General features: G+C 56.9%; 215 protein-coding genes, 1 tRNA gene and 1 pseudogene (1 of these 217 running past the window's edge). 106 read left to right on the plus strand and 111 right to left on the minus strand.

The window, feature by feature from the left end; translation table 11 throughout:
- The first annotated feature begins 20 nt into the window (after positions 1 to 20).
- Positions 21 to 1412, plus strand: coding sequence for an FAD-binding oxidoreductase (locus QT230_RS05195; protein WP_308320524.1), 1392 nt, complete (start codon positions 21 to 23; stop codon positions 1410 to 1412).
- 32 nt (positions 1413 to 1444) lie between these two features.
- Positions 1445 to 2554 carry a histidinol-phosphate transaminase gene (locus QT230_RS05200; RefSeq protein ID WP_308320525.1) on the plus strand — a complete coding sequence of 370 codons (1110 nt, stop codon included), beginning with the start codon at positions 1445 to 1447 and terminating at the stop codon, positions 2552 to 2554.
- A gap of 206 nt (positions 2555 to 2760) precedes the next feature.
- Here QT230_RS05200 and QT230_RS05205 read toward each other — a convergent pair whose 3' ends face one another.
- The 9 genes from QT230_RS05205 to QT230_RS05245 all read right to left on the minus strand — a co-directional run bounded on the left by QT230_RS05205 (position 2761) and on the right by QT230_RS05245 (position 11147).
- Positions 2761 to 3714: a branched-chain amino acid transaminase gene (locus QT230_RS05205; protein ID WP_308320526.1), complete on the minus strand. Its 954-nt coding sequence runs from the start codon at positions 3712 to 3714 to the stop codon at positions 2761 to 2763.
- Positions 3711 to 4817, minus strand: a complete 1107-nt coding sequence (locus tag QT230_RS05210; RefSeq protein ID WP_308320527.1) for a class II histone deacetylase — start codon at positions 4815 to 4817, stop codon at positions 3711 to 3713. The genes QT230_RS05205 and QT230_RS05210 overlap by 4 nt, the downstream gene beginning before the upstream one ends.
- Positions 4814 to 5845, minus strand: a complete 1032-nt coding sequence (locus tag QT230_RS05215; protein WP_308320528.1) for a histone deacetylase family protein — start codon at positions 5843 to 5845, stop codon at positions 4814 to 4816. Before QT230_RS05215 ends, QT230_RS05210 begins: the two co-directional genes overlap by 4 nt.
- Positions 5846 to 5865: 20 nt before the next feature.
- Positions 5866 to 7140: a TRAP transporter large permease gene (locus tag QT230_RS05220; RefSeq protein WP_064235852.1), complete on the minus strand. Its 1275-nt coding sequence runs from the start codon at positions 7138 to 7140 to the stop codon at positions 5866 to 5868.
- Entirely contained in the window at positions 7137 to 7682 is a 546-nt protein-coding gene (locus QT230_RS05225) for a TRAP transporter small permease (RefSeq protein ID WP_308320529.1), read from the minus strand. The genes QT230_RS05220 and QT230_RS05225 overlap by 4 nt, the downstream gene beginning before the upstream one ends.
- A gap of 100 nt (positions 7683 to 7782) precedes the next feature.
- A complete protein-coding gene (dctP, locus tag QT230_RS05230) occupies positions 7783 to 8856 on the minus strand; it encodes a TRAP transporter substrate-binding protein DctP (RefSeq protein WP_308320530.1) in 1074 nt (357 codons plus the stop codon).
- A gap of 74 nt (positions 8857 to 8930) precedes the next feature.
- Positions 8931 to 9872 (minus strand): ornithine cyclodeaminase family protein, encoded by a 942-nt coding sequence (locus QT230_RS05235; protein ID WP_308320531.1) that lies wholly within the window; start codon positions 9870 to 9872, stop codon positions 8931 to 8933.
- Between the two features lies 1 nt (position 9873).
- Positions 9874 to 10230, minus strand: a complete 357-nt coding sequence (locus QT230_RS05240; protein WP_308320532.1) for a RidA family protein — start codon at positions 10228 to 10230, stop codon at positions 9874 to 9876.
- Between the two features lie 149 nt (positions 10231 to 10379).
- Entirely contained in the window at positions 10380 to 11147 is a 768-nt protein-coding gene (locus QT230_RS05245) for an AraC family transcriptional regulator (RefSeq protein WP_308320533.1), read from the minus strand.
- A 188-nt stretch (positions 11148 to 11335) separates the two neighbouring features.
- Between QT230_RS05245 and QT230_RS05250 the strand changes: the two genes are divergently transcribed.
- Complete coding sequence (locus QT230_RS05250) at positions 11336 to 12685, plus strand: glycosyltransferase (protein WP_308320534.1); 1350 nt, start codon at positions 11336 to 11338, stop codon at positions 12683 to 12685.
- Between the two features lie 119 nt (positions 12686 to 12804).
- Here the strand turns inward: QT230_RS05250 and QT230_RS05255 are convergent.
- Positions 12805 to 12891 (minus strand) — tRNA-Leu (locus QT230_RS05255).
- 114 nt (positions 12892 to 13005) lie between these two features.
- Here QT230_RS05255 and queA point away from each other — a divergent pair.
- From queA to secF, 5 genes are all read left to right on the plus strand, one after another.
- Positions 13006 to 14037 (plus strand): tRNA preQ1(34) S-adenosylmethionine ribosyltransferase-isomerase QueA, encoded by a 1032-nt coding sequence (queA, locus tag QT230_RS05260; protein ID WP_308320535.1) that lies wholly within the window; start codon positions 13006 to 13008, stop codon positions 14035 to 14037.
- Between the two features lie 56 nt (positions 14038 to 14093).
- On the plus strand, positions 14094 to 15233 hold the full coding sequence (tgt, locus tag QT230_RS05265; RefSeq protein ID WP_308320536.1) for a tRNA guanosine(34) transglycosylase Tgt: 1140 nt from the start codon (positions 14094 to 14096) through the stop codon (positions 15231 to 15233).
- Positions 15234 to 15335: 102 nt separating this feature from the next.
- Positions 15336 to 15662: a preprotein translocase subunit YajC gene (yajC, locus tag QT230_RS05270; protein ID WP_007111584.1), complete on the plus strand. Its 327-nt coding sequence runs from the start codon at positions 15336 to 15338 to the stop codon at positions 15660 to 15662.
- Between the two features lie 131 nt (positions 15663 to 15793).
- Complete coding sequence (secD, locus tag QT230_RS05275) at positions 15794 to 17647, plus strand: protein translocase subunit SecD (RefSeq protein ID WP_308320537.1); 1854 nt, start codon at positions 15794 to 15796, stop codon at positions 17645 to 17647.
- A gap of 79 nt (positions 17648 to 17726) precedes the next feature.
- Positions 17727 to 18653 (plus strand): protein translocase subunit SecF, encoded by a 927-nt coding sequence (gene secF / locus QT230_RS05280; RefSeq protein WP_308320538.1) that lies wholly within the window; start codon positions 17727 to 17729, stop codon positions 18651 to 18653.
- Positions 18654 to 18774: 121 nt separating this feature from the next.
- Here the strand turns inward: secF and QT230_RS05285 are convergent, their stop codons facing one another.
- On the minus strand, positions 18775 to 19569 hold the full coding sequence (locus tag QT230_RS05285; protein WP_308320539.1) for an inositol monophosphatase family protein: 795 nt from the start codon (positions 19567 to 19569) through the stop codon (positions 18775 to 18777).
- A 209-nt stretch (positions 19570 to 19778) separates the two neighbouring features.
- Here QT230_RS05285 and trmJ point away from each other — a divergent pair, with 209 nt between their 5' ends.
- From trmJ to QT230_RS05365, 16 genes are all read left to right on the plus strand, one after another.
- On the plus strand, positions 19779 to 20531 hold the full coding sequence (gene trmJ, locus QT230_RS05290; RefSeq protein WP_308320540.1) for a tRNA (cytosine(32)/uridine(32)-2'-O)-methyltransferase TrmJ: 753 nt from the start codon (positions 19779 to 19781) through the stop codon (positions 20529 to 20531).
- Between the two features lie 158 nt (positions 20532 to 20689).
- Positions 20690 to 21553: a serine O-acetyltransferase gene (gene cysE, locus QT230_RS05295; RefSeq protein WP_308320541.1), complete on the plus strand. Its 864-nt coding sequence runs from the start codon at positions 20690 to 20692 to the stop codon at positions 21551 to 21553.
- 78 nt (positions 21554 to 21631) lie between these two features.
- Positions 21632 to 22099: a Fe-S cluster assembly transcription factor gene (locus tag QT230_RS05300; protein ID WP_308320542.1), complete on the plus strand. Its 468-nt coding sequence runs from the start codon at positions 21632 to 21634 to the stop codon at positions 22097 to 22099.
- 37 nt (positions 22100 to 22136) lie between these two features.
- Complete coding sequence (locus tag QT230_RS05305; RefSeq protein WP_308320543.1) at positions 22137 to 23321, plus strand: aminotransferase class V-fold PLP-dependent enzyme; 1185 nt, start codon at positions 22137 to 22139, stop codon at positions 23319 to 23321.
- 12 nt (positions 23322 to 23333) lie between these two features.
- Positions 23334 to 23660 (plus strand): iron-sulfur cluster assembly accessory protein, encoded by a 327-nt coding sequence (locus QT230_RS05310; protein ID WP_308320544.1) that lies wholly within the window; start codon positions 23334 to 23336, stop codon positions 23658 to 23660.
- A gap of 190 nt (positions 23661 to 23850) precedes the next feature.
- Entirely contained in the window at positions 23851 to 24276 is a 426-nt protein-coding gene (ndk, locus tag QT230_RS05315; protein WP_308320776.1) for a nucleoside-diphosphate kinase, read from the plus strand.
- Positions 24277 to 24365: 89 nt separating this feature from the next.
- Entirely contained in the window at positions 24366 to 25565 is a 1200-nt protein-coding gene (gene rlmN / locus QT230_RS05320) for a 23S rRNA (adenine(2503)-C(2))-methyltransferase RlmN (protein ID WP_308320545.1), read from the plus strand.
- Positions 25566 to 25682: 117 nt separating this feature from the next.
- Complete coding sequence (gene pilW, locus QT230_RS05325; protein WP_308320546.1) at positions 25683 to 26417, plus strand: type IV pilus biogenesis/stability protein PilW; 735 nt, start codon at positions 25683 to 25685, stop codon at positions 26415 to 26417.
- 47 nt (positions 26418 to 26464) lie between these two features.
- Positions 26465 to 27484, plus strand: a complete 1020-nt coding sequence (locus QT230_RS05330) for a RodZ domain-containing protein (protein WP_308320547.1) — start codon at positions 26465 to 26467, stop codon at positions 27482 to 27484.
- An 8-nt stretch (positions 27485 to 27492) separates the two neighbouring features.
- Positions 27493 to 28608, plus strand: a complete 1116-nt coding sequence (gene ispG / locus QT230_RS05335) for a flavodoxin-dependent (E)-4-hydroxy-3-methylbut-2-enyl-diphosphate synthase (protein WP_308320548.1) — start codon at positions 27493 to 27495, stop codon at positions 28606 to 28608.
- A 64-nt stretch (positions 28609 to 28672) separates the two neighbouring features.
- Positions 28673 to 29971, plus strand: a complete 1299-nt coding sequence (gene hisS / locus QT230_RS05340; RefSeq protein WP_308320549.1) for a histidine--tRNA ligase — start codon at positions 28673 to 28675, stop codon at positions 29969 to 29971.
- A 111-nt stretch (positions 29972 to 30082) separates the two neighbouring features.
- The gene (locus tag QT230_RS05345) at positions 30083 to 30742 is read left to right on the plus strand and encodes a tetratricopeptide repeat protein (protein WP_308320550.1); all 660 of its coding nucleotides are present in this window, start codon (positions 30083 to 30085) and stop codon (positions 30740 to 30742) included.
- A complete protein-coding gene (gene bamB, locus QT230_RS05350) occupies positions 30739 to 31902 on the plus strand; it encodes an outer membrane protein assembly factor BamB (RefSeq protein WP_308320551.1) in 1164 nt (387 codons plus the stop codon). The genes QT230_RS05345 and bamB overlap by 4 nt, the downstream gene beginning before the upstream one ends.
- Positions 31899 to 33302, plus strand: a complete 1404-nt coding sequence (gene der, locus QT230_RS05355) for a ribosome biogenesis GTPase Der (RefSeq protein WP_308320552.1) — start codon at positions 31899 to 31901, stop codon at positions 33300 to 33302. Before bamB ends, der begins: the two co-directional genes overlap by 4 nt.
- A gap of 168 nt (positions 33303 to 33470) precedes the next feature.
- Positions 33471 to 34274, plus strand: coding sequence for a M48 family metallopeptidase (locus QT230_RS05360; protein WP_308320553.1), 804 nt, complete (start codon positions 33471 to 33473; stop codon positions 34272 to 34274).
- 19 nt (positions 34275 to 34293) lie between these two features.
- Entirely contained in the window at positions 34294 to 34554 is a 261-nt protein-coding gene (locus tag QT230_RS05365; protein ID WP_308320554.1) for a hypothetical protein, read from the plus strand.
- A gap of 93 nt (positions 34555 to 34647) precedes the next feature.
- Here the strand turns inward: QT230_RS05365 and aroE are convergent, their stop codons facing one another.
- The 5 genes from aroE to QT230_RS05390 form a co-directional block, all read right to left on the minus strand.
- The gene (gene aroE / locus QT230_RS05370; RefSeq protein WP_308320555.1) at positions 34648 to 35469 is read right to left on the minus strand and encodes a shikimate dehydrogenase; all 822 of its coding nucleotides are present in this window, start codon (positions 35467 to 35469) and stop codon (positions 34648 to 34650) included.
- Entirely contained in the window at positions 35466 to 36419 is a 954-nt protein-coding gene (gene hemF / locus QT230_RS05375; protein ID WP_308320556.1) for an oxygen-dependent coproporphyrinogen oxidase, read from the minus strand. Before hemF ends, aroE begins: the two co-directional genes overlap by 4 nt.
- Positions 36420 to 36496: 77 nt before the next feature.
- Positions 36497 to 37054: an L-threonylcarbamoyladenylate synthase gene (locus tag QT230_RS05380; RefSeq protein WP_308320557.1), complete on the minus strand. Its 558-nt coding sequence runs from the start codon at positions 37052 to 37054 to the stop codon at positions 36497 to 36499.
- Positions 37055 to 37092: 38 nt separating this feature from the next.
- A complete protein-coding gene (gene dprA, locus QT230_RS05385) occupies positions 37093 to 38229 on the minus strand; it encodes a DNA-processing protein DprA (protein ID WP_308320558.1) in 1137 nt (378 codons plus the stop codon).
- 40 nt (positions 38230 to 38269) lie between these two features.
- Positions 38270 to 39115, minus strand: coding sequence for a peptidoglycan-binding protein (locus tag QT230_RS05390; RefSeq protein WP_308320559.1), 846 nt, complete (start codon positions 39113 to 39115; stop codon positions 38270 to 38272).
- Between the two features lie 192 nt (positions 39116 to 39307).
- Here QT230_RS05390 and def point away from each other — a divergent pair, with 192 nt between their 5' ends.
- From def to QT230_RS05425, 7 genes are all read left to right on the plus strand, one after another.
- Positions 39308 to 39820 (plus strand): peptide deformylase, encoded by a 513-nt coding sequence (def, locus tag QT230_RS05395; protein WP_308320560.1) that lies wholly within the window; start codon positions 39308 to 39310, stop codon positions 39818 to 39820.
- 48 nt (positions 39821 to 39868) lie between these two features.
- Positions 39869 to 40861 (plus strand): methionyl-tRNA formyltransferase, encoded by a 993-nt coding sequence (fmt, locus tag QT230_RS05400; RefSeq protein WP_308320561.1) that lies wholly within the window; start codon positions 39869 to 39871, stop codon positions 40859 to 40861.
- Positions 40858 to 42195 (plus strand): 16S rRNA (cytosine(967)-C(5))-methyltransferase RsmB, encoded by a 1338-nt coding sequence (gene rsmB / locus QT230_RS05405; protein ID WP_308320562.1) that lies wholly within the window; start codon positions 40858 to 40860, stop codon positions 42193 to 42195. The genes fmt and rsmB overlap by 4 nt, the downstream gene beginning before the upstream one ends.
- Before the next feature lie 48 nt (positions 42196 to 42243).
- A complete protein-coding gene (locus tag QT230_RS05410; RefSeq protein WP_008959783.1) occupies positions 42244 to 42450 on the plus strand; it encodes a dodecin in 207 nt (68 codons plus the stop codon).
- Positions 42451 to 42625: 175 nt separating this feature from the next.
- Positions 42626 to 43999, plus strand: coding sequence for a Trk system potassium transporter TrkA (gene trkA, locus QT230_RS05415; RefSeq protein WP_308320563.1), 1374 nt, complete (start codon positions 42626 to 42628; stop codon positions 43997 to 43999).
- 52 nt (positions 44000 to 44051) lie between these two features.
- Positions 44052 to 45500, plus strand: coding sequence for a TrkH family potassium uptake protein (locus QT230_RS05420; protein ID WP_308320564.1), 1449 nt, complete (start codon positions 44052 to 44054; stop codon positions 45498 to 45500).
- 131 nt (positions 45501 to 45631) lie between these two features.
- Positions 45632 to 46903: a TraB/GumN family protein gene (locus QT230_RS05425; RefSeq protein ID WP_308320565.1), complete on the plus strand. Its 1272-nt coding sequence runs from the start codon at positions 45632 to 45634 to the stop codon at positions 46901 to 46903.
- On the opposite strand, the gene QT230_RS05430 is transcribed toward QT230_RS05425, so the two are convergent.
- Positions 46841 to 47641 carry a tRNA-uridine aminocarboxypropyltransferase gene (locus tag QT230_RS05430; RefSeq protein ID WP_308320566.1) on the minus strand — a complete coding sequence of 267 codons (801 nt, stop codon included), beginning with the start codon at positions 47639 to 47641 and terminating at the stop codon, positions 46841 to 46843. The genes QT230_RS05425 and QT230_RS05430 overlap by 63 nt on opposite strands.
- A gap of 167 nt (positions 47642 to 47808) precedes the next feature.
- Here QT230_RS05430 and bioB point away from each other — a divergent pair, with 167 nt between their 5' ends.
- Genes bioB through bioA form a run of 6 tightly spaced genes read left to right on the plus strand, consistent with a single transcriptional unit; the run spans position 47809 to position 53493 of the window.
- Positions 47809 to 48885 (plus strand): biotin synthase BioB, encoded by a 1077-nt coding sequence (gene bioB, locus QT230_RS05435; RefSeq protein WP_308320567.1) that lies wholly within the window; start codon positions 47809 to 47811, stop codon positions 48883 to 48885.
- Positions 48872 to 50035 (plus strand): 8-amino-7-oxononanoate synthase, encoded by a 1164-nt coding sequence (gene bioF / locus QT230_RS05440; RefSeq protein WP_308320777.1) that lies wholly within the window; start codon positions 48872 to 48874, stop codon positions 50033 to 50035. Before bioB ends, bioF begins: the two co-directional genes overlap by 14 nt.
- Positions 50017 to 50745: an alpha/beta fold hydrolase gene (locus QT230_RS05445; protein WP_308320568.1), complete on the plus strand. Its 729-nt coding sequence runs from the start codon at positions 50017 to 50019 to the stop codon at positions 50743 to 50745. The genes bioF and QT230_RS05445 overlap by 19 nt, the downstream gene beginning before the upstream one ends.
- A complete protein-coding gene (bioC, locus tag QT230_RS05450; RefSeq protein ID WP_308320569.1) occupies positions 50742 to 51524 on the plus strand; it encodes a malonyl-ACP O-methyltransferase BioC in 783 nt (260 codons plus the stop codon). The genes QT230_RS05445 and bioC overlap by 4 nt, the downstream gene beginning before the upstream one ends.
- Positions 51521 to 52210, plus strand: coding sequence for a dethiobiotin synthase (gene bioD, locus QT230_RS05455; protein ID WP_308320570.1), 690 nt, complete (start codon positions 51521 to 51523; stop codon positions 52208 to 52210). Before bioC ends, bioD begins: the two co-directional genes overlap by 4 nt.
- Positions 52207 to 53493: an adenosylmethionine--8-amino-7-oxononanoate transaminase gene (gene bioA / locus QT230_RS05460; RefSeq protein WP_308320571.1), complete on the plus strand. Its 1287-nt coding sequence runs from the start codon at positions 52207 to 52209 to the stop codon at positions 53491 to 53493. Before bioD ends, bioA begins: the two co-directional genes overlap by 4 nt.
- Before the next feature lie 5 nt (positions 53494 to 53498).
- On the opposite strand, the gene QT230_RS05465 is transcribed toward bioA, so the two are convergent.
- The 5 genes from QT230_RS05465 to QT230_RS05485 form a co-directional block, all read right to left on the minus strand.
- Complete coding sequence (locus QT230_RS05465; RefSeq protein WP_308320572.1) at positions 53499 to 54212, minus strand: NAD-dependent deacylase; 714 nt, start codon at positions 54210 to 54212, stop codon at positions 53499 to 53501.
- Between the two features lie 43 nt (positions 54213 to 54255).
- Entirely contained in the window at positions 54256 to 56007 is a 1752-nt protein-coding gene (gene aceK / locus QT230_RS05470) for a bifunctional isocitrate dehydrogenase kinase/phosphatase (protein WP_308320573.1), read from the minus strand.
- A gap of 183 nt (positions 56008 to 56190) precedes the next feature.
- The gene (gene eat, locus QT230_RS05475; protein WP_308320778.1) at positions 56191 to 57627 is read right to left on the minus strand and encodes an ethanolamine permease; all 1437 of its coding nucleotides are present in this window, start codon (positions 57625 to 57627) and stop codon (positions 56191 to 56193) included.
- A gap of 165 nt (positions 57628 to 57792) precedes the next feature.
- Positions 57793 to 58629: an ethanolamine ammonia-lyase subunit EutC gene (gene eutC / locus QT230_RS05480; RefSeq protein WP_308320574.1), complete on the minus strand. Its 837-nt coding sequence runs from the start codon at positions 58627 to 58629 to the stop codon at positions 57793 to 57795.
- A complete protein-coding gene (locus QT230_RS05485) occupies positions 58622 to 60034 on the minus strand; it encodes an ethanolamine ammonia-lyase subunit EutB (RefSeq protein ID WP_308320575.1) in 1413 nt (470 codons plus the stop codon). The genes eutC and QT230_RS05485 overlap by 8 nt, the downstream gene beginning before the upstream one ends.
- A 212-nt stretch (positions 60035 to 60246) precedes the next feature.
- Here QT230_RS05485 and QT230_RS05490 point away from each other — a divergent pair, with 212 nt between their 5' ends.
- On the plus strand, positions 60247 to 61203 hold the full coding sequence (locus tag QT230_RS05490) for a helix-turn-helix domain-containing protein (RefSeq protein ID WP_308320576.1): 957 nt from the start codon (positions 60247 to 60249) through the stop codon (positions 61201 to 61203).
- 41 nt (positions 61204 to 61244) lie between these two features.
- On the opposite strand, the gene mdoH is transcribed toward QT230_RS05490, so the two are convergent.
- Entirely contained in the window at positions 61245 to 63731 is a 2487-nt protein-coding gene (gene mdoH, locus QT230_RS05495) for a glucans biosynthesis glucosyltransferase MdoH (RefSeq protein WP_308320577.1), read from the minus strand.
- Positions 63732 to 63735: 4 nt separating this feature from the next.
- Positions 63736 to 65319 (minus strand): glucan biosynthesis protein G, encoded by a 1584-nt coding sequence (locus tag QT230_RS05500; protein ID WP_308320578.1) that lies wholly within the window; start codon positions 65317 to 65319, stop codon positions 63736 to 63738.
- 566 nt (positions 65320 to 65885) lie between these two features.
- Between QT230_RS05500 and QT230_RS05505 the strand changes: the two genes are divergently transcribed.
- Both QT230_RS05505 and zigA read left to right on the plus strand, forming a co-directional pair.
- A complete protein-coding gene (locus QT230_RS05505) occupies positions 65886 to 66521 on the plus strand; it encodes a methyltransferase domain-containing protein (protein WP_308320579.1) in 636 nt (211 codons plus the stop codon).
- Between the two features lie 242 nt (positions 66522 to 66763).
- Positions 66764 to 67990, plus strand: a complete 1227-nt coding sequence (gene zigA / locus QT230_RS05510; RefSeq protein ID WP_308320580.1) for a zinc metallochaperone GTPase ZigA — start codon at positions 66764 to 66766, stop codon at positions 67988 to 67990.
- A 3-nt stretch (positions 67991 to 67993) separates the two neighbouring features.
- On the opposite strand, the gene QT230_RS05515 is transcribed toward zigA, so the two are convergent.
- From QT230_RS05515 to QT230_RS05535, 5 genes are all read right to left on the minus strand, one after another.
- Positions 67994 to 70003 carry a RecQ family ATP-dependent DNA helicase gene (locus QT230_RS05515; protein ID WP_308320581.1) on the minus strand — a complete coding sequence of 670 codons (2010 nt, stop codon included), beginning with the start codon at positions 70001 to 70003 and terminating at the stop codon, positions 67994 to 67996.
- 28 nt (positions 70004 to 70031) lie between these two features.
- The gene (locus QT230_RS05520) at positions 70032 to 70250 is read right to left on the minus strand and encodes a DUF1653 domain-containing protein (protein WP_308320582.1); all 219 of its coding nucleotides are present in this window, start codon (positions 70248 to 70250) and stop codon (positions 70032 to 70034) included.
- Positions 70247 to 71137 (minus strand): tRNA cyclic N6-threonylcarbamoyladenosine(37) synthase TcdA, encoded by an 891-nt coding sequence (gene tcdA, locus QT230_RS05525; protein ID WP_308320583.1) that lies wholly within the window; start codon positions 71135 to 71137, stop codon positions 70247 to 70249. Before tcdA ends, QT230_RS05520 begins: the two co-directional genes overlap by 4 nt.
- Positions 71138 to 71148: 11 nt before the next feature.
- Positions 71149 to 71922 carry a pseudouridine synthase gene (locus QT230_RS05530; protein ID WP_308320584.1) on the minus strand — a complete coding sequence of 258 codons (774 nt, stop codon included), beginning with the start codon at positions 71920 to 71922 and terminating at the stop codon, positions 71149 to 71151.
- A gap of 99 nt (positions 71923 to 72021) precedes the next feature.
- Positions 72022 to 72984 carry a LysR family transcriptional regulator gene (locus tag QT230_RS05535; protein WP_308320585.1) on the minus strand — a complete coding sequence of 321 codons (963 nt, stop codon included), beginning with the start codon at positions 72982 to 72984 and terminating at the stop codon, positions 72022 to 72024.
- Positions 72985 to 73178: 194 nt separating this feature from the next.
- Between QT230_RS05535 and QT230_RS05540 the strand changes: the two genes are divergently transcribed.
- The 13 genes and pseudogenes from QT230_RS05540 (at position 73179) to QT230_RS05600 (ending at position 88402) form a co-directional block, all read left to right on the plus strand.
- The gene (locus QT230_RS05540; protein WP_308320586.1) at positions 73179 to 74696 is read left to right on the plus strand and encodes an ABC transporter substrate-binding protein; all 1518 of its coding nucleotides are present in this window, start codon (positions 73179 to 73181) and stop codon (positions 74694 to 74696) included.
- Positions 74697 to 74768: 72 nt separating this feature from the next.
- Positions 74769 to 75686 carry an ABC transporter permease gene (locus QT230_RS05545; RefSeq protein ID WP_308320587.1) on the plus strand — a complete coding sequence of 306 codons (918 nt, stop codon included), beginning with the start codon at positions 74769 to 74771 and terminating at the stop codon, positions 75684 to 75686.
- 11 nt (positions 75687 to 75697) lie between these two features.
- Complete coding sequence (locus QT230_RS05550; protein ID WP_308320588.1) at positions 75698 to 76609, plus strand: ABC transporter permease; 912 nt, start codon at positions 75698 to 75700, stop codon at positions 76607 to 76609.
- Positions 76602 to 77651, plus strand: a complete 1050-nt coding sequence (locus QT230_RS05555; protein WP_308320589.1) for an ABC transporter ATP-binding protein — start codon at positions 76602 to 76604, stop codon at positions 77649 to 77651. The genes QT230_RS05550 and QT230_RS05555 overlap by 8 nt, the downstream gene beginning before the upstream one ends.
- Complete coding sequence (locus tag QT230_RS05560; protein WP_308320590.1) at positions 77648 to 78652, plus strand: oligopeptide/dipeptide ABC transporter ATP-binding protein; 1005 nt, start codon at positions 77648 to 77650, stop codon at positions 78650 to 78652. Before QT230_RS05555 ends, QT230_RS05560 begins: the two co-directional genes overlap by 4 nt.
- A 38-nt stretch (positions 78653 to 78690) precedes the next feature.
- Positions 78691 to 80112, plus strand: a complete 1422-nt coding sequence (locus QT230_RS05565; protein WP_308320591.1) for a M20 family metallopeptidase — start codon at positions 78691 to 78693, stop codon at positions 80110 to 80112.
- Entirely contained in the window at positions 80097 to 81242 is a 1146-nt protein-coding gene (locus QT230_RS05570; protein ID WP_308320592.1) for a M20 family metallopeptidase, read from the plus strand. Before QT230_RS05565 ends, QT230_RS05570 begins: the two co-directional genes overlap by 16 nt.
- Before the next feature lie 36 nt (positions 81243 to 81278).
- A pseudogene (locus tag QT230_RS05575) lies at positions 81279 to 81362 on the plus strand (superoxide dismutase); the annotation flags it as partial.
- Positions 81363 to 81551: 189 nt separating this feature from the next.
- Positions 81552 to 83021 (plus strand): carbon starvation protein A, encoded by a 1470-nt coding sequence (locus tag QT230_RS05580; protein WP_308320593.1) that lies wholly within the window; start codon positions 81552 to 81554, stop codon positions 83019 to 83021.
- 204 nt (positions 83022 to 83225) lie between these two features.
- Entirely contained in the window at positions 83226 to 84065 is an 840-nt protein-coding gene (locus QT230_RS05585; RefSeq protein WP_308320594.1) for an ABC transporter ATP-binding protein, read from the plus strand.
- Entirely contained in the window at positions 84066 to 84983 is a 918-nt protein-coding gene (locus QT230_RS05590) for a dipeptide/oligopeptide/nickel ABC transporter ATP-binding protein (protein WP_308320595.1), read from the plus strand.
- 127 nt (positions 84984 to 85110) lie between these two features.
- Positions 85111 to 86625, plus strand: a complete 1515-nt coding sequence (locus tag QT230_RS05595; protein WP_308320596.1) for an ABC transporter substrate-binding protein — start codon at positions 85111 to 85113, stop codon at positions 86623 to 86625.
- Positions 86626 to 86638: 13 nt separating this feature from the next.
- Positions 86639 to 88402, plus strand: coding sequence for an ABC transporter permease subunit (locus QT230_RS05600; protein WP_308320597.1), 1764 nt, complete (start codon positions 86639 to 86641; stop codon positions 88400 to 88402).
- A 91-nt stretch (positions 88403 to 88493) separates the two neighbouring features.
- Here the strand turns inward: QT230_RS05600 and QT230_RS05605 are convergent, their stop codons facing one another.
- From QT230_RS05605 to lptF, 6 genes are all read right to left on the minus strand, one after another.
- On the minus strand, positions 88494 to 90665 hold the full coding sequence (locus tag QT230_RS05605; protein WP_308320598.1) for an esterase-like activity of phytase family protein: 2172 nt from the start codon (positions 90663 to 90665) through the stop codon (positions 88494 to 88496).
- A 282-nt stretch (positions 90666 to 90947) separates the two neighbouring features.
- Positions 90948 to 91430: a bacterioferritin gene (gene bfr, locus QT230_RS05610; RefSeq protein WP_009288515.1), complete on the minus strand. Its 483-nt coding sequence runs from the start codon at positions 91428 to 91430 to the stop codon at positions 90948 to 90950.
- A gap of 191 nt (positions 91431 to 91621) precedes the next feature.
- Complete coding sequence (locus tag QT230_RS05615; RefSeq protein WP_308320599.1) at positions 91622 to 91828, minus strand: (2Fe-2S)-binding protein; 207 nt, start codon at positions 91826 to 91828, stop codon at positions 91622 to 91624.
- A gap of 169 nt (positions 91829 to 91997) precedes the next feature.
- Positions 91998 to 92474 (minus strand): RDD family protein, encoded by a 477-nt coding sequence (locus QT230_RS05620; RefSeq protein ID WP_308320600.1) that lies wholly within the window; start codon positions 92472 to 92474, stop codon positions 91998 to 92000.
- Positions 92475 to 92557: 83 nt separating this feature from the next.
- Entirely contained in the window at positions 92558 to 93637 is a 1080-nt protein-coding gene (gene lptG / locus QT230_RS05625; protein WP_308320601.1) for an LPS export ABC transporter permease LptG, read from the minus strand.
- Positions 93637 to 94716, minus strand: a complete 1080-nt coding sequence (gene lptF / locus QT230_RS05630; RefSeq protein WP_308320602.1) for an LPS export ABC transporter permease LptF — start codon at positions 94714 to 94716, stop codon at positions 93637 to 93639. Before lptF ends, lptG begins: the two co-directional genes overlap by 1 nt.
- Positions 94717 to 94862: 146 nt before the next feature.
- Here lptF and QT230_RS05635 point away from each other — a divergent pair, with 146 nt between their 5' ends.
- The 4 genes from QT230_RS05635 (at position 94863) to QT230_RS05650 (ending at position 99702) form a co-directional block, all read left to right on the plus strand.
- Entirely contained in the window at positions 94863 to 96383 is a 1521-nt protein-coding gene (locus QT230_RS05635; protein WP_308320603.1) for a leucyl aminopeptidase, read from the plus strand.
- Positions 96384 to 96549: 166 nt separating this feature from the next.
- Complete coding sequence (locus tag QT230_RS05640; RefSeq protein WP_308320604.1) at positions 96550 to 97647, plus strand: branched-chain amino acid aminotransferase; 1098 nt, start codon at positions 96550 to 96552, stop codon at positions 97645 to 97647.
- An 88-nt stretch (positions 97648 to 97735) separates the two neighbouring features.
- Complete coding sequence (locus tag QT230_RS05645; protein ID WP_308320605.1) at positions 97736 to 98167, plus strand: DNA polymerase III subunit chi; 432 nt, start codon at positions 97736 to 97738, stop codon at positions 98165 to 98167.
- Positions 98168 to 98250: 83 nt separating this feature from the next.
- Complete coding sequence (locus tag QT230_RS05650; protein ID WP_308320606.1) at positions 98251 to 99702, plus strand: Fic family protein; 1452 nt, start codon at positions 98251 to 98253, stop codon at positions 99700 to 99702.
- A 311-nt stretch (positions 99703 to 100013) separates the two neighbouring features.
- Here QT230_RS05650 and QT230_RS05655 read toward each other — a convergent pair whose 3' ends face one another.
- Complete coding sequence (locus QT230_RS05655) at positions 100014 to 100481, minus strand: Spy/CpxP family protein refolding chaperone (RefSeq protein WP_308320607.1); 468 nt, start codon at positions 100479 to 100481, stop codon at positions 100014 to 100016.
- A gap of 173 nt (positions 100482 to 100654) precedes the next feature.
- Between QT230_RS05655 and QT230_RS05660 the strand changes: the two genes are divergently transcribed.
- The 5 genes from QT230_RS05660 to QT230_RS20850 all read left to right on the plus strand — a co-directional run bounded on the left by QT230_RS05660 (position 100655) and on the right by QT230_RS20850 (position 107978).
- The gene (locus QT230_RS05660; protein ID WP_308320608.1) at positions 100655 to 101842 is read left to right on the plus strand and encodes an MFS transporter; all 1188 of its coding nucleotides are present in this window, start codon (positions 100655 to 100657) and stop codon (positions 101840 to 101842) included.
- Between the two features lie 110 nt (positions 101843 to 101952).
- Positions 101953 to 104847, plus strand: a complete 2895-nt coding sequence (locus tag QT230_RS05665; protein WP_308320609.1) for a valine--tRNA ligase — start codon at positions 101953 to 101955, stop codon at positions 104845 to 104847.
- A gap of 81 nt (positions 104848 to 104928) precedes the next feature.
- A complete protein-coding gene (locus QT230_RS05670; protein ID WP_308320610.1) occupies positions 104929 to 106680 on the plus strand; it encodes a chloride channel protein in 1752 nt (583 codons plus the stop codon).
- Entirely contained in the window at positions 106670 to 107773 is a 1104-nt protein-coding gene (locus QT230_RS05675) for an extracellular solute-binding protein (protein ID WP_308320611.1), read from the plus strand. Before QT230_RS05670 ends, QT230_RS05675 begins: the two co-directional genes overlap by 11 nt.
- 121 nt (positions 107774 to 107894) lie before the next feature.
- The gene (locus tag QT230_RS20850; RefSeq protein WP_374694444.1) at positions 107895 to 107978 is read left to right on the plus strand and encodes a type II toxin-antitoxin system RelB/DinJ family antitoxin; all 84 of its coding nucleotides are present in this window, start codon (positions 107895 to 107897) and stop codon (positions 107976 to 107978) included.
- Positions 107979 to 108244: 266 nt separating this feature from the next.
- On the opposite strand, the gene QT230_RS05680 is transcribed toward QT230_RS20850, so the two are convergent.
- The gene (locus tag QT230_RS05680) at positions 108245 to 108778 is read right to left on the minus strand and encodes a GNAT family N-acetyltransferase (protein ID WP_308320612.1); all 534 of its coding nucleotides are present in this window, start codon (positions 108776 to 108778) and stop codon (positions 108245 to 108247) included.
- Between the two features lie 41 nt (positions 108779 to 108819).
- The gene (locus tag QT230_RS05685; RefSeq protein ID WP_308320613.1) at positions 108820 to 109419 is read right to left on the minus strand and encodes a pyridoxamine 5'-phosphate oxidase family protein; all 600 of its coding nucleotides are present in this window, start codon (positions 109417 to 109419) and stop codon (positions 108820 to 108822) included.
- Between the two features lie 334 nt (positions 109420 to 109753).
- On the opposite strand from QT230_RS05685, the gene QT230_RS05690 reads away from it, so the two are divergent.
- The 7 genes from QT230_RS05690 to QT230_RS05720 are packed head-to-tail and all read left to right on the plus strand — an operon-like array spanning position 109754 to position 117876.
- On the plus strand, positions 109754 to 110797 hold the full coding sequence (locus QT230_RS05690) for an aminoglycoside phosphotransferase family protein (RefSeq protein WP_308320614.1): 1044 nt from the start codon (positions 109754 to 109756) through the stop codon (positions 110795 to 110797).
- A 30-nt stretch (positions 110798 to 110827) separates the two neighbouring features.
- Positions 110828 to 112048, plus strand: coding sequence for an ABC transporter substrate-binding protein (locus tag QT230_RS05695; protein ID WP_308320615.1), 1221 nt, complete (start codon positions 110828 to 110830; stop codon positions 112046 to 112048).
- 3 nt (positions 112049 to 112051) lie between these two features.
- Positions 112052 to 113734, plus strand: coding sequence for an ABC transporter permease subunit (locus tag QT230_RS05700; protein WP_308320616.1), 1683 nt, complete (start codon positions 112052 to 112054; stop codon positions 113732 to 113734).
- Complete coding sequence (locus tag QT230_RS05705) at positions 113731 to 114363, plus strand: ATP-binding cassette domain-containing protein (RefSeq protein ID WP_308320617.1); 633 nt, start codon at positions 113731 to 113733, stop codon at positions 114361 to 114363. Before QT230_RS05700 ends, QT230_RS05705 begins: the two co-directional genes overlap by 4 nt.
- On the plus strand, positions 114350 to 115072 hold the full coding sequence (locus tag QT230_RS05710) for a TIGR04283 family arsenosugar biosynthesis glycosyltransferase (protein ID WP_308320618.1): 723 nt from the start codon (positions 114350 to 114352) through the stop codon (positions 115070 to 115072). The genes QT230_RS05705 and QT230_RS05710 overlap by 14 nt, the downstream gene beginning before the upstream one ends.
- Complete coding sequence (locus QT230_RS05715) at positions 115062 to 115676, plus strand: TIGR04282 family arsenosugar biosynthesis glycosyltransferase (protein WP_308320619.1); 615 nt, start codon at positions 115062 to 115064, stop codon at positions 115674 to 115676. Before QT230_RS05710 ends, QT230_RS05715 begins: the two co-directional genes overlap by 11 nt.
- Before the next feature lie 58 nt (positions 115677 to 115734).
- Positions 115735 to 117876, plus strand: coding sequence for an FAD-dependent oxidoreductase (locus tag QT230_RS05720; RefSeq protein WP_308320620.1), 2142 nt, complete (start codon positions 115735 to 115737; stop codon positions 117874 to 117876).
- Between the two features lie 21 nt (positions 117877 to 117897).
- Here QT230_RS05720 and QT230_RS05725 read toward each other — a convergent pair whose 3' ends face one another.
- Positions 117898 to 118356, minus strand: coding sequence for a transcriptional regulator (locus QT230_RS05725; protein ID WP_308320621.1), 459 nt, complete (start codon positions 118354 to 118356; stop codon positions 117898 to 117900).
- Positions 118357 to 118455: 99 nt separating this feature from the next.
- On the opposite strand from QT230_RS05725, the gene QT230_RS05730 reads away from it, so the two are divergent.
- A complete protein-coding gene (locus QT230_RS05730; RefSeq protein ID WP_308320622.1) occupies positions 118456 to 119853 on the plus strand; it encodes a GGDEF domain-containing protein in 1398 nt (465 codons plus the stop codon).
- Between the two features lie 26 nt (positions 119854 to 119879).
- On the plus strand, positions 119880 to 121019 hold the full coding sequence (locus QT230_RS05735) for an FAD-dependent oxidoreductase (protein ID WP_308320623.1): 1140 nt from the start codon (positions 119880 to 119882) through the stop codon (positions 121017 to 121019).
- Positions 121020 to 121028: 9 nt separating this feature from the next.
- Here the strand turns inward: QT230_RS05735 and QT230_RS05740 are convergent, their stop codons facing one another.
- Both QT230_RS05740 and gloA read right to left on the minus strand, forming a co-directional pair.
- On the minus strand, positions 121029 to 121490 hold the full coding sequence (locus QT230_RS05740) for an META domain-containing protein (RefSeq protein WP_308320624.1): 462 nt from the start codon (positions 121488 to 121490) through the stop codon (positions 121029 to 121031).
- A 119-nt stretch (positions 121491 to 121609) separates the two neighbouring features.
- Positions 121610 to 122050, minus strand: a complete 441-nt coding sequence (gloA, locus tag QT230_RS05745; RefSeq protein ID WP_308320625.1) for a lactoylglutathione lyase — start codon at positions 122048 to 122050, stop codon at positions 121610 to 121612.
- Positions 122051 to 122179: 129 nt separating this feature from the next.
- On the opposite strand from gloA, the gene QT230_RS05750 reads away from it, so the two are divergent.
- Positions 122180 to 123250 carry a metal-dependent hydrolase gene (locus QT230_RS05750; RefSeq protein ID WP_308320626.1) on the plus strand — a complete coding sequence of 357 codons (1071 nt, stop codon included), beginning with the start codon at positions 122180 to 122182 and terminating at the stop codon, positions 123248 to 123250.
- Positions 123251 to 123262: 12 nt separating this feature from the next.
- On the opposite strand, the gene QT230_RS05755 is transcribed toward QT230_RS05750, so the two are convergent.
- The 7 genes from QT230_RS05755 to rho form a co-directional block, all read right to left on the minus strand.
- The gene (locus QT230_RS05755) at positions 123263 to 123994 is read right to left on the minus strand and encodes an MliC family protein (RefSeq protein ID WP_308320627.1); all 732 of its coding nucleotides are present in this window, start codon (positions 123992 to 123994) and stop codon (positions 123263 to 123265) included.
- Between the two features lie 63 nt (positions 123995 to 124057).
- Entirely contained in the window at positions 124058 to 124570 is a 513-nt protein-coding gene (locus tag QT230_RS05760; protein ID WP_308320628.1) for a DUF3087 family protein, read from the minus strand.
- Positions 124571 to 124649: 79 nt separating this feature from the next.
- A complete protein-coding gene (locus QT230_RS05765) occupies positions 124650 to 125774 on the minus strand; it encodes a 3-deoxy-7-phosphoheptulonate synthase (protein ID WP_308320629.1) in 1125 nt (374 codons plus the stop codon).
- Between the two features lie 523 nt (positions 125775 to 126297).
- Positions 126298 to 126426 carry a hypothetical protein gene (locus tag QT230_RS05770; RefSeq protein WP_308320630.1) on the minus strand — a complete coding sequence of 43 codons (129 nt, stop codon included), beginning with the start codon at positions 126424 to 126426 and terminating at the stop codon, positions 126298 to 126300.
- Between the two features lie 60 nt (positions 126427 to 126486).
- Entirely contained in the window at positions 126487 to 127227 is a 741-nt protein-coding gene (locus QT230_RS05775) for an FAD-binding oxidoreductase (protein WP_308320631.1), read from the minus strand.
- A 43-nt stretch (positions 127228 to 127270) separates the two neighbouring features.
- The gene (gene ubiD, locus QT230_RS05780) at positions 127271 to 128767 is read right to left on the minus strand and encodes a 4-hydroxy-3-polyprenylbenzoate decarboxylase (protein WP_308320632.1); all 1497 of its coding nucleotides are present in this window, start codon (positions 128765 to 128767) and stop codon (positions 127271 to 127273) included.
- Positions 128768 to 128798: 31 nt separating this feature from the next.
- Positions 128799 to 130058, minus strand: coding sequence for a transcription termination factor Rho (gene rho / locus QT230_RS05785; RefSeq protein WP_007111700.1), 1260 nt, complete (start codon positions 130056 to 130058; stop codon positions 128799 to 128801).
- 530 nt (positions 130059 to 130588) lie between these two features.
- Between rho and ppx the strand changes: the two genes are divergently transcribed.
- Positions 130589 to 132142 (plus strand): exopolyphosphatase, encoded by a 1554-nt coding sequence (gene ppx / locus QT230_RS05790; protein ID WP_308320633.1) that lies wholly within the window; start codon positions 130589 to 130591, stop codon positions 132140 to 132142.
- On the opposite strand, the gene tilS is transcribed toward ppx, so the two are convergent.
- The 18 genes from tilS to rpsB all read right to left on the minus strand — a co-directional run bounded on the left by tilS (position 132117) and on the right by rpsB (position 153002).
- A complete protein-coding gene (gene tilS / locus QT230_RS05795; protein WP_308320634.1) occupies positions 132117 to 133415 on the minus strand; it encodes a tRNA lysidine(34) synthetase TilS in 1299 nt (432 codons plus the stop codon). The two genes, ppx and tilS, sit on opposite strands and share 26 nt — an antisense overlap.
- Positions 133396 to 134352 (minus strand): acetyl-CoA carboxylase carboxyltransferase subunit alpha, encoded by a 957-nt coding sequence (locus QT230_RS05800; RefSeq protein ID WP_308320635.1) that lies wholly within the window; start codon positions 134350 to 134352, stop codon positions 133396 to 133398. Before QT230_RS05800 ends, tilS begins: the two co-directional genes overlap by 20 nt.
- Before the next feature lie 120 nt (positions 134353 to 134472).
- Positions 134473 to 137985, minus strand: a complete 3513-nt coding sequence (gene dnaE, locus QT230_RS05805; RefSeq protein WP_308320636.1) for a DNA polymerase III subunit alpha — start codon at positions 137983 to 137985, stop codon at positions 134473 to 134475.
- Between the two features lie 28 nt (positions 137986 to 138013).
- Positions 138014 to 138661 carry a ribonuclease HII gene (gene rnhB / locus QT230_RS05810; protein WP_308320637.1) on the minus strand — a complete coding sequence of 216 codons (648 nt, stop codon included), beginning with the start codon at positions 138659 to 138661 and terminating at the stop codon, positions 138014 to 138016.
- The gene (gene lpxB / locus QT230_RS05815; RefSeq protein ID WP_308320779.1) at positions 138651 to 139823 is read right to left on the minus strand and encodes a lipid-A-disaccharide synthase; all 1173 of its coding nucleotides are present in this window, start codon (positions 139821 to 139823) and stop codon (positions 138651 to 138653) included. The genes rnhB and lpxB overlap by 11 nt, the downstream gene beginning before the upstream one ends.
- Before the next feature lie 31 nt (positions 139824 to 139854).
- Positions 139855 to 140622 (minus strand): acyl-ACP--UDP-N-acetylglucosamine O-acyltransferase, encoded by a 768-nt coding sequence (gene lpxA, locus QT230_RS05820; RefSeq protein ID WP_308320638.1) that lies wholly within the window; start codon positions 140620 to 140622, stop codon positions 139855 to 139857.
- Positions 140619 to 141062: a 3-hydroxyacyl-ACP dehydratase FabZ gene (fabZ, locus tag QT230_RS05825; protein WP_308320639.1), complete on the minus strand. Its 444-nt coding sequence runs from the start codon at positions 141060 to 141062 to the stop codon at positions 140619 to 140621. Before fabZ ends, lpxA begins: the two co-directional genes overlap by 4 nt.
- Before the next feature lie 181 nt (positions 141063 to 141243).
- Entirely contained in the window at positions 141244 to 142278 is a 1035-nt protein-coding gene (gene lpxD, locus QT230_RS05830) for a UDP-3-O-(3-hydroxymyristoyl)glucosamine N-acyltransferase (protein ID WP_308320640.1), read from the minus strand.
- A gap of 55 nt (positions 142279 to 142333) precedes the next feature.
- Positions 142334 to 142831, minus strand: coding sequence for an OmpH family outer membrane protein (locus QT230_RS05835; protein ID WP_308320641.1), 498 nt, complete (start codon positions 142829 to 142831; stop codon positions 142334 to 142336).
- Between the two features lie 74 nt (positions 142832 to 142905).
- Positions 142906 to 145257, minus strand: a complete 2352-nt coding sequence (gene bamA, locus QT230_RS05840) for an outer membrane protein assembly factor BamA (RefSeq protein ID WP_374694442.1) — start codon at positions 145255 to 145257, stop codon at positions 142906 to 142908.
- Positions 145258 to 145357: 100 nt separating this feature from the next.
- A complete protein-coding gene (gene rseP / locus QT230_RS05845; RefSeq protein WP_308320642.1) occupies positions 145358 to 146716 on the minus strand; it encodes an RIP metalloprotease RseP in 1359 nt (452 codons plus the stop codon).
- A gap of 47 nt (positions 146717 to 146763) precedes the next feature.
- Positions 146764 to 147972, minus strand: coding sequence for a 1-deoxy-D-xylulose-5-phosphate reductoisomerase (gene ispC, locus QT230_RS05850; protein WP_308320643.1), 1209 nt, complete (start codon positions 147970 to 147972; stop codon positions 146764 to 146766).
- Positions 147969 to 148787, minus strand: a complete 819-nt coding sequence (locus QT230_RS05855; protein ID WP_308320644.1) for a phosphatidate cytidylyltransferase — start codon at positions 148785 to 148787, stop codon at positions 147969 to 147971. Before QT230_RS05855 ends, ispC begins: the two co-directional genes overlap by 4 nt.
- On the minus strand, positions 148780 to 149568 hold the full coding sequence (uppS, locus tag QT230_RS05860) for a polyprenyl diphosphate synthase (protein ID WP_308320645.1): 789 nt from the start codon (positions 149566 to 149568) through the stop codon (positions 148780 to 148782). The genes QT230_RS05855 and uppS overlap by 8 nt, the downstream gene beginning before the upstream one ends.
- A gap of 92 nt (positions 149569 to 149660) precedes the next feature.
- Positions 149661 to 150218, minus strand: coding sequence for a ribosome recycling factor (frr, locus tag QT230_RS05865; protein ID WP_308320646.1), 558 nt, complete (start codon positions 150216 to 150218; stop codon positions 149661 to 149663).
- 4 nt (positions 150219 to 150222) lie between these two features.
- The gene (gene pyrH / locus QT230_RS05870; protein WP_308320647.1) at positions 150223 to 151002 is read right to left on the minus strand and encodes a UMP kinase; all 780 of its coding nucleotides are present in this window, start codon (positions 151000 to 151002) and stop codon (positions 150223 to 150225) included.
- Between the two features lie 146 nt (positions 151003 to 151148).
- Positions 151149 to 152018: a translation elongation factor Ts gene (gene tsf, locus QT230_RS05875; protein WP_308320648.1), complete on the minus strand. Its 870-nt coding sequence runs from the start codon at positions 152016 to 152018 to the stop codon at positions 151149 to 151151.
- A 234-nt stretch (positions 152019 to 152252) separates the two neighbouring features.
- Positions 152253 to 153002, minus strand: a complete 750-nt coding sequence (gene rpsB / locus QT230_RS05880; protein WP_308320649.1) for a 30S ribosomal protein S2 — start codon at positions 153000 to 153002, stop codon at positions 152253 to 152255.
- 335 nt (positions 153003 to 153337) lie between these two features.
- Here rpsB and map point away from each other — a divergent pair, with 335 nt between their 5' ends.
- The 3 genes from map to QT230_RS05895 are packed head-to-tail and all read left to right on the plus strand — an operon-like array spanning position 153338 to position 157297.
- Positions 153338 to 154129 carry a type I methionyl aminopeptidase gene (gene map, locus QT230_RS05885; protein ID WP_308320650.1) on the plus strand — a complete coding sequence of 264 codons (792 nt, stop codon included), beginning with the start codon at positions 153338 to 153340 and terminating at the stop codon, positions 154127 to 154129.
- A complete protein-coding gene (locus QT230_RS05890; RefSeq protein ID WP_308320651.1) occupies positions 154129 to 156804 on the plus strand; it encodes a [protein-PII] uridylyltransferase in 2676 nt (891 codons plus the stop codon). The genes map and QT230_RS05890 overlap by 1 nt, the downstream gene beginning before the upstream one ends.
- Before the next feature lie 25 nt (positions 156805 to 156829).
- Positions 156830 to 157297 carry a prepilin peptidase gene (locus QT230_RS05895; protein ID WP_308320652.1) on the plus strand — a complete coding sequence of 156 codons (468 nt, stop codon included), beginning with the start codon at positions 156830 to 156832 and terminating at the stop codon, positions 157295 to 157297.
- An 89-nt stretch (positions 157298 to 157386) separates the two neighbouring features.
- Here QT230_RS05895 and QT230_RS05900 read toward each other — a convergent pair whose 3' ends face one another.
- The 8 genes from QT230_RS05900 to cpaB are packed head-to-tail and all read right to left on the minus strand — an operon-like array spanning position 157387 to position 164921.
- Positions 157387 to 157704 (minus strand): DUF3613 domain-containing protein, encoded by a 318-nt coding sequence (locus tag QT230_RS05900; protein ID WP_308320653.1) that lies wholly within the window; start codon positions 157702 to 157704, stop codon positions 157387 to 157389.
- 41 nt (positions 157705 to 157745) lie between these two features.
- Positions 157746 to 158411 carry a tetratricopeptide repeat protein gene (locus tag QT230_RS05905; RefSeq protein ID WP_308320654.1) on the minus strand — a complete coding sequence of 222 codons (666 nt, stop codon included), beginning with the start codon at positions 158409 to 158411 and terminating at the stop codon, positions 157746 to 157748.
- A complete protein-coding gene (locus QT230_RS05910) occupies positions 158411 to 159298 on the minus strand; it encodes a type II secretion system F family protein (RefSeq protein WP_308320655.1) in 888 nt (295 codons plus the stop codon). The genes QT230_RS05905 and QT230_RS05910 overlap by 1 nt, the downstream gene beginning before the upstream one ends.
- Positions 159299 to 159300: 2 nt before the next feature.
- Entirely contained in the window at positions 159301 to 160185 is an 885-nt protein-coding gene (locus tag QT230_RS05915) for a type II secretion system F family protein (RefSeq protein ID WP_308320656.1), read from the minus strand.
- Entirely contained in the window at positions 160182 to 161429 is a 1248-nt protein-coding gene (locus QT230_RS05920; RefSeq protein ID WP_308320657.1) for a CpaF family protein, read from the minus strand. Before QT230_RS05920 ends, QT230_RS05915 begins: the two co-directional genes overlap by 4 nt.
- Positions 161430 to 161439: 10 nt before the next feature.
- Positions 161440 to 162609, minus strand: a complete 1170-nt coding sequence (locus QT230_RS05925) for a hypothetical protein (protein ID WP_308320658.1) — start codon at positions 162607 to 162609, stop codon at positions 161440 to 161442.
- 8 nt (positions 162610 to 162617) lie between these two features.
- Positions 162618 to 163841 (minus strand): type II and III secretion system protein family protein, encoded by a 1224-nt coding sequence (locus tag QT230_RS05930; RefSeq protein ID WP_308320659.1) that lies wholly within the window; start codon positions 163839 to 163841, stop codon positions 162618 to 162620.
- A gap of 54 nt (positions 163842 to 163895) precedes the next feature.
- Positions 163896 to 164921, minus strand: a complete 1026-nt coding sequence (gene cpaB / locus QT230_RS05935; protein ID WP_308320660.1) for a Flp pilus assembly protein CpaB — start codon at positions 164919 to 164921, stop codon at positions 163896 to 163898.
- Between the two features lie 560 nt (positions 164922 to 165481).
- On the opposite strand from cpaB, the gene QT230_RS05940 reads away from it, so the two are divergent.
- The 10 genes from QT230_RS05940 to QT230_RS05985 all read left to right on the plus strand — a co-directional run bounded on the left by QT230_RS05940 (position 165482) and on the right by QT230_RS05985 (position 174502).
- Positions 165482 to 165688: a Flp family type IVb pilin gene (locus QT230_RS05940; protein WP_308320661.1), complete on the plus strand. Its 207-nt coding sequence runs from the start codon at positions 165482 to 165484 to the stop codon at positions 165686 to 165688.
- A gap of 50 nt (positions 165689 to 165738) precedes the next feature.
- On the plus strand, positions 165739 to 166188 hold the full coding sequence (locus tag QT230_RS05945; protein WP_308320662.1) for a TadE/TadG family type IV pilus assembly protein: 450 nt from the start codon (positions 165739 to 165741) through the stop codon (positions 166186 to 166188).
- Positions 166189 to 166257: 69 nt separating this feature from the next.
- Positions 166258 to 168528: a pilus assembly protein TadG-related protein gene (locus tag QT230_RS05950; protein WP_308320663.1), complete on the plus strand. Its 2271-nt coding sequence runs from the start codon at positions 166258 to 166260 to the stop codon at positions 168526 to 168528.
- Entirely contained in the window at positions 168518 to 169033 is a 516-nt protein-coding gene (locus QT230_RS05955; RefSeq protein WP_308320664.1) for a pilus assembly protein, read from the plus strand. Before QT230_RS05950 ends, QT230_RS05955 begins: the two co-directional genes overlap by 11 nt.
- 106 nt (positions 169034 to 169139) lie before the next feature.
- The gene (locus QT230_RS05960) at positions 169140 to 170159 is read left to right on the plus strand and encodes a peptidoglycan-binding domain-containing protein (protein ID WP_308320665.1); all 1020 of its coding nucleotides are present in this window, start codon (positions 169140 to 169142) and stop codon (positions 170157 to 170159) included.
- A 117-nt stretch (positions 170160 to 170276) separates the two neighbouring features.
- On the plus strand, positions 170277 to 171473 hold the full coding sequence (gene dapC, locus QT230_RS05965; protein ID WP_308320666.1) for a succinyldiaminopimelate transaminase: 1197 nt from the start codon (positions 170277 to 170279) through the stop codon (positions 171471 to 171473).
- A gap of 30 nt (positions 171474 to 171503) precedes the next feature.
- Positions 171504 to 171848 carry a Spx/MgsR family RNA polymerase-binding regulatory protein gene (locus QT230_RS05970; protein ID WP_308320667.1) on the plus strand — a complete coding sequence of 115 codons (345 nt, stop codon included), beginning with the start codon at positions 171504 to 171506 and terminating at the stop codon, positions 171846 to 171848.
- 83 nt (positions 171849 to 171931) lie between these two features.
- On the plus strand, positions 171932 to 172957 hold the full coding sequence (gene dapD / locus QT230_RS05975; protein ID WP_308320668.1) for a 2,3,4,5-tetrahydropyridine-2,6-dicarboxylate N-succinyltransferase: 1026 nt from the start codon (positions 171932 to 171934) through the stop codon (positions 172955 to 172957).
- Entirely contained in the window at positions 172944 to 174116 is a 1173-nt protein-coding gene (gene dapE, locus QT230_RS05980; protein ID WP_308320669.1) for a succinyl-diaminopimelate desuccinylase, read from the plus strand. Before dapD ends, dapE begins: the two co-directional genes overlap by 14 nt.
- Positions 174113 to 174502 carry a hypothetical protein gene (locus QT230_RS05985; RefSeq protein WP_308320670.1) on the plus strand — a complete coding sequence of 130 codons (390 nt, stop codon included), beginning with the start codon at positions 174113 to 174115 and terminating at the stop codon, positions 174500 to 174502. The genes dapE and QT230_RS05985 overlap by 4 nt, the downstream gene beginning before the upstream one ends.
- A 109-nt stretch (positions 174503 to 174611) precedes the next feature.
- Here the strand turns inward: QT230_RS05985 and QT230_RS05990 are convergent, their stop codons facing one another.
- Positions 174612 to 175157, minus strand: a complete 546-nt coding sequence (locus QT230_RS05990) for a cold shock domain-containing protein (RefSeq protein ID WP_308320671.1) — start codon at positions 175155 to 175157, stop codon at positions 174612 to 174614.
- A gap of 112 nt (positions 175158 to 175269) precedes the next feature.
- Between QT230_RS05990 and QT230_RS05995 the strand changes: the two genes are divergently transcribed.
- Entirely contained in the window at positions 175270 to 175518 is a 249-nt protein-coding gene (locus tag QT230_RS05995) for a SlyX family protein (protein ID WP_308320672.1), read from the plus strand.
- A gap of 111 nt (positions 175519 to 175629) precedes the next feature.
- Here QT230_RS05995 and ald read toward each other — a convergent pair whose 3' ends face one another.
- The 7 genes from ald to radC form a co-directional block, all read right to left on the minus strand.
- A complete protein-coding gene (gene ald, locus QT230_RS06000; protein ID WP_308320673.1) occupies positions 175630 to 176748 on the minus strand; it encodes an alanine dehydrogenase in 1119 nt (372 codons plus the stop codon).
- A gap of 174 nt (positions 176749 to 176922) precedes the next feature.
- Positions 176923 to 177357, minus strand: a complete 435-nt coding sequence (locus tag QT230_RS06005; protein WP_308320674.1) for a thioesterase family protein — start codon at positions 177355 to 177357, stop codon at positions 176923 to 176925.
- 34 nt (positions 177358 to 177391) lie between these two features.
- On the minus strand, positions 177392 to 178582 hold the full coding sequence (locus tag QT230_RS06010) for a class I SAM-dependent rRNA methyltransferase (RefSeq protein WP_308320675.1): 1191 nt from the start codon (positions 178580 to 178582) through the stop codon (positions 177392 to 177394).
- Positions 178583 to 178645: 63 nt separating this feature from the next.
- Positions 178646 to 179488: a bifunctional DNA-formamidopyrimidine glycosylase/DNA-(apurinic or apyrimidinic site) lyase gene (mutM, locus tag QT230_RS06015; protein WP_308320676.1), complete on the minus strand. Its 843-nt coding sequence runs from the start codon at positions 179486 to 179488 to the stop codon at positions 178646 to 178648.
- Between the two features lie 167 nt (positions 179489 to 179655).
- Positions 179656 to 179811: a 50S ribosomal protein L33 gene (gene rpmG / locus QT230_RS06020; RefSeq protein ID WP_007111734.1), complete on the minus strand. Its 156-nt coding sequence runs from the start codon at positions 179809 to 179811 to the stop codon at positions 179656 to 179658.
- A 53-nt stretch (positions 179812 to 179864) separates the two neighbouring features.
- The gene (gene rpmB / locus QT230_RS06025; RefSeq protein WP_008959893.1) at positions 179865 to 180101 is read right to left on the minus strand and encodes a 50S ribosomal protein L28; all 237 of its coding nucleotides are present in this window, start codon (positions 180099 to 180101) and stop codon (positions 179865 to 179867) included.
- A gap of 257 nt (positions 180102 to 180358) precedes the next feature.
- Positions 180359 to 181033, minus strand: a complete 675-nt coding sequence (radC, locus tag QT230_RS06030; RefSeq protein WP_308320677.1) for a DNA repair protein RadC — start codon at positions 181031 to 181033, stop codon at positions 180359 to 180361.
- Between the two features lie 140 nt (positions 181034 to 181173).
- Here radC and coaBC point away from each other — a divergent pair, with 140 nt between their 5' ends.
- The 5 genes from coaBC (at position 181174) to slmA (ending at position 185994) form a co-directional block, all read left to right on the plus strand.
- Entirely contained in the window at positions 181174 to 182484 is a 1311-nt protein-coding gene (coaBC, locus tag QT230_RS06035; protein WP_308320678.1) for a bifunctional phosphopantothenoylcysteine decarboxylase/phosphopantothenate--cysteine ligase CoaBC, read from the plus strand.
- Positions 182481 to 182939 carry a dUTP diphosphatase gene (dut, locus tag QT230_RS06040; protein ID WP_308320679.1) on the plus strand — a complete coding sequence of 153 codons (459 nt, stop codon included), beginning with the start codon at positions 182481 to 182483 and terminating at the stop codon, positions 182937 to 182939. The genes coaBC and dut overlap by 4 nt, the downstream gene beginning before the upstream one ends.
- A gap of 35 nt (positions 182940 to 182974) precedes the next feature.
- The gene (locus tag QT230_RS06045) at positions 182975 to 184369 is read left to right on the plus strand and encodes a phosphomannomutase/phosphoglucomutase (RefSeq protein ID WP_308320680.1); all 1395 of its coding nucleotides are present in this window, start codon (positions 182975 to 182977) and stop codon (positions 184367 to 184369) included.
- A 97-nt stretch (positions 184370 to 184466) separates the two neighbouring features.
- Positions 184467 to 185366 (plus strand): acetylglutamate kinase, encoded by a 900-nt coding sequence (gene argB / locus QT230_RS06050; RefSeq protein WP_308320681.1) that lies wholly within the window; start codon positions 184467 to 184469, stop codon positions 185364 to 185366.
- A gap of 19 nt (positions 185367 to 185385) precedes the next feature.
- A complete protein-coding gene (slmA, locus tag QT230_RS06055) occupies positions 185386 to 185994 on the plus strand; it encodes a nucleoid occlusion factor SlmA (RefSeq protein ID WP_308320682.1) in 609 nt (202 codons plus the stop codon).
- Positions 185995 to 186096: 102 nt separating this feature from the next.
- On the opposite strand, the gene rpoH is transcribed toward slmA, so the two are convergent.
- The 4 genes from rpoH to ftsY form a co-directional block, all read right to left on the minus strand.
- Positions 186097 to 186963, minus strand: a complete 867-nt coding sequence (gene rpoH, locus QT230_RS06060) for an RNA polymerase sigma factor RpoH (protein ID WP_308320683.1) — start codon at positions 186961 to 186963, stop codon at positions 186097 to 186099.
- Between the two features lie 228 nt (positions 186964 to 187191).
- Positions 187192 to 188235, minus strand: a complete 1044-nt coding sequence (ftsX, locus tag QT230_RS06065) for a permease-like cell division protein FtsX (RefSeq protein WP_308320684.1) — start codon at positions 188233 to 188235, stop codon at positions 187192 to 187194.
- Complete coding sequence (gene ftsE, locus QT230_RS06070) at positions 188232 to 188900, minus strand: cell division ATP-binding protein FtsE (protein WP_308320685.1); 669 nt, start codon at positions 188898 to 188900, stop codon at positions 188232 to 188234. The genes ftsX and ftsE overlap by 4 nt, the downstream gene beginning before the upstream one ends.
- Positions 188897 to 190192: a signal recognition particle-docking protein FtsY gene (ftsY, locus tag QT230_RS06075; RefSeq protein ID WP_308320686.1), complete on the minus strand. Its 1296-nt coding sequence runs from the start codon at positions 190190 to 190192 to the stop codon at positions 188897 to 188899. Before ftsY ends, ftsE begins: the two co-directional genes overlap by 4 nt.
- A 90-nt stretch (positions 190193 to 190282) precedes the next feature.
- Here ftsY and rsmD point away from each other — a divergent pair, with 90 nt between their 5' ends.
- Complete coding sequence (rsmD, locus tag QT230_RS06080; RefSeq protein ID WP_308320687.1) at positions 190283 to 190918, plus strand: 16S rRNA (guanine(966)-N(2))-methyltransferase RsmD; 636 nt, start codon at positions 190283 to 190285, stop codon at positions 190916 to 190918.
- Between the two features lie 131 nt (positions 190919 to 191049).
- The gene (zapB, locus tag QT230_RS06085) at positions 191050 to 191244 is read left to right on the plus strand and encodes a cell division protein ZapB (protein WP_022520215.1); all 195 of its coding nucleotides are present in this window, start codon (positions 191050 to 191052) and stop codon (positions 191242 to 191244) included.
- 19 nt (positions 191245 to 191263) lie between these two features.
- Here the strand turns inward: zapB and QT230_RS06090 are convergent, their stop codons facing one another.
- The 7 genes from QT230_RS06090 to prfB form a co-directional block, all read right to left on the minus strand.
- A complete protein-coding gene (locus tag QT230_RS06090) occupies positions 191264 to 191707 on the minus strand; it encodes a GNAT family N-acetyltransferase (protein WP_308320688.1) in 444 nt (147 codons plus the stop codon).
- Positions 191697 to 192569 (minus strand): hypothetical protein, encoded by an 873-nt coding sequence (locus QT230_RS06095; protein ID WP_308320689.1) that lies wholly within the window; start codon positions 192567 to 192569, stop codon positions 191697 to 191699. Before QT230_RS06095 ends, QT230_RS06090 begins: the two co-directional genes overlap by 11 nt.
- Complete coding sequence (locus QT230_RS06100) at positions 192566 to 192874, minus strand: BolA/IbaG family iron-sulfur metabolism protein (protein WP_308320690.1); 309 nt, start codon at positions 192872 to 192874, stop codon at positions 192566 to 192568. Before QT230_RS06100 ends, QT230_RS06095 begins: the two co-directional genes overlap by 4 nt.
- 41 nt (positions 192875 to 192915) lie before the next feature.
- Positions 192916 to 194319 carry an MFS transporter gene (locus tag QT230_RS06105; protein ID WP_308320692.1) on the minus strand — a complete coding sequence of 468 codons (1404 nt, stop codon included), beginning with the start codon at positions 194317 to 194319 and terminating at the stop codon, positions 192916 to 192918.
- Between the two features lie 205 nt (positions 194320 to 194524).
- Complete coding sequence (locus QT230_RS06110; protein ID WP_308320693.1) at positions 194525 to 194911, minus strand: hypothetical protein; 387 nt, start codon at positions 194909 to 194911, stop codon at positions 194525 to 194527.
- An 84-nt stretch (positions 194912 to 194995) separates the two neighbouring features.
- The gene (lysS, locus tag QT230_RS06115) at positions 194996 to 196507 is read right to left on the minus strand and encodes a lysine--tRNA ligase (protein WP_308320694.1); all 1512 of its coding nucleotides are present in this window, start codon (positions 196505 to 196507) and stop codon (positions 194996 to 194998) included.
- Positions 196508 to 196541: 34 nt separating this feature from the next.
- Positions 196542 to 197640, minus strand: a protein-coding gene (gene prfB, locus QT230_RS06120) for a peptide chain release factor 2 (protein WP_374694407.1) whose coding sequence is annotated in 2 segments (ribosomal slippage) — positions 196542 to 197564 and positions 197566 to 197640 — 1098 coding nt in all. Because the reading frame shifts where the segments join, the coding sequence is not laid out codon by codon here.
- Between the two features lie 227 nt (positions 197641 to 197867).
- Here prfB and QT230_RS06125 point away from each other — a divergent pair.
- The 4 genes from QT230_RS06125 to QT230_RS06140 all read left to right on the plus strand — a co-directional run bounded on the left by QT230_RS06125 (position 197868) and on the right by QT230_RS06140 (position 202974).
- Entirely contained in the window at positions 197868 to 199448 is a 1581-nt protein-coding gene (locus QT230_RS06125) for a peptide ABC transporter substrate-binding protein (RefSeq protein ID WP_308320695.1), read from the plus strand.
- Positions 199449 to 199526: 78 nt separating this feature from the next.
- On the plus strand, positions 199527 to 200456 hold the full coding sequence (gene oppB / locus QT230_RS06130) for an oligopeptide ABC transporter permease OppB (protein ID WP_308320696.1): 930 nt from the start codon (positions 199527 to 199529) through the stop codon (positions 200454 to 200456).
- The gene (locus tag QT230_RS06135) at positions 200449 to 201327 is read left to right on the plus strand and encodes an ABC transporter permease subunit (RefSeq protein WP_308320697.1); all 879 of its coding nucleotides are present in this window, start codon (positions 200449 to 200451) and stop codon (positions 201325 to 201327) included. Before oppB ends, QT230_RS06135 begins: the two co-directional genes overlap by 8 nt.
- 33 nt (positions 201328 to 201360) lie before the next feature.
- Positions 201361 to 202974, plus strand: coding sequence for an ABC transporter ATP-binding protein (locus QT230_RS06140; RefSeq protein ID WP_308320698.1), 1614 nt, complete (start codon positions 201361 to 201363; stop codon positions 202972 to 202974).
- Between the two features lie 112 nt (positions 202975 to 203086).
- On the opposite strand, the gene QT230_RS06145 is transcribed toward QT230_RS06140, so the two are convergent.
- Positions 203087 to 204436, minus strand: coding sequence for an outer membrane protein transport protein (locus tag QT230_RS06145; protein WP_308320699.1), 1350 nt, complete (start codon positions 204434 to 204436; stop codon positions 203087 to 203089).
- A gap of 265 nt (positions 204437 to 204701) precedes the next feature.
- Between QT230_RS06145 and QT230_RS06150 the strand changes: the two genes are divergently transcribed.
- The 4 genes from QT230_RS06150 (at position 204702) to QT230_RS06165 (ending at position 208741) form a co-directional block, all read left to right on the plus strand.
- A complete protein-coding gene (locus QT230_RS06150) occupies positions 204702 to 205130 on the plus strand; it encodes a MerR family transcriptional regulator (protein WP_308320700.1) in 429 nt (142 codons plus the stop codon).
- Positions 205127 to 207643, plus strand: a complete 2517-nt coding sequence (locus QT230_RS06155) for a heavy metal translocating P-type ATPase (RefSeq protein ID WP_308320701.1) — start codon at positions 205127 to 205129, stop codon at positions 207641 to 207643. The genes QT230_RS06150 and QT230_RS06155 overlap by 4 nt, the downstream gene beginning before the upstream one ends.
- Positions 207644 to 207863: 220 nt before the next feature.
- Positions 207864 to 208223 carry an XRE family transcriptional regulator gene (locus tag QT230_RS06160; RefSeq protein WP_308320702.1) on the plus strand — a complete coding sequence of 120 codons (360 nt, stop codon included), beginning with the start codon at positions 207864 to 207866 and terminating at the stop codon, positions 208221 to 208223.
- On the plus strand, positions 208220 to 208741 hold the full coding sequence (locus QT230_RS06165) for an RES domain-containing protein (RefSeq protein ID WP_308320703.1): 522 nt from the start codon (positions 208220 to 208222) through the stop codon (positions 208739 to 208741). The genes QT230_RS06160 and QT230_RS06165 overlap by 4 nt, the downstream gene beginning before the upstream one ends.
- A 13-nt stretch (positions 208742 to 208754) precedes the next feature.
- Here QT230_RS06165 and QT230_RS06170 read toward each other — a convergent pair whose 3' ends face one another.
- From QT230_RS06170 to ffh, 11 genes are all read right to left on the minus strand, one after another.
- On the minus strand, positions 208755 to 209384 hold the full coding sequence (locus QT230_RS06170; protein WP_308320704.1) for a YitT family protein: 630 nt from the start codon (positions 209382 to 209384) through the stop codon (positions 208755 to 208757).
- A 30-nt stretch (positions 209385 to 209414) separates the two neighbouring features.
- Positions 209415 to 211241, minus strand: coding sequence for a DHHA1 domain-containing protein (locus QT230_RS06175; RefSeq protein WP_308320705.1), 1827 nt, complete (start codon positions 211239 to 211241; stop codon positions 209415 to 209417).
- A 21-nt stretch (positions 211242 to 211262) separates the two neighbouring features.
- A complete protein-coding gene (gene thrC / locus QT230_RS06180; RefSeq protein ID WP_308320706.1) occupies positions 211263 to 212651 on the minus strand; it encodes a threonine synthase in 1389 nt (462 codons plus the stop codon).
- Positions 212652 to 212657: 6 nt separating this feature from the next.
- Complete coding sequence (locus QT230_RS06185) at positions 212658 to 213974, minus strand: homoserine dehydrogenase (protein ID WP_308320707.1); 1317 nt, start codon at positions 213972 to 213974, stop codon at positions 212658 to 212660.
- Between the two features lie 98 nt (positions 213975 to 214072).
- Positions 214073 to 214876, minus strand: a complete 804-nt coding sequence (locus tag QT230_RS06190; protein ID WP_308320708.1) for a DsbC family protein — start codon at positions 214874 to 214876, stop codon at positions 214073 to 214075.
- Complete coding sequence (gene xerD / locus QT230_RS06195; protein ID WP_308320709.1) at positions 214851 to 215732, minus strand: site-specific tyrosine recombinase XerD; 882 nt, start codon at positions 215730 to 215732, stop codon at positions 214851 to 214853. Before xerD ends, QT230_RS06190 begins: the two co-directional genes overlap by 26 nt.
- Before the next feature lie 146 nt (positions 215733 to 215878).
- Positions 215879 to 216235 (minus strand): 50S ribosomal protein L19, encoded by a 357-nt coding sequence (rplS, locus tag QT230_RS06200; protein WP_035564967.1) that lies wholly within the window; start codon positions 216233 to 216235, stop codon positions 215879 to 215881.
- A gap of 207 nt (positions 216236 to 216442) precedes the next feature.
- Positions 216443 to 217204: a tRNA (guanosine(37)-N1)-methyltransferase TrmD gene (trmD, locus tag QT230_RS06205; RefSeq protein ID WP_308320783.1), complete on the minus strand. Its 762-nt coding sequence runs from the start codon at positions 217202 to 217204 to the stop codon at positions 216443 to 216445.
- 146 nt (positions 217205 to 217350) lie between these two features.
- A complete protein-coding gene (gene rimM / locus QT230_RS06210; RefSeq protein ID WP_308320710.1) occupies positions 217351 to 217896 on the minus strand; it encodes a ribosome maturation factor RimM in 546 nt (181 codons plus the stop codon).
- 83 nt (positions 217897 to 217979) lie between these two features.
- Complete coding sequence (gene rpsP, locus QT230_RS06215; protein ID WP_007111767.1) at positions 217980 to 218228, minus strand: 30S ribosomal protein S16; 249 nt, start codon at positions 218226 to 218228, stop codon at positions 217980 to 217982.
- Between the two features lie 306 nt (positions 218229 to 218534).
- Positions 218535 to 219962 carry a signal recognition particle protein gene (gene ffh / locus QT230_RS06220; protein WP_308320711.1) on the minus strand — a complete coding sequence of 476 codons (1428 nt, stop codon included), beginning with the start codon at positions 219960 to 219962 and terminating at the stop codon, positions 218535 to 218537.
- 370 nt (positions 219963 to 220332) lie between these two features.
- Here ffh and QT230_RS06225 point away from each other — a divergent pair, with 370 nt between their 5' ends.
- Positions 220333 to 221130 (plus strand): cytochrome c biogenesis protein CcsA, encoded by a 798-nt coding sequence (locus QT230_RS06225; protein ID WP_308320712.1) that lies wholly within the window; start codon positions 220333 to 220335, stop codon positions 221128 to 221130.
- Positions 221131 to 221264: 134 nt separating this feature from the next.
- A complete protein-coding gene (locus tag QT230_RS06230; protein WP_009288263.1) occupies positions 221265 to 222539 on the plus strand; it encodes an HlyC/CorC family transporter in 1275 nt (424 codons plus the stop codon).
- 16 nt (positions 222540 to 222555) lie between these two features.
- Here QT230_RS06230 and QT230_RS06235 read toward each other — a convergent pair whose 3' ends face one another.
- Together QT230_RS06235 and QT230_RS06240 are read right to left on the minus strand one after the other, a co-directional pair.
- Positions 222556 to 223164: a 1-acyl-sn-glycerol-3-phosphate acyltransferase gene (locus QT230_RS06235; protein WP_308320784.1), complete on the minus strand. Its 609-nt coding sequence runs from the start codon at positions 223162 to 223164 to the stop codon at positions 222556 to 222558.
- A gap of 53 nt (positions 223165 to 223217) precedes the next feature.
- The gene (locus QT230_RS06240) at positions 223218 to 223832 is read right to left on the minus strand and encodes a WHG domain-containing protein (protein ID WP_308320713.1); all 615 of its coding nucleotides are present in this window, start codon (positions 223830 to 223832) and stop codon (positions 223218 to 223220) included.
- A 193-nt stretch (positions 223833 to 224025) separates the two neighbouring features.
- Here QT230_RS06240 and QT230_RS06245 point away from each other — a divergent pair, with 193 nt between their 5' ends.
- Together QT230_RS06245 and QT230_RS06250 are read left to right on the plus strand one after the other, a co-directional pair.
- Positions 224026 to 224712, plus strand: a complete 687-nt coding sequence (locus QT230_RS06245; protein ID WP_308320714.1) for an SOS response-associated peptidase — start codon at positions 224026 to 224028, stop codon at positions 224710 to 224712.
- A gap of 77 nt (positions 224713 to 224789) precedes the next feature.
- The gene (locus tag QT230_RS06250) at positions 224790 to 227570 is read left to right on the plus strand and encodes an insulinase family protein (protein ID WP_374694445.1); all 2781 of its coding nucleotides are present in this window, start codon (positions 224790 to 224792) and stop codon (positions 227568 to 227570) included.
- Between the two features lie 28 nt (positions 227571 to 227598).
- On the opposite strand, the gene sbcB is transcribed toward QT230_RS06250, so the two are convergent.
- The 4 genes from sbcB to minC all read right to left on the minus strand — a co-directional run.
- Positions 227599 to 229092 (minus strand): exodeoxyribonuclease I, encoded by a 1494-nt coding sequence (sbcB, locus tag QT230_RS06255; RefSeq protein ID WP_308320716.1) that lies wholly within the window; start codon positions 229090 to 229092, stop codon positions 227599 to 227601.
- A gap of 124 nt (positions 229093 to 229216) precedes the next feature.
- On the minus strand, positions 229217 to 229468 hold the full coding sequence (gene minE, locus QT230_RS06260) for a cell division topological specificity factor MinE (protein WP_308320717.1): 252 nt from the start codon (positions 229466 to 229468) through the stop codon (positions 229217 to 229219).
- A complete protein-coding gene (gene minD / locus QT230_RS06265) occupies positions 229465 to 230283 on the minus strand; it encodes a septum site-determining protein MinD (RefSeq protein ID WP_308320718.1) in 819 nt (272 codons plus the stop codon). Before minD ends, minE begins: the two co-directional genes overlap by 4 nt.
- A 157-nt stretch (positions 230284 to 230440) precedes the next feature.
- Positions 230441 to 230686, minus strand: partial view of a septum site-determining protein MinC gene (minC, locus tag QT230_RS06270; protein WP_308320719.1) — the 3' end only. It continues 501 nt past the right edge of the window; the window shows 246 of its 747 coding nt (coding positions 502-747); its start codon lies off the right edge, out of view; the stop codon is at positions 230441 to 230443.

Genomic DNA, 230686 nt, shown 5'->3' on the forward strand with positions numbered 1-230686 from the left:
AGATACGTTAAGGAACATACATGCAAATAACCCTGGAGGCGCTACGCGCCATTGTCGGCCCTGCCCACGTATTAACGGGCGACGATGTCAGTAGCCGTAGCGTTGATTGGATGACCGGCGCGCCCTGCCAGGCTGGCGCCATTGTGCGCCCGGCGGATACCGAGCAGGTCGCCGCAGTAATGAAGGCCTGTCACGACGCTCAACAACCCGTGGTCACCCACGGCGGCTTAACCGGCTTGGTGCACGGCGCGGAAGCAAGCCCTGCGGAGTTAGTGATCTCCCTGGAGCGCATGAGCGCCATTGAAGAGATTGATCAGGTCGGCGGTACGCTTACCGTGCAAGCGGGGACACCGCTGCAACGGGTTCAAGAGGCGGCTAAAGAGGTGGGTCTACAGTTCCCGTTGGATCTGGGCGCCCGGGGCAGTTGCACCATTGGCGGCAATATCGCCACCAACGCCGGGGGCGTTCGGGTCATACGCTACGGCATGATGCGCCAGCAAGTCTTGGGATTAGAAGCCGTCATGGCCGATGGCCGCGTGGTCAGCTCCATGAACCGTATGCTGAAAAACAACGCCGGTTTCGATTTAAAGCAGCTGTTTATCGGCAGCGAAGGCACCCTGGGCATTGTGACCAGGGCGGTGCTGCGCCTTCAGCCCCCCACGCCCAGCGAGCAAACGGCGATGGTGGCCTGTCCTTCATTCGAGGCCCTGACCGGGCTGCTTAGCCATATGGGCAAAGCACTCGGCGGCAGCCTGGGAGCTTTTGAGGTGATGTGGCAAAACCACTACCGCCTACTGACCGCTACTCTGGGCCGCCATACGCCACCGATTGCCACCGAACACCCATTCTATGTGATCATTGAGTCGCTGGGCAGCGACGCCGAACGCAATGCCACCCAGTTCAGCGAAGCATTGGAAAGCGCGTTAGAGAAAGAGCTGATTGTCGATGCAGTGATTGCCCAATCCAGCACTCAGCGCGACGGGCTATGGGCGATTCGAGAAGATATTGAGGGCTTGGTCAAAGGTTTGGCGCCAGTGCTCACCTTCGATGTCAGCCTGCCGATTGCCGATATGCAGCGCTATACCGATGCCTTGGAAGCGCAGCTAACCCAGCGCTGGAGGGAGGCGCGCCTGGTAGTGTTTGGCCATCTGGGCGATGGCAACCTGCATATTTCTGTTTGCGCAGGGAGTGCCGAGCCTGAAATACGGCGTGAAGTGGAGGCGATGGTTTACCAGCCGCTGGCGGCACTGGGCGGTTCGGTCTCCGCCGAGCATGGAATCGGTTTAGAAAAGCGCCCCTGGCTAGGCACCTGCCGCTCCAGCGCCGAGATCGAGCTAATGCATACGCTCAAGCAGGCACTCGATCCGCTTAATCTGCTCAACCCCGGTAAAGTACTTCAAGAAACGTTTTAAGTTAAACATTCACTGTATCGTTAGGAATCACCATGCCCCGCTACCCCAATCACTTACTGAGTGAAGGCCCTGTTAATCCGTTCCCAGGCATCAAGGTGTTGGAGCGCCGCATTGGCAAGGAGATCCCCCACCGGCTGGGCTCTAATGAAGGCCTGGACATGCCCCACCGCGCCCTGCGCGAGCACTTTGGCGATGCGCTGGCCGAACACGTTTACTGCTACGGCGATGCAGAAGCGCTCGGTGTTCGCCAACGCTTGAGTGCGCAGCAAGGTATTCCGCTGGAAACGCTGCTGGTGGATGCCGGTGCCGATAGCTTAATCGCCCTGGCGCTGCGCACCACCTGCGAACCTGGCGAGACCGTGGTAAGCACCGCAGGCACCTACCCTACCCTGGGCTATTTTGCCAAAGGCCAGGGCTGCCGCTTGGTGGAGCCCAGCTATTTTGAAGCGCCCGGCGTGCTGGCGCCTGATATGGAAGCCTTAGCAGCGGCGGCCCATCAGGAAAACGCCCGCTTGGTGTATCTGGCCAACCCGGACAACCCCAGCGGCCATTTACATAGCGATAGCGCCACCCTCAAGCTGCGTGAAGCGCTGCCCGATACCTGCTGGCTGTTGTTAGACGAGGCGTACGGAGACTTCCGCGACGACGCCAACAGCGAGTTCGCCGCTAAAGCCATACCGGGAGTGATTCGCCTGCGCACGCTCTCTAAAGCCCACGGCTTGGCGGGGCTGCGCATTGGCTACGCGATTGCCGACCCAGACGTACTGGCGATGATGATGAAGGTGCGGATTCACTACGCGGTATCGTCACTGACCCTGGCCGCCGCCGAAGTGGTGCTCGACCACCCTGACGAAGTGCACCAGCACGTCGCCGATGTAAAAGCCCGCCGTGAGCAATTGGCAGCGCACTTTCGCGCACTGGGTGCCGATGTGTTGCCCAGCGCCACCAACTTTATCGGCATTCGCCTACCCAGCGCCGACCTCGCTGCCGAGGTGCATCAGCAACTGCTCGCCAAAGGCGTGTTAGTCGCTCGACTCGCACACCCTGAGCTGGCCAATGTGATTCGTATTACCGCTGTGCAAGCCGCGTTGGAACCGGGGAGACTGGATGCTCTGGAACAGGCGATTAAAGAACACGCCTGATTAAATGAGTAAATCTGCTCAGTAGGTGCGTGGGCAGGTTGGAGCGAGGGTCTTTTTCCATGGCCGGAAAATGTTCCCGACAATTCCGGCATTTCCGCCATCCATGGCGGTCAGATGACAAAAGTAGCGCCCCGGGATGGGTTCACAGCGCCCTCGCGGAAACCTGCCCTCGCACCGGGGCATGCTGATTGCCCGCCACAATAGTCTTAAGGCGTTAACCAATGCCGAAAATCATCCAACTCACCCCGCACTGCCTGGCGATATAAGCCCTGCAGTTGAGCCGTCACGCTATCTGGGCTGATCGGCTCTTTGACAGGCGGCGCACCCGCACGGGTGCCGATATGGCGACCATCTAACTCCCTCAGCGGCAGTATCTCAGCGGCGGTGCCGGTTAAGAACGCCTCGTCGGCGGTGTAGAGCTCGTCGCGGGTCATCCGCCGCTCGCGAACCTCAATACCCAACACCTTTTGCGCCAGTTGAATCACGCTATCCCGGGTAATGCCTTGAAGGCATGAGGTCACTTCCGGGGTATGTAGCACACCATCGCGCAGCAAAAAGACATTCGCCGCCGAAGCCTCAGCCACATAGCCCTCTGGGTCGAGCATGATGGTTTCATCAAACCCGGCTTTGAGCGCCGTATTTAGCGCCAGTATCGAGTTCACGTAGTGGCCGTTAGTCTTTGCCCGACATAGGCTAATATTGACATGGTGGCGTGCCCAGGATGACGTTAGCGCACGCAGGCCATGGGTCGCGGCCTGGGGCGAAATATAAGGCCCTAAATCCCAAGCGGCCACCATGACATGGGTGGTTAATCCTTTAGCACGCAGCCCCATACCTTCCGCGCCGAAAAACACCGTGGGCTTTAGGTAGGCGCTGCTCAGGTTGTTTTTCGCCAGGCACTGGCGCTGGGCCTCTATCAGTTCCGCTTCGCTAAACGGCAGCGGCATATCCAGCGAATGGGCGCTCTCCGCCAACCGGCGGGTGTGCTCGGCAGCACGAAAAAGATGCGTGCCGCTGGGGCCTGCGTAGGCGCGTACGCCCTCGAAACAGCCCATGCCGTAGTGCAATGTATGGGACAACACATGCACCTTGGCGTCGCGCCACGCGCGCCACTCACCATCCTGCCAAATCCAGCCATCGCGATCATAAAGCGGTGTCATTGTTTGCGTTGCTCCCACTGTAGGCACCAGTCATCGATTAAGGCTTGCTGGTGCGGTTGCAGGGCCTGATAGCCCCAGGCGGCAATTTCATCGTTTTGCGGGTCGGTCACGCTAATCGCACTACCCGCCAGAGTTTGGATCACCGCGTGACCGCAGAGCGGCGCGTAGCCTTCCGAATAACCACCTTCGTGGATAAACACCAGCTTGCCACTACAGCAGCGCTCGGCCAGCGCTTTAAGCTGGGCAGTCATGGTGGCGAACGCCTGGCTATTGAGCAACATTTTGCCTAATGGATCTTTGGCACAGGCATCGTAACCACAGGCCACGACGATGAGTTCGGGGTTGAAGGTCTCCAGCGCGGGCAGCACCAGTTGTTCCATGGCGTAGGCATAGGCGCCCAGGCCACAGCCCGGCGGCAGCGGTAGATTAAGGTTGGCGCCCTTGCCTGCACCCTCGCCCGGCTCGTCAAAACCGCCGGTTTCCAGCGGATAGTTGGCCGCCTGATGAATCGAAATAGTCAACACATCCGGCTCGCCATAAAACGCCGCCTGCTGACCGTTGCCGTGATGAACGTCCCAATCGAGTATCGCCACGCGGTTCACCTGCCCCAAGGCGCGAGCGCGCATCACCGCGACGGGAATATTGCCCATCAGACAAAACCCACGGCCCTGGTCGGCTTCCGCATGGTGGCCTGGGGGGCGGCATAGAGCGTAGGCGTTGCTCACCTTTCCAAGCGCCACGGATTCAACGGCCGCGATGGCTAGCCCGGCGGATTGTGTGGCTGCCGCCCAACTGCCGGGCATGTAAGGCGCGCAGTCGCCGCCGTTGCCACCACGCGCGTTATCCCCCGTCTGCAGTTCATCCAGGTAACGCGGGGTGTGGAAACGCAGCAGGTCATCCAGCGTCGCTGCAGGTGGTTTAACCACACTCAGCTCATCAATCAGCCCGCTGACTTCGAGGATATTCTTCAGTCGCCGTTTGCTTTCAGGGCTTTCAGACGCTGCCTGGGGCTGTAAAAACTCACCGGGCGCGGAGAACACCCCAATCGCGCCCAGATCATGCCAGAAGCAGCGTTCGTGCCAATAAAAGCCGGTTATGCTCATGCCGTAAAGCCCTGCATAAAGGCGGTTAAGTTGGCACTTAGGTGCTCAGTGGGGTAGCCGCCTTCCTGAACAATCACCATCGGTAACGCAAGTGCCGCCAGGCGTTTGCCCACCTCAATAAACGCTTCGGTTTCCACCGTTAGTCCCGCTAGCGGGTCATCTTTATGGGCATCTAACCCCAGTGCCACCACCACGGCATCCGGCTCGTAGCGCTGGAGGTGGTCAATCAAAATCGCCAGGGCATCGAGATACACTTCCCCGTCGCTGCCTACCGGCAGGGGCAGATTGACATTAGTGCCCACGGCCTCCTCGCAGCCCTCTTCATCAGCACCGCCCCAAAAGAAGGGGTAGAAGTCACTAGGATCAGCGTGCAGTGAGCCCGTCCAGACATCGCTGCGTTTATAGAAAATATCCTGAGTGCCGTTGCCGTGGTGTAAGTCCACATCGATGATCGCCACTTTGGCGAAGCGCTCGCGCAGCACCGTGGCCGCCAGCGCCGAGTTATTCAGCAGGCAAAAGCCCCCGGCGCGCTCAGGCCCGGCATGGTGTCCCGGCGGGCGGCACAGTGCGTAGGCCGCTGGCGCGCCATTTAGCACCTCTTCGGCCGCTGCTTCGGCGCTGGCAGCAGAAGCCAGTGCACCTTGGAAGCTGGTGACGCTTAGCGGGCAGGCCATATCGTGCAAATGCCAACCCGCCTGGCCAATCGGGTGGCGCGGGTAGTGGTGACCGCCGCCGCAGGGGTGGATATTGGGAGCAACCACCTCCGCCGCATTGGGCAGTGCTTGCCAGCGGGCGTAAATGGTGTCCAGAAACGTCAGATAACGCGGCGTATGAATCTGCTCCAAACGCTTACGCAGCGTTGGCGAATCCGCCTCTTTGGGTGCTGTAAGGGTCAGCCCTGCGCTCGCCAAGCCTTGGGTAAGTAGCTCGGCACGCAGCGGGCCTTCCGGAGAGGGCGCAGGTTGGCCGCGCAGCAGAAAGGTCGGCGGCGCGTGGTATGCCTGATCTGGGTGGTAAAAGCATTTCATGATTGAGTATTGGCAGCCCGTTACAGTAGAGAAGGAATCCAGGTGGAGAGCGCTGGGAAGGCAGCCAGCAGCACAATCACCACCAAAAACGAGACGTAAAACGGCAGCGAGGCAATAATTGCCCGTTCATAGGGCACCTCGGCTATTCGCGCGGCGGTCATCAGCGTCATCCCCACCGGCGGGGTCACATTGGAGATATTCAGCACCACAATCATCAAGATAGCGAAGTGCAACGGGTCGAAACCCAACTGAATCATCGCGGGCACCAGCACCGGGGCAATCACCACCAGCGCGGGCAGCACATCCATCACCGTGCCAATCACTAAGAGTAGCAGGCAGACCAGCATCAACTGCACAAAAGCTGCGTCGCTAACGGTGGTGATCATGCTGGCTGCATCCCTGGCTATGCCTGAGCGGGTAACGAACCAGCCCAATACCGCAGACGTCGCCAGTAGAAAAAACACCACGCCGGAAAAACGCACCGTGGTGACAAGGGCATCCCAGATTTTGCGCCAGGTTAGGTTGCGGTAGAACACTACTCCAATCACGATGGCGTAAACCGCCGCAAAGCCCGAGGCTTCGGTAATCGTCGTCAGCCCCGAGAGTATCCCGCCAAGGATAATCAGCGGCACCACCATCGCGGGCAACGCAACTAAAAAGGCCAGGATCGCCGCTTTAAAGGGCGTCGGCGCTTCCTTGGGGTAATTGCGTTTCCAGGCCAAAAAGAAACTAACACCCAGTAGCGCCAGCGCCATCAACAAACCGGGGATAATACCGCCCGCGAACAAGTCAATCACCGAGATATCGCGCAGCAGCGTGGCGTAGACCACCATCACCACGCTAGGCGGAATAATCGGCCCAATAATTGATGAGCAGGCGGTCACCGCGGCGGCATACTCGGCATCGTAGCCCTGCTTTTTCATCTCGGGGATCATGATTTTGCCGATCGCAACGGTATCAGTGACTGCCGCGCCGGTCAGTCCGGCAAAAAACACCGAGACCGAGATATTCACATGGGAGAGCGAGCCGCGCACCCGGCCAAACAGCGCATTGTTGAACGCAATCAGCTTATGGGTCAGCCCACCCTGGTTCATGAGCTCGGCGGTGAAAATAAAGTAGGGAACGGCGATCAGCAGAAAACCCGACACGCCGGAGAACATACGGTCTGCAATGATGCCCAGCATGCGCTCGCCGCCTAGGGCGAAGCCACCGGCCAGTCCCGACATCGCCATCACCACCGCTACCGGCGCGCCAATAAACAGCAACAGCACGAATACCACAATGGCAGGTGTCATAAGCGGTGCTCCCCATCGGCGGTATCTATGAGCTCGTCAATCACATCGCGCTCATCCAGAAAGTGTTCTAGTAGCGCAAAGCCATGTACCAGGTGGAGCAGCATAATCACTCCGCTGATAGGCACGACGATGGCGGTGACCTTGCTGGGTATACGGATTTGATCAGAGACCATATAGACCTGGGTAGCGCTGGAGAAATAGCCCCAGCCGTACCAGGTCAGCATCAGCGCAAACAGGCCGATCACCGCCAAACACACCCCCGCCGCCACCTGCACGAAAACTCTTGGCAAGCTGCGCACCAGCAGCGTCATGGCAACATGCTCGCCGTAGCGCAGTGAAATGGTCATGGAGAGAAAGCCGATCCAGGGCAAAAACAGCCGCGCCAGCGAATACGTCCAGCTTAGCGTACTGCCGGTCATCAGCTTGTAGAGAAAGGCCGTAAACGAGATGCCAAGCATCGTCAGAATGCAGCCCACACATACCACAATGGCCACCTGATTGACGCTATCGCTCAAGCGGCGCAAAGGAGTTAAAACACCCATGGCTGTTCCTCACGCTGAGGCATGTGTACAGCCCCAGCGTTTATCTATCGCTTACCGTTATTGGCCTGTTTTTTTGGTACCAGCTTTATTGACTCCGAACTTATTGACCATAAATGCGGTAGTCGTCTTCGGCTAGCTGCTGGCCAACGCGCTCGACTTCGTCAAGTAGCCCCTGTACACGGGCTTCGTCCATGCCAAAGTCATCGACGATCCATGACTGCCAGGCGGGGCGGGCAATTTCCGCCATACGTTCACGCTCGGCGTCGGGCATCAAATAGCACTCTTCAAAGCGTTCGCAGGACTCCACCCAACTGGCCGTTGCTAAGGCGCCTGACATACCGTGGCTCAGTTGGATCGCTTCCCGCGCGGAGCTTACCAGCGCCTGCTGGTGCTCTTCAGGTAGCGACTGATACCACGATTCGCTAACTACCCAAGGGGCGCTGTTATACACATGCCCGGTAAGGGTGGTGTAGTCGGTGACCGCATCAAAGTTGAAGGTGGTATTGAGTACCGGCGCGTTAAACTGGCCATCGGCAAGACCGGTTTCCAGCGCGGTGATTAGCTCGCCCCAGGGCAGCGGTGTGGCGGAAGCACCTAGCGAACGCATAATCGCCACGTGGGCTGGGTTCTCTTCGGTGCGAATATTGAGTCCTTCCAAGTCTTCGACGGTTTTGATGAGTCGTACGTTATTGGTGAAAGCGACAAAGCCACCGCCATCGTCGAAGGTACCCAAATAGCGCATATCGGCGTCGTCTACGGTGCCGGACATAAAGTCGGCGAACCATTCGCTATCGAAGAAGCTCCACGCCTGACGCCAGTTGGTAAACAGGAACGGCGCCGTGACTACTTGGTAGTCTTGGTAAAACGACGACATCGCCCCGGCCGACATAATCGTCGACTGCAATGTACGCCCGCCCTGCACTTCAGAGCCGTTCTCCACTTCAGAGCCTAGCTGGCCACCGCCGAAGATCGTGACCTCAAGGTCACCGTCGGTGCGCGCTTCTACCAGGTTTTTGAAGTGCACCAGCGCCGGATAGATTTCGTTATTGCTCATATCTTCCGGCAGTTGAGTGGCGATCACCATCTCATAGGATTGTGCCTGGGCATTGGCACTTGCTATGGCCAGCGGCAGTGCTGCCAGCGCGGCGATAAGTAGTGATTTATTAGCGTTCATAACATACCTCGTTTTGGTTATTGGTCGGTCTTCGTTATGACTGGCGGTGCTACTCGGTAGCGATGTCGGTCTTGTTATTGTTTTGCGGGCAGTGATTCCCATACTTCTATCGCGGCGGCTAAATCTTCAAGCGACGCGCCTACCGATTTGAATAGCGTGATGTCCTCCGTTTTTGAACGCCCCGGCTTAGCGCCGGCTAACACCTCGGCAAGCTCCGCCTGGATCTGGTCAAACTGAAACTCACCTTCATCGATGGCTTGCAAAATGTCGCCCGCTTCGCCTTTGGCCCCGGCGTAGGTGTCCACAAACACCTCCGCGCGGCGCAGGCACAACGCATCGGTTTCGCGCATTTGCGGGCGAAACGCACCGATCAAATCCAAGTGCGTGCCTGGGGTGAGCCACTCGCCCTTGACCAGCGGCTGGGTCGAGAGCGTTACACAGCTGATGATGTCGGCCTCGGCGACTGCATCAGCGAGCTCTTCCACCGCCTGGGTTTCAAAGCGCTCGGCGTACTCGTCGGCAATTGCCGCCGCTTTGCTGGGATTACGTCCCCACACCAGTACCCGCTTGATGGGACGTACGCTGGCGTGGGCTTCAATCACCATGGGCGCCAGCTTGCCCGTACCCACCACCAGCAGCGTCTCTGCGTTTTTATTCGCCAAGGCTTGGGCGGCAAGCGCAGAGGCTGCCGCCGTACGACGCCGGGTTAACTCGCTGCCATCGATACAGGCTAGCGGCTGACCGTGCTCGCCTTCGCTGAGCAAGTAGAGCCCGGAGATCGCCGGAATCCCGTGGTCGGCGTTTTGCGGAAACACGTTGACCATTTTGACGCCGATATAACCCGCCGCTTCCCAGGCAGGCATCAGCAGCATGGTGGCCTCTCCATCCGGCCGGTGCATGGCGTGATGATGGCGCGGCGGAGACTCCACGCCATTCACGAACGTGTTATGTAGCCGTTTGATTAAGCCGTCCCACGCCAAGCAGCGCGAGACTTCTTCGCCAGAAACAACCCGCATATCAGGCCTCCGGCAGCGCGGCGATGACCATGATTTCCACTTTCCACTCGGGCTTGGCGAGCTGGGCTTCAAGCGCTGCACGCACGGGCGGGCGACCAGGCACCACCCAGGCATCCCAAGCGGCGTTCATTTGGTCAAACTCCGCCATGCTGGTGACCCAGATTTGCGCTGACAGCAGGTACTCTTTGGTTGTTCCTGCTTGGGCCAGCAGTTGATCAATGCGCGCCAGCACTTGTTCAGTTTGGCCACGCATATCCGCCGTGGCATCTGCAGGTACTTGGCCAGCCAGGTAAACGGTACCGTTGTGAATCGCCAATTGGCTCATCCGCGCATTGCTGTCTTGATAGGTAACGCCCATGGTGTTTCTCCTTGAAAGAAGCGCTTATGACATAAAGGCTTCTTCAGAGACTAGAGCGCTTATCGGCAAATTACTTGCCCGACACTGCGGCAAGTTTGCCCGTAAGTCATGCAGGCCGCTTTCAGAAGGAAACTAACGGCCAAAGGAGGCTAGCGGTCTGAGGAGGGAGAAATTTCGAAGTAACGCCGATAGGCACGGGAGAAACTGCCTTGGTCGCGAAAGCCGACCAGCATGGCAATATGCCCCAGACTGAGGGTGCTATGACGGACTAACGTACGCGCGTGCTCCAAGCGCCTGCGCTGCACATACGCCAGCGGCGTCACGCCGGTTAGCTCGCGAAAGCAGCTATGAAAGTGCCCGGGGCTCAAGGCACACAGAGACGCTAGCTGTTCTACGCGGATCTCATCGGCCAAGTGCTGGTCCAGCCAGACATCCAAACGCGCAAGGTCGAGACGGCCACTGATGAAGTGCTGACCCAACTGCCCAGCCACCGCTGGAGTGGCATCCTGCAGATACATGGTCAACGCGCGGAGCAACAGGATGGCTATTTCATTCTGCAATGCGGGGCACTGCTCAAGCTGATTGGCCAGGGCGTGGGTAAGCTGGTTTAACGCCGGCGGCACGCTGAAAAAGCGCGGTTTATCGAACAGGCGCTCAATGTCGCTGCCCTTCTCAAGCAAAGCTAACTGGGCCACGGGAATATCCAGCACTAACGTACGGTTGCTGCCATCGCCCTGGTACTCGTGATGGCGCGAGGAGGGAATCAGACAGCCACGGCGGGCGGTCACCCTTTCCCCCTGCCCTTCCATGGAGAGCTCTGTGACGCCGCAGGTGGCCAAAATCAGCTGGTGAAAATCGTGGGTATGGGCCACCTGCTCTTTGGCTAAGTTGCGGCTATGCAGCTCAAAAGGGGCCATGGTGAAATACCGTCTTTCGTCAAATGCGAGTCGTTCACTATAAAACGGCTAGGCGATCAAAAGCGAGGGGGTAGCCAACTGTGCGTTAACGCTCTGCCGGAGTGGCGCAATGCGGATGAAAAGCTGTCATCTACCAGTCATGGACTCGGGTTAGGGTGGCAATAAGCTGCCATAAGAGTTTAGACAACATGCCACAGCGTCGACGCCCCCCTCTCAACTCTCCGCTCAATGACCAGGAAGTCGCGGCGCTCACCCATTTAGCCAACGGCAATGCTCTCCACCTACAGCGCGAAGCTGACCGCGAGGCGCGGCTGGCATCTGCGTTGACGTTGTTTCACTCAACGGCTGAGACGCAGCCGGGAAGCATGAACATACTGATGATTTCGGATGTTTACTTTCCCCGCGTCAACGGCGTTTCCACCTCCATTGCCAGCTTTCGCGGCGCCCTTGAACGCCTGGGTCACTCGGTCACGCTGATCTGTCCCGACTACCCGTTGGGCCAAGTGGACGAGCCGGGAGTGCTGCGCATCCGCTCACACCGGGTACCCGGCGATCCGGAAGACCGCATGATGCGCTACCGCGATCTGCTCGCTCTGACACCGCAGTTGGCAGACAAGGCGTTTGATCTCATTCATGTCCACACGCCCTTTACCGCCCACTATGCTGGTGTTGCTCTGGGTCGTCGGCTCGGGCTTCCAGTCGTCGCGACCTACCACACGCTTTTTGAGGAGTATGTTCATCACTATATTCGCTGGCTTCCGCGACACTGGCTACGCCTGGCCGCACGGCGGCTGTCGGTACACCAGTGCCAACAGCTCAGCGCCTTAATAGCTCCCTCTCAAGCGATGCAGCAAGCGCTTAATCGCTACGGCGTGACCACGCCTACCACGGTAATTGCTACCGGCCTGGCGCTGGAGTCGTTCTGCCACACACAGGGAGCCCAGCATGAAAGCGACTTTCGGGCTCACTACGGGCTGTCCCAGGAAGCACGGCTGCTGCTCTATGTAGGCCGCGCCGCCTTTGAGAAGAACATCGACTTTCTGATCGATATGCTGCCCAAGGTATTAGCCGAACACCCTACCACCCGGCTGATTATCACCGGCGAAGGCCCGGCCCATGACTCGCTTGTTCGGCGTACTCAGGAGCTTGGCGTGACAGAGTCGGTGCTATTTCTCGGTTATCTCGACCGCAACGGCCCACTACAAGCCGCCTACCGCGCCGCCGACGTTTTCGTCTTTGCGTCACGCACGGAAACCCAGGGACTGGTACTGCTGGAAGCAATGGCACTCGGCACGCCGGTGGTCTCCACCGCCACGATGGGCACGCTGGATGTATTAAAAGAACGAGAAGGCTGCCTAATCGCCGAGGAGAATCATGACGACTTCGCCACTAAGATTAACCGCCTGCTAAGTGATGAAGCTCTGCGCCAGCAGCTCGCCGAGCGCGCCCAAAGCTATGCTGCGAGTTGGCACGAAGACGCCAAGAGAGAAGAGCTGGTTGCTCTTTATCGAAAAGTTGGCTGCGGAGTGTTTGGTTAGTGTTAGAAAGTGACCGCCGGAATCGCTGCTGACACTTTGTGGACACATTCAGACATTCCGGAAAGAAAAACTCAAACCGCAGGCACAAAAAAAGGCGCCTAAGCGCCTGATTTTAAATATGGTGCCGGTAGCCAGACTCGAACTGGCACACCCGTAAAGGCGGCGGATTTTGAATCCGCTGCGTCTACCAATTCCGCCATACCGGCAATGCGTGCGTAGTATACGTAAATTTCGAGGTAGGTCAATCACATTGACTGACTTTATCCATCCAAAGCGCTATCCTATGCCGCCTGTTTGAACAACGTTAAGAGCCATTACCCATGCAGCGCGCGGATTTTCATTACGAACTACCCGACGAGTTAATTGCTCGCTACCCTTCTGAGCAGCGTAGCGACTGCCGTTTGCTGTGCGTGGATGGCCAGAGCGGTGCGCTTGAGCATCGCCGTTTTCCTGATTTGCTTGAGCTTTTGGAGCCAGGCGACCTGCTGGTGTTTAACGACACCCGGGTGATTCCGGCGCGCCTGCATGGCCACAAAGCCAGCGGAGGCAAGGTGGAGATGCTGCTTGAGCGCCCGCTGGATGCCCACCGTGGCTTGGCGCATATTCGTTCGAGCAAATCGCCGAAGCCCGGCACCGAGCTGATTTTCGAAGGTGACATTCACGCCATTGTGGAAGGTCGCCGGGATGCGCTGTTCGAGCTGCACTTTCTGGGCGATACGCCAATGATCGCGCTACTGGAAAAGCACGGCCATATGCCGCTGCCGCCGTATATTACCCGCGAAGACGAGTTGAGCGACCGTGAGCGCTACCAAACCGTATATGCGCGTCGGGATGGTGCCGTGGCAGCGCCTACCGCCGGGCTGCATTTTGATCAGCCGCTGCTGGATGCGCTGGCCGATAAAGGCATTAATCGCGCCTTTGTGACCCTGCATGTGGGCGCAGGCACCTTTCAGCCGGTGCGCGTCGACAACATCCTTGAACACCATATGCACAGCGAGTGGATTGAAGTGACCGAAGAGACCTGCCAGCAGGTGCGCGATACGCTGGCCGCGGGCAAGCGCGTAGTGGCGGTGGGCACCACCAGCGTGCGCTGTCTGGAAAGCGCCTGCATGAAGAGCAGCGATGGGCAGATTGCAGCCTATAGCGGCGATACCGATATCTTCATCTACCCCGGTTATCAGTGGCGCTGTGTGGATGCTTTAATTACCAACTTCCATCTACCTGAATCGACGCTATTGATGCTGGTCTCCTCCTTTGTGGGCTATGACACCATCATGCACGCTTACCAGCGGGCGGTGGCCGAGCGCTATGCGTTCTTCAGCTATGGCGATGCCATGCTGCTGACCCGCTAGCCCTCTGCCTTCTACAACAGTTGCGCCAGACGAACGAGTTTAACGAGTTACTTTATATGCGAAACGAATGCTTTATGCGCTTTGAGCGCTTGGCCGACGATGGCCGCGCCCGCCGTGGCCGCCTTCACTTCCCCCGCGGCACGGTGGAAACGCCTGCGTTTATGCCAGTGGGCACCTACGGCACGGTGAAAGGCATGACGCCGGATTCCGTCAAAGAGATTGGCGCTGAAATCATCCTGGGAAACACCTTTCATTTGTGGCTGCGCCCCGGCACAGAGGTCATCGAAGCCCACGGCGACCTGCACGACTTTGCCCAGTGGGATAAACCGATACTCACCGACTCCGGCGGCTTTCAGGTCTTTTCTCTGGGTGAGACGCGCAAGATCACTGAGCAGGGCGTGCACTTCCGCTCGCCGGTGGATGGCAGCAAAGTGTTTATGGGCCCGGAAGAGTCCATGGCAGTGCAGCGCTCGCTGGGCTCCGACGTGGTGATGATCTTTGACGAGTGCACCCCCTACCCGGCCACCTTTGACGAAGCAGAGAAATCCATGGAGCTGTCGCTGCGCTGGGCCAAACGCTCCCGCAATGCCCACGGCGACTCACCTTCCGCGCTGTTCGGCATTATTCAGGGCGGCATGCACCCGGAGCTGCGCGAGCGCTCGCTCAAAGGGCTGTTGGAAATCGGCTTTGATGGTCTCGCGATTGGTGGGCTTTCGGTGGGCGAGCCTAAAGAAGAGATGATCAAGGTGCTCGATTACCTGCCCACCTGGATGCCGGATGACAAGCCGCGCTACTTAATGGGCGTTGGAAAACCCGAAGACTTGGTGGAAGGCGTGCGCCGCGGGGTGGATATGTTTGATTGCGTGATGCCTACCCGGAACGCCCGTAACGGCCATCTGTTCACCTCAGAAGGCACGGTTAAAATTCGCAACGCCAAGCACCGGTTTGATACCGGCCCGCTCGAAGAGGGCTGTGATTGCCATACCTGTCAGCACTTCTCGCGGGGCTATCTACACCATTTAGACCGCTGCAATGAAATGCTTGGCTCAATGCTTAACACCATCCACAACTTACGCTACTACCAGCGTGTAATGGCTGATTTGCGCGCGGCAATTGAAGCGGGTACATTGACCGCCTTTGTGGAAGGCTTTTATGCACGGCGCGGCTTGCCGGTGCCGCCGCTAAGCCAACCCTAGCGAATTAATCGCCACGTGCCCTGGCGCGTGGTTTAAACTGTTTGACCACGCTTATTCTAAGCCTTACTAAAACTAAGCTTTTTAACTCAGGAGTTCTCTGCAATGCTGGATTTCTTCATCTCACCAGCCCATGCCCAAGAAGCCGCCGCTGGCGGTGGTATTGCGCAAATCGTCATGCTGGTCGGCTTCGTGCTGATTTTCTACTTCCTGTTATGGCGCCCCCAGGCCAAACGCGCCAAGCAGCACAAGCAGTTGGTGACCAACTTGGACAAAGGCGATGAAATCGTCATTGGCGGCGGTTTGGTGGGCCGTATCACTAAGGTGAGCGACGAATTCCTGACCATCGAAATCTCCGAAGGCACCGAAGTTAACGTGCAGAAGAACGCCGTTGCCGCCGTACTGCCTAAAGGCACCATCAAGTCCATCTAAACTTTGTAACTCCCCTGCCGACCAGTGCCAGCCACCCCGGCAGGGGTGACATGGTATAAATGATGGTGAACTTTGCTGTGTACGGCGTGTCCGTGCACAGCATTCCGTTTGTAATTGAAGGCAGGGCTTGCATGCTCAACCGTTACCCCCTGTGGAAGTATCTACTGATACTGGTCGTCCTGGTGGTTGGCCTTATCTACTCGCTTCCCAATCTATTCCCCGCAGATCCCGCTATCCAAATTAGCAGCGCCCAAGGCGACTCGCTGGATGAGCGTCAGATAGACCGTGTTGAAACCGCACTCAGCGAAAACGGTATCGCGATCAAAGCGCTCGAAGAAGAGAACGGACAGTGGCTCATTCGCTTGCGCCACGACGATGATCAACTCCCCGCACGCGACATTGCCGCTGACCTGTTGGACGGTGAAGCAACGGTAGCGCTGAACCTCGCCGAAGCCACCCCCGAATGGCTACAGGCGTTCTCCGCCTCGCCCATGACACTGGGCCTTGATTTACGCGGCGGTGTGCACTTCATGCTCGAAGTGGATATGGACGCCGCGCTTACCCAGCGTATGGAGGTTAACGCCAGCGCCATGCGTGAGCTGCTACGCAGTGAGCGGATCCGCTACCGCAATACCGATGTCGAAGAACGCTCGCTGTCGATTGATTTTGCCAGCACTGAAGACCGCGATACAGCGCGGCGCCTGATCAGCCGTGACTTCCCTGACTTTGAATACAGCAGCGAGGGCGATGGTCGCTCCTCCACGCTGGTGATGACGCTTAGCGATCAATCGGTCAACGAAATTCAGGACTACGCGATCAACCAGAACCTGACCACCCTGCGCAATCGTGTCAACGAACTGGGTGTGGCTGAGCCCATGGTGCAGCGCCAAGGCCCCAACCAGATCGTCGTAGAGCTGCCGGGCATCCAGGATACCGTCGCAGCTAAACGCATTGTCGGTGCGACAGCGAATCTGGAATTCCGCCTGGAAGCACGTAATGACACTCCGGACAACGAAACGGAAACCCTGACATTTCGTAATGAGCCATCGCGCTCTGCTGAGCTAATGCGCGATGTGATTATTACCGGTGACAGCGTTTCCAGTGCCAGCAACAGCTTTGACGAAAATGGTCGCCCGCAGGTCAATATCGATCTGGATGGCACCGGCGGCACGCTGATGAACCGTGCCACGCGCACCAATATCGGCCGCAATATGGCGGTGCTGTTTATTGAGCATAAAAGCGAAGACACGGTGGTCACCGACCCGGAAACGGGCGAAGAGACCATTGAGCGCGAGCCCTACGTTGAGCGCGGCCTGATTAGCCTGGCGACGATTCAAAGCGCGCTAGGCAACAGTTTCCGAATCACTGGCCTGGACTCACCCACGGAAGCCGCTGAACTGGCGCTGCTGCTGCGTTCGGGCTCCCTTGCGGCACCCATCTACTTCGTGCAAGAACGCACCATTGGGCCAAGCCTGGGTGCTGAAAACATTGAGCGTGGTTTGCTATCAGTCCAGATCGGCCTACTGCTGGTCGTGCTGTTTATGCTGGTGCGCTACAAGGTATTTGGGGTGTTCGCCAACATTGCACTGGCGCTGAACTTAACGCTGCTGGTCGCCGTAATGTCGATGCTGGGTGCAACGCTGACGCTACCCGGAATTGCCGGTATCGTGCTGACGCTGGGCATGGCGGTGGATGCCAACGTGCTGATTTTCGAGCGAATACGCGAAGAGCTACGCAACGGCATGTCGGTTCAGCAGGCGATTCAGGCGGGCTATGAACGCGCCTTCACCTCCATCGTCGACGCCAACATCACTACGCTGCTGGTCGCCGTTATCCTGTTCTCGATTGGTACCGGCCCCGTCAAAGGGTTTGCCGTTACGCTCTCTATCGGCATTTTGACGTCACTGTTCACCGCGCTAATGGTGACTCGCGCCATGGTCAACTTGGCCTATGGCAGCAAACCCGTCAAAAAGCTATGGATTTGAAGAACATGGATTTGAAGAGCATGGATTTGAAGAGCATGGATCTAAACCACGTGCTTAGCCCAGAACTTAAGAGGTGGTAATGAAACCCCTATCACACCTGCAAATCGACTTTATGGGGCGGCGCAAACTTGCCTATATCGTCTCCGCTGCGATGCTAATAGTGTCGATTGCTGCCATCATATTTCAACAGCTTAACTTCGGGCTGGATTTTACTGGCGGCACACTGATTGAGGTACGCTACGGCGCAGCGCCCTCTCTGGATGCTATTCGTGTTCTGCTTGAAGACAGCGGCTTCCAAGATGTCTCCGTGCAAACCTTTGGGGCATCCACTGAAGTATTGATTCGTCTTCAGCAGGCGTTTGACGCCGATGTGGGTGGCGAGGTCGTAAACCTACTGCGTTCCAGTGGCGCTAGCGTGGACCTTGTGCGCTCTGAATTTGTTGGCTCCCAGGTAGGTGACCAACTACGCGACCAAAGCGGACTTGGCCTGCTGGTGGCCCTGGGCGTGGTGATGCTTTACGTCGCCTTCCGCTTTCAGTACAAGTTTGCGATTGGAGCGTTGCTTGCTTTGATGCACGATGTAATCATCGTGGTGGGTATTTTTGCGCTGTTTCAGCTCGACTTCGACCTCACCGTGCTGGCGGCTATCCTGGCGGTAATCGGCTACTCGCTGAACGATACCATCGTGGTTTACGATCGCGTCCGCGAAGCCATCCGCACTTCGCGGATCGACGACATGCCGCAGATCTTCAACGAAGCAATTAACGCCACGCTATCGCGCACGCTGGCAACGTCGGGCACTACCGTACTGGTACTGCTCGCGCTGCTGCTGCTTGGCGGGGATATGATCGAGAACTTCGCCATTGCGCTACTGGTTGGCATTGTGGTGGGTACGTTCTCGTCTATCTATATTGCCGCGGCGCTGTTGCTACCGCTGAAACTGTCGCGTGAAGACTTGATCCCCACCAAGAAAGAGCTCGACGAAGAAGAGGAAGAGCTGCCTTAACGGCGCCTCTGCTTAACAAACTTCTTCTGCCCACAAAAAAGCCCCTGCTGGTTTCCCAGCAGGGGCATTTTTTATTCGCCGCCGTAGAGAGCTGACATGTAGGCGACTTAATTGGCGCCGTTCAGAAGTGTGGCGTTAGCTGCTTGGTCAACGCTTTATAAAGACGCGGCCCAGCAGCCATTAATTGGCCTTCTACTTTCACTGCAGGCTGGCCATCTGGCGTTCCCATCAATGCACCTGCCTCTTTCAGGAACAGTGTTCCCACCTGCATATCTTGCTCTTCAAGACCCAGCACGAACGCACTGTCGACGCGGCCACAGGCCAGTTCACATAGATCCAGCAGCCCACAACCAGTGGCCAGCAAGGTTTCTACCTGGGGGGCAAGTTGCTGGGAGACGGTCAAATAAGCGGGTAGATGACGCGTGCGCAGCCACGCTTCCGGTAGACTCATGGCCAAACGCGTACCGCTGATAGCCGTCGGTTTGCTAACGCGCATGCGCTTGTCGTTGTGCTGAGCGCCACGGCCGCGGCTAGCGATATATTCGTCGTCGGCGAACGGACAGACAATCACCGCGTGCTCGGGACGACCTTTGATAAGACACACCACTGAGAGTGCAAAGCCCTTACCGGCCACGGCTAAATTGGAATAGCCGTGCATCGGTTCAATCTTCCAAACGATATCCACGCCTTCCCCTTCTCCCGAGCGATGAGGGGTAAAGCGACCGGTAACGCCGTGCTGGGGATAACCGCGTTCCAACTGTTGAACAATCGTCGCTTCGGCCTTGCGCGCCGTCTCATCGAGCAGGCGGTCAAGGTTAAATTCATCGTGGGCGTTTTCAATACGTTCGCGTACACGCAGGAAGTGCTCAACAGCGCTGCGCGCTGCGCGCAACGTAAATTGGACCATCGGATTCATGGTTGGGCCTTGTCACAGTGATGTTAAAGAACGTGAAGCTAATGATAGGTTGGCGCAATATCCGCCTTTGGCGCGCAATTCTAGCAGACCGCTCTCGGGCATGCCATCGACTCATGCTAGACTGCGCATTTTACGCCTATTTACCGAGCACTATTTCAGAGCACTATTTCAAAGTACTATTTCAAAGTACTATTTCACCGGGCCCTATCATGCTTGAACGCATTCGCATTGTTTTAATCGGCACCAGCCATCCTGGCAACATCGGCGGCGTGGCACGCGCCATGCACAATATGGGCTTAGCTGATTTGGCCCTTGTCGCTCCCCGCTGCGAGGCGATTACCCAGGACAGCATTTCCCGTGCCTCCGGCGCAGACCACCTGCTTCATCAAGCCAATGTCCACGCTACATTGGAAGACGCAGTGGCGGACTGCACCCTGGCGGTGGGTGCCAGTGCGCGCTCGCGCACCCTGCCTTGGCCGATGCTCTCGCCCAGGGAGTTGGCCGACCGCCTGCCCGCCGAGTGCCAGACTGCCGAGTCCCGCGTGGCGCTGGTATTCGGGCGCGAAGACAGCGGCCTGACCAACGCCGAGCTGCAGCGCTGCCACGCCCATGTGCATATACCCACCAATGCCGACTTTAGCTCGCTCAATTTGGCTGCGGCGGTGCAAGTACTCGCCTACGAGTGTCGCATGGCCTGGTTAAGCCAAGCTGACGCACCCGCAGTCGAAACTAATGCTGACGATGATCTGGCCACCCATGCTGAGCTTGAGCGCTATTTTGAACACTTGGAGCGCACGCTGATTGGCATCGATTTTCACGACCCGGATCAGCCGCGGCAACTAATGGCGAGACTGCGCCGCCTCTACCTGCGCGCCCGCCCGGAGCGTATGGAAATGAATATTCTGCGCGGAATTCTGTCGGCCACCGAGAAGGCGGCGAACACCAAGCCACCCAAGCCGTAAGCAATGAGAGCAGCAGCGTTAAACTTGAAGTTGACGCTGCACGCCCCAACTTCGCTATTCTTAACGTGATTCCACTATTGATACTTTAAGAATCAGTGATATTTCAGTCCTGATATTTCAATAGCCAGACGCCGCCCTTTAACGCCAAGGAACACCTCATGTTTCAACGTCTACGTGAAGACATCAACAGCGTATTTGACCGCGACCCGGCCGCACGTAATTTCCTTGAGGTGCTGACCAACTACCCCGGCCTGCACGCCCTACTGCTGCATCGCTGCGGCCACTGGCTGTGGAAAAAAAACCTCAAATGGCTGGCGCGGACGCTATCGACGTTTTCACGCTGGCTGACCGGGATAGAAATTCATCCAGGTGCCACCATTGGGCGTCGGTTTTTTATCGATCACGGCATGGGCGTGGTGATTGGCGAAACGGCGCTGGTCGGCAATAACGTGACGCTCTACCAAGGAGTCACCCTGGGCGGCACCAGCTGGAGCAAAGGCAAGCGCCACCCGACCCTGGGCGATGGCGTTATTGTTGGTGCGGGCGCTAAAATTTTAGGGCCCTTTACGGTCGGTGCCGGAGCCAAAATCGGCTCCAACGCGGTGGTAACAAAAGAAGTACCACCGAGAGCTACCGTTGTCGGCATTCCCGGCAAAATTGTTAAACGCGCCGACCCCGATGTGGAAGAAGCGCTGGACGTCGATCCGGCCCGCCGTGAAGCTATCTGCCAGAAATTTGGCTTTGATGCCTATGGCGTCAGCCAGGATATGCCCGACCCAGTAGCCCGCTCAATGCAGGCGATGCTCGATCATATGCACGCAGTGGATGAGCGCATCGAGCGCATGTGCTCGACCCTGCGCAAGCTGGATGACAACTACCGTGATGGCCAGCTTCCGGCGCTGCGTGATGAAGATTTTGCCGATATTCTGGACGAAAACGATATCGGTTGCTCCGGTGTTGGCAAGCACTCGGTAGAGGCGTTGGCCAGTGAGCAAGAAACGCCGCCACCGCGTAATGGTTGACCAAAGCACTCAGGTTTTCCCATAATGGCGCTACATTTGCCGTCAGTACGCTGAGCGTTCAGCGTCGAGGGGCTTGCCATGCGCTTGACCACTAAAGGCCGTTACGCCGTTACCGCCATGCTCGATCTAGCCTTGCATGCCCACAACGGCCCAACCAGCCTGAGCGATATCTCCCAGCGCCAGGAGATATCGCTCTCCTATTTAGAGCAACTTTTCGCTCGCCTGCGTCGTGCAGGCTTGGTCGATAGCGTGCGTGGCCCCGGCGGCGGGTATCTGCTCTCACAGCCACCGGATGAAATAAGCGTTTCCAAGGTGATCGACGCGGTGAATGAAAGCGTCGATGCCACGCGCTGCCAGGGTCTTTCCGATTGTCAGCAGGGCGACATCTGCCTAACACACCATTTATGGTGCGAGCTTTCCGTACAGATTCGCCACTTTTTTGACGATATGACGTTAGCACAACTGATGCTGCGTCCTGATGTCATACGTATTGCATCGCGACAGAAACAGCGCGCCGAGGCGGGTATTCTCGCTTCTTCACAATGATGAATTAAACCTGATTGATAACTGCCGGAACGTGACAATGACCACACCCACGCTGCCCATCTACTTGGATTACGCTGCTACCAACCCAGTGGATGCCCGTGTGGTTGAGGTTATGCAGCGCTACCTGACAGTTGATCAGTTGTTCGCCAATCCGGCTTCGCGCAGCCATATGCTGGGCTGGCAGGCAGAGCAAGTCATTGAGCAAGCCCGTCGCCAAGTGGCCGACGCGATTGGTGCCGACCCGAGAGAGATTGTCTGGACCAGCGGCGCGACAGAGGCTGATAACCTAGCGCTGATTGGCTTTATGCGCGCCAACCGCGAGCGCGGTTTGCACTTAGTCACCTCGACCATTGAGCACAAAGCGGTGGTAGATACCGCCCTTGCGCTGGAAAAAGAGGGCTTTGAGGTCACTTGGCTCAAGCCTGACCGGGATGGCTGCATTCAACCTGAGCAGCTACGCGCGGTAATGCGCGACGATACTGCGCTTGTTTCGCTTATGGCGGTTAACAACGAGCTGGGCAGCATCAACGATATCGCGGCTCTGGCGGAAATTGTCCATGAGTTTGGCGCGGCCTTCCATACCGATGCTGCCCAGGCGGTGGGGCGTATTCCGTTAGACGTCGTAGCCCAGCAGATTGATCTGATGTCGCTATCCGGCCATAAAACCTACGGTCCCAAAGGCGTAGGGGCGCTGTATGTGAAGCGCCATCCGGATATACGCGTTGAGGCACTGATCCACGGGGGCGGCCACGAACGGGGCATGCGTTCGGGCACCTTACCAACGCATCAAATTGCCGGCATGGGCGAAGCCTTCACAATAGTGCACCAGCAGCATGCCGACGATATCGCCCATATTACCCATCTACAGCAGCGCTTTTTGCGCGGACTTGAAGGTGTCGAGGGCGTTTTTGCCAACACGCCGCTAGACAACGCTGTACCTAACATTCTCAACCTGGCGTTTGAGGGCGTCGACGGCGAATCGCTGCTAATGGCACTGCGCGATGTGGCGGTGTCCACCGGCTCGGCGTGCAACTCGGCCAGCGTCGACCCGTCTTACGTGCTGCTGGGTATCGGCACGCCACGCTCGCTGGCTCTTTCGTCGCTGCGCTTTAGCTTCGGGCGCTTTACCACTAGCGCCGAGATTGATCATGCGCTAACGCTCATACGCCATGCGGTGAGCGGTTTACGTACACCGCCACGCAAAGCGGCTGACACTTTTTAAGGAGGACGCCTCATGGCAACACTTAATATTACCCCGGCTGCCGCACAACAGATTCGCCACGTACTTGACGAGCGCGGTCAAGGACTTGGCTTACGCGTTTCAGTTAAGCCCAGCGGCTGTTCTGGCTACAGCTACGTGCTCGATTTTGCCGATACCGTTAGCGAAGAAGAGGTGCATTTTGAGGCACACGGGGCCAGCGTTTATGTCGCCCCCGATGCGGTCGAAATGCTCAACGGCAGCGAAGTGGATTACGTTAGCGAAGGGTTAAACCGCTTTTTCCGCTTCAACAATCCTAACGTTAAAGATGAGTGCGGCTGTGGCGAAAGCTTTACCGTCTAACCTTTACCCGTCAGCTTCCATCACCGGTATTCATCCCCCGGCTTAAGCGCTATAATCGCGCCCCTAGATATCCAACATCAGGCAGCCGGGGTAGCTCAAACACTACCCTAAGCCGAATTATTCTCTGGGCCGCCATGGCTTTCTGTGGCGGCAATTTTTGCTTAACCTTTTTATGAAGGAATTCATCAACATGGCTACCGAACGCACTCTTTCTATTATCAAGCCCGATGCAGTTGCTAAAAATGCTATCGGCGAGATCATCGCTCGCTTTGAAAATGCTGGCTTAAACGTCGTTGCTGCCAAAATGGTTCATCTCTCTGAAGAGAAAGCTGGCGGCTTCTACGCAGAACACAAAGAGCGCCCGTTCTTTAAAGATCTGGTCGGTTTCATGACCTCTGGCCCGGTCGTTGTTCAAGTGCTGGAAGGTGAAGGCGCGATTGCTAAAAACCGTGATCTAATGGGTGCAACAAACCCAAAAGAAGCGGCCCCCGGCACCATTCGCGCCGATTTTGCGGAAACAATCGACGCTAACGCTGTCCATGGTTCTGATTCTCCGGAAAGCGCTGAGCGCGAAATTAGCTACTTCTTTGGCAACGACGAAATCTGCCCGCGCTAAGCTGTTACGTTAGCGCTGCCGTCTCAACATCAGTTGCCGGCCATTTTGCGGGGGCTCTGCCCCCGCCCCTTTCTATAACGCTGATCGCCATGACCACCAATGTAGCCCAACATACGCCTGTCCCACGCACTGGCGCCGCTAGCTCAGACACTACCAGCACGCCTGCCACAAAAGCGTTGCCTGAGCGTCAAAATTTGCTTGGCATGTCCCGCGAGCAGATGGAAGCTTTCTTCTTGTCGATCGGCGAGAAAAAGTTTCGCGCTGCGCAGCTAATGAAGTGGATTCACCAGGAAGGCAGCGATGATTTTGCTGCCATGACGAATCTCTCCAAAGCGCTGCGGGAAAAACTGGCACGGCTGGCCGAAATTCGTGGCCCGGCGGTGGTTTACGAGGGCACTTCCAGCGACGGCACACGTAAGTGGGTGCTTGAGGTGGAAGACGGCAGTTATGTAGAAACGGTGTTGATTCCAGCCGAGAACGGTAAGCGCCGCACACTGTGCGTCTCATCCCAGGTCGGCTGCTCGCTGGACTGTAGTTTTTGTTCCACCGGCAAGCAGGGTTTTCAGCGTAACTTGACCGCCGCCGAAATTATCGGCCAGGTCTGGGTTGCGCAGCGCAGCGTTGGCCCGCGGCGAGATACGGCGAACCGCCCGGTGACCAACGTGGTGATGATGGGCATGGGCGAACCACTGCTCAACTTCGATAACGTGGTGCCCGCCATGAAGCTGATGCTCGACGACAATGGCTACGGCCTGTCCAAGCGCCGGGTAACGCTGTCGACCTCTGGCGTGGTGCCGATGATCGACAAGCTCGGCGACGAAATGGACGTTAGTCTGGCGATTTCGCTGCATGCGTCGACGGACGAATTGCGCAATGAGCTGGTGCCCATCAACCGCAAATATAATATTCGCGCGCTGCTGGACGCCTGCCATCGCTACCTTGCCAAGTGCCCGGATAATCGTCAGGTCACCATTGAGTACACGCTGATCAAAGACGTCAACGATCAGCAGGAGCACGCCGAGCAGCTTGCCGCACTACTTAAAGAACTGCCGTGTAAGATCAACCTGATTCCGTTTAACCCGTTCCCCAACTCGGGGTACGAAAAGCCCTCGCGTAACCAAGTGATGCGCTTCCAGCAGTGGCTATACGACTTGGGCTACAATGCGACGGTGAGAACTACCCGCGGCGAAGATATTGATGCCGCCTGCGGTCAGCTCGTGGGTCGAGTAAAGGATCGCACCAAACGCAGCGCGCGTTACATCCAGTCGGTGCAGCTTGATGCGGACTAGGTGATGGCTAGAAAACCGTGCTTATCTTGACTTCCGCTTAGCACGGCGCTTTGATGGTCACGGCTTTTATTTGCATTGCCGAATTAGCCGTTGGACGTTTTCAACTAGAGGATTTACATGATCGCTCACCGCAGGCGCCAACACCCCTCACGGGTGCCCGTGCTAACCGTGCTTATCGGTAGCCTGTGGCTAGCCGGCTGTGCCTCGTCCAACTCTCTCTCACCGCAGAGCAACCCCGCGGCGGCAGACGCCTATACCCAGCTTGGCGTCGCCTATCTGGAGCGCGACAATCTACCCCGTGCACTCAACGCGTTGGACCGGGCGCTGGAAATAGCCCCGCGCTATGCAGAGGCCCTGCAAGCTCTGGCGCTGGTTTACCAACGCCAAGGCGAAAGTGCGCTTGCCAACGACTATTTTCAACAGGCAGTGGACGCCGAACCTGACTACACTCGTGCCCGCAATAACTATGCGGCGTTCTTATACAGTCAGGGCCAGTTCAACGCCGCCTGTGAGCAGTTAGAAACCGCATCAGAAGATGCCCAGTACGCCAACCGTGCCCAGCTATTTACTAATTTAGGGCAGTGTTACCTGGCGCTGGAAGAATTTGATAAATCGCGCGCTCGCTTGGAGCGTGCGCAAAGTATCGATCCGCGTAATCCACGCGGTTATTTAATGTTAGCCGAACTCGAATATTCGCAGGGCAATTACCCTCAGGCCTGGGCACCGCTGCAAACGTATTTGCAACTCGCCGAGCCCAACCAAGCGGCATTGGAAATGGCGGTCGATATCGCCCAAGCGCGCGGCGAGCATAGTGACGCCGCCGACTACCAGCGCCTGCTTGGCAATGACTGATTGATTAACGCCCTGATCACCGCTTATTTAATGAAGGATGCTCAGCCATGAGCGATACACAGTCACAAGAAAACGTCATTGGTAGCCCTAACACCACCGCTACGCCTGGTGAACTTCTATCTCATCAGCGCGAACAGCTTGGCGTTCCACTCACCGATGCCGCTCGGGCGTTAAATTTGCGCCCCGCAGTAGTGGCAGGGCTTGAGCAGGATAACTATCAAGAAATCCCTGTTGCCGCTTATCGGCGCGGCTACCTGCGCGCTTACGCAAAATATCTCGGCATGGATGACCGTTTAGTGCTTGAAGCGTATCAAGCTCACAACGGCACCACGGATACCGAACGCAAAGTCTCCATGGTTTCCACTGCAAAGCCGCCTTCACGCGTGGGCGACTGGCTGTTTAAGCTGGTGACCCTACTGGTGATTGTTGGACTGATTGCGGTGACCGTGATGTGGTGGCAAAGCCGCGGCGGCAATGAGCCGCCGAGCGTTGGCACGACCTCGACCGAGGACACCTCCAGAGAACAAGCCGAGCCTGCAGACGAGAACGATGAAGCAAGCTCTAGCTTCACCAGCGGGGACGAAAGCGCGGCGCTGCCAAGCAATGCCACCAACGTCATGCCTTCGGCTACAGAGGCACCGGCATCAGGCAGTGAAGAAAATGCAAACGCCGTTGCTGGTCTCGACGAACCCGCGCCGGAAAGTGATACCAATACCGATGAAAACGCTGAGCTGAGCAGTACTGAACGAGCCAGTGAAGAACAGGCCAGTGAAGATCAAAGCAGCGCGGACGGCGAGCAAACGGCCACAGCTGAGACCACCAATGCCAATATCCTTGAGCTAACCTTTAACGAGCAGTCATGGACTGAAATTTTCGATGCCAACAATCAGCGCGTCTTCGTTGGCCTGCAAACGCCAGGCACCTCGACAAGCGTCGAAGGCGAGCCGCCCTTTCGTTTAACCGTGGGCAATGCCACCGGCGTTGAGCTGCGCTATCAAGGTGAGGAAGTTGACCTTCTCGCCCGTGCAGGCGCCAACAATGTTGCCCGATTTACCCTGGGAGAGTGATCCGTCCTATGCACGCCCCTTCTCCGATAAAACGCCGCCATTCCCGCCAGATTCAGGTCGGAAACGTCGCGGTGGGCGGTGATGCGCCCATTGCCGTTCAAAGCATGACCAACACCAACACCCTGGACGTTGCTGCCACCGTGGCACAAATTCAGCAGTTGGAAAAAGCTGGTGCGGATATCGTACGCGTCTCGGTGCCCGATATGGACGCCGCAGAAGCCTTTGGCCAAATCAAAAAGCAGGCCAATGTACCGCTCGTTGCTGATATCCATTTCGATTATAAAATTGCCCTGCGCGTCGCCGAACTTGGCGTCGACTGCCTGCGTATCAATCCTGGCAACATCGGCCGTGAAGACCGCGTGCATGCCGTTGTCAGCGCAGCCAGGGACAACGGCATTCCAATTCGCATCGGCGTCAACGCTGGCTCGTTGGAAAAAGACCTGCAGAAAAAGTATGGCGAGCCCACGCCAGCGGCGCTGGTGGAATCCGCCATGCGCCACATCGACTACCTTGATCGTCTCGACTTCCCCGACTTTAAAGTCAGCGTAAAAGCCTCAGATGTGTTTATGGCCGTGGCCGCCTACCGTGACTTGGCGGCGCGTATTGAACAGCCGCTGCACTTAGGCATTACCGAAGCCGGTGGGCTGCGCTCGGGCACGGTCAAATCCTCGATTGGCTTGGGCATGCTGCTGATGGATGGCATTGGCGACACGATACGCGTGTCGCTGGCGGCAGACCCGGTGGAAGAGATTAAAGTCGGCTTTGATATGCTCAGAAGCCTCAAGCTACGCTCTAAAGGCATTAACTTTATTGCCTGCCCCAGTTGCTCGCGCCAGAACTTCGACGTTATTAGCACTATGAATCAGCTCGAAGAGCGGTTGGAAGACGTTATGACGCCGCTCAACGTCTCGGTGATTGGCTGCGTAGTCAACGGCCCCGGCGAAGCCAAAGAGACCGATATTGGCCTCACTGGCGGCAGCCCCGCCAACCTGGTGTATATCGATGGCAAGCCGGCCAGCAAGCTGCGCAACGACCATCTGGTAGACGATCTGGAGAAGCTGATTCGCGACAAAGTACGTGAAAAACAGCAGCAGCAAGACGCTATGATTGCCCGCAGCGTATAAAAACCTCTGGGGCTGGCTGCCAGCCTGGGTGAGCAACGCCTGATGGCAGAATAAGGAGTTTTCTTTGAGCAAGTCCGCCGTTAAAAAGATTCAAGCCATTCGTGGTATGAACGACCTACTGCCCACCGACAGTCCGCGCTGGCAATTTTTTGAAGCCAAAGTACGCCAGCTTATGCTGCGCTACGGTTTTAACGAAATTCGCACGCCTATTGTCGAGCAAACGGCGCTGTTTGCCCGCTCGATCGGTGAAGTCACCGATATCGTCGAAAAAGAGATGTACACTTTTGACGATCGCAATAGCGAGAGCCTGACGCTGCGCCCAGAAGGCACCGCCAGCTGTGTGCGCGCCGCCATGGAGCACGGCCTGCTGTATAACCAAACGCAGCGGCTGTGGTACCAGGGCCCGATGTTCCGCTACGAGCGTCCGCAAAAAGGCCGCTACCGCCAGTTCCACCAGATTGGCGTTGAGACCTTCGGTTTTGATGGTCCGGATATCGACGCCGAGGTGATCCTGCTCTCGGCTCGCCTATGGCAAGAGCTAGGGTTGATGGAGCACGTCACCCTTGAGCTTAATTCGCTGGGTTCCTCTGAGGCGCGCGCGGCCTACCGAGATACGTTGGTAGCCTACTTTGAGCAGCATCGTGAGGTGCTTGATGAAGACTCCAAGCGCCGATTAACCAGCAACCCGCTGCGTATTCTTGATTCCAAGAACCCCGCCATGGCTGAGATGCTCGACGCTGCGCCGCAACTGATGGATCACCTGGACGCCGAGTCACGCCAACACTTCGAGCAACTTACCCAGATGCTTGAAGCAGTAGGCATTAGCTACGTGATCAACCCGCGTTTAGTACGCGGGCTCGACTACTACTGCCGAACGGTGTTCGAGTGGACCACCAACGCGCTAGGCAGCCAGGGCACCGTTTGCGCAGGCGGTCGCTACGACGGCTTGGTCGAACAGCTGGGCGGCAAACCGACTCCAGCAGTGGGCTTTGCCATGGGTATCGAGCGGCTAATTCTTCTGCTCGAGACCCTTAAGCTGTTTCCTGAAGACATCGGTGGCTGCGATGTTTTTGTGCTACCGATGGACGACGACGCCACCACGGCGGCCATTACTCTAGCTGAACAGCTGCGTAGCGAACTGCCTGAACTGCGTTTACAACTACACTGCGGCGGCGGCAGTTTCAAAAGCCGGATGAAAAAAGCTGATAAAAGTGACGCCTCAATGGCGGTCCTGCTCGGCGAAGACGAAATTGCGGCGCAGTCGGCGACCCTCAAGTTTCTGCGCGATGACCGCGAACAGCAGCGTGTGCCGTTAGCCACGTTAGCGAGCACGCTGCGCGAGCTTTTAGCGACTACCACATAAGCCCCACAGGCTAACCCGATGGTTTGTGTATACGGCCTTAGATAACGTACATACGAACTTAGCGAAATACGAATTTAGAGAAATACGAACTTAGAAAACAGGAGCCCGCCCGTGGTGGAGCTGAGAAGCGAAGAAGAGCAGCTAGACGCCGTCAAGCGCTGGTGGAAAGAGAACGGGATGTCATTGATTGCAGGCGCAGTGCTTGCCGCGGCGGGCGTCTTTGGATGGAATGCCTGGCAGAACTATCAACAGGGCCAGTCAGAAGCCGCCTCCATGCGCTACCAGCAGATTGTCAATATGACCTCTGCCAACGAGCTGGGCGAAGAGGAATTGGCCAGCGCACGTGAAATGGTCAGCGAACTGAACGACGAACATGGCGACACGCTGTACGCGGAACTTGCCCTGCTGCTTGATGCCCGTTTAGCCGTTCAGCAAGGCGATTTGGAAGGCGCGAGAACCGCGCTAGAAAAAGTCGCCAGCGAATCTTCACGCCGCTATGTGCAGAGTCTTGCATGGCTGCGCTTGGCACGAGTGGAACTCGCTGACGGCAACCCGACACAGGCCCTTGCGCTATTAGACGAGCCAATTAGCGACGCATTAGCCGCCCAGCGGGCCAACGTACGTGGCGATGCGTTTGCTGCCCAAGGTGACACTGAGGCAGCCCGCGACGCATGGGAAACCGCTATGGAAGTATCGCAAACCCAAGACCAGCCGCTTTACGGCGTGCAGTTCAAGCTTGACGATCTCGGCGCTGAGGAGGCGACACAATGATGAATTTTTCAAAACCGCTATTGCGGGCAAGCTTAGGCGCGTTAACGCTGGCACTGCTGGTGGGTTGTGCCAGCAAAGGCGAACCGGCTTATACCCCTAAGGAGCTGCGCAGCTTCGATGAGACCTCTTCGTTGGATACTCAGTGGCGGCGCACCATTGGTGAAGGCTTAGGCCATCAGCGCTACCCGATTGCCCCTGCCCGTGAAGGCGATAGCGTATTTGCTGCGGACGTAGAAGGCTTGGTTATGGCGATGAATGCCGATAGCGGCGACGTCGAGTGGAAAATCAACCTTGATACGCCTATCTCCAGCGCATTAACGGCGATTGCCGGTCAGGTTTATCTGGCCACCGGTAATGGCGAAGTGATTGCTCTGGATCAGCGCGATGGCAGCGAAAGCTGGCGCTCTCGAGTCTCCAGCGAAGTGCTGGCCGCGCCGCAGGCAAACCAGCAACTGCTGGTCGTACAAAGCGTTGATGGGCAAGTCACTGCTCTTGATCGCGCAAGCGGTGAAGAGCGCTGGGTGTATACCAGTTCGCAGCCGTCGTTAACGCTGCGCGGCTCCGGTACACCGATGGTGATCGATCCGGTCAGCTTTGTCGGCCTGGCTAACGGCCGCTTGGCCACTCTGGATAACCGCAACGGCCAACCGCTATGGGATATGCAGATTGCCACGCCCCGCGGGCGCAGCGAAGTAGAGCGCCTGGTCGACCTTTCGGGCCAGCCCATTATTAGCCCTGACGGCCGCCTGTTTGTGACCAGTTATAATGGTCGTGTAGTAGCGCTGGAAGCCACCCAAGGCGATTTGCTCTGGGAAGCCGATATCTCCAGCCGCCACACCCCGATTCTGGTCGGTGATCTGCTGTTTGTGGTTACCGATAACAGCGAAGTCGTCGCGTTAGATGCCAACAGCGGCCGAGAGGTATGGCGCAATGACGATCTTGAAGATCGTTGGTTGACCGCTCCCGCCTTTGCCGATGGACGCTTGGTCTTCGGCGATTTTGAAGGTTATCTTCACCTGATCGACGCTCGCGACGGCGACATTGTAGGCCGCACTCGCGTACACAGTTCAGGCATCAGCGTACGCCCGGTCACTGAAGGCAGCACCATTCATGTCCAGGCCAACAATGGTCGCCTGGAAACCCTGGAAGTAACTCCATGACACCCGTCATTGCTTTAGTCGGTCGCCCCAATGTAGGCAAATCGACGCTGTTTAACCGCCTAACGCGCTCGCGTGATGCACTGGTGGCCGACTTTCCTGGCCTCACTCGCGACCGCAAGTATGGCAATGGCATGCTGGGCGATAAAGTCTATACGGTGATCGACACCGGCGGTATCAGCGGTGATGAAGAGGGTATCGACGCAGCGATGGCCGAGCAGTCGCTAGCGGCCATCGATGAAGCCGATATTGTGCTATTTATGGTCGATGCCCGCGCCGGCCTGATTGCCGCCGACCAGGCGATTGCTAACCACCTGCGCGTTAACCAGAAGAAAACCTGGCTGGTAGTGAATAAAACCGACGGCATGGAAGAGCACTCGGCGATGGGCGACTTTTGGTCACTGGGCCTTGGCGACCCCTGGCCGATTGCCGCTGCCCACGGGCGCAATGTTTCTACCCTGATAGACGTAGTACTTGAGCCGTTTCCCGAGCGCGATGCCAGCATCCCCGCGGATACCGGCAGCAAAGGCGTGCGCATTGGCGTGATTGGCCGCCCCAATGTGGGCAAATCGACCCTGGTCAATCGCCTGCTCGGCGAAGATCGTGTGGTTGTGTTTGATGAGGCCGGCACCACCCGCGATGCCATTGAGATCCCCTTCGAGCGTCGCGGCAAGCCCTATGTGCTGATTGATACCGCGGGTATTCGGCGGCGCAAGAATGTCAGTGAAATCGCCGAGAAGTTCTCTATCATCAAAACCCTGGATGCGATCAAAGAGTCCCATGTAGTGATCATGGTGCTGGATGGTTCCAGCGGTCTGGTGGAGCAGGACTTGCACCTGCTCGACTACGTATTAACCACCGGGCGTGCGCTGGTGCTGGCGGTGAATAAGTGGGACGGCTTAGAGAGCGAAGCCAAAGACAAAATGCGCACCGAGATTAAGCGCCGTTTAGGCTTTGCCGATTATGCCGAGCTGCACTTTATCTCTGCCCTGCACGGCACCGCGGTAGGTGATCTTTACCCCTCAATTGATCGCGCCTTTGACGCCGCTAACGCGCACTGGTCGACCAACCGGCTAACCACCCTGCTTCAGGACGCGGTCAGCCAAAACCCGCCGCCAATGGTACACGGGCGGCGCATTAAACTGCGCATGGCCCACCAGGGCGGCAGCAACCCGCCGATTATCGTCGTCCACGGCAATCAAACCGAATCGCTGCCGGAAGCCTACCGTCGCTACCTGACCAACACCTTCCGCAAGGTGCTCAAGGTACGTGGCACGCCGATACGCTTTGAGTTCCGCTCAGGTAGCAACCCGTTCGACAGCATGGCAGGCGCCAGCGACAAAGAGAAAGCCAAGAAGCGTGAGCTTAACCGAACCAAAGAGGCGCGTAAAAGCCGTCGTTAAGCATCCGTTTTAACCCGCTAATATCGCTTACCTATTGGCGACTCGAACGGCTGCTCAGTTCAGCCCCCATACTTAGCCTCAAGGTAGGTTATGATGGGGGATTGATTTACTGCTACCAGCGGTTATCTTGTGTGCAGGAAAACCATTCGTCTATAAGGAAACCGTCTCATGCGCTGGCTTCGCCCTCTCGCTGTTACCGCGCTATGCGCGTCTATCGCCGCTTGTTCTACCTCGCCAACCGGGCGCTCCCAACTGCTGCTGATGTCTGACAGCGAATTGAATGAGATGGGCCGTCAGGCGTTCACTCAGTACCAGCAGGAACTGCCCACGGCGGGTCAGGCCAGTCATCGCTATGTGCAGTGTATTGCCGATGCCATCGTGGCAGTTCTCCCCGCCGCGCAGCAGCAGTTAGACTGGCAAATACGCGTATTTGAATCGGAGCAGCCCAACGCCTTCGCCCTACCCGGCGGCTATATGGGCGTGAATACCGGCATGCTGGATATTGCCACTAGCCAAGACCAGCTGGCCTCCGTTGTAGGTCACGAAATTGGTCACGTGCTAGCCAACCATGCTAACGAGCGCGCCTCGACCAAGAGCGCTACGTCGCTAGGCTTGTCGGTTATATCCAGCACCTCGGGTATGCAGTCCGCCGGTGGTCAGCAGCTTATGGGCGTACTGGGTATGGGCGCTCAGTACGGCATCGTGCTGCCGTTCTCGCGGGCCCACGAAAGTGAAGCTGATGTGATCGGCTTGAATTTAATGGCACAAGCGGGCTTCGACCCACGTGAAAGCGTTACCCTGTGGGAAAATATGCAGGCTGCCTCAGGCGGCGGCGCGCCCCCCGAGTGGATGTCCACTCACCCCGGCCAAGGCCAGCGCATTCAAGGTTTGCAAGGCAATATGGATCAAGCCCTGGCTATCTATGAACAAGCTCGTAGCAATGGTCGTACACCCAACTGCCCGCGCCCGTAACGGCAGCCTTGAGGTTTAAATGATTAAGCTGGGATTACTACTGCTGGTACTGCCGCTATTTGTGCTGATGGGCGTCTATTTCTGGGAACTCAACGATGTGCGCGCCTGCCAGTTGGATGGCGGCCATTGGGACTATATCGAGAGCGTCTGTCGCGACACGCCGCAGCCCTTTGTCTCCTGGCTCCAGCGCTCGCCGCTGTTAGTTAATGGCGGCATGCTGCTTTCGGTGGTAGGGCTGGTGATGTGCACGGTGGGGCTGTACGTTAAGCGCGCTAAGTGAAGCGTATTTAACGGTGTAACTAAAAAGCGGGGGCGGATAACATTATCCGCCCCCGCTTTTTTTGTATTATCACTGACGCCGTTATTGGCGCATTTATAAATTGTTAAGCGACTTCCGCAGCATTTCACGCACGGGAGCCGTCTCTGGACGCACATTGCGCCACAGAAAAAACGATTCAGCAGCCTGTTCGACCAGCATGCCCAAGCCGTCCAGCAGCTTCGCACCACGTGGGCCTGCCCATTGCAAAAATACCGTCGGCTCCGCCCCGTACATCATGTCGTAAGCCCAGGCGTTAACAGCAAAGATTTCATCAGGTAGCGGCGGCAGCTCGCCCGTAAGGCTGGCGCTAGTGCCGTTAATCACGACATCAAAAACGCCAACAGCAGTTTCAAAACCACCGCCATGGATAGGCCCCAGATCGGCAAAATCGCTGGCCAGCTGTTCGGCTTTTGCAGCGGTACGGTTCACCACGACGACCTCGCTGGGTTGCTCGGCGAGCAGTGGCTCTAGAATACCGCGTACGGCGCCGCCGGCCCCGACCACCAAAACACGCTTTCCCGCTAACGCCACGCGGTGGTAGGCCAAATCGCGCACTAGGCCAACGCCGTCGGTGGTATCGCCGTAGGTACGACCATTGCCACCGAGTATCAGCGTATTGACCGCTCCTGCCCGGCGGGCGCGGTGGCTCAACGTATCGCACAGTGCGAAGGCATCGCCTTTGAACGGCACAGTGACATTGGCGCCACGCCCGCCCGCATCGATAAAGGCGCGCCAAGCCCCCGCAAAGCCATCCAGCGGCGCTTCTTCAGCGGTGTACGCAATTGTTTGCGCCGTTTGATGGGCAAACTCAGCGTGGATTTGCGGGGATTTAGAGTGCTTAACGGGATTGCCAAATACGCAGTAGCGATCGGTCATGATGGCTCTCCGCTAGCGTTTAACATCGTCTCATCAGCGGCCACGCCGAGCCAGTCCCGAGGGTGTAAAAAATCCTGCAAACGCGCTTCAGCACTACCCGGCTCTGGCTCAAAGGCGTACTCCCAGCGCGCTAATGGCGGCATCGACATCAAAATGGATTCGGTGCGCCCGCCGCTCTGTAGGCCGAACAACGTGCCGCGGTCCCAGACAAGATTAAACTCCACGTAGCGACCTCGGCGATAGAGCTGAAACTCACGTTCGCGCTCACCCCATGCTTCGTTTTTACGCCGCTCGACAATGGGCAAATAAGCCGCTAAGAAGCTGTCGCCCACCGCGCGCTGCATGGCAAAACAGTCGGCGAACTCACCTTCATTTAAATCGTCGAAAAACAGTCCGCCGACCCCGCGGGTTTCATCGCGGTGCTTGAGGTAGAAGTACTCGTCGCACCAGGCTTTGTAGCGGTCGTAAACGCCGTCGCCAAAAGGATCGCAGGCGGCTTTCGCCACTTGGTGCCAGTGCACCACATCTTCCATCACGGGATAAAACGGCGTTAAGTCAAAACCGCCGCCAAACCACCACACCGGCGGCTCGCCGACTTTCTCGGCAATAAAGAAGCGCACATTGCCATGACTAGTCGGCACATGAGGGTTCTCCGGGTGCAGCACCCAGGAGACGCCTACTGCGTGAAAGCTACGCCCCGTCAGCTCAGGACGCGCGGCAGTGGCCGAAGGCGGCAGTTGGGTGCCATAGACATGGGAGAAGTTGACGCCGCCTTTTTCAAATACGCCGCCCTGGGTCATTACCCGCGAGCGTCCGCCGCCACCCTCTTCACGCTCCCAGCTATCTTCTTGGAACTGCGCAGCGCCGTCGGCTTCCGCCAAACCAGCGCAGAGTCGTTCCTGTAGATCAAGAAGGTAGCGTTTAACGTCATCAAGGTGCTCGTGGGCCACGGTAACTCCTGAGGGGTTGGTGAGTCGTAATGGGTTAGTAGTAAATGGTAAATGGTAAATAGTGAGTTGAACGACTGCTAAGGGCGCATGACTTTACCGGTAACCAAATCCCTGATGGTACTGGGATTGGCGTTGCCACCTAGCGCGCCTTCCACGACATAGGTGACTTCATCGCCAAAGATGTCAGTGATCTCAGCGGCGCTCATGGCGGGCGGCTCGCCAGCACGGTTGGCAGAGGTGGATACCAGCGGGCCACCGAACGCCTCACACAGCGCTTTCATTAGCGGGTGGTCAGTAACTCGTAGCGCTACTCTCTCATGGGCACCGCGCACCAGCCCATGGCTGCGACCATTATCGGGCACTAACCAGGTGTTCGGGCCCGGCCAGCTTGCGGCCAGGGGCGCGTGCAGTGCTAACGGAAGTTGATTCAGCCAGGGTTGAAACTGCTCGATACTCGCGGCAACGAGGATGACGCCCTTCGCCGGATCGCGCTGTTTCATGCGCATCAGGAGCGCTAACGCTTCATCGTTTTCCGGGTCGCAGCTGAGTCCCCAAACCGCTTCAGTGGGGCAGGCAATGACGCCCCCTCCACGCAGTGCGCTAATCGCCGGCGCTAGATCGGTAGACAAACTCATGGCCTCTCCTCGAATATGCCTTTAATAGCCGCATCCTATCATGAGCGCGGCAGCCGCACCCAGCCGCCCGCCTGTTGGCTTACCCAACCGTCCAATTCAAGCATAAGCAGGCGTTGCTGGCAGTCGCTAACTGATGTGCCAATAGACGCTACCAACGTGTCGATAGGCGTTGGCGTTGCCGATAGAGAGGTTAATAACGGATCGGGTATGCTTTCCGGCAATGGCGCTTCTTGAGTCGGTTTTCCTGCCGTCTCCACTAAAGGGAGTTGAATAGCGGCGTCGGGCGGTATAAACGCCTCCGCCCAGTGGCCAAGATCAGCAATGATATCGTCGACGCTGCAAGCCAGATGAGTACTCCCCTGCCGTAATAGTGCCAGACAGCCGCGGGCCTGGACGTTATGCAGCGACCCCGGTAGCACAAACAGCTCACGATTTTGCTCCAAGGTGAGCCGTGCACTGACCAGCGAGCCGCTCTTTTCGGTCGCTTCGACCACCAGGGTGCCGAGAGACAGACCGGTAACGATTCGGTTGCGGCGCGGGAAAAACGCCGCGCGCGCCAGGGTACCCGGCGGATGCTCTGACAGCAGCAGACCACCGGGCAAACGACCAAGCTGCTCGTGAAGATCCCGGTTTGAGGCGGGATAGATCACATCCACACCGCAGCCAAGCACGGCAACCGTGCTTCCTCCGGCATTCAGCGCCGCACGCTGGGCCACACCGTCAACCCCTAACGCCATGCCGCTGACCACACACCAGCCGCGGCGGACAAGATCTCGGGCAAACGTTTGGGCGTTGTGGGTACCCTCACCGGTAGGACGACGAGTGCCCACCATGGCCAGTTTAGGACCTTCAAGCGCACCCAGATCCCCCTGGGCCCAGAGCACTGCAGGCGGGTCAGGCAGTTCATTTAACAGCTCAGGCCATGCGGGGTGATCACGATGCAGGACATGTCGTCCGGGGCCGCCTTGTTGCCACTCCAGGGTCTCATTAACGACATTTTGTAGCGGGCTACGGGTGGGGTGTTCAAGCCATAAGCGCAGCTCGCTAGCCGCTCGGCTGGGCAGTGCAGCCAACCAGCCCTCCGGCCACTGTGGCTCGTGGGCTGCCAACTTCGCTATACGCAGCGCGCCCATCCCAGGCAACGCATTGACCACCAACCACTCCTGGGCATCCATACTCCCTCCTTAATAAGCGCATTGTTTGTTTTGCCAGCCGCTAGTTAGCCAGTGACTCAACTTGATCCCCCACTTCCAGCACGCGCGATGCCTGCATCACCAAGGCGTAGCTGACACGATCATAAGGCCTAAATATCATAACGCTACCCGCTTCACTGCTGGGTAACTGAACCAGCTCCTGGGTGCGCGGGTCATTGATCAGCCCGCCCTGCTGATTGACTCGCAGCACATGGCCCGCCTGCAGGCCATCCAGCGTGCCGAGATCAAGGGTTACGATCTGAAAGCGGCCGATAAAACGCACCCCGCCTGGGACGGCAATAATATGCCCCTCAACCGGATTTAGCGGCGCGCGAGGCACAAGTTCTCTGCTCAGCTCGCGCTCCTCCAGCGGCAGGACGATGTCGTTAACCCGCACTTCCTGATGGGAGCTGACGACTTCAAGCTGCGCAATATCGTTCTTACTGCTGACATGGCGGGCAATACCTACATTAATCAGCTCCAAGCCAAGTGGCGTGCCATCCATGGCTAGGTAGGATTCCAACTGACGATAGATGCCCATCTGTCCATGGTGCGGTACATCGCCACGCACGTAGACCTTATCTCCCGCGCCACTAATCAAGCGGCGATCATCCCCCGCCACTACATATCCCAGTTCCTGTAGCGCCTCGGCATCATCCACAACGCGATGCTGGCGCAAAAACGCCTGTGCTTCCTCCAGGGCAATTGGCTCAATCGCTTCACGATGGGGCAAGGTACGCACTTGCGGCGAGAGTTTAATCACCTGCTGATCACGCTCCCATGCGGCAGCTTCGCTACTCACCAGCATCACTGCACTCAGCAGCAAACTACCTAACCACCCCCGGCAGGCGTGTTGTTTTGCTGCCATTCTGCGCTCCCCTAAAAGATGAATACTACGATTATTATGTTGATAATAAGACGCTATGCGCCTTGGCTGCTTATGCCCAGAAACATTGACAGCGTGATATAGTGACCCATCATAAAGTACCTAGGTTAAGCGACTCTCGTCACTGCCTAGCTTGACTTAATTCAGACTCAGCATAACGGTGATTGTAACGTCATGGCCAAACTTCCTATTCTTGAATTCCCCGATGAGCGCCTGCGCACCAAGGCCGCCGCGGTGGAAACCGTTGACGATGAGGTGCGCAAACTCGTCGACGATATGCTGGAGACCATGTATGACGCCCGGGGTATCGGTCTAGCCGCGACCCAGATCGATGTCCACCGTCGAGTCGTCGTGATGGACGTCAGCGACGACAACTCCCAGCCGCTGGTGCTTATCAACCCACGCTATACCCCGCTTGGCGACGAAAAAGAACCGCTTTCCGAAGGCTGCCTGTCGATTCCCGAGTACTACGCCGAAGTGCCGCGCTATCTTAAAGTGCAGCTCAACGCGCTGGATCGCAATGGCGACGCCTACGAGCTAGAGGCGGAAGGTCTGCTGGCGCACTGTATTCAGCACGAGTACGACCACCTGGAAGGCGTCCTGTTTGTTGACTACCTATCGCCGCTTAAGCGTAACCGCATCCAAAAGAAGATGCAGAAGCGCCATAAGCAGATCCAGGACGCGTAACCCGCTTTTCCTACTTACATTTCAGATAAGCCAGGTAGCCCTCTCCCTATGTCACGATTGCGCGTTGTTTTTGCCGGCACGCCTGAATTCGCCGCTTCGAGTCTTGCAACGCTGCTGGAAAGCCAGCATGAAGTGGTCGCGGTGTATACCCAACCCGATCGCCCCGCTGGTCGCGGCCGTAAGTTAACGCCCAGCCCAGTCAAACAGTTGGCCCTGGAGCATCGCCTGCCGGTCTATCAGCCCCAGACGTTAAAAGAGCCAACGGCCCAAGCTGAACTGGCCGCGCTCAATGCGGATATTATGGTCGTTGTCGCCTATGGGCTGCTGCTGCCCCAGGCCGTGCTAGACACCCCGCGCCTAGGCTGCGTTAACGTACACGCTTCGCTGCTGCCCCGCTGGCGTGGCGCTGCCCCCATTCAGCGGGCGATCGAAGCCGGCGATAGCGTATCAGGTGTCACCATCATGCAGATGGACGCTGGCTTGGATACCGGCGCGATGCTCTCGGAAGTGCGTACACCTATTACGGATCGCACCACCGGCGGAGACCTACATGATTGTCTCGCCATCCAGGGCGCTGATGCGCTGGTCACGACACTCGATGCCCTAGCCACCGGTGCCGCTCATGCCACGCCTCAGCCTGACGAGGGCGTCACCTATGCCGCCAAACTGAGCAAAGCGGAAGCCGAGCTCGATTTTGGCCAGCCAGCGCATCAGTTAGCCAGTAAAATTCGTGCGTTTAACCCCTGGCCGGTCGCCTGGTGTGCGCTAGGCGATGACCGCCTGCGCCTGCTAATGGCCAGCGTAGAGGAAGGCGAGCATCCGCCCAGCGCCCCCGGTACGCTACTTGAGCACGGCGAAGATCATCTGCGTATTGCCTGCGGCACCGACGGGCGCGAAGTATTGTGCATCACCAGCGCCCAGTTGCCCGGCGGTAAAGCGATGGCCGTGCGTGACTTACTTAATGCGCGCCACGCGCGCCTGACGACAGGCATTCGCCTTGGCCAGCCAGCGGCTCAGGCCAACCAAGGAGACACACCATGAGCCAAAAGCGTTCCCCTCAAGGTGGCGGCAGCGGCCAGGAAGTGCGCGCTGCTGCGGCCCGCGCGCTGGCCCCGGTGCTTAGCGACCAAGGCTCACTGGCGGGGCTGGATGAGCACAGCGTGGTGGCTCGCGACCGCGGACTACTCAAAGAGCTCTGCTTCGGCACCTGCCGCCGTTTGCCGCGCCTGGAAGCCCTTGCAGGCGTGCTGCTCAAGCAGCCGTTTAAAAAACGCGACAGCGATGTTCAAGCGCTGCTGCTGCTGGGTATTTACCAGCTGCTGTATATGCGCATTCCGGCCCACGCGGCGGTAGGCGAAACCGCTGGCGCTGCACGCTTACTAAAGAAGGAGTGGGCCACCCGCGTTTTAAATGGCTGCCTGCGTCGCCTGCAGCGCGAATCTGAGGCGCTCCAGGCCCAGGTAGACCGGGATGAAAGTGTGGCGCTTGAGCATCCGCCCTGGCTACTCAACGCGTTACGTCAGGCGTGGCCAGAGCAGTGGCGCGATATCATTGAAGCCAACAATCAAGCAGGCCCGATGACGTTAAGGGTGAATCAACGCTACAACGACCGCGAGGTCTATTTGGGCATGCTCAACGAGCAGGGTCTGAACGGCCATTTATGCCCCCATGCCCCAGACGCCATAACGCTGGAAACACCCTGCGACGTGACCGCACTGCCCGGCTTTGAAGAGGGCCACGTGAGCGTTCAGGATGAAGCCGCCCAGCTTTCAGCGGCGCTACTTGGTCCCGCGCTAGCGCCTCGACCGGGTGCTCGTGTGCTGGATGCCTGCTGCGCTCCCGGCGGAAAAACAGCCCATTTGCTAGAGCAGTTTGATATTGCCCTAACGGCTATCGATAGCGATAACCAGCGTTTGGCGCGGGTGGAAGACACGCTCAGCCGTTTAGGCGTCGAGGCGGTACTCGAACACGCCGATGCCACCGAGCGCGACTGGTGGAGCGGCACGCCGTTTGATGCCATTCTGCTCGACGCCCCTTGCTCGGGTACCGGTGTCATCCGCCGCCACCCCGATATCAAAAAGCTGCGCCGCAAGGACGATATCCGTCCGCTGGCCAAGCTTCAGCGCCAGCTATTGGATAACCTCTGGCCGATGCTACGCGAAGGCGGCACCCTGCTGTACGCTACCTGCTCGGTGCTGCCCGAAGAGAACAGTGAACAGATTGAGGCGTTCCTCGCCCGTACGCCTGATGCTCACATCACCACACCTAACGACGTTGCCTGGGGCATTGTCAGTGGTGCGGGCCGACAACTGTTTCCGGCCCAGAGCAGTCATGATGGCTTTTTTTATGCCAGACTAGAGAAGCGCACTGCCTGAGCATTCGTTGATAACGGGCAGTGAATTTCTGACAAGGAAGGAGATATTATGAGTCATCACACCTATAAGCACGTGGAACTGACCGGCTCTTCCGAGAAGGGCATTGAGGAAGCGGTGCAGAATGCGTTAGCCAAGGCATCAGAAACGATTAAGCACATGCGTTGGCTGGAAGTGGTCGATACGCGCGGCCACATTGAAGATGGCCAGGTGGCCCACTGGCAGGTAACGGTTAAAGTGGGCTTTACGCTAGAGTAATCCTCACCTGCTTTTCGGCGGCGGCTGGTTTACACTGGCCGCCGTCTTTATTGCAGCGCATGATAGACGTACCTGAACGACCATTTACGTCTTCAACGTCAGGACTGAGTCCTAAGACCGTCTCCTGGTCTTAACGATATTGCGCTGGCGCTTTTAATGGAACCGATGCTCAGTAATGAAAATCATCATTCTCGGCGCCGGCCAGGTCGGCGGCACACTGGCAGAACACCTCGCCCGCGAGGAGAACGACATCACCGTCGTTGATACTGACGCCAAAAAACTACGCGACCTGCACACTAAAATCGATATCCGCACCGTCACCGGGGCGGGCTCCTACCCGATTGTACTACGCCAGGCAGGCTGCGAAGACGCCGATATGTTGATCGCCGTCACCAATAGCGACGAGATCAACATGATCGCCTGCCAGGTCGCTCACACGCTGTTTCGCACCCCAACCAAAATTGCCCGCGTGCGCGCCACGGCGTACTTAACCCGCAAGGGGCTGTTCGCCCACGAAGCGATTCCCATCGATGTACTGATCAGCCCCGAGCAGGTGGTCACCGACCATGTGCGCCGCTTGATCGAGCACCCCGGCGCCCTGCAGGTACTGGAGTTTGCCGGTGGTTTGGTTCAACTGGTGGCGGTGAAAGCCTTCTACGGCGGCCCGCTAGTGGGCCAGGACTTGGCCTTTCTGCGTCGTCATATGCCCAACGTGGATACCCGTGTGGCGGCGATTTACCGCCGCAGCCGACCGATCATTCCCCGCGGCGATACGGTGATCGAAGCCGACGACGAAGTATTCTTCCTCGCCGCACGACGGGATATTCGCGCGGTGATGAGCGAGCTACGCCGGGTCGAACGGGACTTCCGTCGCGTGGTGATTGCCGGGGGCGGCAATATCGGCGAACGCCTGGCGGAACATTTGGAGCATAGTCACCAGGTCAAAATCATCGAGCACAGCCTGGAGCGCTGCACCACGCTCTCCGAGCGGCTGGACCGCACCGTGGTGCTCCACGGCAGCGCCACCAGCAAGCGTTTGCTGGAAGAAGAGAACATCGAAGAGTGCGATATCTTCTGCGCGCTGACCAACGACGACGAAGTCAATATCATGTCGTCGCTGCTAGCCAAGCGCTTAGGCGCCAAGAAGGTGCTCACGCTGATTAACAACGCCGCCTATGTGGATTTGGTACAGGGTGGCGAGATCGATATTGCCATCTCACCCCAGCAAGCCACCATCGGTAGCCTGCTCACCCACGTACGCCGGGGCGATATCGTCAACGTCCACTCGCTGCGCCGGGGCGCCGCCGAGGCCATTGAAGCCATTGCCCACGGCGACAAACAGTCGTCTAAAGTAGTCGGCCGCACGATTCGCGAGATCGACCTGCCCGACGGCACGACGATTGGCGCGATTGTGCGCGGCAAAGAGGTCATCATCGCCCATGGCGATGTGATGGTAGAGAGCGGCGACCACGTGATTCTATTTGTGATCGACAAGCGCCGCATCCGCGATGTGGAGCGCCTGTTCCAAGTCGGTTTAACGTTCTTTTGATAACCCTAGAATCCCTGCCACTGGCGGCTAATAACAGGAGCATGCGACAACCATGAGTCTGCGGGTTATTTTGCGCATTTTGGGGCTGCTACTGATGCTGTTCAGCCTGACCATGCTCCCTCCCACGCTGATTTCACTGTGGTTTCGCGATGGCGTGTGGAGTGCCTTTATTAGCGGCATTGCGATTTCTGTCTCCACAGGGCTGCTGCTTTACCTGCCCAATCGGCGCTCGCAAAAAGAGCTGCGCATCCGCGATGGCTTTATTATTGCCGCGATGTTCTGGACGGTGCTGGCGCTGTTCGGCTCGCTGCCGCTGATGCTATTTGGCGAAGGCTCGCTGGGCATCACCGACGCGGTATTTGAGTCGTTTTCCGGTTTGACCACTACCGGTGCCACCGTGATTACCGGTATCGATTTTTTACCCGCATCGATTCTCTACTACCGCCAGCAGCTCCAGTGGTTGGGCGGCATGGGTATCGTCGTTCTGGCCGTTGCCATTTTGCCGACCCTGGGGGTGGGGGGTATGGCGCTTTACCGCACCGAGATCCCGGGGCCGCTTAAAGACTCCAAGCTCACCCCACGGATTACCGAGACTGCCAAGGCGCTCTGGTACATCTACGCTACCCTCACTCTCGCTTGCATGGTGGCCTACATGCTAGCCGGGATGGACTGGTTCGACGCCTTGAGTCATAGCTTCTCGACCGTTGCCTTAGGCGGGTTTTCTACTTACGACGCCAGCATCGGCTACTTTGATAGCGCGACGATTGAAATGATATGTGTCGGCTTTATGTTGATTTCGGCGTTCAGTTTTAGCCTGCATTTCATCGCCTGGCGTGAAAAAAGCGTGATGCACTATTTTCACGACCCAGAAGCAAGCTTTCTAATGCTCTTTCTGCTCGCACTGGCTGTGGTCACCGTGCTTTCGCTATGGCTCACCGATACCTATGACACCGTACGCGGTCTCCGTCACGGGGTTTTCCAGGTCGTTTCTGTTGCTACGACCGCGGGCTTTAGCGTTGCTGACTTCTCCATGTGGCCCGGTGCTCTGCCCTTTCTGTTGTTTGTGGCGGCCTTCGTGGGTGGCTGCTCCGGCTCTACCGGCGGAGGCATGAAAGTGATCCGGATTATTTTGATCATCAAACAGGGCATGCGCGAAATTATGCGCCTGATCCACCCCAATGCGGTGATTGCGGTCAAAGTGGGCAAGGTCAGCGTTCCCGATAGCATTGCCCAAGCGGTCTGGGGGTTCTTTTCGGTGTACGTTCTGCTGTTCTTTTTAATGCTGGTGGGGGTGATGGCGACCGGAGTTGATCAGGTAACCGCCTGGTCGACGGTAGGGTCAGCGCTCAACAACCTCGGCCCTGCGCTGGGTGAGTCCCACACTCACTATGGCGACATGCCCAGCCTGGCGAAATGGATACTGGTCATGGCCATGCTGCTAGGACGCTTGGAAATTTTTACGGTACTGGTGCTATTTACCCCCGCCTTCTGGCGGCGCTAAGCCCTTAACAACCGTCCTTAACAACGCCCTTAACAACGCCCTTAACAACAGTACTGAACATTAGCCATTCACATCGGTCATCCGCATTAGATATACACATCAGTCCCACTTATTGATTTTGAGAGCTGTTAATGAACCACGATGATACGTCTCACCAAGAAACGTCGCTTGAAGACACAGGACTACAGTCGGCCAAGTCAGCCGCGCTGCCTGCGACGAGCGGACCGCTAAAAACGATCACCGTTGGTGAAACACGCTACACGCTACTGGGCACGGCGCATGTGTCGGCGGAAAGCGCCGACGATGTGCGCAAGCTGATCGATAGCGGGACATTCGATGCCGTGGCAATCGAACTCTGCGATGCCCGCCACCACAGCATGTCCAACCCGGATGCCATGGGTGAGCAGGACCTATTTCAAGTATTTAGGGAAGGCAAAGCGGGCATGGTCGCGGCGAGCTTAGCCCTGGGCGCTTTTCAGCAGCGGATTGCCGACCAATCCGGCATTCAGCCGGGGGCCGAAATGCGCGCCGCCGTTGAAGAAGCCAGCCGCCGCAAGCTACCGTTACTGCTGGTTGATCGCGATGTAGGGTTAACCCTGAAACGCATCTACAGCAATGTGCCCTGGTGGCAACGCTTCTCGCTGTTTTCAGGCCTGCTAGGCAGCGTGCTCTCCCGCCAGGATGTCTCCAAAGAGGATATCGAAAAGCTCAAAGAGGGCGATATGCTGGAGGCCACCTTCAGTGAGTTTGCCGCTGAGTCGGAAGCGCTGTATACACCGCTGATTCGCGAGCGCGACCGCTATATGGCCCTGCGTTTGGCCGAAGACGCTCCGCCAGGGCGCTATCAACACGTGCTCGTCGTGCTTGGCGCAGGCCACCTCAAGGGCACCGGCGAACACCTTGAAGCGCCACTGCCCGCCGAGCCAAAAGTAGAGCGTGAGTCGCTGGAGTCCACCCCGCCGCCGTCCAAGGTTTGGAAAGCGCTGCCGTGGCTGATTACCGCCTTGGTGCTTACCGGCTTTGCGATTGGTTTTTCGCGCAACACCGACCTGGGCTGGCAACTGGTACTTGAGTGGTTCTTGATTAACGGTATCCTCTCCGGTGGCGCGACGATTATCGCCCTGGCGCACCCGGTGACCGTGATTGCCACCTTCTTTGCTGCGCCGCTGACCTCGCTGAACCCCACTATCGGTGCCGGCTTCGTAGCCGCCGGGGTTGAGCTGTTTATGCGCAAACCCAAAGTGCGCGATTTTTCATCGCTGCGCCACGATGTCACCCAACTGAAAGGTTGGTGGAAAAACCGCGTATCGCGCACCCTGCTGGTGTTTATTCTCGCTACGCTAGGTTCCGCGGTTGGCACCTGGGTGGCCGGGTTCAGAATCGCTGGCGCGCTGTTTGGCTAGGCGCTGCATGGCGGCTGTCGGCGGGTCGATTTTGTGATGCAATCGGCTCGCCGCGTAGCTATCGTTAAACACCTCAAAGTAGTCATCCAGCACGTCCGCTGCCGCCGTATCCCCACCCTGACGCAACAGCTCGATCGCCACTTCCGCCGTACATAAATGCGCTTTTGATGCCGGTTTGCGCAGCCGGTAGCGGGTCTCTCGCTCGCTCTTCAGTGGCAGTACCGGAAGACCGTCCAGGTAAGCGCTTTTACGAAACATGCGCCGCGCCTGACGCCAGGTGCCATCCAGAATAATAAACACGGGAATGCGCGCCTGCGCTTTCGCTGCATGCACCGCGTCAATACCCACCACACGATCCGCGTAGTCGGGTTGATCATCGGGGAAAATCACAAAGGGCGCGTAGCGAGGGTCTTTTAGCAGCGCGGCTAACTGGGCATCCGGCGCTACGCGGTACCAGGTAAATACCTGCGTCGTGGTGATCACATCGCGAATCAAACGCCCGGTATTGGTCGGCTTATAGTGCTCGATGGGGTGTGTTAACAGCCATACTTGGGCATGGCTCTCCGCCTTAACCTGATACGGACACAAGCAGTTCAGCACGGGTAGCTGACAGTGATCACAGCGGGTAACAAAACTACCCCGCGCTTTAAACTCCCGCCGCGGCGGACGCGTATGTTCACTGGTTGGGCTATCAACATTCACAGAGCTCTCGCCAGCAGAGCTATCAAAAGCAGCCATCCGTGCTCCGTAGTGTGGAAAAGGGCGCAGAGTATAAAGGAGCACGCCATCTTTTGCCGAATGTTTCCATCACACCGCCGTAAACCTAAAAACCTTCCAACGTTGACACCCAAAGCGCAACGCCGCTAAAGTCTCGTCAACTATTAAAGGTAAAAAGGTTTACACCCATGATCGTGCCCCACGAGCAAAACCAGAAACAGCGCCACGACTGGACGCTGGACGAGATCAACGCGCTGTTTGCACTACCGTTTAATGACCTGCTGTTTCAAGCCCAGCAAGTGCACCGCGCCCACTTCGATGCTAACGCGGTTCAGGTCTCTACCCTTCTCTCGATTAAAACCGGCGCCTGCCCAGAGGACTGCAAATACTGCCCCCAATCCGGCCACTACAATACCCAGCTGGAAAAAGAGAAGCTGCTGGAAATTGAAAAAGTCGTCGAACAAGCCAAGGCAGCCAAAGAAGCCGGCGCCAGCCGTTTTTGTATGGGCGCAGCCTGGCGCAGCCCCCGCGACAAAGACTTACTGCTGGTCGAAGAGATGGTTCGCCAAGTAAAAGCCGTGGGTTTGGAAACCTGCATGACCCTGGGTATGGTCGACGGCGAGCAGGCCAGCCGACTGGCCACCGCCGGGCTCGATTACTACAACCATAACCTGGATACCTCGCCGGAGTACTATGGCGAAATCATCACCACACGCACCTACAGCGACCGGCTGGAAACCCTCTCCAACGTGCGCGATGCGGGCATGAAAGTGTGTTCCGGGGGCATTCTCGGCATGGGTGAAGACGCCAAAGATCGTAGCGCCTTGCTGCAACAGCTGGCCAAACTCTCTCCGCACCCGGAATCCGTACCCATCAATATGCTGGTCAAAGTACCCGGTACGCCGCTGGAAAATGTCGAAGACTTAGACCCCATCGAGTTTATCCGCGCTATTGCCGTCGCCCGCATTATGATGCCCCAGAGCCATGTGCGGCTCTCCGCTGGCCGCGAGCAGATGAGCGAATCGACCCAGGCGCTAGCGTTTTTAGCGGGCGCCAACTCGATCTTCTACGGGGATAAGCTGCTGACCACCGGCAATCCGCAGGTGGACCGTGACCGTGCTCTGTTTGCCAAGTTAGGCCTGCATCCGGAAAAGCTTGAAACCTGCGAGAGCGAAGATGTTCAAGCGACACGGCTCGCCCAACAAGCCCAGCAGCAAGCGCATGCCGAACGCGTTGCCGAGCTGGCGGTGGATGCCAGTGTCTAAAGCGTGGCAACAGCGCTTAGCCGCTACCCGCTTAAGCCGCCAGCAGTCAAATCGCTGGCGAACCCGGCGCGTCATGGCAGTTGATGCGCTCGACTTTGCTGGTAACGACTATCTGGGCTTGGCTCAAGACCCAAGGGTGTGTGAGGCGCAGGCAGAGGGCGCGCACCTTTACGGCGCTGGCGCCGGTGCTTCGCATCTGGTTAGCGGACACCTGGAGGTTCACGACGCCCTGGAAGACGCCTTGGCACGCTGGACAGGCCGAGAACGTGCGCTGCTGTTTTCGACCGGCTATATGGCCAACCTTGGTGTACTGCAAGCGTTGGCTGATCGTCATACGGCTGTCTTCCAAGACCGTCTTAATCACGCGTCCTTACTGGACGGCGCTGCTTTAAGCGAGGCCCGCTCCCGGCGCTTTCATCACCGCGACACAAGCGATCTGGAAAACCTACTGGGTCGCAGTGAGTGCGCGCATAAACTCGTGGTCAGCGACGGTGTGTTTAGTATGGATGGTGATGTGGCCGACATCGCCAGCTTAGTCTCCGTCAGCCAACGCCATGACGCCTGGCTAATGATCGACGACGCCCATGGCGTGGGCGTGCTGGGTGAAAATGGCAGCGGCTGCGTGGGGAACGCCTGGGACAGCGCCGAGGTGCCGATTTTGGTCGGCACTTTAGGCAAAGCATTGGGAACCGCGGGGGCCTTTGTGGCCGGAGATGCCGCGTTAATCGATCACTTAATCCAGTTTTCGCGCAGCTATATCTACACCACCGCCCAGCCCCCAGCGATTGCCGCGGCCACCCTCAAAGCGCTGGAGATCGTTCAGGGTGAACCTGAATACCGTGCCCAGCTCAACGCCAACATCGCTTACTTCCGCCGCGAGGCGCTGAACCTAGGGCTTCCACTAAGCACCTCTGCCACGCCGATTCAGCCGCTGATCTTAGGAGATGAAGCGCGCACTCTTCAATGGGCAGCCCGGTTACAACAACAAGGCGTATACGTGGGGGCAATTCGCCCGCCAACGGTGCCCAAGGGGGAGGCCCGGCTGCGCATCACCCTAAGCGCTCGCCACCAGCGCGACAATATTGACCAACTGTTAGCGGCGCTCAACCACTGTCAGCATCAAGAGGCTTTATGCAGCCCCTGCGTTTAATACTGCTCCCCGGCTGGGGAATCGACCGGCGTATCTGGCAGCCACTGCAGGCGCATTGGCCTGCCCACCTGACGGCCCAAGCAGTCGATTGGCCTGGCTACGACGATACTCCCCCGCTGGCAGCGAATGCCACGCTGACAGAGTTGGCGGAGGTGATGTCCGAGTCCTTAGCCAGCGATGCAGTATGGGTCGGCTGGTCGCTAGGCGGGTTACTGGCAGCGGCACTCCTTGAGGAGTTGCCCCCACCACGCGGGCTAATTCTACTCGGTGCCGGTAACACCTTCTGCGCTACAGATGGCGTCACTTCTGGCGAACTAAATGCCTTTCGACGTGCCTTTCAGCGCGACCCCACCGCGACCTGGCAACACTTTTTGCGCTGGCAGGCGCAAGGCGAGCCCAGCTCCCGGCAGGCATACCGACAGTTAGGCGATTTACTGGGGGATACGCTACCCGCCGACATCACCACACTCGCTACCGGCCTGGACTGGCTGGCGTCGATTGATAATCGCCAGCGTCTAGCGGCGGCCCCTTGCCCGGTGGTACGGCTCACCGGCGAACACGATCCATTAATCGGCCCCGCCCAGCGCCGTGCCAGTGAACTTTTAACCGATGTTGGCCACTGCCCGATGCTCTCCCAGCCCCAGGCTCTCGCCGCCGCGATTACCCATCATGCCACCCAGATGGCTAGCGCCAACATGGCGGTTTTATGAACGTTCTAACGATGAGCAACGATGCTGACTGGCAGGCACGGGTTGCCCACGCCTTCTCCCGGGCCGCCCCGCGCTACGATGCGCTCGCCAGCGCACAGCGCCAAATAGGTCAACGGCTTTGGGATTCGCTACCTGACCACGCCTATAACATACTCGATATTGGCTGCGGCACCGGTTACTGGACACACCAGTTGGCTGAACGTTACCCCTGCGCTCAGGTCACCGGGTTAGATTTAGCCCCCGGCATGCTGGCACAAGCACGCCAGCGCTATGGTGACGCTATCCACTGGCAACAAGGCGACGCGGCGGCGCTGCCGTTTGGTAGGCATGCTTTTGATCTGGTGTTTTCCAACTTGGCGGTGCAGTGGTGCCGCGATATCGACTCAGTGATATCGGAACTTTGCCGCGTGCTTCGCCTTGGTGGTCAGGCGCATATCACGACGCTGCTACCCGGCACTCTGGAAGAAATCGCCTTTGCCTGGCAGCGCCCCGAAGCGCTGCTGCAAACGCCCAATCACGCAAGAGTGGAACAGGCGATGGCTAAAAGCGGCTTAACCATCAGCCAACAAACGGCCACCGTCGAGCGCTTTTACTACCCCGACCTGCAAGCCGTGATGGCTTCCATTAAAGGCGTCGGTGCCCAGCTTCCCCGGTCGAATAGCCGCCTTACCCGAGCGGATATTGCCGCTGCCAAAGCGCGCTTTGAGCAACTGCGCCAGCCGGAGGGCCTGCCGGTGAGCTACCACTGTTTAACGCTGCAATTGGAAAAACCGCTATGAACGTCTGGTTTGTAACCGGCACCGATACCGATGCGGGTAAAACATTAGTGACAAGCGGCTTATTGCGCGCCGCCCATCAACAGCAACTGAGCACGCTGGGCTTAAAACCCATTGCTTCAGGCAGCCAGGCAACGCCTAACGGGCTGCGCAATAGCGATGCCCTCGCCCTTCAGCAGCAGAGTGTGCCGCCGGTCGACTACACCACGGCTAACCCCATCGCCTTTGAGCCCGCGATTGCGCCCCATTTAGCCGCGTTAGAAGCCGGCCAGCCGCTGGAAGTCGGCGCTATCGCCGGTATTCTGCGCAAAACGCTTAGCCAAACACCCAGAGACTTCACCTTGATTGAAGGCGCCGGTGGCTGGCGCGTGCCGTTAAACGACCAGGAGGATTTTTCCGACTTGGCGATGGCCCTTGAGCTACCGGTGATTCTGGTCGTCGGCTTAAAGCTGGGCTGCTTAAATCATGCCCGCTTAACGGCGGAAGCCATCCGTGCCGACGGCCTGGCACTCGCCGGTTGGGCGGGCAGCGTGGTGGATCCCGATTTTGCGGCCGACACTGCTCGTTTTGAGGCCAACATCGCGCATCTAAATACTAAACTGGCCGCCCCCTGTTTAGGTATTATCCCCCATCTCGATACCCCCAGTGCCGCTACTGCTGCCCCCTATCTCTCCCTGGAGCCGTTATGACGACGCCGGTTTGTCATCGCCATGTTTGGCACCCCTATGCCCACCTAAAAACCCAGACGCCCGCGCCCAAGGTGGTGGGCGGTGACGGCGCTCACTTTGTGCTTGAGAGTGGCGAACGCCTGCTGGACGCCACCTGCTCCTGGTGGTGCATGATCCACGGCTACGGCCACCCGCGCCTGGTGGCGGCCATTCGCGAACAGGCAGGCCAGCTTTGCCATGTGATGCTTGGTGGCTTAACCCACGACCCCGCCGACCAGTTGGCCCGCGAGCTGGTGCGCATTACCCCCGCCGGGCTGAATCACGTGTTCTATTCGGATAGCGGTTCGGTAGGTATGGAAGTGGCGATGAAAATGGCGCTGCAGTATCAGGTGCTCTCCGGCAATCCCGGTAAGCGCAAGATGCTCTCGTTGATGAAGGCGTACCATGGCGACACCACCGGCTGCATGGCGGTATGTGACCCGGAAGAGGGCATGCATAGCCTGTTTGCCAGCCTGCTTCCCCAGCACCACTTCGCACCAGCGCCTACGGCTCCTTTTGATGCCAGCGACGAACAGGTAGAACATGACCTTAGCGCTCTGCGTGAGGTGTTCGAGCGCCACCATTGCGAGATCGCCGCGCTGTTGATGGAGCCGCTTTTACAAGCCGCAGGCGGTCTAAATATGACCTCACCCGCCTATGTTGCTGGCGCCAGGGCGATATGCGATGAGTTTAATGTGCTGCTGATCTTTGACGAAGTGGCCACCGGCTTTGGCCGCACCGGCAAGCTGTTTGCCGCTGACCATGCAGGCGTCACGCCGGATATTATGGTGCTCTCAAAAGGTTTGACCGGTGGCTATTTGGGCCACGCCGCGACGCTTGCCACGGATCGCGTTCATAACACCTTTATCGGCGACACTCCCCAGCATGCGTTTATGCACGGGCCGACGTTTATGGGCAACCCGCTGGCTTGTCGGGTGGCGCTGGAAAGCCTGCGGGTGTTCGAGGAAGAGGATTATCTTGGCAAAATTGCGACGCTTAACCAATTACTGCGCCGCGAACTGCTGGAAGACCGCGCGCTCAACGCGCATACAGCCGTTGCCGATGTGCGGGTGCTGGGCGCCACCGCAGTAATTGAAGCCCACTCCGCCGATGTACTAAAAGGCGTAGGCGACTTTGCCCGCGAGCGGGGCGTTTGGCTGCGCCCCATTGGCCGTTGGCTGTATACCATGCCCGCCTACATTACCTCTGAAGCGGAGCTGGTGAAGATTACCGACGTCATGAAAGCGTGGTTCCTGGATCAGTAAAAAAATCAGGAAAGCAGTAAATTACCCTGCTGCTTCCAGCGATTTACCAACGCTGGCACGCCCTCACCGGCGGTGGTGTTGATCGCCAGCACACCCGGTGGGATTAACGCATCCGCTTCCGGGTCGACCAATACGCAGGGTGTATCGTAGTCGATATAAGAGAGCAACGACGCAGCGGGCATCACCGCTAATGAGGTACCGACGACCAGCAAAAAGTCAGCTTGGCTAACGATGTCGCAGGCCTCGGCAAATAGCGGTACCGACTCGCCAAACCAAACCACATCGGGACGCAGCTGGCTGCCCTTATCACACACGTTGCCTATCTCTATGCCACCTTTAGGCAACGGGTAGCGCATACGCTCATCAATAGAGGAGCGGGCTTTTAAAATCTCGCCATGTAAGTGCAGCACCTGGCGGGAGCCTGCTCGTTCGTGCAGATCATCAATATTTTGGGTAATGATACTGACGGTAAAGCCGTCCTGCTCTAGAGCGGCCAGCGCTTTGTGGGCGGCATTGGGTTTGGCTTTGCGAATCTGTTCGCGGCGCTGATTGTAAAAATCCAACACCTGCTGCGGGTTACACTGCCACGCCTCTGGGGTAGCTACATCCTCGACCGGATGGTTCTCCCACAGGCCGTCGCTGGCGCGAAAGGTTTTGATCCCGCTCTCGGCGCTAATCCCCGAGCCGGTAAACACTACCAAATGCGGGCTTGCTGCCATGACTACCTCGCCGTTTATGTGTCACTGCATCTTCAATAGCTGACTAATATACTAGCTGGCCGATACTGCCCGCAAAACGCTGCTTGTTGCGGTAAGGGTAAACGTCAATGACGCGCCCATCGACGATCGCCTGCTGCAGTTCCAGCCAGTAATCGGGGTCGAAGAGCTCGGGGTGCTGCACCATGAACATATCGCGCAGCGTTTTATTGGCGAACATAAAGGGGCCAAACTCCTCGGGGAAAATATCGTTGGGGCCGATGGACAAACTGGATACATCGACGCCCTGCCCTTTAGGCAAGTGCCGAAACCGGCACTCGGTGATGTAACACACCTCATCATAATCGTAGAAAATCACCCGGCCGTGGCGGGTAACGCCGAAATTTTTCAACAGCATATCGCCAGGAAAGATATTCGCCGCGGCCATCTGCTTAATGGCGTTGCCATAATCCTTGAGCACCATCTCCTTCTCTGCGTCGCCGCACTGCTCCAGGTAGATATTCAGCGGTGTCATCATACGTTCGGTATAGCAGTGCTTGATGATGACTTTGTCGTCTCTGAGCACCACCGTGGAGGGCGCCACTTCCAGCAGGTGCTCCAAACACTCGGGGGCAAAGTGATCCTGGCGAACAATAAAGTTTGAAAACTCCTGGGTGTCCGCCATGCGACCTACCCGGTCGTGGCGCTTTACCAGCCGATACTTTTCGCGCACCACAGCATGGGTAACGTCTTTGGCCGGGTCGAATTTATCTTTAATGATCTTAAACACGGTGCGAAAGCTGGGCAGTACAAACACCGCCATGACCATGCCGCGCACGCCGGGGGCGATAATAAACTGATCTTCGCGCTTGGCGACCTGACGGTTCAAGGCGCGGAAAAACTCGGTTTTACCGTGTTTGAAAAAGCCGATGGCAGCGTAGAGTTCACCTTCCGGCTTGTGCGGCATTAACTGCTGTAGGTAATCGACAAACTCCCTGGGTACCGCCACCTCAACCTGAAAGTAGGCGCGGGTAAAGGAGAAGATAATCGACACCTCGTCGGTTTCGATCAGCACTGTATCCAGATGCAGGCTGGGATCGCCGCCCTGCTGTTCACCAAAGCCTTCACCATGAAGCACCGGCAGTACCAGCGGCATCTGCTCGCCGCCACCGCGGATACGCCCCACCAGATAGGCGCCTTTATTGCGATAGAAGACGCTATTCAACAGCTCGATTTCGGCGTCATCGGCTTCCAACATCGCCGCGGGTAAGTGCTGCTGTAAGAAACTGGCCCCGAGATGGGTGTCCTGATCTATATCCGCAAAGCGATTTTCCAATGGCGCATCGAGAAGCGCCCACTTGAGCGCGGCCTGCCAATCACCGTTGACTTTATGCCGACGGCACAGCTCAATCCCCGAGCGGTGGGCGGCATCCTCCCGGGAGCTATACACAAACATCCAGTCGTTGCGGATATGGCGGTGGTGGAAGATGGTGCAGAACAGCGAGTTAAAAAAGGTTTCTGCCAACTCAAAGTCGAGCCGGTGGCTGATCAGTTCGACGTAGTGGCTGCGCGCTTCCCGCCAGCACTCACAGTGTGAAACCACTTCCGGGTCAAATGTGCGCTTCAAGCGCCCCAGGGTGACGTCGATTTTTTCCTTATACAGATTGATCCGCTCCGCCGACGCCAGTTGGGCATCGCGCCACGCCGCATCACGAAAGCGTCGGCTGGCGTCACAGGTGATCTCTTTAAAACGTGCGCGGTACTCATCGAAACCGTGCAAAATCGTTGTCGCTAGGCGATACCCCGGTGAGTGTTTCACTGGCCAAACTCCTGATTATTTCTACCAGCTTCGCGTAACGGCAAACTACATGCGAGACGACCTTGGTGGGTAACCTCACAGTGCCACAAAAAATCACCTGCCCAAAATGATATAAACAGAAAAGCCCCTGACGTTTTACCTTACCGCCAGGGGCTTACCACAGTAGCCTAATCGTTGGCTTGCTTACAGCTTGGCAGCAGCCACCGGTGCCGGTTCGTCTTCGTCTAGCTCCTCAGGTGATGCGGATACCAACGCAAACTCCTCCTCGGCGGTTTTCGCGACCAGATGATTTTTACTGTAGAGGAAGTAGTAGGCCGCCCCGGCAATAAATAGCACGATGGTGTAGTTGAACGCGCGGGGGTCGAAGGCGTATACGCCCGTGAGCGCTACCAGCGAGAGCACTAATGCAATGCCTGAGGTCACGACGCCGCCCGGCGTTTTATACGGCCGCGGCAGGTCGGGCTGTTTTACCCGCAGCATAATGTGGCTTAGCGCCATCAGCGCATAGGAGATGGTCGCGCCGACCACGGCCATGCCCAGCATGAGATCACCTTCACCGCTAAGTGACACCAAGAAACCAAAAACACCGGGGACAATCAGCGCCAGATAGGGCACTTTGCGCTCACTGGTCAGCGATAGCGCTTTAGGTATATAGCCCGCACGGGACAGTGCGAATACCAGGCGGCTATAGCCGTAGATAATCGAGAAAAATGAAGCGATCAGCCCGGCCAGGCCCAATACGTTAACCAGGGTGGCAAGCATCGGGTTGCCCGCTGCATTCAGCGCATCGACCAGCGGCACGCCGCTTTGGCCGATCATCTCGGCGCCCGCTGCCCCGGCGAGCAGCACCACGACTAACAAGGCGGTGAACAGCAGAAACAGCATCGCGCCGATAATGCCTTTGGGCATATCCCGGGCGGGATCCTTGGCTTCTTCCGCCGCCAGCGGCACGCCTTCCACCGCCAGGAACAGCCACATGCCGAACGGTAGCGCCGCCCAAATACCATACCAACCAAACGGCATAAAGGTGCTCGCACCTGCCGCATCGGTGGGCGCAATATCAAACAGGTTGGCGGCGTCAAAATTGCCAATCAGTGCCACGGCGGTAGCAATAATGGCGAACACCGCCAAGCCACTAATCACCATCATGACTTTTAGCGCTTCACCTACCCCCGCCAGGTGAATACCGATAAACACGGCGTAAAACAGCAGATACACCAGCGGGCCGTTAATGCCCAGTAATGACTCCACCGCAGCACCGATAAAAATCACGATCGCGGCGGGCGCCAGGGCATACTCGATCAATACCGCAAGCCCGGTGAGGTAACCACCGGCCGGCCCCATGGTCTGGCGGGCAAAGCTGTAGCCGCCGCCCGCCGCGGGTATCGCGGCGGACATTTCCGCAAGCGATAGCACCAACGCCAAGTACATCAATGCCATCAAGCAGGCGGCAATCGCAAAGCCACCCCAGCCCGCTTCGGCAATACCGAAGTTCCAGCCGGCGAAGTCACCGGAAATCACATAGGAAACCCCTAGCCCCGCCAGCAGCATCCAGCCTGCAGTGCCTTTACGCAGTTGGCGCTTGGCCAGATATGCTTCATCAACAGATGGTTGTGTCATCATTTTGCCCTCATGGTGTGGAACGAAAGTGTCGTCAGCGGCGTGCTGTGCTATTGGCTGATTACTGCGTTCCATTTTGTTATTGGAGAATCGTTACGTCGTTGTTTTGATACGGCTGTTTTGATACGTCTGTTGTTATACGGCTGTTTCCGTGCGCTAAGGTCGTCAATCAGCGACCAGAAAGTTGCGTATTGAACCGGTTGCGGGGTCACCCTCCAGCACATCGTCTTCACTACGGTCTTTCAACTTGACGCCCGACAGCTTGAGCTGACGGGCCTCTTTTAAGAGCAGAAAGAAGCGCCGGGCGGCCTCCTCGATCTGCAAACCTGCCGGACGCACATTGGAAATACAGTTGCGCCGGTCATCTTTTAGCCCCGGTTCCGGCGCCCAGGTCATATACAGCCCCAGGCTATCCGGCGAGCTTAGCCCTGGCCGTTCGCCGATCATCACCAGCACGGCGTCAGCGTTCAGCAGGGCACCAATCTCATCGCCAATCGCCACTCTCCCCTGCTCAACAATGGTCAGCGGTGCTAGCTGCCAATCCGCAGCATCGCTGGCCAGCATCTGATACAGCGTGCTAAGAAACGGCGCGCTGTTCTGCTGCACAGCCAGCGCAGAGAGCCCATCGACAATCACCACCGCCAGGTCATAGCGCTGCTGTGATGCGGCGGCTTGTTGAAGACATTCACGGGTTTCATCGTTGAGGCGCCGGCCATAGTCAGGCCGCTGCAGATACATGGCGCGGTCTTGGGCATGGCTATGCAAGCGTATGGGCGCCGCTGATAAATCCAGCGCTGCGGTTAACTCACTGGCAAGCGCGTCGACATCCAGCGGGGTGTGAACAGCGTCTTGAGCCTGGGCGTGGGCCAGTTGAAACGCCAGTAGCTTGCTGGTCGGCAGGCTGACACCCGCGCGCCCCAAGCCAATCCGTGCATCGGTAAAGGCGTTCAGTCGCTCCCAGGGGTTTTCGACGACAATGGGCGATGTTGGCTTATCAACCATGACGAGGCTCCTGAGGTAGATGGCGCAGGCTGTTGGCAAAAGCCGCGGGCAGTTGGTCGTTGAGCCGGTGGGTGCTGACATCCTGGAAAATCTGCATCTCTTCAAGCCAGCGTTCAAACTCTGGCGCCGCTTTTAGCCCTAGCACGCGCCGCGCGTAGAGCGCATCGTGAAAGGAAGTGGTCTGGTAATTGAGCATAATGTCGTCAGAACCGGGGATGCCCATGATGAAGTTGCAGCCCGCCACGCCGAGTAGCGTCAGCAGGTTATCCATATCGTTCTGGTCGGCCTCGGCGTGGTTGGTATAGCAAACGTCGCAGCCCATGGGTACGCCCAGCAACTTGCCGCAGAAGTGGTCTTCAAGCCCTGCGCGAGTGATCTCTTTACCGTCGAACAGATACTCGGGGCCGATGAAGCCCACCACGGTATTTACCAGCAGCGGATTAAACTTGCGCGCCACCGCGTAGGCGCGGGCTTCGCAGGTTTGCTGGTCGAGCCCATGGTGGGCATCAGCGGAGAGTGAGCTGCCCTGGCCGGTTTCGAAATACATCACGTTGCGCCCCACCGTGCCGCGGTTAAGCGACTGGGCCGCCGCTTCGGCTTCCGCCAGGGTGCTCAAATCAAAACCAAAGCTGCGGTTGGTAGCTTCGGTACCGCCGATCGACTGGAACACCAGATCGACCGGCGCGCCCTGTTCGATCGCTTCCAGCGTGTTCGTTACGTGGGTAAGCACGCAGGACTGGGTGGGGATTTGATACTTCTGGATCACCTCGTCCATCAGGCGCATCAGCTTGACGCTCTGAGCGACGTTATCAGTAGCCGGATTGATGCCGATCACCGCGTCGCCGCTGCCGTAGAGCAGCCCGTCGAGAATACTGGCGGCAATGCCGGTGACATCATCGGTGGGGTGATTGGGCTGGAGCCGTGTCGAGAGCCGCCCCGGCAGGCCGATGGTGTTACGAAACGCCGTGGTGACCCGGCATTTCTTGGCCACCAGAATCAGGTCTTGATTGCGCATCAGCTTACTGACGGCGGCAGCCATTTCAGGGGTAATGCCCGCGCGTACTTGTGTTAGCACCTCACTGGTGGCGTGGTCGGAGAGCAGCCAGTTGCGAAAGTCGCCCACAGTCAGGTGGCTTATCAGCGCGAAGGCATCGGCGTTGTGGTCATCGATAATCAGCCGGGTGATCTCGTCGTCTTCATAGGGGATCAAGGCTTCGTTCAAGAAGGTGGTCAGCGGCAGCTCCGCCAACACCATTTGGGCCACCACCCGCTCTTCGGCACTCTCCGCCATCACCCCGGCCAAGCGGTCGCCCGAACGCGGCGGCGTAGCTTTGGCCATCAGCTCGGCCAAGCTTGCGAAGCGGTAGCTACGGCTGCCCACCGCAGTGTGATAGGTCTGCGCCATGGAGTTTTCCTTTTTATAGGATGGCTGCTTTTTAATCGCGCTGACGGCGCGTTGAGGTATAAAACTTGCTTGTTGCTACCATAGCGTTATCAATAGATAGCGAGTATCGAGTTTTGGCAAACCCGGTACTATTTTATAAATTCAAACAAATACAGACAGTTAAGGCGTCAACCAAGCAATATTGAGCGCATTTGACGCTCCTGGGAGCCCCCATGACCACGCTCGAAAGCGCATTTGCACCAAAAAGATGCACTCAAGAAGCATTTGATGCCGATGAGCACGCGCAAAACCTGACGCGCTGGCAGCAGGAGTACGACCAGCTCAGCCCCGGCAGCTTTTATGGTCGGCTGGATGAAGTGGCATTAGAAACCATGCAGGTGTTCAAAGAGCATACCGGGCAAGCGCTACGTCAGGACTGCCGGGTGTGGCCTAACTCACTGTGGATCGGGCTTCCAACTACTCGCCAGGGGGCGCGTATCAATGGTCAAGCGCTCAGCACGGGCGAGGTAATGTGCCGCCCCGGCGGGCGGGATTTTGAACTGGTCACCCCAGAGGATTTCGACATCTACGGGTTGGTGATTCAACTACCAGCATTAGCAGAGGCCGCCCAACGGCAGGGTGTGAGCTTGGATAGACGCTGGCAGGAGAGGCCGCGTCGGCCTGCGGCTAAGGAAACGCTGAATGCCGTGTCGTTTCTTATCGAACGTTTACTCACCAGCCAAACCCTGACGATCGCCAGCCATATCCATCAAGACATACTGCTGATGGCGCTACTGGAACTGCTGCAAACCGAGCAGCCTGGCGCTGAGCTACCGCCCAGTTACGCCCATCGCAAGGCAGTGGTTGACCGCGTTAAGCGCTATGTTGACGAACACCTGGATGGCCCGGTGACCATGGAGGAGCTTTGCCAGTTGACCCATGTGAGCCGCCGCACCCTGCAGTATAGCTTTACGACTATTTTAGGCATCAGCCCACTGCAGTTTTTACGCCTAACGCGGCTGAATCGCGTGCGTCGGGCGCTGAGGGTAGCGTCATCGGAGCAGTCGGTAACCGACATAGCCACCTATTGGGGTTTCTGGCATCTTGGCCAGTTCGCCCACGACTATAAGCAGCAGTTTGGGGAGTCTCCTTCACAGACGCTGCATGCAAAAGCGTTTTGGACTAAATGAACCAACGCCAGCCGCAGGCTTTATTAAACGCGACAGCAAGCTTAACTAAACGTGGGCAAATGTTTAGATTCGCGCCCCGGCAGACCATAGTCAAACCAACTGTGGTGCGCCTTGCTATCGTCCCAAATGTGATAGTGCAGTTGCGACATCATCACCGGGTCATCTAGAAAATCTAACCGCTCTAATCGACTCATTCCCGCAGGCCCCATTGATACGGCGTGAGAAACCCGCTCGGCTCGACGTCGGCGTAATGGCTCGACATCGGTATGCCGCGATGTCCCTAAGGCTGTCGCCAACGCATTCGGCACGGGGTCTACCACCACTTGGGCAAAAGACGGCGCCGCCATTCCTGTGTTCATGCGATTAAGCAAACTGACCATGCGCCGCAGTACTCGTGGCGGTTGCGTTTCTTCGGGAATCCGGAACAGCCGCTTTTGAAAGCAGAATTTTCCTAACGAAACACGGCTCGAAAGTGCCGACACCGGAATGGATAACATTAAAGAAACCACAATGGGCGAGAGCCACCAAAGAAATGTGGGCTCCATAACGTAAACCCCCGCTGCCCACACAGCTCCTATGAGCGTTTGGCTCCAGTGAGCGCGAAGGGCATCACCCCAGGTCGTATCGCTATTTTCCCGCGATGGTGAACGCCATTGAACCGCCCACCCCATCAATGACGTCAGTACAAAGCGGGTGTGAAACAGCATCCTTACCGGCGCTAATAGCATCGAGAATAGCGACTCGAGAACCATGCTCGTTAACACCTTGAGTGGCCCACCAAACTCGCGGCTACCCTGTATCCACACCAGCAATACGCTGAGCAGTTTAGGCAAGAACAGCAGCAGCGCCGTCACACCGAACAGCCCCACCGCTAGCATTGGATTCCATTGTGGCCAAACAGGGAACATCATCCCCGGTTCAGGAAAGTAGTTGGGCGTGGTAAAGGTATGCACAGCTAAAAGTGCGGTAGAAAGGATCAAGAAAAGACACCACAACGGTGCTGAAAGATAAGACATCAAACCGGTCAAAAACACGGCACGGTGTACGGGATGAATGCCTTGCGAGAAAAACAGCCGGAAGTTCATCAAATTGCCGTGGCACCAGCGCCTGTCGCGATTGAGCTCATCGAGCAGGTTAGGCGGCATTTCTTCAAAACTGCCTTCCAGTTTGTAAGCAATCCACACTCCCCAACCGGCGCGCCGCATCAGCGCCGCCTCGACAAAGTCATGGGATAAAATCTCGCCCGACATGGAGCCTTTACCAGGGAGCGGCGCTAGTATGCAGTGCTGCATAAACGGAGCTAGGCGAATGATCGCGTTGTGGCCCCAGTAATGCGACTCGCCTAACTGCCAAAAATGCAGCCCAGCGGTAAATAACGGACCGTACACCCGCGTCGCAAACTGCTGCATGCGAGCGTACAGATTGAGGCGTCCGGAAGCCCGTGGCGCCGTTTGAATAATGCCAACCTTGGAATGCACCTCCATCATTTGCACCAGCCGGGTAAGGCATTTGCCGCTCATAACACTATCGGCATCCAATACCAGCATATAACGATAGAGCGCCCCCCAACGTCGGCAAAAATCGTCAAGGTTACCGCTCTTGCGTTTGACCCGACGCTGGCGACGGCGATAGAAGACCTGCCCGAAGGCCTCCAGGTCACGGCACAACACCAACCAGGCATAGGTTTCTTGAATGGCAATATCGGGATCAGACGTGTCGCTCAGGATGAAAATGTCAAAGTGCCGATCATTACCCGTGCTGCGCAAAGACTCCAGGGTGGCGCGCACCCCGGCAAATACCCTTGCAACGTCCTCGTTACAGATGGGCACCAGCAACGCTGTGCGTGCCTCATCATCAATCGGCTGGTCGCCCACCTCGCTATCAATGGCGTAGCGGTCATGGCGGCGTAATAGCTGGAAAAACCCCATCAAGGCCGTCCAAAACCCGGCGGATACCCAGGCGAATAGCAGCACAAACAAGGCCAGGATAGTGATCTCAAGCCACTGCAGGCCTTGCCCGGGGAGCACGGTACGCATCTGATTGGCGGCGATGATACTTTGACCGAAAATCAGCACCAGTAAAACCCAACGACGCCTGGAGGCGACCCACTTCCAAGACGCGGAGGGCGACTCTCTTTTACGGCGACCAACATCACCGTTAACCCAGCGCTTGAAACGACGTCCAATATTGACGAAAGGATTGGTCGACCACCGCTGAGGAGCTAACGGCGTTCGTTGCATCGCGGGTGCTGTGCGCAGTCGCGTAATGCCAGCGGCGTCCGTTGACAGCACCTTCGGCGGCGCTAACGGCGGCTCTGCATAGGCAAGCGCCAAACGCCGCCCCACCGACAGTGCCGCCGGATCGTCACTCTGATCATCACTATTCCCACCCAACGCAGCGTGCAGGGAAGCTATTTCGTGTTTATCAAGATCACCGACCAGTAACGTGTAGCGCTCCTTACGATCCTGGGTCTCCAACGCCAACCGCTCTAAATAAAGGTCCGTTGGCGTTGCCTTCGAGCAAGACATGATTTCAGCCATTGGCGGGCAGCCTGTAGTACCAATTTTCGGATACTTGCTCGCCATCAAGCATCAGCTTGGCCCTGATATCCAAAGGCTGGCTGCCATTATTGCGCTTCACGTTGACAAACACACGCCACCCGTTAGTGGCTGGATTATGCACAACGCGGCTAGCGGCTAATTCGCCATTATCACCCACGCTTGCCTCAACGCTCATATTGGCATCGCTGCCGATACCGGCAAGCGAGGGGCCGACAAAATCAAGGACGAAAGCGAGGGTGCCGTCGGGCTCACGCACAAGGTCATCGCGAATCACTTCTCCCCGAGAGCGACGAGTCTCTTCAACCCAGGCAAGCTGAGGATCCAGATGACGGCTTTCATTGGCGGTGAACGTAATACGGTAATCGAATGCCAGCGGTGTTCCTGGCTGAGGGGGTTCATCAGCTAGCCACATCGATACGATGTTATCGTTGGTCTCGTTGTCTGTCGGAATCTGAATCAACTCAACGCTCCCCGCCCCCCATTCGTTGAGTGGCTCAATCCAAGCGCTTGGGCGTAGATCATAACGCGCGTCAATATCCTGATAATCGCGAAAATTGTGACCACGCTGCATCAGGCCATAACCGCGTAGCTGAGGCGTTGCATGTTGATTCATCATCAACCTCGCCGGATTGGCCAGCGGGCGCCACAGCCAGCCATTCTGCGCATCATCGATTAATAGGCCATTCGAGTCATGGATTGCGGGAATATAGTGTTGTGTCGATGAAGGCTGCTCCGGGCCGTAAAGGTACATGCTGGTTAGCGGTGCTATTCCCAGCTTCTCGACTGCCCGGCGTAGATATAGCCGCGACTGAACGTCGACTAAAGTGCCTTCCCCGGGGCGTAACACGAAGCGGTAGGCGCCGGTAACGCTAGGCGAGTCAAGCAGGGCGAAAATCGTTAAGTACTGGCTTTCTGGGTTCGGTTCGACGATCCACATTTCTGTAAAACGCGGGAACTCTTCACCCGAAGGCAATCCCGTATCAACGGCCAAACCACGCCCTGAAAGACCATAAACCTGCCCTCTGCCAACAGCGCGAAAAAAGCTTGCCCCGAGAAATACCATCACCTCATTAGGATCATCACCATTGAGAGCGTAATTGATCTTGACGCCGGCGATACCCAGTCCGTCGCTATGCTTAACGTCGTCGGAGATATCTAAATCACCGTATGTATAGTCGTCTGGATTGTAAGCAAAGCCATGAACCTCGCCCTCCTCATCAATACTGTTAAGTTGGATGGCACTGTCATAATGCATCCCTTCATGGATCAAGCTCAGTGTGAAAGGGACGTCATTACCACTCCATACATCGCGATCTCGCTTAAACTGTATTTGCGCATACTCCGCATAGCTGAGTTCGCGCAGTTCATTGGGCAACGACGTTTCTGGGGCATGGTAGCCCTGCTGAGCTAGCTCCTCTGCTCTTTGAGCAACATCATCGAAGCCAAAAGCAGAAGCTTCATGAGGGAGGCCTCCAACCAGCAGCCCACCTAGAACGGCTAGTAAAAAAAAACCTTTGCGGCGTGACAGTTTACTTCGCGGGGTCGATCCACTCATTTAGCGTAATGCTCCTGTACAATCCTTTGACTAGATTCAAATTCGCTTATTTGCCGAGTCGACATACCATAGCGTCCTTTCGATCAGCTAAATGCGTTTTACTGCTATTGCTCGCCATCGCTAAGACTCACACCATGCGCGCATGTAAAGATGAGATTACATTTTAGGTATAGCATGAGTCTAGGCTACTTGGCACTTTGACGGGTTGGACTTCTAAAAAGAGTGGGGCAAAAAATTAGAATCGTCTAAACACGCTTAACCGCGTGAAAAGCACTATAAAAAGGAGGTTGTCTATTATAGACAGTAATGTGGTGGGTGCGCTCACGCAAATCCTAGATGCGGCACATCTACATCTGCCTAGGCTAAATGAGCCAGCGCTGCGAAAACATTTCAGCAGTTAAAGGAAGATCAAAAAAGTACCAAAAATCACATAAGAAAAATAAAGTTAGCAAATAAAGCAGCCAAACAGAACAGACGGCCTATTGGTTGAACCACAGCGTTCATGCTATAGGTAACCGACACCCGATAAACGGCGGCAACCGTCTACGTCAAAGGGGAGCGGCGCTATGTTCAACACCACCGCTTGGAACCGACTGCGCTATACCGCTTACGCACCGTTTTATGATGCGATAGCCGCCCGTGCATTTCGAAAACCACGGCGCATTGCACTTGGTCAAGTAGACTGGGAACCAGGGATGCGTGTTCTGCTGGTGGGAGCTGGAACGGGGTTAGACCTGCCTTTTCTACCCCACGATATTGAAGTACACGCTACTGACATCGCTCCCGCCATGATAAAGCGTACGGCGAAACGGGCGGAAGCACTGCGCCGTGACGTGGAGTGCCGTGTTATGGATGCCGAGGCGCTCAACTACCCCGACGAGCACTTTGACGTCGTCATCATGCATCTGATAATCGCAGTTATGCCTAACCCGCAGCAAGGACTTGCTGAAGCATACCGCGTGCTAAAAACCGGCGGACAACTATGCGTTATGGACAAATTCCAGCCCGATAGCCAGCCAGCAGGGATGGGTAGACGTCTCCTCAATAGTCTGACATCAACACTTGCAACTGATATTACTCGCCAAGCGCGGCCACTGCTCACGGAGGCAGGATTCTTCATCCACTACGACGAGCCGGTACTTATGGACGGGTTATTTCGCGCCCTACTCGCAGCCAAGCCTGCACCCTCTAGTCACCAATGATGCGACCTTTTAGCACTATTGATTTGCTAGCGATGGCCATATAGGTTGGCTACTCTATTTAGCCTGTACCGTTCTTCCATACGAAGAGGCGCCAAATGCCAACAGCCTCTGTTAAGCACTGAACGCCTTAGCCCTCCGCTTCCAGCACTGGAAAACAACTGTTTCTCTAAACACCTCTTTATTGTTATATTATCACATAACATAAAGCCGTTTATAAAAACCCGCTTAGAGGTGACCTAGCAATGACCGTGTTTTCTCCACTCCCCGTGACTGTGCTCTCGGGTTTTCTTGGTGCCGGTAAAACCACCGTGCTGAACCATATTCTTGCCAACCGTGAAGGTCGTCGGGTGGCGGTGATCGTTAACGATATGAGCGAGGTGAACATTGATGGCGCGCTGGTGCGCGGCGGCCCTGGCGAGTCGACGCTGGATGGCGATGTGGCCTTGAATCGCTCCGAAGAACGCTTGGTGGAGATGAGCAACGGCTGCATCTGCTGCACCCTACGTGAAGACTTGTTAGAAGAAGTCAGCCAGTTGGCACGAGAAGGCAAGTTTGATTATTTAGTAATCGAATCCACCGGAGTTTCCGAACCACTCCCTGTGGCGGAAACCTTTACCTTTGAAGATGAAAGCGGCCAGAGCCTTTCCCAAGTAGCGCGGCTGGATACGCTGGTCACCGTCGTCGATGGCGCCAACTTTCTTGAGCAGTACCGCGAAGCGCAAAGCCTAGCAGAAGCCGGTGAAAGCCTAGGAGAAGACGACGAGCGCAACGTCGCCGATTTGTTGGTCGATCAAATCGAGTTTTGCGATGTGCTGCTGATCAGCAAGACCGACCTGATTAGCGACAAGGAGCTGGACGCTTTAAAAGCCATTTTACGTTCACTTAACCCTGACGCGGAGCTGGTACCGATCACCCAAGGCGGCGTGCCACTGGATAAAGTACTGGATACCGGCAAGTTCAATTTCGAGCGCGCCCAGCTAGCACCCGGCTGGCTAAAAGAGATGCGCGGCGAGCATGTGCCAGAGACCGAAGAGTACGGGATTGGCAGTTTCGCTTACCACGCTCGCCGTCCTTTCCATCCGCAGAAATTCCACGACCTGCTGAGTCAGAAGTGGTTTGGTAAAGGCCTGTTGCGCTCAAAAGGTTTCTTCTGGCTCGCCACGCGTCCGCGCTACGCAGGCCAATGGAGTCAGGCGGGCGGCATCGCCCATCATGGCCCGGCCGGGGTGTTCTGGAAAGCGATTCCCGAAGAGCGCTGGCCCCAAGATCCCGAAACTCGCCAGTTCATTATGGAGAAGTGGCAGGAGCCGTTTGGCGATATGCGCCAGGAACTGGTATTTATCGGCCAGAACCTGGATCAAGCCAAAATGCGTGAAGCGCTAGATGCCTGCCTACTGAGCGAAGCCGAGCTACTGGAAGGAATGGAGACGTGGAAGCAATTGCCCGACCCGTTTCCGGCATGGGAATGACACTTAAGAGACGATATTGCACAGATGCCTTTCAGCCCATTGCTTCACTTCAGGGTAGGCGCGCTGCTCAAAGACCGCGAAGCCGTTAAGGCTTCGCGCCTTGAGCGGCGTAAACACCGGCATGGTTAAACCGCACAGAAAGTGCGCCAGCCGCTGTGCACTGGGCGGCTGGCCGAACTGTTCGCCATGGCGCTCGATCAGCGGCATGGCGTAGCGCTGAAAGTCGTTATCCGAAAGCGCTGGCTGTGGCGGCGCATCGGGCAGGCGCACGGGGTGGTCATAACACACCGAGCAGTGGCCACAGCGGCCCTGCTCGGTGTCGGATCGCGAATCAAAAGTGCTATCGCCAAAGTGCTCCGCCAATCGCCGCGTTAGGCAACTCTCCGATTCAAACAGCGCCAGCATCGATTGAAGCCGCTCAATTTCGATACGTTCGCGATTGAGGCAGTCGTCATACAGCTGGCTCGCCAGAGTATCAATGGCAAAGTTGGGCTGACACACCTCGTAAACGTCGGTCATCCGCTTGCCTTCCAGGGTCAGCCAGCCTTTGTCCTGAAAATACTCCAGGGCAGTGATCACCCGGGCGCGAGAGGCATCAATCTGCTGCGCCAGCCCCGCCTGGTGTAGGCGGTCAAAATCCACCGTTCCCCATATGCGGGCGATGGGAATGTTGTCGATGATTAGTCGCACGAAAGCCGCCCGCTCGCCTTCAAAACGGCTCACCAGCTCGCTCGGCTCAATATGGTAGCGCAGCCGATACTCGGCTAGAAACGCAAAGCGCGGGGCGATAATGCCGTGCATCTCCAGCCGCACCAGCAGCGTTTTCAGCGGCAACGTGCGGATATTAGTATCCCGGGAAAGCGTATTGAGCAGCACCTCCCACTGGCGATCCGGGGCTTGGCCTGCCGCAGCGATCTCTTCCAGCAGGCGATAGATACTTGCGTATTCTGGGGTATCGCCATAAACAAAGTTTTCCAGCACCCGCAGACCATCGCGACCGGCCATGGTCAGGCAGGTGGAAGGCTGACCGTCGCGACCCGCCCGGCCAATCTCCTGGCTGTAGTTCTCGATGGATTTGGGCAGGTCATAGTGGACTACGTTGCGAATATCGCCTTTATCGATGCCCATCCCAAAGGCAATGGTGGCCACAATGCAGGGCGACTCACCGCTCATAAACTGGCGCTGAATCTCATCCCGCCGCTGTGAATCCAGCCCCGCGTGATAGGCCTGGGCGGCAATGCCCTGGGCCGCCAGCGCTTTTGCTACCTGCTCGGCGGTTTGTTGTAGGGTAACGTAAATAATCGTCGGCGCTTCACTACCCGGCTGCATCTGTGGCTTCAACCACTCAATCAACTGCTGCTGGCGATCTTCCATGGCGGGCGACACCAGCAGCTCAAGATTGGGGCGGTAAAAGCCGGTGGTGATAACGTTCTCGGGCGCGATAGCAAACTTCTCGCCCATATCGGCGATCACTGTCGGCGTTGCCGTGGCGGTAAGTAGCAGCACCTGGGGAATAGAAAACTCGCGCTGGTAGTCCGGTAGCTTCAAATAGTCGGGCCGGAAGTTATGCCCCCACTCGGACAGGCAATGAGCTTCATCGACCACCAACAGCGATATCTGCACCTGACGTAGAAAGTGGCGAAAACGCTCGTTCTTCAGCCGTTCCACCGAGATCATCAGAATCTTCAGCTCGCCGCTTTTGGCGCGCGCCATGACATCGCGGGTCGTTTCGCGGTCTTGGGTGGAATCAATGCTGGCGGCGGCCACGCCGTGGCGGGTTAGAAAAGAGAGCTGATCCTGCATCAGCGCCAGCAGCGGCGACACCACCAGGGTTAAGTGCGGCAAATGCAGCGCAGGAAGCTGGTAGCAAAGCGACTTGCCCGCGCCGGTGGCAAAAATCGCTGCTGTGGAGTGGCCTTCCAACACCCTGGTCACCACCTCCCCCTGGCCGCCGCGAAAGTCGTCAAAACCAAAGACGGTTTTCAGCGTCTGGTGCGGTGACATGGGGGTCATGTGAGCTCCTTTTTAACAAATTTCAGGCTTAAAACGCCTTCTCCAGCGAAAATCGCGGCTGGGTGTGGCCGTCTTTGGTCACGCTTTCAGTGAACATCTCAAGCGGGCGCACCCAGAGGCCGTAGTCGCCGTAGAGGGCGCGGTAAACCACCAGTGGCTCTTCGCTTTCGCTGTGTTGGGCGGTGCCCATCACTTCGTACAAATTACCTTTGTAGTGGCGGTAGATACCGGGAACGGGAATGCTCATTCATTTTCCTCTTGAGTGGCGTTTGCGGCGGCTGGCTGGTTGGCTCTCTTGGCGAGGCGTTCCAACACTTTTGAGGCGGCCACGAAGCCAAAGGTGCCGGTCAAGAAGGTCGCTGCGCCAAAGCCGGAAGCGCAGTCCAATCTCGTGGCGTCCCCGCTGCCGGGCTTTTGTAGACACACTTCACCGTCGGCGCCGGGATAGATCAACTGCTCGTCGGAGTAAACGCACTCTACCGAGAAGCGCCGTTTGGGGTTGCGGGAAAAGCCGTAATCCCGGCGCAGCCGCGAGCGTACCTTGGATAACAGCGGGTCGTGCTCAGTGCGCGTCAAATCAGCGACTTGAATACGCGTGGGATCAGTCTGCCCACCCGCCGCACCGGTCACGGTAATGGGGATTTTGCGCCGCTTGCACCAGGCAATCAGCGCGGCCTTGGCAATCACGCTATCGATGGCATCCACCACGTGGTCGGCGTCATCGGGAATCCGCTCGGCCAGATTGGTAGGTGTGACAAAGGCAGTATCGGCGAAGATCTCGATTTCGGGGGCAATCAAGCGGCAGCGCTCGGCCAGCACTTCAACTTTGGGCTGGCCAATGGTGCCATCCAGCGCGTGGAGCTGGCGGTTGACGTTGGAAACACAGACGTCGTCCAGATCGATCAGCGTCAGCTTGCCAATACCCGAGCGCGCCAGTGCCTCTACTGTCCAACTGCCTACACCGCCAACGCCAACCACTACCACGTGAGCGTGACGAAACGCCTCGGCAGCGCGCTGACCATAAAGGCGACGAATTCCGCCAAAGCGGAAGTCATAGTCTGTAGAAGCTGAGCCACTTGAAGCGGAGTCTGCGGCGACAGTAGCTAACTCGTTCGATGACACAATAGAGGACATTGCAGACTCACTCATAGCACTTGAAGGGCTGAAGGCTTGGTGTGGGGTGGCGTGCGCAGACTATCCAGCGGCAAGTGCCCCGCCCAGCCAAGGTGATTAAACAGCGCGATCATGGTGTCATCCAGGGCGCAGCTTAATTGTACCCGCTTGTCGAACAGCGGATGGTCAAAGGCCAAATAGGTGGCCGCCAGCAGTAACCGTGGCGCCCCCAGCTGTTCGGCAAAAAAGCGGTTGTGGACACTCTTACCGTGCTTGGCATCGCCAATAATCGGATAGCCCCGCCGTGACAGATGGCGACGAATCTGGTGGCGTCGACCGGTCAACGGCCGCGCTTCGACCAGCGAATAACGCGCCACCGGGTAGCGGTCGACCTGCACCGGTAGCTCGACGCTATCCAGACGGCGAATATCGGTCATCGCGGGCATGGCAGGCATCTCCGCCTTGGGTCGCGTGCCATCCTCTTCCCGCAGCGGGTAGTCCAAACGTTCACTCTCCGGCGCTTTACCGCGCACCACCGCCAGGTAGCGCTTCTCCACCTGACGCTCGCTAAAGGCGTCGCTGAGTAAGCCTGCTACTGCTGAAGAGAGGGCAAACACCATAACGCCGGACGTGGGCCGATCCAGCCGGTGAACAGGATAGACCCGCTTGCCAATCTGGTCGCGTAGGCGCTGGAGCAGGAACTCGGTTTCGCCACGCGCCAACGCAGAGCGGTGCACCAATAGCCCTGACGGCTTGTGCACTGCAACTAAATGCTCATCCTGATAAAGGATATTGAGTGGCGTCATAGTGCTCCCAGGTAAAAGCTGGCGACAAAACAGGTCACTATTGTCGCGGCTGGGCAGCCAGATGTCATCCGCACAATACGCTATTCTCCCCAGCGTTCGCTAAGAAGGTGTGCGATCAGCAGTTGACATTGCCGGAGTAGGAGAAAGCGGCAATTGCCCAGTAGGAATATGCTCCTTGATAAACGCCAAGAACGCCTGAGTCGCTCGCGGTAGGGTGCGTTTAGCCAGGGTTTGGACTTCGATAAAACGCGAGTCCATGCCCTGGTCGCGGATAGGAATAGCGACCACACGCTGCTGCTGAATGCGGTAACGGACGGAAATCTCACCGGCAAGCGCCACTCCTCCCCCCAGCATGGCGAAATTGATCAGCGATTCGGTGTAATCGCTGCTAAAAATAGATTCAAATGCCAGGTTTTGGCGGCTACAGCAAATATCAAACAGCTGACGCAGCGTTGTCTCTGGTGAAGGTAACGCCAACGGGTAACGCTGTAACTGCGCTAGTGAAATAGACTGCTTAGTGGCTAACTCATGGTGAGTAGCGACCAGCGCCATGATCGGTGCGGGCTGCCTAAGCGCGACATTGATATCGGCTTCTGGCTTGAGGCTGAAGGTGATGCCTATATCTGCTTCCCCCTCTCGCACATGGCGCGTCGCTTCCGCAGGCGGCCCCACCGTCAAATGGAAATGAATACCGCTATAGCGCTCGCGAAAGGCCGCGATTGCTGCAGGTAAGAAGTCCACCGCGAAGCCTTCAGAACTGGCGAGACGCACCTTTCCCCGCTGTAAACCTCGCAATGCCAGCATTTCACTGCCAACCCGGTCGGCTTCAAGCTGCATATGCCGAGCATGCACCGCCAGCAGCTCGCCCGCGGCACTGGGCACCATGCCTCTCGCGCGCCGCTCAAACAGCAGCGTATCTAATTCGCTCTCCAGCCGTGCAATTTGTCGACTGATCGCCGACGGCGCCACATTAAGCTTCCCCGAGGCTTCGCTGATGGAGCCACAGCGCACCACTTCTAAAAAATAGCGTAGCGCCGTTTCTTGCAGCACCCGTGGGTTCATCGTATCCCCCTTCGCCGTAAGGATTGCCAAAACGGCAATGATAAATTCTAAACATTGCACTGGTGGCATACCTAATCAATAGCTTAGTTTTAATTCAAGGCGGCTCATTGAACAGCACTCTCATTTAACAATAAAAGCCCCGCTGGTACGCCAAACGCTCATAACCTTTCTCTATTAAAAAAACGAGGTATGGCATGCAATCATCTAGAACTCTCTACTGCGCTACGTCCCTTGCTTTACTCAGCATTGCGACACCCGCATTAGCCGGTAAGGCCAACGACACGCTGGTCTATGCGTCTGACAGCGAACCCGAGAACGTTAGTCCCTACCATAACAATCTGCGTGAAGGCGTTATTCTCGCCCATCTGGCCTGGGACACGCTGATCTATCGCAACCCTGAAACCAACGAGTATGAACCCCGTCTGGCGACAGAGTGGGAGTGGGTCGATAACTCGACCTTGGATCTGGTACTTCGTGAAGGCGTCACCTTTCACAACGGCGAAGCATTCAGCGCCGACGACGTCGTTTTCACCTTCAACTATGCGGTATCACCTGAGTCACGGGTGGTAACACGCCAGAATGTGGACTGGATAGAGAGCGTTGAGAAGCTTGATGAGTACCAGGTTCGCATTCATCTGAAGGAGCCTTTCCCCGCCGCCCTTGAGTATCTTTCTGGCCCGATGCCGATTTATCCCGATGAGTATTTTCAGGAGGTGGGTATCGAGGGCTTTAGCCGTGAGCCAGTGGGCACTGGCCCTTATCGGATTACCAATGTCCGCCCTGGTGATGGCGTAAGCTTAACGCGCTTTGATGACTATTTTACCGATAGCCCGATTGGCCGACCGGAGATCGCCAATATTGAGTTCAAGGCGATTGCCGATGCGGACTCTCGTATGGCGCAATTGATGTCGGGACAAGTGGATTGGATTTGGCGTGTACCGTCGGATCAAGCGGAGTCGTTAGGCAGTATGCCCCAGCTTAGCGTGCTCGGCGGTGAAACCATGCGCGTAGGCTATATCGGCCTGGACTCGGCAACCCGAGAAGATTCGCCGTTACATGATATTCGCGTACGCCAAGCTATTAACCATGCCATGAACCGGGAAGGCCTCGCGAACGACCTGGTACGTGGCGGCAGTCAACCGCTCTATGCGCCCTGCTTTCCCACTCAGTTCGGCTGTGAAACACAAAACGTCATTGAGTATGAGTATGACCCCGAAAAAGCACGCGAACTGCTCGCTGAAGCAGGTTACGCCGATGGCTTTGATATCGACCTTCATGCCTACCGTGAACGGGATTACGCCGAAGCCATGATTGGCGATCTACGTGCAGTAGGTATCAATGCCAACCTGCGCTTTATGACCTCCCCCGCGTTGCTGGAGCTTCAGCGCAACGGACAAACCGATATGTCGTTCAAAGCCTGGGGCTCTTTCTCTATAAACGATGTCTCGGCCTTCGTCAGCGTCTACTTCACAGGCGGTATTGACGATCTCTGGCAGGATACCCAGGTGCAGGAGTGGCTACAGACCGCCGATACCTCGGTTGATCCTGATGTGCGCTTAGAGCACTACCAAAAAGCGTTCGCCCGCATCTCCGAGCAAGCGTATTGGGCGCCGCTATTCTCCTACTCCACCTATTACGCCCACACCGCTGATCTTGAGTTCACCGCTTACCCCGACGAACTACCGCGCTTTTACGAGGCAAGCTGGAAGTAACGGCGTGACGTTTGAACTATCGGCAGCCGTGGCACTTCCCACGGCTAGCCTTCCATAGCGAGGGGATGCTTTATGTGGGCATTTGTTTTCAAGCGCACGCTAATAGCGCTTAGCGTCGCTCTGACTATTTCGGTTCTCTGCTTTAGTCTGCTGCAGCTCTCGGGTGACTTGGCGCTCTCCATTGGCGGCCCCGAGGCCACCGCCGAACAGGTAGAACAAATCCGCGTTGATTACGGCCTGGACCGCCCAGTGGTTGAGCAATTTTTCAACTGGCTATGGGGAGCGATGCAGCTCGACTTCGGACGCTCTTATTACTATCAAAGTGACGTGATGGATATGGTTATCGAGCGCCTGCCCGTGACCATGACCCTGGGCGTGATGGCGCTCGCTATCGCGCTGGGCGTCTCCATTCCCCTAGGTGTGGTGGCTGCCCTCAGGCGGGGCAGTTGGATAGACCGTATGGCCATGGCGATTGCGGTGACCGGTCAGGCAATGCCCAACTTCTGGTTTGGCTTAACGCTGATCATCGTGTTTGCCGTCAAACTGCAGTGGTTTCCTGCTGCAGGCAGCGATAGCTGGCAAGGCTTTGTACTGCCCGCTGTTGCGCTGGGCTATTACGCCACCCCCGCAATGATGCGCCTGACCCGCAGCGGCATGCTGGAAGTGCTGGAAGCAGATTACATCCGCACAGCGCGGGCCAAAGGGCTGCGCACGGGGACGGTTATCTTCAAACATGCATTACGCAATGCGGTTATTCCGGTAGTCGCGCTGGCTGCCGTAGAGCTGGGATTCATGCTCGGCGGCTCGGTAGTCATCGAAACCGTGTTTTCGCTACGTGGGCTAGGGCAGCTGGCGTGGAACGCTATTTCCCGCAACGACTACCCGGTCGTTCAGGCCATCGTACTGATAATTGCGCTGTTTTATATCGTGCTGACGCTGCTTGCCGACATTCTCAACGCAGTCCTCGACCCACGCCTGCGCGCACGCTAACGGAGAACACCATGGCACACACCCTTTCCCCACCGGCTGCCGCTGTGCAAAACGAATTACCCGCGACACTGCCAGCGCGCCTACTGCAAAACACGCTTAATAACCGCAGCCTAACCATCGGATTATTGATTATTGTTTCATTAGGTGTGGTGGCGCTTCTGGCACCGTGGCTTGCGCCCCATGATCCCTATCTCCAGAACACCGCCAACCGTATGGTGCCGCCTATTTGGCACGAAACCGGTAGCTGGACGCATCCTTTAGGCACCGACCGGCTCGGCCGTGACTACCTGAGCCGGCTTATCTTTGGTGCGCGTATTTCGCTATTCATAGGGCTGGTAGTGGCGCTGATTTCCGGGTTGATTGGCACCACCCTCGGGGTCTTGGCGGGCTACTTTGGCGGTCGCGTTGATGCGGTGGTGAGTTACCTGCTGACCACGCGCCTGGCTATGCCGGTGGTGTTAGTGGCCCTGGCCATGGCTTCGTTGATTGGCGGGTCAATGCTCACCGTCACTCTATTGTTAGGGCTACTACTCTGGGATCGCTTCGCCGTCGTTGCCCGCTCAGCCACTCAACAGTTGCGCGATGCCGAGTATGTGCAAGCCGCCCAGGCACTGGGCTGCCCCCTGCACTACATTCTGCTGCGCGAAGTGCTTCCTAACATTGCAGGCGCGTTGATTGTCGTCGCCACCCTTGAGGTTGCCAACGCCATTTTGCTCGAAGCAACGCTGTCATTTCTAGGCATGGGTGTGCAGCCACCCTCGCCCTCCTGGGGGCTGATGATCGCCGAAGGCAAAGCCTATATGTTCTTTCAGCCCTGGGTGATCACGATCCCCGGCGCCGCACTATTTATTCTGGTGCTGGCGATTAATTTGCTGGGTGATGGACTGCGCGATCTCAGCGCACCGGGAGGTCGCAATGAGTAATCTATCGACCGCTGAGCGTTCAGCGGCGCCAACCTCGCCTCTGCTGACGGTTAAACAGCTACGCGTCGACTTGCCCGTGGCCAAGGGCACCCTTCACGCGGTGCGGGGTATCGACTTTCACGTTGAACGTGGAGAAATGCTCTGTCTTGTCGGTGAGTCAGGCTGTGGTAAATCCATGACCTCACTGGCACTAATGGGCCTGCTGCCGGGCAAAGCGCAGATAAACGCCGATTGCCTCAACTTTGACGGTGTCAATCTGCTAACGGTGTCTGAGCGCGAGCGGAGCAATTTACGCGGCGCACGCATGGCGATGATTTTTCAGGAACCCATGACCGCACTCAACCCCGCCTATACCCTGGGCAATCAGCTCTGCGAAGCCCTGCTTCGTCATCAGCGGGTGTCACGTAAAGCAGCTCATGACCGCGCCCTCTACTTGCTTGAACGAGTCGGCATTAGCGCTGCAGAAGAGCGCATGCGGCAATATCCTCACCAGCTTTCGGGCGGGCTGCGCCAGCGGGTGATGATCGCCATGGCACTAATGTGTGAGCCCGACTTGATCATCGCCGATGAACCCACAACGGCATTGGATGTGACGATTCAGGCACAAATTCTGCACCTGCTGCGCGACTTACAGCAGGAGTTTGGCACGGCGATCATTTTCATCACCCACGACTTGGGTGTCGTTGCGCGTATCGCCGACCGGGTCGCCGTGATGTATGCCGGCGAAGTGATTGAAACCGCCTCTGCCCAAGCGCTCTTTAACGCCCCCAGCCACCCCTATACCCAGGGGTTACTGCGCTGCATACCAACCCCCGGCAAAACGCTGCCGGGCAGCCGTTTGCAAGCCATCCCAGGGGTGGTACCCAGCCTGATAGATAAGGTCGAGGGCTGCGCCTTCTGTAACCGCTGCGACCAAGCGGATGAGCGTTGTTACTCCACACCACCGTTGCAAACCGTCGCAGAGGGACACCTATCGCGCTGCCACTTTGCCCATCAGCTCGCAAATCCTGCGAATCTAAACGCTCAGGAGGTAACGCTATGAGCAGTGCCGCAAATCCTCGTGACCCGCTTGCTCTGGAACTCTGCTCGCTCTCCAAAACATTCAAACTGGGCGGCGGCATGCTGCATAAAAGCCAAACCTTAAAAGCCGTCAACGATGTCTCGCTGCGCGTTCCCCGCGGCCAGGTCATGGGGCTGGTGGGCGAATCGGGCTGCGGTAAAAGTACCTTAGCAAAAATGCTGCTGGGGCTGACGAAACCAAGCAGTGGCGACGTGTTGATCAACGGCAAAGCGATTGTTAACGCTAACCAAAAAGCGCTGGCCCGCCATATTCAGCCGATCTTCCAAGACCCTTACTCGTCGCTTAACCCCCGCCAGCGGATTGCCCAAATCGTCGGCTTACCACTGCGCATCCATGCCATTGGCACTCCCAAGGAGCAGGCCTTAAAGGTCGAGGAGATGCTCGACATGGTCGGACTGCCCAAACGCGCCGCCCAGCAATACCCTGGACAAATGTCCGGTGGGCAGCGCCAGCGGGTGGCGATTGCCCGGGCGCTGATTATGCGCCCAGACTTGGTGATTTGTGATGAGCCCACCTCAGCGCTGGATGTATCGGTTCAGGCCCAGATCCTCAACCTTCTGCTCGATCTGAAAGATGAATTTGGCCTTACCTACCTGTTTATTAGTCACGATCTCGCCGTGGTGGAACATCTCGCGGATCGGCTCGCGGTGATGTATCTGGGGCGAATTGTGGAAGAGGGCACCCGCGAGCAAATATTTAACGCCCCACGCCACCCTTATACCCAAGCGCTGCTAGCTTCCGCGCTTACCCCAGAACCTGGCTTGGGCGTGCCCGATATCGGCCTTGGGGCGGGACAGCCCGACCCTACGCAGCCCCCTTCCGGCTGTGCTTTTCACCCTCGATGCCCAGTCGCAAAGCCGCAATGTTCACAGCAGTCACCAGCGCTTAGCGCTATTGCTCAGGGTGCTACTCAGGCTACTCATCAGAGCAGCCAGGCCCGTGTCGCCTGCCACTTTGCCTAAGCACGCTTAATCAATGCCTAACATTTAAAGGAACGCTTATGTCGCGCCAACACGCCTTAGACAATGCCAAAGTCTATTTTGAGAGTGGCGAGTTTTATACTCAGCTTGCCCCGCGCATCGCCATCCGCAGTGAAAGCCAGGAATCCAATAGGCTGGAGGAACTGCACCGTTACCTGACTGAACAGATTATTCCAGACATTGAGCAGCTCGGTTTTAGCTGGGAAATCGTCGATAACCCCGTGGCAGGTTTTGGGCCCTTTCTAATCGCGGAAAGAATTGAGCCACAGGCCGCCTTCAGCGTATTAACCTACGGCCATGGCGATGTGATACGCGGCTACGATGATCAGTGGGCAGACGGGCTGTCGCCCTGGCAGATCACCCAGCGAGGGGATCGTTGGTATGGGCGCGGCACCGCTGATAACAAAGGCCAACACACCATCAATTTAGCCGCGCTGAGCTGTGTGCTGAAAGCCAGCAACGGGCGCCTGGGCTATAACGTCAAGCTGGTGCTGGAGATGGGCGAGGAAACCGGCTCACCGGGGCTAAAAGAGGTTTGCCACCGCTATCGCGAGCGTTTGGCTGCGGATGTGTTTATTGGCTCTGACGGGCCCCGCCTGGACGCCGAATCGCCAACGCTATTTTTAGGCTCACGAGGCTCGTTCAACTTTGATCTCAAATTGCAGGCCCGAGAAGGTGCCCACCACTCGGGCAACTGGGGTGGGGTATTAAAAAACCCGGCCGTGCGGTTAACCAATGCGATCGCTACGTTGGTAGACGCCGACGGTGTGATTCAAATTCAAGGGTTACGGCCAGAGCCTATTCCTGACGCCGTGCGCAGTGCCCTTGCCTCACTCAAAGTAGGCGTCGGCGACAATGCACCAACGATTGATACGGACTGGGGTGAGCCAGGGTTATCCCCCGCTGAGCGGCTGTTTGGCTGGAACACCCTAGAAGTGCTCGCCATGAAGGCAGGGAACCCTGATGCCCCCGCCAATGCGATTCCGCCCCACGCCTACGCCCACTGCCAGTTGCGTTATGTAGTGGGGAGCGACCAGGATAACTTTCTAGCCCATTTACGCCACCACCTGGATCAACATGGCTTTAGCGATATCGAAGTCAGCGCGGCACGTATGTCGCAGATGGCTGCTACACGCCTTGATCCAGAAGACCCGTGGGTGAGCTGGGCATTATCCTCAATGCAGCTATCGACAAATAAAATTCCCACGCTACTGCCTAACTTAGGTGGCTCGTTGCCCAACGATGTATTTGCCGAGACGCTTGGCTTGCCCACACTATGGGTTCCCCACTCTTACCCCTCCTGTTCGCAACACGCCCCCGATGAACACCTGTTAGGTAGTATTGCCTCAGAAGCGCTTATATTGATGGCGGGGCTATTCTGGGATTTGAGTGCTCAGGGTGCAGTGATTCATAAGGAGCGAGCGTCATGCAAGAGCCACTAATACAACAAGCGTGTGATTGGCTAGGGGGACAGCAGCAGACGATGATTGACTGCTTGGAGGCCCTGGTGAATATCGATTCCAACAGCTCCGACAAAGCCGGCAATGATGCGGTCGCCGACCTGATCACCCAGTGGCTCGAACAGGATGGCATCACGGTGATACGCCACCAGCGCCCTGACTCAGGCGATATTTTAGAGGCACAGCTGGGGGGAAACGGCCAAGGTCATGCGCTAATAATGGGCCATCGGGATACGGTTTTTCCTACCGGTACAGTGGCGAGTCGCGGCTATAGCCAAAAAGACAACATCGGCTTTGGCCCTGGCGTTGCCGATATGAAAAGCGGCCTGGTAATGAACTGCTTTGTGCTACGCGCGTTAAGCCGACTACCCAGCTGCCCACTCCCCGTTCGCGCCCTGTTTACTGCCGATGAGGAGATAGGCTCACCGGATGGACGGGCGTTTATTGAAGCCGCCGCTCAAGGGGCATGTGCTGTCTTGAACGTCGAGCCAGGGCGAGTCAGTGGTAATGTGGTAACAGGGCGAAAAGGCGGCGCCGGTTTTTTGATCGAAGTCACCGGCAAAGCCGCCCACTCTGGCGTTAGCCACGCCGATGGCGCCAGCGCCATCGAAGCACTCGCCCACACAATCATCAAACTGCATGCCTTGACCGATTACGAGGCAGGTATCACCACCAACGTAGGCACCATCACCGGTGGAGTATCCCGCAACACCGTCGCGCCGTCGGCTTCCGCGCAGTTGGATATTCGTTTTGTTACCACGGCCCAGCGTGACCAGCTTTATCAAGCCATTGAGACGATTATCGCTGAACCCGAAATGACCGGCACCGCTGCAACCATCGAACAAACCTCAGAGTTTTATCCCCTCGAAGCGCGTATGAGCAGCACGCTGTTTGAGCTTTATCAGGCCCAGGCTCAGGCCATTGGATTTGCTGTTGACGGCGAATTCACCGGCGGCTGTTCTGATGCGGGCTGGACGGCCAGCTTGGGCATTCCCACCCTGTGTGGCCTTGGCCCGGTCGGCGCAAAAATGCACACTGATGAAGAGTACTGTTTACTCGACACACTGGTGCCGCGCACTCAGGCACTAGCGGCTACGTTATTGAATTTGTAGGGCATATCCCCTGCTTCGGCACGCTAGATTGGGTTTCACGAAGGCGGTGACACCTACTCAGATGAGCCACACCTGGGCGGTGGTGGTACTCGCATGGCCTGTGGTGTCGTGGAGTCCTAATAATCAGTGTTCACTTCGAGCAGATCAAACGGGCAGCCTCTGGGCTGCCCGTTTTGTTGCTTACCGCCCACTAAAGTCTAACTGTGATTTTATAGCACTTATCTGTAAATTCAGTCCTGCTAAAGAAGTGCCTGCTTGTGTGCTAATTGGCATGCTCGCCCATCCCCTCTACTGCTCTAGGTACCTTAGATGATCACCTTTATTGTATCGATCCTGCTGCTAATAGCGGGCTACTTTACCTATGGGAAGTTCGTTGAGCGCGTGTTTGTGACTAACCGAAAACGCCAAACGCCCGCCTTCAGCATGCGCGACAACATCGACTACGTGCCGATGAACACCACGCGCAACTCGCTTATTCAACTATTGAACATTGCCGGCGTGGGCCCCATTTTTGGCCCGATACTCGGTGCGCTGTATGGCCCGGTCGCCTTTGTGTGGATTGTGATTGGCTGCATCTTTGCCGGTGCTGTACACGACTACCTGACCGGTATGATCTCGATCCGTAACCACGGCGCTCATTTGCCGCAACTAGCGGGCAAGTTTCTCGGCAAAGCGATGAAGCATGTGGTCAATGGCTTCGCGATTCTGCTGCTTCTGCTGGTAGGTACGGTCTTTGTGACCTCCCCCGCGGCGCTGCTGGCCAATATGACATCGCTGTCACTCACGATGATCATTGTCGCCATCTTTATTTACTACCTGATCGCCACGCTGCTGCCGATTGATAAGGTGATCGGCCGTATCTACCCCTATTTCGGCGCCCTGCTGCTGTTCAGCGCTGCCGGTATCGGCATTGGTTTGGTTGTCACGGGCGCGCCGATCCCCGAACTCTCTTTCCAGAATATGCACCCTGACGCCGCGCCGATTTTCCCGCTACTGTTTTTAACCATCTCCTGCGGTGCACTTTCCGGCTTCCATGCCACCCAAACACCGATTATTTCGCGCACCACGCAAAACGAAACCAATGGCCGCAAAATCTTCTACGGCATGATGATCACCGAAGGCATCATCGCGATGATCTGGGCAGCCGCCGCCATGAGCCTGTTCTACGGCGACCAGTCACTCTCTGATGTACTGGCCGCCGGTGGCCCTGCCGCAGTGGTAAGCGAAGTGTCTACCACCATGCTGGGCGCGATCGGCGGCACCCTGGCGGTACTCGGCGTTATCGTGCTGCCGATAACCTCGGGCGATACCGCTTTTCGTAGCGCGCGGATGATCATTGCCGACTACATCAAGATCGATCAGAAACCGATGGTTAAGCGCATTATGGTCGCCCTACCGCTGTTTGTGGTCTCCTACGCCTTAACCCATATGGACTTCACACTGCTGTGGCGCTACTTCTCCTGGGCCAACCAAACCACCGCCGTCATCGCGCTGTGGGTAGGCACCATGTATCTGGTGCTGTCGCGTAAGCCTCACTGGATCACCTCGATCCCAGCCACCTTTATGACCATGGCAACGTTTACCTACTTAGCCTACGCGCCGATCGGTTTTGGTCTGCCGCTGCAGTTAAGCTACGTGGTCGCCGCACTCGGCACACTGATTTGCATCGCGCTGTTTATGAAGCGGGTCCGCCGCTTAAGCCGTGCCACCTTTGCGGTAGATGAGCCAGCCGACAATTTCGGCACGAACGAGACTTACGCTGCCACCGCCGCAAAATAACCCGACACAAACAGGCGGCAGTGTCGCCTGGTTGCAAAAAAGCGCTGATTGCTCAGCGCTTTTTTTATACCTGCTTATCACGCCTCAACCTGTCGGCTTCCCCGCAACTGAACACCTTATTGATATCTGTATTGCTGCCGAACAATTAAACGTTATATCATAACCATTGCTTATAACTTACCGGCTCCGCAAGAGATGTTGTCAATGTGCAGTGAACCTGTCTTATCCGTGCGTGGCCTGGGCATTCAAATTGGCCGACAGCAGATCGTCGATGGGCTCTCGTTTGATGTTATGCCCGGTGAGCGAGTCTGCCTGTTAGGTGCATCAGGATCGGGTAAATCGTTCACTGCAAAAGCAGTGCTGGGGCTTTTACCACCCAATGCCCAGGTATCAGGTAGCATCCGCATTCAAGGCCGGGAAACCATGGCGATACCAGCCACACAGCGGCCGAAAGACACACGGGTATCGATGGTGTTTCAGGATTCGCTCTCCGCGCTGAACCCGCTGGTCTCTATCGGCTCCCAGCTGCGCGAGCCATTTATCCGCCATCACGGCCTATCGCGCAACGCTGCCACCCAGGCGGCTGTGGCGCTGTTGGCGTCAATGGATCTTCCTGACCCCCAGCGGTTAATCAAGCGCACTCCAGCGGAGCTTTCCGGTGGACAGCGCCAGCGCGTCTGCATTGCCCTGGCCATGGCGTGTAAAACCGCATTAATGGTAGCCGACGAACCTACCACCGCACTGGATGTGGTCACTCAAGCCCAAGTGCTGAGCGCATTACGCGAGCATACCGGCCACTCGGGCACCGCGATGCTGTTTATTACCCACGATCTCCACGCCGCCTCACAGCTCTGCCAGCGAGCAGTAATTATTGAGCGGGGCGTGGTAATTGAAAGCGGCGATTTAGACACCTTGATTACCGACCCGCAGCACCCCTTTACCCAGGAACTGGTCGCTGCCGCGCATAACGTTCAGCCGTCAGCGCTAAACCATCAGGCATCCGCCAATTTTTTTACATCAAACGATCTTTTAAAGAGCGCCTAGATGCCAAGCCCGTTGCCAACTTATTCACCCACAATTTCACCCACAATGAGTGCGTCAGCACTCAACGAGCGCTCCGCTTTTGATAGCAGTGAAGCGTTTCTCTGCGCACACGGACTCAACAAAAGCGTATCGCTCCCCCGGGAGGTGTTTTGGCGCGCAGGCGAGCGCAAACGGATTATGCACGACATCGACCTGAGCCTTTATCCAGGCGAGCGGGTGGGGCTCGTGGGCGTCTCCGGTTCGGGCAAAACCACCCTGCTGCGCTCCCTGCTGGCGATTGAAGCGCCCGATAGCGGGTCGATTACCTGTCAGCATAAGCTCGTGCGCCCCGGCTCCACTGCCCAACTACGCTGGTACCGTCGGGCGGTTCAATACATTCCCCAAGACCCTGCCTCGTCGCTCGATCCACGCATGAGCGTGCGCGCTTTGGTCAGTGAGCCGCTGATTCGACTAGACGTCGATTGCGACCCTGGCGAACGCGCGCGCGAAGCCCTGGAGCAAGTCGGCCTGGATGCCCCGTTTCTGGATCGCCAGCCCCATGAGCTTTCTGGCGGCCAGGCACAGCGGGTCGCCATTGCCCGCGCCATCGCCACCCGCCCACGCTTTTTGTTGGCCGATGAGCCACTTAGCGGCCTGGATCTACCGGTTCGCGCCCAGGTCATCAAGGTGCTGAACAACCTCTGCGGTGAGAGTGGCACCGGGCTACTGATGGTGTCCCACGATTTATCGGTGGTTGCCCACCTATGCCAGCGCACGCTGGTGATGGATGACGGTAACATCGTCGAAGACCGCCCAACCGCGGCGCTATGGCGCACCCCCCGCCACTCGGCAACCTGGGCGTTAATCAACGCCGTCACACAACTGCCCAGATGTGCACTCCCAAACTGCAATGCCGCGGAGGTTGAAGCGCTGGTGTAAATCCTCCACGCCGTTTTGATTAAACCCGTTTGCTTTATGCAGTGCTTAACTTTCAGCACACCGCAAGGCTGTGCCGTTGTTCATTTTCCCAGGTATTACTAACCGCTTATTATTAGGAGTCGTTACGATGTTTCGCCACTCGCTTCGCCTGTCTCTGCCCGTTGCCCTTGCCGCGCCCTTACTCCTTGGCGGTTGTTTTGATGAACAGCGCGACACCGCCTCCACCGAATCAGGTGAGCGTATTAGCGTGGCAATGCTGCAGCCACCGCGCTCTGGCTTAACGCCGCTTTCCGACGATGCCTTTAAGCTATCCCGCTGGAGCACGGCGGAAACGCTGATTCGCCTGGATGCCAGCAGCGACCCCCAGCCGTTTCTGGCCACCGAGTGGGAGCAACTGGATCCGAAAACCTGGCGGTTTGTGATTCGCGATGGCGTTGAGTTTCATGATGGCACGCCGCTAACCGCCAGCGATGTGGTGAACTCGCTGACCGCCGCCACCCAGGCCGCACCCAAACCGCGTATTTTAGACGGCGTAAACATGACCATCGAAGCCGATGGCGATAACGCGGTGATCGTGCGCACGGAAAAAGATGACCCGCTAATCCCCAACCGCCTTTCAAGCCCGCAGTTGGCGATTCTAGCGGCCAGCGCCTACGGCGAAGATGGCCGGGTTAACCCCATCGAAGCAGGCACCGGCCCCTTCGTGTTAAAAGAGATCAACGGCACCACCAGCGCCCGGCTAGACCGCTTTGATGACTACTGGGGCGAGCCTGCCGCGGTGGCTGGCATTGACGCCGACTATGTGCCCGACGGCACGGCCCGGGCGGCATCCTTAAGAACCGGCACGGCCGATGTGGTGGAAGCCATTCCGGTCTCCCAGGTAGCGCTGCTCGACCCTGACTTGGTCTTTGAGGTGCCCATGCCGCGCACCAATACGCTTTACCTGAACACTGAATCAGGCCCTATGAGCGACCCCGGCCTGCGCGCCGCCGCCCGTGAAGCGGTAAACCGCCCGGCTATCGTCAATACCGTGTACGAAGGCCGCGCCGATATCGCCGAAGGGCTACTCGGCCCCGCACTGGCGTGGGCAAGCGACTATCGCGCTCCGATTGAGGATCGCACCGCGCCCACCGACCCAAACGGCACCGAGATTACGCTGGCAACCTTTACCGATCGCGCCGAGCTGCCCGAAGTCGCCGTCCTACTTGAACAACAGCTGACCCAGGCAGGCTTTAGCGTTAACCAGGAAGTGCGTGAGTACGCCCATATCGAAGCGGACGCCTTGGCCGGTGAGTTTGATGCTTTTATTCTCTCCCGAGCCACCGTGCTCGACTCCGGCGATCCGGTCGCCTATATGTTCAGTGACTTTGCCTGCGCAGGCTCCTTCAATATCGCCCAGCTGTGCGACCCGGCGGTGGATGAAGCGCTGGCCACCGCGGCGGTACTGCCCACCGGCGACGAACGGCGCCAGGCAATCATCGATGCGGAAGCCGCTATTTTGCGCACCGATGCCGCCATACCCATGCTCCACGAGCGTGTCATTCAGGGTGAATCAGCCCGCGTTACCAACGCCGAGCGTGATCCCCGCGAGCGTATGCTGATCACTGAGAAGACGTCCATTGACGCCGACAGTGACTCCTAGGGGTGAGCCGCGCATGACAACCGCAGCACCGCTGCGCCTATGGCGCAGCTTGCGCATCGAACCCTTTATTCCGCTGCTGTCACGGCTGATAACGTTAGCCAGCGTAGTGGTGCTGGTCGGACTACTGCCGTGGTTATCCGGCCGGGATCCAGCGCTGAGCATTTTGCGGGCTCGCTCTGCCGAGCAGGAAGCGACACCTGAGGCGCTAGCCGCTATTCGCGCCCAGCTGGGCTTGGATCTTGGCCCCTTCGAGAAGCTGCAAAGCTGGCTGATGGGGCTGCTGCATGGCGATGCGGGCAACTCCTGGATTTCCGGCGCGCCGGTGCTGCCGGGTATGTTAAAAAGCGCCCAGGTATCTCTCACGCTCATGGGGTTCGGCATGCTGGTGGCAGTGGTCACCGCTACGCTGATATGTGTACCTGTGGTACGTCGGGGCTTGAATGGTCAGGTTAGCCGCTCATCTGGAGCGATTGGCGCCGCACTAACGGCGCTTCCCGAGTTTCTGCTCGCCTCAATCCTGCTGGTGGTATTTGCCGCCTGGCTAAACTGGTTGCCGCCATACGGTTGGCGAGGTTTCAGCTACGTGGTGCTACCCGCCTTTGCGCTAGGCCTTCCTGCGGGCGGCCTGCTGGGGCGCCTGTTTAGCGACGGTCTTTCGGCCACCTTCACCGAGCGCTGGGTCGCCACCTGGAACGTAGCGGGTTTCTCCCGCAGCCGGATTACTCTGGCAGCCCTGCGCCGCACGCTGCCCAGCCTAATGCCCCAAGTCGGCATGGTAATGGTCGCCCTGACCGGCGGGGCCATTGCCGTCGAGCAGGTGTTTTCGATCCCCGGCCTTGGCCGAGCGACCCTTGGCGCGGCATCGGCCCAGGATATGCCCGCCCTGCAAACCGGCATTCTGATCCTGCTGATTATCGCTATTGTATTGGGCAGCTTGGCTAACATTGGCCGCGCACTGCTGTTAGGCCGGGCGTTTCGACTCGGGGCGCTGCCGGTAGCACAACACGAGCAAAGCGTTCAGCGCTGGACGTGGGTGGTGCCCGCCATCGCAGTTGTGCTGCTGGTACTGCTGGTTGCGGCAGGGATTGGCCGCGACCCGTTTAGCTCAGCCTTTATGCGTTTACAGCCGCCAAGCCTGGCGTTGCCGCTGGGCGCCGACGGCACCGGCCGCGATATTCTGGCCCGGGTGGCCCATGGGGCGCTATCCACCATGGGCATGGCAACAGTGGTGGTGTTCTTTTCGCTGGCATTAGGACTGCTGATTGGCCTGGCTCCCAGGCTGGCCACCGGCCCGATTGAAATCACCAAGGCCACACCGCCTGCCATTGCGGGGCTTATTGTGGCGGGTCTGATGGGCCCAAGCGCCAGCGGGGCGATTATTGCGGTGACTGCCGTGGCCTGGGCGCCGCTGGCGGCCCACACCGCCGCCCTGGTCGCGGAAACAAAAGCCCAGCCCCACGTGCGTATCACACCGATCCTGGGGGTAGGCCACTTCCGCTTAATGAGCCGCTATATTCTGCCCGCCGTGCTTGGGCCGGTGTTTCGTCACGCCATGCTGCGCTTACCGGGGATTGCGCTAGCCTTGGCCGCGCTTGGTTTTCTGGGCCTGGGACCGCGCCCGCCTTCACCAGAGTGGGGGCTGATACTCGCCGAAGGAATGCCCTACATCGAGCGCGCCCCCTGGGCGGTGCTGATTCCTGCGCTAGCGCTGATTTTGCTGTCGGTATTGGCGGTGTCGCTTTCCAGTATTGTCGGCTCGCGCCGACCAACTCGTTAGGCGAGCAAAGCACCCGCCCAACGCTGTTTCCCCACCGACCATGCAAACGGGCAGCCACTGGGCTGCCCGTTGTACCTGAACCGCTACGCAGCTACTCCAGCGGTATTGACCAGAAGTAGGTCTCGCCACTGCTGTCGTCAACACCATCGTTATCGCTGACCAACCAGGCATGGCCCTGCTCATTGATCGCCATCCCTTCAATCTTGTCCACCACAAAGCCGTTGTAGCTGGCGAGATCCGGTATCAGATCGCGCACGATGTGCTTCTCGACCACCGGCAGCTCACCGCCCAGTGGCACTGGCGTCAGGCCGTCCAGCGCGACGCGGGTCACTTGCTTGACCTGGACATCTCTACCGATACGATTGTCCCGCTCAATCAAATACAGGTCGCCTTGGTGCGCGGTAATCTCTGAAAGGCCTACCCAGCCGCTATCAACTCGATCCAACGGGTAGTGCACAGCGCCCCACTCGCCGCTATCGATATCGTAGCGCAGCAACTTGGCCATGCCTTCGGGGTCATCCTTCCAGGGGCGCTGCACTGCCAGCCAGAGCTGATTATCGAGCCGAGTAACGCCCTCCAAACCCCACTTCAGTGCCTGCTGGGCAAGTACCTCGGGTAGCGCAATACCCTGGTCAATCTCGCCGTCAGCGCCAACATGATAGAGAGTATTGGCAAGCCCTTTGTCATTTCCTTCGGAAGCGACCCAGAAACCACCCTCTCCATCGGTGGTGATGCCTTCCATATCCAGCCCTAGAGCAGGCTCACCATCACGGGTTACATCCAACGCCGCGGTAATTCGCGCGGGTGACGTGGAAGGGTTGATGGTAAAAATGCGCGGCTGGGCGCTGTAAAAGCTGTCGTTGACTGCATAGAGCACGCCATCTGCGGCGACCATGCCAGAGAGAGCGCCCCAGCCGATCAGCTCGTCGCTGCCCGTCGAGGTGAGCGTGGGGTAGACAGCAGGCGAATCCTGGTGCTGGTAGATCATGACATGGGAGCGCGGGCCGCCCTCTTCGCCCAGATCGGTCTCATTGGCGGTAGCCAGCAAGCCGCGGCTGGGAATTGCCACCGCGCTTTCCGGTGAAAGCCCCGAGGGGAGTAGTTGGCTGAGCTGCGGTTCAGCAGGGTTGCTGACATCGTAAACACCCACCAGCGAACTTCGCTCGGCGAGCAGGAATACGTAGGGCGTGCCGTCAAAAACAGCAAACTCCATCCCCTCTGGTTCACTGCCCTTGGCATCCGAACGCTTATCGGGGTAGTGGCCCACCTCAATCACCGCATGCTCGAAATCCGCCCCGGACTCATACACTAAGCGGCCGCTTTTATGGAAGATACTCCAGCCCCGGGAGCCGCCATCCATATCGCCCTCATTGGCAATGGCAAAGTGATCGCTGTCAATCCACTGCAGCGCATCCGGCTCGCGCAAGCGCTGAGTCTGCTGCTCATTAAAGATCAGCGCACCATCATCACTGGCATCAATCCCGTCCAGATCCACCGCCCCGGCGCTGAAGTGCGACACCACTTTGCCACTGTAGTCGATTACCGCCAGGTAGTTATTCTCTTGCAAGGTGACTGCAACCTCACCTAAGGCATTGATATCGACAAACTCCGGCTCGGGATCCTCGGGAGCGATCTCGGCAAGCCCCGCCACGTCGGCGTAAAGCAGGCTGTTGCAGTTAACTTCCCCTGCATCGTTGATCTCCACCAGGGCAACAGAGCCGCCAGGCATCTGCGGCACTCGACCGTCGCCAGCATCCTCATCGCGCTCGTTCTCAATGGCGACGGCGACGAAACGTCCCTCTGGCGCTGCTGCGGCAGCCACACTGTCGGGCTGACCGTTCAAGGGACAGGAGGCCAGTATTTCACCGCTATCGATATCGATGGTGAGCAGTTGCCCGGAAGGCTCGCGGTAAGAGACCGAGGTATTCACCCCGGCATAGACGATGTTGTCGAGCACGGTTACCGCCGTGGGCTCGCCGCCGACATCAATACTGCCCAGCGGCTGCGGATTAGCGGGGTCGCTAATATCAATTCGCCCGATCACGCCCAGCGGGCTGTCTGAGTAAACCAGCGTCATACCGTCGCCTGAGGCAGCGATAATTTCCGCCGAGGTTTCACGGCTACGATCTTCGCCCACCGCCATGTTACTGGGGATAGCGAAGCTAGCGATGCGGTTGAAGTGCTTATCCGCCGCGCTGACCGAATGTGAAGCGGCCAGCGTAATAGCGAGCACCAACAGTGGGGGTGTACGTGTGAATATCATAATGAAGTTTGATTCCTTGCCTAAGCCGAAGAAACATCTGGTTAAGTCATTAAACGTGCAGCATCAACTGGCCTATCAAACAGCATGACCGTGTCAGGCTTATGACATTCGAACGCAGGTCGGACGCAGGTTTTCAGGAAGTGGTGGTAGAGCGGGGAAGCCGAAAGCGTTTTGAGGATTGGGATACCTTAGAATGAACAAAGCCAGTCAGTGGGTGCTGACTGGCTGCTTTCTAGCTAGCTTGGGTTGCTAGCTTTTGTTAAGCGTGCAACAGCAAGTGACTTACTCGTCGCCCGCCATCTGCATTTGGCGCTGCATGTAATTCTGGATGCCCACCTTGTCGATCAAACCCAGCTCGGTTTCGATATGGTCGATGTGATCTTCTTCGTCGGCGAGCAAATCACGCAGCATATCGCGGGTAACGTAGTCTTTAACGCTCTCGCAGTAGGTGATCGCTTCAATGTAGTCGTTGCGGCCATCGTGCTCGATTTTCAGATCGCTTTCGAGCATCTCTTTGACGTTTTCACCGATGTGCAGCTTACCCAGGTCTTGCAGATTGGGGATACCTTCCAGGAACAGAATGCGCTCGATGATCTTGTCAGCGTGCTGCATCTCTTCGATAGACTCATCGTATTCCCATTTGGCGAGGGCTTTCAGGCCCCAATCTTTGTACATTTTGGCGTGCAAAAAGTACTGATTGATCGCAACCAATTCGTTGCCGAGCGCCTTATTGAGATGCTCAATAACTTTCGTATCACCTTTCATAACGTCACCTTTTCTACTGTAATGCTGATGTTTAATCTAGTTTAGACAATACGATCAAGCAGTTACGTTTGGAGAAGGGTATAGACGCAAATAGCTATACCCCCAGCGTTTCTAGGAGTATAGACAAGACAACGAAAAGTTCAAGCAAATCAGTTATTTGCTAAAGATAACCCTAACAATAGTGATTCGCGTCACACGGCGTAAGCGAGTCCCATATCTGCTTCCTGGCGCGCTTCCTGAACGGCATCGCGGGTAATCGTTTTAGCGTAGCACGCGCACTTACCACACTGCGTTGCGCAGCCGGTCGCTTCGCGTACTTCTCGCCAGCTGCGCGCACCGTCGTTAACGTGCTGGCGAATTTGATGGTCGGTTACTCCCTTGCACACGCAAACGTACATGGCGACACCTCATAGAAATCATGAGATGAATGTAAATGATTCGCATACATCTTATCAAGTAGAAATTACTGCTTTTTGCTAGCCATTCGTCTTAGTAAATATAGAGAGCGCGATAAGATATTGGCGAAGCGATACTTTTTCCAAAAAAATTGCCGAGTGCACGGAAAAATTATTTCTTCGGCAGAACCACTGTCTGTGTGTTGGAAGCAATATCCGGCCAGCTACGTCGCTGTTTATCGAACAGCACCCATAAGTAGCCCAACCCCAATGCCAGCAGCGAGAGCCACGCCACCACGCAGCGAATCAGGCACTGCTTCAAGTTCAGCGAAGTGCCATCTGCCGCTTGCACCCGCAGTCGCCACGCCTGCATGCCCAAGGTCATACCCCCACGCGACCAGGAAAAAACAAAAAACAGCGTGACAAAAAACACCAGCATGAGGCGCAGGCTCCAGATGTCACCAGCCGTTGTGCCAATTTCTTCGGGCTGCTGACCCAGCACATAGCGAAAAAACAGCATATGGACGACCGTCACGGCGATCCAAATCGCGGTCACCAAAAAACCGTCATACAGCATGGCGCCCAAACGGCGGCCAAGGCCCGCTGGCCATACGCTGTCCAACTGAGTAAAGCGTCGTGTTTGCCTCATTCTTTCTCAGCTCCTGGCTGTTTATGAGCGGTTTTTAGGCGATAAGAAGCAGTGATGTCGTTGTGGCATTAACCGTTGCGGCATTAACCGTTGCGACGCAGAAAGTAGATCCCGACCCCGGCGCACGCCAGTGTCGGCACCAGCACCGCCCAGATGGGCGAGAAGCCAAAAATCGTCGAGGCGGGGGCTAGTAGGTCCTGAACGTACTTAAAGCTTAGCCCGGTTACCACGCCGTAAAACACCCGAGTACCAGCAGCCACCGTACGCAGCGGGCCAAACACAAAGGAGGCGGCAATCAGCACCAGCGAGCCCATGGTCAGCGGCATCAGCATCTTCTGCCAAAAATACAGCAGCGCCTGATCATTCTGCAGGCCCTGATCTCCGAGAAACTGGGCATAGGCCCAAAGCTCGCTGGGTGCCTGGCTCTCAATATCGCGCAGCAGCCGCTCTAACTGAGAGGGGGTAAAAGAGGTCTCCCAGCCCATGCTTGCCGTCTGGTCAGACTCGGTGTGGTCGTTAAAAATACGCGTGGTCGACACATTTTCCAAACGCCAGGCATCGCCCTCCCAGCGAGCCCGCTGGGCGTAGGTGGCTTCGACTAGCTGGCGGTCATCAAAGCGATAGCGGGTTAAATCGAGCACCACATCATCGGCACGAATCGCCCCGAAGCGGTAGACGCTGTCGCCCTCAATCTGCCAGCCGCTGCGGCTGGTTAGCATGGCGCCTTCACCCTGGAGTTTTTCCAGCCGCCACGCCTCGGCATACTGCTCAGTGCGCGGGCTGACATACTCGGCAACCAGCAGCACCACAACGACCACCACCAGCACCGGCTTCATTACGCCCCACACAATCCGCGCCAGGGAGCAGCCAGCGGCGCGCATAACGGTGAGCTCGTTGCTGGAGGCCATGCTGCCTAAACCAATCAGCGCGCCGATTAATACCGCCACCGGGGCGTATTGGTAGAAGCGCCAGGGCGTGCGCATTAACAGGTAAAGCAGCACATCAAGGGCAGTATAGCCAGCTTGCACATCGCCTAAATCATCTATATAGGCAATGGTAATATCCAAGCCCAATAGCACGAATTGGACGACGACAATCGCCGCCAGCACGTTGCGGGCAATATAACGGTCGAGACGATCAGCTACCGTTAACAACTTCAGCATTATCGCATCCCCTTGCGTTGCGAGCGCCACAGCATTAGCAGGCCCAACCCCAAGAACAGCCCGTGTACCGGCCATACGCCCAGCGTGGTGGGCCAGGTACCGCTGCCAATGGCATCGACCACCGCCAGCAGCATGCTGAGGTAGGCGACGTATAAAAATACCGCGGGGAGCAATTTGCCAAAACGCCCCTGACGGGGATTTACCCGGGAGAGCGGCTGCGCCATCAAGGCCAGCACGAACACCATTAATGGCAGACCCGCACGCCACTGAAACTGCGCTTGCGCACGTGAGCTAGGGTTATTCCAGAGCGCGGGCGTAGTCGCATATTCGAGTGAATCCAGCTCTTGCCGGTCGCGACTCAAGCCTAAACGCAGCGTGTAGCGCTCGAATGTGAGCCGCTCAGCGCTTTGCTCGCCAGGGGTTACGCCGTACCGCTCGCCATCATTCAGCACCAAAAAACGGCTGCCTGTTTCGAGCCGGGTTTCCTGATATCCCGAGGCTGCGCGGGTCACGAAGTCGTGGGTTCCTTCGTCGTCCTGCTGGTTCTGCTCGTGCACCAGGACATCCTGCATTTCCGTGCCGTCGCTGGAAAAGCTGCCAATGTAAGCAGTACGCCCACCGCCAAACTCTTGAAAGCGCCCGGGGGCGAGTACGGAAACATCCAGGCGGCTACGCTGCTCTTCCAATGCGGTTTCGGTTTGCAGAGCACCATAGGGCGTCAGCCACAGACTGCACACCCCCACCAGCACCGCCACCACGCTAGCGGGCAGCAGCGTGACTTTTAGCAACCGTGTGGGGCTCATCCCGCAGGCAACCATGACGGTGATTTCGCTGTTCATATACAGCTGCCCATAGGCAAGCATGATGCCTAGAAAAAACGACAACGGTAAAATCAGCTCCATAAAGCCAGGCAGATGAAACATCATCAGGCTGCCTAACATGGTGACGGGAATATCGCCTTCCGCTGCGTCCGAAAAATAGCGAATAAAGCGGCTCCCCATGATCACCAGCAGCAGAATGCCAGCAACCGCCGACATGGTGAGCAATACTTCGCGAGTTAAATACCGAAATAAAATCAACGCGCTCTCCGGCTAGTCTTGCAGGATGCCATGCATTACGCCCATGGCTTGGGTACACTAATCAAACTATTCACAGTCCCTTTTCAAAATCAAAAGCAACGGGGCATTATCCCGAATCCCTCGATGCTTGTCTTGTTGGAGACGTCATGGAATTTTCCGTTCAGACTGCTAACCCAGCTAAAACCGAAACGGCCTGCTTGTTGGTGCCAGTTTTTAAAGCTGGCGACCTTCTGCCCACCGTTGCCAAACTGGACGACGCCAGCGAGCGACTGATCGGCCAACTGCTGGAGCGTGGCGACTTTGACGCGGCGCTGGGTAACGTGCAGATGGTCCCCTTTGCACCTGGCCTGGGTGCCGAGCGCATCTTACTCGTTGGCCTGGGCGAGCGCGAAAAATGTCAGGAAGCCGCCTTTATCAAAGCGCTAGACGCCGCCATGACCGCCCTTGTGAAGCTGCCGGTTGATGAGGCCAGCAGTGTGCTTAGCGATGTGCCCCTGGCTGATCGCGACCCGGCCTGGAAAGCGCGCAAGGTGATGGAAGCCGCAGAGCGGGCCATTTATCGCTTTGATCAGTTCAAGTCGACTCCTGCACCGGCTCCCAGCCTTGCCAAGCTGACGTTAATCGTTAGCGATGCCGACGCCGTTTCGCAAGTGAAGCAGGGTGCATTAGTGGGCAACGCCATTGGCCAGGGCATCAACTACACCCGTACCCTGGGTAACCTGCCCGGTAACGTATGCACGCCCAGCTACCTGGCCGAACAGGCTCAGCAGTTGGGCCGTGACTCACAAGGCGCGCTCGAGGTCGATATTCTTGATGAAGAAGCGCTGGAAGCCCTGGGTGCAGGCTCGCTGCTCTCTGTAGGTCGTGGCAGCAAAGAGCCGACACGCCTGATCGTGATGAAGTACCAGGGTGCTGAAAATGCCGACGAAGCCCCCCATGTATTGGTAGGCAAAGGCATCACCTTTGATACCGGCGGCATTTCGCTAAAGCCCGGCGAAGGCATGGACGAAATGAAATTCGATATGTGCGGCGCTGCCAGCGTGTTCGGCACCGTGAAAGCCGTGCTGGCGATCAAACCCAAGCTCAATCTGGTGTTTATTGTTGCCGCTGCGGAAAACATGCCCGACGGCCATGCCACCAAGCCCGGCGATATCATCAAAACCCTTAAAGGGTTGACCGTCGAAGTGCTTAATACCGACGCGGAAGGCCGTTTAGTGCTGTGCGATGCGCTGACTTACGCCGAGCGCTTTACCCCGGCAAGCGTGGTCGACATTGCCACCCTCACTGGCGCGGTCATTATTGGCCTGGGCCACCACGCCACCGGCCTGCTCTCCAACGACGACGACCTAGCGCTGGATCTGCTGGATGCGGGCGAAGCCGCTTGGGATCGCGCTTGGCACCTGCCGCTATGGGACGAGTACCAGGAGCAGTTGGAGTCCAACTTTGCTGATCTGGCTAATATTGGCGGTCGCCCGGCGGGCACCATTACCGCCGCATGCTTCCTGTCGCGTTTTGCCGATCACTTCCCCTGGGCGCATCTGGATATTGCCGGTACTGCTTGGCACTCCGGCAAGCAGAAAGGCGCCACCGGCCGCCCGGTCGGGCTATTAACCCAGTACTTACTCGACCGTGAAGCCGACGCCCAAGTAGAAAATAGCGACGTCTAGCAACACAATCAAGCAATCAACGGTTGCCTTTATTTGATGCAACCGTTACACCTAAACACATTAGCGTGTGCCTTATTTCAAGGCACATGTTACGTCCACTTTAACGCTTATATTACGACGCCTATATTTGCCCTTCAGGGCTTGGATCAAGTAGAGAGAACATGCCGTGCCCACTAACTTTGAGATTTTGCCATCCAACCAGCCGATAGCCGATGAGATCCGTGACAACATTCTCAAAAACCCCGGCTTTGGCAAACACTTTACCGATCACATGGCCCATGTGCGCTGGACCGTTGACGCCGACTGGCACGGCCATCAGGTGCGCCCCTACGGCCCGCTAACTCTCGACCCGGCTGCTTCTGTACTGCATTACGGCCAGGAGATTTTTGAGGGCATCAAAGCTTATCGCCACGCCGACGGCTCAATCTGGACGTTCCGCCCCGAGAAAAACGCCGAGCGTTTTCGCCGTAGCGCCCGACGCCTGGCGCTGCCGGAGCTTTCCGATGATGATTTCATCGGCTCTCTGAAAGCGCTATTGGCTCAGGACCATAGCTGGGTGCCAACGCCCGCCAGCGCTTCTGACGAGTGCAGCCTCTATCTGCGCCCGTTTATGATCGCTTCAGAAGCCTTCTTAGGCGTTCGCCCCGCCCACGAGGTCGACTACTACGTGATCGCCTCCCCCGCCGCGGCGTATTTTAAAGGTGGTATCGCGCCGGTTTCCATCTGGCTCTCTTCGAACTTTAAGCGTGCAGCTCCCGGCGGCACTGGCTTTGCCAAGTGTGGCGGCAACTACGCTGCCTCATTAGCGGCACAGAAAGAGGCCGAAGCCCACCAGTGTGGCCAAGTAGCATTTCTCGACGCTGCCGAAAACAAGTGGGTCGAAGAGCTGGGCGGTATGAACCTGTTCTTCGTCTTCAAAGACGGCCGTTTGGTGACACCACGCCTGACCGACACCATTTTGGAAGGCGTAACACGCAACTCTGTACTGACCCTAGCCAAAGATGAAGGCTTAACGCCGGAAGAGCGTCCGATTAGCATTGATGAGTGGCGGGAAGGCGCGGCCTCTGGTGAGATCACTGAGATATTTGCCTGCGGTACCGCCGCGGTCATCACCCCGGTGGGCGAGCTGGTCACCGAGAACGAGCGTATCAAGCTAGCTGCCGGTGGCAATAATGAGATTGCCATGCGCATTCGCACCAAGCTGCTCGACCTGCAGTACGGCCGCAGTGAAGATAAATACGGCTGGCTCACCCAGCTGGTTTAAGCCGGTTTAACACCAGCGCTTAAGACCTCATCGCCGCCGCAGCTTTTGCGGCGGTGCTGTTTCTGGAACCGACTTACCTGGAACCGCCATGGCGCGCATTGATTTCTATATTTTGCCCGACACTACGCTAGAGGCGCGTTTGCAGTTTGCCTGCAAACTCGCCGAAACCATCTGGCGTAAAGGCTACCGCCTGCACCTGCACTGCGAGGATAAAGCCCTCGCCGAACAAGCGGATGACACGCTGTGGAATTTCCGCCCGGACGCCTACCTGCCCCACGCCTTGGAAGATAGCGAAATGGCCACCAGCGTGCCGATCACGCTAGGCTGGCAGCAGTTGCCAGTACCCACCGAAGAGACCGCGCTGCTTAACCTGCACCCCGATATTCCCGAAGGTGTAGAGCTCTACGCCCGGATCGCCGAGATCATTAACCAGCACCAACAAGTGCTGGTCGCCAAACGCGCCTGCTGGCAACGTTATAAAGAGCTCGGTCATGAAGTTGTGCCGCATAAGCTGGGGTAGGCACAATGCATCCAGCGCGGAGAGGCTTGACCAGACGCTGAAATTGATGCCTTTCTCCATCGCGAGCTGAAGCGAAGTAAGCCATGACGATAATTGAACTTCTTGAGATGGTCGCACGCGGCGAAGACAGCCGCCATCAGTTCAAACGCGATGCCACCAACGCGGATAGCCTTGCCGCTGAGATGGCCGCCTTTGCCAACAGTGGCGGCGGGTGGCTGCTTCTGGGCGTGAATGATGACGGCTCGATTGCGGGACTGGATGGCGCGGCTGTTCGGCGGTTGAACCAGTTGCTGGGCAACGCCGCTTCTCAGCATGTGCGCCCACCAGTGCATCCATTGACCGAGAATGTACAGACAGAACAGGGCATTGTAATAGTAATGGAAGTGCCCGATGGATTGGCCAAACCTTATCTCGATAATCAAGGTCGCATTTGGGTCAAGCAGAGTTCAGACAAGCGACACGTGACCTCCCGCGAAGAGTTGCAGCGCATGTTCCAGCGCTCCGGGCTGGTTTACGCTGATGTAGTACCGGTAGCGGATACCTCGGTGGAGGATATCGATGACAAGGCGTTTACTGCCTATTTCAATCGTCGCTATGGCGAGAGCAGCGAGTTCTCTGGCCTGACCCAAGAGCAGTTACTGCAGAACTTGGGCCTAGCCGATGGGCAGGAGTTGAATCTGACGGGGCTGATGCTTTTTGGTCGCAATCCTCAGCGCTGGCGTCCGGCCTTTGAAGTGAAGGCAGTGGCCTTCCCCGGCACCGCGCTGCACGATACTCGCTACCTGGATAGCGAAGATATCAAGGGCACCTTACTGGAGCAGTTCCGTGGCGCTTTTGCCTTTATCAAGCGCAATTTGCACCATGTGCAGCACGGGCGTAGTTTCAACACCCTGGGCGAGTTGGAGATTCCCGAAACGGCGCTGGAAGAGTTGCTGGTCAATGCCTTGATTCACCGAGATTACTTCACCAGCGCTTCCGTCCGCTTGATGGTCTTTGCCGATCGTGTGGAGATTGTCAGCCCTGGCCACCTGCCAGATAGCCTGAGCGCTGAGGACATTCGCCGGGGACAAACCATTCGCCGCAACCCCACGCTCACGGAGCATGCGTCCCATATCCTGCCCTACCGCGGTATGGGCAGTGGCATTCCACGAGCGCTTGAGGCATGGCCTCAGATTGACTTGCTTAATGACCCTTCAGGCAATCAATTCAGTGCAATCGCTTGGCGGCCAGAGGCGGAGTGGACGGACGATACCCCACCAGTCACCGGGGAAGTCACCGGGGAAGTCACCGGGGAAGTGACCGGGGAAGTGACACGACTTCTCTCGGTCTTGCAAGGCGAAATGAAGCGCTCAGATATACAGGCAGCGCTTGGGTTGAAGCATGAAGACCACTTTCGTGAATCCTATCTGCGTCCGGCCTTAGAGATCGGCGCTATTGAAATGACAATTCCCGACAAGCCACGCAGCAGCCGTCAGAAGTACCGTCTGACAGCAGCCGGGCAGAAATGGGTAGCCAATCAAGGAAGACAACATTGATATGGGCAAACCAACCTTAAAAGAGGGAAGACTGGTTAAGGCCAATGCCCTGAGCATTGATTGATTCGATCCGTCAAGGTGCCAGCGAAGGCGAGCCAACCGTGACTCCCCTCGGCAGCGTGAGTTCTGCGCTGAGCGTGCCGTCTGGAGCGGTGGCCGCTAACCAACTTCAGCAACGCATCCAGTCAATCCTGTTCAAGCATACCAACATCTCGACGAAGCCCGAGAAGATCATCAGCCACAAACACGTGACCCCGCACTTGGCGGGATCATCAACAAAAGCAGGCAATCGCTGTTAGTACGTCTTCGCCTTAGCCTCCCTGTTGCTGCTGTTGCATTTGCTGTTGCATCTGTTGCATTTGCTGTTGCATTTGCTCCTGCTGCTGAGCCACGGCCTCATCCAGTTGATCGCGCTGTTCCTGAGTGAAAACGCCTTCAATCTGAGACTGTATGATAATGCTATCAGCGGTCATCTCGGCCGTTAGGTCACCAAGACGCTCTGCGTCCGCCCGAATAGCAGCTTCGTCGTAATCAGGCTTAACGTGCTCACTGAGCTGCTGTTGCAACTGCTGGGCTTCCTGCTCATTGGCACCGATGTCATCTTGCATCTGGGTCAAAAGGTTGCTGAGTTCCTCCTTCTGCCCGTCATCCAGATCCACCATTTCGTCGAGTTGGTTAACCTGATCATCTACACTGGGAGCACCCATTTGCTGAGCCATAGCGGGCACACTGAACACTAGGGCGGCAACTGCCGGAACGAAAAGTTTAGCTACCTGCATTAAAGACTCCAATTGCGTACAAAATAAATTTTCTCCCCGGCAAAATCCTGGCGGGTCTTGCGGTACTCTCGGACTCCGACAATGCTGTTTTCAAAAAATTCGTCGTAACGACAAATTGTTGATTACCATAAGTGGGGCCTTGCCGGTCCATTTGCACTTATGGAGACGTCAACGTGTTCACGCGCTACCCGCTTGTTACGATCGTCATAGCCCAACTATTCGGCACCTCACTATGGTTTAGCGTAAATGGCGTTGGCTTGGCGCTGCAGGATGCGGTAGGCCTTAGCGAAAGCGATTTAGGGCTGCTCACCATCGCCGTTCAGGCCGGGTTTATTACTGGCACGCTGGCGATTGCCACCACCGGCCTTGCGGATCGCATTCGCGCCAGTCACCTATTTGCAGTGTCCGCCGTTCTCGGCGCGCTGATTAACGCCGCTTTTATCGGCGTGGCCGAGAGCGTAACGCTCGCTGCTATGGCGCGCTTTGCGACCGGGCTCTGTCTGGCGGGTATCTATCCGCTGGGTATGAAACTGGTGGTGAGCTGGACACCCAGCCATGCAGGCGCCGCGCTGGGCTGGCTGGTGGGCATGTTGACGCTGGGCATTGCCTCGCCGCACCTGCTACGCGGTTTAACGTTGAACCTTCCCTGGCAGTGGCCATTGCTGCTGGCATCGCTGTTGGCGCTGGTTGCGGCGCTGATGATTTATAGACTGGGCGTTGGCCCGCACTTACCGGCCACCGCCAAAAGCGGGCGCCCCTGGGCAGGGGTAGTGGCGTTCAAACAGCCGCGCTTTCGGGCCGCCGCCCTGGGCTACTTCGGTCACTGCTGGGAGCTTTACGCCCTATGGGCGCTGGTGCCGTTTCTGGTCGCCAGGGAGCTGGAGCGCTTGGGCACTTCCAATACTGCGCAACCGTGGCTCAGCTTTGCGGTGATTGCGCTGGGCTTACCGGGCTGCGTACTCGCCGGCAGGTGGAGTCGCCATATTGGCAGCGACCGGGTGGCTTGCGTTGCCTTGGCAACCTCTGGCGCGCTCTGTTTGGTTTATCCCCTTTTGGGCAGCGCCTCGCCCTGGCTGCTGCTGGCGCTTCTGGGCTTATGGGGCGTTAGCGTGATTGCTGATTCCGCGCAGTTTTCGGCGCTGGCCAGCGCCACGGCTCCCGCTGATCGTCTAGGCGCGGCGCTGGCGATGATGAACGCGATTGGCTTTGGGTTAACCATTCCCTCCATCGCGCTGGTCACCGCACTGTGGTCGAGCCAATCGCTGGCGGTGATTTGGTGGCTGCTACCAGGGCCCATTCTCGGGCTAATCGCCATGCGCGGATTTTCTGCACATCCCGTAACGGTCGTTAATCGGGGGTGAGTAGCACCTGACGCCCCCCACCCTCTCGCGTTATACTCGCGTCCATTAGCTGTGCACTTATTCATTTACGCACTTATGCACATTTCTCGCCAGCCGTGAGCCAACTCTCCATGGAAAAGACCTACCAACCCGAACAGATCGAAACCCGCTGGTACGAGCGCTGGGAAGCCGACAACCGTTTTGCCCCCTCCGGCCAGGGCGCGCCTTTTTCGATCATGATTCCACCGCCCAATGTGACCGGCAGCCTGCACATGGGCCATGCGTTCCAGGACACCATTATGGATACCCTGACGCGCTGGAAGCGGATGCAGGGGAATAACACCTTGTGGCAGGTAGGCACCGACCACGCCGGTATCGCCACGCAAATGCTGGTGGAGCGTAAAATCGCCGCTGAAGAGGGCAAAACCCGCCACGATCTCGGCCGTGATGCGTTTATCGATAAGGTCTGGGAGTGGAAGCAGGAATCCGGCGGCCATATTACCCGCCAGCTACGCCGTATGGGCGCCAGCGTCGACTGGAGCCGCGAACGCTTCACTATGGACGATGGCTTCTATAAAGCCGTGCAGGAAGTGTTTGTGCGCCTGCACGAAGAGAAGCTGATCTACCGTGGCAAGCGCTTGGTCAACTGGGATCCTACCCTGCACACCGCCATTTCCGACCTGGAAGTGGAGAACAAAGAGCAGCAGGGCAGCTTCTGGCACTTCCGCTACCCGCTGGCCGATGGCGTTAAAACCGCCGACGGCAAGAATTACCTTGTCGTGGCCACCACCCGCCCGGAAACCCTGCTGGGTGATACCGGCGTGGCGGTGAATCCAGATGATGAGCGCTACACCTCCCTGGTCGGTAAATTTATCGAGCTGCCGTTGGTTGGTCGCCGTATTCCGGTGGTCGCCGACGAACACGCCGATATGGAGAAAGGCTCGGGCTGCGTCAAGATCACCCCTGCGCATGACTTCAACGACTACGAAGTCGGCAAGCGCCAGAATCATCTGCTGATCAATGTATTCTCCAAGGACGCGACCATCCTTGAACAAGCCGAGATCTTCGATCTAAAAGGTCAGCCCCAACCAGACGAAGACGCCAGCCTACCCGCCAAGTACGCAGGGCTTGACCGCTTTGAAGCGCGCAAGCTGATCGTCGCCGATATGGATGCCCTGGGCCTGCTGGAGCAGGTCGAAGCCGTTAACAACACCCTGCCGCTGGGGGATCGTTCCGGTGATGTCATTGAGCCCTTGCTCACCGACCAGTGGTTTGTGGCCGTGGAATCGCTCGCCAAGCCCGCCATTGAAGCGGTGGAAAATGGCGACATTCAGTTCGTCCCCAAAAACTACGAAAACATGTACTTTGCCTGGATGCGCGACCTGCAGGATTGGTGTATCTCCCGCCAGCTGTGGTGGGGCCACCGCATTCCAGCGTGGTACGACGCCGAAGGCAATGTCTACGTTGCCCGTACGGAAGAAGAAGCCCGCGAGAAGTATGAGCTGGGTGTCGATGTTGAGCTGACTCAAGACGAAGACGTCCTCGACACATGGTTCAGCTCGGGCCTGTGGACGTTTGGCACTCTTGGCTGGCCCGAAGAAACGCCGGAACTTGAGACTTTCCACCCTTCCAGCGTGCTGGTGACCGGCTTTGACATCATTTTCTTCTGGGTCGCCCGGATGATCATGATGACCCTGAAGTTCACCAAGCAGGTACCGTTCAAAACGGTTTATGTGCACGGCTTGGTGCGCGACGGTCAGGGTCAGAAAATGTCCAAATCCAAGGGCAACGTGCTGGATCCCATCGACCTGATTGACGGCATCACGCTGGATGAGCTGCTCGAAAAGCGCACCGGCAATATGATGCAGCCAAAACAGGCCAAGGCGATTGCCAAAGCCACCAAAGACGAATTTAAAGACGGCATTGAAGCCCACGGCACCGATGCACTGCGCTTTACCTTCCTCTCCCAAGCCACCACCGGGCGCGATATCAAATTTGATATGAATCGGCTGGATGGCTACCGCAACTTCTGCAACAAGCTGTGGAACGCCTCACGCTACGTGCTGATGAACGCAGAAGGCGAAGACTGTGGTACCGACGGCAGCGAGGTAGAACTGTCACTGGCCGACCGCTGGATTATTTCCCAACTGCAAAAAACCGAGGCCCAGGTCACCAAGGCACTGGACGAGTATCGCTTCGACCACGCTTCCCAGGCGCTGTACGAATTCGTCTGGAATGAGTACTGCGACTGGTACCTGGAACTTTCCAAGCCTGTATTGTGGGAGGATGACGTACAGGGAAGTACTAATGCCGCGGGAGACAGGACGTCGGGAGCGGCGGAGCTTGCGAAACGCAAACGAGGCACCCGCCGCACGCTGGTACGCGTACTCGAAGCCATTCTGCGCCTTGCTCACCCGATGATGCCCTATATCACCGAAGAGATCTGGCAGCGCGTATCGCCGCTGGCAGGAGTGTATATGGGTGACGATGCGTCGATCATGCTGCAAGCCTGGCCTGAAGTCGACGAGAGCAAAATCGATGATCAGGCCAGTCTGGACATCGAGTGGCTGAAAGGCGTCATCATCGCCGTGCGTAACATCCGCGCCGAGATGAACATCGCCCCCGGCAAACCGCTGGACGTGCTACTCACCAAAGGCAAGCCCGAAGACGCCGAGCGGCTGGAGAGCAACCGCCGCTTCCTTTCCAAACTCGCCAAGCTGGAAAGCGTGACCTGGCTTGAAAACCCGGATGATGCCCCGCTCTCGGCAACACAGTTGGTAGGCGATATGGAAGTGCTGGTGCCGATGGCAGATCTGATCGACAAAGGCGCCGAAATCGCTCGCCTCAGCAAAGAGATCGAGAAGCAGGACAAGCTGATCGGCGGCATCGAGAAGAAACTTGGCAACGACGGCTTTATCGCCAAAGCCCCTGTCGCCGTGGTAGATAAAGAGCGCGGCAAGTTGGCCGAATTCCAGGCCGCCAAAAAACTGTTGGAAGAGCAACGGGCTAAAATCTCAGCGCTGTAAGCCACGCGGCGCCAGGCAGCTCTGACTGCATGGCGCTCGTGCTACCTTGCCCGGCGACCCGATAGCGCCTATAACTGGGACATGGACTCGCCCAGCACAAACATCGTTTCGGCCCGACACCCCCTGGCGGTGTTGCGTTTTCTTGGCCTGGTACTATTGGGCAGTGTCGTCGGGGGCGTGGCGGCGCTGGTCGCCGTTGGTTTCGTCAATGCGGTGGTATGGCTCAACGACCTATTGTTGATCTCCCCCCGCGGCCAGATGATGGCGGCCAACACCACGCTGGTGATCCTGGCCACACTGCTGGTACCAACCCTTGGGGGGCTGCTCGTTGGCCAACTGCACCGTGGCCTTCCCGGGGGCCGCCCCCATACCCCTGCCGACGCCATCGCGGCTGTCCAGACCCGCCGGGGTCGCCTGCCTGCCAAGGCGGGCGCGCTCTCGGGGTTAAGCAGCCTGGTGTCGTTGGGTGCCGGCGCCTCGGTGGGTCAGTACGGCCCGCTGGTACATCTCGGCGCGACGCTCGGCTCGCTGATCACTCGCTTGCTGCACCTGGGACGCTCAGAAGACAATATTACCATCGCTTGCGGGGTGGCTGCTGCCATTGCGGCAGCCTTCAATGCGCCACTGGCAGGCATTGTCTTCGCCCACGAAGTCGTGCTGCGCCACTATGCCCTACGCGCCTTCGCGCCAGTGGCGGCCGCCGCCATCGTCGGCTATGTGTTGGCCACCCAGTTGCTGGATCAAGGGGCGCTGTTCCATATCACTGAGCCTGGCGTGCCCCAACCCTGGGAGTTCGCCCTTTTCCTGGTCTTGGGTGGCCTGGGCGCCTTGGTGGCGGGTGCCTATATGCATGCCATTCTTGCCATGGGGCAGCTAGCTAAGCGGCTACCGCTGCCCGCCAGTCTGCATCCCGCGTTAGCCGGGGCCTTGCTCGGCCTCACCGCCCTGTGGGTACCCGATATTCTGGGCATGGGCCAGGAAACTCTGCGCTTCGCCACCTTGCCCGGTGCCTACGGCGGCGGCGAGCTGCTGATGGTACTGCTACTCAAACTGGCCGCGACGGCTTTGTGCCTGGGGCTGGGCTTCGCCGGTGGTGTCTTCAGCCCAGCGTTGGTGATCGGCACTCTTTTCGGCGCATTGATGGGTACCCTGGTCGCCGAGCTGGGCGGCGGCCAGGAGACGTTCATCTTCTATGCCGTGTGCGGCATGGTCGCGGTCACTGCGCCGGTACTCGGCGCGCCTCTCACCACCCTGCTGATCGTCTTCGAACTTACCGGCAGCTATGCCTTGACCACCGCCGCCCTGGCCAGCGTCACGCTTGCCAATCCGCTGGCCGCCCAGCTGTTCGGCCGCTCGCTGTTCGATATTCAATTGGCCCGCCGTGGCCTGGACCTCTCCGCTGGCCGCAGTCGCGCCGTACTCCAGGAGACGCGTTTGACTGATTTAATAAGCCACGATGCCGTCACCCTGGCCCCCGCGACCCCACTGGACGCGGCTATCTGGTGCCTGAGCACAGCGGGCCATGGCGAAGCTTACCTGGTGGACGACCGAGGGCGTTACCAAGGCTGCGTGACATTGGCGAGCCTGGAGACCCTCCGCGCAGGCAGCGAGGCGACAACCCTGGCCGACTGTCCAGAGACGCCTCGCCCCGTGCTGGACCCTCACTCATCACTTTGGGAGGCAATACATCAGTTAGAGAAGGTCACCGGCGAGGCCATTGCCGTCGTGGATAACGAACGGCGCTTCTTGGGAGTGGCCTATGAGTCGAGCATTGCTCGAGCCTTCTTGCATCACAGCGACGCCCTGCGACGGGAGGAACACGGTGCTGGCTAGACGATTGATCCCGGGACTTCTGGCCGGGCTGCTCGCCCTGGCACCCCCCATCAGCGCGGAAGTGCCCGACGCCGCTGACTCGCTGACGGTACTGAGCTGGGGCGGTGCCTACGAGCAAGCCCAGCGCCGCGCCCTTTTCACCCCTTTCACCGACGCCCACGACGTATCGGTGGCGGTTGACAGCTATAACGGCGGCCTGAAGGAACTGCGCCAGGCCGTGGCGGAGAACGACGTCCCCTGGGACGTCATCGATATGACCCGCAGCGAGGCCATGGCGGCCTGCGAGGAGGGGCTATTGGAGCCGCTGCCCCCCGAACTGGCCGCCCCCGCGCCGGACGGCACTACGGCATCCCAGGATTTCTTTTCTGGCGCCCTGGGGCGCTGTTTTATCAGCCATTCTATCTTTGCCACCGTCGTGGCCTATCGCCGTGATGCCTTTCCCGGGGAGCGTCCTACGCGTATCGCCGACCTCTTCGATCAACAGCGTTTCCCCGGCCCACGAGCCTTACAGCGCACCCCGGCCGCTAATCTGGAGTGGGCGCTGCTCTCCTACCAGGTGCCCCGGGAAGAGCTCTACCGTCTGCTCAGCACACGCCGCGGCCTGAACCTGGCCTTCTCCCGGCTGCAAAGCATCGACAATATCCACTGGTGGGAGTCAGGCGACACCCCAGTGCGCCTGCTCGAGGAGGGCGAGGTGGTCATGGCGTCCGGCTATAACGGTCGCTTCTTCGCGGCCATGGTGGAGCGCGACCTGCCCATCGAGATCCTCTGGGACGGCCAGCTCCAGGAACACGAAACCTGGGTGATACCCCGCGGCGCCCCGAACCCTGAGGCGGCCCGAACGTTTATCCGTTTCGCCACCACCAGCGAGCGCCAAGTGGCGCTGGCCCGGCATATTCCCTATGGCCCAGCGCGACGTTCTGCTTCGATGCAGGTCACTACCCACCGCGACACGGGCCTGGACATGCGCCTGCATATTCCCACCCACCCCATCAACGCCCAGGGGGCAGTGACCAAGGACGAGGCCTGGTATGCGCGTACCCAGGAGCGCGTCGAGGCCCTGTTTCATAAGGCCCTGACGGCACAGGAATGAAGCAGCTTTTCAACGACGACAAGGGGCTGTTGGCGTCTACCTATTCTCTATCGGACCATCAGGCTATGTGTTGCTATGTTACACATAGCAACACAAAAGGAGTTTGAAAATGAAAAGCGAAATGCTCAGTACACGCATTGATCATGATACAGAAGTTGCCTTCACTACTATCTGCGATAAGGTTGGTCTTAGTCATCAACCATGACGGCATACCTTTCGAGCTGAAAGCTCGACAGCCCAATGACCGCCATTGAAGAGCTCATCCAGGGTAAAGGGCACAAAGCCGCTTCGGTTGACATTATGGTGGGTGAATCAACCGAAGCCAACGTAAGCAATGTATAGCCTTGAATATTCAACGCAGCTCAAGAAAGACTTCAAAAAAGTCACCAAAATACCCATTGCTGACACTCTGGAAATCGGTGGAAGCGCCTGATAAAAAGTAACGCGTCGGATGTATCCGTAACAAAGAGCTTAAAGTGTATTTTCTGGCTTTGCAGCAGCGACCAACCGTTTGACCATTGGTTGCACCATAAGCGCGGAGCCAGCTCTCAGTGCTTCAATCGGCCCCGTGGGGGTATACCCATATGACGTATACACACTTACTGCAGCTTCATTGATTGTGGTTACCGCAAGTTCTATACGTTCACACCCTTTATTTAAAGCCCAGGTACTAATTTCACATAGAAGGGACTTGGCTATACCTCTTCCTCGTAGTGACGGGCAAACCCACATTTGGTAGATATGGGCGATTTTCGTATCAGGTTCATGCATGACGCCCCAGGCTAACCCAACCGCTCGGCCATCCAACTCAGCAATTAACGGCAGAGCAGAAAGACCTCTTAACTTCAGATCCAAGCGCGCTTGCCACTCAGCGTCTGAGAGCAATACTTCCTGCTCGTAAGTTGAGCCAAAAGAGTCAGGAGAATCCTCAAGAGAGCTCAACCGAACTGACTTATAAAACGACCAATCCTGCGGGGGTACTTCTCGGATATTAACGTCACTCATGCTCGTGTTTTTCCTGCATGATGATGAGGGGCACAGAGGCACTAAAGATCCTGCGCGAAACGCGCAACCATCTCTTCCTGTGACTCTGGAGAGCCGCTGCTACTTGTCTGCTCTTGAATCATCTGCCCCATCGTCGGCAATATGGATCGCCCGCGTCGGCTCTCATCGGCCCAAAGTTTGGAGCGCATAAAGGCTTTAGCGCAGTGAAGGTAAGCCTCCTCAACTGCCACCTCAATAACCACCTTTGGCGCTCGTTTCTCCGATGCAAAAAGCTGCAACTTCTCCGCATCTACTGAGACGTGTGCAGCACCGTTTACTCGCAGCGTCTCATCGACCCCAGGAATTAAAAACAGCAACCCAATCCGACCACTTTCAACGATATTCTTTAGCGAATCCAATCGGTTATTACCTGGGGAATCTGGAATCATCAGCGTAAGGTCATTAACCACCTTGACGAAGCCTGGCTCTCCACCACGTGGCGATGCATCAAAGCCTGATGCGTTTCCTGTGGCGATAACAACAAAGGGAGAAAGCTCGATAAATCGCTTACAGTGTCGGTCAAGACGCGACAACTGTTTCTTCAGCGCTCGCTCCTTTGGCTCAGGATATAGCTGATACAACTCTTCGATGGTGCGAATCATGATCTTCCTCGATACAAAAACTGCCGTCTCAATAATAATGAAACAGGCACCAGCTATTGCTAGCGCATTAATGACGATGACTGTTAACGATAAGCAGTCTCGAAAATGTCCGCTCTAACTAAACAAAATTTTCTTAACCACAACGCTAGCAGAAAATACTCCGAAGGTAATTAGCTTATTCGTTACACCTCATGCCAATTATGCAACGTTAGTGGACGATATTTCCGCGGCCTTACACCGCGCTCTAATCACATTTTCTTACCAAAGGTGTAAGGTTGGTACAACAACAGCCACTAAGTGGCATCGCTGATTCAGCAACGACACGGACGGCTCTATGCCAATACCAACTGAAGCGCGCTTGCAGGCGCTGGCAAGCGAATTAAAGCGGGCCGGGATTACCTACCAAACGCTTACGCCGATGGCGGATACCGGGCTGGCCCACGATCACGTCTGGGTTCATCGTAGCGATGGCGATGACTGGGTGGCGCGGTTGCCGAAGCAGAGCCAGATGAATTTGCCGCCGGAAGAGAACCTGGCCTATCAGACCGCCTGCTACCAGCGCTCTAGCCCTGGTGGGCACACGCCGAAACTTTATGACACCCTGCCACCCAGCGAGGCATTGCCCCGGGGCGCGCTGCTGGTCGAGGCTATCCGTGGCCGTTTGGCGCAACTACCCGACGACCTGCCCGCTATCGCAGATGCCTTGGCCAGCCTGCATCGCCAACCGCGACCTGGTGTTGCAGATCGCGCCCCGCTGCTTGCCCCTGAAAACCCGTGGCAAGCGATGGTGGATGAAGTGCGCCAGCAAGCTAACTGGCTAGGCGATGCGCAGCTTTCGCATAAAGTGACTCAGCGGATTAAGCAGGAGCTGGATTTACTTCCACCTCGCTTAAGCGATGCAACGCCTACCCTGATTAGCTTTGACACCCACCCTGGCAACTTTTTAATCCGCGACGATGGCCGCGCAGTGTTGGTAGATTTGGAGAAGTGCCGCTACGGCCTGCCGGGGATCGACCTCGCCCACACCAGCCTCTACACCTCGACCACCTGGGACGTAAACAGCCAGGCGGTGCTCTCGCTGAATGAGGTGATTCACTTTTATCGCCGCTGGCAAGCGGCCATGAGTGAATCACCCGACACCGACACCTTGGTCGCCTGCCGCCGCGCTACCTGGCTATGGTCATTGACCTGGTGTGCTAAATGGCGCGCCCAGCACTTAAACGCCAAAGATGCTCAGCAGCGGGGGGAAGACTGGTCGGCAGAACTCACCGACCCCGCCGTAATTGACCATGTACGCGACCGCGTTGAACACTACCTCTCGCTGCCGATTATTGATCATGTTCATAGCGAGCTTCAGTGCTTGCAAGCCTCGCTATAACGTTTGTGCTTCCTACAAAAGAGATATGTGATGCCCATTAACCACCGCCCTTTACGCCTCACTATTATCGCTACAGCAATGATGACCGCTGCCCTTCCTGCCATGGCCAACCCTGATCCGGACAACTGGCAGAGCGTCGTGGCACAAGCCGAAGGCCAAACCGTGTACTGGAATGCCTGGGGTGGCGAAGCCCGCACCAACGCCTACATCGACTGGGTGGCGCAACAGGTCGATGAGCGTTATGGCATCGAACTGGTGCACGTCAAACTCGGCGACACCTCGGAAGCCGTGTCACGCGTGCTGGCGGAAAAGCAGGCGGGCAACGACGATGCCGGCAGCGTGGATATGATCTGGATTAACGGCGAGAACTTTGCCGCCATGAAAGAAAACGACCTGCTGTTTGGTCCCTGGGCAGAGTCACTGCCCAACTACCCGCTCAGCGATCCGGACAACACCCCTGCCGTGCGCTACGACTGGACGATCCCGGTCGACGGGCTCGAGTCGCCCTGGAGCAGTTCCCAAGTGGTGTTTTACTACGATACGGCGCTGGTAGAGGAGCCCCCCAACAACATGCCGGAACTGCTGGAGTGGGCGGCGCAGAACCCCGGCGAATTTACTTACCCGCAGGTGCCCAACTTCCTGGGCAATGCGTTTATTACCCAGGCGCTATTGGAGTTGAGCGATAACACCGAGGTGTTCTACGCGCCGATGCAGGAAGAAGAGTTTGACGCAGCCACCGCGCCGCTTTGGGCGTACCTGGATGAACTGCACCCCCATCTATGGCGCTCTGGCCGGGCTTTCCCCTCTAACAGTGCCGATCTGCGCAGCTTGATGGGCGACAGCGAAATCAGCATTGCGCTGTCGTTCAGCACCACGGAGGCGTCCGGCGCTATCGCCAACTATGAGCTTCCCGATACGGTGCGCAGCTATGTCCACGACAGCGGCATGATCGGCAATATGAGCTTTATGGCGATTCCCTATAACGCCGAACACAAGGCGGGTGCCATGGTGGTGGCCAACTACCTGATGTCCCCCGAGGCTCAGGCGGAAAAACAGGACCCCGAGGTATGGGGCAGCAACACCGTGCTTTCTATGGAGCAGCTCTCTGCAGACGAGCGCGCCCTGTTCGACGATATTGATCTAGGCATCGCCACACTGCCGCCCAACGAGCTTGGGGAGGTGCTCGGCCAGCCCCACCCAAGTTGGGTCGATGCCCTGGCCGAAGCGTGGCAAAACCGCTACGTGAACTAGTCCATGCCGCTTCGCCTGGCCCCATGGATATTGATCAGCGTGCTGGTGGTGCCATTAGCGGCGGGGCTGCTGATGGTTATCCTCCCGGCGTTTGGCTACTTGCCGGTACTCGGCGGCGAGACGTTTCATTTTGACGCCTGGCAGGCGCTTTGGCAGCGCCCTGGGTTATACCGCTCCGTATTGTTGAGCTACGCAAGCGGACTGATCACCACCCTGGTGGCACTCTCCATCGTGGCACTGTTTCTGGCGGCCAGCCGAGGCACCTGGCTGGATCGCGGCATTCGGCGGCTGGTCTCGCCGCTGCTGGCAATACCCCATGCGGCAGTCGCCTTTGGCCTGGCCTTTCTGATCGCCCCTTCCGGGCTGTTCGTGCGCTGGATCTCCCCTGGGTTAACCGACTGGGAGCGCCCACCAGACGTCCTCATCGTCAACGACCCGTTGGGGCTTTCCCTAATGGCCGGGTTGGTGCTCAAAGAAGTGCCTTTTCTACTCTTGATGTGCTTGGCGGCGCTACCCCAGTTGGACCCGGAAAAGCGCGTCACCCTGGCGCGCTCGCTCGGCTACTCGGCGAACATCGCCTGGCTGAAAAGCGTCTTTCCGGTGCTGTATCCGTTGATTCGGCTGCCGGTCTATGCGGTGATTGCCTACGCCACCTCGGTGGTCGATATGGCCATGATTCTCGGCCCGACGTTGCCGCCCACGCTGAGCGTGTCGATTCTTGGCTGGTTCAACGACCCTGACCTGGATCACCGTTATATGGCCTCCGCCGGTGCGGTATTGCAGCTCGGCGTCACGCTTGCGGCACTCTTGACCTGGTGGCTTGGCGAGCAGTGCGTCAAGCGGGTCAGCCAAGGCTGGTTGGTCAATGGTGCACGCAACACGGGGACGATGGTGATTGCCGTTGGCGGCCGACTATTGCTGGCCACCACGACGCTGCTGGCCATCAGCGCGATTGGTGGGTTGATCATCTTTTCAGTCGCCGGTTTCTGGCGCTTTCCTGATGCCTTGCCCGGCACCTTCACCTTGGATCACTGGCAACGCATTTTGCCAAGTGTCACCACCCCGCTGCTGAATACGCTCAGCGTGGGGCTAGTCGCCACGCTGATGGCCGCGGTGATGGTGGTGGCAACCCTTGAGAATGCGGTACGCCATCATTTGCCAGTTAGCCGCTCCCAGTGGCTGCTGTATCTGCCGCTGATTGTTCCCCAGGTCGCCTTTCTGTTTGGCCTGGTGGTCGCCGCAGAAAGCATTAACGTTCGCCCCCAGATGGCGCTGGTGATTGCCGCCCACCTGCTGTTCGTGGCGCCTTATTTATACCTGTCTCTCTCGGAAGCCTATCGACGCCTGGACCCGCGCTGGGTGCAGGTTGCCCATTCGTTGGGTGCCTCACCCTGGCGGGCCTTCTGGCGGTTGCGCCTGCCGTTGCTGCTGGCACCCCTGCTTACCGCCTGCGCGGTCAGTTTGGCGGTGAGTATCGGCCAGTATTTACCCACGCTGTTGCTCGGCGGTGGGCGCGTCCCCACCATCACCACCGAAGCGGTGGCCATGGCATCGGGGGGCAATCGACGTCTCATCGCCGTCCTTGCACTGCTCCAGGCACTGCTTCCCTTTATCGGCTTTAGTCTGGCGCTATTGATACCGCGCCTGGCCTGGGCCAAACGTCGCCAGATGCGAGGTGTTGCATGACACTGAACCCAACGCTGCTCATCCAGCAGGTACAGATCACGCTGCATGGCGAAACGCTGCTGGCTATCGATCGAGCCATTGCGCCCGGGGAAGTGCTCACCGTCATGGGCCCTTCCGGGTCGGGTAAATCAACCCTGCTGGCCTACCTGGCGGGGTTTATGTCGCCCGCCTTCAAGGCCCAAGGGCAGCTCTACCTTGATAAACAGCGCCTGGACACCCTGCCTGCTGAAAAACGCGGTCTGGGGCTGTTATTTCAGGACCCACTGCTGTTTCCCCACTTGAGCGTGGGCGGCAATTTGCGCTTTGGCCTCCCCCAGCGCACGGCCAACAAACAGGCGCAGCTTGCCCAGGCGCTAGACCAAGTCGGGCTTTCCGGCTATGAGGACCGCGACCCGGCCACGCTTTCCGGCGGCCAGCAGGCGCGCGTGGCGTTGATGCGCCTGCTGCTCTCCCAGCCGCGCGCGGTGCTGCTCGACGAGCCGTTTTCCAAACTGGATACGGCACTACGCCAGGAAATGCGCTCGCTGGTATTCCGCCAGCTACGCGACGCGGGCCTCCCCGCGCTGCTGGTCACCCATGACCACGCGGATGCCAAGGCAGCGGGAGGGCCGGTGATTGAACTCGGTTGAAAGCTTTGTTGAAAACTCGGCTGAAAAGACGCCTCACCTCAGCATCGTGATACCGGTGCTCAACGAGGCAGCTGCCCTGGCGCACCATTTAACGGCACTGCCATCGTTGGGCAGCCAAGGCATCGAAATCATTGTGGTCGATGGCGGCAGCAGCGACGACAGCGTTCGCATCGCCACACCGCTGGCTGACCGCGTACTCAGTGGCCCTTCCGGGCGAGCACGGCAAATGAACCTGGGCGCGCAGCACGCCAGCGCCCCCGCGTTGCTATTCCTGCATGCCGATACCTACCTACCAGAGAATGCCGTTGAGCAGATAACCCAGGCGCTTGACCACCACGCCTGGGGGCACTTTGCTATCAAGCTCTCAGGCCGTAGCCGCTGGCTGCCTGTGGTGAGTTGGATGATGAACCGGCGTTCGCGGCTCACTGGCATCGCCACCGGCGACCAGGGCATCTTTGTGCGCGCCAGCGCCTTCAGAGCAGTCGGTGGTTTCCCCGAACAGCCGTTGATGGAAGATATCGAGCTTTGCAAACGGCTCAAACGGGTATCGCGCCCCGCCTGCCTGACGGCGAAAGTGATAAGCTCGGGCAGGCGCTGGGATCAATGCGGCGCTTGGCAAACCATTCGCCTGATGTGGCGACTGCGCTATCGCTACTGGCGCGGCGTTAGCGCCACCCAACTGGCCAAGGAGTATCGCGATGCCCGCTGACACGCCCCACCTGCACCTGCTGGCCAAAGCGCCGCTGACGGGGCAGGCGAAAACGCGCCTGACGCCGTTACTGGGGGCAGAGGGTGCCGCCAACGCCCACGCGGAGCTGGTACGCCACTGCGTGGCCAATGCCTGCCATGCGCTGCCTGCGGGCCACATCACGCTCTGGTCAGCACTCGATCACACTCACCCATTGTTTGGCGAGCTGCACGAGCAGTTTGGTGTGATGCTCGCCCCCCAGCCTGAAGGCAATTTGGGAGACCGCATTCGTCACGCGCTGAACAGCGCTTGCGGCCCCGCCATGGTGATGGGCAGCGACTGCCCGAGCATCACCAGCGACCTAATCACGACCTGCGCGCAGCAGCTCACTACCCATGACGTAGTCATGCTTCCTGCCGAGGACGGCGGCTATGGGCTGATTGGCACCCACCGCGACTATCCGGGGCTGTTTGAGCTGATTCCCTGGGGAAGCGACAGGGTGCTTAGCGCGACCCGGCAACGTATTGAAACACTCGGCCTTCACGCCAGTTACCCCGCCACCGTATGGGACGTTGACCGACCGCAAGATTGGCAACGCTGGCAAACCATCAAGTCCTCGGTGTAAGGAAACACGCTGCACGCCCACTGATCCCTACCCTGACATGTTTTCGCTGGAGATGACCGTGACCCGACAACGTTTACTGATGGCAGCGCTACTCATCCTGGCCATCGGCGCTTTTTTCCTAAGCGGCGCCCACCAGTGGTTTACCCTTGACACCCTCAAAGCCTACCAGAGCGACTTTCAGACGGCGTTCAATCAATCCCCCTGGCAGGTAGCGGGTCTCTTTTTCGCCGTGTATGTGGTGATGACCGCGCTATCGCTCCCCGGGGCGACGCTGCTAACGCTGTTGGGTGGCACGCTTTTCGGGCTGGGCTGGGGGTTATTGATCATCTCCTTTGCCAGCACAATGGGCGCCACGCTAGCCTTTTTACTCTCGCGCTTTCTCTTTCGTAGCCCAATTGAAAAGCGTTTCCCGCGCCAGTTTGCCTCCGTCAATCGCGGTGTCGAACGCGACGGTGCCCTCTATCTGTTCACCCTGCGGTTAGTCCCGGCGTTTCCCTTCTTCATGATCAACCTGGTGATGGGCCTGACGCGGATTAAAACCACCACCTTCTATTGGGTGAGCCAAGTCGCCATGCTTCCCGGTACCGCCATTTACGTCAATGCCGGCGGGCAACTGGGCGAGCTTGAAAGCCTCGGCGGAATCATTTCACCGACGCTGCTGGCGTCATTTGCGCTACTGGCGATTTTCCCCTGGATCGCCCGGCGCATTGTGCTGCTGGTACAGAAGCGCAAGGCCTACAAAGGCTTTACCCGGCCAGCGCGCTTTGACTACGACATTGTCGTCATTGGCGGCGGCTCCGCCGGGCTGGTGACCAGCTATATCGCCAGCGCCGTCAACGCCAAGGTGGCATTGGTCGAAAAGCACAAGATGGGCGGCGACTGCCTGAATACCGGCTGCGTACCGTCCAAGGCATTGATACGCGCCGCCCGCGCCGCGCATGAGATTCGCACCGCACCACGCTTCGGCGTAACGGCAAGCGAACCAGCGATCGACTTCGCCAAGGTCATGGGACATGTACATCAGGCGATTCGCGATATCGAGCCCCATGACAGCGTCGAGCGCTATACCCAACTTGGCGTTGAGGTGTATCAGGACCACGCCACCCTGACCTCACCCTGGGAGGTTCAGGTAGGCGAAAAAACCCTTACCGCCCGCCATATCGTACTGGCCACCGGCGCCCGCCCCAAGGTGCCGTCGCTGCCGGGTATTGAGCACGCGCCCGTGCTCACCTCTGAAAACCTGTGGTCACTGACAGAATTACCCAAGCGGCTGGTGGTACTCGGCGGCGGTGCGATTGGCTGTGAGCTTAGCCAGAGCTTTGCCCGTCTGGGCAGCCAGGTCACGCTGGTGGAAGGCATGCCTCAATTGCTGGGGCGGGAGGATCAGGAGGTCGGCGAGGCCGTCGAAAACACCCTGGCAAGCGAGGGTGTCACGGTGATGACCGACAGCAAAGCACTGGAAGTTATCAGCGACGCGTCAGGCTATCAGTTGGCCGTGGAGCATCAGGGGGAGCGCTCGGTAATGGCCTTCGACTATCTACTGGTGAGTGTCGGCCGCCAAGCCAATATCGAAGGGCTAGGCCTTGAAGCGCTAGGGGTATCCACAACCCCCACCGGCATGCTGGAGCTTAACGAGCGACTGCAAACCCGACTGCCCAATATCTGGGCCTGCGGTGACCTCGCCGGGCCCTACCAGTTGACCCACGCGGCTGCTCACCAGGCCTGGCATGCGGCGGTTAACGCGCTGTTCGGCGAGCTGAAAAGCTTTGCCGTCGATTATCGGTACATGCCCGCGGTCACCTACGTCCAGCCGGAAGTCGCCCGGGTCGGCCTGAACGAGAAGGAAGCCAGGGAGAAACATATCGCCTTCGAGGTAACCCGCTACGCCATGGCAGACAGTGACCGCGCCATTGCCGAAAGCGCCACCGAGGGGTTTATCAAGGTGCTCACCGTGCCGGGCAGGGACAAGATTCTCGGGGCGACCATCGTGGCGGAGAATGCTGGCGAATGGCTGGGTGAATTCACCATCGCCATGAAACACGGCCTGGGCCTCAACAAACTACTCGGCACCATTCACCCTTACCCCACGCTCGGGGAAGCCGCCAAGGCTACCGCTGGCGTATGGAAGAACGCCCACAAACCCGAACGGGTACTGGCGTTACTCAAGCGCTACTTCAACTGGCGGCGCGGCGAGTCATAGCGGCCACTCCCAGGGTGGCATCTATTTATTTGGGCTATCTGTCGTTGAATAGGCTTTCACAAACGTCTCCATCACCTCTAGAGCGACCTTACGTTGCTCGGTAGGCAAGCGGCGATATAGCGCTAATAAGCGTCGCTCTTCGTTGCTGGAAGAAATATCCCAAACGGCCGACGGCTCCTTGATGGACGGCTGTGCAACGCCACCAAAGCGTAATTGGTGAGGATCAATTGACAGCCAGTGTGCCAATACCTGAAGTTTTTCCTGGCTGGGAATGGAATCGCCGCGCAGCCAGCGTCTGACCGCCTGATACGTAATCGGCTTTCCCCAGTAGCGCAGATTGAATTCACGCTCCAGAACAGAGGAGCGTACATCGTACCCGGCTGTTTTCATGGCGTTTTTTAATCGCTCGGCGAACATCTGTTTTTCATTCATGCCGCCAATGTGAAGCGATTGTTCAATAATAGTTGAATAACGGTTCACCTTTTGATTGAATCATTAATTCAATTTCGATTTTTCGCTTAGCAGTTCCGGGCGAGTGGCTATGCTAAACGCTGAAGCGCGGCGCTTGAGGAGTCATTCATGATGAGTGGCACACTATCTCCATCGGGGCAAAATCTCGACAACCTGTGCCAAAAGCTGGCGCTACTATGTGGCTCGGCAACGCCTCTGGAGCTTTTTGAATTGCTGGCTAAAACGCTCCACGCGCTTACCCAGGGTCAACCAGTGGCAATATATCGCCGCTTAAGCACAGACGATCTCCGGTTGGCATACTGTTACCCGCTGGAAAGTACGCTGGCCTCCCATCACGATCTGCTCACCATTCGCTGTTACGACGACCTCGCTGCTTCAGACCTGCAACTTTATGAGCTAAAGGGCGAACATGAGGTGTGGGGGTATATTGGTCATCCACTTGCGGTTCACGCTGGGCCTGGCGAGTGGATCCAGCTACTCGTCGACATTGCATCCCAGCGTTTACGCCTGTTAAAAGCAGAGCGCATGGCCGCTCGCCAATCAGGTTTAAAGTCTCGCCGCAGACTGCTCTCCCGGGATATTAAACGACTCACCTCCATCGACGATATTTTGCAGCATCATGGCGCCAGCTGGTGCGATATTTTTCAGGCCGAAGGCATAGCGCTGGCTTATCAGGGCGATCTCCACTGCTTTGGCGAATGCCCCTCCAAGCTCCGGCTACTGCATCAATTACAGCAGTTGAACCAGCAGAACGCCCATGACGAAATTGCCGAGCTGGTTGGCAGTTGCCAAGGCGGCTTGGCTGCCCCTCTTAGTGTCGCGAATGCCTCTCTAGGCTGGTTGATACTGTTTCGCCAGCAGCCGCTTCTCCCTGTGCTAGTGGCTGATACAAAGTTTAAAGACGCCTTAAGCTATTGGATGCCTCTGGAAGCTTCCATGATCATAGAGCTGGCTGACGATATAGCAGTGGCCATAACAGCCCAGGAGGTCGTTCACCTCAATCGTCAGTTAACCAAGACAAATCAACGCCTTGAGGGTCTAGCCCATACCGATCCCCTAACAAAATGCTGGAACCGCTACTATACCGAGCTGGTGATCGAGGATTTGATCGATTCGTCCGTCAGTTTCGCCATGTTGATGTTTGATATTGACGATTTTAAAAATATTAACGACACCTATGGCCATGCAATCGGGGATGATATCTTGTGTAATATAGCGCAGTTAGTGCAGGAGACGCTGAGAGCTAATGACCACCTTGGTCGCTGGGGAGGCGAAGAGTTCGTCATCATATCCAAGGAGCTTGACCAAGACGCCAGCTTGAAGCTGGCTAACCGGCTCTGCCGCAGCGTGGAGCAACACACCTTTCCCATCGCCGGCCATTTAACGGTTAGTATCGGACTGACCCTATTACAGCCCGGCGACCAGCCTCGCCAGCTATTTGAACGGGCGGATCAAGGCATGTATCTGGCCAAAATGGCGGGTAAAAACCAAGTCTTTGTCTGCTAAACACTCAGTGTCTCTTTCTAAAGGCGATGCCCATGCAGCAATTATTACTGATTGGTGCGGGCCATGCCCACGCCTTGGTACTCGAAGCCTTTGCCCAACAGCCTGCTTCAGACATTTCAATTACCGTGGTGAGCGATAGCCCCTTAGCAGCTTACTCTGGCAGCATACCCGCTTGGCTAGCGGGAGAGTGTGCGCTGCGCGATACACAGATCGACGTGGCGGCGTTAAGCCAACGGGCCAACGCCCGATTAATACTTTCCCCAGCAAGTAGCATCAATACCCAGGCGCGTTACGTAGCGCTGGCGAACGGACTGCGCGTTAATTTTGACGTGGCCTCCTTCAATATCGGCTCGACCCTGACGCCTCCCAAACAGCTTGGAGAGAGCCTCCCCAAGCTACTCGCCATGCGCCCATTAAGCAGTTTGCACCAACGTTGGCAGGCGCTGCAGCACGACGTTAGCCACTTACCCAGCGATGGCGCCCAACGGGTCGTGGGCGTTGGCGGGGGCGCTGCGGGCTGTGAAACCCTGATGAGCGTGCTGGCTCAACTGCGCCAACAGCACCCGGATATTAACTGGCAGGGGCATCTGCTCAGCGCCGCGAAGGAACTGCTGCCGGATGCCGGGCGCTTACCACGCTGGCTTACAAAGCGTGCGCTATCAAAAGCAGGTATTACCGTTCACTGTGAGCAACGCGGCGAAACACTGGTCGAAGACGGTATAACAACCCAGGACGGTAAACGCATCGATGCAAATATCGTGCTGTGGGCAACGGGGGCTGTCGGCCACTCTTGGCTGGCGGGCACTGCGCTGCCGCTGGATCAGCACGGTTTTATCCGCGTAGACAACACGTTGGAGGTCACCGGTCAGCCGAATATTTTCGCCGCTGGCGACTGTGCTGCATTTACCCCTGCGCTACCCAACGCAGGTGTATATGCAGTGCGTATGGGCCCCCACTTAGCGGACAACCTACGTCGAGCCTGCCATGGTGAGCCCCTAGCCCCCTGGCAGCCACCAAAGCGCGTATTGGCACTGATCGGCACCGGTGGCGGCCGCGCCATTGCCAGTCGCGGCGCCATGGGCTTTTCCGGCAGGTGGGTGTGGCAATGGAAAAGGCGGATTGATGCGCGCTTTATCGCCCGCTTCAATCCGCCTTTTGAGGGATGACTGGCTAATTTAGTTCGACTCGCGCCAGCCGCCTAAGACCCGACTATCCGGGCCGAAAAATACCAGCCGGTCGTGATCGATCAGATAACGATAAGCGGTCTCCAGCATATCGGTCACCTTCTCTGCATCGCCCATTTGTGGACACGCCATGCGGGTAGTGGCCAGCTCGCTGAACTCGATACGTTGGTTGTCGCCCAGGGTGACTTGCCCGGTAAAGCGGTTACAGCCGTCGTGGCCGCTAACCTTGCCGTCCTTGGAAATCTGGAAAGAAGGCGTTTGCGGCATGGAGAGCCGCTCGTCGGTACCCACCAGCAGCAGGTTCCAACTCTGATCGACAATAGCCCCCGAGAGAGAAGAGCCGCTTGATCCGTCTTGCGGTGTCGATTCTGGTCCAGGCGCACTGCTACAGGCGCTTAACAGCATCGCAGCCGAGGCTAACAGTGGCAGTAAACGCCAACCTTTCATGGTCATGATGATCTTTTCCTTGTTTAACGATTACCCGCTGGTTCTTAAAAAAAGTTTTGAAAACAGTTGTTAACAACGAGCCCTTAACAACAAGCCATTAACAATGGGCTTTTCACAACGTTCTCTTACCAGCTACCCGTATTTTCCATTGAGGCCCAGGGCTCCTGCGGCTCCAGCGCATCACCCTTCTGGAGCAGCTCAACAGAGATGCCATCCGGCGATTTAACAAACGCCATGTGGCCATCCCGAGGCGGACGATTAATCGTCACACCGTTGTCTTGAAGGTGCTGGCAGAGCGCGTAAATGTCGTCCACGCGGTAGGCCAAATGGCCGAAATTACGCCCGCCGGAGTACTCTTCAGGATCCCAGTTGTAGGTCAGTTCTAATTCCGGTGCGGGGAGGCGCTCTGAGCGCGACTCGTCTTCCGGCGCGGTCAGGAACACCAGCGTAAAGCGTCCTTTCTCGTTCTCTTTACGGCGCACTTCTTTAAGACCCAGCAGATCGCAGTAAAAATGCAGCGAAGCATCTAAGTCACTGACACGCACCATGGTATGTAGATATTGCATATCGACTCCTGAAAGAAAAACATCCTAGTCATACTTTACAAAAACGTGACAGCGGAAATAAATCGCTGCAACGCTGTATAATTAAATAATACCCTTTATCTTAGCTGGGTTTACCCGTCGGAGAAACCTGTGGATTCAGTCACTCAAGCCGCGCTTGGCGCAGCCATTGGCGGTGCCGTATTGGGCAAGCGCTTAGGGCGCAAGGCCATCCTAATCGGCGCCGTACTGGGCACCTTGCCCGATCTTGATGTAGCGTTGGACTATGGCGATGCTGTAGCTAATGTCACCGAGCATCGAGGCTTTAGCCATTCGCTTTTTGTGCTCACCGGGTTAGCTACCCTATTGGCACTGTTGTGCACGCGATTTGCTCCTGTAAAAGATATCAGCCTGCCCCGCTGGTGGAGCTTCTTTACGCTAATACTGATCACCCATCCACTGCTCGACGCGCTCACCACGTACGGCACGCAGCTGCTTTGGCCGCTTGACCTGCCCCCAGCGGCATGGCCGATTATTTTTATAATCGACCCGCTCTACACCCTTCCATTACTGATTGCGCTTGGGATTGCACTGGTATCACAGCGAGTAATGAAGGCGTGCGCTTGGGGATTAGCGATCACTTGTGTTTACCTTGTGATGGCCGCTGGGGCTAAGTTAACGGTGGAGCAACGCCTTGCCCCGGCGCTGGCGGAGCATGGACTGGAGGAAGCTCCCCTACTGATACAACCAACGCCGTTTAACATTGTGCTATGGCGTGCCACGGTGATTGACGGTGACCGCTATTATGAAAGCCTGATCAGTGTGTTTGACGACGACCGTCAGCCGCGTCTTGAGCCGCTGGTTCGTAACACTGAACTAGAGGAGTCCGCCTTGGCCAGCCAACATGGAGAGCGTTTAACGTGGTTTGCGGGTTCTTTTTTACGCTATGAGACGCGGGTTCTGGATGGAAAAGAAACGCTGGTCGCCACCGATATTCGACTCGGCTTCCCGGGTTTTCATCCGTTTAGCTTTACCCTAGCAACGTTAGAGGACGAACGTTGGGTACCGCTTGCGGTAAGCGAACAGCTCGAGAATACCCGTGGCATTCAGATAGAAACGCTATCGCGTCTCGCCGCTCGTGCCGCAGGTAACACCTCGATCCTGTGCGCCAGCGATTTCGAGGCGCATGAGTGGCGGGCCGAGCGTGTTGTCTATCGTTGCTGAGCTACCCCTTTATTAGGGTGCAATACCTTGACCACAGCCGCTATATTGCTCCCCGCCATAAGTCAGCGTAACCCGGGCGGGGAAGGGTTTGCCGCTCATATTGTCAAAACAGGCACCAGCTTCAATACGCACGCGGAAAAAGGGCTCAACGTCGGCATTTTCAATTACCACCCGACCGGCTTCGTTATCCATCACGCTGACCATATAGGGCAGCTTAATGCTTTCTTCCCCATAGTTCGTTTCCATTGTCAGCGTTGGCGTATCGTGCGCTAATGCCACCGACCACCCCGGCTCATTGCCCTGACCAAAGAACATGACACCAGGCCGTTCAACGCGTGTTAGCGCTGTGCGCTGCTCAGCCTGAGAGCACTGTAACTGGCCGCGAGGTGTCTCGACCAGGGCCTGGTCACCACGGTTCCAAAAGCTAATCTCGCCGTCTTGATAGCGGGCGCCACTGGCGACTACCGCTTGGGGTAGTCGCCACGCGCCGTGCAACGACCAAAGGCGCAGATCATTGGTATTAGTAGCGGTCACTAAATTCTGTCGTGCAGGCTCACACTGCCAAGCGGTAAATTGTGAGGCCGAACCGGGAAATAGTGCCGAGGGCAGAAAAGGGGCTCGGTTATCCAAGGTGGCTTGGTTGGCTGCCGCGGTTTCTGGCGAAGGCGTTGTCGCACAGCCAGTCAACACCACCGCAAGTCCCATGGCAGCCATCGCCGATACTCGTTTTTTTAGACTATTCATCGCGTCGCGCTCCCTGTATTGCTAACTGTATATATAACTACCAGTATTTTAAGATACGTGTATCTAACTACGCTTAAAAGCTTGCAGGTCTTGAGTATCGAAACTCTCTACCTGAGGGGGTAACCCCTGCTCCTCGCGTTTGATTTTTACCTGCATTTTTTCCGCTAGCCGTTCTGAGTCGTCATCAGTCGTGCGGCCATTCAGCTCAGCCAACTGCGCCATCCCCTGATGATAGAAAGTGAGCAGATCCAGTGCCACACGATTATTCTCTTCCACCGCTTTACGCAGCGTGGTGAGGTAGCCACTGACTTGGGAAAGGTGATGCTTGAGCTGCCAGACATAGCGCATTTCGGCCATCCAGGGGCGCTCACGCAGAACGGCAAATAGCGCGCTGGTGGCCAGCAGCCCGAGTAGCACGCCTAGGGCGTTGAGCCACAGGCTGCTACCAAAGGTGGAGGTTAGAAGCATCGAGAATAGGAGGCCAAAAATAATCAGCTGTCCCGCCATGGCGAAGCTGATCATGCGGGCTTTGCGGCGGTAGGTCTCGGGGTCGTGATGTTCTAAGGTAAATACCATGGCCAGCCTCATCGTTTCTTCAAAAGCCTTATGATACGGGGCTGACCAGGGCAAACAAGTAATAGCGTTAGTCAGTCACTTAAGCCAAGCGCTCTGCCGCTGTTTTGAGCAGATGTTCGGTGGTTTCCCAACCTATGCAGGCATCGGTGACCGAGACGCCGTAGCGCATGGCACCAGGCTTGAGGGGCTGTTTGCCTTCGAACAGGTGGCTCTCCAGCATTAGCGCTACCAGACTGGCCTCACCCGCCTGACGCTGCGCCAATACATCCAGCATCACCTCACTCTGGCGGCGATGATCTTTGCGGGCATTGGCGTGGCTGCAGTCCACCATCAGGCGTGGGTTTTGCCCGGCAGTACGCAGCGCGGCGGTAGCTGCCCTTACATGATTTGCCTGGTAGTTAGGCTCACCGTGGCCCCCGCGCAAAACCACGTGGGTGTGAGCGTTGCCTGCGGTTTGCTGGACGATAGGATGGCCGTGCGCATCCACTGCGAAACGCTGGTGGGGATGAGCGGCCGCGCTCATGGCATCAATGGCGACTTGAACATCGCCGCTGGTGGCATTCTTGAACCCCACCGCAGCCCTCAAATCGCTGGCCAGCTCACGGTGCAGTTGCGATTCGGTGGTGCGCGCGCCAATCGCTACCCAACTCAACAAATCATCCAGGTAAGGCGCCAGCATCGGCTGTAAAAGCTCAGTGGCCACGGGCAGGCCGCGGGAGGCGACCGCGTGCATCAATTCACGTGAGAGCGCCAAACCGCGGGGCATATCACCGCAGCCATCCAAGTCGGGATCATAGGCCAATCCTTTCCAACCCACGGTGGTGCGCGGTTTTTCAACATAGACGCGCATGACGGGCAAAATATGCTCACTCACTTCTTCACTTAGCGCCGCCAAACGGTCGGCGTACTCAAGCGCTGCATCGGGGTCGTGTACGGAACAGGGTCCAACCACGACCAGCAAGCGGTCATCGTGGCCACTTAAAATTTGCTGTACGGCGTGACGCTGGCGGGCAATTTGCGCGCTCAATGGGTCGCTTAGCGCAACACGCTGACGAAGTTCAGCGGGCGTAGGCAGTTTCTGTGAGATAGAAACGGCTGCCGTTGTATGTGGCAATTTGGCGTGAGCAGTGTTTTCAGTAGGACTCTTTGCAACAGGGCTATTTGCAACAGAGCTATTTGCAACAGGGCTGATAGGCGCATTCATGATTAACTCTCCGTAAGCGTGTGACATCGTTTAACTAGGTGACCACCCAATTGCACACGGTCGGAGGTGGCAGCTAGCACCGACCGCGCGTCGCTAAATCGCCAGCTATAGCCGTAACCCATAAAGCCGGTAGCGAAAACGTTAGTCAGTGCGCGATAGATCATGATGCTGCTCCTTAATGAAATAACGATGAACAATAAACCCGTCTTGAAATAGCGAGCCCAAAAACACCAGAAGCCCCGGTGGGGTTACCGACCGGGGCTTCTGTGCTTGCGGCAGGCAACCGAGTGGTGTGCCTGGTGGCGCGACGTTAGGCGTCGGCCAAGGGCACACCGGGGCTAAACCAATACCAATAAGATGCCACGCGCGCACTGCTAAACCCTGCCATGGCTGGCAGCGTTGTTGCAGTTTGAAAGCACGCTACTGTTTGCATCATTATTTCCGGTTTGTGGACAGAGTGATATCTGGCCGCCGCAATGGCGTTGGGGTTAATCCTGCCTGTAAGCATTGCAAATGGCAACACTCAACCGCTAAAAGCTTGAACCCAGCCGATAGTGGCGGGCAGCGCTGCCATGCTGACCAAAACAACCACGCCTAAAAAAATGGCGACAAAGCCAGAATCGTCTTTAAAGTTTTCGTTGTGATGGGCCATGTTAGCCTCCTTTTTTTATCAACGCTATATCAGAGGGAGTGTCAAAAACCTGAGGCCATGTTAAGTAGATCGCGGTGCGTAGGCAAACACATCCGAAAACACCCGCTCCAGCTTAGTGCCTTTTGTGTCCAGCGCGTCCAGGCAGGCGTAGACCATGTTGGGCGAACCAGAGATATACACGTCGTGGGTATCTGGCGTGATATCTGCACTTTCTAACACATGATCAATACGCCCCAGGTGGTGGATAATTCGCTCGCCTGCGGCCAATGGCTCTTCTAACGGTGATTCGGTCACCGCATGAAAGGAGATATTGGCGTGGATTTGCGCCCAGTGGCTGGCCAGTTGCTCTAAATAGAGATCGCGGTGTTCGCGGGCCGCCCACCAGAGCGAAATTTCTCGCTCCGGCTGTTCGTGCAGCACGGCTTCAACAATGGCTTTCATCTGCGAAAATCCTGTCCCCGCAGCAATCAGCAGTAGTGGCCTGTCGCTCTCGCTATCGAGCACGCAATCACCGCCAGGCAGGCGCAGCGTGAGCTGGTTGGCGACTTGCAGCAGTTCACGCAGCCGCGCAGAGTTGTCTCGCTCCGGCCAGTGCTGAATATGCAGTTCAATGACGCCATCGCCACGATCGGCACTGGCGATTGAAAACGGCACCCAGGTGGTGTCGTCCAGCTTAAGCTCCAAATACTGCCCCGGCGCATGCTGCATGGCTTCGGCTCGCCCAGCTAGTGTTACACCAAACACATCGGGGTTTAAGTTCTCAACCTCGGTGACTTGGCAAGTCAACGTCCTTGCACTCATGAAAGCCTCTTTTTGCAAATTCGGTCAGCGGTGCTCTCTATATTCAACCGCCGTGGCGCGGGGGAGGCAATTCTAGGCCAATGCCCAGTGCTTCCCAGCGTTCATCCACGCGCGCCTTAACGGCATCGTCCATCACTATCGGGGTGCCCCATTCACGATCAGTTTCTCCCGGCCACTTATTGGTAGCATCAAGCCCCATCTTCGAGCCAAGGCCAGAGACCGGCGAGGCGAAATCGAGATAGTCGATCGGTGTGTTCTCGACCATCACGGTGTCCCGGGCAGGATCCATACGGGTGGTGATCGCCCAGATCACATCCTCCCAGTTGCGCGCGTCCACGTCGTCATCCAGCACAATCACAAACTTGGTGTACATAAACTGGCGCAGGAAGCTCCAAACCCCCATCATCACGCGCTTGGCGTGGCCGGGGTACTGCTTCTTCATGGTGACCACTGCCATGCGATAAGAGCAGCCCTCGGGCGGTAGGTAGAAGTCGACGATTTCGGGAAACTGTTTACATAGAATGGGCACAAATACTTCGTTCAACGCCACGCCCAAAATTGCCGGCTCATCCGGCGGACGCCCGGTATAGGTCGAGTGGTAAATCGCATCGCGGCGCATGGTCATCCGCGTGACGGTAAACACTGGGAAGTGGTCAACCTCGTTGTAGTAACCGGTGTGGTCACCAAAGGGGCCTTCCGCGGCCATATCATCCGGGTAGATAAAGCCCTCGAGGATAATCTCGCTAGACGCAGGCACATCAAGATCGGCGTGGCCGCACTTCACCAACTCGGTACGCGAACCGCGCAGCAAGCCCGCAAAGGCATACTCAGAGAGCGAATCCGGCACTGGCGTCACGGCACCCAAAATCGTCGCTGGGTCGGCGCCAAGCGCCACGGCGACCGGGAAAGGCTCGCCAGGATGGGCTTTTTGGAATTCCAGAAAATCCAGCGCGCCGCCGCGGTGGGAGAGCCAGCGCATAATCAGGCGGTTTTTACCAATCTTCTGCTGCCGGTAAATACCTAGATTCTGGCGCTTCTTGTGCGGCCCTTTGGTAATCACCAGCGGCCAAGTGACCAGCGGCGCCGCATCGCCAGGCCAGCAGTGCTGAATGGGCAGCAGGCCAAGATCGACCTCGTCGTCTTCGTATACCACCTCTTGCACCGGCGCATGCTTGACGTTTTTGGGCCCCATGCTGAGTACTTGCTTGAAGATCGGCAGCTTGTCCCAGGCGTCTTTCAAACCTTTAGGCGGATCAGGCTCTTTGAGAAACGCCAACAGCTTGCCCACTTCGCGCAGCGCTTCTACCGAGTCTTGGCCCATGCCTAATGCCACCCGTTTGGGTGTGCCAAACAGATTGCCCAGCAGCGGCATATCGTGGCCTTTGACATTTTCAAACAGCAACGCCGGGCCACCGGCACGCAGGGTACGGTCGCAAATCTCGGTGATTTCCAGGTAAGGATCGACTTCGACGTGGATACGCTTGAGTTCACCCTGCGCTTCAAGCGCAGCGATGAACTCGCGCAAGTCTTTATACTTCAAGGCACGCTCCCTGGCTGGCGAGTGCGCCGCTCTAGCGGCGCTTCATCGCTTCAAAGAACTCAAGATTGGTCTTGGTATCTTTCAGACGGTCAATCAGGAATTCAGTGGCGGCGGTGTCTTCCATCGGATTAAGCAGCTTACGCAGAATCCACATGCGCTGCATTTCATCCTCAGAGGCCAGCAGGTCTTCACGGCGGGTGCCGCTACGACGAATATTGATTGCCGGGAATACGCGACGCTCAGCCAGCTTGCGGTCCAGGTGGGCTTCCATATTACCGGTACCCTTGAACTCTTCGAAGATGACTTCGTCCATCTTGGAGCCGGTATCCACCAGCGCCGTAGCGATAATTGTCAGGCTGCCACCCTCTTCGATATTACGCGCCGCACCAAAAAAGCGTTTCGGCTTCTCAAGGGCATGGGCATCGACACCACCGGTCAGTACTTTGCCGGAGCTGGGTACCACGGTGTTGTAGGCACGCGCCAGGCGGGTGATCGAGTCGAGCAGGATGACCACGTCTTTCTTGTGCTCAACCAAGCGCTTGGCTTTCTCGATGACCATCTCGGCCACTTGCACGTGACGCGCAGGCGGTTCATCAAAGGTCGACGCCACCACTTCGCCACGCACGGTGCGCGACATTTCGGTCACTTCCTCAGGGCGCTCATCGATCAGCAATACGATCAGGTGGCACTCTGGGTTATTGCGCGTGATGGAGGTCGCGATGTTCTGCAACATCAGCGTTTTACCCGCCTTGGGCGGCGATACCAGCAGACCACGTTGGCCTTTACCAATCGGCGCGGTTAGATCGATGATCCGCGCGGTCAGGTCTTCCGTGGAGCCATTACCGATCTCCATACGCATACGATCGTCTGGGAACAGCGGCGTTAAGTTCTCAAATAGGATCTTGTGCTTGGCATTTTCCGGACGGTCAAAGTTGATTTGACTGACCTTCAGCAGGGCGAAGTAGCGCTCACCCTCCTTCGGCGGACGGATTTTACCGGAAATGGAGTCCCCCTTGCGCAGATTGAAACGGCGGATCTGCGAAGGCGATATGTAGATATCGTCGGGACCGGCGAGATAGGAGCTGTCAGCGCTACGCAGGAAGCCGAAGCCATCCTGAAGAATTTCCAGCACACCGTCGCCATAAATATCCTCGCCACTTTTGGCGTGTTTCTTGAGGATGGCGAAAATGATGTCCTGCTTGCGCGAACGGGCCAAGTTATCAATACCCATTTCACGGGCGATATCGAGGAGCTCGGGAACGGTTTTTTGCTTGAGTTCAGTGAGATTCATCGGTGTGTTAGAAAGTTGCTCATGGAAGCTGGGCGCCAGGCGCCGGGAGTATGACAGGAGGCGTGAAAGTGACGCCGTGTGATGCGTTCAGACCCCGGTAGTGGCACGCGCTCGAAATGAAAGGAACTGGGTTGATCTTAACTAACAACATTAGTGCGTGTCGTCATTAAGGTTCAACTCGAGGGTGCTGACAGTTGTTAAATCTGGTTGACACAGAAAAGTGGCTAAACCAGTGGGCTATCTGACGACTTGGAAATCTGGCTGACGCTAATAGGATAATAGTAAGTAACGTCTGGGGTGACCAAGGTGCCGTACTTGAACAACACATGCAAGATGATTTATCTAAACGATAAGAGATATAAACGTCAGTCATCTCAACAGCGAAGCGCTTGTGGACACACTAACTAACCAGGTCAGATCAGGCCAGTTGTTCGATGGTAGTCAAGCGCCGCGATAAACGCAAGCCTTTGGCAATTGACAATGGATAAAGGTCACCGCAACCTTGGCACAGATAACACCAAGGAATGCTCATGCCCAAGGATATTTCGCTCCCCATTGACGCCTCTCGCATTGAGGCAGACAGCGGTGCACCGCAGCGCTTAGCCGCTATTGACCTGGGCTCCAACAGCTTTCACCTACTGGTGGCCAACTACCAGCATGAACGCCTTCAAGTGGTGGCCCGCTTGGGTGAAAAGGTGCAGCTAGCCGCAGGTTTAGACGATGACGGCCGGCTCAGCGAAGAGGCGATGCAGCGCGCGCTGGACTGCCTGGGCCGCTTTGCGCCGTTTTTAAGCGACATTACCGATGCTAATTTGCGCATCGTCGGCACTAACGCCTTACGCGATGCACATAATAGCCAGGCATTTATCGAGCGCGCCGAGGCTCAGCTAGGGCACGCCATCGAAATTATTGCCGGCCGAGAAGAGGCCCGACTGATTTATTTAGGTGCCGCCCATGCGCTGGCGGAAAATGGCCGCCGATTAATCGTCGATATTGGCGGCGGTTCGACCGAATTTATTATCGGCGAAGCCTTCGAGCCCAAAGCACTGGAAAGCCTGCGTATGGGCTGCGTGACCTTTTCTCGACGCTTCTTCCCCGACGGCGAATTAAACGAAAAGCGCATGCGCCGTGCAGAGCTAGCCGCCCTTTCGGAGCTCGCCAATATTCAGCGCCCTTATCAACGTCTGGGTTGGGATGATCCGGTGGGATCAAGCGGCACGATCAAAGCCGCCGCCAGCGTGCTGTTTGCTTACGGCGATACGACTACGGAAGGTGTTATTACCCGTAGTGGCTTAAAGAAGCTGCGCGAACGCCTATTGAAGTGCAAACAGTTGGACAAAGTAGCGTTGGACGGCCTTAAAGCCGACCGCGCTAAAGTCTTCCCGGCGGGTATTGCCATTCTTGGGGCGATTTTTGAAGCCTTTGATCTATCCCAGATGCGCTATGCAGATGGCGCCCTGCGCGAAGGCGTGCTCTACGACATGGCCGGGCGCAATACGGCGGAAGACTCGCGCTCCAAGAGCCTGGAGTCGCTAAAGCGCACCTACGATGTAGATACGCGCCAAGGACTTAACGTTGCCGACACCGCAGAGCGCCTGTTTGATCAGGTGCACCAGGCATGGTCGCTAAGCTCTGAACAAGGCCGCTACATGCAGTGGGCATGCCACGTGCACGAAATCGGCCTGGCAATCTCTCACAGCCAGTTCCATCGCCACGGCGCTTACCTGCTGGAGCACTCTGACCTGGCCGGTTTTTCACGCCCTGAACAGCGCCAACTGGCGTTTTTAGTGCGTGCCCACCGGCGCAAATTTCCGCTTAAGGAGTGGCAGGCGTTGCCCGTGGCGCAGCAGTCGGTCACCCAAAAGCTCGCCCGGCTGCTACGTTTAGCCGTGCTGCTCAACCATTCGCGCCCTGAAACTGCCCCACCGCTACCGGAGATCAGCGCTGACAGCAATAGCCTGACAATTACCCTGCCTGCCAGCGATGAACCCACGCTACTCAGCACCGATTTGGAGCAGGAGCAGGCGTTTATGGAAGCTGCGGGGTTTAAGCTGGTGGTTAAACAGGCGAAGTCAGACGGGTAAACAGGGCCCCCTCTGCTTGATATAGCAACTGAGCAGGGGGACGGATCACCCCAATACACGCATCAGCCTGCATAATGACCACCAGCCGCTCGCGTTCCCAGGGCGGCACCTTAGCCTCTTGTAACAGCCGCTTGAGATCACGCCGCCCTCGATTGGGCAGTTGAATAACCTCTCCACCCTGTCGCCAGGTGGCTCTCAGCGGTTGAGGTAGCGTTTGTGATGACGCTATCTTCCAGCCGAGTGGGCCTAGGGGGGTATCTAGCGGCGCATGACCATTCCAATCCACCTGCCAAGGCGGGAGTGGTTCGAGGGGCGTCATCAGGTAGAGCCGCTGACGCCATACGCGCGCCTGAGCACCCGGCCACTCAATGCATACGGCTGCATCTGGTTTGGCTTTCAGTTGATCCAACAGGCTCTCTAAACGCTTTTGCGGCGGCGTTGACAGGCTCTGCTGTTGGCAAAGCGTGCGCACCAGCAGCCGTTGGCGGGGACGAGAACGCGAGCTCAGAGCGGCGGCATCAATGCTACTGGTGCCACTTAGTAACGTTTGGAGCTCTTGCTCCGCGTATTCTACCAGCAGACGATCGGCTTCTCCGGCATGGCGTGCGCTTTGTGCCAAAGCCCCCGCCGCATCGGGCCAGCGTGTTTCGATTGCTGGCAGCACTGCGTGGCGCAAACGGTTGCGATCGAGGCTGAGGTCGGTGTTGGTAGGGTCTTCGCACCATGTCAGGTCGAGCGACTGCGCCGCGGCTTCAAGCGAGGCCCGAGGCGTCGTTAACCAGGGGCGCACCAGGGTGACGCCTTCGGCATCGCGGCGATAAGGCATGCTCGCCAAACCACGCGCACCGCTGCCGCGTAGGGCCGCGAGCAGAAAGGTTTCCGCCTGATCATCCTGGTGCTGGGCTAGCCAAAGCGTGTCGCCGGCGGGAATGGCGGCAAAAAAGGCCGCGTAGCGGGCGTTACGGGCCGCGCCTTCCACGCCTTCACCTTGGGCATCCACCGCCACGCTCTTCACCGATAGCGGAACGTTCAATCGCTCGCAGAGGGTTTTACACTGCTCTTCGAATGTGGCTGCTGCTGCCTGAAGGCCATGGTTGATATGAATGGCGCGCAGGGGGCGGCCTGCTGGTTGGCAAACCACCGCAGCTAAGGTAAGCAGCAGGCTGGAGTCGAGTCCACCGGAGAGCGCCACCCAAATAGAGCGCCCCGGCGGGGTTTCCGCCAAGGCGTCGTTGAGTAACCTTTCAAGCGTGTTAAGCGGCTGAGGCGCCATAGCTCATTAAACGCTTGTAGCGGCGCTCTAGCAGTGCGTCGGTGTCCAACGCCTGCAGACGTTCCAGGCTAGCGGTCAGCGCCTCTTTAACCCGTTCGGAGGTGGTCAGCGGATGGCGGTGGGATCCACCCAGCGGCTCTTTAATTAGCGTATCCACAAACCCAAGCGTTTTTAGGCGCTCGGCGGTAATCCCCATGGCCTGGGCGGCGTCGGAGGCTTTGGCGGCACTCTTCCACAGAATAGAGGCACAGCCTTCCGGCGAGATGACCGAATAGGTGGAGTACTGCAGCATTTGCAGCTCATCGCAGACGCCAATGGCCAGCGCGCCGCCGGAGCCGCCCTCGCCCACCACCGTCGAGATAATCGGCGTTTTTAGCCGCGACATAACGGCCAGGTTGTAGGCGATCGCTTCTGACTGACCGCGCTCTTCGGCATCGATACCTGGGTAGGCGCCTGGGGTATCGATAAAGGTCAGAATCGGCATTTTAAAGCGCTCGGCCATTTCCATCAGGCGGCACGCTTTGCGGTAGCCTTCTGGGCGCGGCATGCCGAAGTTGCGGCGCACTTTCTCTTTTACATCGCGGCCTTTTTGATGACCAATGACCATCACCGGCGCATCGTTCAAGCGTGCGATGCCACCGACTAGCGCGGCATCATCGGCGAAGTTGCGATCACCGTGCAGTTCGTCGAAGTCGGTGAAGATGTGTTCGAGATAGTCCAGCGTATAAGGGCGCTGAGGGTGCCGAGAAAGCTGCGAAACCTGCCAGGGAGTCAAATCCTTGAAGATTGATGCCGTCAGCTTACGGCTCTTCTCTTCCAGCCGAGCAATCTCGTCAGAAAGGTTGACTTGGCTATCGGAACTGACTAAGCGCAGCTCCTCAATTTTTGCCTGAAGTTCGGCAATCGGCTGTTCAAAATCGAGATAATTAGGATTCATCGGCGCTGCCTATAGAAAGAAGCCTGATCAAAATATACATTGATAAGAATTAAAGAGAATAAAGCGCATTATCGCACCCTGACCCAGCCACGCAAGTTGAGTGCCCGCCCCATCAGTCTTTTAACGATAACGAAGTTGCACACCTGCCTGTCCCTGAACATCCCGCAACGCTAGCAGTAGATCGTCGCTAGGCGCGACCTTCCACTCATCATCGAGCTCTAGCCAGGCGACCGCTGCTGGGTGGCGGTACTGCAGGCGTACTGGCAACCCCTCTTGATCGCGATACGGCGTCAGGCTATCGCGCAGGGTTTCAATTAAACGGCCATTGATCAGCCCTGCATCCAGCGCCAGCTCCACCGCTTGGCCATAGCGAATACGCGCCGTCACCATTGGCGTGACGTCTTTGCCGCGCAGGCGCAGGCCGCCGGAGAATTCATCGCTGGAGACTTCGCCCTCGACGATCAACACCTGATCGGCCTCAATCTGACCACGCAACTGCTCAAATAGCTCCCCAAATAGCGAGGCTTCAATACGCCCAGTGCGGTCATCCAGGGTAATAAACGCCATGGTATCGCCACGCTTGGACTTCATGGTGCGCACGCCGACCACTAGCCCGGCCACCCGTTGGGGGTCGCGGGAGGGTTTTAAGTCGCTGATCCGCGTCGATACAAAACGCTTTAATTCCCGCTCGTACTCGTCGATCGGGTGGCCCGTGAGATAAAGCCCCAGAGTATCTTTCTCCCCTGAGAGCCGTTCGCGGTCGGTCCACTCGCGGGCGTTGATATATTCGGCGTAAACGTTACTGTCGCCGTCGCCTTCCTCGTCAGCGGCGAACGCATCCCCAAACATGTCCAGCATTCCCAGGTTCTGATTGGTATGGTTCTGAGCGGCGGCTTTAAGCGCGTCTTCCATTGCCGCGAACAGCACTGCACGGTTGGGGCCTAGAGTATCCAGCGCGCCAGAGCGAATCAGCGCTTCCAGGGTGCGCTTATTCATCCGTTTGGGATCAATGCGGCGACAGAAATCGAAGATATCCTTGAACGGGCCGTCTGTCTCACGGGCTTCGACAATGGCGCCAATCGGGCCTTCGCCCACGCCACGAATCGCGCCTAACCCATACACCACCCGCGCATCGCTATCGACGGTAAACTTGTAGCCACCCACGTTGACGTTCGGCGGGGTCACGGTGAGTCGGAGGTTGCGGCACTCCTCAATCAGCGGTACCACTTTATCCAGGTTATCCATTTCCGTGGACATAACGGCGGCCATAAAGGGCCCTGGATAGTGAGCTTTCAACCATGCGGTTTGGTAAGACACCAGCGCGTAGGCGGCCGAGTGCGACTTGTTAAAGCCGTAGCCGGCGAATTTTTCCACCAGGTCGAAGATGTTACCGGCCAGGTCTTTATCAATCCCGTTAGCGGCGCAACCCTCCATAAAGCCATCGCGCTGCTTGGCCATCTCTTCGGGCTTTTTCTTACCCATGGCGCGGCGCAGCATATCGGCCTGGCCGAGGCTGTAACCTGCCATCACCTGAGCGATCTGCATGACCTGCTCTTGGTAGAGAATAATGCCGTAGGTGGGCGCCAGCACCGGTTTCAACAGCTCATGCTGGTAATCCGGGTGGGGATAAGAGACTTCGGCCCGGCCGTGCTTACGGTTAATAAAGTCGTCGACCATGCCCGACTGCAAGGGGCCGGGGCGGAACAGCGCTACCAGGGCGATCATGTCGTCCAGGGAGTCGGGCAGCAGGCGCTTGATCAGCTCCTTCATGCCGCGGGATTCAAGCTGGAAGACCGCGGTGGTTTCAGCGCGCTTGAGCATCTCAAAGGTGGGCGCGTCATCCAGCGGGATACTCTCGATATTGAGCGGCCCCTGACCATTTACATCGCGTACCTTATCGACCATCTCCAGCGCCCAGTCGATAATCGTCAGCGTACGCAGGCCCAGGAAGTCAAACTTAACCAGCCCGGCCTCTTCAATGTCGTTTTTATCAAACTGAACGACCAAGCCGGAGCCGTCTTCATCGCAGAGCAGCGGCGAAAAATCGGTCAGCTTGGTGGGAGCGATAACCACCCCACCGGCGTGTTTACCAGTACCGCGAGTGGTGCCCTCTAGTTTGAGCGCCATCTCCCATATCTCTTCGGCTTCGTCGTCGTTGCCGATAAATTCTTTAAGCGCGGGCTCCTGCTCAATCGCTTTGGCCAGGGTCATGCCCACTTCAAAGGGAATCAGCTTGGAGAGCTTGTCGCCCAACGAATAGGGACGCCCCTGGGCGCGGGCCACGTCACGCACCACAGCCTTGGCCGCCATAGTGCCAAAGGTGACAATCTGCGAGACCGCATTCCGGCCATAACGCTCGGCCACGTACTCAATCACCTTGTCGCGCTTCTCCATGCAGAAGTCGACGTCAAAGTCGGGCATCGAGACACGTTCAGGGTTAAGAAAGCGCTCGAACAGCAGGTCGTAACCGATCGGATCCAGATCGGTGATCTTTTGCGCGTAGGCCACCAGCGAACCGGCACCGGAGCCACGCCCTGGGCCTACCGGCACGCTGTTGTCCTTGGCCCACTGGATAAAGTCCATCACGATCAGGAAGTAGCCAGGGAAGCCCATCTGGATAATAACGTTGAGCTCGAACTCCAGCCGGTCGCGGTAGCGCTGGTCGATTGCCTGGTACTCTTCACTGTCACGGGGGTAGCGCTCGGTGGGAAACAGAAAATCCAACCGCTCGGTTAACCCGTCGTGGGAGACCTTGCGGAAGAACTCGTCCTGGGTCATGCCTTCGGGGATGCCAAACTCGGGCAGGAAAATCTCGCCCAGGCGTACGTCAACGCTGCAGCGCTCGGCGATCATGACGCTGTTTTCCAGCGCTTCGGGAATATCCGAGAACAGCGCCGCCATCTCGTCGGGGCTTTTTAGGTACTGCTCTTCGGTGTAGCGGCGTTCGCGGCGCGGGTCATCCAGCGCTTTGCCTTCGCCGATGGCCACGCGGGTTTCATGCGCCCAAAAATCATCGCGCTCCAAAAAACGCACGTCGTTGGTCGCCACCACCGGCGTGCCGGTCTCAATGGCCAGCTTCACGCTGGCGTGAACGCAGGCCTCTTCCAGCGGGCGGCCAGTGCGAACCAGCTCCAGGTAAAAGCGTTCGGGAAACGCCGCCTGCCACTCTTGCAGCAGCACCCGGGCATCCTGTTCGTGATCAGATAGCAGGTGGCGGCCAATCTCACCCTCCCGGGCACCGGAGAGCGCAATCAAGCCCTCACTCTGTTCCAGCACCCACTGCTTATCGAGAATCGCGCGCCCCTGGCGCTGGCCGTGCGTCCAGCCCTTGGAGATCAGCTCGGTGAGGTTGCGGTAGCCAACGTCGTTCATCGCCAGCAGCGTTAGCCGATAAGGGTGCGACTCGTCGTGGGGATTGTGCAGCCATAAATCGCTGCCAATAATCGGTTTCAGGCCCGCCCCCTGGGCGGCTTTATAGAACTTCACCAAGCCGAACAGGTTGGCTTCATCGGTCAAAGCCAGCGCTGGCATCGCTCGTTCCGCCGTGGTACTCACCAGCGATTTAAGCTTCACCAAGCCATCGACCAGGGAGTATTCACTGTGCAAACGCAGATGAACAAACGGTACCGTCATAACACTCTCGCTAAATAAATAAACAGGCTTAAAGCAGCGCTAGCTGACGCTGAACAGGCGCAAAACTGCGGCGGTGATCTGGCAAGGGCCCATGAGCGGCAAGCGCGGCGAGATGCTCTTTGGTGGGATACCCCTTATGGCGCGCAAAGCCATACTCAGGATAGCGCATATCCAGCGTTACCATTTGGGCATCGCGAGCGACTTTAGCCAAAATCGACGCCGCGGCAATGGCGCAGTGGCGTGAGTCGCCCTTCACCACCGCCTGGCCTGGCAGCCGATGGCCGGGTAACTTGTTGCCATCGACGAGTAGATATTCCGCTGCGGGTGTCAGCCCATCAATCGCCCGACGCATGGCTAAATGGGTGGCGTGGTAGATATTCAGCGCATCCACCTCGGCCGCGCTGGCTTCTGCCACGGCAAAGGCTAACGCCCGTTCACGGATCTGACTATCCAGCGTTTCTCGCTTGCGTGCAGTGAGTTTTTTAGAATCAGTAAGGCCTTCAATGGGCTGAGCGGGGTCAAGAATCACCGCGGCGGCCACCACGCTGCCGATCAACGGCCCGCGACCCACTTCATCCACCCCGGCCAGTCGCTCACCGCTATAGGCAATCTCAAGGGTTGGAAAATCCTTGTGGTCAATCAACCAGTGCTCAATGGCCATGTCGTTATTTTCCATCAGCAGCCTCCAACGGCTGGCCCGCTGCCAGCAGACTAATCGCTTCGGCGGCACGGCGGCTGGCGTTGCGCTGGAGCGTAGCATGCATCTCGGCAAAGCGCGTTTCCAAGGCATGGCGGCTATTTTCGTCCGCCAGCATAGCGCTGAGCTGGTCGGCAATCGCCTCTGCTGAGGCGGCCTCCTGAATCAGCTCAGGCACCAGCGTCTCCTGGGCAATCAAATTGGGCAGCGATACCCACTGGGTTTTGACCATTCGCTTGGCCAGCCAGTGGGTGGCCGGGGCCATTTTGTAAGCCACCAGCATGCTACGGTGACACAGCATGGCTTCCAGCGCAGCGGTACCAGAGGCCAGCAGTACGACATCACTCGCGACCATCGCTTCGCGGGCCTGGCCATCGAGCAGCGTCGTGCACTCGGCCAGCTGCGGGTAGTTGGCCAGCAGCACACTAATTTCACGGCGGCGATCAGCGGTAGCCGCGGGAATAACCACCTGAAGCGCCGGGTGACGCTGGCAGAGCTGGGCGACCGCAGCAAGAAAGGTGTCGCCCAAAAAACGAATTTCGTTGGCCCGGGAGCCGGGCAGCAGCGCCAACACCTGGCAATCAGGCGCCAGCTCCAACGCCTGCCGGGTGGCAACACGGTCATTTTCCAGCGCCATTTCGTCGGCCAGGGGATGGCCCACAAAGGCGACGGGCACTCGATGTTCACGATAGAAGGCGGCTTCAAACGGCAGCAGTGTCAACATACCGTCGACCGACTTGGCGATGCCTTTTACCCGCCCCTGACGCCATGCCCACACAGAAGGACTCACGTAATGAGCAGTGGCAATACCCGCTTCGCGAAGCTGGCGTTCCAGGCCTAAATTGAAGTCCGGCGCATCGATACCCAGCATAATATCAGGCTGCCAGGCCAGCGCTTCGGCTTTAAGGGTGCGCCGTACACGGATCAGTTCGGGGAGGTGCTTGAGCACTTCAACCAACCCCATCACCGCGAGGGTCTCTAATGGAAAGCGGCTTTCCATGCCTTCTGCCTGCATACGCGGCCCGCCGATACCACGAAACTCGACGTTGGGATGGCGTACTTTGAGTTCACGCATCAGCCCGGCACCAAGAATATCGCCGGAGAGCTCCCCGGCGACCAGATAGACGCGTTGCAGGGTCATCATTGCAAGATCACAGCCGGATTAGCATGGGTTAGCGGGTAATGCCGCGGGTCGAACGCTCAATAGAGGCGGCAAAGTGCTCGATTTCGGGCAGATCAAAACGGCTACGCATTTCGACCAGCGCCTGCTCAGTGGTTAGCCCTTGGCGGTAGACCATTTTATAGGCGGCGGTTAAGGCGTTAATCGCGTCGCGGCTAAAGCCACGGCGCTTTAAGCCCACCAAATTAAGGCCCCGCGCTTCGGCAGGGTTACCATTAATCATGATATAGGCAGGGGTGTCTTTGGTAATAATCGAGCCACCGCCGGCCATGGCGTGGTCGCCAAAATGGCAGAACTGATGCACCGCCGCCAGGCCCCCGAGGATGGCGTGATCGCCAACGGTAACGTGACCCGCCAGAGTGACCTGATTGGCCAGAATGCAGTCGTTACCAATCACACAGTCATGGCCGACATGCACATAAGCCATAAACAGGTTGCGCGAACCAATGGTGGTTTCACTGCGATCCTGAACGGTGCCACGGTGAATCGTGGCGCCCTCGCGGATGACGTTATCATCGCCCATGACTAACCGCGTGGGCTCGCCTGCGTACTTTTTATCCTGGCAGTCTTCGCCTACCGAGGCGAACTGAAAGATCCGCGTGCGCTCACCCAGTGTGGTGGGGCCTTTGACCACCACATGGGGGCCGATAACCGAATCCGCGCCGATCATAACGTCGGGGCCAATGATGCTAAAAGGGCCTACCTCAACGTTTTCGGCAAGCCGCGCCGTCGAGTCGACCAGGGCAGTAGGATGTATCAAGCCACCTTCCTCTCGGCACAAATGATTTCCGCTTCGCAGGCTAACTCGCCGTCAACCGAAGCGCGACAGGCAAATTTCCAGATACCCCGTTTGCCTTTAATAACGTCGGCCTCCAAGGTAAGTTTGTCACCCGGCATCACTGGGCGCTTAAAGCGCACTTTATCGCTACCAACCAAGTAGTAAACATAGCCGTCAGCGGGTAATTTATTGACTGTTTTGAAACCGAGAATACCACATACTTGGGCCAGAGCCTCAACCACAAGCACGCCGGGCATAATCGGGTGATGCGGAAAATGGCCGTTAAAAAATGGCTCATTGATGCTGACGTTTTTGTAGCCAACGATAGATTCGCCGATGGTTAATTGCGTTACTCGATCCACCAGCAAAAACGGGTAACGGTGGGGCAAGTATTCGCGAATTTCATTGATATCCATAACCATCGTAACGACCTCTATAAATGACAAAAACCTGATTAACTCTTAAAGACCGGATTAACTCTTAAAGAGAGTCAGGCAAATACCAGCACGTTTGCTGGTCAAAAGGTTGTGGATTATAAAGCGTTGCTGTTTAACCTCAATCCAACAGCGGGTAAATCATTCAACTATAACCACAACTTGCCCACTAATCTCGCTGCTTCTTTTCCAATCGCGCCAAACGCTTAGCGATATCGTCTAGCTGTTTAAATCGCACCGCATTTTTGCGCCACTGGATATTGGCCATGGCACCAGTACCGGAAGAGTAGACCCCAGGCTCATGGATTGAGTTGGTGACAAGGCTCATTCCCGTCACCTGAACGCCATCGCAGATCGTCAGGTGGCCCGATAAACCCACCCCGCCCCCTAGCATACAGTGCTTGCCTACCTTGGTGGAGCCAGCAATCCCCACGCAGCCTGCTAACGCGCTATGATCGCCAATGATGACGTTATGGGCAATTTGTACCTGACTATCAATTTTGACGTCATTGCCAATCACCGTATCACCCAGCGCACCACGATCGATGCTCGAACAGCTGCCCACTTCCACGTCATCACCCAATACAACGCCACCCAACTGGGCGATCTTATGCCAGCCAGCACCGTCGTGGGCAAAACCAAAGCCGTCACCGCCAATCACGCAACCGCTTTGCAAGATCGCGCGTTTGCCGATCACTACGCCATGACACAGGGTCACGTTGGCATGCAAACGCGTTGCTTCACCGATAGTGCTATCAGCCCCCACCACGCTGCCAGCACCAATCACGACGCGGTCACCTAACACTACGCCCGCTTCAATGACGGCGTGAGCTTGAATGGACACATCGGCGCCTAGCTGAACGCTGTCCGCCACTATTGCAGTGGGATGGATGCCAATAACGTCGCGGGCGGGCAACGGGTCGAACAGCTGCGATAGCTTGGCATAGCCTAGATAAGGGTTGTCAATTTCCAGACGCGCTACGGGGCAGTGTTTGCCATGCTCAGGATGTAGCAATACCGCCGCTGCCTGAGTCGTCGCCAAATCTTTCAAATAGGCGCGGTTGGCCAAGAAAGCCACTTGATCCGGCTGCGCTTCTTTTAGCGTCGCCAGACCACGAATTGGCTGCTGGCCATCGCCGTTAAAGGCGATGCCCAAATGGCGCGCAATATCTGCAAGAGTGAGGTGATGAGAAGCTTGCGTCATGGGAACCCAGGGAAGCGCCGGGGCGGAAACGCCGCGCCCAGCGTCATTAAATTGTTTAGAGTGAATCGAATATCTGGGTGACTTCGTCAGTCACGTTGGGCAGATCTACCCCTGAGTGCAGTACGCCCTGGGGCTCAACCAGCACATCAATCCCGTGACGCTCCAGCACCTGCGCGACGGCTCGCTCCAGCTTGGGCTCTGCGCCCTCTAAAAACTGCTGTTCGGAGTTCTGCTGCGCTTGCACAACTTCTCGACGAAGCTGCTCAAAACGACTGCCTTTCTGCTGTAATTCGCTAATCAGCGACTCACGCTGAGACTGGGCCATGGTTTCGCCTTCATTCTGTAGGCGCTGCTGTAACTGCTGTAGCTCATTACCCAGGCTCTCCGCTTCGCGCTGCTGATTACCGATTTGCCCTTCTAAGCTGCTCAGTGACGTTTGCGCAGACTGGGTATTCATCAACGCTGCTCGCCAATCCAGCACCGCCACTTCCGCGGCATGAGCAGGCAAGGCCATCGCGCCCAACAGGCAGACTACCGCTGTTAGCTTACGCATCGTGTTAACTCCTTAGGTCACGCTAGCGCGCGCCACCATGGCACGCGATCTAGCAAAATCAGAACGATTGGCCGTTAGAACGTTTGGCCTAGCGAGAACTGGAAGAACTGAGTATCGTCACCGCTTTCATCGTTAAGTGGTTCGGCGACGCTAAAGGTCAGTGGGCCGACCGGCGTTAACCAGGATAGACCGATACCGGCGCTGTAGCGCAAATCACCTAAATCAACCCCAGAGTTACACCGTTGCCGACCAGCATCTTCCTCAAGCACATCGTAGCAGGAGCTCAGGAAAGTATTACCGCCATCCACGAACAGCGATGTTTGCAACGCACGCTGGTCTTCAATAAACGGTAGCGGGAAGATGACTTCGGCGCTGCCTTCGATCGATACGTTACCACCTAAAGTTCGATCGCGGCCGCTTTCCGTTGCTGGCGTCGTGCGCTGACCAAGCGTATTAGAGGTGTAGCCTCGAACCGAGCCCAGGCCGCCCGCGTAGAAGTTCTCATAGAACGGGAACGGATCATCGCCACCCAGCGTATCGGCATAGCCAACGTTGCCGGTAAATTTAAGCGCGAAGGACTCATCAGCGTTGAGCGGGAAAAGCTGCTGCGCACGCGCACGCAGTTTGTAATATTCCGCATCACTGCCCGGCACCCCAGTTTCTACTGACAGGCGCTGATAGCTACCGTCCGTCGGCATAATGCCCCGGTTAAGATTGTTGCGTGTCCAACTGGCAGTCAACTTCAGACTTTGCGCATTGTCGCCCTCGTCCTGTACATAGCGACGAATTTCCGAGGCCGTATCGAAGTAGGTTTTCACCGTTAGGTCTTCAACGCTGGCACCAAAGTTGAGCCGCGATAATTCGCTGACGGGGTAGCCAAAGTTGATACCAGCGCCATAAGCATCCGTTGAGAACGTCGAAATATCCGAATCGGCGTAGTCGGTTTCACGGTAAAACACATTGTAGCCGCGCGAAATACCATCCAGCGTCCAGTAGGGGTCGGTAAACCCAAAGTTGACACTGGTAAAGGTGTCACTGCGCTGTGCGCCTACATTGACTCGGTTACCCGTGCCCAGGAAGTTATTCTGCGACAAACCAACGCCGTAAATTACCCCGGCACTTTGGGAGAAACCCACGCTGGCAGAGACTGAGCCGGAGGGCTGCTCTTCAACACTGTAGGTGACATCCAACAGATCGGGCTCACCCGGAACAGGCTGGGTATCAACTTCCACTTGGCTAAAGAAACCCAGCCGCTCGAGGCGCTGACGCGACTGCGTGATGGCTTCGGTGGAAGCAGGCGCGCCTTCCAACTGCGTCATTTCACGGCGCAGCACTTCATCCTGGGTCGTGGTATTGCCGAAGAACTCGATACGGCGCACATAGGCTCTTTCGCCCGGCTCAACGGCAATCACCAGATCCACCGTCTCACCATCATTTGACATTTCAGGTACGCCCCGAACATCAGCAAAGGCAAAGCCTTCGGCACCTAAACGCTGGCGCAGTGCTTCGGTTGACGTATTAACATCGCTGCGAGAAAAGATTTCACCCTCTTCGACGGTAAGCAGTTGGCGAGCTTCGTTTTCGCTGATCTGTAGATCACCCGCGAAGCGAATGTCGCCAACGCGATATTGGGCGCCTTCATCAACGTTGAGGGTAATAAAGATTTCGGACTTTTCCGGGCCGATCGACACTTGGGTCGAGGTAACGTCAAAGTTGACATAGCCGCGATCCAAGTAGAAAGAGCGCAGTCGTTCAATATCGCCAGACAGCGCTTCGCGGGAATACTCATCGCTCGAGAACCAGCCGAAGATACGCCCTGGCCGGTCATTAAGTTCAAATACTTCGCGCAGGGTTTCGTCATCGAAAGCATTGTTGCCAACGATATTGATTTGACGAATTTTAGCGACTTCACCTTCGTTGATATTGATATTGACCTGAACACGGCCCTCATCAACCTCTTCAACTTCGGTATCAATACTGGCACTGTAGCGGCCTTGAGACTGATAAACGCCTTCCAACTCGCGCTGAATCTCTTCCAGGGTGGAGAGCTCCAACACCTGGCCTTCCGAGAGTCCCGATTCACGCAAACCGTTGCGCAGATCCTCTTCGGAGATCTGGTCGTTGCCGGTTATATCTAACCGCGCAATGGTTGGCCGTTCAACGACCTGAATAACCAGCACATCGCCTTCGCGGGCTAATGAAACATCGTCAAACAGCCCCGTTGCAAATAGGTCGCGTGCCGCAGCGGCTAGCTGAGCTTCGCTGACGCGCTCATTGGCACTTACCGGAAATGCATTGAAGACCGAGGCGGCGGATACCCGCTGCAGTCCTTCCACTCGAATGTCTGAAACATCAAAGGATTGTGCTTGGGCGCCGCTGGCGCCTGCCAGCAAAAGTGCCGCCATTCCAAGGGTCTTGATTTTCATGCAGTCAATTCGCTCGCGTTGGTCTGCCGATCATTCCAGAAAGGCACCATATACATTTGTGCAGGCAGATGACAAGGCATCCTGCGCGCTACACGCGTCATTACCACAGGCGCATCAGATCAAAATAGAGGGCCATCAACATTAGGGTGCCGACCATGGCAAGCCCAATGCGTAATCCTACGGCTTGGGTTTTTTCAGATACTGGTCGTCCACGCACGACCTCCATAAAATAATAAAGCAAGTGACCTCCATCGAGCACGGGGATAGGTAATAAGTTAAGCACCCCAAGGCTGATAGAAAGATACGCTAGAAAGCCGACAAACGCTTCCATCCCTGCACGTGCCGAATCACCAGACACCTGTGCGATGGTAATCGGTCCCGATAAATTAGAAGGCGAAATAAGCCCAACCAGCATCTTCCGAATAGCGTCAACGGTCAGTAACGTCATTTCACCAGTGCGTGATAGCGACTGGCCTACCGCCTCGATAGGGCCATAGCGAATTTCACGCTGAAACTCTGCGGGCCACTCAACCTGCTGAGCACCAGCACCGATATAGCCAATCTCTACCCCTGTGTCCAGGCTGTTACGCCCCGGAGTGAGAGCAACGGTTGACTGTTCGCCGTCTCGCTCGTAAGTGAGTTGCAGCGTTTCACCGGGACTGCCTCGGACAATATTAACAAAATGCATCCAATCATCGACTGGTTCGCCGTTTATCGCCACTATTGTGTCGCCCGCCGCCAGCCCCGCCTGCTCAGCGGCTTCGCCGCTTATCACTTGTCCTAAAACAGCCGGAAACTCAGGCTGCCAAGGTGTGATACCGAGCGTTTTTAGCGGCTGCGGCGGATCCTGACGAACCAGGTAATCAGTGACAGGCAGTGTATAGCGCTGCGCATCTGACGAACCTTCGGACCGCGCGGCGATATCTAGGTCACCGCTAAAGCCAATAATCGACACCAGCTTTAGGTTAACATCTTCCCAAGAGCGCATCTCATCGCCTTGAATGGCGACAATTTCATCACCCGGTGTAAGCCCTGCCTGTTGGGCGGGTGAATCAGGTGCAACGTTCCCCACCATCGGCGAAACTACCGTGGTACCCGCGACAAACAGCGCCCAGTAAGCAACGATGGCAAGGAGAAAATTAGCAATCGGGCCTGCCGCTACAATAGCAATGCGCTGCCATACTGTCTTGCGATTAAACGCTTGGTCGAGCTGGTCGTGAGGCACCGGCGCTTCACGCTCATCGAGCATTTTGACATAGCCGCCCAGGGGAATAGCGGCTATGGCAAATTCAGTGCCCTGACGGTCAACCCGCGACCATAACGGCTTGCCAAAGCCCACTGAAAAACGCAGCACCTTAACCCCACAGCGCCGTGCCACCCAAAAGTGGCCGAACTCATGAAAGGTGACTAATAGGCCCAGCACGACAATAACCGCTAAAATATTCTGTATCAGGCCCACACTGGACTCCTTTACGCCCCGCTCTTAATGCCCAGCTCAGCGAATGCTTAAGCGGACCACCTTGCTACCATCTCTTGCGCCTGCTGCCGCGCCCACTGATCGGTGGCCAATACGCTTTCAATACTGTCGACATGGCCATGAAAGGGGCGCGAGAGGACGTCAGCCACCAATTGCCCAATCGCTGTAAAACCAACCCGTCGCTGCAGAAAGGCGTCGACTGCGACTTCATTAGCGGCGTTTAACACGACGGGCGCCATACCGCCTTGCTGCATGGCATCGCGGGCAAGCCCTAAACAGGGGAAACGCGCTTCATCAGGCGCTTCAAAATCGAGCCGCGCCACCTGGAAAAGATCCAGCGTTTCGACCCCGGCGTCAATACGCTCAGGCCACGCAAGCCCGTAGGCTATCGGCGTGCGCATATCTGGATTACCTAACTGGGCAATCACCGAACCATCCTGATACGCCGCCATGGAGTGAATCACGCTTTGAGGGTGCACCACCACCTGGATCTGCTCAGGAGTTGCGTCAAACAGCCAACACGCTTCAATGAGTTCCAGCCCCTTATTCATTAGCGTGGCGCTATCTACCGAAATTTTACGTCCCATTGACCAGTTAGGATGAGCGCAGGCTTGCTCGGGCGTCACGTTATTAATATCAGCCTGACTCCAGGTACGAAACGGCCCTCCAGAGGCCGTAAGCATCAATTGGCTGATGCCATGGCGTGCCAAACCACCTCGATGCTCTGCAGGTAGACACTGGTAAATGGCATTATGTTCGGAATCAATCGGTAGTAACGTCGCGCCAGCGCGGGAAACGGCGTCCATAAACAGCGCGCCACTCATCACCAGCGCTTCTTTATTGGCCAGCAGCACACGCTTACCCGCCTCGGCAGCAGCCAACGCAGGCAGTAATCCCGCAGCGCCAACAATCGCCGCCATTACACAGTCAACGCTAGCATCCCGAGCGACGTCGCAAAGCGCTTCAGGCCCTGCGTTCACCTCAGTTGGCTGACCGACACGCTTAAGTTCTAGACGCAGCCAAGTGGCATCGGCTTCGCTATCCAACACGGCGACGGCTGGCCGATACGTTAAACACTGGGCGAGTAGGGCCTCTTTGGAGGTGTGCGCCGTCAAGGCATAAACGTCATAGCGGTCAGGGTGACGGCCAATCACATCCAGCGTGCTGGTGCCGATGGAGCCTGTCGACCCGAGCACCGTTATACGCTGCAAAGACGGTTGATACGTTTGCTGACTCATAGGGGCTGCACCCGAACAAGCACTTCGATATAGAACAGCGCAAACAGCGGAATCGCCGCGGTCAGGCTATCAATTCGATCCAATACTCCGCCGTGACCGGGCAGTAATTGACTGGAATCTTTAATATTACGGTGGCGCTTTAGCATGCTTTCCAGCAGATCCCCAAGCACAGAGGTCAACGTCACTACCGCGGTCACCACAATGAGAGTGAGACTACCGGCCATATTCAGTGACAGCGAGAGGGCGAAGAGAAGCGCCAGAATAGTGGTCGTTGCTAATCCGCCCAGCACGCCTTCCCATGATTTTCCTGGACTCACATGAGGGGCCAACTTACGTCTTCCCCAGTTTCGTCCTACAAAATAGGCGCCAATATCCGCACACCAAACCAACAGCAGTACGAACAGCAGCCAAACACTGCCACTATCGCGCAGAATGTTAAAGCCCACCCAGCAGGGCAACAGTACCCACAGGCCCATCGCCAAACGCCTTGCGGTTGATTGCCACTGCTGGCCTGCGACGGGGTAGCGGGTTACCCAATAGAGGTTCAGTAACCAGCCTGCAGCGGCCAGCCAAAGCGGCCATATCGCCGTGGCGCCACCCAGCAGCCACATGACCAGCATCAACCCCGCCATTGCGGCCACTAACAGAGTGCGCTGAGCTGACCGTGTAACGCCTGCCAGGTTGGCCCACTCCCAGGTGCCGAGCAGCACGATAAGCGCTGTAAACAACGCATAGGCGCCGCCGTCTAATCCAAACAGGCCAACCAGCACCAAGGGTGCTAACCAGGCTGCGGTAATAATCCGCTGTTTAAGCACCTTGCGCCTCTATTTGTTCGTCCGTCATACCAAAGCGGCGGCGACGCTGGCAAAATTCGTTTAATGCTGCATCAAATGCCTCTGCTCCGAAATCGGGCCATAGTAGTGGGGAGAAGTGCAGTTCAGCATAGGCCAACTGCCAAAGCATATAGTTGGATAGCCGCTGCTCTCCGCTGGTACGTATGCACAGATCCACCGGCGGCACATCATCAACCCCTATCGCTTTATCGAAGCAGGTTTCATCGATGGCGGTGGGGTCCAACTCCCCCGCTGCCACCTGTTCGGCTAAGCTGCGCGCCGCCCGGGCGATATCCCACTGACCGCCATAATTGGCTGCGATCACCAGGTGCATGCCCGTGTTATCCGCCGTTAACGCTTCAGCACGCTGAATATGCTTTTGGATGGCGTGGGAAAAACCACGTTGCTCGCCGATAATCGAGAGGCGCACATTACGCTCATTGAGCTTTTTGACTTCACGCTTAAGTGCCATCAAAAACAGCTCCATCAGCGCGTTGACCTCTGCGGCTGGGCGTTTCCAATTTTCACTGGAAAAGGCGAACAGGCTGAGCGTTTTCACCTCGCGTTCGGCGGCGCGCTGAATCACCGCGCGTACAGCTTCCACCCCGGCCCGGTGCCCACGCACCCCTGAAAGCCCACGCGCGCGCGCCCAGCGGTTATTGCCATCCATAATAATGGCAACATGAGATGGCGGAACCTCCCCGCCCTGTACAGGCGCGCAGACATTACCCGCCTGCTTTTGAGGAAGCTGCGGTGGCGTCATGGATTCTCGCACCAAAAATGAATCATAAAAAACCAGCCAGAGGGTTGCAAAACGGGCAGCCTAAGCTGCCCGCAGCTGCATAAATCACAGGTTTAAACCTGCATCAGGTCTTGCTCTTTCGCAGCCAGCGCTTTATCGATCTCAGCAATATACTTGTCGGTCAGTTTCTGGATCGCATCTTCGCCTTCACGCTGATCGTCTTCGGTGATCTCTTTATCTTTCAATAACGACTTGAAATCACCATTAGCATCGCGGCGTACGTTACGCACCGCAACGCGGGCATTTTCAGCTTCGCTACGCGCCTGCTTGATGTAACCTTTGCGAGTCTCTTCGGTGAGCATCGGCATAGGCACACGGATGACGTTGCCTGCACTGGCCGGGTTCAAACCAAGATCAGAAGTCATGATGGCCTTCTCGATTTTCTGCACCATGCCCTGTTCCCACGGCGCAATCGTCAGCGTGCGGGCGTCTTCAACGTTGACCGATGCCACTTGGCTAAGCGGCACCTGGCTGCCGTAATACTCCACGGTAACAGCGTCTAAAATGCTCGGGTGAGCACGACCGGTACGAATTTTATTGAAGTTGCTATGCAGCGCCTCAACGCTTTTTTCCATGCGCGAATCGGCATCTTTCTTAATATCGTTGATCACGTCATTACCCTCTGTATATCAGCGTGCCTTCCTTGCCCCCTACTACCATATTCAGTAGGGCACCAGGCTTATTCATATCAAATACCCGCACCGGCATATTATGGTCACGTACCAGGCAGATAGCGGTCAAATCCATCACACCCAACTTTTGATCCAGGGCGTCATCGTAAGAGAGCTGGTCATATTTCACAGCATCAGGGTGTTTTACCGGGTCTTTATTGTAGACACCATCCACCTTGGTCGCCTTGATAACCACATCGGCGTCCACTTCGATACCGCGCAAGCAGGCGGCGGAATCGGTGGTAAAGAAGGGGTTACCCGTTCCCGCAGAGAACAGCACTACATCTCCAGAGGTTAGGTAGCGAATCGCGGTACGTCGATCATAGTGCTCTACGACGCCACTCATCGGAATAGCCGACATAACGCGTGAACGGATGTTGGAGCGCTCTAAAGCGTCGCGCATCGCCAGCGCATTCATCACCGTGGCCAGCATCCCCATATGGTCACCGGTCACCCGATCCATGCCTGCTTCGTTGAGCGCCGCGCCGCGGAACAAGTTACCACCGCCAATCACGATACCTACCTGCACCCCGATACCGACCAGTTGACCAATCTCCAGCGCCATGCGATCAAGTACCTTAGGGTCAATACCGAAATCATGCTCACCCATTAACGCTTCGCCAGAGAGCTTGAGCAAAATACGTTTATATTTTGACTTTGTGCCCACGGCTTTGCTCTTGCTGGGTACTGCGTGAGGGGTAGGCTCTTGAACATCGTCTGACATGGCAACTCTCCTGAGGCGGGCCTGAGAACAGGCAGGCGGGGCAGCCCTCTTTGTACATAACCTGCCGTACAAAACCAGTTACAAGGGCCGGATACGCGAAGGCGTGCGCTCGCGCGCACGCCATCTTCTTTCTGAAACCTCTGACCTCAGCGACGGCCAGCCTGTTCCATAACTTCTTTAGCAAAGTCGACTTCTTCTTTCTCGATACCTTCGCCAACTTCAAAGCGCGTAAAGCCAACCACTTCGCCACCCGCTGCTTTAACAAACTCAGCCACGGTCTGGTTCGGGTCTTTCACAAACGGCTGCTCGGTCAGGCTGTTTTCTGCCAGGTACTTTTTCAAGCGACCTTGAACCATTTTCTCAGCGATCTGCTCTGGCTTACCGGCCATATCGGGCTGCGCCAGGATAATCGCTTTTTCAGCGTCCAGCTCTGCCTGAGGCATGTTTTCCGGATGGGCAACGGAGGGATTGATCGCCGCCACGTGCATGGCCACATCTTTCGCAACTTCCGATGAGCCACCGGTCAGCACGGTCAACACGCCAATGCGGCCACCGTGAACGTATGCGCCCACAAGACCACCGTCAGCCGCGTTAACAACGACGGCACGACGCACGCCAATGTTCTCACCGATTTTCTGAACCAACTGCTCGCGAGCGGTTTCCAGTTCACCGCTCATTACCGCAGCGACGTCTTCGCTTTTCGCAACGAAGAAAGCCTCAGCGATTTTGTCGGCAAACGCGATGAAGTTGTCATCACGAGCAACAAAGTCAGTCTCGGAGTTGATTTCAACCATCACGCCGTAGCTGCCGTCTTCTGCAACACGGGTAACAACAACACCTTCCGCGGCGATACGATCAGCTTTCTTCGCCGCTTTAAGGCCTGAGCTTTTGCGTAGGTTTTCAATTGCTACTTCGATGTCGCCACCGGTTTCAGTGAGTGCTTTTTTACACTCCATCATGCCCAGACCGGTACGTTCGCGAAGTTCCTTGACCTGAGAGGCGCTGATAGCTGCCATGAGAATTCACCTCTGAAATGATGCTATGAGAGTTAAACGCAACACAGAGTATAGGCATGATAAATGACCATCATGTATCACACTGCCTTATCTCTCTGCATTACGTGGCCGGTATCACGCTTCCGGCAAATTCGATCCGCCCAGACGCTTCGCCTGTAGCGGGAAAAAGGGGGCATAGCCCCCTTCTTTAATCTTGATACGGCGTACACTTGCCCGCCGCATCCACTGCTGCCATTACTCAGCGGCAGTGTTGTCTTCGGTTGCAGCGGCTTCTTCAGTCACTTCAACAAACTCTTCAGCGTTGCCGGCTTTGGCACGACCACACGCATCCGCAATCGCTTTAACGTAAATCTGGATAGCGCGGATAGAGTCATCGTTGCCAGGGATCACGTAATCAACGCCATCGGGGTTGGAGTTAGTATCCACCACGCCGATAACCGGGATGCCAAGCTTGTTGGCTTCGTTGATCGCGATGCGCTCGTGGTCAACGTCGATGACGAACAGTGCGTCAGGAAGGCCGCCCATGTCCTTAATACCGCCGATAGAGCGCTCGAGTTTGTCCTGCTCACGAGTAGCCATCAGGACTTCTTTCTTGGTCAGCTTCTCGAACGTACCGTCTTCGCGCATTGCTTCAAGTTCACGCAGGCGCTTAATGGACTGGCGAATGGTCTTGAAGTTAGTCAACATGCCGCCCAACCAGCGATGGTTGACGAACGGCTGACCGCTACGATTAGCTTCTTCTTTAATTACCTTGCTTGCGCTGCGCTTGGTGCCAACAAACAAAATTTTGTTGTTGGATGCCGCCATCTTCTCGACCACATCGATCGCTTCGTTCAGCGCCGGAAGGGTGTGCTCAAGGTTGATGATGTGAATCTTGTTGCGCGCGCCGAAGATAAACTTGCTCATTTTCGGGTTCCAGTACTTGGTCTGGTGGCCGAAGTGAGCGCCTGCTTTAAGCAGGTCACGCATATTAACGTGAGACATGATAGAACTCCTAAAACTCGGGTTAGGCCTCCACGCACCCCATGGATCCGACCATTGACGACGTAAAACGTTGCCAGCGGCACCCGGGACCATGTGTCGGTGCATGTGTGTTTTTAAGGCTTAGTAGTTAAGTGGTGCGCCCCTTAGTGGCACACTACAGATTCATCGCCCTGCCCTACTGCGTCCTTCCCAGCCGGTAAAGAAGCTTGGAATCACGATTGCAGGAAAGCGCGCGGCTTTATACCATAGATCATTGCCAAGATGAAGTCGCACCCCGTTTGACGGTCTTAAATTGCGCCATTCTATTTTCCATTCAGAACCCATATCGAGCATTCATGAACGTTCCTATCAAGACGCCTTCTGAAATCGAACTCATGCGCGAAGCCGGGCGCCAAGCGGCTAGCGTCATTGAAATGATCACCCCGCATATCCAGGCGGGTATTAGCACGGGGGAAATCGACCGTCTCTGTCACGAGTATATTGTTAACGAACTGGGCTCGACCCCTGCGCCGCTGAACTACCATGGTTTTCCCAAAGCGACCTGCACCTCGCTTAACCATGTGGTGTGCCACGGCATACCCGACGACGCCAAGAAGCTTAAAAAAGGCGATATCATGAATCTGGATATCACCGTTAAAACCACCGACGGTTACCACGGCGACTCCAGCGTGATGTTCGTGGTGGGCGAGACGATCCAGGGCGAACGACTGTGCCGTATCACCCAGGAGTGCTTGTATAAAAGCATTGAGCTGGTCAAACCCGGCGTGCGCCTTTCCGAACTGGCTAGGGTGATACAAAAACACGCCGAAGCGCACGGCTACTCTGTGGTACGCGACTTCTGCGGTCACGGCATCGGCGCCGAGTTTCATGAAGAGCCGCAGTTTCTGCACTACGACGGCTACGCGCCGGATGCGGATATCAAACTCGCCGCGGGCATGTGCTTTACCATCGAACCGATGATTAACGTCGGCGGCTATAAAACCAAGGTACTGCGCGACGGCTGGACCGCCGTCACCAAAGACCGCAGCCTTTCGGCCCAATGGGAGCATACGCTGCTGGTCACCGAGGGCGGTGTCGAAGTGCTGACCGCACGCGGCGATGAAGACTTCAGCTTTCTGTCCAACTGATGCTTCTTCACCACCACCGGTTTGAGCCGGACACTACGCTTTACGACCTGGACACTTTCCGTGCCGAGCTTTCCGGTTCGCGTTCCCCGGTCGCGCCCTTCAAAGCCGCCCTGCGCGAGTTACAGGCACGTTTGGACGAACAGTTTCGCGCCGGAGCAGATATTCGCGACCTTGTACGTGGCCGCGCCTGGTATCTGGATCAACTGCTGGCGATTGCTTGGGAACAGCACGCATGGCCCGATGATGGCATTGCCCTGGTAGCCGTGGGTGGCTATGGCCGTGGCGAGCTACACCCCCACTCGGATATCGACCTGCTGCTACTGTTAGAGCAGGACGACGACACCACCTACCGCGAACCACTCACCGCTTTTATCACCTTTTTATGGGATATTGGCCTGGAGATTGGCCATAGCGTGCGCTCGCTCAACGACTGCGAGCGTGAAGCCGAAGCGGATGTCACCGTCATTACCAACCTGCTCGAATCACGCCTGATCGCCGGCCACGAAAGCCTGCGCGAAGCAATGCGCGAACGCCTCAGCGCCGAGCACATTTGGCCCGCCGACCGCTTTTTTGAAGCCAAGTGGCAGGAGCAGATCTCCCGCCACTACCGCTACAACAACTCCGAGTATCACTTAGAGCCCAATCTTAAAAGCTCCCCCGGTGGGCTGCGCGATATCCAGATGATCGGCTGGGTGGCCAAGCGCCACTTCGGTACCGAGCAGTACACTGACATTGTCGCCAACGGCTTTATGAACGACGCCGAGCTGCGCATTTTAAGCCAGGGTCAGGCGTTTTTGTGGCAAGTGCGTTATGCCCTGCATATGCTTACCGATCGCGCCGAAGACCGCCTGCTGTTCGACCACCAACGTACCATCGCCGAGATGTTTGGTTTTCGCGATACGCCCGAACGCCTGGCGGTTGAACAGTTTATGAAGCGCTACTACCGCCATGTCACTGCGCTGGCGGGCCTTAACGATATGCTGCTACAGCATTTCGACGAAGTGATCCTGCGTGGCAAAGAGGCGCTGGAAACCGTCAAGCTCAACGAGCGCTTCGAGACCAAGGGCGGCTATATCCAAGTACGCTCGCGCAATCTGTTTCGCGAGCGGCCAGCGGCCATGCTCGAACTCTTTCTCCTCATGGCCAAGCACCCCGAAATTGAAGGGGTTCGCGCTGACACCATCCGGCTGATTCGCGACCATCGCCATCAGATCGATGACCACTACCGGGAAGACCCGCGCCACCAGCGCCTGTTTATGGCCATTATGCGCGCTCCCGGCAACGTACCGCGCCAACTGCGCCGCATGAACCGCTACGGCATTCTGGGCAAATATCTTCCCGAATTCGGCCGCGCCGTAGGCCTCATGCAGCACGACCTGTTCCATATTTACACGGTCGATGCCCACACTCTGCGGCTGCTAAAATTTCTGCACGGCTTTCGCAAGCCGGAGGCCAAAGACGACTTTCCGGTGGCAGCGATGCTAATCCAGCAACTGCCCAAGCTGGATCTGCTGTGGATAGCAGGCCTATTTCACGATATCGGCAAGGGGCGCGGCGGCGATCATTCGGAAATCGGCGCTCGAGACGTTGAACACTTTTGTCAGCGACACCATATTTCGGCACACGACACCAATCTGCTCAGTTGGCTGGTTGAGCACCATCTGTTGATGTCGATGACCGCGCAAAAACGCGACATTAGCGACCCCGACGTGATTCGCGATTTCGCCTTGATCGTGCGTAACGAAACCCGGCTGGATTACCTGTACGTCCTCACCGTTGCCGATATCAACGCCACTAACCCAACGCTATGGAACGGCTGGCGGGCGTCGTTGCTGCGTCAACTTTACGCTGAAACCAAGCGCGCCCTGCGCCGCGGCCTAAATAATCCGCCCGACCGCGACGACTGGGTACGCGAAACACGCACCGAAGCGCGCTCGCTGCTGCAAACGATCGGCGTCAACCGTGAGCAGATTGATCATCTTTGGGAATCTCTCGGGGAGGATTACTTCCTGCAGTACGCCCCCAGCGAAATCGTTTGGCAAACTCAGGGCATATTGAATCACAACCAGTCGCCGCTACCGCTGGTCTTGATCAGCGCCCCCACTGCCGATATGGCCGAAGGCGGCACCAAGGTATTTATCCACACCCGCTCTGTGGATGACCTGTTCGCCGCCACCGCCGCTGCCATGGAGCAGTTGGGGCTCTCAATCCACGATGCGCGCATCGCTACTTCCCACAACGACTGGACGCTGAATACCTTTATCGTTCTCGACAGCCACGGTCAGCCAATTCGCGACCCCGCGCATATTGAAGAGATGCGGCAACACCTGGTCGAAGAACTTGACGACCCAGACGACTACCCCAATATCGTCACCCGCCACACGCCGCGCCAACTCAAACACTTCAAGGTCTCCACCGAAGTACTGATTGAGCAGGACCCGGCCAATGAGCGCACTCTGCTGGAACTCACGGCACCCGACCGACCCGGCCTGCTGGCCCGAGTGGGGCGTATCTTTATGGAGCAGGATATCTCCCTCTCCGCAGCAAAAATTGCCACCCTCGGTGAGCGGGTAGAAGACGTCTTTTTCATCACTACCAAAGCAGGCGAACCGCTGACCGACCCCGAGCGCCAGCAGCGACTGCGCGAACGCTTGATAGAGGTACTCGGCGTTTGACAACGCCTAACAGAGGCAGTGCGCCGTGCTGATACTGCTATTTTGGACGCTAGTGATTGCTTACTGTGATCTGCGCTGTCGGCGCATAGGCAATCGCTTAACCTATCCTTTTCTGCTTTTAACGGTGGCTTGGCTACTGATCAATGCAGAGAGTTTGGCGGGCGTATCGCCGCTTTATGCGCTGACAGGCCTTGCCTGCGCACTGGCTCTCACCATACCAGGCCATATGCTGGGCATTTTAGGCGGCGGGGACGTCAAGCTGATGGCCGGGATAGGCCTTACGCTCGGCGGCATGGCCACCCTGCTGGTCATTGCCATAGCCGCGCTGCTACTGGTGGCTTGGACTGTATTAATGGCGCTGTTACCCGCAAGCACACTGGGCCTACTTCAACGCTATGCGCCAGGCTTGGCTAACCAGCAAAATCACTTCGCTTATGGGCCTTTTGTTTTTCTGGCGCTTGCAACGCTTCAAATCGTTGGCAAATTGTATTAAAGGTGCCAATCCCTCTTGAAAACTCTTTTTAAAAGCTCTTTTTAAAAGCTCTTCTTAAAAAACCTTCTTGAAAACCCTTCTTGAAAACCCTAGTCCTCGCTAAAGCCACCACCCGCGTCACGCTCATAAAAATCAGGAATAGGGTGAGTAAAACTGTCTAGCCAACGCTGGTTAGCCAACTCACGCTCCTGATCAGAGAGCCGCTGCGGCGTAGATGAGGCTTGACTACCCTCTCGCTGAATCTGCAGCCATTCATCCGTCTCGGTGTTTCCCTTGGCAAGCATTCTATTCGGCCGACTATCTTCCGAGTCGGCAGAGTGGCTAATAGCCCTTGGCTGCGCGCAGCCAACTAGCAGACTGGCCACCAATCCTCCAGCCGCACACAACAGTACCCAGCGATACATCATCAGCCTATACTCCATTTAAACCGCCATTTAAGGGCTAACGACTAACGGCGCTGCAGATCTTCCAACTGCAGCTGCCGTGCGCGCTCTTCCGCTCGCTGATAGTCCTGCGCCGTAGCACGCCCCTCTCTCAACAAAGCGCTCGATTCCTGCCATTTATCTTCGTACATCAGCAGAGTTAGCAGGTTTTCTAGCGGCAGCGTGTCGTCTTGGCTAAGCTCCAGCGCGGTCATAAACTCAAAACGCGCCTTTTCAAGTTCACGACGCTGCAAATAAACAAATCCCAAATCATTGCGAATCGTAAAGCTGGAAGGATAAAGGTTAGCCGCCGTCTGCATATGCGTCAGCGCATTCTCGTAATCGCCTTTGATCGCCGCAATTTGGCCAAGCCCATGGTAGGCCTCTGCCGCCACGCAGCTATTCAGCAGCGATTCGTAAAGCGCCGTCGCTTGAGGGTCTTCTAGCTTCCGTAAAATCATCGCTTTACGTAAGCGGACTTCTGGCATGTCCTCCGAAAGCTGCTCTAAGTGAGCAAGCGATGCATGCAGTCGCCCCTGGTCAGCCATATCACTGGCCAGTTGAATGGCTAACTGTTGCTCCTGCTCCAGCGGGCCGCACTGATTTCCCTGACGAGCAGAGGTGCCTGAGGAGGCACACCCGGATAGTACAAGACTTACGCCTAACGCAATCACACTGAGGGTATAATTCATTATTGATTCATTCCTGACAACGCCCCAAAAATAGCAACAAAACCTGGTCCCGCTAAGATAATAAGCAGGGCAGGAAAAAGAAAGGCCACCATAGTGCCAGACATTTTGGCTGACAGCTTCGACACTTTCTCTTGCAGACTCGTCATTCGGCGATCATCAAACAACTCTTTGAGCGATACCAGTGAGGCCACGGCTCCCCCCCCTTGGCGAATTAATTGCTCCAGGATAACCACACAATCGTTCAACTGGTCGATGTCCAGACGCTCCGCCATGCTAGTCAACTCGCTGGCCAAGTCCAGGCCTGCATCCACACGCACCAGCACACGTTTAAACTCGATCGACAGCTCTGGCAGAATTTTCTGCCCCTCTTGGGACAACGCACGCAGTGACTGCTCGACCGTCATACCCACTTCAAACAGCATACGCAGCAACGGCAGCATGGCTGAAACTTCTTCAGATATTTTTTCACGGCGCTTGGCAACGGCACCTTTTAACCAGCGTTTAGGCAGTAAAAACCCAACCCCAGCAGAGGCAAAAATAGCCAACAAAGAGGGGCCGTTACCGGTTAAAAATGCCGTAATACCCGCGGCGCTCAACCCGGCGGCTATAGGCACGCCTATTTGCAGTGCGTAATAGCGCGCCCGCTGTTCGGTGCTACGCCACCCCAGTTGATCAAGCAGCCGTGGCACTTCCGCGTCCAGTTTGCCATCCAAGTCGCCTAGACCCACAAACAGCGATCGGTTTTTTGTTGCCGCCATACCGGTGCCATCTGGCAACGCAATGCGTTGCGCAATGATTGAAGCATCGCGTCTGTGCCTTAAAAAGGCGTAAGCGATGACACACGCCGCCGCCAACAAAAAAAACGCACTCAATATAAGCAGCAACATAATTAGATACTCTTCAACATACGCCACAATATAAAGCAGCCCATGAGCTGCAGCGCCAACGACAGTAGCAGCATTATTTTGCCGGCTGACGTCACCCACATGCCAATTAAAAAATCCGGATTACTCAGCAAGATATAGCCGCCCAACGCCAACGGCAGGCCTGCCAGCACAATCGCACTAATGCGCGTCTCCCCGGTCATGGCGCTTAGCTGGCGGCTTGCCCGCTCACGATCACGAATCATCATAATCAGGCTTTTCAACATATCCGCCGAGTTACCGCCGTAGCGCTGGTTAATGCGCACCCCCAGGGCCAATATATGAAACTCTTCGCGCTTATAGAGGGAGGCAAACTCATTGAAAGCCTCAACCATCGGCACGCCAAGCTCGATATCACGACGCACTGGCGCCATTGCCTGGTGGAGCGGATCAGAGCAGCGTTTCATCGCCAGCAGCATCGCATCGCCCATTGTTCTCCCTGATTTAATGCTGCGCACCATATGGTCTAGAAAACCCGGCATTTGCGAGATCATTCGTTCTACCCGCTTATGGGCACGCCACTGGCCGATCAGGTACACCACCAGCGCCACCCCTCCAACGATCAACACAGGCATAAACCAGCTCACCCGTATGAACAGCAGCGCAATCAATAGCACTAACGCCACCAGCAGTGCTGTCAGCCAGCCTGGAAGCTGAATACCGGCTTGCATCAGCCATAAGGAAAAACCGCTCTTTTTTTTCTGCTTTGGCTCCAAAAAGCCGCCATCACTGCTTAGCCTTTGGTAAATGCGTTCACCCACGGCTTGTCGTTTGCTCGCCAGCATCATCAATGCCGAGGCCAACAGCAGCACCGCGCTAACCCCCAGTAATAAGATAGATAGATGACTCATGGCTCAACGCCTCTTGCAGCTCCCAATGCGCCCTCGAGCTTCTCATTGAGAGCGTGAAAGCTCTCTTGCACAAATTCACCGCGTAGGCGGTTATAACGGAACAAAACATTCGTGCGGTATTCGCCTTGGCTCATTTCACCCAGCTCAATCACCTCACTAATGCAGCGAAGCCCGCTGGGTAATCGCACGAGCTGAATAATCACTTCAAGCGCTGACGAGATAGATTGACGCATGGTTTTTTCTGGCACTTGCACCCCCGAGAGCCCCACCAACGTTTCCATCCGCAGTAGCGAGTCCATGGCACTGTTGGCATGAATCGACGTCATCGAGCCCTCATGGCCGGTGTTCATAGCCGAGAGCACATCCAATACCTCAGCGCCCCGGGTTTCGCCTAAGATAATGCGATCAGGGCGCATCCTAAGCGCATTGCGGACAAGATTGCGGGCCGTTATTTCACCATGACCATCCGCGTTGGGCGGGCGTGTTTCCAAACGAACCACATGACCATGTTTTAGCTGCAGCTCGGCCGTATCCTCAATGGTCACCAGCCGCTCGCGATAATCGATCATACTGCTTAGCAAATTGAGCATCGTCGTCTTACCGGTGCCCGTCCCCCCACTAATAATAATATTGCAGCGCTGCCCGACCGCATGTTCCAAAAAGGCCAAGATGTCAGTATTTAAAGAGCCAGCATCGATCAACTCCTGGCTTTTAAGCATATCTTTTCTGAACTTACGTACCGACAAACTGGCACCGTCTAGCGCGATAGGCGGGATAACCGCGTTCACCCGGCTGCCGTCAGGCAAGCGGGCATCAACCATTGGAGAGGATTCATCCAAGCGGCGCCCTAACGGCGCAATAATGCGCTGTATAACGCGCTGCAAATGTTGGTCATCCACAAAGTGCAAATCGCTCAGCGACAACACGCCGCGTCGTTCAACAAAGATACGAGAGCTGCCGTTAACCAATATTTCCGTTACCGTCGGGTCGCTTAACAGTACTTCCAGTGGGCCAAACCCGGTAAGCTCATCAAGCATCTCCTCCGTTAAGCGATCAATTTCATAACCCGAAATAGCGAGCTGATGCTGCCGGGTGAAGGCTTGAATATGCGAGGCAATAAATCGCTTTAACTCAGGGCGACTGCCCTCGATTAAGTTCGTGGTCTCATCACCCAATTGATCAATCAGGTATCGGTGCAAACGCTCCTTAAGATGCCCGAGCTGCGGTAGGCCATGCCTCTCCATACAGCCTCCTCTAGCGCAATAAGCGTTTTATAAACCCTTCACGTTTGCCTACTGCCGACGCCTTAGGCATTACGTCTTTGGCTAATTGCTGCAGTGCGCGTGTTAACTCATCTTTTGGCGATAGCTTAAACAGCGGCACACCCTGGTTTAAGCTATTCAAACGCTGCTCATACTGCACCGGCAACGCCGCCACCAGCGGCACCCCAAAGGTGCTGGCAAGCACCTTTGGCTCAGGAGAAAGCCGAGCAACACACCGGTCGACTAACAGCCCAACATTGTTCAAGGTGACGCCTTCGCTTCGCCAACGCTGCAAACAGTGCAAATTGCGCCGGCTGCTGGGCACACTCTGATTCAGGCACCACAGCACTTGATCCGCGGAACTCACCAATGCACGCACAAAGCCACTGTCCGCTTGGCCGCAGGCGTTCACAATCACCCAAGAAAAGTGCTGACGCAGCACGCCCAATAGCAGTATGGCCTCAGCATAACTATAGCCTTCCGGATAGCGGTCATCCTTTACTAAAGGCAGTACCGACAATCCGCTTTCATGCTTAGCAAAGGCACTGGAGATAACAGAGCTATCAATGCGCTGGGCAGAGCGCATGGCGTCTTCAACGCCAAACGCGCACTTCAGGCTAAGAATCGCGTCGACCTCGCCTAGCCCTGGCGCCATGTCCATGTAGAGCACCTGCGACTGTTGATTGGCCAACGACAACGCCACATGGCTAGCAATGAGTGTCGTATCTGAGGCCACATCCGTGCCGTAAAACGCCACCATTCGGGCACGCTGACCATTTTCTGCACCGCTTATTAACGGCTGCTTGCGACCCAAACGGCGAATCAAACTCTGTACTTCACTGCCGCGCTGCCCAACCGAAAGGTAATCTTTCGCGCCCGCCCGCATTGCGCCGAGCACCAGCTCGCTTTCTGCGCTCTCACCAATCGCAACGGTCGCTACCAAAGGTCGCGACTCGTCCAACCCCTCAATCACCGCCAGCGAGTCATGACGGTTTTCCTGAGTAACGCATATAAATACGATGCCCACCGACATCTGGTCAGCCAGGCCGATAATCGCCTCTAGCTTGTTACTGACCGGCACCAGGCGCCCGTTATCCCCGAGCGTCGACTCTAGCCAGCTGACCTCCATGTCAGTACAGCCACTCACTAAAAATGTTTGCATGCCATCCCCTACCTAGACAGCCCAGAATTGCGACGATTAAACGAGCCATCCTCAAACAACAGCAGCTCATGCACGCTGGGGTCATAGCGACGCAACTCCTCACCCGGCAACGGTGGCAACTCTGCATCCGCCGCGATGGGCTGCACCAAATGCGGCGTTACTATCATCAACAGTTCGCGCTCTTCGGTGCGCGTTTGGTTATTGCGGAAAAAAGCCCCAATGATCGGCAGGCTGCCCAGTCCTGGCAGTTGATTGACCTGAGCGCTGCTATTCGTGCTGATAAGGCCGCTAATAATGAAGCTCTCCCCACTCGCCAATGAAACGCTGGTATCCGAACGGCGCACTGACAGCGAGGGCACGGTCGTGCCTTCAATGGTGATACCGTTGACAAAGTCCAGCTCGCTCACCTCTGGCGCCACTTTCAGTATGATGCGCTGGCCATCCACCACGGTGGGCGTTAACGTTAAACGCACGCCGAACTCTTTGTACTCAATAGAGACACTATCGCTGCCCGAACTTGGCACCGGGATGGGGAATTCTCCGCCCGCTAAAAAACTCGCACTCTGCCCGCTCAGGGCCACCAAGCTCGGCCGCGCCAACGTATAGGCAAAGCCACTGGTTTCCAGCGCACTCAGCGCGGCCATCACACGACGGCTGCCACCGCCCACCACCAAGTTAAACTCGTTGTTGGCCAGCGGCATCTCAAACCCCGAGGTTAAGTTACCGACTACGCCGGGAGAGGCAAACACATTGTTGCTAGAGCGACCGAACAGCGACACCCCAATATCACGCAGGCGGGAGCGGTTAACTTCAATAAAGCGAATATCGGTTTGCACCTGAGGCGGAACGTTGGGCGCACTAGGGGCCGCTTGCTGGCTTAACGCTTGGCTGGCCTGCCCGGTCACCATTAAAGTAATTTCACGGGGCTGATCAGAGCAGGTTGTCCACACCGTGACATTGGTAGCGCCGCCTCGGGCCGTAGAGATCAAAAAAGCCCGGTCAGAAATTAGCTGAACGTTGGCCACATCAGGGTTACCAACCGCCAAACGCTCGATCTTGACCGGCAGCGGTACCTCGCGATGAATCCCCGGCGCCAACTCCAGCGCACGGGGCAGTCGGTTGAGTTCGCTACACGCCTGCTGTGCAGCGACGTGCGGCGCCCACATACCTCCTGCGAGCAATACTCCGCTGCCGAGCAATACACTTGCTAGCGTTCGCGTTATCAGTTTCATCCCCTTGTTCCCCTGCCCAAATATAGTTTTTTAATAACAGCTTTAATAATGACTCTACGGCGTTTCTAAGCTGCTGGCAGCACCGCGTATCACCGTAATCGGCGGCGGCCCGGCATTTTGGGCCTGCTGCGGTGACGCAGAAGCAGAAGCCTGAGGCTGTGGGCGAGCCGAGGCCTCCACCAGACCAGGTTGCGGACGCTCAGCTTGGCTTAAGGCAAATTTCTCAAACTGAAACAGCTGCTGATTAAGCTCTTCGGTGGCCTCTGACCCGCGGCGATAGAAGTCACTTAAGCGTCTCTCTTCGGCGGCTCTAACGGCTAAGCGCAAACTGCCCACCTCGGCAGCTAAGGCAAAACGTGTGAGCAGCGCTTCGGGAATCGCCAGCACGGCGGTTTCAGGGCGCGGCTGATTTCTCCCCGCCGTTTGTTGGCTGTTTTCCTCTTCGGCACTGATAAGTGCGGGGGGGGTGATCGGCTCACCCGAGGTCGCCAAGCCCAGCTCGTCGCCCACGCTTAATACGCGCAGTGCTGGTACAGCCACTTGCACCGTGCGGTCCGTGTTGAGCTCGTTCTCCTGCAGAAACAGCAGTACGTCAACGTAATCTCCCGGAGAAAGATGGCCGCCGGCGCCCATCAGTTGATCGAACTGGATCGCCAGCGCGCGCTCGCCAGGACGAATCATCCGCGCCACGGGGCCGCCGCTCATAAAGTGGCTTTCGTTGAGTACACTGCCCGCAGGCACGTCACGCCAAACCATACGACCTACCAGCGTTTCGATGCTGTCAAAGCTGCCCGGCGGCTTTAAGCGTAGCTGCTCCACCTGCAGGTCTTCTGCGCGGAGGGTGTGATAGGCCGGTAGGCTTTGCGCCAGCACAACGACGTCCAAGCGTGGCTCCTGCGGCTCTTCGACCAGCAGGTCAGGCAATGCACTGACCAACCCTTGCTCCCCATCACTCTCAGGTGCCGACTCCTCGACCACTGGCGCAGGATCATTGCGCCCCAAGGATATCCCCAAATACCCCACCACCACGGCAGCAACGACCAATATCGCGGCAAACCCCATTAACACTCGACTGTTCAAAATCCCCGCCCCCAGCGCCCGCAATGCCCATTAAAACCGCGTTCAACGTACCATTTAGCTTTATCAGGCCAGTTGATTTACCTACTACGATAACATCTGATTTTATTAATATTATTACCAACCACTTATAAACAAACTCATGCTCATACACAAGAAACCATTACTAAGCGCTGACTCAACGGTCGGCTAATAAAAAGTAATCAGAACTATTAAAAAATCGATTCAATGCCAAAAATTTACCCTAAAATACCAATAAACTACACTTAGAAACGAATGGTTACCTAAATAAACCATCTTGCTAATAATATTAAGCCACTCCCAAAACCCTTTCTTTGCGTTCCACTGAGCCTTGCCAGAGATAACGCATCATTATTAGAATAATAAATTCAATGTATTACAAACGCCAACCGTGCTTACAAAAAAAACTTAATTAACGCTAGGCAAAGTCAGGTTTTAGTATTAAATTTAAACTTGACCGTGTTAGCCACTTCAACATGCGCATCATCAAGAGTGGTTAGCAAGCTTAGTGCTTAACCGAATCGCTCGCAGGGGATACCACCATGAAACTGATTACTTTCTTATATACTTATGTCGCAAACCTTCACCGTGATACTAAAGGCGCATCGGCTATCGAGTATGCGATTATTGCGGGATTGGTTGCTATTGGCTTCATAGTAATTGCCGGTACGCTCGGCACCAATATTGGAGAAGTCTTCACATCAATAACCACGAGCTTACAAGGCATCGATGGAGTAAACGCACCATAAGAATAAACATTAATCCTACATTCAAATTTACTGACAACCACGCTCAGGCAATGCAAGCGCCGAAATTACAAAAAGGCGCTATCAGCATTGAATTTGCCTTTAGCTTCGTGATACTGCTGGCGCTCTTTTACGGCATCGTAGGCTATACGATGCCGCTTTTAATGAGTGCTAGTTATCAGCAGCTGGCGTCAGACTCGCTACGGGAAGGACTGGTGTGGAAGCACAACCGCCAAGCAAGTGATGCGGAAACACAGGCTTATGTAACGGCTCAGATTGACGCGGCGTGGATGCCGAGTGCCTGGGCGCAGCCTTGCGATGGAAGCGTGCAGTTTTTAACAATCGATCCCTCAAATGGCGTCTGGAATGTTTGCTTGCGTCACCCAGCACCGAACAGCATTTTGCCGCCGATCAAATTGATGGACATTGAGTTTCCCAAACTGCCCGAGCAAATTGTGGGCAGTGCGACATTACATACCCGCGAAGTGGCCGCTACTCCCTAAAGCACTCCTGGTGTGAATACGTGTATTGAATATAGCGGCCGTCATTAGCGATTAGAAAGGTGAGCCAGAATGCCCCCCATCCCTTATGGCCCCATCGGCCCCGCCCGGCAGCAAGGGGTTATCAGTATTCTGACTGCTTTTCTGTTAGTGATGCTACTCACCGTGTTGGCCCTGGTGGTCGATACCGGCCGCCTCTACCTCGAACAACGCAACCTGCAAAAAATTGCCGATATGGCGGCGTTAGACGCGAGTGCGCGCTTGCCCAAAGGCTATTGCGCTGGCGAGTTTGCCCTTGCACAGCAATTTGCGTTGGAGTCTGCCGCACTGCATGGATTTACGCCTGGTGAGGAAACAACGCTAACTACGCAGTGTGTCACCCTTGCCAGCCAGGATGGCATGCGCCAAGTAACCCCTAACGCCAGTAATGGCGCGGGTGTACAAGTGATTGCTGCACAAGAAACACCTGCCAGCTTGTTACTTCGCGGTGGCGCACTCTTTAGCGACGCGTTTAGCGGCACTATTTCTCTTTCCGCCAACGCCTCAGCTCAGCGTAGCGATGCCATAGCCGCCTTTACCGTTGGCAGCCAGCTTTTACGTTTAAACAGCGACAAGCTATTAGGCCAACTGCTGGAAGGCGTGGGGCTGGATGTGTCGCTCCTTACCGTTTTAGATGCTAACGGCATTGCCAATGCTAGCGTTACGCCAGCAGGTCTACTAAGAGAACTGGGCATTGACGTAGGCATCGATGAGCTTGCGCTACTTTCCCCTTCAGGCCTTATTGATTTGGTCGACACACAGATAGGCCTGCTCGGCATCGATGAGCTTATTAACGCCAGCGCGGCATTATTAGGTGATAACGCACTCAGCGCTTCGCTTTCCGCACTGGAGACCGAAATTCTGAGCAACACTATTCTTGAAAGCGCCGATTTAAAACTATTGGGCAGCGACGGCGAGGGCCTGATCCAACTTGCGCTAGGAAGCCTTAATAGTACCCGCGCGGCTTTAGAGGGCGATATCAATCTAGGCGAACTGTTATCCGTGGCGTTATTAACCGGCACCAGCCAGCATGCTGTAAATCTTGAAAGCCTCAACTTGCTAGGTATTGACGTGTCGGCAAGCATAACCGAGCCGCCAGCGCTGGCGGTAGGCCCTGTGGGTGTCACCGCCTATACTGGGCAGGTTCGCCTTCATCTGGATATCGATACTGACAACATACCCGTTCTTGGCTTCTTGACCAGCTTACTCGGCACACGCGTGCACCTGCCGCTGACCCTTGACGTGTCGAGCGCCAAAGGGGAACTCACCGGTTTACAATGCCAAACGGACACACCAACAGCAGACATTGAAGTTACCTCTTCGATACTGAATGCCTGCGTTGGTGATATTGATGAAGACGACCTTTGGTCGGGCACCGATAGCTGCTCGGCCTATGTTCAAGAAACCGAGCTTATTAAACTGCTTGGCGCCCCTGTGCTATCCGGCAAATCCATTATCCCCGGCATTACCCATCAAGAAACACTGACCGGTATGGAAGTCGATGAAACACGCTCGACTCAACCCAGCTCACTGCAGCTTGGCAACACTGTCAACAACTTAGTGGAAAGCCTGCTGGACTTACTTGGCGGCTTGTTCCGTCCGCCGCAACGGGATCATGGAGGAAATTTGGCTTCAGAAGCGCCTCAATCTCAAGATTTAGCAGAAGACCTTGCCAAACAGTATCTTGAAAGCTCAGCTGATAGCGATGGGCGTTATAACGTTGACCGTGTTATCAGCTTCATAAGCAATGGCTCTTCTGAGCCTGACAAAGAGCCTTTGGCTGCTCTTGGCAATTGGTATATTCCAAACTCCATACCTAAATCATGTGGAATTTTAGGTATTGGTTTAACTATCTGTCCTCAAAACCAATGGAATCATGGCAATTTTTCAGAAGCTTTTAGAGCCTATATGTCACCCCCAGCAGCTTTATTAGGGATACTTGACTTATTAGGCATTTCTACCTTGGGCGAATACAGAGCATGTAATTCTCATCTTCTAGGGCTCACTCGGAATCAGTGTATGGAACATAACCTGACACGTCTTCTTCTGAAGAATCCAGGAGGCTTACCTATAGGCAACCCCCAAGATGGGAATAGCGTTACAAACCCTGCAACAGACACCGTTAACTGCTCAGGCGTTTTATGCCTACTTCTTCGCCCACTGCTAAATATCGTTAAACCTATTTTAAACGCCGTTGGCAACTTAGTAACTACATTGCTAGCTGATTCGCTAGGTCTAGAGCTTGGCCGCACTGACGTACGGGTCGAATCTATCAGCTGCGGAGTCCCCACCCTTGTACAGTAAGCCAAAACAGCGCGGCGCGGTGGCCATTGAGTTTGCCGCTATTTTTATGTTGTTCTTTGCCTTGGTGTACGGAGCGATTGCGTTTGGCCTTCCCGCCGTCGCGCGGCTGGCCTTTCAGCACTACTCCGTTGAAGCGGCGCGTGCCGCGGTGCAGGTTGACCCTACTCCATTTGATGCCGAACGGCCTGAAACATTTGCGTTGGTTAGTAGCCAGGTCAACAGCGTAATTTCAGCAAGCTGGATTCCTGAAGATTGGCGGGATGGCTGTGCAGATCTTGACGGAACCGATGGATGGAGCACTTTACCTGACACTGTTTATGGCTACTGGCGACCAGAACCAAACCCACTACCTAATACCACCCCACGCTACCAGGTGAACGTCTGCATTCAAACGAACGCCCCTATCGTGCCACAATTAGCCTTAGGAGAACTTCGCTTTCCTCCCTATGTCGATGGAGACACTGGGAAGTCATGGGTCAGGGGCTATACCATCACCACCCTATAAGGCAATATGTTGCGTTACACTCCTGTCATAAGTGCTGAGCATGGTATGGTGGCAACCATTTGCGCACCTACGGGCATTCGATTGAAAGAAACGGATAATGACTGCTATGACTGCAACTCCAGCTGCATCGCTTGAGCCTCGCCACTTCCCCTTCAAGCGACTTACCTTACGTTGTGCCGCGCAGCGGCTGCTACGGCGACCGCTTCCGTGGCTGGTGGCAGGCATCGGCGTTGCAAGCCTAACGACTCCGGCCTTCGCCTCTTCATTAGATGACGCATTATCGCAAATTCAACCTGGCCAGTGCTGGGCCGTGGGAGCCGTTAATCCACGCCCTCAAATGGAAACGGTCGAAATTCAGGTTAAAGACCAGCAGGCAACAATTAATGTTACCCCAGCTGAAATCGAGCAGGGCTTTAAGCGCGTAGAAACCCGTGAAGGCACCCTCGAATACCGGATAGAGCCGCCCACCTACCGCACCGTTGAAGAGCGCGTCATGACGCGCCCACCGGTTGAACGCTTTGAAGTCGTGCCCGCCGAGTTTGAGGAGCAGCAACGCACGGTGGTGGTAGAGGAGGAGCGTCGCTCTCTGGAGTCATGCCAGGCAGGCGGCAACTCATCTAGCATGAGCTTCTGCATGCAGGAGCATCCAGCCCGTGAAGAGCGTGTCTCCGTTCAGGTAATGGTCAAACCTGAAACCACCCGTGTCGTTGTCGATCCGGCTGAATACACCACGGTGACTCGGCAAGTGATTGATAAGCCAGCGCGTGTCATCGAAGTATGGAACGAGGCCAGCGAGGAAGTCGTACCTACCCAGGAGGTTGCGTCTCCCGCCCGCACGTCTCAATCAATTGTTCCACGCAAAACACGCCTGATGGAGCGTATTGATTACCAGGGTGAACCGCAGTTGGAGATGCGCCAAGTACTGTGCGACAACGAAATTACCCCGACGCTGGTGGAAGAGATTCAAAACGCGCTGCGTCAGTATGGCTTTAACGTTGGCCCCATTGACGGACGACTGGGGCCACGTACGTTTGATGCACTGCGTGAGTTTCAGAACCAGCGCGGCCTAGTACAGTCGGGCCTTACCTTTGAGAGTCTCGAAAGCTTGGCCATTCCCGCCCCTTAGTACGACTCGCGACCTGCTTTGTACACAGGCAAGCCCCAGTGAATTTGAGCAGACACTGGGGCTTGCTTATAATCAGCGGCCAACATTTTATAAGCGCCCGCCATCAACGGACCCATCATGAACGCCGACCTCGACGCCCTGCATCCCTACCCGTTTGAAAAGCTGGCCGCGCTCAAAGCAGAGTTGACCCCGCCAGCCGGGCTCTCGCCTATTGCGCTAACCATCGGCGAACCCCAGCACGCGCCCTACCCTGCGGCGCTTGAAGCGCTGGTGGCGCACCAGTTGGAAATGGCCCGCTACCCGGCGACCAATGGCTTGCCTGCGCTGCGCCAAGCCATTACCCATTGGGCAACTAACCGCTTTCAGTTGCGCGAACTCGACAGCGAGCAGCATGTCGTTCCAGTGAACGGGACCCGAGAGGCTATTTTTGCCTTTGTGCAGGCGGCACTGAATCGCACCCGCCCAGCGAAAGTCGCGGTGCCCAATCCGTTTTATCAAATTTACGAAGGTGCGACGCTTTTGGCAGGCGGCGAGCCACTCTATTTAGACTGCACCGCTGAGAATAATTTTCGCCCAGATTTTAGCGCTGTGCCCGCCGCGACGTGGCGAGACGTACAAATCGTGTTTATCTGCTCGCCGGGCAACCCTACCGGCGCGGTCACGCCCCTTGATGAGTTCAAGCAGCTAATCGCACTGGCCGACGAACACGACTTTATCATCGCGTCAGATGAGTGCTACTCGGAGCTCTACCTCGACGAAGCCGCACCACCGCCGGGGCTGCTGCAAGCCTGCGCCGAGTTGGGCCGCGATGATTATCGCCGCTGCGTGGTATTTCACTCGCTCTCCAAGCGCTCTAATTTGCCAGGGCTACGCTCCGGCTTTGTCGCGGGCGATGCGGCGCTGCTCACGCCGTTTAAGCGCTACCGTACCTACCACGGCTGCGCCATGTCGTTACCGCTGCAGCACGCCTCCATCGCCGCCTGGCAGGATGAGCAGCACGTGCGCGCCAATCGCGACGCCTACCGCGAAAAATTTAGCGCGGTGACCGATGTACTTGCCCCGGTAATGGATTTTCCCGCGCCGCAAGCTAGCTTTTACCTATGGCCTGCGGTACCCGGTGGCGACGATATCGCCTTCACCCAGCGACTGTTTGCCGAGCAGCACGTTAGCGTACTGCCCGGCAGCCTAATGGGCCGCACGGGTGCAAACGGCGTTAACCCCGGCGCTGGCCGTTTGCGCTTGGCACTGGTGGCTGAGCTGGCACCCACACTGGAAGCCGCCCAGCGCATTCGTCATCTTATAGAGCGCGGCTAACCGCGAGATTTAACCTTTCAGGGAGGCCATATGCTGACGCTGTATATCATCGATAACTGCGATACCTGCCGCAAAGCGCGCAAGGCGCTGGATGAAAAAGCGCTGCTGTATAAAACCTACGACCTGCGCAAAGATGGCCTCTCCGCCGCACTGTTGGAGCATATTTTACATCGCGTGCCGCTGGTGGAGGTCATTAACAAACGCAGCAAAACCTGGCGCGAGCTCTCCGATGACGAAAAGGATTACGACGCCAACTCAGCCCGTCAGCTACTGATAAAGCACCCCACGCTGCTTAAGCGACCGCTGCTGGCAGTAGACGACTCAACCATCCTGGTCGGCTATCGCGACGGCGATTACGACAAGGTAAGCGGCTAAGCAATCAGGCTCTTTTTTCTATCAATCACTTTCTAACACTCGCTGTCTAACACTCACTTCCCATCACAACAGGACTCTCTCTTATGCTGAGCTTTGCGCTTGGAATCGGCACCCAAAACACCCAGGGCGACTGGCTGGAAATCTACTACCCGGCGCCGCTGTTCAATCCACCTGCCAGCCTAGTGGAAGCGGCTCAGCAAGCCCTGGACGCCCCCCAAGGCAACGCCGCCATCAGCTTTTTGCCCGAAGACTGCACGCGCTTGGCCAAAGCTTTGGAGGCCGCAGGGCACTCGGTCCAGGCCGAGCTTGCTGAAGCGCTGTCTGCCAGCCAGCGCCCGCTGGTCGCCATGTTTCTGGACACCGATCAGCCACCGCAAACCGCCCCCGAGGTGTATCTAAAACTGCACCTGCTGTCGCACCGACTGGTCAAGCCCCACGGCCTTGATCTCACCGGTATGTTCGGCCTGCTGCGCAATATTGCCTGGACTAACGAAGGCGCGATCGATATTGAAGAACTGCCTACCCGGCGCCTGAAAGCGCGTATGGCAGGCCGCGCGCTGTCAGTCGACTGTGTCGACAAATTCCCCAAAATGACCGACTACGTGGTGCCTACCGGTATCCGCATTGCCGACACCGCCCGCGTTCGCCTGGGCGCTTACCTGGGCGAAGGCACGACCGTGATGCACGAAGGCTTCGTCAACTTCAATGCGGGCGCCGAAGGCCCCGGCATGGTTGAAGGCCGCATCTCGGCGGGCGTAATGGTCGGCAAAGGTTCAGACTTGGGCGGCGGCTGCTCCACCATGGGCACGCTCTCCGGCGGCGGCAATATCGTCATTAAAGTCGGCGAAGGCTGCCTGGTCGGCGCCAACGCGGGTATCGGCATACCGCTGGGTGACCGCTGCACGGTGGAAGCCGGCCTCTACATCACGGCGGGCTCCAAAGTCGCGCTGATAGACGATCAGGGCCAGGTGGTTAACACCGTTGCCGCTCGCGAACTGGCCGGGCAAGACGACCAGCTATGGCGCCGCAACTCGCAGAGTGGTCGCATTGAGTGCTTGACCAACAAAAGTGCTATCGCCCTAAACGAGGCGCTGCATGCCCACAACTGAGCTTGAAGCGCTGTCGCCGACGCTGCAACTCGCCTTTGATCTGCTCAGTCGAGCGTCGGTAACGCCGGACGATGAAGGCTGCCAGGAGCTAATGATCGAGCGCTTAGCGGCGCTCGGTTTTCATATTGAGCGGCTGCCGTTTGGTGACGTGAAAAACTTTTGGGCGGTACGCGGCCATCACGGCCCGGTGGTGGCCTTTGCCGGTCATACCGATGTGGTGCCCAGCGGCCCCTCTACCAACTGGCAGTACCCGCCGTTCGAGCCCTGCATTGATGAAAACGGCATGCTATGCGGACGCGGCGCGGCGGATATGAAAGGCAGTCTAGCCTCAATGCTGACCGCCGTTGAACGCTTTGTGACTAACCACCCCGATCACGATGGGCGTATCGCTTTTCTGATTACCTCCGATGAAGAGGGCCCCGCGGTGGATGGCACCCGCGCGGTGGTAGAACACCTGCGCGAGCGTAACGAACGGCTTGATTACTGCATTGTCGGCGAGCCTTCGTCTACCGAACGCCTGGGCGACGTGATCAAAAACGGCCGCCGTGGCTCGCTGGGAGCCACCCTGCACATTAAGGGCGTGCAAGGCCATGTGGCCTATCCGCATTTAGCGCGCAACCCGATTCACCAGGCGATGCCAGCACTCGATGCGCTCGTCAACGAGCACTGGGATGCGGGCAACGATTTTTTCCCCGCCACCAGCTTTCAGATCTCCAATCTGCGCGCAGGCACCGGCGCCACCAACGTGATTCCTGGTGATGTGGAAGTGGTGTTTAACTTTCGCTTCTCTACCGAAGTGACTTCTGAAGAACTCAAAGCGCGCACGGAGGCCCTGCTCGACCAACACGGCTTGGAGTATCAGGTAGACTGGACACTCAACGGTGAGCCGTTTTTAACGGCAGAAGGCGCACTAGTCGATGCCGCTATCAAAGGCGTTGAAGCGGTGACCGGCAAACGCCCGGCGCTCTCCACCAGCGGTGGCACCTCAGATGGTCGCTTTATTGCCACGCTAGGAGCTCAGGTGGTCGAGCTTGGCCCGCTCAACGACACCATCCACAAGGTTAATGAGCGCGTTCGCGCCAGTGACCTGGACGAGTTAAGCCGGATATATGAAGCGACGCTAGAGGCGCTGCTCAATTCCGGCGAGGTAAACCTATGATGGAGCGTTACCCCGATATTGAAGTCTACCTAGCCAGCGTCTCGCTAGAGGCGCTCAACGAGTGGCTAAAAAGCGCGCTAATAGCGCCGCCGCTAAGCCCGGCAGGCAAGGGAAAGTGGCAAACCCGCGGCCAATACCAGGGCGACTGCGTACCGGTGCTATTAGTGGATAAAGCCGCCGACGGGTTTGCCAGCCTGTGGTTCGATAGCAGCCATACCCCTTGGATGACCGACCAGGAGTGTGCTCAGCAGGCCGCTGAAGCCTTGCAAACCGAAGTACGCTGCTCTCTGGGTGGCTGGCACCCCGGCGATGATCCTGACCGTTTCTGGCAAGTGCTGCCCGGCGGCAAGGAAGGCGCTATAGAGTGGCCTGACTCTGGGCGCTAACAAGCTATCTCGCTTTCCTTTCGTCCAACGTAAACGACCCCGCCGAGGCGGGGTCGCTGTCTAACCAACTATCAAAACAGACTAGCAAAAATCAGACTTACCTTTACGCTTACTCAATAATACTCACATCGTCGGCCTGCAAACCACGCTCATTTTTAATCACGTGGTAACGCACAATTTGGCCTTCTGCCAACATACGCGGGCCACGACCACGAATGGCGCGAAAGTGTACAAACACATCTTCGCCATTATCGCGGGTTATAAAGCCGTAGCCTTTGTTGGTATTGAACCACTTCACTTCACCCTCTTCACGGCCATCGTTAGGATCGATGATGTCTTCTTCCTCATCATCGTCCATAGGTGCAGCCGCCTGCGGTTGACGCGATGCTGTCTTAGAACGCGCCACGGCATCGGGTGCTACCACAATCGAGGGCGCAAAAGCAGCTGACGCTAAGGTGCCAACCCACAGAACAATAAAACACCCTATGGCAACAGCAAGATAGATACCGCTAAAACCACTAATTGCTAACTCGGCCATCCACAGTTCTGCGAGGGCACTATTGGTTAAATGAACAATCCCCGCCAACAAAAGTGGCGCGGGGGCGGCTAGTAATACACTGATTAAGAAACAGCGAAACACAACTTTTGGATTCATAGAAAAAAAAAGCTCTCTTGTTGTATGGGTAACAGACGAAGGACAATACCCGCACTATCAGGCCCATTCCCAATAGCACTGGCATACTACTACAGAAGGTTGCAATATTATCATGACCCACGAATTATCGCCTGCTGAGCTGACCCAACTTGTTGAATCTTTAGAGAGCCGCTTAGCGCATCAAGAGCACTGGCTGGACACCCTCGATCAAGCGGTGGTGCAGCAAGAGCGCCGCCTGGAAAAGCTTGAGCAACTTAGCGGACTGATGCGCGAACGCCTGCGCGAGCAGCATCAGGCCCTACAAGCAAACGAATTCCAGGACGGCCAGCGTCCCGAGGATGATGTGCCGCCCCACTACTGAGCTGACATAAACTCTGATCGATAGCCCTGATCAATAGCCCTGATCAATAGTCTTAATCGATAGCCCCGATGCGACTAATTAATAAGCCGCCAGCAGCCAGTATCCAAACACTTAGCAGCCAACAACGCTCGCAGGATCGCTGCTTTCCAGCCCAAAGGCATCTGCCACGGCTTGATAAGTCACTTGACCTGCGTGCACGTTGAGACCCGGCAGGAAGTGCGGATCATCGCGTAGCGCCTGCTGCCAGCCTTTGTCCGCCAGGGCGAGCACAAAGGGCAACGTGGCATTGGTCAGGCCCTGAGTAGACGTTCGTGCCACCGCGCCGGGCATATTGGCCACGCAGTAGTGCACCACCCCATCGACGATATAGGTCGGCTCGGCATGGGTGGTGGGCTTGCTGGTTTCAAAACAGCCGCCCTGATCGATCGCCACATCGACCAGTACACTACCCGGCTTCATATCGGCCAGCATGGCGCGGGTGATTAACTTGGGCGCAGCGGCGCCGGGCACCAGCACTGCGCCAATAATCATATCCGACTCGCGCGTGGCCGTTTCCAGCGCGTCGGCGGTGGAGTAAACCGTTTTAATGCGACCCTGATAGCGGTCGTCCAACACTTCCAGCCGCGCTAGTGACTTGTCCAGAATAGTCACCTCGGCACCCAACCCCAGCGCCATGCGAGCAGCGTTTTCACCCACCACACCGCCACCAATCACGGTGACCTTACCCGGCGCCACACCGGGTACGCCGGGTAGCAGCACGCCCGCACCGCCCTGGGCTTTCTCCAGGCTATGGGCACCGGCTTGCACCGCCATCCGGCCGGCTACGGTGCTCATCGGTGCCAGAAGCGGCAAGCCGCCGCGGGCATCGGTAATCGTTTCATAGGCAATGCAGGTGGCACCGCTCTCCATCAGCCCGCGGGTAAGGGGCTCTTCGGCGGCAAGGTGCAGATAGGTGAACAGCGTGTGCTGTGGGGTGAGTCGCGCCACTTCCTCCGGCTGCGGCTCTTTCACCTTGAGGATCAGCTCGGCGTTGCGCCACAACGCTTCCACGTCGGCTTCTATCTGCGCGCCAGCGGCCTCAAAGTCAGCATCAGCGAAGCCTGCGCCTACCCCGGCGCCCGCCTGAACGCTCACATGGTGGCCACGCCCGGTTAATTCCCTCGCGCCGGTCGGCGTCAAAGCCACACGATATTCGTGATTTTTGATCTCTTTGGGGACGGCGATTTTCATTGGCATATTCCTGTGCTTTTAAAGGTCAGTGTTCTTGTTAAGCAAATTACAGCACAGTTGACGATGACCACCACCCCCGCAAAGCAAAACAAAAAAAACGCCGGTTAAGGCGTTTTTTAGGAGAAAAATCTAGCGATTGCCGGTTCTGCACAAAAAAATCCACTTCGTTCTACATCACTCAGCAATAACCGCGCCGCCGTATATGCGCCGATACTCCTCGGGCAGGCGCTTGGGCCGCCCCGTCGAGAGCGCCACGCAGGCAAAGCGCGTGCGGGCGTTCAGCAGCGTTTTCGCATCGTTGACGCGCACCAGTTGAAAACGCCGGGTCAAACTGAAACGCTCATCGCAATCGACAATCCAGGTGGCCAACTGCAGCTCATCGCCTGCAAAAGCCGGTGCTAAGTAATCCAGCTCGTGGCGGTGAACCACCATGGCGCGATCAAGCGCTTGGTAACGCTCAAGGGAAAGGCCGAGCGCGACCGAGTGCGCCCAGCTAATCTGCTCGACCCAGCGCAGGTACTCGCTGTTGTTAACGTGCTGATAAGCATCGATCGCCTCATCAGCGACGCGGATATCGATCACAAAAGGCTCGGGTAGCGCCCACGCCATTGCTTGACTCCTCCGCCGGTGGCTTAACGTTTGATTAGTCGCGGAATACCCGCACGCCCAGCGCCTTCAGATACGACGTTTCCGGAATAGCCGGATGCACCGGGTGATCAGGCCCTTGGTGGCCTTGGAAAATCACCTGACCATGACGGTCCTGATGACGAACCGCGCCGCGCACCACATCCATTAGCCGCTCGGGCGCCAGATGCATCGAGCAGGAGGCTGACAGCAACAAGCCGTCGCGACCCAGCAGGCGCATAGCTTCGCGGTTCAAGCGGGCATAGGCGCGCTCGCCGTTGGGAATATCTTTACGTTTTTTGATAAACGCCGGCGGGTCAAGAATGACCACGTCGAACTCTTCACCGTCCGCCTTCAATGCCGCCAAGGCTTCAAACGCGTCTCCCTCACTCACCGCCACCTTCTCCTGCACACCGTTTAACTCGGCGTTGCGGGCGACTTGATCTAATGCCGGGCCGGATGCATCCAGGCACAGCACCTGATTGGCGCCGTGAACCGCCGCCTGCACGCCCCAGCCACCTACATAGCTGAACACATCCAGCACACGCTTCCCTTCCACACTACGATTGATCCATTCGCGATTAACGCGGTGATCAAAGAACCAGCCGGTTTTCTGGCCATTCAGCACGGGCACTACGAAGCGGGCGCCGTTCTCCTCCAGCACCACTTCGTCAGGCAGCGTGCCCTTAATGACGTCAACGTGGGCTTCAAGCCCCTCCTGACGACGGCCGCCGGTATCATTACGGAAGACGATCACTTCAGGCTTGATGACTTTTTCCAGCGCATCGACAATCTCATCCGCCATTGCCTGCATACCGGCGGTGTTGAGCTGCACGACGAGGACATCGCCAAAGCGGTCAATCACCAGACCTGGTAGTAAGTCGCCTTCGCCGTGAATCAAGCGGTAGAACGGCTGCGTATAAAGGCGCTGGCGGAGTGCCAGTGCTTGGTTAAAGCGGTGCACAAACAGCGAGCGATCCAAACGCATTTCAGGGTCGCGGGACATGACCCGGGCCGCAATAAGCGAATGCGGGTTCACGTAAGCCACCGCCATGACTTTTCCGTTCGAAGCTTCGACCAGGGCGGTTTCGCCTGCCGCAAAATTTTTCAGCGGCGTCTCTTTAATATCTATCTCATTGGAGTAGATCCAGAGATGGCCCGCTTTGAGGCGGCGATCAGCATTTTTATTCAGGCGCAGGCGTTGGGTCACAACAATCTCCAAAAACTTAAGCGTTTCAATTCACATCAATAGGGCAAGTTCTACAAACTGCCATCAGCGCTGGCAGCCGGGGCAGAACACGCTGGCGCGCTGGCCAAGGGTAATGCGGCGAAGCTCCGTGCCACAGCGTAAACAGGGCTGGCCGTGGCGGCCGTAAACATTCAGACGCTGGGCGAAGTAACCGGGCTCGCCCTGACCACTGACAAAATCTCGCAGCGTGGTGCCACCCTGGGTAATCGCCGCTGCCAGCACCTCTTTGACGGCAAGGGCCAAGGCGTCATAGCGCGCACGGGAAACCCTTCCCGCCGCGCGGCGCGGATCGATGCCCGCCATAAACAGCGCTTCAGCCGCATAGATATTACCGGCCCCCACCACCACCTGGTTATCCATCAGAAACGGCTTCACCGCTACGCGCTTGTTGCGCGAGAGCGTGTAGAGCCATTTGCCATTAAACGCATCAGACAGCGGCTCGGGACCCAAGTGCGCAAGCCGCTTATCCTGCGTTTCATCGTTGGCTTGCCAATCGACAAAACCAAAACGGCGCGGGTCGTGATAGCGCAGCACATAGCCGCTGGCCATGACCACATCCACATGGTCGTGCTTTTTAGACAAATCCCCCACCCGGGCGATCCGCAGGCTTCCCGACATACCTAAGTGCCATAGCAGCGTTGCGTCTGCATCACATTCAAGCGCGCTCACAGACTGGATAGGCAACTGCAGGTACTTAGCGCGTCGCTTTAATACTCCTATGCGCGCCCCCACCAACCGCTCGGCCAGGTCATCGGGCACAGGGACGCGCAGCCGCGACTGGCGCACCAGTACTTCGGTCACTTCTTGACCTTCAATATAGGGAGCAATCCCGCGGCGAGTGGTTTCAACTTCAGGCAGTTCGGGCATAGTTGAGCATGTCTGGGAACAGTAACGGCCTATAGTGACAGCCTAGTGAAGGTAAGCTCGCGAAGCATGCCACGGGTAACAGGCATGCATGCAAAAACCCGGCTTGGGGCCGGGTTTTTGAACAGGCGCTCGCCTGCAGTGGAAGCCAATCATTATCGCGGAAGCGATTACTTGATCTTGGCTTCCTTGTAGATCACGTGCTTACGGACGACCGGGTCGAATTTTTTAAATTCAAACTTATCCGGCGTGTTCCGCTTGTTCTTATCAGTGGTGTAAAAGTGTCCTGTACCGGCACTAGACACCAACTTGATTTTATCGCGCATGGTTTAATCCTTCCAAAATGCTTGGTCCGAAACGCTTGGCCCCAAAAGCTGGCTTAGATAGCGTCGCCGCGCTTACGAATATCAACCAAAACTGCGTCGATACCGTTTTTATCAATAATACGCATTCCTTTAGTGGAAACGCGCAGCTTGACGAAGCGGTTTTCAGACTCAACCCAAAAGCGATGGGTGTGCAGGTTTGGTAAGAAACGACGACGTGTCTTACGCATTGAGTGTGAAACGTTATTTCCAGTTACCGGACGCTTACCGGTAACCTGACATACTTTGGACATGAGAGCCTCCAACTGCTTGGCCAGGATATAATAACCTGAGTGTTCAAAACTGCCGGGCGGACCGGAAGGGAGGAGTCGACGCCGTTAACCGCCAAGCTTTACCCAAATCCGTTATTCAACCCAAGTTTAAAGGTGGCACTTTATACCAGAGCACCCGACTTGCAGCAAGCAAAACCCACAAAAAAGGCCGAAAAAGCGCTTTTCTGCTCATTCCACTTAGTCAATGCTGCAATTGACAGCACCTCGTTTGATGCTGCTTATAGCCAGCCGCGCTCGGCAAAAGAAATGACTTCTCCATCCCCCACCACGAAATGATCTAACACGCGCACCTCGAAGAGTGCCAGCGCATCTTTTAGGCGTTCCGTGATACGTCGATCAGCATCGCTTGGCTCGGCCACACCCGAAGGGTGATTATGGGCCAGGATAACGGCGCCAGCGCTAAGTTCTAAGGCGCGCTTGGCAACTTCGCGGGGATAAACGGATGCGCTGTCTAGGGTACCGCGAAACAGTGATTCATAGCGAATAATTCGGTGCTGCGTATCCAAAAAAAGCACCGCAAACTCTTCATGCCCTAAATGGCGTAGCTGCGAACTCAGATAATGGCGCACTAACGCCGGTGATGTCAGCGCATTGCCGCGCGCTAACTGGCTAGCCAAATGGCGCCGCGATAACTCTAGCGTGGCCTGAAGCTGGGCGTATTTGGCGCTTCCTAAACCACGGGCAGTACAGAAACTTGCTTGATCGGCCTCTAACAGTTGGCGTAAACCGCCAAAATTTGCGAGTAGATCCCGCGCCAGATCGACTGCCGAGCGCCCCTGCACACCTACGCGCAAAAAAATTGCCAGCAACTCCGCGTCTGAAAGCGACTGGGCGCCTACGTTTAACAACTTTTCACGGGGCCGCTCTCCCTCCGGCCAGTGATTAATTCCCATCGCGCCCCCTGCGTTGTTCACCCATAGCAACAAAAAAGCCTCACTAAACCTAGCTTAACCTTGTTTGCCCCTAATATGCCAAATTGGTGATGCCAGTGGTATGGTAAGCCTCCTCACGACCGACGATGTGGATCACTGCCATGGGCTCTGCTGTTAATACGACAAGCGCTACGACGCTAGCGGGCAAACGGATACTGCTCGGCGTCAGTGCCGGTATCGCTGCTTACAAAAGCGCATTGATTGTGCGCCTGCTCAAGCAGGCGGGCTGTGAGGTGCGCGTGGTGATGACCAACGGGGCTCAGGCCTTTATTACCCCGCTCACGCTACAGGCGCTCTCCGGCGAGCCCGTGCGCACGTCCTTACTCGACCCCGAAGCCGAAGCAGGTATGGGCCATATTGAGCTCGCCCGATGGGCGGATGTAGTGCTGATCGCCCCGGCCACTGCCGACCTTATTGCTCGCTTAGTGCACGGTATGGCCGATGACCTGCTCACTACGCTCTGCTTGGCCTCAGAGGCCCCCAAACTAATTGCCCCGGCGATGAACCAGGCCATGTGGCGCCACCCCGCCACTCAGCGCAACGTTGCGCAGCTTCAACAAGACGGGTGGAAACAGATAGGCCCCGACGCCGGTGATCAAGCCTGTGGCGATGTCGGGCCTGGTCGCATGAGCGAACCCGAAGAAGTCTTTAGCGCCGTAATGGCGCTGTTTTCAGCGCCTTCCAATGCCCATTCATCCGCTTCGGCCAGCGCTCCTCATGTGGTAATTACCGCCGGTCCTACCCAGGAACCGCTGGATCCGGTGCGCTATATCTCCAATCACAGCTCGGGGAAAATGGGCTTTGCCCTGGCCGCCGCCGCAGCAGCACAAGGCGCCCGGGTCACGCTGATCAGCGGGCCGGTCAATCTACCCACGCCCCAGGGCGTCACGCGGATTGACGTTGAATCAGCCGAGCAGATGCACGTACAAGCCCAGCGGCTAGCACCCCAAGCGGCGATGTTTATTGGCTGCGCGGCGGTCGCTGACTATCGCGCGGCAACGCCTGCCGAGCATAAGCTCAAAAAGCAGGACGATAGCGATACGCTTACCCTGACGTTAATTAAAAATCCTGACATTATTGCCAGCATCGCGGCGCTGCCCGCCGGGCAGCGCCCGCTGGTGGTGGGCTTTGCCGCCGAAACCCAACAGGTTAAGCGCTACGCCCAGGATAAATTACAGCGCAAAGGGCTGGATATGATCGTCGCCAACGATGTTTCCCAGGCGGGCCTGGGGTTCGGCAGCGACCAGAATGCCGCCTGGTTACTCTGGAGGACTGCAGAAGGCATCGAGAGCCGCTCAGAAGCAGCGCAGCCAAAGACCCAACTGGCCGCCACCATTATCCACCAAGCGCTATCGCTGCTAGAAACAACATCCGAAACAGCACCTACTAAAACATCTGGAGATCCCTTATGAGTGCCCGCCCCCGCCTGCAGTGCAAAGTGTTAGATGAGCGTTTGCACGACTATCTCCCCAGCTACGCAACGGCGGGCTCGGCAGGCATGGATCTACGCGCGCTGCTGGACGAGCCGCTAACGCTGGCCCCGGGTGAATGCCAGCTCGTGCGTACCGGCATTGCCATCTATATTGAAGACCCGAGCTTGGCGGGCATGATCCTTCCCCGCTCTGGCTTGGGGCATAAACACGGCATCGTGCTAGGCAATTTGGTTGGCTTAATCGACTCCGATTACCAGGGCGAACTGATGATTTCGGTGTGGAATCGCGGCCAGAGCACCTTTACGCTGGCGCCTTTTGACCGGCTAGCCCAGTACGTACTGGTACCCGTGGTACAAGCCGAACTCACGCTTGTGGACGCCTTTGAGGACTCTACGCGTGGCAGCGGCGGCTTTGGCAGCACCGGTAGCCAGTAACGCTCAGCAGGCATGTTTTAATAACGGGAAGCTTTATGAACGCACGGTCCGTACCCGCTTCGATTTTTCGCGCCTATGATATACGCGGCATCGTTGACGACACGCTCACAGAAGAGACGGTAGAACTGATCGGCCGCGCCGTGGGCTCGGAAGCCGCTGCGCGGGGCGAATCCAGCGTGGCCGTCGCCCGCGACGGTCGCCTTTCCGGTGCTCGGCTGCAAGCGGCTCTAATGCGCGGCCTTAACGCCTCCGGCTGCGACGTTATCGATATCGGCATGGTGCCCACCCCTGTGCTCTACTTTGCCACGCATATTTTGGAAGACACCCAATCAGGCGTGATGGTCACCGGCAGCCACAATCCGCCTGACTATAACGGCTTTAAAATTGTGCTGGACGGCGAAACACTCTCTGGCGATGCCATTACAGCCCTCTTTGAAAGAATTCAATCCGGCAACCTGGAGAGTGGCCAAGGCAATATCGCCCAGCAAGATATTCGTGAACGCTATTTAACGCGCATTTTAGGCGATGTTAAGATCAACCGGCCGATCAAAGCCGTTGTCGATTGTGGCAACGGCGTTGCCGGAGAGCTAGGCCCGCAGTTGCTGGCCCGTTTGGGCGTTGATACGACGGCTCTATTCGATGAGATCGATGGTCATTTCCCCAACCACCATCCTGACCCCGGCAAACCAGAAAACATGCAGGACCTGATGCGCACGGTGCAAGAAACCGGCGCCGACATTGGCCTTGCCTTCGATGGAGATGGCGATCGTTTAGGCGTCGTTACGCCCACGGGGAAGCTGATTTATCCCGACCATCTGCTGATGGTATTCGCCACCGACATGCTCGCCCGCCAGCCCGGCGCCAAGGTCATTTTTGATATCAAGTGCACCGGCAATCTGGTCAAAGTCATCAGCAAGGCAGGCGGCGAGCCGGAGATGTGGCGCACAGGTCACTCACTCATCAAGGCACGCATGAAGGAGACTGGTGCTCAGTTGGGGGGTGAGATGAGCGGACACATCTTTTTCAAGGAGCGCTGGTACGGTTTTGACGATGGCCTCTATGCCGCCGCTCGGCTAGTGGAAATTCTCGCCAACCAACCCGATGATGCGGATACCTTCTTCGCCAACTTCCCCCAAGACATTGGTACGCCTGAAATTAATATTGCGGTTACCGACGCTAACAAATTTTCTCTAGTGGATAAGCTTGCTCGTGAGGGCGACTTCGGCGAAGGTATCAAAACTACGCTGGACGGCATCCGCGTTGATTACCCGGATGGTTGGGGGCTGTGTCGCGCTTCCAACACCACGCCTGCACTCGTAATGCGCTTTGAAGGTAAAGATGATGCCGCCCTAGCGCGCATCAGAAGGGTTTTTAACACCGCGCTAGAACGCGTCGCGCCAGAATTGAAGCTACCCATTGAAGATAGCTAGGCGCTTGAGGGATCACGCTCACCTAGAAAGTGCGACCCTCACCACTCAATCAATATAAACGTTAGCAGCATAATAAACGTTCGCAAGGGACAACCTAATGAGTTCAGCCAGTCGCGACCCCCAGGTCGTTGTGGAGGTGCTTTCCGAAGCCCTCCCCTATATCCAGCAGTTCTCCGGCAAAACCGTGGTGGTCAAATACGGCGGCAATGCCATGACCGAAAGCACCCTGATTGACTCCTTCGCCCGCGATATCGTGTTAATGAAGGAAGTTGGCATCAACCCGGTTGTGGTGCACGGCGGTGGGCCGCAGATTGGTGATCTACTCAACAAGCTCAACATCGAGTCGCGCTTTGTTAACGGCATGCGCGTCACCGATTCGCAAACCATGGATGTGGTCGAAATGGTGCTGGGCGGACTGGTTAATAAAAGCATCGTTAACCTGATCAACCAGAGCGGCGGCAAGGCGATCGGTTTGACCGGTAAAGACGGTGCGCAAATTCGTGCTCGACAGCTCAAGGTAGAGCACAAAAGCCCCGAAATGACCGTTCCCGAGATCATCGACATCGGCCACGTGGGAGAAGTGGAGTCGATCTCAACCGAACTGATCGAGATGCTGGCAGCGCGGGACTTTATCCCGGTGATTGCGCCGATTGGCGTCGACGCCGCAGGCCACAGCTACAATATCAATGCTGACCTAGTGGCCGGCAAGATCGCTGAAGCACTCAATGCAGAGAAGCTGATGCTGCTCACCAATGTGGCCGGCCTAATGAACACCGAAGGCAAAGTCCTCACCGGTTTAAGCACCGCTCAAGTGGATGAGCTGATCGCCGATGGCACGATTTATGGCGGCATGCTGCCTAAAATCCGCTGCGCACTGGATGCGGTGAAGGGCGGGGTAAACAGTTCGCACATTATTGATGGCCGTGTCCCCCACGCGGTGTTGCTGGAAATTTTCACCAACGCTGGGGTAGGTACTCAAATCAAGGACGCGAGCTAACCGCGACGGAGGCCACATTATGAGCGAAGATCAAAAACCACGCCGCCGCGAGCAGATTCTCCAGGCCCTGGCGTTAATGCTTGAGGAAGATAGCGGCAAGCGTATTACCACAGCCGCCCTCGCCCGTCAGGTTGGCGTTTCAGAAGCGGCGCTCTACCGCCACTTTCCCAGCAAAGCGCGTATGTTTGAGGGGCTAATCGACTTTATTGAAGAGAGCATCTTTGCCCGTATTACGCGCATTTTAGAAGACGTTCCCGATGCGACTAGCCGTTGCGGCACGATTTTAGCGCTACTCTTAGGTTTCGCTGAAAAAAATCCTGGGTTGGCGCGAGTAATGGGTGGCGACGTGCTTACCGGTGAAACCGCCCGGCTACGCCACCGGATCAACCAGCTGTTTGAACGCCTGGAAATGCAGCTCAAACAAATCCTGCGTGAAGCCGAGCTGCGCGAAGGTCTGCGTCTCACCATTTCGGCCACTGCCGCCGCCAATTTATTGGCTGCTCAAGCCGAGGGGCGTATTTCTCAGTATGTACGCAGCGACTTTAAGCGCCTGCCAACCGAGCACTGGGAAGACCAATGGTCATTGCTGTCAGCCCAATTACTGCGCCCCGCGCCACAGCTTGCTTAGCCTAAGCGCCGCTCGAGAGTTATCGCTGATAAAAAAAACCGACTTCCTTTGCAGGAGCCGGTTTTTAGAGGCTAAAAATGCGTCAAATGACGCAGCTTAGCCTCAGGCAATCATCTCTTCGCCCATTTTCATACGTAGCTTTTTCATCGCATTTTTTTCGAGCTGTCGGATGCGCTCTGCGCTGACTCCATAAACATCGGCCAGGTCGTGCAGCGTCTCTTTGCTATCCGCCAACCAGCGGCGCTGAAGAATATCCCGCGAGCGCTCATCAAGCCCTTCGAGGGCGAGCTGTAAGCGGCGTGTCGAGTCTTCCTCGAAATTGCTGTCTTCAAGCTGCGTGGCGGGATCTGACGCGGCATCGTCCAAGAAGTACACCGGTGCTTGATAGCTGCTCTCTTCATCATCGCCTGCTGGGGCATCAAAACCCGCATCGTAAGAGGAGAGCCGCCCTTCCATATCGCGCACGACTTCGGGTTTGACGTCGAGGTCTTTGGCAATGGCATCGACTTCGTCGTTATTCAGCCAAGCCAAACGCTTCTTCGCCCCGCGCAAATTAAAGAACAGCTTACGCTGAGCTTTGGTTGTCGCGATTTTAACGATTCGCCAATTGCGCAGCACAAATTCGTGGATTTCCGCTTTGATCCAGTGCACGGCAAAAGAGACCAGGCGAACGCCTTGATTGGGATCAAAGCGCTTGACGGCCTTCATCAAACCGACATTGCCTTCTTGAATCAGATCTGCCTGTTGCAGCCCGTAGCCTGAATAGCTGCGCGCGATATGTACCACAAAGCGCAAATGCGAAAGTACCAAACGACGTGCAGCTTCAAGATCACCCTCGTCGTATAGGCGATAGGCTAGCTCGCGCTCTTCGTCGGCTGTTAAAACCGAAATTCCATTGACTGCGCGGATATAACCGCCCAGATCGCCGCCGGGTGAAAGCTGACCCACCGGTAAAAGACTAGTGCTCATGTGCAGGTGGTCTCCCCTGTAACCCATCGTGGTTGACGTAGCACGTTATCAATAACCTATTACAAAACCGTGATACTAATTCAGTGATACTATTTAGCGATACTAGTTCAGTGATACAAAGTCTGTGTCTGTGATACTGAGACCTTTACGCTAGGATAAAGTTCGCACGTTAAGTATTTCAACATTAGCGCATTCGCCGCCTAGAACTAGCTGTCTAGAACCAAGCAGTTATCTTGGCCGAATGCTTGAGAGATGACGAGTCACCGCCAGCCAGGCACCCAGCCAGCCCAGTAGTGTACTGCAAGATAGCAGAATTGTAGAGCCTGTCACGTCAAGTTGGGGTAACGAAAAGCTTGCCCCGTAACTTGCCGCCAGCGCAGCTACCGGTAGGGAAAGCCAGTGATTGCCCAGGCCTAACAGCCCCAGCGCTAATAGCCCACCGCCCAAGCCGTACCAAGCGCCGCTATACAGAAAAGGCCGCCTGACAAAGGCATGGGTAGCACCAATCAGCATGACCACCTCAATCTCCCGGCGACGACTCTCTACCGATAGACGAATGGTATTGCCGACCACCAGCAGCACGCCTAAGCCAAACAGCGCCCCCAGCGCCAGCGCCACACGGCGGCCCAACTCCGCCAGGTTCCTCAACCGCTCCACCCAGGCCAGGTCAAGGCGCACCTCATCAACGCCAGAAAGCACTTCAAGGCGGCTGGCCAACTGCTGCATGGCAACCGGGTCAACGCTTTCCGGGCGCACCACCATGCTGATAGGCAGTGGATTGCTCTCCAGCCCTGCCAGGGCATCATCCAGCCCCAGCGACTGCTGGAACTCCGCCATCCCCTGCTCGGCACTGATCAACCGGGTTTCGAGCACGTTGGGCTGCGCGTTAACCGCCTCTTCGATACGTAGCGCTTGGGCATCGTCAGCAGTCAACTCAAGATAAACCGTTAACGTCGCACTCTCATCAAGCTCCGCATCCAACAGGCGCGCGCTGTCCAGGGTTAACCACAGCGCTGCGGGCAGTACCAGCGCGATAGCGATCGCCAACATGGTCAGCAGATTACCCAGCGGATAGCGCACCAGGCGCTGAAAGCTATCCCACGCCATGCTGCGGTGATGGCGACCCCAGGCGCGCAAACGGCTTGAAAAGCGCGTCTGCTGCGATCTGGCGCCTCGCTGCGGGGCTTTATCCACCGCTGGTTTAGCAGCAACCTTGCGCGGCGTCTTTAACGCCGCGCCCTGTCGGCGCTTTGGCGTCGTCGACGGCTTCATACCGCCCCCTCATCGGCGACTAAACGGCCATCACTTAAACGCAAAATACGATGGCGCAGCCGGGCAATCAGGGCCAGGTCGTGACTGGCGATCATCACCGTAGTTCCAATCCGGTTAAAGTCCTCAAACAGCCCCATGATATCCGCCGAGAGTTGTGGGTCCAGATTACCCGTCGGCTCATCGGCCAACAGCAACGCGGGCTTATTGACCACCGCCCGGGCAATGCCCACCCGCTGCTGCTCACCGCCCGACAACTCGATAGGCAGGGCTTTCTCACGATGCAACAGCCCCACTTTGTCTAACGCGGCGCGCACGCGCCGTGCAGACTCACGAGGCTCAATGCCCTGGATTTCCAGTGGCAGGGCGACATTGTGAAAAATGCTACGATCAAATAACAGCTGGTGATCCTGGAAGACCACGCCAATTTGGCGTCGATAGAACGGCACTTGGCTGGCATGCAGTTGGGCAATATCGTGGCCCGCTACGACAACGCGACCGCGGCTAGGTTTCTCAAGACGCATCACTAGGCGTAGCAGCGAGCTTTTCCCTGCCCCGGAGTGGCCGGTAAGAAACACCATCTCGCCCCGGGCAACCCGAAAGTTAAGATGCGCCAGCGCCTCAAAACGTCCGCCGTAGCGTTTTCCCACATGCTCAAAAGCGATCATGCGCTGGCATCGTCCTCTTGGCGGTCAAACAGCGCTTGGACAAAATCATTGGCTTCGAAGGGGCGCAGATCGTCGATGCCCTCCCCCACGCCAATAAAGCGAATCGGCGTTTCCAGTTGTTTGGCCAGCGCGAAAATAATTCCGCCTTTGGCGGTGCCGTCCAGCTTAGTGAGCGTAATACCGCTGACCGGCACGGCGTCATTAAAGGTGCTGGCTTGAGAAATAGCATTCTGTCCGGTGCCCGCATCCAGCACCAGCATCACTTCATGAGGCGCGGTGTCATCGAGCTTCTGCATCACCCGGTGGACTTTTTTCAGCTCTTCCATCAGGTGGCTTTTGTTGTGCAGCCGCCCGGCGGTATCAGCGATCAGTACATCAATCCCCCGCGCGGTGGCAGCCGCTACCGCATCGTAGATCACCGAGGCGCTGTCGGCGCCGGTGTGCTGAGCAATTACCGGTACCTTGTTGCGCTCGCCCCATACTTTGAGCTGCTCGACAGCCGCGGCACGGAAGGTGTCACCGGCCGCTAACATGACGCTTTTGCCTTCGCGCTGAAAACGCTGGGTGAGCTTGCCGATGGTGGTGGTTTTACCCACCCCGTTAACGCCCACGACTAAAATAACAAAGGGCCCTGTGCCTGCCTTCTCAAGCACAAGCGGCTTGGCCACCGGCGCCAGCATGGTAGATAACTCTTCTTGCAGGCCACGGTAGAGTGCCTCAGGGTTGTTCAACTCCTTGCGCGAGACGCGTGCCTCCAGGCGGCCAATAATCTCGCTAGTGGCGTCAATCCCCACATCGGCCATCAATAGCTGCGTTTCCAAGTCTTCCAGCAGCTCGTCATCGATCTGTTTTTTACCTAAAAACAGATCGGCGATACCGTCGGTTAAATTGGCGCGGGTTTTTCCCAGGCCTGACTTGATACGCGCAAACCAACCCTTTTGGTCGCTTTTAGCCACCGGTTTGGCTTGCAACGCAGGCGCGGGTGTTGGCTCTGGCTCTGGCTCTGGCTCTGGCTCTGGCTCTGGCTCTGGCTCTGGCTCTGGCTCTGGCTCTGGCTCTGGCTCTGGCTCTGGCTCTGGCTCTGGCTCTGGCTCTGGCAGAGTTTCCGGTGCCTTTAAGCTCTCTTCAACCTCTTCATTGGAAGCGTCGGGCGTTGCACTTTCCACCTCATCGGCTTGCTCTTGAGGCTGCTCTTTTAACTGCTCTTTTAACTGCTCTTCCTGCGCCTGCTGCGGGTCTTGAGTCGTCTGCTGCTGATCTTGCTTATTCTTACGCTTAAAAAAACCAAACATGAGTGTTACCCGACATAAATAGTGAACATTAAGGTTATGCTAACACCGTAACCCAAGACTTTGGATAAACAGCCCGCTACAATCCGCCTTATGACACGACAACGCCCCCCTCGATCCTCTACGTCCCGCCGCACGCCTGCCCAGCGGACTGACAAATCATCTGGTAAGCCACTTGGAAAACTACGCATTATCGGCGGCGAATTTCGTCGCCGTCAGTTGCCGGTGCTGGATAGTCCCGGTTTACGGCCAACCCCAGACCGGGTGCGTGAAACGCTGTTTAACTGGTTAGGACAACAGCTTTACGGGCAACACGTTCTGGATCTATTCGCAGGTACCGGCGCGCTAGGCATTGAAGCCCTCTCTCGTGGTGCGGCTCGTGTCGAGTTCGTTGAGCGCGACCCACGGGTGGCAGCACAGCTGTCGACCAACCTGGCATCACTCAACATTACCGCAAGCAGCGCAGTGCATATTAACGATGTTCAGGCCTACCTGACACAGCCTGCGACGCCCTACGCGCTGGTATTTCTCGACCCGCCCTTCCATCAGCAGCTTGCCGCGCCATGCTGTGCTGCGCTAGAGCGCGGCGGTTGGCTATCGGATGAGGCAATGGTTTACCTGGAAACCGAGACCTCGCTGCCACCCGAAGTGCCCGCTAACTGGCATTTACACCGCGAAACCCAGGCTGGCGAGAGCACCGCGCGGCTCTATCAGCGTCAGCATTCGTAAACAGCGCTTGCCGCCACGGGGCGGTGGCGTTACGCTCGCCTCATTCGTCCTTACTGCAAGCTTCCCGCTTGTTTTCTAGGGTGCTTTTTTATTACCTTTTTGGGTACTCATTTTACGCTAGGGAGAGATACATGAGTCTGGAATTATTTAATCAGTTGGAACAGAAAGTCACCGACACCGTTGATGCGCTGGAGATGATGAAACTGGAAAATGAAGAGCTGCGCGGCGAAAACGCCAAGCTGAAAGAGGAGCGTGAAGAGTGGGAGCGCCGCCTAAACAGCCTGCTCAGCAAATTCGACAGCCTCGAAACATCCAGCACACCCTAACCGCCTGATACGCTGCTGCCTAGAGTACCAGGGACATCAGCAGTGCATCCTCACGCCCGGCGGCCCCTTTTGCCGCTGGGTAGTAGCCCCGCCGACAGCCATCTTCACTAAACCCACAGCGCTGATAAAGCCGTATAGCGCTAAGATTCCCCACTCGTACTTCGAGCAGTAGCCGCTCACTGAACCAACCTTGAGCTATCGCCTGCACTGCTTTCATCAACGCCAGGCCCGCGCCGCTGCGGCGACATTTGGGTAACACTCCGATCGCTTGCAGCTCCGCTTCAAACGGCAGTCGCGCCACGATGGCGTACCCCAATAGCTGTTCATCCTGCCACCAGCCCAACACGCAGGTATCCTGGCTACCCAAGGCTTCCAGCATTTGTGAGTCGGAGGTACCGCTTTGCGCCTGCCGCTCAAGCGCAATGAGTGAAGCCAAGTGCTCCACATTGAGCTCAGCGATCATTTGAGATTTCTGGCTGAGCGCCTTCTGAGCGTGCAGACGCCCAATGCTGACCTAGCGTCATCAGCGCTGGCCAAAGGTCGCGCTTGCTACAGCTACCGTCGAGCAACGATCCAAGCTCAGGCCCCTGCCATACAGGCAACGCGAGCGTCTCGCTTTGCCCTTCAGTCACATTCAGGATGCGATCCAAGGGCGCCTGCTCGGGCCCCAGTTCACCCCACCAGAGCAGCCGCTCTAGCTGCCATCCCTGGCGACTCACGCCACCAGCGATAAACGCGGCCAAACCTTCACGGGCTTCATCCAGCGGGTCTTCCACCGTAAACGCGTTGGCCATCTGCGGCCAAGTGAAGTGGCTCGCTTCCGGCAGGGCTCCCTGCTGAATCCCTGCGGCCTGTAGCAGGTTAGCCAGCAGTTGCTGCTCAAGTACGCTCATTTCCCCCGCCTGCAGCATCAGCCAACGGCCTTCGAGACATACACACGAGAATGAGAACGCCAATGGTTTGGCAGGCTTAGCGGTGGCTGCTTCAGTGGCCGTAGCGGATTGCGCAGCCACCTGACTGGCTGGCCCCGGCTTGTCTTGGCCCAACAGCGCCCGCACCGCCGAGGGCGAGGCAATGGTTTCATCTGCGGCTTGGCTTTTTGACGCTGGAGCTTCTGGTGCCAGAGGCTTGGCCGTTTGACGCCTGGGCGCGGGGGCATCATCTAACAGCGCCTGCAGCTGCTCCCTGGGAGGCGTCGCAGCAGGCGTCGAATCCTCCCACTCGCAGGCCTCAGTAGGCAAAGCATTAGGCAGTTGGTATTTAGCGGCCCAGGCGGTGATTCCCATGGCCTCCAAATAGTGCCGCCGAATAACTTCCTGTGTCACTTTCCGCCGCCGCGACAGTTAGGTGAATTCGGGCGTTCGCCGCCCCGCGCCTGCCACTCACTGGCCGTATAAAGATGCAGCGCCAACGCGTGCACAGGGCCCGATAGTTCATCGGCCAGCAGCGCATAAATCTGCTGATGACGCTTCACCGGCATCATGCCGTCAAAGGCATCACTCACCAGGGTCACTTTGAAGTGCGTTTCAGAGTCAGTAGGAACGTTATGCATATGGCTTTCATTTTCAACCTGCAGCACGTCGGGCGTGAGTGCCGCTAACTTCTGCTCAATCTGAGCCTGCAGCGTCATGGAGTTCTCCTTAGGAACACAAACCACTTTATTGTACGCGCTTACTGCTCCGCAGACGATGCCCGACGGGCGTGTAGCGCTCGCCTTGCCTGCGGCATTCGCGCAACGCTCGCGAGTAGTGCCAGCAGTGTGGTCGCTGCCCCCAGCCAAAGCGTCACTTGCACTGGCCAGCCCAGCGCCAAGGCAGCGCCGACAAGTGCCACCCCAAACGACTGCCCTACGGTGCGTGTGGTACTCATCACCCCAGAGACGTTGGAACTGCGCTCCGGCGGAAGACTACCCATCATTTCGCGATTATTGGGCGGCTGGAACAGTCCAAAGCCAATACCGCATAGCGCGGTACGCCATAGACTTCCCGCCACGCCAGTTGATTCATCGACTAGCGCCAGTGCGATCAGGCCTATGATAAGCAGGCCAAGCCCCGCGCTAGAGAGAATACTGGGATTAATACGATCGGCCAAGCGCCCAGCGATGGGGCCAACGAGCATGATGGCCAGCGGCCAGGGGGTGAACAGCCACGCGGTTTCCAACGGTGAAAAGCCCATCTGCTCTTGGTAGAAAAATGACAGCGCTACAAAGGTCAGCCCCTGACCAATAAAGGCCAGCCCTGAGGCCGAGACAGCCAGCGTAAAGCGCGGCTCGGCAAATACGCTAAGCGGCAGCAGCGGATAAGGCGCACGACGCTGGCGCACAATAAATCCCACACAGGCCAGTACCGCCAGCAGTGCCCAGCCGCCGCTTTGCCAAACGGGTGCGGCGTGGCTCACGGCATCCATGGCGATAAAGAAACTCGCCAGCATAACAATGGAGAGCAGCGCCCCCGCCACATCAAAGCTGCCTTGACGACGCTCTTCACGGGGTAACGCCCGCTTGGCCAGCCACAGCGAACAGAGCCCCAGCGGCACATTGAGCGCAAACAGCCAGGGCCAATCGGCAAACGACAGGATCACGCCGCTAAGCGTAGGCCCTGCTGCGTAGCCTCCGGCCACGACCAATGCACTCAAACCAAGGGCGCTGCCCAACAACCGAGAGGGAAAAATCGCCCGATAGAGCGACGGGCCAATCGACAGCGTGGCGGCGGCCCCCAGCCCCTGGAAGGCGCGAAACACTAGCAGCGTTTCTAAATTGCGCGATAGCGCCGCCCCCAGCGCTGCAGCGACAAAGGTGGCCAGCCCAAACAGGTAGAGTCTGCGCCGGGTAATTAACTCACTAATGCCGGCAAACACCAGCAAAAAAGCCGCACACACGACCTGAAACAGGTTGGTAATCCATACCGCCCGGGAAGCTGACACGTTTAAATCAGCGGCGATGGTGGGCAGCGCCAGATTGATCATGGTGGTGTCGACCACCGCCATTAGCGTACCGGTCACCAGCGCCAGTACGGCCAAGGCACGCTCAGGCCCAGGCAGGCCATCATCGCCGGGGCGGGCTTCAAACAGTCTCATGACCAAGTTCCTAAGAGGCGAGTACCAAAAGGGCGATTTTCCAAACGAAATGGCTGAAACAGAGAAACCGGCCTAAGCCGGTCTCGAAGTGCGCTATCTAACGGTTGCTGATACGCTATTACTTGCTATCAGTTACTCGCTGGCGAGTAACTATCAGCCGCGCAGGCAAACACTGAGCTTGGCTAAGATACTAGCACGCTAACGGCTAATCCTGCTCACTATCGAGCAGCAGCGCATCATCGACTTCTGAAATCTCTAATGCCGTTTCGTCATCCAGGTCGATCGCCAGATAGCTGTGCTCAACGCGTACATATGCCTGGAACAGCTCCCAGTCCAGTTTATCCGGCCACTGGCGCTCATCCTCTTCCCAAGCGCGCAGCTCAGTTTCAAGGATTTCCAGGTAACGCTCGCGCACAAATGTTTCCAGCGCTTCCGGGGTATCCATCTCAGGAATTAGGTAAATGGTACTTTCGCGCTCGACGTCGTCCAGGGTCAGGTCATCGTCTCCCATGGTGGGTTCCAGCGCGTTGATCCAGTCCACAAAGGGCTGGGTCGGCCTGACGCTCAGTGCGGAGCGGTTAAGCAGTTTCATGGGATTCTCCTCGCCGTCGAAACGTTGACCATTATGGGCGCTATAACGCGCCCTTACCAACTTTTCATCCGCTATCTTAGCGTGTTAGTCCACTTCAGGGCGCATCGCCGGGAATAGCAGCACATCGCGAATCGAGGCGCTATCGGTGAATAGCATCACCAGGCGGTCGATACCGATGCCTTCGCCGGCGGTAGGCGGCATCCCGTACTCCAATGCACGCACATAATCCGCATCGTAATACATCGCTTCCAAGTCGCCGGCGTCTTTTTCCGCTGACTGGGCGCGGAAGCGCTCCGCCTGGTCTTCGGCATCGTTAAGCTCCGAGAAACCGTTGGCGATTTCGCGCCCACCGACAAAGAACTCAAAGCGGTCGGTGACGAAGGGATTAGCGTCGTTGCGCCGCGCTAATGGGCTGACTTCCGCCGGATACTCGGTGATAAAGGTCGGCTGGTCGAGCTTATGCTCGGCGACCTCTTCAAAGATCTCCGTTTGCACCTTACCCAGGCCCCAGCTCTCTTTGACCTTGATGCCGAGCTTCTCAGCAGTGACCCGTGCCGCTTCCAGCGAATCCAGATCGCTGTCGGCAATGCCATCACCATGGTCAAGGATCGCCTGACGCAAGGTCAAACGGGCAAAAGGTTTGCCGAAATCGTAGCTCGCTCCCTGATACTCAATCACCGTGCTACCGAGTACTTCCTCAGCGGCGGTGCGCAGCATGGCTTCGGTCATATCGAGCAGATCACGGTAATCCGCGTAGGCCCAGTAGAACTCCACCATGGTGAATTCTGGGTTATGGCGAGTCGAAAGCCCCTCGTTGCGGAAGTTGCGGTTAATCTCGAATACTTTTTCGAAGCCGCCCACCACTAAACGCTTGAGATAAAGCTCCGGCGCAATACGCAGATACATATCGATATCCAGCGCATTGTGATGGGTAATGAAGGGGCGCGCCGCCGCGCCGCCCGGAATCGGCTGCAGCATCGGCGTTTCCACTTCCATAAAGCCGCGGGCTTCAAAGAAGCGGCGCATGGAGCTGATCACCGCTGCGCGGGTTTCAAACACCTTGCGCGACTGTGGATTCATGATCAGATCTACATAGCGCTGGCGATAGCGGGCTTCCATATCGGTGAGGCCGTGAAACTTATCCGGCAGCGGACGCAGGCTCTTGGTGAGCAGCTGCGCCTCTTTCATCATCACGTACAGATCGCCCTTGCCGGATTTATGCACCGGCCCGTGGCCGGCGACGATATCACCGATGTCCCAGCTTTTAACGTCTTCCAGCACGTCGGCAGGCAGGCCTTTTTTATCCACGTAGAGCTGGATTTGCCCAGCCACATCCTGAATAACGATGAAGGGGCCGCGTTGACGCATCACGCGGCCCGCCACCGAGGCGTGGTGATCCAACGCTTCAAGCTCGACCTTGTCTTTATCGCCGAAGGCATCTTGCAGCTCAACGGTTAAGCTGTCGCGGCGAAAGTCATTGGGAAACGCACTCTTTCCCTGCTCAGCGGCGCGCTCGCGGCGAGCGGTCAGCTTGGCCCGGCGCTCGGCAATCAGGTGGTTTTCGTTGTCTGCAGGAGACGCGTCTTGGTTAGCCATGGGGCACCCTGTTCATGTTCAAACGCTAAAAAAATTACAAGCCTTGCTTCAAGCTGGCGACGATAAATTGGTCAATATCCCCGTCGAGCACTTTATCGCAGTTGCTGGACTGCACACTGGTGCGCAAATCCTTGATGCGCTGATCATCCAGCACGTAAGAGCGGATCTGACTGCCCCAACCGATGTCGGCCTTGGAGTCCTCGGCCTCCTGCTTGGCCGTATTGCGCTTTTGCATCTCCAATTCCCACAGCCGCGCTTTCAACTGCTTCATGGCAAAATCGCGGTTGGCGTGCTGGCTGCGTTGCCCCTGACAGGCCACCACAATACCGCTGGGCTCGTGGGTAATCCGCACCGCCGAATCGGTAGTGTTAACGTGCTGACCACCCGCGCCGCTGGAGCGGTAGGTATCAACGCGCAAGTCCGAGGGATTGATCTCTACCTCGAAGCTGTCATCAATTTCCGGCGACAAAAATACCGACGCAAAGGAAGTATGCCGACGGCCACCTGAATCGAAGGGGCTTTTACGCACGAGTCGGTGCACGCCGGATTCGGTGCGCAGCCAGCCGAAGGCATAATCGCCTTGAATATGCACCGTGGCCGATTTAATGCCCGCCACCTCACCGGCGGAGATTTCGGTGATATCGGCTTTAAAGCCATGGCTCTCCGCCCAGCGCAGGTACATGCGCAATAAAATATTGGCCCAATCCTGGGCTTCGGTACCGCCGGAGCCGGATTGAATATCCAGATAAGCGTTGTTTTGATCCATTTCACCGGAGAACATGCGCCGAAACTCAAGCTTTTCAAGGATAGCCTGCAGGCTATCCAGCTCTTTGCACACTTCTTCAACAGTGCCCTCGTCCTCTTCCATTTCAGCCAGCTCGAGCAGATCTCGGCTATCGCCAAGGCCCTGCTCAAGGTCATCAATGGTGGCCACAATGGCTTCAAGGGAGGCGCGCTCTTTGCCTAACTTCTGCGCGTAGTCTGGATCGTTCCAGACATTGGGATCTTCCAGTTCGCGGGTGACCTCTTCTAGCCGATCCTTCTTCTCGGCATAGTCAAAGATACCCCCTAAGAACGTCTGTCCGCTCAGACAGGTCCTTGAGCTGGTTGTGAATCGGATTGGTTTCCAACATGGGATCGCCCTAGCTTTGTCAACTCGGATCGTACAGAAGTGTATCGATCAGAAAAGCGCATAGTGTAGCGAAATTGGCTTCCAACAACCATTAGCTCCGTCACTATCGAAATTGCGTATAGCTGCATGTGTAATTTCTGATAGACGCCTGCTTTTCACCGATGCTAGTACTTAATTAGAGCTCAGATAGTCAAACAACCGTATTAGAACAATATTGGAGAGATCAGAATGCTAAAAACTCGCACTCTCATGGGCCCTGTGGCGATAGCGCTGGCTTTTGGCTTTGCCGCCCCTCTTCAGGCAGATACGCTGCGAATAGCGATTTTGGGCGAACCTGCCTCTCTAGATCCGCATAAAATTAGCGGCACCTGGGAAAACGATGTGGTGGGTGACCTGTTTGAAGGCCTGGTCACTGAAGCAGCCGATGGCACACGCATTCCCGGCGTTGCCGAATCCTGGGAAATCTCCGATGACGGCACAGTGTACACCTTCACGCTAAGGGACAACGCCAAATGGTCGGACGGTGAACCTGTCACTGCTGATGACTTTGTGTTCGCCTTTCAGCGCATTTTATCGCCAGCCACCGCCGCTAATTACGCCTACCTGCTGTATCCGATTAAAAATGCCGAAGCCGTCTATGCAGGCGACGCCGCTACCAGCACCTTGGGTGTCGAGGCCATAGACGCGACTACCTTGCAGGTAACCCTAGAACGTTCAACGCCTTATTTTTTAGATCAGCTCTCCCATTACACCGCCTATCCGCTGCCACGCCACGCGGTGGAAGCACATGGCAATGAGTGGTCCAAGCCGGGCAACATGGTCTCCAACGGTGCTTTTCAGCTAGAGGACTGGCAGTCGCAAACGCGTATCACAGCCTCCCGCAACCCCAATTTTCACGATGCTGATCAGATAGCACTGGACGAAATTGTTTACTTCCCCATTGAAGAACGCAATACAGCGCTCAACCGCTTCCGTGCAGGCGAAATCGATATCGCCCGAGAGTTTCCGACTCAGCAGTACGACTGGCTGATGGATAACCTGCCAGAAGCCGTTCAGGTGGCCCCCTACCTCGGTATTTATTACTACGTTTTCAATGCCCGTGACGGCCATGCGACCACTGACCCGCGTGTGCGTGAAGCGCTTAGCCTGGCCGTTCGCCGCGAAGTCATCACAGACCAAATTCTCGGTACTGGCGAACTGCCTGCATATAGTTTTGTGCCGCCTAACGTCAGCCACTATGAAGCCCCCACCGCCAGCTTCGTCGAGCTTTCTCAGGAAGAGCGTTTGGAACGCGCCCGTGAATTGCTCCAAGAGGCCGGCTATGGCCCAGACAATCCGCTGGAACTCATGCTGCGCTATAACACCAGCGAGGACCATCGCAAGGTCGCCATCGCCATTGCTGCCATGTGGAAGCCCCTGGGCGTTGAGGTAGAGCTGTATAATTCGGAGGTAGCCGTTCACTACGCGGATATTCGTCAGGGCGACTTCGACGTTGCTCGAGCCGGTTGGATTGGTGACTACAACGACGCCCAAAACTTCCTAAGCCTATTGGAGAGTAACGTCGCCAATAACTACGGTGCCTACAGCTCGCCAGAGTTTGATGCACTGATGAGCGAAGCCGCGAATACCCAGGATCTGGATAAGCGAGCCGACATCATGGCCGAGGCAGAGACCATCGCCCTAGAAAATAGCGCTACGCTACCGATCTACTACTACGTCTCGCGCAATCTTGTTAGCCCCGACATTTCCGGCTGGGAAACCAATATTGAAGATATCCATCGCTCGCGCTGGGTTCACTTCGACGATTGATTTCCTGTAGTTCGTTTTTTATCACAACTGACTACCGCTACACCCTCGGGCCTTTGGCCTGAGGAGCGAGGCCCGATAATGCTCAGCTACACCCTAAAACGCTTGCTTCAGGCGATCCCGACCCTGTGGATTGTCATTACGCTGTCGTTCTTTTTAATGCACCTGGCTCCCGGTGGGCCTTTCGACGGCGAGCGTCAGCTCCCGCCGGAAATCGAGGCCAACTTAATGGCCTCTTACGGCCTGGACAAACCCGTCTGGGAACAGTATTTCACCTACATGGGAAACCTGCTCCAAGGCGACCTCGGCCCCTCGTTCAAATACAAGGATTTTTCGGTTACCGAGCTCGTCGTTCAAGGCTTCCCTGTCAGCCTGGAACTCGGCCTATGGGCAATCAGCCTCGCGCTTCTGGTCGGTATTCCCATGGGGGTTATTGCGGCGCTTAAACGCAACTCCACCGTTGACTACATGGTGATGGGCACAGCGCTTGCCGGGGTGGCCATTCCCAACTTTGTGATTGCCCCGCTAATGGCACTGGTGTTCGGTGTATTTCTAGCCTGGCTACCGGTCGGCGGTTGGAACGACGGTCATTGGCGAAACATGATCCTCCCCGTAGTGGCACTCTCTATTCAGCAAATTGCGTATATCGCGCGAATGATGCGCGCCAGCATGATTGAAGTACTGAGTAGCCATTTCATCCGCACAGCCCGAGCCAAAGGTCTTAGCGAGAGCGAGGTGATCTTTCGTCACGCCTTACGTCCGTCAATGCTCCCCGTGGTCTCCTACTTAGGGCCTGCTATTGCCGGGATCATTACCGGCTCGGTGGTAATTGAACAGATTTTTGGGATACCCGGCATTGGCCGTTACTTCGTCCAGGCAGCGCTCAACCGGGACTATACCCTGGTGATGGGCACGGTGGTTTTTTACGGCGGCCTGATCGTCCTTCTCAACCTAATCGTCGATTTACTCTACTCGGCTCTGGATCCGCAAATTCGCTATGATAATGAATAATGCAACGTTGTCCCCTCCGGTCGCCAGCAACAGTCTAGCCCGCGAAGCATGGCGACGGCTTCGCCAAAATAGTGCGGCGACCGCTAGCCTTGTGCTCCTCATCGCCATTGCCCTGGCCTGCTTATTGGGCCCCTGGCTAACCCCCTGGGCGCTTGATGAAGTGGACTGGAATGCCTTTCTGGCCCCGCCAAGCTTAGAAAGCGGCCACTATGCGGGCACTGATGCCAATGGCCGCGACCTGCTCACGCGGGTATTACACGGGGGGCAGATTTCACTCTCCGTTGCCTTGGTAGCGACTCTTGTTTCGCTGGTGATCGGCGTCCTTTACGGCGCGATTGCCGGCTACGTGGGCGGCCGGGTCGACAACCTGATGATGCGCTTTGTCGACATCATGTACTCGCTGCCCTTCATGTTTATGGTCATCCTGCTGATGGTGGTGTTTGGGCGGAATATCCTACTGATCTACGCCGCCATTGGCGCCGTAGAGTGGCTTGACATGTCACGCATCGTGCGCGGACAGGTACTCGCTTTAAAACGTCGCGAGTTCGTCGAAGCCGCCCATGCCCTGGGCGTGAACAGCTTCAAGGTCGTCACACGCCACCTGATTCCCAATGCCATCGGGCCGGTGATCATTTATGTCACCCTCACCGTCCCCAAGGTCATTTTGCTGGAAAGCTTTCTCTCCTTTCTGGGCCTCGGCGTTCAAGAACCGCTGACCAGTTGGGGCGTACTGATCAGCGAAGGCAAGGACATGATGGAAACGGCGCCCTGGATGCTGATTATCCCCTCTGCGTTTCTGGCCACCACGCTGCTGTGCTTAAACTTCCTGGGCGACGGTCTACGCGACGCCCTCGATCCCAAAACACGTTAACAAAAGACGCGTTAATAAAGGCAAGGAGGCGATATGCCACAACCACTGCTGGAGTTTGATCACCTGCGCGTCAACTTCGACCTTCCCGATGGCCCCGTTACGGCCGTCAAGGACGTTAGCTTCACCCTGCATCAAGGCGAAACGCTTGCGCTCGTCGGTGAGTCAGGCTCGGGCAAGTCGATCACCTCGACCGCCGCGATGGGGCTCCTACCGGAATTAGCTCGCGCCACCGGGACCATTCGCTGGCATGGCGGTTCCGGCGATGAAAACTTGCTCGCCGTCAGCCGTAAGCGCCTGCGGGCCATTCGCGGCAATGAGATCTCAATGATCTTCCAGGAGCCGATGACCTCTCTCAACCCGATGCATCGCGTGGGTCAGCAGATTCGTGAAGTCCTGCACAAACACACGCCTCTGCGGGGCAACAATGCTCGCCTGCGGGTACTGGAACTGCTCGAACAGGTGGGTATTCCCGAGCCCAAGCGCCGCATCGACAGCTACCCCCACGAGCTTTCCGGTGGCCAGCGCCAGAGAGTGATGATTGCCATGGCGCTGGCCTGTGAACCTCAACTGCTGATTGCCGATGAGCCGACCACCGCCCTTGATGTCACGGTCCAGGCGCAGATTCTCGCGCTGCTTAAAGACCTCCAGGCCCGTTATGGCATGGCGATCCTGTTTATCACCCACGACTTGGGGGTCGTCCGGCACCTGGCCGATAGCGTGTGCGTGATGCAACAAGGCGAAATCGTCGAAGCAGGCGCCACCAAGGCACTGTTTCAGTCGCCCCAGCACACTTATACCCGGATGCTGATTGATGCCAACCCAAGTGGCCAAAAAGCCCCCGTCGCCGACTCAGCGCCTGTCTTGCTCACGGCGCACAATATTGGCGTTCGCTTCCCGATCAAAAAGCGCCTGTTTGGCCCCAATCGCTATTTTGAAGCGGTGAAAAACATCGACCTGACGCTTAGGAAAGGCCAAACCCTGGGCATCGTGGGCGAATCGGGTTCAGGCAAGACGACATTGGGCCGTGCGCTTCTTCGGCTGGTAAAAAGTCACGGCAATATACATTTCGATGATATTGATGTCGGCCAGCTTGACCATGCGGGGATGCGCCCGTTGCGATCACGCATGCAAGTTGTCTTCCAGGACCCCTTTGGCTCGCTTTCCCCGCGCATGACCGTGGGTGAGATTATCGGTGAGGGACTGCGCGTTCATCAGCCGTTACTGAAGCGCACCGAACGTGATGCCCTGGTCATTCAAGCCCTTGAAGAAGTCGCCCTGGACCCCGCCCACCGGCACCGCTATCCCCATGAGTTTTCCGGTGGCCAGAGGCAACGGATTGCCATCGCCCGGGCTTTGGTCGTCAAGCCTGAGTTCCTGCTGCTGGATGAACCGACTTCGGCCCTTGACCGCTCGGTTCAAATGACCATTATTGAACTGTTACGCGATTTGCAACAACGCCACGGCCTGACCTACCTGTTCATTAGCCATGACCTTGCCGTTGTTCGAGCGCTGGCCGATGAGGTCATTGTCATGCGGGAAGGTGAGATCATTGAACAACGCGACACCCAATCACTGTTCAACGCCCCTCGCGAGACCTATACCCGCGAGCTGATGCGCGCCGCATTTCTAGATAACCCTGCGGCATAGACTCTCAAGCGCTCACTCTAGCGTCTGATGGCGTTCTACCATTCACTAAAAAACCCGGCGTGCGCCGGGTTTCTATGGGTTAAAACTCGCTATGGCTTAAAAGCGATAGGGCTTAAAAGCGATAGGTCAACTGCGCGCCAAAACCGTGGGCTTCGTTTTTGTAGTCGGCCGAATAGCTAGCACCACCAACAGGGAAACCACCTGTGGCTTCACTCGCCAGCAAGTCATTACGATCTTGCTCCACAAAAGTGCCGCGCTCAGTCAAGTAAGAGTAGGCAACATCGACTGTCAGATCAGGCGTTGGGCTCCATCCTGCCCCCAGCGAGAAAATACGCCGATCATCGGAAGGAATGCGTACACTACGATCTTCATCATTAGTCGGCGTCATGTCTAAGGTTACCCCTGCACGCAGCGCCAAGGTGGGCGTCAGTTGGTACTCACCCCCCGTAGCAAACGCCCAAGCGTTTGAATAGTTCTGAACTTCTTGGGTAATCGTATCGCCTTGGCTACCGGTAACCAAAATTTGATCAAACTGGCTCCAGCGAACCCAGGACGCCCCGAACATCAGCTTGAGACGATCCGTCATCTGCTGGGTTATGGAGAAGTTAACCGTCTCGGGAGTGGTTAAGTCCAGATTCGCGGTATCCGAGCGAACGACATTGCCCAGCGGGTCGGTAGCGCTAAAATCACCTTCCAGGGTGTAATCGACCTTCGAGCGGTAGGTCAGGCCCAAGGTGGTTTCAGGTATCGGGCGATAGATAACGCCCAGATTATATCCCCATGCTTCATCGTCACCATCCACCCGTGAGTCGATGTCATTAGCGGGGTTAAACGTAGCCTCAGAGGGTAGCTGTCGACGCAGCTCCCCTTCCACTTGGTTGTATGTGATGCCCGCACCGACCGACCACTGATCGTTAAAGCGATAAGACACCGTGGGCTGCGCACTGATCACTTTGACTTCGGTGTAGTCGCCAAAATAGCGGCCCTGGAAGTCATCTTCGTAGTCGGTTTTGGAGCCAAAGGGGGCATATACCCCGAACCCGAACGCTAGTCGATCAGTCACTGGCTGCGCATAGAACGCAAAGGGGATAGGCGTTCCTGGCACCATATCGCCATCGTTCCCCCCAGGAATGCTGCCTACCGGAATCTGATTGCCATTTGGGGCGCCGCCCATGGCAACGCCCGAATCAATAAAGCGGCTCGCTTGGACATTAGAGATATCTGTATTTACGTTTAGGTAGGTTGCCCCCACCGTGACTTGCGCACGGTCTAAAAACGACATGCCCGCCGGGTTGCCATACACGATCGTGGCATCATGAATATTAGAGCTGCGCCCAGCATGGCCGTAGCCCTGCCCACTCACACTCTGTTCGTTAATCTGATACCCACCCGCGTGGGCTTGACTGGCGAAGGCAGCCGTAATCGCAGCAGCCAGGGTGAGCTTATTAAATTTATTATTCATAGTAGGCCTCTCTTCCCGATGATCCAGTGGATACCGACAATCCACCCTCGTTATGCTTTACATGACTGTTTTCTCGCAACTGGGCCCAAGGTTCAAGAGCAAACGAGCGTTTTATTTTATTTTTGACTTATACATTAGTCGCACGACCGTTTTAAATCAGTGTTTTAGTCATTTCAGCGTATTGAGCAAAGGTGGCCTTGACCTATGGGTAACCCATAGGTTCTACACTCAATAAACACTATTTAACCGGTCGGGAGAACAGGCCATGAAAGTGAACGAGCTTGCCAAACGGGGTGGAGTTACCGCTGAGACCGTGCGCCACTACACTCGTGAGCGGCTACTTGCCCCGCAGCGCCATCCGGATAACGGCTATCAGCTATATTCACATACCGACTTGGAGCGGCTGCGCTTTATTCAGCGGGCGCGCAAACTCGGTTTTAGCGTGGCCGAAATCCGCGACATCCTCACGCACGCCGACCAAGGCGACTCCCCCTGCCCTTTGGTACGCGACTTACTCGCCACCCGCCTGCCACAAATCCGCGCACGCATTGCCGAACTCGAAGCGCTGGCCGAGCGAATGGAGCAGGCCATGGAGAGCTGGCAACACATGCCCGATGGCTCCCCCGACGGCCACAGCGTCTGCCGTTTGATTGAGAGCTTCCCCGAGGCAGCACCGACTAAGGAAACGCTATGAGTGACTCTTGTAATGTCACCACCACCCGAACCATTCCCGGTATGAGTTGCCAAGGGTGCGTAAAGCGTATGCGCGAAGCGTTACAAGGCGTTGACCCCAATGCTGAAGTCATCGGCACGCCTAGCGAACACCGCCTTGAGGTTGTTTCGACCTTAACCGACGCTGAGCTTGATCAGCGCTTAACCGAGGCGGGCTATCCGCCAGCCGAAGCAGCTAGGCAACCAGAGACCGCGGCATCCGCTGACATTGAAAATGTCGCTAGTGATCATGCCCAAAGTCAGGGCAAGAAGCAGCGCCTGGCAATCAGCGGAATGACCTGTGCCAGCTGCGTTAACAGCGTTCAAAAGGCGCTTGAGCGCACTGAGGGCGTCGATACCGCCAGCGTCAATTTCGGCACCCACTCCGCCCAGGTGTTTGGCAGTGCTGATACTCAAGCGCTGATCGCGGCCGTAGAGGCGATCGGTTATGGCGCCCAGCCCATCGTGGACATGCGTGAGGCCGAACACTCTCGAGCCGAGCAGGATGCCAAAACCTACCGGCGCCGACTGCGCGGCAGCATGATCTCGCTGGCACTGGCACTTCCGCTCATGCTCAGCATGCTGTTTTTCCACCCTCACCCGGTGGGATTAGGGCGTCTCTACTGGCTGGTCATTGGCCTGCTCACGCTGGGCATCATGGCCTTCCCGGGGCGGCACTTTTTTGTCAACGCCTGGAAAAGCATCAAGCACCACCAGGCCAATATGGATACCCTGGTGGCCATGGGCACCGGCACTGCCTGGCTGTATTCCATGGCAGTGGTGCTGTTTGCGCCGTGGCTGCCGGAAGTTGCTCAAGGCATCTATTTTGAAGCCTCGGCCATGGTGATCGGGCTGATTCTGCTCGGCAATGCCATGGAGCTGCGCGCTCGTGGCCGCACCAGCGACGCGCTAAAGCGCCTGCTTGACCTACAGAGCCGCACGGCGCGGGTGATTCGCGACGGCCACGAGCAGGAGATTGAGATTGATGCCGTGCGCGCGGGTGACCAAGTTCGCGTACGTCCCGGTGAACGGCTGCCTGTGGATGGTGAGGTGACTGAAGGGCAAAGCCATATCGATGAATCGATGCTGACCGGCGAGCCGCTACCCGTGGCCAAGCATTCAGGTGATGAGGTCAGCGCTGGCACGGTGAATGGCCGTGGCGGGTTGGTGTATCGCGCCACGCGGGTAGGCGCTGACACCCGCCTGGGGCAAATTACTGAACAAGTAGCGAGTGCCCAGAACTCGCGCCCGCCGATTGGCGAGCTGGCCGATCAGGTCTCCAGCGTTTTTGTACCTGCGGTAATGATCATTGCCGTTCTGACAGCCCTGGTATGGTTCAACCTGGGGCCCGCCCCCCAAGTGATCCATATGCTGGTCACAGCGACCACCGTGCTGATCATTGCCTGCCCCTGCGCGCTGGGCTTGGCGACCCCGATTTCGACCATGATCGGTGTTGGTAAAGCCGCAGAGCATGGGGTACTAGTGAGAAACGGCGAGGCGCTGCAAACCGCCAGCAAGCTAACCACGCTGGTGGTCGATAAAACCGGCACGCTTACCCAGGGCAAGCCCAGCGTCACCGATGCACAGCTATTTGGCGTAGAGCAATCCACCGTGCTGGCGTTGGTACACGCATTGGAGCGCGGCTCCGAGCACCCGCTGGCGGCAGCGCTGATGAGCTATGCGGATGAGCATCACGCTGAACCTGTCGAGATCCATCATTTCGACAGCGTTACCGGTGGCGGGGTAAAAGCCCAGACGCCCGACGGCAAAGCGCTATTACTGGGCAATGCGCGGCTGTTAAGCGACGCGGGGGTAGATCTCAAGGCAGGTGAAGAGCAAGCCCGCGCCCTGGAGGAGCAGGCCCGCACACTGGTGTACTTGGCGGTGGATGGCAAACTGGCCGCCCTGTTTGGCGTCAGCGACCCGCTTCGCCACGACACCGTAGCCGCGATCAAGCGCCTGCAAAAAGACGGCTTAACCATTGTCATGCTAACCGGCGATAACGAGCACACCGCCAAGGCCATTGCTCAAGAGGTGGGCATCGATGAGTACCGGGCGGGACTGTTGCCTGAAGACAAGCACGCAGAAATTGAGCGCCGTCAGCAGGCAGGCGAAATCGTGGGCATGGTGGGCGATGGGATCAACGACGCCCCCGCGCTGGCGCGAGCGAACGTCGGCTTTGCGATTGGCCAAGGCACCGATGTGGCAATTGAGAGCGCCGGTATCACGCTAATGCGCGGCTCGCTTCACGGCGTGGCATCAGCCATAGAAATCAGCCGCGCTACCCTGCGCAATATCAAGCAAAACCTGGTGGGCGCGTTTGGCTATAACCTGCTGTGCATTCCCATCGCCGCTGGGGTGCTCTACCCACTCACCGGCACGCTACTCTCACCGATGATCGCGGGCGCTGCCATGTCACTCTCTTCCATCACCGTAGTGAGTAACGCCAACCGCCTGCGACTGTGGCAATCACCCAGCCAGGAGGACGCCGCATGAGTCTATTGATCAACCTGGCGGGGCTAGGGCTTATCGCCGCTATCGTGTGGTGGTTCTGGCTTAGCAAAGCTGGCTGAGCCAACGCTTTTAGCTTTTAGCTTTTAGCTTTTAGCTTTTAGCTATCACCATACTCCGCACCACTCGTTTATAACTGCCACTTTTACAAAAGCTCCATCGTCACCCATAATGACACAAATATACGCGTCTATAGGTGACATTTATGAGCCTTGAAATAAACAGCGCCGTGGATAATGAAGGTTTTATTATCGCCGATGCACTCCTTGACGAGCTGCATATCACCAAGCGTGAGTTCGCCCATGCGATTGGATTGAGCCACAACGCTATTATCCGCAAAGACCGCCTTCATGCCGTCTCCACACAGCAGCGACTGCGCCAAACGATGGAAATCCTTAAGCGCATTGAACCCTGGGCGGGATCGATAAGCGCCGCATGGTCTTGGTACCGTAGCTACCCTCTCGCTCCGCTGGGAGATTTCACCGCAGAAGAACTAGTGAGTCATGGCCGTGCGGATGATGTTCGGGCCTACCTCTCTCACATTGCCGAGGGAGGCTATGCGTGAGTCTGCTGGCACTCGGGTTTCAGTACACAGGGTTGGTCTATCGCGGTCACAACCCACAATGGCAGCATGCACCCACATCAGGAGAAGGCGCCGCACGCAACGGCGGCCGCTGGAACCCCGTTGGCCTGCCCGCGCTGTATACCAGTGAGCGCTTCGAAACCGCCTGGCTTGAAGCTCAGCAAGGCTTTCCCTTCAAGACACAACCGCTGACGCTGTGCAGCTATGAGGTAAATTGCGGTCCGATTCTCGATCTCTGTGACCCAGCTATCCAAACGCGCGTTCGACCGCATCCAGAGAGCTGGGTGCAGGAAGCCTGGTTAGATAAGAAAATAAGGCGCGAGCCCGTTATCGCCTGGGAAATCGCGGAGCAGTTGATCACTATGGGATTCGTAGGCATTCGAGTGCCGTCCCAAGCCAAGGGAGCGACCCATCGAGACGTTAATATTGTGTTCTGGAAATGGTCGCACCAAGTGCCTACCAAGGTCTGCGTGATAGACGATGAAAAGCGGCTTTTTTAACAAATGCCTCCTCTCAACTTACCCCAATATAACGCCCTGGCTTATGGTTCAGGGCGATGATTAAGTTGAGTGTCAGTGCGCCCAGTACCGAGTAGCCCACGCGATCGAGCGGTAGTTGCGTGAGGGCAATCAGCAGGATAACGCCATCGATGGCGAGTTGAACGTAGCCTGCACGCAGGCCGTGTTTATCCTGCAGATAGAGCGCGAGGATATTGATACCGCCCAGACTGGTGCGGTGGCGAAACAGCATCAGCATGCCAATGCCCATTAGCGCGCCACCCATTAAGGCGGCGTAGAGCGAAGGCACGTTGGCAAACTGCACCCAGCCCTGGGTCAGTTCCGAAAACAGCGAGACCAAGCCGATGGCGGCAAAGGTGCGCAGGGTAAAGCTCCAGCCCATTCGCTTAACCGCCAAGTAGTAAAACGGTAGGTTAATGGCAAAAAAGTACACCCCAAAGCCCCAGCCGGTAATGCTGCTGGTCATATAGCTCAACAGCAGCGCTAAGCCTGCCGTGCTGCCCGTCAATAACACCGCATGGGTATAAAAGGTCACCCCCAGGGCGACAAAGAAGGTACCCAGCAGCATCGCCATCAAATCTTCATAGGGGCGATGCGGATCCTGGGGAAAATCTTCCACGCGCATGGGGCGTCCTTACTTGAATAGTTATGAGGTTTAAATGGCGCTGGCGTGCTCGACCATTAACTGCAGCGTCTCCCGACCACGCCAGCGGTTGCGATTAAGCTTATAGGCGCAGTGAAGCGTATCGCCGACGCTAAACCCGGGCAGTTCCCCCGGCGTTAAGGCGCGAAACCAGATCGCTTTGCATGTTACCGGGCCAGTAGAGAGCTCAAGCATCAGGTGCGAGCCTTCGGCACCCACCGGGCGCAGCGCCTCAACAATAAAGCGCCCCTCAAACAGCGGCGGGTCAAACTCTCGCCCGTAGGGGCCAAGGGTTTCGATCTCTTGCAAGGTGGTCAGCGAAAGCTGTGCTGTGGAGAGTTCGCCATCCGTCCATAGACGCGGATAGAGCGTTCGCCCCTGCAACTGCTCGCCCACTGCTTGTAGGAACGCGGCTTTAAAGGCCTCAAGCTGATCCCGTGGAACGCCCACACCTGCTGCACCACTATGGCCGCCAAAGCGTGGCAGCGCCTGGGGAGCGAGCTCAAAGGTGCGCTGTAGCGCATCGCGCAAGTGCAGTCCGTCAATCGAGCGGCCAGAGCCAGTGAGCATACCGGGTGCTGCCGCCTGGGTAAGCACCAACGCCGGGCGCCCGTAAGCCTGCACCAAACGTGAGGCAACAATGCCCTGCACGCCTGGGTGGCCATCTTCCAGCAACACCACCACAGCAGGCTCATCGGCGTTCAAAGCCGCTGTGGCAAGCGCACGTGCCTCGGCGGCCATATCGGCCTCAATCGCTTTGCGGGACTGGTTATCCTGATCCAACACGTCGAGCTGGCGATTGGCGACCCCATCGTTCTCGGCGAGCATAAAGTGCAGCGCCGCGTAGGGGTCGTCCAGCCGCGAGCGGGCATTGATACGCGGCCCCATCTGAAACGCTAGCGTTTCGGCGTTAAACGGCACGCTGTCGGCGCCCAAGCGTGTGGCCATCGCTCGCCAGCAGGCTGCATCCATGCGATTGATTAGCTTTAAACCTTGATTGACCACCGCACGGTTCGCTGGACTGCCACCCAATGAAACACAATCCGCTACCGTGCCCAAGGCTACGTAAGAGAGCCAAGGCGAGAGTTTGGGCGTGGACTCTGAGAGCGCCCCCCACTCGATCAGCACGCTGCGGGCAAGCGACATCAATAGCCATGCCACCATACAGCCGGCGATGGTTTTATCAGGATACTCGCAGTCATCCCGGGTAGGGTTAACGCAGGCAAATGCCGAGCTTGGCGGCCCCTCAATGGGAAGCGCGTGATGGTCACTCACCACTACATCGATACCCGCCGCTTTTAGACGCGCGATACGCGGCTCATCACTGCTGCCGCAATCGGCGGTGATGACCAAGGTGGGAAACGGTTTTTGCGCCAGGGTGCGCTCCACCAGCGGCAGACTAATGCCGTAGCCGTCGTGAATACGGTGGCCAATCAGACTATGTAGCTTACCTTCCGGCACGCCAAACAACTCGACCAGGGTGCGCCGGATCACCACATGGGAGGTGATGCCATCCACATCGTAATCGGTAAGAATACCAATCGCCTCACCCTCGGCCGCCGCTTGAGCAATCCGTTCGGCGGCGCGGCGGCCGTCGGCTAGCTTCTCCGGGTGGGCCAAGTAACGCAGGCTGGGCGAGATTAACGGTAGCAGTTCACCGCTATAGCCGGGCAGCCGGGAGGCCAGCAGCCGCGCCTGCAGCTCGCTTAAGCCTTCCGCCTGGGCACGCGCATAGAGCGCCTCGTCCACAGGACGAGGCTCTAAGCGTGGCCCGATGCTGCTAGAGGACACTGTGCTAGAAGAGAGCGTGCTTTGGGGTAAATCTGTCACTGCGGTCATCGATGTCTCAAAGGGTAGGTCTCAACGCCGATTTTCCACGACAAACTGCTGCACGGCGGCAAGCTCGGCGGGCAGCACGGTGTAGCGCTCTTCACGCTCAATCAGGTCTTCCATATGCGGCGGCAGCGGTACACCCAGGAAACCCGCTTTCACTACCGCTTCGGCGAATTTAGCCGGGTGCGCAGTGGCCAACGTTATCATCGGCGTTGACTGATCAGCGCGGGCGCGCTCGGCAGCACGGTAGCCGGTCGCGGTATGCGGATCGAGCATTTCGCCGGTGCGCTTATGAGCATCGCGAATCGCTTCCAGAATCGTCGCATCGTCCACGCTGTAGCTGGCGAATTTCTCGCGCAGCTTGGCCAAGGGTGCATCGGCCAAGGCGGTCGGCTCCTGCTGGAAGCGCTCCAGCAGTGCTGCGACGGCCAGGCCATCGCGGTCGTAGGCGTCAAACAGCAGGCGCTCAAAGTTAGACGACACGACGATATCCATGGAAGGCGCCAGCGTTGCCGCCAGCTCTTTTTTGGAGAAGTCGTTGGCGGCGAGAGTGCGATGGAGGATGTCGTTGGCGTTGGTAGCAATAATAAACTGCTTCACCGGCAGGCCCATCTTGTAGGCCATATAGCCCGCAAAAACGTTGCCGAAGTTAGCCGACGGCACGCAGAAGCTCACCTCGCGGTGCGGCGCGCCCAGGGCTACGCCTGAGGCGATGTAGTAAACGATCTGCGCCATAATGCGCGCCCAGTTGATTGAGTTCACTGCGACCAATCGGGTGCCGTTCAAGAATGTCTGATCGGCAAAACTGGCTTTGACCATCGCCTGGGCGTCGTCAAAATTGCCTTCAATGGCAATGTTAAAGACGTTATTAGCCAGCACCGAGGTCATCTGACGGCGCTGAACTTCCGAGACCCGGTTGTGCGGGTGCAGAATAAAGATATCCAGGTTGTCGCAGTGGCGACAGCCTTCAATCGCCGCAGAGCCGGTATCACCAGAGGTCGCTCCCATAATCACCGCGCGCTCGCCGCGCTTTTTCAGGAAGTGATCCAGCAGGCGACCGAGCAGTTGTAGCGCCACATCTTTAAACGCTAGCGTCGGGCCGTGGAACTGTTCGAGCAGAAAATGGTTAGCATCTAGCTGCTTGAGGGGCACGACCGCGTCGTGATTAAAGGTCGCGTAGGCCTCGGTGACGATGTTGCGGAACGTTGTATCGTCGATCTCACCGTTCACAAACGGCTTCATCACCCGAAAAGCGATTTCCGCGTAGGAGAGCCCGGCCATACTGGCCAGTTCTTCCTTAGAGAACTCAGGCAAGACTTCCGGCACATACAGACCGCCATCGCTGGCCATACCGGTGAGCACCACCTCTTCAAAGGAGAGCGCGGGCGCCTGCCCGCGCGTGCTGATATAGCGCATCTGGGTTTACTCCTCCTCGTCCAGGCCTTCCACGCGAATGCGTGTAACGGGGCCGGCGATATCCGCCATGGATTCGATTTCGCGGATCGCTTCGTTCATCTGCTTCTCTTTGGTGCGGTGCGTGAGCAGAATAATCGGCACCAATTCACCTTCGGTGGCCTCTTTCTGAATCAGTGCTTCAATAGAGATGCCCTGCTCAGCCAAAATGGTAGCCACCCGCGCCAGCACACCGGGGCGATCAACCGCCAGCAAGCGCAGATAGTAGGCGGTGGTGATGTCTTCCATCGGCATGATGGGCAGTTGGCTGACATCTTCGTCAATGCCGCTAAACGCCAGATAGGGAACCCGGTAGTGGTGGTCGGTAGAGATATCCCGCGCCACGTCGAGCAAGTCAGCCACAACCGCCGAGGCAGTCGGCTCTGCGCCGGCACCCGCGCCGTAGTAAAGCGTCGGCCCAACGGCGTCGCCCATGACCGCAATGGCATTTTTTACACCGTGAACATTGGCCAGCAGACGCTCTTTCGGAATCAGCGTGGGGTGAACGCGTAGCTCTAACCCTTGTTCGGTGCGCTTGGAGATACCCAGGTGCTTGATCACGTAGCCAAGGTTGTCGGCCTGTTCGACGTCTTCGGCGGTAATCCGCGAAATACCTTCGGTGAAGGCTTTCTCAAACTGCAGCGGTACGCCGTAAGCAATCGAAGCCAGAATGGTGAGCTTATGCGCCGCATCGATGCCTTCCACATCAAAGGTAGGATCGGATTCGGCGTAACCCAGCGCCTGGGCTTCTGCGAGCACATCCTCAAATGCCCGGCCTTCGTCGCGCATATGAGTAAGAATGTAGTTGCCGGTGCCGTTGATGATGCCCGCCACCCACTCGATACGGTTGGCACCCAGGCCTTCGCGCAACGATTTAATGACGGGAATACCGCCGGCCACTGCGGCTTCAAACGCCACGATCACGCCCTTCTCATGAGCGGCCTTGAAGATTTCATTACCGTGAACGGCAATCAGCGCTTTGTTGGCGGTGACCACGTGCTTGCCATTGGCAATAGCGGTGAGCACCAGTTCGCGAGCGATATCGTAACCGCCAATCAGCTCCACCAGGACATCCACATTGGGATTGGTCGCCACTTCAAACACATCAGAGGTGGCATTGATGCCGGTAATATCGCAGTCAGGATGAACACTGCGATGAGCAACCTGCTCAATCACAATAGGGCGGCCAGCACGACGCGCAATATCGTCAGCGTTGCGGGTCAATACGTTAAAGGTGCCGCCACCGACAGTGCCTAAACCACAAATACCTACTCTTACCGGTTTCAAAATACTTCCCCTTTTGTGTTGGGCACCCGCAGGTGCAGCCTCTTAAATCAATTTCTCAGCTTAATGTGCCGTTTATTTACGCGGCACTATGGCTTATGTCATTCGTCGTCCAAGCCTAACATGGCGGAGAGCCGCTCGGGGGGCACAAATCCCGGTACTAGCTGCCCATCGGGCAAAATAATCGCCGGTGTGCCCTGCACGCCCAGCGCTTTGCCCAGATCATACTGCCCCGCCACCGGATTGTCGCAATCGGCTGCGCTGGAAATAGTCCGGCCTTCTTTGGCTTGGGTCATCGCTTCGCTGCGGTTGTCCGAGCACCACACCTGTTGCAACGTTTTGGCGGCGTCGCTATTCATGCCAGCACGGGGAAACGCCATATAGTGCACGGCGATCCCGCGATCATTCAGTTCGGGGATGGTGTCGTGTAAACGTGCGCAATAGGGGCAAGTAGGGTCGGTAAATACCGTCACTGTTGCTTTTGGTTCATCGGCACCACGGAAGACCACTAACTCACTCTCCGGCACCGCCGCTAGCGCATCCGCCCGCGCCTGGTTCTGCTCCTGCTCGGTCAAATTCACCAGACCATTATCGGCGTTTTCATACAGGTCACCGACCAGGAAGTGACTGCCGTCAGCATTGGAGTAGAAAGATTCACCGCTCTCCAGCCGCACGTGATAGATGCCCTCCATCGGCGTTGCAGTGACCGCCTCCACAGGCATCTGCTGGCCATTGACGCTGAGTGAACCCGCGAGTTCGTCTGCGACGGCATCCGCCTGGGCAGCGGAAGGCAATAGACTGCCCGCTATCAGCCACGTCATCATTGAGAAAGGTGTTAGTAACGGCAGTGCTAGAAAACGGCGTTGACGCATATTTATTTCAACCTCGTGGGTGATGTTCAGCATGTAGGCTTTCCAAGCGCGCTTGAGCCACATGGGTATAAATTTGGGTCGTCGACAGATCGCTATGACCCAGCAGCAGCTGTACGACCCGCAAATTGGCCCCATGATTCAATAAATGGGTCGCAAAAGCATGGCGAAGCGTATGCGGTGACAGCGGCCGAGTTATCCCTGCCGTTATCGCATGCACCTTAATCCGGTGCCAAAATGTCTGCCGGGTCATGGCTTTGTCACCTCGACCTGGAAACAGCGCTGGGCGCGTCGGGTCGCTCATCAAGGCCACCCGCGCGGTGTCCATATAGTGGGCCAGCCAATCCGCCGCCTCTTCGCCCAAGGGCACCAGGCGGTCTTTATCGCCTTTACCGCGCACCCTTACTACGTTTTGACGCAGGTTAACCGCGTCGCCTGTGAGCCCTACCAGCTCAGAGACCCGCAAGCCGCAGGCATAAAGCAGCTCCAGCATAGCCCGATCACGGACGCCCAGCGGGGTATCGATATCGGGCGCTAATAGCAGACGCTCGACTTCGTCCTCTTCCAAGGTATTAGGCAACCCGGGGATGACCCGCGGCAATTTGATGTCAGTCAGCGGGTCGCTTTCCACCTGGTTATTAACACGCCCCCAGCGGTAGAAGCTGCGCAGTGTCGAGAGTAGCCGGGCATTACTGCGCAGTTGATAACCTTCCTCCCGGCGACTTTCCAGCCACTCACTAAGACGCTCGGGCGGCGGTGCCAATAGCGCTTCGCCATGGCTCTCCAAGTGAGCTTGCCAGGCAGTTAAATCACGCCGATAGGCGGCTAACGTATGATCGCTGGCGCCCTGTTCAAGCCAGAGAGCATCTAAAAAGGCATCGATAACGCTCATAGGTTAGTCACCTCAAGCCGCTTTTATTGAGCGACATAAACAAAACCCCGCCCCGCAAAGCGGTGACGGGGTTTTGGTATCCAGGCGCGACGCTTAGCAAAACGCTATACATGTCCAAGTACAGCGCGCCTGTGAAAAAGTGGTGTTTAAGCCAGCTTTTCCTTGATACGTGCAGAACGACCGCTGCGCTCGCGCAGGTAGTAAAGCTTGGCTTGACGCACATCACCGCGACGCTTGACTTCAATCGAGTCAACCAGCGGGCTGTAGGTCTGGAAGGTACGCTCAACGCCAACGCCGTGAGAAATCTTACGCACGGTGAAAGCGGAGTTCAGGCCACGGTTACGCTTACCGATGACCACACCTTCAAACGCCTGCAGACGCTCGCGGGTGCCTTCCTTTACTTTTACCTGAACGATAATGGTGTCGCCGGGGGCAAAAGGAGGAATTTCCTTGCCCATTTGCTCAGATTCGATCGCCTGGATCACTTTGCTTTTGCTGCTCATCATCATACTCCTAAATAACGTGTTGGCTTGACCGCTCAATCATGGGTGGCGGAAGCCGTGATCCCGGCGCTCGAAACGAGCTACGCGGGAGTCGTTATGGGTGACACAGGTGCGCATTTTCGCCCTGCACCGCCGCTCTGCTCTAAGTAGTTGAAAAACTTCATCGTTAAAAACAATGTCGTTAAAAACAACGTAGCTGAAAAGCAACTACTTAGTGGACAGAGCGTGTTCCTCGATAAACTCGTTCAACAGCTTGCGCTGTTCGGCATCTAATGCTCGCCCTTCCAAAAGATCCGGGCGGCGTTGCCATGTCCGGCCTAGTGATTGCTTTAACCGCCAGCGCTTGATGGCTGCATGATTCCCGCTTAACAGCACATCCGGCACTTGGCGCCCGTCGATGACTTCTGGACGGGTATAGTGCGGGCAATCTAACAGACCGTCATTAAACGAGTCTTCGACAGCGGAGTCCTGATGGCCCAATACGCCGGGAATCAGCCTTGCCGCTGCATCAATCAGCACCATCGCTGGCAGCTCACCGCCGCTCAGTACATAGTCGCCAATCGACCACTCTTCATCGATGTCACTCTCTACCACGCGTTCATCAATGCCTTCATAGCGCCCTGCCACGACCACCAAGGGTCCGGCGGAAGCCAGTGCTTGAACGCCCTGCTGATCCAACTTACGCCCTTGGGGCGAGAGGTAGATCACTGTCGGCACTAAGCCGGTGGCTTGTTGCGCCCGCTCACGGGCGGCAAAAATCGCTGCGCGCAGAGTGTCGACTTTCATCAACATTCCCGGACCACCGCCATAAGGACGATCATCTACGCTGCGGTGGCGGTCAGTGGCGTAATCCCGCGGGTTCCAAAACTCCAGCGCAATACGCTGTTTGTCTACCGCTCTGCCAACCACGCCTTGCTGCGTTAGCGCGTCGAACATCTCGGGAAACAACGACACAACGCCGATCCACATTGCAGGCGACACTGCTTCGCTTTCACCCAGTTCGCTTTCACCAGGCCCGTTTTCACCAAGCTCGTTTTCTTCAAGCCCGTTTTCACCAAGTTCTGGCTCTATCGAGTCAGTAGCAACATCACTACTCAAACTATTCATAAGTTTGGTCAAAACTCAGGATCCCAGTCGACGACCATACGGCCCTCTTGGGTACTGATTTCAATAATGACGTCGTCTGGCAAAAAGGGCAGCAGCCGCTCGCGCTTGTCGATTGACTCAGAATCGCCGCGAACCACCATGACATCGTTGGCGCCAGTTTCAAACAGATAGCTTACCTGTCCTAACCGTTCGCCGGCCTGAGTGAAGACAGCCATGCCTTCAAGCTCATGCCAATAATACTCGTCGTCAGAGAGTTCAGGCAGTGCTTGTTTGGGCATCATAATGTCCGTTTGGGCTAACGCTTCAGCCGCGCTACGGTCATCGACTCCCTCCAACTGCACCACAAGTCCTTTACCCTGCCGACGCCCCTGAACAATGCTAACGCGCTTAAGGATTTCACCTTGGCGCACCCACCATTCCGGGTAATCTAGAATGCTGTCCATCGGGCTGGTGTACGAGTACACCTTGAGCCAACCTTTCACCCCATAAGGGCTAGTCAGCTTGCCTAGCACCACATGTGTGTCGTCAGTTTGGCTACTCTCAAAACGCGTCATTGACGACCTCAGCTAGCTACAGCACTCATTCAAACTACAGATTTCAAACTACAGATTTCAAACTACAGGCTCGACAAGCAGGCTTACGCCTGTTTGCGTGCTTCTTTAACCAGCTCAGCAACACGGCCAGAAAGCTGGGCGCCTTGGCTCTGCCAGTGAACAACGCGGTCTAGATCAACGCGTAGACGCTCTTCCTGACCGCGGGCAACCGGGTTGAAGAAGCCAATACGCTCGATGAAACGACCGTCGCGAGCGTTACGCGAGTCGGTAACGGTCAGGTGGTAAAAGGGACGCTTCTTGGCGCCACCACGGGCCAAACGAATGGTAACCATACGATAACTATCCTTCGGTTGAGGTTACGAGAGTGTATTGTTAGCGCTATTCGCTATCGGAACACTCGTCGTGCTAAAGGCTATATAGTCGTGCTAAGGGCTATATAGTCGTGCTAAGGGCTATATAGTCGTGCTAAGGGCTATATAAAGGCCTTCACTGAGGAGCGCTGCCACCGCGATTTACGCGTTTTTACGCAACACCCACGCATGAAGAGGCCGCATTCTACGCAAATGCGCCCAGCTTGGAAAGCCTGACAGCCAGAAAACTCATAGGCCGTCAACCTTACCCAGCGAGCTGACCGCTCATTAACGGCGGGGCAATCCGCCAGGGCCACCCATACCACCCATGCCACCGGGCCCGCCCATTCCACCTGGCCCACCAGGACCACCGCCGCCCATCATGCCGGACATGCCGCGCATCATCTTCTGCATTCCGCCCTTCTGACCGGCCTTCTTCATCATTTTCTGCATCTGCTTATGCTGCTTGAGCAGACGATTCAGATCAGGCACTTGCAGGCCTGCACCAGCGGCAATGCGGCGTTTGCGCGAACCGTTAATAATATCGGGCTTGCGACGTTCTTTGGGTGTCATGGAATTAATCAGCGCTTCCAGCTTACCCATCTCTTTTTCAGGGCCGGGACCTTGCGCCATTTCAGCCATCTGCCCCATGCCGGGTAACTTGCCCATCAGGCCGCCCATGCCGCCCATTTTCTTGAGCTGCTGGAGCTGATCGCGAAAATCTTCCAAATCAAAGCCATCGCCTTTCTTGACCTTTTTGGCCAACTGCTTGGCTTTGGATTGATCAACGGTACGCTCGGCTTCCTCGATCAACGACAGCATGTCGCCCATACCCAGGATACGCGAAGCGACTCGGTCCGGGTGGAACGGCTCCAGGGCGTCAACTTTTTCGCCGACACCCATGAACTTGATAGGCTTACCGGTAATGTGGCGCACCGACAGCGCCGCGCCACCACGAGCATCACCGTCGGCCTTGGTCAGAATCACCCCAGTCAGCGGCAGCGCTTCACTAAATGCCTTAGCCGTATTGGCGGCATCCTGGCCAGTCATGGCGTCGACGACAAACAGCGTTTCCTGGGGCGAGACTGCTTTATGCAGCGCCTGGATCTCCGCCATCATGGCTTCATCAATCGCCAAGCGACCGGCGGTATCGATCAGAACGACATCGTGGAACTGAATCTTGGCGTGCTTGATGGCCGCTTCGGCAATCGCTACCGGCTGTTGGTCAGAGCGAGAGGGGAAGAAATCCACCTCAACCTCTTTGGCCAGGGTTTCTAGCTGGTCAATGGCTGCCGGGCGATAGACGTCGGCAGACACGACCAATACTTTTTTCTTCTCTCGCTCGCGCAGGTAGCGGGCCAATTTGGCCACAGAGGTGGTTTTACCCGCGCCCTGCAGACCGGCCATCAGCACAACGGCGGGGGAGCCTTTAAGCACAAAGCCATCGTTGGCTTCGCCCATAATCGCTTCCAGCTCTTGCTGGACGATTTTAACGAACTGCTGGCCTGGCGACAGGCTTTTGGATACTTCCTGCCCTACCGCCCGCTCGCGTACGCGCTCAATGAACTCCTTGATAACCGGCAGCGCAACGTCGGCCTCAAGCAGCGCACGGCGCACTTCGCGCAGGGTATCTTTAATATTGTCGTCGGTCAGGCGAGCCTGACCTTTAATCGATTTTAGCGTCTGGGAAAGACGCTCACTTAGATTCTGGAACATGGGGCCTCTCTGCCTCCGTCACTGCCGTTGGCGCGCACGCCCTGGACTAATTAGTAAAAAGATTATACGCGCTCATGCTTTGAGTCTCCATGGGAGAGTGCCAGCGACCCTACTGCAAACGACCAGCGCAAGTCGCCATCTGACCGCCATGGATGGCGGAAATGCCGGAATTGTCGGGAACAATTTTCCGGCCATGGCGAAAGACCCTTGCTTACACCTTTCCCTGGCACTCCTAAATACTCCTCCCGTGTGTTTACCTATTTTCATGCACCTGCCCTGCTGGGCGACGCGGCTTGGATTCGTTATAGTAGCCACTACATTTAATGATCTTTTTTCACAGCAACGCGCTGCAAGGCGCACGGATAGCATCATGCAGGCGCTCCCCTTCGCCACGATGGCTTTTGTTCTTTATGTCGCCGCTGCTATTTGGCAGGGTATGACGCTTTTCCGGCGCGTGCCGCCTCGCCAGGGCATGGTGCGCGTGCTCGCCGTACTAGGCCTGCTGCTGCACATTCCCGTAGCGATCAAACTGATTGGCCAGTCCCCCGGCCTGCTGCCGGGCTTCACTACTAGCGCCACGCTATTGATGGCGGTCGCGGTGAACGTCGTGCTGGTCGCCAGCCTGTTTAAACCTGTTCTTAACGCCGGTATTGCACTGTTCCCGCTGGCGGGAATAGCGCTAATAGCAGCGACATGGTTGCCTAACCAGGGCGGCCACACCGGTTTAACACCGGGTATTTTATTGCATGCGGTGAGCTCTGCACTGGCGTTTGCCGTGCTAGCGATTGCCGCCGTTCAAGCCGTATTAGTCGGCCTGCAGAACCAAGCGTTACGCCATCATCATATTCGCGGCATCGTGCAATCGCTGCCGCCGCTGACGACCATGGAGCGAGTACTTTTCGAGTTGGTGTGGGCAGGCATTATCATGCTTACCCTATCGATCGCTAGCGGCCTGATCTTTTTAGACAACTTCTTTGCCCAGCATTTGGCCCACAAAACCGTGCTATCACTGCTGGCGTGGGTAATTTTCACAACGCTACTGATTGGCCGTTACCGCTTTGGCTGGCGCGGCATGCGTGCCGTGCGCTGGACGCTGGGTGGCTGTGGCCTGCTGGTGTTAGCCTACTTTGGCAGCAAGTTCGTACTTGAGATTGTACTTAATCGATAGCTACTTAATCGATAGCTGCTCAATCGATAACGCCTCAACCTATTAAGAGGCGCAACCGCGCCTTTGGTTGTCTTGACACACCACTCGCGACCTTCTACAAATCGAGCCTAATTCGCCACAAAGGACTTTTCGACTTGAGCGACGACTTCCCCCTGGGGTTACTGTTCGGCCTGCTAGCCTTACTGATACTGCTTTCTGCTTTCTTCTCCAGCTCTGAAACCGGCATGATGTCGATTAACCGCTACCGCTTGAGCCATCAAGCCAACAGCGGTGACCGCAGAGCCAAACGGGTCATGCGTCTGCTCACCCGACCCGACCGCTTAATCGGGGTTATCCTGATTGGCAACAACTTTGTCAACAACCTAGCGGCGTCAATTGCCACCATTATCGCCATTCACTTCTTCGGCGACGTCTCGGGACCTGCGATCTCCACTGCCCTGCTGACCATCACCATTCTGATTTTCGCCGAGGTCACGCCGAAGACTTACGCCGCCATCAAGCCAGAGCGGATTGCCTACCCTACGTCCTACGCCCTTGAGCCGCTGCTAAAACTGCTCTATCCACTGGTCTGGCTGGTTAACGTAATGTCCAACGGCCTACTCCGGCTAGTGGGCGTAAAAAGCGTCGACAACGGCGGTGACAGCCTAACCCGCGACGAGCTTCGCACGGTGGTGCACGAAGCAGGCACGCTGATCCCCTACCGCCACAGGGCGATGCTGCTATCGATTCTTGACCTTGAGAACGTCACGGTTAATGACATCATGGTGCCGCGCCACGAGGTGCTGGGCATCGACCTGGACGATTCGCTTGAAGATATTTTGACTCAGATTCGTACTAGCCAACATACCCGGCTGCCGGTTTATAAAGGCGATATCAATAACATTATCGGTATGCTGCATCTGCGCAACGCGGCACGCTTTCTCTCCCGCGACGAAGTGACTAAAGCGTCAATTGTCCAGGAGGCGCGCGAACCCTACTTCATTCCTGAGTCCACGCCGCTGCATACCCAACTACTCAACTTCCAAAAACAGAAGCGTCGCATTGGCATCGTGGTGGATGAGTATGGCGATGTGGAAGGCCTGGTAACGCTGGAAGATATTCTGGAAGAGATCGTGGGCGAGTTCACCACCGATGTCTCTGAGGATGAAGAGATTCACCAGCAGGACGACGGTAGCCATGTGATTGAAGGCACCGCCAATATCCGTGAAATTAATAAGATGCTTGGCTGGCAGCTACCTACCGACGGCCCCAAAACGCTCAATGGCTTAATTCTTGAGCACCTTGAGGCGTTTCCAGAAGGCCCTGCGTGCCTGCAGATTGGCAATATGCGTATGGAGATTCTGGAGATTCGCGACAACCTCATCACTTCAGCGCGCTGCTGGCAAAAGCTGCGAGCCCCGCGCCGCTAGGCGATATTAGCAAGGGTTAACGCCGATTGGCGAGATCCTGATCCGCCGCCGCTTTTAGCGCTCTGACCCGCGCCTCCAGAAACCGCCGCAGCGCCATATCATCGGCATCCAGGCGGTTAAGCGGCGGCCCAAAGTGTAAACTCACCGGCGCCCGAAAGCGCCTAGGGCATTTCTTAAGCGCCTTCCCACCATGGTGGGAGGTCCACGAGCCCCATAGGCCTGCCAACCCGGCAGGAATCACCGGGACGTCATCCCGAGCCAGAATTGTCTCTAAGCCACGTCGGAAGGCATGAATCTCGCCATCGGGCGTTAGCCGTCCTTCAGGAAACACCATCACGACCTGCCCCTGGCGCAACGCCTCGCTAACGTCATCCAGGGCACGGCGTATTGCACCAGGGCTGCGCCGCTCCGACTCAATAGGAATAGCGCCAACCAACTGAAACCACCACTTAAGCCACGGAGAGTCAAAAATTGGCTGATCCATCACAAAGCGCAGCGGCCGCGGGCTAGCGCCACCGAGCACCAAGGCATCCATGAAACTAACGTGATTACACACTACCAGCGCGGCGCCGTGCTTAGGAATATGTTGGCATCCATGAACCTGCAGCCGGTAGCAGAGGTGCATTGAGACAAAAATAAGCCACCGCAAGAGGTGCCGAAATGCGCTGACGCCGCCCTTCACGTCGCCGCCTCACGGTGGCGCAGGCCGGCCAATATAGTGCTCATCAGTTGGTCCAGCAGTTCATCTACCTTCAGTTGCTGGCCCTGCCAGTAACCTAGGCGCTCATTCAGCCCCAACTGCACGAGCCCGTGAACGCTGCCCCACAGCGTGCGCCCCAAGCGACGGGCTTCGAGATCATCCAGCGCTGGCTGATAAGCCTTAATCGATGCTTCTACTTGGGTAAACAGTGCTTCAATCAAGTCGCTTTGGCGCTGATCCAGCTCGCCCTCTTGAGCCAACGGGTAATCAAAAAGCAGCTGCCAGCGGTAGCAGTCCTGCTCCGCGAATCGCCAATAGGCAAGCGCCAGCGAGCGTAGCCAGGGCTCTGGGTCATCATCAACTAAGCTAGTAATGGTGTGCTGTAACCGCGCCAAGGTTTCCACATTGACGTTCTGCAATAAGTTATTGAAGCTGCCATATAACTTGAGCAGCGTGCTGGGCGCGCAGCCGACCTCTCTGGCCAGGGCACGCAGTGAAAGGCCGTGGACTGGCTGCTCAGCCAACCATTCATCACAAGCGTGCATGACCTGCGCGTGGAGGGCATCGGGCACATGCTGTCTAGGACGGGCCATGGCGATCTCTTAAGGTCAACGACAAACGAGGAGGAATGCCTCACTGCACTTTAGCGGGAGCAGGGGATACGATAGGATACCTTACATCGAACACTGTTTTCGACACTAAAACACACCATTTCGTGCTTAATTGCACAAAGCCCCCCCGCTATCCAGGGTTACTTCCACGACGTTTTTGCTTAAGGAGACAGGTATGACGGGGCGACTGCATGTGCAAAACTTACCGCTGGCCCGTTTATTGCCAACGCTGGATACCGCTGAACCGCTGGTGGAATCACCCAACCTAGCGCCCCGAAGCCCCGTCTCGGCGATCCGCTTAGAGCAGGGACAGTATCGGCTGTCGTCGCTTTTCTGGGGGCTTACGCCGCCCTGGCTGGAAGTGTTAGATCATGCGCCACACTGCGCTCGGGCTGAAACCCTTGAGTCACGCGCCATGTTTCGCGACGCCTTTAACGCCCGCCGCTGCGTGATTCCCGTCAGCGGTTTTTATTTATGGAAAACCCAGCCGCGCAGCAAACAGCCTTATTTAGTCACCCAGGTCTCGCGGGCACCGCTACTGCTGGGAGCTTTGTGGTGCCGCTACCATACGACGTTGACGGCGTTTGCCGACTCAGCCGCGCTGATCACTGTGCCTGCTAACGTGCTGTTATCACCGCTATCCGACCGCTTGCCAGCCATCATTCCCCGCCAGGCGCTTGACGCATGGCTCGACCCGGACACGGATTTAGAAACACTTAATTCGCTGTTAACGCCCGCCCCTTTGGAACTGTTGGGCGCTTTTCCGGTATCTAAACATGTCAACAACCCCGCCTACCAGTCATCGGCTTGTGCCCACCCCACTGGGTCGATGCTGCGCTGGGCTGTGTCACAGGAGCTGTAATGTTGCAATCCACTTGCTTAACCCGCTGGCGGCTTCCCCCCCAGCGCGCGCTGCTTGGCGTCATTGCCAGCATCGCGATGATGCCACTCGCCTTCGCCGCGAATGATGACGCCGTTGCCGACGCCATTACTGATACGGTCACTCCGATCATTAGCCCATATGACAGCCGCGACTACCGTGTTTTGACGCTTGAAAATGGCCTCAATGTATTACTGGTCAGCGACCCAGAAGCGGACAAAGCGGCAGCGTCGATGAATGTACGGGTCGGCAGCGCCCAAGATCCCGATGATCTTCAGGGATTAGCGCATTTTCTCGAACATATGCTGTTTCTAGGCACCGAACCCTACCCCGAATCCGACGGTTACCAGCGCTACATTTCCAATAATGCGGGTTCCCACAACGCCTTTACCGCGCAGCAGGATACCAACTACTTCTTTGATATTGAGCCATCGGCGCTAGCGGGTGCGCTTGACCGCTTCAGCGAGTTTTTCTTGTCGCCGCTGTTCAACGCGGACCATTTAGAGAGCGAGCGCAATATCGTTCACTCTGAATATATGGCCCGTATTCGCGACGAGTCGCGTCGTGAGAATGATGTGCTAAATCAGCTACTCAACCCGGACAACCCAACAACCGGCTTTGCCGTAGGCAGCCGAGATACGTTAGCCAGCCCGCCTAAAGGCGAACCGACACTGCGTGAGCGGGTGATTGAGTTCTACCATAACCATTACGATGCCAATGTAATGAACCTGGCGATTGTGGCGCCGCAGCCGCTGGATCAATTGGAAACGCTGGTCGCTGAACGCTTCGCTGGCATTGCCGACAATGACTTAAGCGTACCCACCATTGAAGCGCCACTGGTGGATTCAGTTACCTTGCCGCGCTATATCGAGCGCCAGTCGCTGCAGGATAGTCGACAGCTACGCTTCTACTTCCCGGTACCCGACCCCACCGACGACTACCGCACAAAACCCACCCAGGTAATCGCTCACCTGCTTGGCGATGAGGGTGAAGGCAGCCTGCTAGCCGTACTGCGCGATGCTGGGCTTGCCGACGGGCTTTCCGCCGGCGTTGGCCGCGGTGATGGCAACCAAGCGCTGTTTACAGTCTCCATCAGCCTAACGCCCGCAGGCACCAAGCGCCTTGACGATATTGAAGCCACCCTGTTTGCGGCGATCGAGCAACTGCGCAACGACGGCCTCGCTGAGTGGCGTTACCAGGAACAAGCAGACCTCAATGAACAGGCCTTCCGCTTCCAGCAACATGGCGCCCCGCAGCAGGAAGCCACACGCCTCTCCATGAGTCTGTCGCGCTACCCGGTAGAAGACGTTCAGTACGCGGCCTACCGCATGGATGGCCCCGATGCAGAACTCCAGCAGGCCTATTTAAACGCGTTAACGCCGGATAACATGCTGCGTTTCTACTCGGCACCGGATGTCGAAAGCGATACCGTCTCGCCGTGGTTCAATGCCCAGTGGCGCGAGCAAACGCCTGACCAGCCGGGCCAGGCCCTTAGCGGCTTAGCCCTTCCCGGCCCCAACCCGTTTATCGCCAGCGACTTAACGCTACTAGAGGGCCAGGATGAGCGCCCCAGCCTGCTGGTCGATACACCATCGTTTAGCGCTTGGCATATGCAGGATGAGCGTTTTAATACCCCAAGCGTTGAGTGGCGCGTCAGCTTACAGAATCCAAGCGCTAGCTACTCTGCTGAAGAAGCGGTGCTTACTAGACTGCTTGCCAGTTGGCTCAATGACAGCTTGAACGAATCCCTCTACCCAGCGTGGCTGGCGGGTCAATCGTTCAGCGCCTATCCTCACGCCCGCGGCATGACGCTGTCTTTTTCCGGCTGGCGGGATGGCCAAACCCCGCTGATCGAAAAAGCGCTTGAGCAACTTAAAACCGCAGAGATATCTGATGGCGCTTTTGAACGTGTGCGCTACCAGCTTCAACGCGAGTGGCGAAACGCGCCAAAAGCATCGCTTTATGGCCAAGCCAGCCGCACGTTAGGCGAAGCGTTACTCACACCTCAGTGGTCCACCGCTGATTTACTCAAGGCGAGTGAGCGCTTTACCCGTGACCATTTGGAAGACTTTCGTCAGCGCTTTCTCAACGACCTGTATGTTGACGCCATGGCGGTCGGCAACCTCGGCGCTGATCTAGCGCGCGAGCAGGCGCAACTGATGCGTGACCAACTGCGGCCGCGGCTAACCCGCGACGCTATCGCCAACCTAACGCCGCTTGCGATTAGCGAGGAGCACAGCGTGCTGCATCCTCACAGCTCACGAGATGAGTCCTTGGTGCTACGCTATCTACAGGGCCGCGACCAAACGCCAGAGGAGCAAGCCACTACCGCGGTGATTGCCCAGTGGTTGGAAACGCCCTTCTACCAGCAGTTACGCACCGAGCAGCAGCTTGGCTACATCGTTAATGCGGGCTATTCGCCGCTACTCGAAGCCCCCGGCATTGCGCTCATGGTGCAATCTCCCGACGTAGACAGCGGCACCATTGCTGAACGCATGGACGCGTTTCTTGACGAAGCCAATCAGCGCCTTGAACAACTTAGCGACGATGATTTAGCGCCTTATCGCCAAGCGGTGCACGACCAGTTACGCCAGCGCGATACCAGCCTTGCGGGTATGACTAACCGCTACTGGCAAGCCACGGCGCTGGAAGACGTTCGCTTCGACCGCCGCGATCAGTTGGCCGAGCTAGTGCTGGACATTAGCCTTGGGGATATAAAAAGCCTGTGGCCATCGCTGCGCGAGCACGCTCTGGATATACGCTTTAATCCAGGCGACGAACCCAGCGATGTAAGCGATTACCGCGAAGCACGCTCAGCGCTGCCTAAAATGCGTGAATAAACAGCACGGTTAGACCATCGACACCGGCTCAGGCGTCAAACGCCTGGGCCGGCATCATCGCCTCCACGAACATCACTAACTCTTCCAGAATCTGCCGCTCGCGATCAGAGAGAGTTTGCTGATTGTACTGCTCAATTTCCCGCGCAAATGCCTTCAGGGTAAAGCCTGCCAAGGCTGGATCATTAATACGCATCCAACGAAAGGCTTCCCACTGCTCACGCTCTTCGCCTTCCAAGGTGTCTGGATAGCTGCGCGCACGAAAGCGAAACAGCATCTCTTCTAAACGCGGGTCTTGAAAGGCAAAGCGTTGCCCCACCAGGTCCCACGGCGCCATTTCACGCACCCTCTCCATCTGCTGGCGGTCGGCTGCGGAGAAGAAACTGCCCGAATACAGCATTAAATCAGGATCTTGCGGCTCATCAGCATAACCAGCACTAAACACCTGGGCGACTTTATCAGCAACACCGCTGGCATCGCGCAGCGTTTTCCAGTGCTGACGACAGGCCGTTACATCTAAGCCCAAACGCTCAACAATACTGCCGTACTCCCCTTTTTGCGGCCCATCGACGTCCTTTAAAGCGCTCGCGGGGAACACCACTGGGCAGCGATTAATATGGATCACTTTCAGCGGAATGCGCGCCTCGCCTTCGGTCAAATCCTGCTGACTGACAAACACTCGCTCACGAATCTGCTCCGCTGACATATTGAGCAAATCGCAGGGATCGATACTCAAGTCGTAAACGATGACCCCGTTAGGGTTAGTCGGGTGCTCGGCCAGTGGCATGACCAAGGCACTGCAGCCTCGGCTGGCTGGATAACGGCGAGAAATATGTAGCAGCGGCTTGGCGCCAGGCAGATCGAGCTGCTTGGCCACCGCACGCTTACCGCGCAGGCCGAGCAGATAATCAAACAACTTGGGATTACGCGCTTTAAGCAAGCGTGCCAGCGCAATGGTGGCTCGCACGTCGGCGACTGCATCATGGGCACCCTCATGAGCAATGCCATTGGCGGCGGTTAAGTGCTCCAGCTTAAAACTGGGCGCGCCATCCTCACGCAGCGGCCACTCAATGCCCTCGGGGCGGAGCGCATAAAAAGCGCGCACAATATCGATTAAATCCCAGCGGGAATTTCCGTTTTGCCATTCGCGGGCATAAGGATCGAGGAGATTGCGGTAAAATAGATGGCGCGAGACTTCGTCATCAAAACGCAGGCTGTTGTAACCCACGACACAGGTGCCGGGCTCGCTCATATGGCGCTGAATTTCGCCTGCAAACGCTGCTTCAGGGAGGCCATGGCGCTGGGCCTTTTGCGGGGTAATACCGGTGATCAAACAGGCAGCAGGATGGGGTAGATAATCATCGGCTGGCTTGCAATAAAGCTCAATTGGCTCGCCAATCTCGTTTAGCTCGGCGTCGGTTCGCAGCGCGGCAAACTGAGCTGGCCGATCGCGACGCGGATCAGCTCCGAAGGTTTCATAGTCGTGCCATAGAAAACTGATCGGGGCAGCATTGGGTGGCGCCATGAAGAAGCACTCCGCTGGGCAATGAAAAGCCCAAGCCTAGCACACCCGCCACCCCTTTCGCCGCGTCTTAAGCTCTTTGCCAAGCACTAGTTCTTTGCCAAACACTTTGGACCGGCTTTTTGGCTTAGCTTTTTGGTAGCGTCACGTTAAGCTCCAGCACGGAGCAGTTATCTTCGCTGTCCAGAGAGATTTGGATAGCATCATCGTCCACTTGCACGTAGCGACGAATTACCTCAAGCAGTTCGCGCTCAAGCAGCGGCATATACTCGGGCTGGCCACGCTGACCACGCTGATGCGCCACAATAATTTGCAAACGTTCTTTGGCTACCGAGGCGGATTTCCTGCGCTCACGCTTCAAGAACTCCAGCAGTTTCATCGACGACCTCCTCCGAACATGCGGCTCAGCAGGCTTTTGCGCTGCGTTTCATGGAAACGCAACGGCATATCCTCGCCGAGTAGCCGCGATACCGTGTCGCTGTAGGCTTGGCCCGCATCGCTAGAGATATCGTGGGTGACTGGCACACCTTGGTTAGACGCGCGCAGAACGGCTTCTGACTCAGGAATCAAACCTAGCAGATTAATCGCTAAAATTTCGCGAATATCGTCAAGCGTCAGCATGTCACCGGATGTCACTCGCTCGGGGTTATAGCGCGTGACCAGCAGGTGTTCTTTAATGGGATCTTCGCCCTGCTCAGCGCGACGCGTCTTAGAGGCCAACAGCCCTAAAATACGGTCAGAGTCGCGCACTGAGGATACTTCAGGGTTAGTGACCACAATCGCTTCGTCGGCAAAATGCATGGCCAACTGCGCACCGCGCTCAATACCGGCAGGCGAATCGCAGAGAATAAAATCGAAGTCTTGTTTCAATTTCTCCAGAACTTCTGCGACGCCTTCCTGGGTCAAAGCATCTTTATCGCGGGTTTGTGAGGCGGGTAAAATAAACAAGTTCTCGACACGTTTATCACGAATCAGCGCTTGATTGAGGCCCGCCTCACCTTGAATCACGTTAACTAAATCGTACACCACACGGCGCTCACAGCCCATAATGAGATCAAGGTTGCGCAGACCCACATCAAAATCAATCACCACCGTTTTTTTACCGCGTAGTGCAAGCCCTGTGGCAATTGCCGCCGCGCTGGTGGTTTTGCCGACCCCTCCTTTACCAGAGGTCACTACAATTATTTTAGCCAAGAGTCGCTTCCTTCTTGAAGTCGTTCGTCGCGAGCGCGAGTTAATGGGCGCTCTACGTATAACGAGAACGTCAATGTCGTCAACATGCCATACTGTAACGGATAGCATCTTCGGCGTCGCTAGGCATGAAGCACCAATGCACGCCCATACAAAAATCTTAGACTAGCGGCTTAATTTCAAGCTGCTCTTTTGTAAAGTGAACTTCCGCTGGTCGACCTGAAAGCTGTGGATCAATATCTTCAGAACGTTTGTAATTACCTGCCACTGAAAGCAGCTCAGCCTCCAGTTCCCGGCAATAAATACCCGCTTGAATGTTGCCATGAATACCCGCCAGGGCACGGCCACGCAGAGCACCGTACACATGGATACTGCCAGCTGCCAATACTTCCGCCCCAGCATTTAC

Origin of the sequence: Halomonas sp. SpR8 (assembly GCF_031010195.1) — a bacterium.
In the GTDB taxonomy this organism is placed as follows: Bacteria; Pseudomonadota; Gammaproteobacteria; order Pseudomonadales; family Halomonadaceae; genus Vreelandella.

Excerpts from the sequence above, each read along its gene's own strand:
- QT230_RS05705 (WP_308320617.1), top strand. The coding sequence starts at position 113,731 with ATGACACTGAACCCAACGCTGCTCATCCAGCAGGTACAGATCACGCTG.
- sbcB (WP_308320716.1), bottom strand. The coding sequence starts at position 229,092 with ATGGCGCCACCCAATGCTGCCCCGATCAGTTTTCTATGGCACGACTAT.
- xerD (WP_308320709.1), bottom strand. The coding sequence starts at position 215,732 with ATGAGCGTTATCGATGCCTTTTTAGATGCTCTCTGGCTTGAACAGGGC.
- trkA (WP_308320563.1), top strand. The coding sequence starts at position 42,626 with ATGAAAATCATCATTCTCGGCGCCGGCCAGGTCGGCGGCACACTGGCA.
- bamA (WP_374694442.1), bottom strand. The coding sequence starts at position 145,257 with ATGAAAATCAAGACCCTTGGAATGGCGGCACTTTTGCTGGCAGGCGCC.
- map (WP_308320650.1), top strand. The coding sequence starts at position 153,338 with ATGAACGTTCCTATCAAGACGCCTTCTGAAATCGAACTCATGCGCGAA.
- ftsY (WP_308320686.1), bottom strand. The coding sequence starts at position 190,192 with ATGTTTGGTTTTTTTAAGCGTAAGAATAAGCAAGATCAGCAGCAGACG.
- QT230_RS05680 (WP_308320612.1), bottom strand. The coding sequence starts at position 108,778 with ATGAGTGACGTTAATATCCGAGAAGTACCCCCGCAGGATTGGTCGTTT.
- QT230_RS06150 (WP_308320700.1), top strand. The coding sequence starts at position 204,702 with ATGAAAGTGAACGAGCTTGCCAAACGGGGTGGAGTTACCGCTGAGACC.
- QT230_RS05740 (WP_308320624.1), bottom strand. The coding sequence starts at position 121,490 with ATGACCATGAAAGGTTGGCGTTTACTGCCACTGTTAGCCTCGGCTGCG.
- QT230_RS05970 (WP_308320667.1), top strand. The coding sequence starts at position 171,504 with ATGCTGACGCTGTATATCATCGATAACTGCGATACCTGCCGCAAAGCG.
- QT230_RS05995 (WP_308320672.1), top strand. The coding sequence starts at position 175,270 with ATGACCCACGAATTATCGCCTGCTGAGCTGACCCAACTTGTTGAATCT.
- rsmB (WP_308320562.1), top strand. The coding sequence starts at position 40,858 with ATGAGCCAAAAGCGTTCCCCTCAAGGTGGCGGCAGCGGCCAGGAAGTG.
- QT230_RS05580 (WP_308320593.1), top strand. The coding sequence starts at position 81,552 with ATGATCACCTTTATTGTATCGATCCTGCTGCTAATAGCGGGCTACTTT.
- ppx (WP_308320633.1), top strand. The coding sequence starts at position 130,589 with ATGCCCAAGGATATTTCGCTCCCCATTGACGCCTCTCGCATTGAGGCA.
- QT230_RS20850 (WP_374694444.1), top strand. The coding sequence starts at position 107,895 with ATGCTCAGTACACGCATTGATCATGATACAGAAGTTGCCTTCACTACT.
- QT230_RS05565 (WP_308320591.1), top strand. The coding sequence starts at position 78,691 with ATGTCGCGCCAACACGCCTTAGACAATGCCAAAGTCTATTTTGAGAGT.
- QT230_RS05690 (WP_308320614.1), top strand. The coding sequence starts at position 109,754 with ATGCCAATACCAACTGAAGCGCGCTTGCAGGCGCTGGCAAGCGAATTA.
- rpmB (WP_008959893.1), bottom strand. The coding sequence starts at position 180,101 with ATGTCCAAAGTATGTCAGGTTACCGGTAAGCGTCCGGTAACTGGAAAT.
- QT230_RS06100 (WP_308320690.1), bottom strand. The coding sequence starts at position 192,874 with ATGACGCTGCAGGCTCAGATTGAGCAGAAGTTAGCGGCACTCACGCCC.
- QT230_RS05465 (WP_308320572.1), bottom strand. The coding sequence starts at position 54,212 with ATGGCAGCAAGCCCGCATTTGGTAGTGTTTACCGGCTCGGGGATTAGC.
- rplS (WP_035564967.1), bottom strand. The coding sequence starts at position 216,235 with ATGAGCAGCAAAAGCAAAGTGATCCAGGCGATCGAATCTGAGCAAATG.
- rimM (WP_308320710.1), bottom strand. The coding sequence starts at position 217,896 with ATGACGCGTTTTGAGAGTAGCCAAACTGACGACACACATGTGGTGCTA.
- QT230_RS05655 (WP_308320607.1), bottom strand. The coding sequence starts at position 100,481 with ATGCAGGTAGCTAAACTTTTCGTTCCGGCAGTTGCCGCCCTAGTGTTC.
- QT230_RS05530 (WP_308320584.1), bottom strand. The coding sequence starts at position 71,922 with ATGACGCCACTCAATATCCTTTATCAGGATGAGCATTTAGTTGCAGTG.
- QT230_RS05930 (WP_308320659.1), bottom strand. The coding sequence starts at position 163,841 with ATGAAACTGATAACGCGAACGCTAGCAAGTGTATTGCTCGGCAGCGGA.
- fabZ (WP_308320639.1), bottom strand. The coding sequence starts at position 141,062 with ATGGTTATGGATATCAATGAAATTCGCGAATACTTGCCCCACCGTTAC.
- QT230_RS05905 (WP_308320654.1), bottom strand. The coding sequence starts at position 158,411 with ATGAATTATACCCTCAGTGTGATTGCGTTAGGCGTAAGTCTTGTACTA.
- QT230_RS05500 (WP_308320578.1), bottom strand. The coding sequence starts at position 65,319 with ATGAGTGGATCGACCCCGCGAAGTAAACTGTCACGCCGCAAAGGTTTT.
- QT230_RS05505 (WP_308320579.1), top strand. The coding sequence starts at position 65,886 with ATGTTCAACACCACCGCTTGGAACCGACTGCGCTATACCGCTTACGCA.
- bamB (WP_308320551.1), top strand. The coding sequence starts at position 30,739 with ATGATGAATTTTTCAAAACCGCTATTGCGGGCAAGCTTAGGCGCGTTA.
- dnaE (WP_308320636.1), bottom strand. The coding sequence starts at position 137,985 with ATGACGGTACCGTTTGTTCATCTGCGTTTGCACAGTGAATACTCCCTG.
- thrC (WP_308320706.1), bottom strand. The coding sequence starts at position 212,651 with ATGCGCTATATCAGCACGCGCGGGCAGGCGCCCGCGCTCTCCTTTGAA.
- bfr (WP_009288515.1), bottom strand. The coding sequence starts at position 91,430 with ATGAAAGGTGATACGAAAGTTATTGAGCATCTCAATAAGGCGCTCGGC.
- QT230_RS05730 (WP_308320622.1), top strand. The coding sequence starts at position 118,456 with ATGATGAGTGGCACACTATCTCCATCGGGGCAAAATCTCGACAACCTG.
- ftsX (WP_308320684.1), bottom strand. The coding sequence starts at position 188,235 with ATGAAGCCGTCGACGACGCCAAAGCGCCGACAGGGCGCGGCGTTAAAG.
- zapB (WP_022520215.1), top strand. The coding sequence starts at position 191,050 with ATGAGTCTGGAATTATTTAATCAGTTGGAACAGAAAGTCACCGACACC.
- QT230_RS05645 (WP_308320605.1), top strand. The coding sequence starts at position 97,736 with ATGGCGCGCATTGATTTCTATATTTTGCCCGACACTACGCTAGAGGCG.
- QT230_RS05310 (WP_308320544.1), top strand. The coding sequence starts at position 23,334 with ATGGCAACACTTAATATTACCCCGGCTGCCGCACAACAGATTCGCCAC.
- QT230_RS06045 (WP_308320680.1), top strand. The coding sequence starts at position 182,975 with ATGAACGCACGGTCCGTACCCGCTTCGATTTTTCGCGCCTATGATATA.
- slmA (WP_308320682.1), top strand. The coding sequence starts at position 185,386 with ATGAGCGAAGATCAAAAACCACGCCGCCGCGAGCAGATTCTCCAGGCC.
- mutM (WP_308320676.1), bottom strand. The coding sequence starts at position 179,488 with ATGCCCGAACTGCCTGAAGTTGAAACCACTCGCCGCGGGATTGCTCCC.
- QT230_RS05205 (WP_308320526.1), bottom strand. The coding sequence starts at position 3,714 with ATGACACCGCTTTATGATCGCGATGGCTGGATTTGGCAGGATGGTGAG.
- QT230_RS05235 (WP_308320531.1), bottom strand. The coding sequence starts at position 9,872 with ATGCGGGTTGTTTCTGGCGAAGAAGTCTCGCGCTGCTTGGCGTGGGAC.
- eutC (WP_308320574.1), bottom strand. The coding sequence starts at position 58,629 with ATGGTTGATAAGCCAACATCGCCCATTGTCGTCGAAAACCCCTGGGAG.
- pyrH (WP_308320647.1), bottom strand. The coding sequence starts at position 151,002 with ATGTCAGACGATGTTCAAGAGCCTACCCCTCACGCAGTACCCAGCAAG.
- secD (WP_308320537.1), top strand. The coding sequence starts at position 15,794 with ATGCTCAACCGTTACCCCCTGTGGAAGTATCTACTGATACTGGTCGTC.
- QT230_RS05920 (WP_308320657.1), bottom strand. The coding sequence starts at position 161,429 with ATGGAGAGGCATGGCCTACCGCAGCTCGGGCATCTTAAGGAGCGTTTG.
- QT230_RS05485 (WP_308320575.1), bottom strand. The coding sequence starts at position 60,034 with ATGGCGCAGACCTATCACACTGCGGTGGGCAGCCGTAGCTACCGCTTC.
- QT230_RS05890 (WP_308320651.1), top strand. The coding sequence starts at position 154,129 with ATGCTTCTTCACCACCACCGGTTTGAGCCGGACACTACGCTTTACGAC.
- QT230_RS05420 (WP_308320564.1), top strand. The coding sequence starts at position 44,052 with ATGAGTCTGCGGGTTATTTTGCGCATTTTGGGGCTGCTACTGATGCTG.
- QT230_RS05650 (WP_308320606.1), top strand. The coding sequence starts at position 98,251 with ATGACGATAATTGAACTTCTTGAGATGGTCGCACGCGGCGAAGACAGC.
- rpsP (WP_007111767.1), bottom strand. The coding sequence starts at position 218,228 with ATGGTTACCATTCGTTTGGCCCGTGGTGGCGCCAAGAAGCGTCCCTTT.
- QT230_RS05220 (WP_064235852.1), bottom strand. The coding sequence starts at position 7,140 with ATGACACCTGCCATTGTGGTATTCGTGCTGTTGCTGTTTATTGGCGCG.
- oppB (WP_308320696.1), top strand. The coding sequence starts at position 199,527 with ATGCTCAGCTACACCCTAAAACGCTTGCTTCAGGCGATCCCGACCCTG.
- tsf (WP_308320648.1), bottom strand. The coding sequence starts at position 152,018 with ATGGCAGCTATCAGCGCCTCTCAGGTCAAGGAACTTCGCGAACGTACC.
- QT230_RS05535 (WP_308320585.1), bottom strand. The coding sequence starts at position 72,984 with ATGAACCCACGGGTGCTGCAAGAAACGGCGCTACGCTATTTTTTAGAA.
- QT230_RS05835 (WP_308320641.1), bottom strand. The coding sequence starts at position 142,831 with ATGCGTAAGCTAACAGCGGTAGTCTGCCTGTTGGGCGCGATGGCCTTG.
- dapD (WP_308320668.1), top strand. The coding sequence starts at position 171,932 with ATGCTGAGCTTTGCGCTTGGAATCGGCACCCAAAACACCCAGGGCGAC.
- QT230_RS05285 (WP_308320539.1), bottom strand. The coding sequence starts at position 19,569 with ATGAATCCGATGGTCCAATTTACGTTGCGCGCAGCGCGCAGCGCTGTT.
- lpxB (WP_308320779.1), bottom strand. The coding sequence starts at position 139,823 with ATGACCCTGCAACGCGTCTATCTGGTCGCCGGGGAGCTCTCCGGCGAT.
- der (WP_308320552.1), top strand. The coding sequence starts at position 31,899 with ATGACACCCGTCATTGCTTTAGTCGGTCGCCCCAATGTAGGCAAATCG.
- QT230_RS05910 (WP_308320655.1), bottom strand. The coding sequence starts at position 159,298 with ATGTTGCTGCTTATATTGAGTGCGTTTTTTTTGTTGGCGGCGGCGTGT.
- QT230_RS05390 (WP_308320559.1), bottom strand. The coding sequence starts at position 39,115 with ATGGCAGCAAAACAACACGCCTGCCGGGGGTGGTTAGGTAGTTTGCTG.
- QT230_RS06250 (WP_374694445.1), top strand. The coding sequence starts at position 224,790 with ATGATGCCACTCGCCTTCGCCGCGAATGATGACGCCGTTGCCGACGCC.
- lpxD (WP_308320640.1), bottom strand. The coding sequence starts at position 142,278 with ATGACGCAAGCTTCTCATCACCTCACTCTTGCAGATATTGCGCGCCAT.
- QT230_RS05195 (WP_308320524.1), top strand. The coding sequence starts at position 21 with ATGCAAATAACCCTGGAGGCGCTACGCGCCATTGTCGGCCCTGCCCAC.
- tilS (WP_308320634.1), bottom strand. The coding sequence starts at position 133,415 with ATGGCGCCTCAGCCGCTTAACACGCTTGAAAGGTTACTCAACGACGCC.
- QT230_RS05360 (WP_308320553.1), top strand. The coding sequence starts at position 33,471 with ATGCGCTGGCTTCGCCCTCTCGCTGTTACCGCGCTATGCGCGTCTATC.
- QT230_RS05775 (WP_308320631.1), bottom strand. The coding sequence starts at position 127,227 with ATGAGTGCAAGGACGTTGACTTGCCAAGTCACCGAGGTTGAGAACTTA.
- QT230_RS05695 (WP_308320615.1), top strand. The coding sequence starts at position 110,828 with ATGCCCATTAACCACCGCCCTTTACGCCTCACTATTATCGCTACAGCA.
- def (WP_308320560.1), top strand. The coding sequence starts at position 39,308 with ATGGCCAAACTTCCTATTCTTGAATTCCCCGATGAGCGCCTGCGCACC.
- radC (WP_308320677.1), bottom strand. The coding sequence starts at position 181,033 with ATGGGAATTAATCACTGGCCGGAGGGAGAGCGGCCCCGTGAAAAGTTG.
- QT230_RS05770 (WP_308320630.1), bottom strand. The coding sequence starts at position 126,426 with ATGGCCCATCACAACGAAAACTTTAAAGACGATTCTGGCTTTGTCGCC.
- bioB (WP_308320567.1), top strand. The coding sequence starts at position 47,809 with ATGATCGTGCCCCACGAGCAAAACCAGAAACAGCGCCACGACTGGACG.
- QT230_RS05715 (WP_308320619.1), top strand. The coding sequence starts at position 115,062 with ATGCCCGCTGACACGCCCCACCTGCACCTGCTGGCCAAAGCGCCGCTG.
- QT230_RS05570 (WP_308320592.1), top strand. The coding sequence starts at position 80,097 with ATGCAAGAGCCACTAATACAACAAGCGTGTGATTGGCTAGGGGGACAG.
- QT230_RS05515 (WP_308320581.1), bottom strand. The coding sequence starts at position 70,003 with ATGACCCCCATGTCACCGCACCAGACGCTGAAAACCGTCTTTGGTTTT.
- trmD (WP_308320783.1), bottom strand. The coding sequence starts at position 217,204 with ATGTGGATCGGCGTTGTGTCGTTGTTTCCCGAGATGTTCGACGCGCTA.
- QT230_RS05735 (WP_308320623.1), top strand. The coding sequence starts at position 119,880 with ATGCCCATGCAGCAATTATTACTGATTGGTGCGGGCCATGCCCACGCC.
- QT230_RS05330 (WP_308320547.1), top strand. The coding sequence starts at position 26,465 with ATGAGCGATACACAGTCACAAGAAAACGTCATTGGTAGCCCTAACACC.
- QT230_RS05430 (WP_308320566.1), bottom strand. The coding sequence starts at position 47,641 with ATGGCTGCTTTTGATAGCTCTGCTGGCGAGAGCTCTGTGAATGTTGAT.
- dapC (WP_308320666.1), top strand. The coding sequence starts at position 170,277 with ATGAACGCCGACCTCGACGCCCTGCATCCCTACCCGTTTGAAAAGCTG.
- trmJ (WP_308320540.1), top strand. The coding sequence starts at position 19,779 with ATGCTTGAACGCATTCGCATTGTTTTAATCGGCACCAGCCATCCTGGC.
- eat (WP_308320778.1), bottom strand. The coding sequence starts at position 57,627 with ATGACACAACCATCTGTTGATGAAGCATATCTGGCCAAGCGCCAACTG.
- argB (WP_308320681.1), top strand. The coding sequence starts at position 184,467 with ATGAGTTCAGCCAGTCGCGACCCCCAGGTCGTTGTGGAGGTGCTTTCC.
- QT230_RS05700 (WP_308320616.1), top strand. The coding sequence starts at position 112,052 with ATGCCGCTTCGCCTGGCCCCATGGATATTGATCAGCGTGCTGGTGGTG.
- rpmG (WP_007111734.1), bottom strand. The coding sequence starts at position 179,811 with ATGCGCGATAAAATCAAGTTGGTGTCTAGTGCCGGTACAGGACACTTT.
- QT230_RS05985 (WP_308320670.1), top strand. The coding sequence starts at position 174,113 with ATGATGGAGCGTTACCCCGATATTGAAGTCTACCTAGCCAGCGTCTCG.
- QT230_RS06240 (WP_308320713.1), bottom strand. The coding sequence starts at position 223,832 with ATGGCCCGTCCTAGACAGCATGTGCCCGATGCCCTCCACGCGCAGGTC.
- lysS (WP_308320694.1), bottom strand. The coding sequence starts at position 196,507 with ATGGCTAACCAAGACGCGTCTCCTGCAGACAACGAAAACCACCTGATT.
- mdoH (WP_308320577.1), bottom strand. The coding sequence starts at position 63,731 with ATGTCTTGCTCGAAGGCAACGCCAACGGACCTTTATTTAGAGCGGTTG.
- ndk (WP_308320776.1), top strand. The coding sequence starts at position 23,851 with ATGGCTACCGAACGCACTCTTTCTATTATCAAGCCCGATGCAGTTGCT.
- QT230_RS05765 (WP_308320629.1), bottom strand. The coding sequence starts at position 125,774 with ATGAATGCGCCTATCAGCCCTGTTGCAAATAGCTCTGTTGCAAATAGC.
- QT230_RS05635 (WP_308320603.1), top strand. The coding sequence starts at position 94,863 with ATGGAATTTTCCGTTCAGACTGCTAACCCAGCTAAAACCGAAACGGCC.
- QT230_RS05600 (WP_308320597.1), top strand. The coding sequence starts at position 86,639 with ATGACAACCGCAGCACCGCTGCGCCTATGGCGCAGCTTGCGCATCGAA.
- QT230_RS05960 (WP_308320665.1), top strand. The coding sequence starts at position 169,140 with ATGACTGCAACTCCAGCTGCATCGCTTGAGCCTCGCCACTTCCCCTTC.
- uppS (WP_308320645.1), bottom strand. The coding sequence starts at position 149,568 with ATGACGCCACCGCAGCTTCCTCAAAAGCAGGCGGGTAATGTCTGCGCG.
- lptG (WP_308320601.1), bottom strand. The coding sequence starts at position 93,637 with ATGCTGAAGTTGTTAACGGTAGCTGATCGTCTCGACCGTTATATTGCC.
- queA (WP_308320535.1), top strand. The coding sequence starts at position 13,006 with ATGCAGCGCGCGGATTTTCATTACGAACTACCCGACGAGTTAATTGCT.
- QT230_RS05250 (WP_308320534.1), top strand. The coding sequence starts at position 11,336 with ATGCCACAGCGTCGACGCCCCCCTCTCAACTCTCCGCTCAATGACCAG.
- QT230_RS06140 (WP_308320698.1), top strand. The coding sequence starts at position 201,361 with ATGCCACAACCACTGCTGGAGTTTGATCACCTGCGCGTCAACTTCGAC.
- QT230_RS05550 (WP_308320588.1), top strand. The coding sequence starts at position 75,698 with ATGGCACACACCCTTTCCCCACCGGCTGCCGCTGTGCAAAACGAATTA.
- QT230_RS05950 (WP_308320663.1), top strand. The coding sequence starts at position 166,258 with ATGCCCCCCATCCCTTATGGCCCCATCGGCCCCGCCCGGCAGCAAGGG.
- QT230_RS06090 (WP_308320688.1), bottom strand. The coding sequence starts at position 191,707 with ATGATCGCTGAGCTCAATGTGGAGCACTTGGCTTCACTCATTGCGCTT.
- QT230_RS05685 (WP_308320613.1), bottom strand. The coding sequence starts at position 109,419 with ATGATTCGCACCATCGAAGAGTTGTATCAGCTATATCCTGAGCCAAAG.
- QT230_RS05225 (WP_308320529.1), bottom strand. The coding sequence starts at position 7,682 with ATGGGTGTTTTAACTCCTTTGCGCCGCTTGAGCGATAGCGTCAATCAG.
- QT230_RS05210 (WP_308320527.1), bottom strand. The coding sequence starts at position 4,817 with ATGAGCATAACCGGCTTTTATTGGCACGAACGCTGCTTCTGGCATGAT.
- rsmD (WP_308320687.1), top strand. The coding sequence starts at position 190,283 with ATGACACGACAACGCCCCCCTCGATCCTCTACGTCCCGCCGCACGCCT.
- rho (WP_007111700.1), bottom strand. The coding sequence starts at position 130,058 with ATGAATCTCACTGAACTCAAGCAAAAAACCGTTCCCGAGCTCCTCGAT.
- QT230_RS06245 (WP_308320714.1), top strand. The coding sequence starts at position 224,026 with ATGACGGGGCGACTGCATGTGCAAAACTTACCGCTGGCCCGTTTATTG.
- QT230_RS06160 (WP_308320702.1), top strand. The coding sequence starts at position 207,864 with ATGAGCCTTGAAATAAACAGCGCCGTGGATAATGAAGGTTTTATTATC.
- gloA (WP_308320625.1), bottom strand. The coding sequence starts at position 122,050 with ATGCAATATCTACATACCATGGTGCGTGTCAGTGACTTAGATGCTTCG.
- QT230_RS05545 (WP_308320587.1), top strand. The coding sequence starts at position 74,769 with ATGTGGGCATTTGTTTTCAAGCGCACGCTAATAGCGCTTAGCGTCGCT.
- QT230_RS05595 (WP_308320596.1), top strand. The coding sequence starts at position 85,111 with ATGTTTCGCCACTCGCTTCGCCTGTCTCTGCCCGTTGCCCTTGCCGCG.
- QT230_RS05425 (WP_308320565.1), top strand. The coding sequence starts at position 45,632 with ATGAACCACGATGATACGTCTCACCAAGAAACGTCGCTTGAAGACACA.
- QT230_RS06125 (WP_308320695.1), top strand. The coding sequence starts at position 197,868 with ATGCTAAAAACTCGCACTCTCATGGGCCCTGTGGCGATAGCGCTGGCT.
- ftsE (WP_308320685.1), bottom strand. The coding sequence starts at position 188,900 with ATGATCGCTTTTGAGCATGTGGGAAAACGCTACGGCGGACGTTTTGAG.
- QT230_RS05915 (WP_308320656.1), bottom strand. The coding sequence starts at position 160,185 with ATGAGTCATCTATCTATCTTATTACTGGGGGTTAGCGCGGTGCTGCTG.
- ald (WP_308320673.1), bottom strand. The coding sequence starts at position 176,748 with ATGAAAATCGCCGTCCCCAAAGAGATCAAAAATCACGAATATCGTGTG.
- bioA (WP_308320571.1), top strand. The coding sequence starts at position 52,207 with ATGACGACGCCGGTTTGTCATCGCCATGTTTGGCACCCCTATGCCCAC.
- QT230_RS05240 (WP_308320532.1), bottom strand. The coding sequence starts at position 10,230 with ATGGGCGTTACCTATCAAGACAGCAATGCGCGGATGAGCCAATTGGCG.
- rlmN (WP_308320545.1), top strand. The coding sequence starts at position 24,366 with ATGACCACCAATGTAGCCCAACATACGCCTGTCCCACGCACTGGCGCC.
- QT230_RS05585 (WP_308320594.1), top strand. The coding sequence starts at position 83,226 with ATGTGCAGTGAACCTGTCTTATCCGTGCGTGGCCTGGGCATTCAAATT.
- dprA (WP_308320558.1), bottom strand. The coding sequence starts at position 38,229 with ATGGATGCCCAGGAGTGGTTGGTGGTCAATGCGTTGCCTGGGATGGGC.
- rpsB (WP_308320649.1), bottom strand. The coding sequence starts at position 153,002 with ATGTCTCACGTTAATATGCGTGACCTGCTTAAAGCAGGCGCTCACTTC.
- QT230_RS05615 (WP_308320599.1), bottom strand. The coding sequence starts at position 91,828 with ATGTACGTTTGCGTGTGCAAGGGAGTAACCGACCATCAAATTCGCCAG.
- tcdA (WP_308320583.1), bottom strand. The coding sequence starts at position 71,137 with ATGTCCTCTATTGTGTCATCGAACGAGTTAGCTACTGTCGCCGCAGAC.
- QT230_RS05215 (WP_308320528.1), bottom strand. The coding sequence starts at position 5,845 with ATGAAATGCTTTTACCACCCAGATCAGGCATACCACGCGCCGCCGACC.
- QT230_RS05245 (WP_308320533.1), bottom strand. The coding sequence starts at position 11,147 with ATGGCCCCTTTTGAGCTGCATAGCCGCAACTTAGCCAAAGAGCAGGTG.
- QT230_RS05620 (WP_308320600.1), bottom strand. The coding sequence starts at position 92,474 with ATGAGGCAAACACGACGCTTTACTCAGTTGGACAGCGTATGGCCAGCG.
- QT230_RS06110 (WP_308320693.1), bottom strand. The coding sequence starts at position 194,911 with ATGAAACTGCTTAACCGCTCCGCACTGAGCGTCAGGCCGACCCAGCCC.
- QT230_RS05365 (WP_308320554.1), top strand. The coding sequence starts at position 34,294 with ATGATTAAGCTGGGATTACTACTGCTGGTACTGCCGCTATTTGTGCTG.
- QT230_RS06105 (WP_308320692.1), bottom strand. The coding sequence starts at position 194,319 with ATGAGACTGTTTGAAGCCCGCCCCGGCGATGATGGCCTGCCTGGGCCT.
- QT230_RS05300 (WP_308320542.1), top strand. The coding sequence starts at position 21,632 with ATGCGCTTGACCACTAAAGGCCGTTACGCCGTTACCGCCATGCTCGAT.
- zigA (WP_308320580.1), top strand. The coding sequence starts at position 66,764 with ATGACCGTGTTTTCTCCACTCCCCGTGACTGTGCTCTCGGGTTTTCTT.
- QT230_RS06235 (WP_308320784.1), bottom strand. The coding sequence starts at position 223,164 with ATGCACCTCTGCTACCGGCTGCAGGTTCATGGATGCCAACATATTCCT.
- QT230_RS05940 (WP_308320661.1), top strand. The coding sequence starts at position 165,482 with ATGAAACTGATTACTTTCTTATATACTTATGTCGCAAACCTTCACCGT.
- QT230_RS05665 (WP_308320609.1), top strand. The coding sequence starts at position 101,953 with ATGGAAAAGACCTACCAACCCGAACAGATCGAAACCCGCTGGTACGAG.
- QT230_RS06005 (WP_308320674.1), bottom strand. The coding sequence starts at position 177,357 with ATGGCGTGGGCGCTACCCGAGCCTTTTGTGATCGATATCCGCGTCGCT.
- QT230_RS05800 (WP_308320635.1), bottom strand. The coding sequence starts at position 134,352 with ATGAATCCTAATTATCTCGATTTTGAACAGCCGATTGCCGAACTTCAG.
- QT230_RS06135 (WP_308320697.1), top strand. The coding sequence starts at position 200,449 with ATGAATAATGCAACGTTGTCCCCTCCGGTCGCCAGCAACAGTCTAGCC.
- QT230_RS05555 (WP_308320589.1), top strand. The coding sequence starts at position 76,602 with ATGAGTAATCTATCGACCGCTGAGCGTTCAGCGGCGCCAACCTCGCCT.
- QT230_RS05605 (WP_308320598.1), bottom strand. The coding sequence starts at position 90,665 with ATGATATTCACACGTACACCCCCACTGTTGGTGCTCGCTATTACGCTG.
- QT230_RS06145 (WP_308320699.1), bottom strand. The coding sequence starts at position 204,436 with ATGAATAATAAATTTAATAAGCTCACCCTGGCTGCTGCGATTACGGCT.
- QT230_RS05755 (WP_308320627.1), bottom strand. The coding sequence starts at position 123,994 with ATGAATAGTCTAAAAAAACGAGTATCGGCGATGGCTGCCATGGGACTT.
- QT230_RS05925 (WP_308320658.1), bottom strand. The coding sequence starts at position 162,609 with ATGCAAACATTTTTAGTGAGTGGCTGTACTGACATGGAGGTCAGCTGG.
- QT230_RS05900 (WP_308320653.1), bottom strand. The coding sequence starts at position 157,704 with ATGATGTATCGCTGGGTACTGTTGTGTGCGGCTGGAGGATTGGTGGCC.
- aroE (WP_308320555.1), bottom strand. The coding sequence starts at position 35,469 with ATGACCGATCGCTACTGCGTATTTGGCAATCCCGTTAAGCACTCTAAA.
- ispC (WP_308320643.1), bottom strand. The coding sequence starts at position 147,972 with ATGAGTCAGCAAACGTATCAACCGTCTTTGCAGCGTATAACGGTGCTC.
- QT230_RS06155 (WP_308320701.1), top strand. The coding sequence starts at position 205,127 with ATGAGTGACTCTTGTAATGTCACCACCACCCGAACCATTCCCGGTATG.
- minE (WP_308320717.1), bottom strand. The coding sequence starts at position 229,468 with ATGAAACTGCTGGAGTTCTTGAAGCGTGAGCGCAGGAAATCCGCCTCG.
- QT230_RS05520 (WP_308320582.1), bottom strand. The coding sequence starts at position 70,250 with ATGAGCATTCCCGTTCCCGGTATCTACCGCCACTACAAAGGTAATTTG.
- QT230_RS05410 (WP_008959783.1), top strand. The coding sequence starts at position 42,244 with ATGAGTCATCACACCTATAAGCACGTGGAACTGACCGGCTCTTCCGAG.
- QT230_RS05445 (WP_308320568.1), top strand. The coding sequence starts at position 50,017 with ATGCAGCCCCTGCGTTTAATACTGCTCCCCGGCTGGGGAATCGACCGG.
- QT230_RS06225 (WP_308320712.1), top strand. The coding sequence starts at position 220,333 with ATGCAGGCGCTCCCCTTCGCCACGATGGCTTTTGTTCTTTATGTCGCC.
- QT230_RS05590 (WP_308320595.1), top strand. The coding sequence starts at position 84,066 with ATGCCAAGCCCGTTGCCAACTTATTCACCCACAATTTCACCCACAATG.
- ispG (WP_308320548.1), top strand. The coding sequence starts at position 27,493 with ATGCACGCCCCTTCTCCGATAAAACGCCGCCATTCCCGCCAGATTCAG.
- QT230_RS05945 (WP_308320662.1), top strand. The coding sequence starts at position 165,739 with ATGCAAGCGCCGAAATTACAAAAAGGCGCTATCAGCATTGAATTTGCC.
- bioC (WP_308320569.1), top strand. The coding sequence starts at position 50,742 with ATGAACGTTCTAACGATGAGCAACGATGCTGACTGGCAGGCACGGGTT.
- bioF (WP_308320777.1), top strand. The coding sequence starts at position 48,872 with ATGCCAGTGTCTAAAGCGTGGCAACAGCGCTTAGCCGCTACCCGCTTA.
- dctP (WP_308320530.1), bottom strand. The coding sequence starts at position 8,856 with ATGAACGCTAATAAATCACTACTTATCGCCGCGCTGGCAGCACTGCCG.
- bioD (WP_308320570.1), top strand. The coding sequence starts at position 51,521 with ATGAACGTCTGGTTTGTAACCGGCACCGATACCGATGCGGGTAAAACA.
- QT230_RS05990 (WP_308320671.1), bottom strand. The coding sequence starts at position 175,157 with ATGAATCCAAAAGTTGTGTTTCGCTGTTTCTTAATCAGTGTATTACTA.
- secF (WP_308320538.1), top strand. The coding sequence starts at position 17,727 with ATGAAACCCCTATCACACCTGCAAATCGACTTTATGGGGCGGCGCAAA.
- QT230_RS06170 (WP_308320704.1), bottom strand. The coding sequence starts at position 209,384 with ATGCGCGTGGAAGATTTTCCCCAGGATCCGCATCGCCCCTATGAAGAT.
- QT230_RS06175 (WP_308320705.1), bottom strand. The coding sequence starts at position 211,241 with ATGACCGCAGTGACAGATTTACCCCAAAGCACGCTCTCTTCTAGCACA.
- QT230_RS05305 (WP_308320543.1), top strand. The coding sequence starts at position 22,137 with ATGACCACACCCACGCTGCCCATCTACTTGGATTACGCTGCTACCAAC.
- rpoH (WP_308320683.1), bottom strand. The coding sequence starts at position 186,963 with ATGAGCACTAGTCTTTTACCGGTGGGTCAGCTTTCACCCGGCGGCGAT.
- QT230_RS05560 (WP_308320590.1), top strand. The coding sequence starts at position 77,648 with ATGAGCAGTGCCGCAAATCCTCGTGACCCGCTTGCTCTGGAACTCTGC.
- ffh (WP_308320711.1), bottom strand. The coding sequence starts at position 219,962 with ATGTTCCAGAATCTAAGTGAGCGTCTTTCCCAGACGCTAAAATCGATT.
- dapE (WP_308320669.1), top strand. The coding sequence starts at position 172,944 with ATGCCCACAACTGAGCTTGAAGCGCTGTCGCCGACGCTGCAACTCGCC.
- QT230_RS05380 (WP_308320557.1), bottom strand. The coding sequence starts at position 37,054 with ATGAGTTTGTCTACCGATCTAGCGCCGGCGATTAGCGCACTGCGTGGA.
- dut (WP_308320679.1), top strand. The coding sequence starts at position 182,481 with ATGAGTGCCCGCCCCCGCCTGCAGTGCAAAGTGTTAGATGAGCGTTTG.
- tgt (WP_308320536.1), top strand. The coding sequence starts at position 14,094 with ATGCGAAACGAATGCTTTATGCGCTTTGAGCGCTTGGCCGACGATGGC.
- coaBC (WP_308320678.1), top strand. The coding sequence starts at position 181,174 with ATGGGCTCTGCTGTTAATACGACAAGCGCTACGACGCTAGCGGGCAAA.
- yajC (WP_007111584.1), top strand. The coding sequence starts at position 15,336 with ATGCTGGATTTCTTCATCTCACCAGCCCATGCCCAAGAAGCCGCCGCT.
- QT230_RS05490 (WP_308320576.1), top strand. The coding sequence starts at position 60,247 with ATGACCACGCTCGAAAGCGCATTTGCACCAAAAAGATGCACTCAAGAA.
- QT230_RS05540 (WP_308320586.1), top strand. The coding sequence starts at position 73,179 with ATGCAATCATCTAGAACTCTCTACTGCGCTACGTCCCTTGCTTTACTC.
- pilW (WP_308320546.1), top strand. The coding sequence starts at position 25,683 with ATGATCGCTCACCGCAGGCGCCAACACCCCTCACGGGTGCCCGTGCTA.
- QT230_RS06190 (WP_308320708.1), bottom strand. The coding sequence starts at position 214,876 with ATGCTGAACATCACCCACGAGGTTGAAATAAATATGCGTCAACGCCGT.
- rnhB (WP_308320637.1), bottom strand. The coding sequence starts at position 138,661 with ATGGAAAATAACGACATGGCCATTGAGCACTGGTTGATTGACCACAAG.
- QT230_RS05200 (WP_308320525.1), top strand. The coding sequence starts at position 1,445 with ATGCCCCGCTACCCCAATCACTTACTGAGTGAAGGCCCTGTTAATCCG.
- fmt (WP_308320561.1), top strand. The coding sequence starts at position 39,869 with ATGTCACGATTGCGCGTTGTTTTTGCCGGCACGCCTGAATTCGCCGCT.
- QT230_RS05670 (WP_308320610.1), top strand. The coding sequence starts at position 104,929 with ATGGACTCGCCCAGCACAAACATCGTTTCGGCCCGACACCCCCTGGCG.
- QT230_RS05760 (WP_308320628.1), bottom strand. The coding sequence starts at position 124,570 with ATGGTATTTACCTTAGAACATCACGACCCCGAGACCTACCGCCGCAAA.
- cysE (WP_308320541.1), top strand. The coding sequence starts at position 20,690 with ATGTTTCAACGTCTACGTGAAGACATCAACAGCGTATTTGACCGCGAC.